The organism is Blautia stercoris, from assembly GCF_054657695.1.
In genome coordinates this window covers 576,714-807,399 of record NZ_BAAHYF010000001.1, presented here as the reverse complement: position 1 = coordinate 807,399, position 230,686 = coordinate 576,714, and the positions used below count along the sequence as shown (strand labels likewise).

General features: G+C 37.7%; 209 protein-coding genes, 2 tRNA genes, 1 other RNA gene, 3 pseudogenes, 1 riboswitch and 1 other annotated feature (1 of these 217 running past the window's edge). Of the genes and pseudogenes, 202 read left to right on the top strand and 13 right to left on the bottom strand.

Going from position 1 to position 230,686, the window contains the following annotated elements; translation table 11 throughout:
- Positions 1–213 precede the first annotated feature (213 nt).
- The 11 genes from glpK (at position 214) to rnpB (ending at position 10,924) form a co-directional block, all read left to right on the top strand.
- Positions 214–1,722, top strand: coding sequence for a glycerol kinase GlpK (gene glpK / locus ACYQ2D_RS03935; protein ID WP_187558325.1), 1,509 nt, complete (start codon positions 214–216; stop codon positions 1,720–1,722).
- Complete coding sequence (locus tag ACYQ2D_RS03930) at positions 1,715–2,668, top strand: amidohydrolase family protein (protein WP_459784709.1); 954 nt, start codon at positions 1,715–1,717, stop codon at positions 2,666–2,668. The genes glpK and ACYQ2D_RS03930 overlap by 8 nt, the downstream gene beginning before the upstream one ends.
- Before the next feature lie 60 nt (positions 2,669–2,728).
- Positions 2,729–2,812 (top strand) — tRNA-Leu (locus ACYQ2D_RS03925).
- 248 nt (positions 2,813–3,060) lie between these two features.
- Positions 3,061–3,144, top strand: a tRNA-Leu gene (locus tag ACYQ2D_RS03920).
- Between the two features lie 189 nt (positions 3,145–3,333).
- Complete coding sequence (locus ACYQ2D_RS03915) at positions 3,334–4,341, top strand: deoxyguanosinetriphosphate triphosphohydrolase (RefSeq protein ID WP_459784708.1); 1,008 nt, start codon at positions 3,334–3,336, stop codon at positions 4,339–4,341.
- A 2-nt stretch (positions 4,342–4,343) separates the two neighbouring features.
- Positions 4,344–6,134, top strand: coding sequence for a DNA primase (dnaG, locus tag ACYQ2D_RS03910; RefSeq protein WP_459784707.1), 1,791 nt, complete (start codon positions 4,344–4,346; stop codon positions 6,132–6,134).
- A gap of 39 nt (positions 6,135–6,173) precedes the next feature.
- A complete protein-coding gene (gene rpoD, locus ACYQ2D_RS03905) occupies positions 6,174–7,301 on the top strand; it encodes an RNA polymerase sigma factor RpoD (RefSeq protein ID WP_022304129.1) in 1,128 nt (375 codons plus the stop codon).
- Between the two features lie 29 nt (positions 7,302–7,330).
- A complete protein-coding gene (locus tag ACYQ2D_RS03900; protein WP_459784705.1) occupies positions 7,331–8,026 on the top strand; it encodes a tRNA (adenine(22)-N(1))-methyltransferase in 696 nt (231 codons plus the stop codon).
- Positions 8,016–8,798, top strand: a complete 783-nt coding sequence (locus ACYQ2D_RS03895; protein WP_459784703.1) for a Nif3-like dinuclear metal center hexameric protein — start codon at positions 8,016–8,018, stop codon at positions 8,796–8,798. Before ACYQ2D_RS03900 ends, ACYQ2D_RS03895 begins: the two co-directional genes overlap by 11 nt.
- 49 nt (positions 8,799–8,847) lie before the next feature.
- Complete coding sequence (locus ACYQ2D_RS03890; protein WP_372554202.1) at positions 8,848–10,515, top strand: nucleoside kinase; 1,668 nt, start codon at positions 8,848–8,850, stop codon at positions 10,513–10,515.
- 59 nt (positions 10,516–10,574) lie between these two features.
- Positions 10,575–10,924: RNase P RNA component class A (gene rnpB, locus ACYQ2D_RS03885), an RNA gene on the top strand.
- A 78-nt stretch (positions 10,925–11,002) separates the two neighbouring features.
- On the opposite strand, the gene ACYQ2D_RS03880 is transcribed toward rnpB, so the two are convergent.
- Together ACYQ2D_RS03880 and pheA are read right to left on the bottom strand one after the other, a co-directional pair.
- A complete protein-coding gene (locus ACYQ2D_RS03880; protein ID WP_022304133.1) occupies positions 11,003–12,313 on the bottom strand; it encodes an ATP-binding protein in 1,311 nt (436 codons plus the stop codon).
- 103 nt (positions 12,314–12,416) lie between these two features.
- On the bottom strand, positions 12,417–13,547 hold the full coding sequence (gene pheA / locus ACYQ2D_RS03875) for a prephenate dehydratase (RefSeq protein ID WP_022304134.1): 1,131 nt from the start codon (positions 13,545–13,547) through the stop codon (positions 12,417–12,419).
- A gap of 201 nt (positions 13,548–13,748) precedes the next feature.
- Here pheA and ACYQ2D_RS03870 point away from each other — a divergent pair, with 201 nt between their 5' ends.
- The 60 genes and pseudogenes from ACYQ2D_RS03870 (at position 13,749) to ACYQ2D_RS03575 (ending at position 77,875) form a co-directional block, all read left to right on the top strand.
- A complete protein-coding gene (locus tag ACYQ2D_RS03870; RefSeq protein WP_022304135.1) occupies positions 13,749–14,141 on the top strand; it encodes a putative ABC transporter permease in 393 nt (130 codons plus the stop codon).
- A 73-nt stretch (positions 14,142–14,214) separates the two neighbouring features.
- Positions 14,215–15,135 carry an aspartate carbamoyltransferase gene (pyrB, locus tag ACYQ2D_RS03865; RefSeq protein ID WP_022304136.1) on the top strand — a complete coding sequence of 307 codons (921 nt, stop codon included), beginning with the start codon at positions 14,215–14,217 and terminating at the stop codon, positions 15,133–15,135.
- Positions 15,129–15,557, top strand: a complete 429-nt coding sequence (locus ACYQ2D_RS03860; RefSeq protein WP_022304137.1) for an aspartate carbamoyltransferase regulatory subunit — start codon at positions 15,129–15,131, stop codon at positions 15,555–15,557. The genes pyrB and ACYQ2D_RS03860 overlap by 7 nt, the downstream gene beginning before the upstream one ends.
- 94 nt (positions 15,558–15,651) lie before the next feature.
- Positions 15,652–16,599: an XdhC family protein gene (locus tag ACYQ2D_RS03855; protein ID WP_459784702.1), complete on the top strand. Its 948-nt coding sequence runs from the start codon at positions 15,652–15,654 to the stop codon at positions 16,597–16,599.
- A gap of 52 nt (positions 16,600–16,651) precedes the next feature.
- Positions 16,652–17,146 (top strand): Lrp/AsnC family transcriptional regulator, encoded by a 495-nt coding sequence (locus ACYQ2D_RS03850; protein WP_022304139.1) that lies wholly within the window; start codon positions 16,652–16,654, stop codon positions 17,144–17,146.
- Positions 17,143–18,303 carry an aminotransferase class I/II-fold pyridoxal phosphate-dependent enzyme gene (locus ACYQ2D_RS03845; RefSeq protein WP_459784701.1) on the top strand — a complete coding sequence of 387 codons (1,161 nt, stop codon included), beginning with the start codon at positions 17,143–17,145 and terminating at the stop codon, positions 18,301–18,303. Before ACYQ2D_RS03850 ends, ACYQ2D_RS03845 begins: the two co-directional genes overlap by 4 nt.
- A gap of 94 nt (positions 18,304–18,397) precedes the next feature.
- Entirely contained in the window at positions 18,398–19,720 is a 1,323-nt protein-coding gene (locus tag ACYQ2D_RS03840; RefSeq protein WP_117456709.1) for an aspartate kinase, read from the top strand.
- Positions 19,721–19,877: 157 nt separating this feature from the next.
- On the top strand, positions 19,878–20,252 hold the full coding sequence (locus tag ACYQ2D_RS03835; RefSeq protein WP_118700910.1) for a GntR family transcriptional regulator: 375 nt from the start codon (positions 19,878–19,880) through the stop codon (positions 20,250–20,252).
- Entirely contained in the window at positions 20,245–21,147 is a 903-nt protein-coding gene (locus ACYQ2D_RS03830) for an ABC transporter ATP-binding protein (protein WP_117456711.1), read from the top strand. Before ACYQ2D_RS03835 ends, ACYQ2D_RS03830 begins: the two co-directional genes overlap by 8 nt.
- Complete coding sequence (locus ACYQ2D_RS03825) at positions 21,122–23,197, top strand: DUF6449 domain-containing protein (protein WP_459784700.1); 2,076 nt, start codon at positions 21,122–21,124, stop codon at positions 23,195–23,197. Before ACYQ2D_RS03830 ends, ACYQ2D_RS03825 begins: the two co-directional genes overlap by 26 nt.
- 225 nt (positions 23,198–23,422) lie before the next feature.
- On the top strand, positions 23,423–24,337 hold the full coding sequence (locus ACYQ2D_RS03820; RefSeq protein ID WP_459784698.1) for an ArsR/SmtB family transcription factor: 915 nt from the start codon (positions 23,423–23,425) through the stop codon (positions 24,335–24,337).
- A gap of 98 nt (positions 24,338–24,435) precedes the next feature.
- Positions 24,436–25,926 (top strand): UDP-glucose--hexose-1-phosphate uridylyltransferase, encoded by a 1,491-nt coding sequence (gene galT, locus ACYQ2D_RS03815; RefSeq protein ID WP_117456713.1) that lies wholly within the window; start codon positions 24,436–24,438, stop codon positions 25,924–25,926.
- Positions 25,927–26,101: 175 nt separating this feature from the next.
- The gene (locus ACYQ2D_RS03810; RefSeq protein ID WP_118700949.1) at positions 26,102–26,569 is read left to right on the top strand and encodes an acyl-CoA thioesterase; all 468 of its coding nucleotides are present in this window, start codon (positions 26,102–26,104) and stop codon (positions 26,567–26,569) included.
- Complete coding sequence (gene polA, locus ACYQ2D_RS03805; RefSeq protein ID WP_459784696.1) at positions 26,570–29,230, top strand: DNA polymerase I; 2,661 nt, start codon at positions 26,570–26,572, stop codon at positions 29,228–29,230.
- Positions 29,231–29,282: 52 nt separating this feature from the next.
- Positions 29,283–29,885: a dephospho-CoA kinase gene (gene coaE / locus ACYQ2D_RS03800; protein WP_117456715.1), complete on the top strand. Its 603-nt coding sequence runs from the start codon at positions 29,283–29,285 to the stop codon at positions 29,883–29,885.
- On the top strand, positions 29,872–30,669 hold the full coding sequence (locus ACYQ2D_RS03795) for an MBL fold metallo-hydrolase (RefSeq protein WP_118700907.1): 798 nt from the start codon (positions 29,872–29,874) through the stop codon (positions 30,667–30,669). Before coaE ends, ACYQ2D_RS03795 begins: the two co-directional genes overlap by 14 nt.
- 107 nt (positions 30,670–30,776) lie before the next feature.
- Complete coding sequence (locus tag ACYQ2D_RS03790; RefSeq protein WP_022304151.1) at positions 30,777–31,049, top strand: ACT domain-containing protein; 273 nt, start codon at positions 30,777–30,779, stop codon at positions 31,047–31,049.
- Positions 31,050–31,146: 97 nt separating this feature from the next.
- Positions 31,147–32,511 (top strand): PFL family protein, encoded by a 1,365-nt coding sequence (locus ACYQ2D_RS03785; protein ID WP_022304152.1) that lies wholly within the window; start codon positions 31,147–31,149, stop codon positions 32,509–32,511.
- A gap of 141 nt (positions 32,512–32,652) precedes the next feature.
- Complete coding sequence (locus ACYQ2D_RS03780; RefSeq protein ID WP_117456718.1) at positions 32,653–32,817, top strand: FeoB-associated Cys-rich membrane protein; 165 nt, start codon at positions 32,653–32,655, stop codon at positions 32,815–32,817.
- Between the two features lie 151 nt (positions 32,818–32,968).
- A complete protein-coding gene (locus ACYQ2D_RS03775; protein ID WP_117456719.1) occupies positions 32,969–33,673 on the top strand; it encodes an ABC transporter ATP-binding protein in 705 nt (234 codons plus the stop codon).
- Positions 33,674–33,688: 15 nt separating this feature from the next.
- Positions 33,689–37,363, top strand: coding sequence for an FtsX-like permease family protein (locus ACYQ2D_RS03770; protein WP_459784695.1), 3,675 nt, complete (start codon positions 33,689–33,691; stop codon positions 37,361–37,363).
- Positions 37,364–37,376: 13 nt separating this feature from the next.
- Complete coding sequence (locus ACYQ2D_RS03765) at positions 37,377–38,624, top strand: nucleotidyltransferase (protein ID WP_459784694.1); 1,248 nt, start codon at positions 37,377–37,379, stop codon at positions 38,622–38,624.
- A gap of 141 nt (positions 38,625–38,765) precedes the next feature.
- A complete protein-coding gene (locus tag ACYQ2D_RS03760; RefSeq protein ID WP_022304157.1) occupies positions 38,766–39,968 on the top strand; it encodes an acetate/propionate family kinase in 1,203 nt (400 codons plus the stop codon).
- Positions 39,969–40,026: 58 nt separating this feature from the next.
- Positions 40,027–40,554, top strand: coding sequence for a YceD family protein (locus ACYQ2D_RS03755; RefSeq protein WP_022304158.1), 528 nt, complete (start codon positions 40,027–40,029; stop codon positions 40,552–40,554).
- 2 nt (positions 40,555–40,556) lie between these two features.
- On the top strand, positions 40,557–40,742 hold the full coding sequence (rpmF, locus tag ACYQ2D_RS03750) for a 50S ribosomal protein L32 (RefSeq protein WP_022304159.1): 186 nt from the start codon (positions 40,557–40,559) through the stop codon (positions 40,740–40,742).
- Positions 40,743–40,908: 166 nt separating this feature from the next.
- Positions 40,909–41,700 (top strand): immunoglobulin domain-containing protein, encoded by a 792-nt coding sequence (locus tag ACYQ2D_RS03745; protein WP_459784693.1) that lies wholly within the window; start codon positions 40,909–40,911, stop codon positions 41,698–41,700.
- Positions 41,701–42,120: 420 nt separating this feature from the next.
- The gene (gene plsX, locus ACYQ2D_RS03740; protein WP_118700904.1) at positions 42,121–43,152 is read left to right on the top strand and encodes a phosphate acyltransferase PlsX; all 1,032 of its coding nucleotides are present in this window, start codon (positions 42,121–42,123) and stop codon (positions 43,150–43,152) included.
- A gap of 3 nt (positions 43,153–43,155) precedes the next feature.
- A complete protein-coding gene (acpP, locus tag ACYQ2D_RS03735) occupies positions 43,156–43,386 on the top strand; it encodes an acyl carrier protein (protein ID WP_022304003.1) in 231 nt (76 codons plus the stop codon).
- Positions 43,387–43,526: 140 nt separating this feature from the next.
- The gene (rnc, locus tag ACYQ2D_RS03730) at positions 43,527–44,225 is read left to right on the top strand and encodes a ribonuclease III (protein WP_022304002.1); all 699 of its coding nucleotides are present in this window, start codon (positions 43,527–43,529) and stop codon (positions 44,223–44,225) included.
- Positions 44,216–47,776 (top strand): chromosome segregation protein SMC, encoded by a 3,561-nt coding sequence (smc, locus tag ACYQ2D_RS03725; protein WP_459784692.1) that lies wholly within the window; start codon positions 44,216–44,218, stop codon positions 47,774–47,776. Before rnc ends, smc begins: the two co-directional genes overlap by 10 nt.
- 43 nt (positions 47,777–47,819) lie before the next feature.
- Positions 47,820–48,755 (top strand): signal recognition particle-docking protein FtsY, encoded by a 936-nt coding sequence (ftsY, locus tag ACYQ2D_RS03720; RefSeq protein WP_022304000.1) that lies wholly within the window; start codon positions 47,820–47,822, stop codon positions 48,753–48,755.
- Between the two features lie 164 nt (positions 48,756–48,919).
- A complete protein-coding gene (ilvA, locus tag ACYQ2D_RS03715; RefSeq protein ID WP_022303999.1) occupies positions 48,920–50,131 on the top strand; it encodes a threonine ammonia-lyase in 1,212 nt (403 codons plus the stop codon).
- 368 nt (positions 50,132–50,499) lie between these two features.
- A complete protein-coding gene (gene larC / locus ACYQ2D_RS03710; protein WP_459784691.1) occupies positions 50,500–51,930 on the top strand; it encodes a nickel pincer cofactor biosynthesis protein LarC in 1,431 nt (476 codons plus the stop codon).
- 6 nt (positions 51,931–51,936) lie between these two features.
- The gene (gene larE, locus ACYQ2D_RS03705; protein WP_459784690.1) at positions 51,937–52,755 is read left to right on the top strand and encodes an ATP-dependent sacrificial sulfur transferase LarE; all 819 of its coding nucleotides are present in this window, start codon (positions 51,937–51,939) and stop codon (positions 52,753–52,755) included.
- Between the two features lie 139 nt (positions 52,756–52,894).
- Positions 52,895–53,239: a YlxM family DNA-binding protein gene (gene ylxM, locus ACYQ2D_RS03700; RefSeq protein WP_022303996.1), complete on the top strand. Its 345-nt coding sequence runs from the start codon at positions 52,895–52,897 to the stop codon at positions 53,237–53,239.
- Between the two features lie 3 nt (positions 53,240–53,242).
- Positions 53,243–54,589: a signal recognition particle protein gene (gene ffh, locus ACYQ2D_RS03695; RefSeq protein ID WP_459784689.1), complete on the top strand. Its 1,347-nt coding sequence runs from the start codon at positions 53,243–53,245 to the stop codon at positions 54,587–54,589.
- Positions 54,590–54,645: 56 nt separating this feature from the next.
- Positions 54,646–54,891, top strand: a complete 246-nt coding sequence (gene rpsP / locus ACYQ2D_RS03690; RefSeq protein WP_022303994.1) for a 30S ribosomal protein S16 — start codon at positions 54,646–54,648, stop codon at positions 54,889–54,891.
- A gap of 24 nt (positions 54,892–54,915) precedes the next feature.
- On the top strand, positions 54,916–55,146 hold the full coding sequence (locus ACYQ2D_RS03685) for a KH domain-containing protein (RefSeq protein ID WP_022303993.1): 231 nt from the start codon (positions 54,916–54,918) through the stop codon (positions 55,144–55,146).
- A gap of 75 nt (positions 55,147–55,221) precedes the next feature.
- The gene (gene rimM / locus ACYQ2D_RS03680; RefSeq protein WP_459784688.1) at positions 55,222–55,728 is read left to right on the top strand and encodes a ribosome maturation factor RimM; all 507 of its coding nucleotides are present in this window, start codon (positions 55,222–55,224) and stop codon (positions 55,726–55,728) included.
- Positions 55,729–55,744: 16 nt separating this feature from the next.
- A pseudogene (trmD, locus tag ACYQ2D_RS03675) lies at positions 55,745–56,437 on the top strand (tRNA (guanosine(37)-N1)-methyltransferase TrmD); the annotation flags it as partial.
- 60 nt (positions 56,438–56,497) lie between these two features.
- A complete protein-coding gene (locus ACYQ2D_RS03670; protein ID WP_459785302.1) occupies positions 56,498–57,190 on the top strand; it encodes a DUF362 domain-containing protein in 693 nt (230 codons plus the stop codon).
- A gap of 172 nt (positions 57,191–57,362) precedes the next feature.
- Positions 57,363–58,814: a sugar transferase gene (locus ACYQ2D_RS03665; RefSeq protein ID WP_459784687.1), complete on the top strand. Its 1,452-nt coding sequence runs from the start codon at positions 57,363–57,365 to the stop codon at positions 58,812–58,814.
- Between the two features lie 113 nt (positions 58,815–58,927).
- The gene (locus ACYQ2D_RS03660; RefSeq protein ID WP_459784686.1) at positions 58,928–60,082 is read left to right on the top strand and encodes a glycosyltransferase family 4 protein; all 1,155 of its coding nucleotides are present in this window, start codon (positions 58,928–58,930) and stop codon (positions 60,080–60,082) included.
- Positions 60,083–60,086: 4 nt separating this feature from the next.
- Positions 60,087–61,187: a glycosyltransferase family 1 protein gene (locus tag ACYQ2D_RS03655; protein ID WP_459784685.1), complete on the top strand. Its 1,101-nt coding sequence runs from the start codon at positions 60,087–60,089 to the stop codon at positions 61,185–61,187.
- 1 nt (position 61,188) lies between these two features.
- The gene (locus tag ACYQ2D_RS03650; RefSeq protein ID WP_459784684.1) at positions 61,189–62,205 is read left to right on the top strand and encodes a capsular polysaccharide synthesis protein; all 1,017 of its coding nucleotides are present in this window, start codon (positions 61,189–61,191) and stop codon (positions 62,203–62,205) included.
- An 11-nt stretch (positions 62,206–62,216) separates the two neighbouring features.
- Positions 62,217–62,744: a serine acetyltransferase gene (locus ACYQ2D_RS03645; protein WP_459784683.1), complete on the top strand. Its 528-nt coding sequence runs from the start codon at positions 62,217–62,219 to the stop codon at positions 62,742–62,744.
- 30 nt (positions 62,745–62,774) lie between these two features.
- Positions 62,775–63,959: a glycosyltransferase gene (locus tag ACYQ2D_RS03640; RefSeq protein ID WP_459784682.1), complete on the top strand. Its 1,185-nt coding sequence runs from the start codon at positions 62,775–62,777 to the stop codon at positions 63,957–63,959.
- Between the two features lie 49 nt (positions 63,960–64,008).
- Positions 64,009–64,920, top strand: a complete 912-nt coding sequence (locus ACYQ2D_RS03635; RefSeq protein ID WP_459784681.1) for a glycosyltransferase family A protein — start codon at positions 64,009–64,011, stop codon at positions 64,918–64,920.
- A gap of 37 nt (positions 64,921–64,957) precedes the next feature.
- Positions 64,958–65,989, top strand: a complete 1,032-nt coding sequence (locus ACYQ2D_RS03630; RefSeq protein WP_459784680.1) for a glycosyltransferase — start codon at positions 64,958–64,960, stop codon at positions 65,987–65,989.
- Positions 65,990–66,467: 478 nt separating this feature from the next.
- The gene (locus ACYQ2D_RS03625; RefSeq protein ID WP_459784679.1) at positions 66,468–67,274 is read left to right on the top strand and encodes an O-antigen ligase family protein; all 807 of its coding nucleotides are present in this window, start codon (positions 66,468–66,470) and stop codon (positions 67,272–67,274) included.
- Between the two features lie 94 nt (positions 67,275–67,368).
- Positions 67,369–68,277: a glycosyltransferase family 2 protein gene (locus ACYQ2D_RS03620; RefSeq protein ID WP_459784678.1), complete on the top strand. Its 909-nt coding sequence runs from the start codon at positions 67,369–67,371 to the stop codon at positions 68,275–68,277.
- Positions 68,278–68,337: 60 nt separating this feature from the next.
- A complete protein-coding gene (locus tag ACYQ2D_RS03615) occupies positions 68,338–69,471 on the top strand; it encodes a polysaccharide pyruvyl transferase family protein (RefSeq protein WP_459784677.1) in 1,134 nt (377 codons plus the stop codon).
- Positions 69,452–70,993 carry a lipopolysaccharide biosynthesis protein gene (locus tag ACYQ2D_RS03610; protein ID WP_459784676.1) on the top strand — a complete coding sequence of 514 codons (1,542 nt, stop codon included), beginning with the start codon at positions 69,452–69,454 and terminating at the stop codon, positions 70,991–70,993. The genes ACYQ2D_RS03615 and ACYQ2D_RS03610 overlap by 20 nt, the downstream gene beginning before the upstream one ends.
- A gap of 7 nt (positions 70,994–71,000) precedes the next feature.
- Positions 71,001–72,173, top strand: coding sequence for a Coenzyme F420 hydrogenase/dehydrogenase, beta subunit C-terminal domain (locus tag ACYQ2D_RS03605; protein WP_459784675.1), 1,173 nt, complete (start codon positions 71,001–71,003; stop codon positions 72,171–72,173).
- A gap of 290 nt (positions 72,174–72,463) precedes the next feature.
- A complete protein-coding gene (locus tag ACYQ2D_RS03600; RefSeq protein WP_459784674.1) occupies positions 72,464–73,402 on the top strand; it encodes a nucleotidyltransferase family protein in 939 nt (312 codons plus the stop codon).
- 16 nt (positions 73,403–73,418) lie between these two features.
- Complete coding sequence (locus ACYQ2D_RS03595) at positions 73,419–74,057, top strand: VanZ family protein (RefSeq protein ID WP_459784673.1); 639 nt, start codon at positions 73,419–73,421, stop codon at positions 74,055–74,057.
- A gap of 114 nt (positions 74,058–74,171) precedes the next feature.
- Positions 74,172–74,321: a hypothetical protein gene (locus ACYQ2D_RS03590; RefSeq protein ID WP_459784671.1), complete on the top strand. Its 150-nt coding sequence runs from the start codon at positions 74,172–74,174 to the stop codon at positions 74,319–74,321.
- A gap of 184 nt (positions 74,322–74,505) precedes the next feature.
- Complete coding sequence (locus tag ACYQ2D_RS03585; RefSeq protein WP_459784670.1) at positions 74,506–74,790, top strand: hypothetical protein; 285 nt, start codon at positions 74,506–74,508, stop codon at positions 74,788–74,790.
- Positions 74,791–74,917: 127 nt separating this feature from the next.
- Positions 74,918–75,072: pseudogene (locus ACYQ2D_RS03580) on the top strand (sugar transferase); the annotation flags it as partial.
- 658 nt (positions 75,073–75,730) lie between these two features.
- Positions 75,731–77,875, top strand: a complete 2,145-nt coding sequence (locus ACYQ2D_RS03575; RefSeq protein ID WP_459784669.1) for an SEC-C domain-containing protein — start codon at positions 75,731–75,733, stop codon at positions 77,873–77,875.
- Between the two features lie 317 nt (positions 77,876–78,192).
- Here the strand turns inward: ACYQ2D_RS03575 and ACYQ2D_RS03570 are convergent, their stop codons facing one another.
- Positions 78,193–78,990 (bottom strand): PD-(D/E)XK nuclease family transposase, encoded by a 798-nt coding sequence (locus ACYQ2D_RS03570; protein ID WP_459784668.1) that lies wholly within the window; start codon positions 78,988–78,990, stop codon positions 78,193–78,195.
- Positions 78,991–79,356: 366 nt separating this feature from the next.
- Between ACYQ2D_RS03570 and ACYQ2D_RS03565 the strand changes: the two genes are divergently transcribed.
- The 5 genes from ACYQ2D_RS03565 to ACYQ2D_RS03545 all read left to right on the top strand — a co-directional run bounded on the left by ACYQ2D_RS03565 (position 79,357) and on the right by ACYQ2D_RS03545 (position 82,440).
- A complete protein-coding gene (locus tag ACYQ2D_RS03565) occupies positions 79,357–79,578 on the top strand; it encodes a DUF3791 domain-containing protein (protein WP_117457952.1) in 222 nt (73 codons plus the stop codon).
- On the top strand, positions 79,575–80,156 hold the full coding sequence (locus tag ACYQ2D_RS03560; protein WP_459784667.1) for a DUF3990 domain-containing protein: 582 nt from the start codon (positions 79,575–79,577) through the stop codon (positions 80,154–80,156). Before ACYQ2D_RS03565 ends, ACYQ2D_RS03560 begins: the two co-directional genes overlap by 4 nt.
- Positions 80,137–80,397 (top strand): hypothetical protein, encoded by a 261-nt coding sequence (locus tag ACYQ2D_RS03555; protein WP_117457954.1) that lies wholly within the window; start codon positions 80,137–80,139, stop codon positions 80,395–80,397. The genes ACYQ2D_RS03560 and ACYQ2D_RS03555 overlap by 20 nt, the downstream gene beginning before the upstream one ends.
- A 147-nt stretch (positions 80,398–80,544) precedes the next feature.
- A complete protein-coding gene (gene gloA2, locus ACYQ2D_RS03550; protein WP_118700879.1) occupies positions 80,545–80,922 on the top strand; it encodes an SMU1112c/YaeR family gloxylase I-like metalloprotein in 378 nt (125 codons plus the stop codon).
- A gap of 252 nt (positions 80,923–81,174) precedes the next feature.
- A complete protein-coding gene (locus tag ACYQ2D_RS03545) occupies positions 81,175–82,440 on the top strand; it encodes an AAA family ATPase (RefSeq protein WP_459784666.1) in 1,266 nt (421 codons plus the stop codon).
- 67 nt (positions 82,441–82,507) lie between these two features.
- On the opposite strand, the gene ACYQ2D_RS03540 is transcribed toward ACYQ2D_RS03545, so the two are convergent.
- Positions 82,508–82,729, bottom strand: coding sequence for a DUF6219 family protein (locus tag ACYQ2D_RS03540; RefSeq protein ID WP_117456267.1), 222 nt, complete (start codon positions 82,727–82,729; stop codon positions 82,508–82,510).
- Here ACYQ2D_RS03540 and ACYQ2D_RS03535 point away from each other — a divergent pair.
- From ACYQ2D_RS03535 to ACYQ2D_RS03475, 13 genes are all read left to right on the top strand, one after another.
- Complete coding sequence (locus ACYQ2D_RS03535) at positions 82,696–83,175, top strand: VanZ family protein (protein WP_459784665.1); 480 nt, start codon at positions 82,696–82,698, stop codon at positions 83,173–83,175. The two genes, ACYQ2D_RS03540 and ACYQ2D_RS03535, sit on opposite strands and share 34 nt — an antisense overlap.
- A complete protein-coding gene (locus ACYQ2D_RS03530) occupies positions 83,057–83,995 on the top strand; it encodes a nucleotidyltransferase family protein (RefSeq protein ID WP_117456269.1) in 939 nt (312 codons plus the stop codon). The genes ACYQ2D_RS03535 and ACYQ2D_RS03530 overlap by 119 nt, the downstream gene beginning before the upstream one ends.
- A gap of 208 nt (positions 83,996–84,203) precedes the next feature.
- Positions 84,204–84,590, top strand: a complete 387-nt coding sequence (locus tag ACYQ2D_RS03525) for a PH domain-containing protein (protein WP_022304602.1) — start codon at positions 84,204–84,206, stop codon at positions 84,588–84,590.
- 167 nt (positions 84,591–84,757) lie between these two features.
- Positions 84,758–85,540: a hypothetical protein gene (locus ACYQ2D_RS03520; RefSeq protein ID WP_117456271.1), complete on the top strand. Its 783-nt coding sequence runs from the start codon at positions 84,758–84,760 to the stop codon at positions 85,538–85,540.
- A 63-nt stretch (positions 85,541–85,603) separates the two neighbouring features.
- Positions 85,604–86,029 (top strand): hypothetical protein, encoded by a 426-nt coding sequence (locus tag ACYQ2D_RS03515; RefSeq protein WP_117456273.1) that lies wholly within the window; start codon positions 85,604–85,606, stop codon positions 86,027–86,029.
- Between the two features lie 205 nt (positions 86,030–86,234).
- Positions 86,235–88,073: a glutamine--fructose-6-phosphate transaminase (isomerizing) gene (gene glmS, locus ACYQ2D_RS03510; RefSeq protein ID WP_444147579.1), complete on the top strand. Its 1,839-nt coding sequence runs from the start codon at positions 86,235–86,237 to the stop codon at positions 88,071–88,073.
- A 127-nt stretch (positions 88,074–88,200) separates the two neighbouring features.
- Positions 88,201–91,797: a VWA domain-containing protein gene (locus ACYQ2D_RS03505; protein WP_459784664.1), complete on the top strand. Its 3,597-nt coding sequence runs from the start codon at positions 88,201–88,203 to the stop codon at positions 91,795–91,797.
- 112 nt (positions 91,798–91,909) lie between these two features.
- Positions 91,910–93,031, top strand: coding sequence for a UDP-galactopyranose mutase (glf, locus tag ACYQ2D_RS03500; protein ID WP_459784663.1), 1,122 nt, complete (start codon positions 91,910–91,912; stop codon positions 93,029–93,031).
- 114 nt (positions 93,032–93,145) lie between these two features.
- A complete protein-coding gene (locus tag ACYQ2D_RS03495) occupies positions 93,146–93,781 on the top strand; it encodes a hypothetical protein (RefSeq protein WP_459784662.1) in 636 nt (211 codons plus the stop codon).
- A gap of 70 nt (positions 93,782–93,851) precedes the next feature.
- On the top strand, positions 93,852–94,331 hold the full coding sequence (locus ACYQ2D_RS03490) for a hypothetical protein (RefSeq protein ID WP_459784661.1): 480 nt from the start codon (positions 93,852–93,854) through the stop codon (positions 94,329–94,331).
- Complete coding sequence (locus ACYQ2D_RS03485) at positions 94,322–94,825, top strand: hypothetical protein (protein WP_459784660.1); 504 nt, start codon at positions 94,322–94,324, stop codon at positions 94,823–94,825. The genes ACYQ2D_RS03490 and ACYQ2D_RS03485 overlap by 10 nt, the downstream gene beginning before the upstream one ends.
- A gap of 281 nt (positions 94,826–95,106) precedes the next feature.
- Positions 95,107–95,631, top strand: a complete 525-nt coding sequence (locus ACYQ2D_RS03480; protein WP_459784659.1) for a DUF4231 domain-containing protein — start codon at positions 95,107–95,109, stop codon at positions 95,629–95,631.
- A complete protein-coding gene (locus tag ACYQ2D_RS03475) occupies positions 95,624–99,880 on the top strand; it encodes an HD domain-containing protein (protein ID WP_459784658.1) in 4,257 nt (1,418 codons plus the stop codon). The genes ACYQ2D_RS03480 and ACYQ2D_RS03475 overlap by 8 nt, the downstream gene beginning before the upstream one ends.
- Before the next feature lie 176 nt (positions 99,881–100,056).
- Here ACYQ2D_RS03475 and ACYQ2D_RS03470 read toward each other — a convergent pair whose 3' ends face one another.
- The gene (locus tag ACYQ2D_RS03470; protein ID WP_459784657.1) at positions 100,057–100,674 is read right to left on the bottom strand and encodes an ImmA/IrrE family metallo-endopeptidase; all 618 of its coding nucleotides are present in this window, start codon (positions 100,672–100,674) and stop codon (positions 100,057–100,059) included.
- A 215-nt stretch (positions 100,675–100,889) separates the two neighbouring features.
- On the opposite strand from ACYQ2D_RS03470, the gene ACYQ2D_RS03465 reads away from it, so the two are divergent.
- The 15 genes from ACYQ2D_RS03465 to ACYQ2D_RS03395 all read left to right on the top strand — a co-directional run bounded on the left by ACYQ2D_RS03465 (position 100,890) and on the right by ACYQ2D_RS03395 (position 119,548).
- Positions 100,890–101,315 (top strand): RipA family octameric membrane protein, encoded by a 426-nt coding sequence (locus ACYQ2D_RS03465; RefSeq protein ID WP_459784656.1) that lies wholly within the window; start codon positions 100,890–100,892, stop codon positions 101,313–101,315.
- Between the two features lie 483 nt (positions 101,316–101,798).
- Positions 101,799–102,023 carry a hypothetical protein gene (locus ACYQ2D_RS03460; protein WP_459784655.1) on the top strand — a complete coding sequence of 75 codons (225 nt, stop codon included), beginning with the start codon at positions 101,799–101,801 and terminating at the stop codon, positions 102,021–102,023.
- Between the two features lie 538 nt (positions 102,024–102,561).
- Positions 102,562–104,886 (top strand): hypothetical protein, encoded by a 2,325-nt coding sequence (locus ACYQ2D_RS03455; protein ID WP_459784654.1) that lies wholly within the window; start codon positions 102,562–102,564, stop codon positions 104,884–104,886.
- A 56-nt stretch (positions 104,887–104,942) separates the two neighbouring features.
- The gene (locus ACYQ2D_RS03450) at positions 104,943–107,126 is read left to right on the top strand and encodes an NAD-dependent epimerase/dehydratase family protein (RefSeq protein WP_459784653.1); all 2,184 of its coding nucleotides are present in this window, start codon (positions 104,943–104,945) and stop codon (positions 107,124–107,126) included.
- Positions 107,123–108,049 (top strand): hypothetical protein, encoded by a 927-nt coding sequence (locus ACYQ2D_RS03445; RefSeq protein WP_459784652.1) that lies wholly within the window; start codon positions 107,123–107,125, stop codon positions 108,047–108,049. The genes ACYQ2D_RS03450 and ACYQ2D_RS03445 overlap by 4 nt, the downstream gene beginning before the upstream one ends.
- A 12-nt stretch (positions 108,050–108,061) precedes the next feature.
- The gene (locus ACYQ2D_RS03440) at positions 108,062–109,915 is read left to right on the top strand and encodes a DUF2194 domain-containing protein (protein WP_459784650.1); all 1,854 of its coding nucleotides are present in this window, start codon (positions 108,062–108,064) and stop codon (positions 109,913–109,915) included.
- Positions 109,916–109,927: 12 nt separating this feature from the next.
- A complete protein-coding gene (gene pelF, locus ACYQ2D_RS03435; RefSeq protein WP_459784649.1) occupies positions 109,928–111,361 on the top strand; it encodes a GT4 family glycosyltransferase PelF in 1,434 nt (477 codons plus the stop codon).
- Positions 111,362–111,403: 42 nt separating this feature from the next.
- On the top strand, positions 111,404–112,873 hold the full coding sequence (pelG, locus tag ACYQ2D_RS03430; protein WP_459784647.1) for an exopolysaccharide Pel transporter PelG: 1,470 nt from the start codon (positions 111,404–111,406) through the stop codon (positions 112,871–112,873).
- A gap of 1 nt (position 112,874) precedes the next feature.
- Positions 112,875–114,080: a glycosyltransferase gene (locus ACYQ2D_RS03425; protein ID WP_459784646.1), complete on the top strand. Its 1,206-nt coding sequence runs from the start codon at positions 112,875–112,877 to the stop codon at positions 114,078–114,080.
- Positions 114,081–114,109: 29 nt separating this feature from the next.
- Entirely contained in the window at positions 114,110–114,808 is a 699-nt protein-coding gene (locus ACYQ2D_RS03420; protein ID WP_022302804.1) for a glycosyltransferase family 2 protein, read from the top strand.
- Between the two features lies 1 nt (position 114,809).
- Entirely contained in the window at positions 114,810–115,187 is a 378-nt protein-coding gene (locus ACYQ2D_RS03415; protein WP_117456298.1) for a DUF2304 domain-containing protein, read from the top strand.
- Positions 115,168–116,271 (top strand): glycosyltransferase family 4 protein, encoded by a 1,104-nt coding sequence (locus tag ACYQ2D_RS03410; protein ID WP_459784644.1) that lies wholly within the window; start codon positions 115,168–115,170, stop codon positions 116,269–116,271. The genes ACYQ2D_RS03415 and ACYQ2D_RS03410 overlap by 20 nt, the downstream gene beginning before the upstream one ends.
- Before the next feature lie 11 nt (positions 116,272–116,282).
- Positions 116,283–117,302, top strand: a complete 1,020-nt coding sequence (locus tag ACYQ2D_RS03405; protein ID WP_459784643.1) for a glycosyltransferase family 2 protein — start codon at positions 116,283–116,285, stop codon at positions 117,300–117,302.
- Between the two features lie 198 nt (positions 117,303–117,500).
- A complete protein-coding gene (locus tag ACYQ2D_RS03400; protein ID WP_187558321.1) occupies positions 117,501–118,040 on the top strand; it encodes a polysaccharide pyruvyl transferase family protein in 540 nt (179 codons plus the stop codon).
- Positions 118,037–119,548 (top strand): lipopolysaccharide biosynthesis protein, encoded by a 1,512-nt coding sequence (locus tag ACYQ2D_RS03395; RefSeq protein WP_459784642.1) that lies wholly within the window; start codon positions 118,037–118,039, stop codon positions 119,546–119,548. Before ACYQ2D_RS03400 ends, ACYQ2D_RS03395 begins: the two co-directional genes overlap by 4 nt.
- 63 nt (positions 119,549–119,611) lie before the next feature.
- Here ACYQ2D_RS03395 and ACYQ2D_RS03390 read toward each other — a convergent pair whose 3' ends face one another.
- Complete coding sequence (locus tag ACYQ2D_RS03390) at positions 119,612–121,009, bottom strand: DUF4832 domain-containing protein (protein WP_459784641.1); 1,398 nt, start codon at positions 121,007–121,009, stop codon at positions 119,612–119,614.
- 112 nt (positions 121,010–121,121) lie between these two features.
- Between ACYQ2D_RS03390 and ACYQ2D_RS03385 the strand changes: the two genes are divergently transcribed.
- The 16 genes from ACYQ2D_RS03385 to ACYQ2D_RS03310 all read left to right on the top strand — a co-directional run bounded on the left by ACYQ2D_RS03385 (position 121,122) and on the right by ACYQ2D_RS03310 (position 133,973).
- Positions 121,122–121,484 carry a hypothetical protein gene (locus ACYQ2D_RS03385; RefSeq protein WP_459784639.1) on the top strand — a complete coding sequence of 121 codons (363 nt, stop codon included), beginning with the start codon at positions 121,122–121,124 and terminating at the stop codon, positions 121,482–121,484.
- 176 nt (positions 121,485–121,660) lie between these two features.
- Positions 121,661–122,734 carry an SEC-C metal-binding domain-containing protein gene (locus ACYQ2D_RS03380; protein ID WP_117456311.1) on the top strand — a complete coding sequence of 358 codons (1,074 nt, stop codon included), beginning with the start codon at positions 121,661–121,663 and terminating at the stop codon, positions 122,732–122,734.
- 64 nt (positions 122,735–122,798) lie between these two features.
- Entirely contained in the window at positions 122,799–123,563 is a 765-nt protein-coding gene (locus ACYQ2D_RS03375; protein WP_117456312.1) for an immunoglobulin-like domain-containing protein, read from the top strand.
- A gap of 78 nt (positions 123,564–123,641) precedes the next feature.
- Positions 123,642–124,364 (top strand): CpsB/CapC family capsule biosynthesis tyrosine phosphatase, encoded by a 723-nt coding sequence (locus ACYQ2D_RS03370; protein WP_459784638.1) that lies wholly within the window; start codon positions 123,642–123,644, stop codon positions 124,362–124,364.
- Positions 124,357–125,043, top strand: coding sequence for a CpsD/CapB family tyrosine-protein kinase (locus ACYQ2D_RS03365; RefSeq protein WP_117456314.1), 687 nt, complete (start codon positions 124,357–124,359; stop codon positions 125,041–125,043). Before ACYQ2D_RS03370 ends, ACYQ2D_RS03365 begins: the two co-directional genes overlap by 8 nt.
- 46 nt (positions 125,044–125,089) lie before the next feature.
- Positions 125,090–125,845, top strand: a complete 756-nt coding sequence (locus ACYQ2D_RS03360) for a YveK family protein (protein ID WP_117456315.1) — start codon at positions 125,090–125,092, stop codon at positions 125,843–125,845.
- Positions 125,829–126,605: a class B sortase gene (gene srtB / locus ACYQ2D_RS03355; RefSeq protein WP_459784636.1), complete on the top strand. Its 777-nt coding sequence runs from the start codon at positions 125,829–125,831 to the stop codon at positions 126,603–126,605. Before ACYQ2D_RS03360 ends, srtB begins: the two co-directional genes overlap by 17 nt.
- On the top strand, positions 126,595–127,596 hold the full coding sequence (locus ACYQ2D_RS03350; RefSeq protein ID WP_459784635.1) for an LCP family protein: 1,002 nt from the start codon (positions 126,595–126,597) through the stop codon (positions 127,594–127,596). Before srtB ends, ACYQ2D_RS03350 begins: the two co-directional genes overlap by 11 nt.
- A 51-nt stretch (positions 127,597–127,647) precedes the next feature.
- Positions 127,648–128,325 (top strand): LPXTG cell wall anchor domain-containing protein, encoded by a 678-nt coding sequence (locus ACYQ2D_RS03345; protein WP_459784634.1) that lies wholly within the window; start codon positions 127,648–127,650, stop codon positions 128,323–128,325.
- 222 nt (positions 128,326–128,547) lie between these two features.
- Positions 128,548–128,895: a 50S ribosomal protein L19 gene (gene rplS, locus ACYQ2D_RS03340; RefSeq protein WP_022302817.1), complete on the top strand. Its 348-nt coding sequence runs from the start codon at positions 128,548–128,550 to the stop codon at positions 128,893–128,895.
- 69 nt (positions 128,896–128,964) lie between these two features.
- Complete coding sequence (lepB, locus tag ACYQ2D_RS03335) at positions 128,965–129,531, top strand: signal peptidase I (protein ID WP_117456319.1); 567 nt, start codon at positions 128,965–128,967, stop codon at positions 129,529–129,531.
- Between the two features lie 35 nt (positions 129,532–129,566).
- A complete protein-coding gene (ylqF, locus tag ACYQ2D_RS03330) occupies positions 129,567–130,406 on the top strand; it encodes a ribosome biogenesis GTPase YlqF (protein ID WP_022302819.1) in 840 nt (279 codons plus the stop codon).
- A 12-nt stretch (positions 130,407–130,418) separates the two neighbouring features.
- Positions 130,419–131,213 carry a ribonuclease HII gene (locus tag ACYQ2D_RS03325; protein ID WP_187558045.1) on the top strand — a complete coding sequence of 265 codons (795 nt, stop codon included), beginning with the start codon at positions 130,419–130,421 and terminating at the stop codon, positions 131,211–131,213.
- Positions 131,214–131,230: 17 nt separating this feature from the next.
- Positions 131,231–131,596, top strand: coding sequence for a YraN family protein (locus tag ACYQ2D_RS03320; protein ID WP_117456321.1), 366 nt, complete (start codon positions 131,231–131,233; stop codon positions 131,594–131,596).
- 31 nt (positions 131,597–131,627) lie between these two features.
- Positions 131,628–132,509 carry a peptidoglycan editing factor PgeF gene (gene pgeF / locus ACYQ2D_RS03315; RefSeq protein ID WP_459784633.1) on the top strand — a complete coding sequence of 294 codons (882 nt, stop codon included), beginning with the start codon at positions 131,628–131,630 and terminating at the stop codon, positions 132,507–132,509.
- A gap of 132 nt (positions 132,510–132,641) precedes the next feature.
- A complete protein-coding gene (locus ACYQ2D_RS03310) occupies positions 132,642–133,973 on the top strand; it encodes a PcsB-like coiled-coil domain-containing protein (protein WP_459784632.1) in 1,332 nt (443 codons plus the stop codon).
- 131 nt (positions 133,974–134,104) lie between these two features.
- Here ACYQ2D_RS03310 and ACYQ2D_RS03305 read toward each other — a convergent pair whose 3' ends face one another.
- Complete coding sequence (locus tag ACYQ2D_RS03305) at positions 134,105–135,271, bottom strand: ribose-phosphate pyrophosphokinase (protein ID WP_022302824.1); 1,167 nt, start codon at positions 135,269–135,271, stop codon at positions 134,105–134,107.
- Positions 135,272–135,518: 247 nt separating this feature from the next.
- Here ACYQ2D_RS03305 and ACYQ2D_RS03300 point away from each other — a divergent pair, with 247 nt between their 5' ends.
- The 7 genes from ACYQ2D_RS03300 (at position 135,519) to ACYQ2D_RS03270 (ending at position 143,658) form a co-directional block, all read left to right on the top strand.
- A complete protein-coding gene (locus ACYQ2D_RS03300) occupies positions 135,519–136,901 on the top strand; it encodes a DUF512 domain-containing protein (RefSeq protein ID WP_459784630.1) in 1,383 nt (460 codons plus the stop codon).
- Entirely contained in the window at positions 136,864–138,189 is a 1,326-nt protein-coding gene (gene der, locus ACYQ2D_RS03295; RefSeq protein WP_022302826.1) for a ribosome biogenesis GTPase Der, read from the top strand. The genes ACYQ2D_RS03300 and der overlap by 38 nt, the downstream gene beginning before the upstream one ends.
- Before the next feature lie 7 nt (positions 138,190–138,196).
- Positions 138,197–138,838: a glycerol-3-phosphate 1-O-acyltransferase PlsY gene (plsY, locus tag ACYQ2D_RS03290; protein WP_117456324.1), complete on the top strand. Its 642-nt coding sequence runs from the start codon at positions 138,197–138,199 to the stop codon at positions 138,836–138,838.
- 13 nt (positions 138,839–138,851) lie between these two features.
- On the top strand, positions 138,852–139,859 hold the full coding sequence (locus ACYQ2D_RS03285; RefSeq protein WP_022303067.1) for an NAD(P)H-dependent glycerol-3-phosphate dehydrogenase: 1,008 nt from the start codon (positions 138,852–138,854) through the stop codon (positions 139,857–139,859).
- Between the two features lie 192 nt (positions 139,860–140,051).
- The gene (locus tag ACYQ2D_RS03280; protein WP_022303066.1) at positions 140,052–140,771 is read left to right on the top strand and encodes an ABC transporter ATP-binding protein; all 720 of its coding nucleotides are present in this window, start codon (positions 140,052–140,054) and stop codon (positions 140,769–140,771) included.
- Positions 140,768–142,429: an efflux RND transporter periplasmic adaptor subunit gene (locus ACYQ2D_RS03275; protein WP_459784628.1), complete on the top strand. Its 1,662-nt coding sequence runs from the start codon at positions 140,768–140,770 to the stop codon at positions 142,427–142,429. Before ACYQ2D_RS03280 ends, ACYQ2D_RS03275 begins: the two co-directional genes overlap by 4 nt.
- Positions 142,430–142,431: 2 nt before the next feature.
- Positions 142,432–143,658, top strand: coding sequence for an ABC transporter permease (locus ACYQ2D_RS03270; RefSeq protein ID WP_459784627.1), 1,227 nt, complete (start codon positions 142,432–142,434; stop codon positions 143,656–143,658).
- An 86-nt stretch (positions 143,659–143,744) separates the two neighbouring features.
- Here the strand turns inward: ACYQ2D_RS03270 and ACYQ2D_RS03265 are convergent, their stop codons facing one another.
- Positions 143,745–144,584 carry an aldo/keto reductase gene (locus tag ACYQ2D_RS03265; protein WP_187558041.1) on the bottom strand — a complete coding sequence of 280 codons (840 nt, stop codon included), beginning with the start codon at positions 144,582–144,584 and terminating at the stop codon, positions 143,745–143,747.
- A gap of 191 nt (positions 144,585–144,775) precedes the next feature.
- Between ACYQ2D_RS03265 and ACYQ2D_RS03260 the strand changes: the two genes are divergently transcribed.
- The 36 genes from ACYQ2D_RS03260 to ACYQ2D_RS03085 all read left to right on the top strand — a co-directional run bounded on the left by ACYQ2D_RS03260 (position 144,776) and on the right by ACYQ2D_RS03085 (position 181,922).
- Positions 144,776–145,930, top strand: a complete 1,155-nt coding sequence (locus ACYQ2D_RS03260) for an exonuclease SbcCD subunit D (RefSeq protein ID WP_459784625.1) — start codon at positions 144,776–144,778, stop codon at positions 145,928–145,930.
- Complete coding sequence (locus ACYQ2D_RS03255) at positions 145,917–148,532, top strand: AAA family ATPase (protein WP_459784623.1); 2,616 nt, start codon at positions 145,917–145,919, stop codon at positions 148,530–148,532. Before ACYQ2D_RS03260 ends, ACYQ2D_RS03255 begins: the two co-directional genes overlap by 14 nt.
- A 123-nt stretch (positions 148,533–148,655) precedes the next feature.
- Positions 148,656–149,000: a DUF8180 domain-containing protein gene (locus ACYQ2D_RS03250; RefSeq protein ID WP_117456329.1), complete on the top strand. Its 345-nt coding sequence runs from the start codon at positions 148,656–148,658 to the stop codon at positions 148,998–149,000.
- Positions 149,001–149,018: 18 nt separating this feature from the next.
- Positions 149,019–149,198, top strand: coding sequence for a CooT family nickel-binding protein (locus ACYQ2D_RS03245; RefSeq protein ID WP_022303059.1), 180 nt, complete (start codon positions 149,019–149,021; stop codon positions 149,196–149,198).
- 86 nt (positions 149,199–149,284) lie between these two features.
- Positions 149,285–149,527, top strand: a complete 243-nt coding sequence (locus ACYQ2D_RS03240) for a methylenetetrahydrofolate reductase (RefSeq protein WP_330600260.1) — start codon at positions 149,285–149,287, stop codon at positions 149,525–149,527.
- A gap of 19 nt (positions 149,528–149,546) precedes the next feature.
- Positions 149,547–149,822, top strand: coding sequence for a methylenetetrahydrofolate reductase (locus ACYQ2D_RS03235; RefSeq protein WP_459784621.1), 276 nt, complete (start codon positions 149,547–149,549; stop codon positions 149,820–149,822).
- Between the two features lie 37 nt (positions 149,823–149,859).
- On the top strand, positions 149,860–150,630 hold the full coding sequence (locus tag ACYQ2D_RS03230; RefSeq protein ID WP_022303056.1) for an ATP-binding protein: 771 nt from the start codon (positions 149,860–149,862) through the stop codon (positions 150,628–150,630).
- Between the two features lie 68 nt (positions 150,631–150,698).
- Positions 150,699–152,591 (top strand): anaerobic carbon-monoxide dehydrogenase catalytic subunit, encoded by a 1,893-nt coding sequence (cooS, locus tag ACYQ2D_RS03225; RefSeq protein WP_117456330.1) that lies wholly within the window; start codon positions 150,699–150,701, stop codon positions 152,589–152,591.
- A 66-nt stretch (positions 152,592–152,657) separates the two neighbouring features.
- Entirely contained in the window at positions 152,658–153,425 is a 768-nt protein-coding gene (locus ACYQ2D_RS03220) for an ATP-binding protein (protein WP_459784619.1), read from the top strand.
- A gap of 20 nt (positions 153,426–153,445) precedes the next feature.
- On the top strand, positions 153,446–155,572 hold the full coding sequence (acsB, locus tag ACYQ2D_RS03215) for an acetyl-CoA decarbonylase/synthase complex subunit alpha/beta (RefSeq protein WP_117456466.1): 2,127 nt from the start codon (positions 153,446–153,448) through the stop codon (positions 155,570–155,572).
- A 99-nt stretch (positions 155,573–155,671) separates the two neighbouring features.
- Complete coding sequence (gene acsD / locus ACYQ2D_RS03210) at positions 155,672–156,610, top strand: acetyl-CoA decarbonylase/synthase complex subunit delta (RefSeq protein WP_117456332.1); 939 nt, start codon at positions 155,672–155,674, stop codon at positions 156,608–156,610.
- A 28-nt stretch (positions 156,611–156,638) separates the two neighbouring features.
- On the top strand, positions 156,639–157,985 hold the full coding sequence (gene acsC, locus ACYQ2D_RS03205; protein ID WP_022303051.1) for an acetyl-CoA decarbonylase/synthase complex subunit gamma: 1,347 nt from the start codon (positions 156,639–156,641) through the stop codon (positions 157,983–157,985).
- 82 nt (positions 157,986–158,067) lie between these two features.
- Positions 158,068–158,853 (top strand): carbon monoxide dehydrogenase/acetyl-CoA synthase methytransferase subunit, encoded by a 786-nt coding sequence (gene acsE, locus ACYQ2D_RS03200; RefSeq protein ID WP_117456333.1) that lies wholly within the window; start codon positions 158,068–158,070, stop codon positions 158,851–158,853.
- 107 nt (positions 158,854–158,960) lie between these two features.
- Positions 158,961–160,889, top strand: coding sequence for a corrinoid activation/regeneration protein AcsV (acsV, locus tag ACYQ2D_RS03195; protein ID WP_117456334.1), 1,929 nt, complete (start codon positions 158,961–158,963; stop codon positions 160,887–160,889).
- Positions 160,890–160,898: 9 nt separating this feature from the next.
- Positions 160,899–161,549, top strand: coding sequence for a DUF3786 domain-containing protein (locus ACYQ2D_RS03190; protein WP_117456335.1), 651 nt, complete (start codon positions 160,899–160,901; stop codon positions 161,547–161,549).
- 105 nt (positions 161,550–161,654) lie between these two features.
- A complete protein-coding gene (locus ACYQ2D_RS03185) occupies positions 161,655–162,284 on the top strand; it encodes a cyclodeaminase/cyclohydrolase family protein (protein WP_117456336.1) in 630 nt (209 codons plus the stop codon).
- A gap of 28 nt (positions 162,285–162,312) precedes the next feature.
- Positions 162,313–163,164, top strand: a complete 852-nt coding sequence (locus ACYQ2D_RS03180) for a bifunctional 5,10-methylenetetrahydrofolate dehydrogenase/5,10-methenyltetrahydrofolate cyclohydrolase (protein ID WP_022303046.1) — start codon at positions 162,313–162,315, stop codon at positions 163,162–163,164.
- Positions 163,165–163,288: 124 nt separating this feature from the next.
- Complete coding sequence (gene spoIVA / locus ACYQ2D_RS03175) at positions 163,289–164,758, top strand: stage IV sporulation protein A (protein ID WP_117456337.1); 1,470 nt, start codon at positions 163,289–163,291, stop codon at positions 164,756–164,758.
- 31 nt (positions 164,759–164,789) lie between these two features.
- Positions 164,790–164,951, top strand: a complete 162-nt coding sequence (locus ACYQ2D_RS03170; protein WP_187558036.1) for a hypothetical protein — start codon at positions 164,790–164,792, stop codon at positions 164,949–164,951.
- Positions 164,952–165,082: 131 nt separating this feature from the next.
- Positions 165,083–166,255, top strand: a complete 1,173-nt coding sequence (gene cbiD / locus ACYQ2D_RS03165) for a cobalt-precorrin-5B (C(1))-methyltransferase CbiD (protein ID WP_459784618.1) — start codon at positions 165,083–165,085, stop codon at positions 166,253–166,255.
- Complete coding sequence (gene cobI / locus ACYQ2D_RS03160; protein ID WP_022303043.1) at positions 166,252–166,947, top strand: precorrin-2 C(20)-methyltransferase; 696 nt, start codon at positions 166,252–166,254, stop codon at positions 166,945–166,947. The genes cbiD and cobI overlap by 4 nt, the downstream gene beginning before the upstream one ends.
- A gap of 1 nt (position 166,948) precedes the next feature.
- On the top strand, positions 166,949–167,713 hold the full coding sequence (cobM, locus tag ACYQ2D_RS03155) for a precorrin-4 C(11)-methyltransferase (protein ID WP_117456339.1): 765 nt from the start codon (positions 166,949–166,951) through the stop codon (positions 167,711–167,713).
- Complete coding sequence (gene cbiG, locus ACYQ2D_RS03150) at positions 167,710–168,834, top strand: cobalt-precorrin 5A hydrolase (RefSeq protein WP_459784617.1); 1,125 nt, start codon at positions 167,710–167,712, stop codon at positions 168,832–168,834. The genes cobM and cbiG overlap by 4 nt, the downstream gene beginning before the upstream one ends.
- A complete protein-coding gene (gene cobJ, locus ACYQ2D_RS03145; RefSeq protein ID WP_022303040.1) occupies positions 168,831–169,562 on the top strand; it encodes a precorrin-3B C(17)-methyltransferase in 732 nt (243 codons plus the stop codon). The genes cbiG and cobJ overlap by 4 nt, the downstream gene beginning before the upstream one ends.
- Positions 169,555–171,549, top strand: coding sequence for a precorrin-6A reductase (cobK, locus tag ACYQ2D_RS03140; RefSeq protein WP_459784616.1), 1,995 nt, complete (start codon positions 169,555–169,557; stop codon positions 171,547–171,549). The genes cobJ and cobK overlap by 8 nt, the downstream gene beginning before the upstream one ends.
- Positions 171,550–171,554: 5 nt before the next feature.
- Positions 171,555–172,940: a cobyrinic acid a,c-diamide synthase CobB gene (locus tag ACYQ2D_RS03135; protein ID WP_459784615.1), complete on the top strand. Its 1,386-nt coding sequence runs from the start codon at positions 171,555–171,557 to the stop codon at positions 172,938–172,940.
- A gap of 37 nt (positions 172,941–172,977) precedes the next feature.
- A complete protein-coding gene (cobT, locus tag ACYQ2D_RS03130) occupies positions 172,978–174,027 on the top strand; it encodes a nicotinate-nucleotide--dimethylbenzimidazole phosphoribosyltransferase (protein WP_459784614.1) in 1,050 nt (349 codons plus the stop codon).
- A gap of 79 nt (positions 174,028–174,106) precedes the next feature.
- Complete coding sequence (locus ACYQ2D_RS03125) at positions 174,107–174,664, top strand: bifunctional adenosylcobinamide kinase/adenosylcobinamide-phosphate guanylyltransferase (protein WP_022302897.1); 558 nt, start codon at positions 174,107–174,109, stop codon at positions 174,662–174,664.
- Positions 174,648–175,448: an adenosylcobinamide-GDP ribazoletransferase gene (gene cobS / locus ACYQ2D_RS03120; protein WP_459784613.1), complete on the top strand. Its 801-nt coding sequence runs from the start codon at positions 174,648–174,650 to the stop codon at positions 175,446–175,448. Before ACYQ2D_RS03125 ends, cobS begins: the two co-directional genes overlap by 17 nt.
- A 3-nt stretch (positions 175,449–175,451) precedes the next feature.
- A complete protein-coding gene (locus ACYQ2D_RS03115; RefSeq protein ID WP_459784612.1) occupies positions 175,452–175,838 on the top strand; it encodes a bifunctional adenosylcobinamide kinase/adenosylcobinamide-phosphate guanylyltransferase in 387 nt (128 codons plus the stop codon).
- Complete coding sequence (locus ACYQ2D_RS03110) at positions 175,831–176,433, top strand: histidine phosphatase family protein (protein WP_459784611.1); 603 nt, start codon at positions 175,831–175,833, stop codon at positions 176,431–176,433. Before ACYQ2D_RS03115 ends, ACYQ2D_RS03110 begins: the two co-directional genes overlap by 8 nt.
- A gap of 4 nt (positions 176,434–176,437) precedes the next feature.
- Positions 176,438–177,406, top strand: a complete 969-nt coding sequence (gene cbiB, locus ACYQ2D_RS03105; protein WP_459784610.1) for an adenosylcobinamide-phosphate synthase CbiB — start codon at positions 176,438–176,440, stop codon at positions 177,404–177,406.
- Positions 177,407–177,501: 95 nt separating this feature from the next.
- On the top strand, positions 177,502–178,569 hold the full coding sequence (gene cobD / locus ACYQ2D_RS03100; RefSeq protein ID WP_117456346.1) for a threonine-phosphate decarboxylase CobD: 1,068 nt from the start codon (positions 177,502–177,504) through the stop codon (positions 178,567–178,569).
- Positions 178,551–180,059, top strand: a complete 1,509-nt coding sequence (locus ACYQ2D_RS03095) for a cobyric acid synthase (protein WP_459785301.1) — start codon at positions 178,551–178,553, stop codon at positions 180,057–180,059. The genes cobD and ACYQ2D_RS03095 overlap by 19 nt, the downstream gene beginning before the upstream one ends.
- 2 nt (positions 180,060–180,061) lie before the next feature.
- A complete protein-coding gene (locus tag ACYQ2D_RS03090; protein ID WP_022302890.1) occupies positions 180,062–180,712 on the top strand; it encodes a precorrin-8X methylmutase in 651 nt (216 codons plus the stop codon).
- A gap of 76 nt (positions 180,713–180,788) precedes the next feature.
- Positions 180,789–181,922 (top strand): NADase-type glycan-binding domain-containing protein, encoded by a 1,134-nt coding sequence (locus ACYQ2D_RS03085; RefSeq protein WP_459784609.1) that lies wholly within the window; start codon positions 180,789–180,791, stop codon positions 181,920–181,922.
- 47 nt (positions 181,923–181,969) lie between these two features.
- Here ACYQ2D_RS03085 and ACYQ2D_RS03080 read toward each other — a convergent pair whose 3' ends face one another.
- The 5 genes from ACYQ2D_RS03080 to ACYQ2D_RS03060 are packed head-to-tail and all read right to left on the bottom strand — an operon-like array spanning position 181,970 to position 185,490.
- A complete protein-coding gene (locus tag ACYQ2D_RS03080) occupies positions 181,970–182,764 on the bottom strand; it encodes a sirohydrochlorin cobaltochelatase (RefSeq protein WP_459784608.1) in 795 nt (264 codons plus the stop codon).
- Between the two features lie 9 nt (positions 182,765–182,773).
- Positions 182,774–183,637, bottom strand: coding sequence for an energy-coupling factor ABC transporter ATP-binding protein (locus ACYQ2D_RS03075; RefSeq protein WP_118700868.1), 864 nt, complete (start codon positions 183,635–183,637; stop codon positions 182,774–182,776).
- Complete coding sequence (gene cbiQ, locus ACYQ2D_RS03070; protein ID WP_459784606.1) at positions 183,634–184,410, bottom strand: cobalt ECF transporter T component CbiQ; 777 nt, start codon at positions 184,408–184,410, stop codon at positions 183,634–183,636. The genes ACYQ2D_RS03075 and cbiQ overlap by 4 nt, the downstream gene beginning before the upstream one ends.
- 32 nt (positions 184,411–184,442) lie before the next feature.
- Positions 184,443–184,742 carry an energy-coupling factor ABC transporter substrate-binding protein gene (locus ACYQ2D_RS03065; protein WP_022303013.1) on the bottom strand — a complete coding sequence of 100 codons (300 nt, stop codon included), beginning with the start codon at positions 184,740–184,742 and terminating at the stop codon, positions 184,443–184,445.
- A 1-nt stretch (position 184,743) separates the two neighbouring features.
- Positions 184,744–185,490, bottom strand: coding sequence for an energy-coupling factor ABC transporter permease (locus tag ACYQ2D_RS03060; protein ID WP_022303014.1), 747 nt, complete (start codon positions 185,488–185,490; stop codon positions 184,744–184,746).
- A 144-nt stretch (positions 185,491–185,634) separates the two neighbouring features.
- A riboswitch (cobalamin riboswitch) is annotated at positions 185,635–185,818 on the bottom strand.
- A gap of 154 nt (positions 185,819–185,972) precedes the next feature.
- Between ACYQ2D_RS03060 and hemA the strand changes: the two genes are divergently transcribed.
- From hemA to ACYQ2D_RS02865, 39 genes and pseudogenes are all read left to right on the top strand, one after another.
- The gene (gene hemA, locus ACYQ2D_RS03055) at positions 185,973–187,205 is read left to right on the top strand and encodes a glutamyl-tRNA reductase (protein WP_187558024.1); all 1,233 of its coding nucleotides are present in this window, start codon (positions 185,973–185,975) and stop codon (positions 187,203–187,205) included.
- Entirely contained in the window at positions 187,195–187,674 is a 480-nt protein-coding gene (locus ACYQ2D_RS03050) for a precorrin-2 dehydrogenase/sirohydrochlorin ferrochelatase family protein (RefSeq protein ID WP_117456351.1), read from the top strand. The genes hemA and ACYQ2D_RS03050 overlap by 11 nt, the downstream gene beginning before the upstream one ends.
- Positions 187,667–188,524: pseudogene (gene hemC / locus ACYQ2D_RS03045) on the top strand (hydroxymethylbilane synthase); the annotation flags it as partial. The gene ACYQ2D_RS03050 and the pseudogene hemC, both read left to right, overlap by 8 nt.
- Entirely contained in the window at positions 188,519–190,039 is a 1,521-nt protein-coding gene (cobA, locus tag ACYQ2D_RS03040) for a uroporphyrinogen-III C-methyltransferase (RefSeq protein ID WP_459785299.1), read from the top strand. The pseudogene hemC and the gene cobA, both read left to right, overlap by 6 nt.
- 55 nt (positions 190,040–190,094) lie before the next feature.
- Positions 190,095–191,078 (top strand): porphobilinogen synthase, encoded by a 984-nt coding sequence (gene hemB / locus ACYQ2D_RS03035; RefSeq protein WP_459784603.1) that lies wholly within the window; start codon positions 190,095–190,097, stop codon positions 191,076–191,078.
- Positions 191,078–192,367 (top strand): glutamate-1-semialdehyde 2,1-aminomutase, encoded by a 1,290-nt coding sequence (gene hemL / locus ACYQ2D_RS03030; RefSeq protein ID WP_459784602.1) that lies wholly within the window; start codon positions 191,078–191,080, stop codon positions 192,365–192,367. The genes hemB and hemL overlap by 1 nt, the downstream gene beginning before the upstream one ends.
- The gene (locus ACYQ2D_RS03025) at positions 192,364–194,061 is read left to right on the top strand and encodes a MutS-related protein (RefSeq protein ID WP_459784600.1); all 1,698 of its coding nucleotides are present in this window, start codon (positions 192,364–192,366) and stop codon (positions 194,059–194,061) included. The genes hemL and ACYQ2D_RS03025 overlap by 4 nt, the downstream gene beginning before the upstream one ends.
- Positions 194,062–194,535, top strand: a complete 474-nt coding sequence (gene rnhA / locus ACYQ2D_RS03020) for a ribonuclease HI (RefSeq protein WP_117456354.1) — start codon at positions 194,062–194,064, stop codon at positions 194,533–194,535. It abuts the gene before it with no gap.
- 143 nt (positions 194,536–194,678) lie between these two features.
- Positions 194,679–197,318 carry an alanine--tRNA ligase gene (gene alaS, locus ACYQ2D_RS03015; protein WP_117456355.1) on the top strand — a complete coding sequence of 880 codons (2,640 nt, stop codon included), beginning with the start codon at positions 194,679–194,681 and terminating at the stop codon, positions 197,316–197,318.
- A 134-nt stretch (positions 197,319–197,452) separates the two neighbouring features.
- Positions 197,453–197,629 carry a 30S ribosomal protein S21 gene (gene rpsU, locus ACYQ2D_RS03010; RefSeq protein WP_004222305.1) on the top strand — a complete coding sequence of 59 codons (177 nt, stop codon included), beginning with the start codon at positions 197,453–197,455 and terminating at the stop codon, positions 197,627–197,629.
- Between the two features lie 68 nt (positions 197,630–197,697).
- Positions 197,698–199,233, top strand: coding sequence for a cardiolipin synthase (cls, locus tag ACYQ2D_RS03005; protein ID WP_459784599.1), 1,536 nt, complete (start codon positions 197,698–197,700; stop codon positions 199,231–199,233).
- 74 nt (positions 199,234–199,307) lie between these two features.
- The gene (locus ACYQ2D_RS03000; protein ID WP_459784598.1) at positions 199,308–199,901 is read left to right on the top strand and encodes a putative ABC transporter permease; all 594 of its coding nucleotides are present in this window, start codon (positions 199,308–199,310) and stop codon (positions 199,899–199,901) included.
- A 102-nt stretch (positions 199,902–200,003) separates the two neighbouring features.
- Positions 200,004–201,167 carry a D-alanyl-D-alanine carboxypeptidase family protein gene (locus ACYQ2D_RS02995; protein WP_022303025.1) on the top strand — a complete coding sequence of 388 codons (1,164 nt, stop codon included), beginning with the start codon at positions 200,004–200,006 and terminating at the stop codon, positions 201,165–201,167.
- A gap of 67 nt (positions 201,168–201,234) precedes the next feature.
- On the top strand, positions 201,235–202,587 hold the full coding sequence (locus tag ACYQ2D_RS02990; protein WP_459784596.1) for an MATE family efflux transporter: 1,353 nt from the start codon (positions 201,235–201,237) through the stop codon (positions 202,585–202,587).
- Positions 202,588–202,787: 200 nt separating this feature from the next.
- Entirely contained in the window at positions 202,788–203,597 is an 810-nt protein-coding gene (locus ACYQ2D_RS02985) for a metallophosphoesterase (protein ID WP_022303027.1), read from the top strand.
- A 277-nt stretch (positions 203,598–203,874) separates the two neighbouring features.
- Positions 203,875–204,618: a segregation and condensation protein A gene (locus tag ACYQ2D_RS02980; protein ID WP_187558018.1), complete on the top strand. Its 744-nt coding sequence runs from the start codon at positions 203,875–203,877 to the stop codon at positions 204,616–204,618.
- Positions 204,619–204,685: 67 nt separating this feature from the next.
- The gene (gene scpB, locus ACYQ2D_RS02975) at positions 204,686–205,255 is read left to right on the top strand and encodes an SMC-Scp complex subunit ScpB (RefSeq protein ID WP_022303029.1); all 570 of its coding nucleotides are present in this window, start codon (positions 204,686–204,688) and stop codon (positions 205,253–205,255) included.
- 278 nt (positions 205,256–205,533) lie between these two features.
- Positions 205,534–206,778: a D-alanyl-D-alanine carboxypeptidase family protein gene (locus ACYQ2D_RS02970; protein ID WP_459784594.1), complete on the top strand. Its 1,245-nt coding sequence runs from the start codon at positions 205,534–205,536 to the stop codon at positions 206,776–206,778.
- 59 nt (positions 206,779–206,837) lie between these two features.
- A complete protein-coding gene (locus ACYQ2D_RS02965; RefSeq protein ID WP_459784593.1) occupies positions 206,838–207,623 on the top strand; it encodes an arginase family protein in 786 nt (261 codons plus the stop codon).
- Positions 207,620–207,985: a hypothetical protein gene (locus ACYQ2D_RS02960; RefSeq protein ID WP_459784592.1), complete on the top strand. Its 366-nt coding sequence runs from the start codon at positions 207,620–207,622 to the stop codon at positions 207,983–207,985. Before ACYQ2D_RS02965 ends, ACYQ2D_RS02960 begins: the two co-directional genes overlap by 4 nt.
- Positions 207,982–209,247 (top strand): vWA domain-containing protein, encoded by a 1,266-nt coding sequence (locus ACYQ2D_RS02955; RefSeq protein WP_459784591.1) that lies wholly within the window; start codon positions 207,982–207,984, stop codon positions 209,245–209,247. The genes ACYQ2D_RS02960 and ACYQ2D_RS02955 overlap by 4 nt, the downstream gene beginning before the upstream one ends.
- Before the next feature lie 62 nt (positions 209,248–209,309).
- Positions 209,310–210,848: an ATP-binding protein gene (locus ACYQ2D_RS02950; RefSeq protein ID WP_459784590.1), complete on the top strand. Its 1,539-nt coding sequence runs from the start codon at positions 209,310–209,312 to the stop codon at positions 210,846–210,848.
- A gap of 105 nt (positions 210,849–210,953) precedes the next feature.
- On the top strand, positions 210,954–212,837 hold the full coding sequence (cooS, locus tag ACYQ2D_RS02945) for an anaerobic carbon-monoxide dehydrogenase catalytic subunit (protein WP_459784588.1): 1,884 nt from the start codon (positions 210,954–210,956) through the stop codon (positions 212,835–212,837).
- Positions 212,838–212,855: 18 nt separating this feature from the next.
- A complete protein-coding gene (locus ACYQ2D_RS02940; RefSeq protein ID WP_022303036.1) occupies positions 212,856–213,302 on the top strand; it encodes a 4Fe-4S dicluster domain-containing protein in 447 nt (148 codons plus the stop codon).
- A gap of 3 nt (positions 213,303–213,305) precedes the next feature.
- Complete coding sequence (locus ACYQ2D_RS02935) at positions 213,306–214,529, top strand: NAD(P)/FAD-dependent oxidoreductase (protein WP_459784586.1); 1,224 nt, start codon at positions 213,306–213,308, stop codon at positions 214,527–214,529.
- A gap of 375 nt (positions 214,530–214,904) precedes the next feature.
- Complete coding sequence (tyrS, locus tag ACYQ2D_RS02930) at positions 214,905–216,128, top strand: tyrosine--tRNA ligase (RefSeq protein ID WP_459784584.1); 1,224 nt, start codon at positions 214,905–214,907, stop codon at positions 216,126–216,128.
- Between the two features lie 270 nt (positions 216,129–216,398).
- The gene (locus ACYQ2D_RS02925; RefSeq protein ID WP_459784582.1) at positions 216,399–217,460 is read left to right on the top strand and encodes a hypothetical protein; all 1,062 of its coding nucleotides are present in this window, start codon (positions 216,399–216,401) and stop codon (positions 217,458–217,460) included.
- 50 nt (positions 217,461–217,510) lie between these two features.
- Positions 217,511–217,788: a binding site (T-box leader), on the top strand.
- 139 nt (positions 217,789–217,927) lie between these two features.
- Positions 217,928–219,394 (top strand): anthranilate synthase component I, encoded by a 1,467-nt coding sequence (trpE, locus tag ACYQ2D_RS02920; protein WP_459784581.1) that lies wholly within the window; start codon positions 217,928–217,930, stop codon positions 219,392–219,394.
- Positions 219,391–220,992: a bifunctional anthranilate synthase component II/anthranilate phosphoribosyltransferase gene (locus ACYQ2D_RS02915; RefSeq protein WP_459784579.1), complete on the top strand. Its 1,602-nt coding sequence runs from the start codon at positions 219,391–219,393 to the stop codon at positions 220,990–220,992. Before trpE ends, ACYQ2D_RS02915 begins: the two co-directional genes overlap by 4 nt.
- 14 nt (positions 220,993–221,006) lie before the next feature.
- Positions 221,007–221,804 carry an indole-3-glycerol phosphate synthase TrpC gene (gene trpC / locus ACYQ2D_RS02910; RefSeq protein ID WP_459784578.1) on the top strand — a complete coding sequence of 266 codons (798 nt, stop codon included), beginning with the start codon at positions 221,007–221,009 and terminating at the stop codon, positions 221,802–221,804.
- Positions 221,791–222,402 carry a phosphoribosylanthranilate isomerase gene (locus ACYQ2D_RS02905; RefSeq protein ID WP_459784576.1) on the top strand — a complete coding sequence of 204 codons (612 nt, stop codon included), beginning with the start codon at positions 221,791–221,793 and terminating at the stop codon, positions 222,400–222,402. The genes trpC and ACYQ2D_RS02905 overlap by 14 nt, the downstream gene beginning before the upstream one ends.
- Before the next feature lie 4 nt (positions 222,403–222,406).
- Positions 222,407–223,591: a tryptophan synthase subunit beta gene (gene trpB, locus ACYQ2D_RS02900; RefSeq protein WP_022303495.1), complete on the top strand. Its 1,185-nt coding sequence runs from the start codon at positions 222,407–222,409 to the stop codon at positions 223,589–223,591.
- Positions 223,584–224,375: a tryptophan synthase subunit alpha gene (gene trpA / locus ACYQ2D_RS02895; protein WP_459784575.1), complete on the top strand. Its 792-nt coding sequence runs from the start codon at positions 223,584–223,586 to the stop codon at positions 224,373–224,375. Before trpB ends, trpA begins: the two co-directional genes overlap by 8 nt.
- A gap of 255 nt (positions 224,376–224,630) precedes the next feature.
- Positions 224,631–226,067, top strand: coding sequence for an acyl-CoA carboxylase subunit beta (locus tag ACYQ2D_RS02890; RefSeq protein ID WP_022303497.1), 1,437 nt, complete (start codon positions 224,631–224,633; stop codon positions 226,065–226,067).
- Between the two features lie 15 nt (positions 226,068–226,082).
- Positions 226,083–226,844, top strand: a complete 762-nt coding sequence (locus tag ACYQ2D_RS02885) for an OadG family transporter subunit (protein WP_117456374.1) — start codon at positions 226,083–226,085, stop codon at positions 226,842–226,844.
- Positions 226,845–226,862: 18 nt separating this feature from the next.
- Positions 226,863–227,231 (top strand): biotin/lipoyl-containing protein, encoded by a 369-nt coding sequence (locus ACYQ2D_RS02880; RefSeq protein ID WP_022303499.1) that lies wholly within the window; start codon positions 226,863–226,865, stop codon positions 227,229–227,231.
- Positions 227,232–227,316: 85 nt separating this feature from the next.
- Positions 227,317–228,474, top strand: a complete 1,158-nt coding sequence (locus ACYQ2D_RS02875) for a sodium ion-translocating decarboxylase subunit beta (protein WP_372554309.1) — start codon at positions 227,317–227,319, stop codon at positions 228,472–228,474.
- Positions 228,475–228,493: 19 nt separating this feature from the next.
- A complete protein-coding gene (locus tag ACYQ2D_RS02870; RefSeq protein WP_022303501.1) occupies positions 228,494–229,906 on the top strand; it encodes an oxaloacetate decarboxylase subunit alpha in 1,413 nt (470 codons plus the stop codon).
- Between the two features lie 187 nt (positions 229,907–230,093).
- A protein-coding gene (locus ACYQ2D_RS02865; protein WP_187558008.1) for a MurR/RpiR family transcriptional regulator crosses the window boundary here: on the top strand, positions 230,094–230,686 show its 5' portion. It continues 331 nt past the right edge of the window; the window shows 593 of its 924 coding nt (coding positions 1–593); the start codon lies at positions 230,094–230,096; its stop codon lies off the right edge, out of view.

Genomic DNA, 230,686 nt, shown 5'->3' with positions numbered 1-230,686 from the left:
CAGTAAAGTGGGCATTCGCAATCTGCTTATCTGCATTTGGAAAAATTCTATATGAATCAGAGCAGAACAGGAATGTCTACTTTACAAACTGATGAAAAAGCGATAGAATAAGACCAGATGAAAATAAAAAAGAACAGGGAAAAAGGCTGTCAGGCTAAAAGAACTCTTTTGGCAGGACAGCTTCTTTTTTTTAGGCAGATGGAGGATGCATGTATGGCAAAGTATATGATGGCGCTGGATGCTGGAACAACCAGCAACCGCTGTATTCTTTTTAATGAAAAGGGGGAAAAAGTCAGTCTGGCACAGAAAGAATTTACCCAGTATTTTCCAAAACCAGGCTGGGTGGAACATGATGCAAATGAAATCTGGTCAAGCCAGCTTGGAGTTGCGGTAGAAGCAATGCAGAAAATCGGGGCGACGGCTTCAGATATTGCGGGAATTGGAATTACCAATCAAAGAGAGACGGCGATTGTATGGGATAAAAAGAGTGGAGAACCGGTTTATCATGCAATTGTATGGCAGTGCAGACGAACTTCTCAGTATTGTGATTCCTTAAAAAAGAAAGGACTCACAGAAACATTTCGCCAAAAAACCGGTTTGATTGTGGATGCGTATTTTTCAGGAACGAAAATTAAATGGATTCTGGACCATGTAGAGGGAGCAAGAGAGAAAGCAGAAAAGGGAGAACTGCTTTTTGGAACAGTGGAGACCTGGCTGATTTGGAAACTGACAAAGGGGGCAGTGCATGTTACGGATTATTCCAATGCTTCAAGAACCCTGCTTTATAATATCAATGAATTAAAATGGGATGAGGAGATTTTAGAAGAACTCCAGATTCCGCGCAGTATGCTTCCGGAAGTAAAGCCATCAAGCTATATTTACGGAAAGACAGATGCAAGTTTTCTTGGGGGAGAAATTCCAATCGCCGGGGCAGCAGGTGACCAGCAGTCGGCACTGTTTGGACAGACTTGTTTTAATAAAGGAGAAGCAAAAAACACTTATGGAACAGGATGTTTTTTATTGATGAATACCGGAGAAAAACCAGTCTTTTCTAAAAATGGACTGGTTACAACCATTGCCTGGGGACTGGATGGAAAAGTAAATTATGCGCTTGAGGGTTCGGTGTTTGTCGCAGGAGCAGCAATTCAGTGGCTTCGGGATGAATTAAAGATTATTGACAGTTCAGAAGATTCGGAATACATGGCAAAAAAAGTGGAAGATACCAACGGCTGTTATGTTGTTCCGGCATTTACTGGTCTGGGTGCGCCATACTGGGACCAGTATGCGAGAGGTACGATTGTGGGGCTGACAAGGGGTGTAAATAAATATCATATTATTCGTGCTACATTGGAATCCATCGCTTATCAGGTGTGCGATGTCGTAAAAGCAATGGAAGCAGATTCAGGAATTTCGCTTTCTTCTTTAAAAGTAGATGGTGGAGCGAGCGCCAATGATTTTTTGATGCAGACACAGGCAGATATCGTTCAGGTTCCGGTAAAACGTCCAAGCTGTGTTGAGACAACTGCAATGGGAGCTGCCTATCTTGCAGGACTTGCAGTCGGATACTGGAAAAACAGAGAAGAGATTATTAAAAACTGGGAAGTGGAACAAAGCTTTGAACCGGTTTTAGAAAAAGAAGAGCGGGATAAGAAGATGAAAGGCTGGGAGCGTGCAGTGACCTGTTCTTACGGTTGGGCAAAAGAGGATGATGAAAATGAGTGAAGAAAATCTGGAAGTACCGTTTGAATTTGGCGAATGTCATGCCCATATTTTTATGGATGGGAAAAATTATAAAAAGGCAGTGGAACGTCATAAAAACGGAGTAGATGAATCGGTAATCCGCAGTCATTTTGCATGTTATCAAACACAGGGAATTCATTTTGTGAGAGACGGAGGTGACGCTCTTGGCGTTTCAAGACGAGCAAAAGAGTTGGCACCGGAATACGGAATTGATTATCGGACACCGATTTTTGCGATTCATAAAAATGGTCATTATGGGAAAATTGTCGGAAAAGGATTTGATACCTTAAAAGAATATACGGCTTTGGTTAAGGAAGTAAAAACACAGGGCGGAGATTTTATTAAAATCATGACAACCGGAATTATGGATTTTGATACCGATGGAGGAATTACCGGAGAAGCCTTAAGCACACAGGAAGTCAAAGAGATGGTTCATATTGCTCACGAAGAGGGATTTGCAGTGATGTGCCATACAAACGGTACAAAAGCAGTGGAGGCACTCATAGAAGCCGGAGCAGACAGTGTGGAACATGGAAATTATATGGAGGAGCAGACAATAAAGAGTCTGGCTGATTCCGATCTGGTCTGGGTACCGACAGTTACAGTTGTTCCAAATATGTTTGGATGCGGGCGGTTTTCGGATGAGCTTCTGCATAAAATTTATGAAAAAGAAAAAACGAATATCAAAAAAGGACTTCAGTATGGAGTAAAGATGGCACTTGGCAGTGATGCCGGTGCATATCTGGTGTTCCATGGTCAGGGAATTTTAGATGAATATGCAAGATTTCTGGAATGCAGAAAAGAAATTCAAGAAGAGAGTCAGGAAAATGAACAAGAATTCCTGTCGGTTTGTGAGTTAAAAGCAAGGCTGAAAGCTGGAGAAGCAGAAATTAGAAAAAAATTCAAAAAAATCGAAAAAAGTTATTGACGAAATAAAACTTTGGTGATATACTTCTGTTTGTCGCTTGATGAGGGCGGCAAATGAGAAGCGGGAGTGCTGGAATTGGCAGACAGGCTAGACTAAGGATCTAGTGGTCGAAAGGTCGTGTGGGTTCAAGTCCCATCTCCCGCATAACAGAGGCGGAAAACTTTTAGAGATAAAGGTTTTCCGCTTTTCGTTTTATATAAATAATATTGTGATGTAAGAAAAAGTGCATCTTTCTTTTTATGAAAAATACATTGATTCGTGAATTTATTGCAAAAAACGATAATAAATGATGTTATCAGAAAAAAATAAAGTTTTTTTCAAAAATATGTTGACAAAACACGAAATTACTGATATACTTCTGATTGTCGCTTGATAAGGGCGATAAATGAGAAGCGGGAGTGCTGGAATTGGCAGACAGGCTAGACTAAGGATCTAGTGGTCGAAAGGTCGTGTGGGTTCAAGTCCCATCTCCCGCATAACAGAAACGGAAAAGCTATTAGAGATAAAAGCTTTTCCGTTTTTTCGTATAATCAGGAAGACAGTTTTTCGATAAAAGAAGAAAGTGAGAATTAAGAAAAAAATATCGAAAAACAAAAGGATTTTACAGATTTGCCTGTAATAATTAATATGAGACAACTTTTTTTCCACAGAGAGGGTGATAGATCGTGACAATACGAGAAGAAGCGCAACTGGAAGAGGAAAGAATTTTAAGTCCTTATGCAGCAAAAAGTGCAAAAAGCAGAGGACGGGAAACTTATGAGGAAGAATGTGATATCCGGACCATGTATCAACGTGACAGGGACCGGATAATTCATTCTAAAGCATTTCGCAGACTGAAAGATAAAACTCAGGTGTTTTTAGCACCGCAAGGGGATCATTACCGGAATCGGCTGACACATACAATTGAAGTATCTCAGATTGCAAGAACCATTGCGAAAGCACTTCGTTTAAATGAAGATTTAGTGGAAGCCATTGCACTCGGACATGATTTGGGGCATACTCCATTTGGTCATGCGGGAGAGCGAGCCTTAGACCAGGTGTGTCCCCTTGGATTTGCGCATTATAAACAAAGTGTGCGGATTGCAGAGCGTCTGGAACGAGGTGGGAAGGGATTAAATCTTACCTTTGAAGTCAGAGATGGAATGATGAATCACAGGACAAGCGGAACACCGCATACGTTAGAAGGACAGGTCGTTCGGATTAGTGATAAGATTTCCTATATTCATCATGATATGGATGATGCCAAGCGTGCCGGAGTTATCACCGAAGAGGCAGTACCAAAGTATTTGAGGGAACTTCTTGGAGAGACGACAAAGGAACGGCTCAATACGTTGATTCATGATATTGTAAAAAACAGCAAAGGCAGGGATGAGGTCCTGCTGTCACCGGAAATTGAAGCAGGAATGAAAGCACTTCGAGAGTTTATGTTTGAAGAGGTTTATCTAAGTCCTGTGGCAAAAGAAGAAGAGGAGAAAGCAGAGCAGTTAGTGGAGACTCTGTATAAATATTATGTAAGAAATCCTGAAAAAATGTCGGCAGAGTATCGAAAGCTTCTGAAAGAAGGAGAAGTGCAGGAGCGGGTAGCCTGCGATTATATTTCAGGAATGACAGACCAGTACTCGATGGAAAAATTCAGGGAAATTTTTATTCCCAAAGGATGGAGCGTTTATTAATTATGTATTATTCGGATGATGTGATTGAAGAAGTCCGTATGAAAAATGATATTGTGGATGTGATCTCAGGATATGTCAGACTTCAGAGAAAAGGAAGTTCCTATTTTGGATTATGTCCGTTTCATAATGAAAAATCCCCTTCCTTTTCGGTCAGCCCATCCAAACAGATGTATTACTGCTTTGGATGCGGAGCCGGAGGAAATGTGTTTAATTTCATTATGGAATATGAAAATTTTACCTTTATTGAGGCAGTAAAATATCTTGCAGACAGAGCTGGAGTCAAGCTTCCGGAACAGGAGTATTCAAAAGAAGCAAGGGCAGCGGCAGATTTAAAGACCATTCTGCTTGAGGTAAACAAAAAAGCAGCTGCTTATTATTACTATCAGCTGAGACAGGAAACAGGGAAAAAAGCACTGGAATATCTGCAGAAACGAGAATTATCAGAAGAAACGATAAAAGCGTTTGGGCTTGGATATACCGGGAATTATTCAGATGGTCTGTATCGGTATTTAAAATCAAAGGGGTATTCTGACCAGATTTTAAAAGAGGCAGGGCTTTTCTTCTTTGACGAAAGACAGGGAATGAAGGATAAATTCTGGAATCGTGTGATGTTTCCGATTATGGATGTCAATAACCGTGTGATAGGTTTTGGTGGGCGTGTGATGGGAGATGCACAGCCGAAATACATGAATTCACCGGAAACAAAAATTTTCGATAAGAGTCGTAATTTATATGGACTGAATATTGCAAGGCGAACCAGAAAAAATTATTTAATTATCTGTGAAGGCTACATGGATGTGATTTCCATGCATCAGGCGGGATTTACCAATGCAGTTGCATCACTCGGTACAGCATTAACTTCGGGGCATGCCAGTCTGATGAGAAGATATACAAAAGAAGTATTATTAACTTATGACAGTGATGAAGCCGGTCAGAAAGCTGCACTTAGAGGGATTCCGATTTTAAGAGGAGCGGGACTTCGACCGAAAGTCGTAAATCTGGCACCTTATAAAGACCCTGATGAATTTATCAAGGCAGAGGGTATGGAAGCGTTTGAAAAACGACTTGAAAATGCAATGAATTATTTTCTGTTTGAGGTACAGGTTTTGGAAAAAGAGTATGATTTTAATGACCCGGAAAGCAAAACCGAGTTCTATCGCGCAATTGCAGAAAAGTTATTAGAATTTTCAGAGGAACTTGAAAGAAATAACTACATTGAAAGCATTTCAAAAAAATATCAGATTCTGCCGGAAGATTTACGGAGAATGGTAAACAATATGGCACTTTCGGGTCGGAGAGTGACACAGCCAAAAGCCGAAAATCTGACAGACAGAAGAAAAGCAAGAAAAAAAGAAAGTGGAAAAGAAGCTTCCCAAAAACTGATGTTGACCTGGCTGACTTCTTATCCAAAAATGTTTGAGACAATAAGTGGCTATATTACGCCGGATGATTTTACAACACCGTTGTATCAGGAAGTTGCAAAGCTGCTGTTTGCGCAGTATGAAGAAGAACACGCAGTCAATCCGGCAAAGCTTTTAAACCGCTTTACGGACAGTGAAGAACAAAAGGAAGTGACATCCTTATTTCACGCAACTTTGCATTTGGAGGGAGATGAAGAACGCAAACAGGCGATTCGTGAAACCGTATGCAGATTGAAACGGGACAGCATAGCCTATCAGACATCAAATCTGGCACCGACAGATATGATTGGACTGCAAAAACTTTTAGAAGCCAGAAAACGTCTGGAAGAAATAGAAAGTGGAAAAATCACACTGCATATTTCTTTTGATTGAGGTAAAGATATAAATAAGTTATGAGAGGATGGAACGATTATGGAAATGAATATGGCAAAATTTAGCGAGAAACTGCACGAGCTTGTAGAGATGGGCAAAAAGAAGAAAAATGTGCTGGAATACAAAGAAATTAATGAAGTGTTAAAAGATATGGAATTAGATTCCGATGCAATGGATAAACTCTACGAATATCTTGAAGCTTATGGAATTGATGTGCTGCGTATTCCGGAAGGAGATTCCGATGATACATTTCTTTTGAGCGATGATGATGAAGTAAACTTAAGTGAAGAAGACGAAGTGGATATGGAAAATATCGACTTGTCTGTTCCGGAAGGTGTCAGCATTGAAGACCCTGTTCGTATGTATTTAAAAGAAATCGGTAAAGTTCCGCTTTTAAGTGCAGAAGAGGAAATTGAATTGGCAAAAAGAATGGAAGAGGGAGATGAAGCTGCAAAGAAACGTCTTGCAGAGGCAAACTTAAGACTGGTAGTCAGCATTGCAAAACGTTATGTAGGACGAGGCATGCTGTTTCTTGATTTGATTCAGGAAGGAAACTTAGGTCTGATTAAAGCGGTTGAAAAGTTTGATTATCGTAAGGGCTATAAATTCTCTACTTATGCAACCTGGTGGATTCGTCAGGCAATTACAAGAGCAATTGCAGACCAGGCACGTACCATCCGTATTCCGGTTCATATGGTTGAAACCATCAATAAGCTGATTCGTGTTTCACGTCAGCTTCTTCAGGAACTGGGAAGAGAACCACAGCCAGAAGAAATTGCAGAAAGAATGGATATGTCCGTTGACCGTGTCCGTGAAATTTTAAAAATTTCTCAGGAGCCGGTATCTCTTGAAACACCAATCGGTGAGGAGGAAGACAGTCACCTTGGAGATTTTATTCAGGATGATAATGTTCCGGTACCGGCCGATGCTGCTGCGTTTACACTGTTAAAAGAGCAGTTAGTAGAGGTTTTAAGCACATTGACAGATAGAGAACAGAAAGTTCTGCGCCTGCGTTTTGGTCTGGATGATGGAAGAGCAAGAACGCTTGAAGAAGTTGGAAAAGAGTTCAGCGTAACCAGAGAGCGTATCCGTCAGATTGAAGCAAAAGCACTTAGAAAACTGCGCCATCCAAGCAGAAGCCGTAAGTTAAAAGATTATCTGGATTAAGAACGGGTAGTAAGAAAGAGAGCGTAAAGATGCAGATTTCAAAAAGATTAGAAGCAGTTGCTTCTTTTGTAGAACAGGGCAGTGTGATTGCTGACGTAGGCTGTGACCATGGATATATTCCGATTTATCTGTATCAGAAAGGCATGATACCCAAAGCCATTGCCATGGATGTGAATAAAGGACCGCTTGAGCGGGCCGAGATTCATATTCGTGAATACGGGCTGGGGGAATACATAACGACCCGTCTTTCCGATGGCGTCCGTGCATTAAAACCGAATGAAGCAGATGCCGTGGTCATTGCCGGAATGGGTGGGGCATTAATGGAAAAAATCATAGAAGAGGGAGAGGAGACATTAAAAAGTGTCTCCTATCTCATTTTGCAGCCACAGTCTGAACTGGCACATTTCCGCCGGTTTCTTCACCAAAAAGGATATTGTATCGAGCAGGAAAAAATGGTCTTGGAAGATGGCAAATATTATCCAATGATGAAGGCGAGAAAAGGCAGAGAGTCTTATGTGCGGGAGATAGATTACCGTTTTGGAAAGGGACTCTTAGAAGAAAAAAATCAAGTGCTCTATCAGTTTTTATTGAAAGAACAAAAGTCTTTGGAAACGGTAAAAGCACGCTTAGAGTCAGCAAATACAAAGACCGCAAAGGCACGCCAAAAAGAAATCGAAATAGATTTAAATTATGCAAAAGAGGCATTAAAAGAATATGAAGTGTAAAGAGATAATCGAGTCATTGGAACAAAAATATGCACCGGATTTTGCTGAAAGCTGGGATAATGTAGGGCTTTTAGTCGGAGACAAAGAGAAAGAAGTGCATAAAATTTTTCTTGCGTTAGATGTGACAGATGAATCATTAGAGATGGCTATAAAAGAACAGGCAGACATGATAATTACGCATCATCCGCTGATTTTTTCGGCGATGAAAAAAGTAACAACAGATAATTTTATCGGCAGAAGAATCATAAAAATGATTCAGCATGACATAAGTTATTATGCGATGCATACAAATTTTGATATCATCGGAATGGCAGACTTATCAGCAGATTTTCTGAACTTAAAAGACAGGGAAATCCTTGAAGTGACCTATAGTGATGCAAATAGGACAGAAGGTCTTGGCAGAGTGGGAAATCTGGCACAGAAAATGAGTCTGAAAGAGTGTGCAGATTTTGTAAAAACACAGTTAAAATTGCCGTCTGTGACAGTTTATGGAGATTTGGAAAAAGAAGTACAGAAAGTGGCAGTCTGTACCGGTTCAGGAAAGAGCCTGATAAAAGAAGTGCTGAAACATCAGGCAGATGTCTATGTAACCGGAGATGCGGATTATCATTTTGCAATTGATGCAGTAGCGCAGGATGTATGTATTATTGATGCCGGACATTATGGTACAGAGTATATTTTTATGGACTATATGGAAAAAGAGCTTCAGGCACTTGAAGGAGAACTGGAAATAAAGAAAATGCAGGTGGTTCATCCTTTTAAGGTGCTGTAGTTATAGTTAGAAAAAGCGTTCTGATAGGACTTAACAGGAGGCGGACATTATGGAGAAAAAGACCGTTACAGTAAAGATTCTTGGAAAGACAAGAGAGTATCCGATGGGGATTACTTATGCAGAGATTGTAAAAGAGTATGAAGGTGCGACAAAATATCCGATTGTGCTTGTGATGAAAGATGGAAAGTTACGGGAACTGCATAAGAGGCTCAAACAGGATGGAACGCTGGAATTTATCACAACAGCAGATGAGATTGGTCATAAGACCTATAAGCGCAGTGCAATTTTACTGTTATTAAAGGCACTGTATAATGTAGCAGGGCATGATAAGATTAAAAAAGCAGTTATCCATTATGCAGTCAGTTCGGGATATTATGTGACTGTGGATGGCGATGTTGCAATTACTGAAGACTTTCTTTTGAAAGTAAAAGAGTATATGCTGGAACTGGTAGAAAAGAAAATTCCGGTAATGAAACGCAGTGTTGGAACTGACGAGGCGATTTCCCTGTTTCATAAACATAAAATGTATGATAAAGAAAATCTGTTCCGTTACCGCAGGGTTTCAAGAGTAAATATTTACAGTATTGAGGAATTTGAAGATTATTTCTATGGATTTATGGTTCATCATACCGGTTATATCAAATATTTTGATTTATATCCTTATGATGATGGATTTGTGCTTCAGCTTCCGGAAAGAAAAGACCCTGAAATCGTACCGGCGTTTGAACCTCACCAGAAGATTTTCCAGGTGCAGAAAGAAGCAAATATCTGGGGCAAAATGATGCGCACAGAGACCGTTGGTGATTTAAATAATCAGATTACTCATCAGGGGGCAAATGAATTGATTCTGATTGCAGAAGCTTTGCAGGAAGGAAAGATTGCGAAAATTGCAGACCAGATTGTAGAGGCAGGTCATAAAAAATTTATTATGATAGCCGGTCCATCTTCTTCCGGAAAAACAACCTTTTCTCATCGTTTGTCGATTCAGTTATCGGCACATGGACTAAAGCCTCATCCGATTGCCGTAGATAATTATTTTGTTAATCGGGAACATACCCCGCTTGATGAAGAGGGAAATTATAATTTTGAATGTTTAGAGGCAATTGATGTCAAACAGTTTAATGATGACATGAATGCGCTGCTTCGTGGAGAAGAAGTAGAAATTCCAACTTATAATTTTAAAACCGGAAAACGGGAATACAAGGGAAATTCCCTGAAATTAGAAGAGTCGGATATTCTGGTCATCGAAGGAATCCACTGCTTAAACGATAAGTTAAGTGAGACACTTCCAAAAGAAAATAAATTTAAAATCTATGTCAGTGCGCTGACCCAGTTAAATGTAGATGAACACAACCGGATTCCGACAACCGACGGTCGTTTAATCCGCAGAATAGTAAGAGATGCACGAACCAGAGGGACTTCCGCAAAAGATACCATTGCCATGTGGAACTCGGTACGAAGAGGAGAAGAGGCAAATATCTTTCCATATCAGGAAAGTGCCGATGTGATGTTTAACTCTGCTTTGATTTATGAACTTGCAGTGTTAAAGATTTATGCGGAGCCGCTTTTATTTGGAATTTCACCGGAAGAGCCAGAGTATCATGAAGCAAAACGTCTGCTGAAATTCTTTGATTATTTTGTGGGAATGCCGGGTGAGGCAGTTCCGACGAACTCTCTGCTTCGGGAATTTATTGGTGGAGGATGCTTTGACGTCTAAAAAATACCTGAAAAAAGAGTTTACAAAATAAAAACAGTGTGTTAAAATGGCGTTTGTGTCCAGTAAGATGAATAATCGCGGCTGGCAGGACCGAAAGGGGTCAGGTGAGGAAAGTCCGGGCTTCATAGGGCAGGATGCCGGATAACATCCGGTGGAGGCGACTCTAAGGACAGTGCAACAGAAATATACCGCCGGCTTATGCCGGTAAGGGTGGAAGGGCAGTGTAAGAGACTACCGCCTTTCTGGTAACAGAGAGGGCATATGTAAACCCCATCCGAAGCAAGACCGAATAAAAAGCAATGTGGCTGCCCGTCACGCTTTTAGGTTGGTCGCTTGAGTCTGTTGGCAACAGCAGAACTAGATAGATGATTATTCACGACATAACCCGGCTTACAGTTTTGCTGGATACAAAAAAGAAAGCATGAGATTACAGCTCGTAACCTTATGCTTTCTTTTTTTGTTTTTATCTTAATTTTTGACTTGTTTTTTACTGCTGTCCAAGCAGATAGTCGATAAACTGCTGAGCAGTTCTTCCGGATAAACCACCATGCTGTAATTCCCAGGCATTCGCTTTTAAGAGCAGTTCGTTTTCATCCATTTCGATATTGTTTTTCTTTGCAAGGGCAAGGACGATATTCTGGAATTCTTTCTTTTCCGGAGAACCAAAATAGATAGTGACACCAAAACGGGAAACCAGAGAAAGTTTTTCCTGTACGGTATCATTGGTATGCAGTTCTTCATCACGGTCACTCTTATCTTTAAAGGTTTCACGAATCAGATGACGGCGGTTTGAAGTTGCATAAATTAAAATGTTATTTGGTTTCTTTTCAAGACCGCCTTCGATAACGGCTTTTAAATATTTGTATTCGATTTCAAATTCTTCAAAGGATAAGTCATCCATGTAGATAATAAATTTGTAATTACGGTTTTTAATCTGTGCAATGACATCGTTTAAGTCTTTAAACTGATGTTTATAAACTTCGATGATACGCAGACCCTGGTCGTAATACTGATTTAAGATAGCTTTGATACTGGAGGATTTACCGGTTCCGGCATCCCCAAAGAGCAGACAGTTATTTGCACGTTTTCCGTTAATAAAAGCTTCTGTATTGTCAATCAGTTTTTTCTTTGGGATTTCATATCCAACCAGGTCATCTAACTGAACATGTGCAATTCTGGTGATTGGGACAATGCGTACTGTATCATCACTGGTTCTGTGTTCAAGGCGGAAGGCTTTATGAAGTCCGAGTTTTCCGACACCGAAATCTTTATAGAACTGAACCATGTCGTCCATAAATTCTTCTGTAGAAACAGATTCGCTTAAACGGTCACTTAAGGTGCAGATTCGGTCACGGATTCGTTTGTTAAACATTTTACTGTTTCCGTCGATGTTTTTGTAATGACAAAGAAGCGCAGCACAGCCGGTAGAGAAAACAGAGTCGAGTACTTCTAAATCAAAGTCATAGAGCTGTTTAAAAATTTCAAAATCATGTTTTGCCAGTTCATTGATGGTTCCATCCACCGTACCACGAATTTCGCTTGCAGTACTAAAAGCATTTTCATGATTGACAAGTAAAAATGTAAGATAATCATGCCACAGATTATCAGAAAAACCGTAGGCACCTGCCATTTCAACAAGCTGATTCATGCAGTTGTAATAAAGCGTGCGTTTTTCTTCTAAAAGAGCGGCATCGGACAGCTCTTTTGATTCATAAGCGTGGATAATAGAAACCATCTGGTCTAAGAGTTCTCCATGCTCAAAATTACGATATAAAATACATTCGTTTAAATTTATCATTTTGTGTTTCCTTCTTTCTAAATCACTAATAACGCTTTGCAAATCTTCTAAGTAATAACATTGTGCTGTGAGCGTCAAAAGTAAATTTTGTCACTCACTGATATTAGTAGTTTCCATGAACACGTAAGTTCTGAACTTCGCTTCTTAATCCTCTTAATGCATTTTTAACGGCGCTGTCACTTAAATTTCCCTCAAAATCAACAAAGAAGCGGTACTCCCAGTTGCGTTTCAGAATTGGACGGGATTCAATCTTTGTCATATTTAAGCCATTGTAGATAAAGTGAGACAGGCTGTTATAAAGGCTTCCGCTTTCATGAGGAAGTTCATAGCTGACACTGATTTTATGAGCATCTTTTGCGTAAACTTTTTTCTTTGCAACAATAATAAAACGAGTAGAATTATCAGAGTTTGTAAAAATGTTTTCACTTAAGATATTCAGTCCAAAATACTCGGCAGCATAACTGCTTGAGATGGCTGCCTGTGACAAATCATGTTCTTCAGATACTTTTTTAGCCGCCGCAGCGGTATTGCTCCATTCCTTCTGATGCCATTCTTTGTGGGCATCTAAAAATTCACGGCACTGCATCAATGCCTGTGGATGGGAATAAACAGTGCGGATGTCCGAAAGAGTCGCACCGGGAAGTGCAGTTAAAACATGCTGGCAGCGGATAATCTGTTCCCCTACGATTACATGGTCATATTTGGTCAGTAAATCATAATTATCCTGTACAATTCCGGCAGTCGAATTTTCGATTGGGAGAACCGCATAATCTGCGCGTCCGAATTTGATTTCTTCCATTGCGTCTTTCCAGGTGGCAACGTGATAGTTTTTTACATCTTCACCAAAGAAGGTTTTCATTGCTCCATAGCTGTACGCACCTTCTACTCCCTGATAGACAACGGTTACATTTTCTTTGTTAATAAAATCAATTTTTGTAAAATCGCTTGGTTCTTCGATTCCGTTTTCCTGTAAAAGCTGATACTGACGTTTTCGGCTGATGGACATAATCTGCTGGAATAGTTCTTCCACTCCACAGCGGTTAAAATCGCTTCCTGCTTTAGCGCCGAGAGTCTTTAATTTATCCTGTTCACGGCTTTTATCGAAAACAGGCTTTCCTGTTTCAATTTTAAACTGCGCCACGTTTTCACAAATCTTCATTCGTTTTTCAAAAAGACGGACTATTTCGCTGTCAATCACGTCAATTTCATCACGCATTTTTCCTAAATCTAACATGGTACTTGAATCCTCTCTATTTAGTTTTGTAGTTTCGCTTTTCGTATGTTAAAAAATCTGTCTTTTAAAGATGTATCGCTTTTTATCATACACCGACACTTTAAACCACGCAAGTTTTTTATTTACAGAATAGAGAAAAAAGGAAAGGGAAACCTATTATAAAATGGATAGAAACGAAAAAAGAAGGGAGAAGAGATAAGAATGGAGAAAAGACAACCATTTATTGTGTGTGGGATAACAGGCTGGTGTCTGGAACTGATTTTTACCGGAATATTAAGTGCGGTACGAAAAGATTTCAGTTTAAAAGGAACTTCTTCTTTATGGATGTTTCCAATTTATGGAATGGCTGCCTGTATCGGACCGGTATCGAAAAAAATTCGGCATGTCCCGATTTTTTTGAGGGGATGTTTTTATATGACTGGAATTTTCGGTGTGGAATTGGCAAGTGGAAGTGTGCTCAAGTATTTCAAAATCTGTCCCTGGGATTACAGCAGTTCACAAATTCAATATAAAGGTTTAATTCGGGCAGATTATGCTCCTTTATGGTTTTTAACCGGCCTGCTTTTTGAAAAAATACTGTCAGATAATTCTTGATATTACCAATGTTCTGGTATATTATAATAGAGAATAAAAATGGAAGATTAGTATAGTACACAGGAGGTAATGTATGAGACATTTAATGAGTCCTTTGGATTTTGACCTGGATGAATTAGACAAGGTCTTAGATTTGGCAAATGACATTGAGAAAAATCCGGCAAAGTATGCACATGCGTGTGATGGAAAGATAATGGCAACCTTATTTTATGAACCGAGTACACGTACAAGATTAAGTTTTGAATCCGCAATGCTTCGCCTGGGTGGAAAGGTATTAGGATTTTCCAGTGCAGATTCCAGTTCAGCGTCAAAAGGAGAGAGTGTAGCAGATACAATTCGTGTGGTTTCCTGTTATGCTGACATCTGTGCGATGCGTCATCCAAAAGAAGGTGCCCCGCTTGTTGCATCCATGGCATCCCAGATTCCGGTTATCAATGCCGGAGATGGTGGACATCAGCATCCAACCCAGACACTGACAGACCTGCTTACCATTCGTTCCATGAAAGGTCGTTTGGATAATATTACTATTGGATTATGTGGTGACCTGAAATTTGGTCGTACGGTTCATTCTTTAATTGAAGCGCTGGTGCGCTATGAGGGAGTTAAATTTGTTTTGATTTCTCCAGAAGAATTAAAAGTGCCGGATTACATTCGTGACGATGTGTTAAAGGCAAGTGGTCATGAATTTGAAGAAGTAGAACGTCTCGAAGAAGCCCTCCCGAAATTAGATTTACTGTACATGACCCGTGTACAGAAAGAACGTTTCTTCAATGAAGAAGATTATGTGCGAATGAAAGATTTTTATGTACTTGATAAGACAAAAATGAAACTGGCGAGTCCGGATATGCTTGTTCTTCATCCTCTTCCAAGAGTCAATGAAATTGCAACTGAAGTAGATAAAGACCCAAGAGCTGCGTATTTTAAACAGGCGCAGTACGGTGTGTATGTCAGAATGGCATTGATTCTTACATTATTGGAGGTAGAAGTATGTTAAATGTTGGGCGCTTAAATGAAGGTGTGGTATTAGACCATATTAAAGCAGGAAAGAGCATGATGATTTATCATGATTTAAAATTAGATAAAATGGATTGCTGTGTTGCAATTATCAAGAATGCAAGAAGTGAAAAAATGGGACGCAAAGACATTATTAAAATCGAGTGTCCGATCGACAGCATTGACCTTGATATTCTTGGATTTATTGACCATACGATTACTGTCAATATTGTAAAAGACGGAAGCATTGTAGAGAAAAAAGAGTTAACGCTTCCAAAAGAAATTCGAAATGTAATTAAATGTAAAAATCCACGGTGTATCACTTCTGTTGAGCAGGAATTAGACCATGTCTTTATTCTTGCAGACCCTGAAAAAGAAGTTTATCGTTGTCAGTACTGCGAAGAAAAATACCGTCGTAAATAGGAGATAAGACAAGAGGTCATAAAAAGACAGTCCTGATTTTTTTGAAATTAGGACTGCCTTTTTTAGTTATAGAGTAATAAAGAGAGAACAAAGTATGGCAGAGAGAAAAACCTATAAAGAGATTGTACGGAAATTTTTAGAAAATGATGAAGTAGTGATAGAAACCCGTTTGGATGGAGAAAGGGCGGGAGAAAAGAAGATCCTGACATCAGAAGAGGCAAAGAAAGCTCCAAAAGATGGATGGCATAGGGAGACTCTGTTTGCAAAACCAAAAGCGGTGCTTTTAGGTGGAGGACACGTTTCGCTTGCGATTGCACAATTATTAAAGATGGTAGAGTTTCGTGTAATTGTGGTAGATGAGAGAGAAGAATTTGCAAATAAGGAACGCTTTTGCTGTGCAGATGAAGTGTACTGTATGGGATTTCAGGAATTCCTTGATATAAAAGATTTTGGAGAACATGCCTATTATATTATTGTGACGAGAGGTCACAAAGATGATTATACCTGCTTAAGTGGTCTGCTTAGAAGAGAAAAGACGTATATCGGAATGATTGGCAGCAGGAAAAAAGTTGCAATTTCTTTTGATAAATTAAGAGCAGAAGGATATTTAGAAGAAGAGATTGCACAGGTGCATGCACCAATCGGGCTTGCAATCGGGGCGCAGACTCCGGCAGAGATTGCAGTCAGTATTGTAGCTGAAATTATTCAAAAGAAAAATGAATCACCAGAGATTATCAATACGCTTGAAGAAGAAATTTTGAAGGGCTTAGAAGATGAAAAATCAAAGGTTTTAGTTACGGTAATCGAAAAGAAAGGTTCTTCTCCAAGAGGAGAGGGAACAAAAATGATTGTGCGGGAAGATGGGAAAATTTATGGTACAATCGGAGGCGGTGCAGTGGAACATGAGGCAATTGAAGAGGCAAAAAATTTTGATGCCGAAAATGGATTTTTAATCAAAGACTATGACTTGTCGAATGCAAAAGCAGCTACCCTTGGAATGGTTTGCGGAGGGCAGGTAAAAGTTATGTTTGAACGTCTGTAAAATCAAGGGTAGAAAGATTGGTAAGTGAAATTAAAAACAGGAGGAAAAGAACATGGAACAGGATATCAAAAAACAAATTGTCGGAATACTTGAAAAAGACTGCCGTTTAAGTGCAGAAGAAATAGCAGTGATGCTTGGAAAAGAGACAAAAGAAGTGGAACTGGCAATAAAAGAACTTGAAAAAGAGGGGATTTTATGCGGGTATCATGCCCTGGTAAACTGGGATAAAGTAGATGATGATACCGTAACTGCGTTAATCGAATTAAAAGTAACACCGCAGGGCGGAGACGGTTTTAATAAAATCGCCGAACAGATTTATCAGTATCCGCAGGTAGAAACGCTGTATTTAATGTCAGGAGCATATGATTTCCTTGTTATGGTAAGAGGGAAAAGTATCAAAGATATTTCGCTGTTCGTGTCTGAAAATCTGGCTTCTATCGAAGAAGTACAAAGCACAGCAACTTACTTTACTTTGACAAAATATAAAGAACAGGGTGTAAATCTGACAAGAAAAAAACAGGATGGAAGAATGGTGATTACCTTATGAGAGAATTTGTAACAGAAAAAGTAAAGCAGATTAAGCCATCCGGAATTCGAAAATTTTTCGATGTAGTCAGTGAAATGCCGGATGCAATTTCTCTTGGAGTGGGCGAGCCGGATTTTGATACTCCATGGCACATTCGGGATGCAGGAATCAAGTCATTAAAAGCAGGAAAAACTTTTTATACTTCAAATGCAGGACTGATGGAGCTTCGAGAAGAAATCTGCCGTTATACCGAAGAAAAAATGCATGTTTCTTATGACCCGAAATCGGAAGTGTTTATCAGCGTGGGCGGAAGTGAGGCAATTGATATTGCATTTCGTGCGACACTTGATATCGGAGATGAAGTGATTATTCCGGAACCGGCTTTTGTTTCTTATGTGCCGTGTGCCCGGCTTGCAGGGGCTGTTCCGGTTACAATTCCATTAAAAGCAGAGAATGAATTTCGTCTGACACCGGAAGAATTGGAATCCGCAATTACTCCAAAATCAAAGATTTTACTGTTATCTTATCCGAATAATCCGACAGGGGCAATCATGGAAAAGGCAGATTTAGAAGCCCTGTGTCCGATTATTGAAAAGTATGACTTATTAGTCGTATCGGATGAAATTTACAGTGAGTTAAGTTATAAATCTGCACACGTAAGCATTGCATCACTTCCGGGAATGAGAGAGAGAACCATCGTGATTAATGGATTTTCAAAAGCATTTGCCATGACTGGATGGCGTCTTGGCTATGCGCTTGCACCTGCGCCTGTTATGAAGCAGATGATAAAGCTGCATCAGTTTGCGATTATGTCTGCACCGACGACTAGTCAATATGCGGCCATCAGTGCATTAAAAAATGGCAATCCGGATGTGATTGAGATGAGAATGGCTTATGACCAGAGACGACGTTTCTTAATGCATACCTTAAAACGGCTTGAAATTCCGTGTTTTGAGCCTTACGGTGCATTTTATATCTTCCCGGATATCTCAAAATTTGGTATGACATCGGAAGAATTTGCAACAAAACTCTTACGGGAAGAAAAAGTAGCGGTTGTTCCGGGCAGTGCATTCGGAGCATGTGGAGAGGGATTTGTCCGTATTTCGTATGCGTATTCGATTGAAGAATTAAAGGCAGCATTTGAAAGAATTGAGAAATTCATCGAAAAAATACGATAAAAAAAGAAAAAAGGCTGGACATTTTAGTGCGTAAAAGCTATTATTAATTATAATTTTACAGCAATAAATAGCGTTGAGGAGGATACAAACGAAAATGAAGAAAGTAGTAAAATTCGGCGGAAGCTCTTTAGCAAGCGCAGAACAGTTTAAAAAAGTGGGTGATATCATCCGTGCTGACGAAACAAGAAGATTTGTTGTACCGTCTGCACCGGGAAAAAGAAATTCAAATGATACAAAAGTAACCGATTTACTTTATAAATGTTACCGTGCAGCAGAAAAAGGTCACACTGATTTTGATAAAGTATTAACGGAAATTAAAGCACGTTATCAGGAAATTATCGATGGACTTGGCTTAGGTCTTTCTTTAGAAGAAGATTTTAATATCATCGAAGAAAAATTTAAAAATCATGCAGGTGAAGAGTATGCAGCATCAAGAGGAGAATACTTAAACGGAAAAATCATGGCAGATTATTTAGGCTATGAATTTGTAGACTCTGCAAAAATTATCCGTTTTGACGGAGAAGGTCAGTTTGATATGGAAATGACAAACCGTCTGACCAGAGAATATTTAAAGGATAAAGAAAATGCAGTAATTCCGGGATTCTATGGAGCAATGGAAGATGGAACAGTAAAAACATTTTCAAGAGGTGGTTCCGATATTACCGGTTCTATCGTAGCAGGTGCACTTGATGCAGATTTATATGAAAACTGGACAGATGTATCCGGTTTCCTTGTAACAGACCCGAGAATTATTGAAAATCCAAAATCTATTGATACCATTACCTATCGTGAACTGCGCGAATTGTCTTACATGGGTGCGACTGTACTGCATGAAGATGCAATCTTTCCTGTAAGAAAAGCAGGGATTCCGATTAATATCCGAAATACAAACAGACCGGAAGATGCAGGTACTATGATTGTAGAAGATACCTGTAAAAAACCGGCTTATACCATCACAGGTATTGCCGGTAAAAAAGGATTCTGTTCTTTATTTATTGAAAAATCCATGATGAACTCTGAAATTGGATTTGGCAGAAAAGTACTTCAGGTTCTGGAGAAAGAAGGAATTTCTTTTGAACATCTGCCATCCGGTATTGATACAATGACCCTGTTTATTCATCAGGATGAGTTTGCAGAAAAAGAACAGCAGGTAATTTCCGGAATTCATCGTGCAGTCAATCCGGACTTTATGGAATTAGAATCTGACCTGGCATTAATCGCAGTTGTAGGACGCGGTATGCGTTCAAACAGAGGAACAGCAGCAAGAATCTTTGCGGCACTGGCTCATGCCAATGTAAACGTAAAAATGATTGATCAGGGTTCCAGTGAATTAAATGTCATCATCGGTGTAAGAAATGAAGATTTTGAGGTCGCTGTAAAAGCAATTTACGATATTTTTGTAACAACTCAGCTGTAATCATAATAAGCATAATGAGAAGGAAAAAGTACATTCGATTTTTTGGATGTACTTTTTTTGTTGACAAAATCTAAAATATCACGTATACTACAAGTGTACTAAGACAGATAGTACACTAAATACACACGGACAGCATAGAAAGGAAGTGAAACTTCAAATGGTCGTAATTGATTATCAAAATCGAAAACCGATTTATGAACAGATTGTAGAACGATTTCAGATGCTGATTGTAAAAGGAATTTTAGAGCCGGACTCGCAGATGCCATCGGTACGTGCGCTTGCGACAGAACTTTCGATTAATCCAAATACGATACAGAAAGCTTATGCCGTACTGGAACAGGAGGGGTATATCTATCCGATAAAAGGAAGGGGAAATTTTGTTTCGGGAAATCAGGCATTAGTCAAACAAAAAAAAGAAGATTTTCTTTTAAAACTGCATGGGATATTAAAAGAAGGAAAGGAAATCGGAGTGACCGGTGCACAATGTCTGGAATGTGTGAATTCCGTATTCAAGGAGGGAGAACATGATTAATACAACACAGCTTTCAAAACAGTTTGGAGATTTAAAAGCCGTAGATAAAATTAGTCTCCAAATTGTGGATAACAGTATTTTCGGACTTGCGGGAACAAACGGAGCTGGAAAAAGTACCTTCCTTCGTATGCTTGCAGGGGTGTTAAAGCAGGATGAAGGAGAGATTGAAATCGATGGAGAAGCAGTCTGGGAAAATGAAAAGATAAAAGGTGAAATTTTCTTTTTGCCGGATAATGCTTATTTTCCGCCAAATGTGACACCACAGCAGATGGCAGGTTACTATAGTATTTATTACAGTAAATTTAATAAAAAACGGTTTCAGGAGTTATGCGATAAATTAGAGTTAGATACCAAACGAAAAATCAATACATTTTCAAAAGGAATGAAGCGTCAGGTGTCGATGCTGCTTGGAATCTGTGCAGGAACAAAATACTTGTTTTGTGATGAAACATTTGATGGGTTAGACCCTGTGATGCGTCAGGCAGCAAAAAGTATTCTTGCATACGAGGTGACGGAACGTCCTTTTACACCAATTATTGCATCTCATAATTTAAGGGAATTAGAAGATATCTGCGACCATGTAGGATTATTACATAAAGGCGGAGTTTTGCTTTCAAGAGAACTGGAGGATATGAAAATGCATATCCATAAAGTGCAGTGCGTGATTCAAAATCCGCTTTTGGAAGAAGAGTTGCTTCGGGAACTTGATGTTGTACAGTCTGAAAAGCGTTTATCTTTATTGACCTTAATTGTAAGAGGTGAAAAAGACAAGATAATGGAAACGGTAGAAAGTAAATTTCCGCTGTTTGCAGAGATGATACCGCTTACACTGGAAGAAATCTTTATCAGCGAAACGGAGGTGGCAGGATATGACATCAAAAAACTGTTTTTCTAAAATGCTAGTACGAGATTTAAAAGAGAGAGGCGTCTGGCTGATTAGTTCCATTATTTTATTTCTCCTGATTTATCCGGTTCAGATTTTAATGAGTCTGGATGCAATTGCTTCTTATATGAAAGGGGAAGAAGAATTTCAAAGCAGAATTACAGAACAGTTTTCAAGTCTGATTAGTTTTGGAAATGGGATCATGTATGTTGCAATCGTAATCATGGCGTTTTTACTGGCAATGTCAGGATTCTGGTACGTATATTCGGGAGTAAAAACAGATTTTTATCACAGTCTTCCGATAAAAAGAGAAAAATTGTTTTTAGAACGCTATGTTACTGGAATTTTGATTTTTATAGTTCCGTATTTCATTAGTCTGATACTTGGATATGGTGCCGGAATCATGAAAGGAGCAGAGACTTCTGGAATTTTAAGTTTATGTGCAAAAGGGTTTGTCACAAATGTTGTGTTGTTTTTGCTTTTTTATAATCTTGCAGTTTTAGGCGTTCTGCTTACCGGAAATTTATTTACCGGAGTTTTGGCGTATGGGGCATTTTTAAGTTACGGAGTTTTGTTAGAGAGTACAATTGGTCTAACAAAAGTAGCTTTTTTTACAACTTATATAGATAACTCAAGATTGAGTCAGGTTTTTGAAGGGAAACTTGGAAAGTTAAGTCCACTTTATGTGTTTGATATGATTCTGTCAAATAATAAGATTTCGATGAAGGATGTCAGTGTAGTCTTTGGAATCTCAGTGCTGTTTTTGGTAATCTGCATGTTTGTTTATAAAATTCGTCCGACAGAAGCTTATCATAAATCAATTGCTTTTAAGAAGTTACAGCCAATTATAAAGGTTGCAGTTGTCATTCCGGTTTCAGCATGTGTAGGCATTTTATCAAGTGAAATTGTCGGACGAAATTTTATCTGGTATGTGGGAGGTTTGCTTGTTACTGCTGTGCTCTTATCCTTTGCAATGGAATTTTTATATTATTTAGATATCAGAGAATGTATTCGTCCAAAAATTTCTACCGGATTAATTCTGGGAATGCTGGTGATAATGGCGGTGACATTAAAGTTGGATTTAATAGGATTTGATACCTATTTACCAAAAGAATCAAGAGTAAAAAACATGTCCATTTATATTGATGGATTAAACAGCTGTTATGATTATCCGGAAGGCGCCGGAGAGATGTACGGAACAGTTCCTTTTTTACAGAATACCAAGATAGAAGAGTTTGATGCCATTTATCAGCTTGCGAAAAAAGCAGTTGCAATTCAAAAAGCAGATAAGGTAACTGCAGATTCTGAAATAACAGATTCCGAAGAACTTTATTTTTCTGTTTGCTATGAAATGAAAAATGGAAAAGAGGTTTACCGCGGATACTGCATTCCGAAGGATGAAGAAAATCTGAAATTAATTGCAGATATTTATGATAATTGGGAGTTTAAACGACAGGTTCTTCCGGTAGAATATGTAAAAGAAGAAAAGATTTCTTCTCTTGAAATTGCGGATCTCCAGTCATCTCATGTTTCCGAACTCTCTAAAGAGACAATAAAAAGTCTGTTTAAAACCTGTAAAAATGAATGGGAGTCTGCAACCTATGAGCAGTTGAGTAACGATAAAGTACTTGGACTTTTACGGTTTTATCTGGAGTATGACAGAGAAGACGGTGATTATTATAATGGATCCAGATATGTAAGTGTTCCGGTTTACTCAGGTTTTCAGCAGACGAGAAAACTTTTAGAGCAAAATGGCTGTAAAATGATGACATTTGAAGATTATGATAAGGTAAGAGGAATTGAGATAAGTCAATATGATGATAAAACAGGAGACCGTGGAGCTATCTTGAATGTCACCGATGAAAATCAGATTCGGGAAATACTTGAGGCTCTTTATATAACAGATAACAGTGAAATATTTGATATAAGTACGATAAACTATCAGATTGAAGTTAAGATTGACTGGAAATCGGAGGTCTTTAACAATACGGATGGTTTTTGCAGCTGTTATTTCCGCACCGATGAAGTACCGGAATTTGTAACAAAAGCATTAGAAGAATAAATAATAACACCTGTGCCAATTAATGAGCTTTGGCATGGGTGTTTTTCGTTCATTGACAATCGGATAAAAAGCAGAGTAAAATAAGGGCATCATAAAAAGAAATGATAACAATGTACGTTCGGGGACTTTATGATACGTGCTTTTGTGGCTGATTTTTTGCCGGCTGCACCAAAGTTAAGTACAGAAAGCTTCCGGGAGTACATGATCAGGAACAAGGAGGAACACATGAGACGAAAGTTATCCTTTGATGATGAAAAGGATTTGGTTTTGCTTGGCAAAGCACTTTCTTCTGAAATCAGAATAAAAATCTTAAAACTGCTTGACACCAAACCTTACTGTGTCAATGAAATCGCAGAGCTTTTAAAGATTCCGGCATCTTCAGCAGCCTTAAATGTAAAAGTATTAGAGGAGGCACAGCTGATACGGACGGAGTTAAAACCCGGGGTCAGAGGTTCTATGAAGTTGTGCTTAAGACAAAATGATGAACTGCTTTTACTTCTAAGAAAAGGAGAAAAGAAAAAGAAAGAGGAAGTCATTTCCATGCCGGTTGGAAATTATGTGGATTATAAAGTTGCACCGACCTGTGGAATTGTCAATACAGAGGACTATATTGACGGGGAGGATGAACCAAGATGCTTTTATAATCCACTGCGTACAACGGCAAAGCTGGTCTGGTTTGCAAAGGGGTATCTGGAATACCGTTTTCCAAATGCCGGAATCCAGAATGGGCAAGTCAGACGACTGGAATTATCTGCGGAGCTTTGCTCAGAAGCACCGGATTATAATATGGAATGGCCATCCGATATTACTCTTTGGATTAATCAGAGAGAAGCAGGAACGTGGACGTGTCCAAGTGATTTTGGAGGACGCAGAGGAAAATTAAATCCAGACTGGTGGGAAGACAAGAATACCCAGTATGGAAAGTTGAAAGTCTGGACATTGGAGGAGGACGGAACATATCTCGACGGAAAAAAAGTAAATGATGTTTCAGTAACAGACTATTGTCTGGCAGATGGTCCGTTTATCTCTGTGCGAATTGGAGTAAAAGAGGATGCAAAGCATCAGGGCGGTGTGAATTTGTTTGGAAATTCATTTGGAGATTATCCACAGGACATTGTGATGCGGATTCTATATGAGTAAATAAAACTTGAAAAAATCAAGTTTTGTGGTATAATAAAAACAATAATATTGTTTTAAAACAGAAATTATATTTTTGAAAATTTGGGAAGGGGAACGACATGTTAAACGAAAGTATCAAAAAACTGGTTACTTATGGGATGGAAACCGGACTCGTACCGGAATGTGAAAGAAACTACACAATTAATCTGTTGCTGGATTTATTTCATCAGGATGATTATGAAGAGCCGCAGGAAGAATATACAAATGTAGATTTGGAATCAACCTTAAAAGAATTGCTTGATGAAGCGGTTACAAGAGGTATTATTGAGGACAGCATCGGTTACCGCGATTTATTTGATACCAAGATTATGAATTGTCTGATGCCACGTCCGGCACAGGTACAGCAGAAATTCAAAGAAGAGTATGCCAAATCACCGGAATGTGCGACTGCTTATTTTTATAAATTAAGTCAGGACAGTGATTACATTCGTCGTTACCGTATTAAAAAAGATAGAAAATGGACGGCAGAAAGTCCTTATGGCACAATTGATATTACCATTAACCTTTCGAAACCGGAAAAAGACCCGAAAGCAATTGCGGCAGCTAAAAATGCAAAACAGAGCAGTTATCCAAAATGTCAGCTTTGTATGGAAAACGAAGGTTATGCAGGTCGTTTAAATCATCCGGCGAGAGAAAATCACAGAATTATTCCGATTACAATCAATGACAGCAAGTGGGGATTCCAGTATTCTCCTTATGTTTACTATAATGAACACTGTATCGTATTTAATGGACAGCATGTGCCGATGAAGATTGAGAGGGCTGCATTTGTAAAATTATTTGATTTTGTAAAACAGTTCCCACATTATTTCCTTGGTTCTAATGCAGATTTACCAATCGTAGGTGGTTCAATTTTAAGCCATGACCATTTTCAGGGTGGTCATTACACCTTTGCAATGGCAAAAGCGCCAATCGAAGAGCACGTTACCATTCCGGGATATGAAGATGTGGAAGCCGGAATCGTAAAATGGCCGCTTTCTGTTTTGAGAATTCGTCACAAGGATGAGAAACGCCTGATTGATTTGGCGACCCATGTATTAGAAGTGTGGAGAGGATATACAGATGAGTCAGCTTTTATCTTTGCAGAAACAGAGGGAGAACCGCATAATACGATTACTCCGATTGCAAGAAAAAAAGGCGATGTATATGAGCTTGATTTAACTTTAAGAAATAATATCACGACCAAAGAGCATCCGCTTGGTGTCTATCATCCACATGCTCAGTATCATCACATTAAAAAAGAAAATATCGGTCTGATTGAGGTTATGGGACTTGCAGTACTTCCGGCAAGATTGAAAGACGAATTAGAGCTGCTTGCTGAGTATCTGGTTGAGAAAAAAGACCCGGCTGAAAATGAAAGCCTGAAAAAACATGCAGACTGGGTAAAGGAATTTTTACCGAAATACGAAGAGATTACCAAAGAAAATGTAATGGGAATCCTGGAAGAAGAAGTCGGACAGGTATTTGTAAAAGTCTTAGAGGACGCAGGTGTTTATAAATGTACGAAAGAGGGAAGAGACGCCTTTAAACGTTTTATTTCCGTATTATAAAAGCAGAATAGAATGAGTAGAACAAAAAGGGAATTGTCATGTTAAAAATGGCAGTTCTCTTTTTTATCTCAATCTTCGATTTGAATATCCGTTCTTACCTTGTTTGTTTTCTTTTAAGTGTGCTATAATGGGTGAAAAGAAAAGAAAAGAAAAGGAAAGGTCGATAAAATACAAAATGAAAAAAAGAGTAGAAGATTCACAGACCGAGCAGACGTATCTGATGCGTCCCATTTATTTAAATGAATATGGAAATCTTTTTGGTGGTCAGCTGATGGAATGGATCGATGAGATCGCCAGTATTGTAGCAATGCGCCACAGTGAGGCAGACATTACGACCGCCTGCATTGATAATTTGAATTTTAAAGAGGGTGCAACCGTAAATGATGTCATTGTGCTTCGCGGAAAGATTACTTATGTAGGAAGAACTTCCATGGAAGTGCGGGTTGATACTTATGTGGAAAGTCGTCATGGAATCCGCAAGGTTATCAACCGTGCTTACGTGGTTATGGTCGCGGTGGATGAGCATCACCATCCGATTCCGGTTCCGGGTCTGGTTGTAGAATCAGAATCGGAAAAAGCAGAGTGGGAAGGCGGCGAAAAACGCTACGCACTCAGAAAAGAAAGAAGAAGAGAGGGCTATTAGATGAGCGAAAAAATCCTGCTGATAGACGGGCACAGTATTTTAAATCGGGCGTTTTACGGACTTCCGGAGCTTACAAATGCAGAAGGACTTCATACAAATGCTATTTATGGCTTTTTAAATATTTTATTTCGGATTGTAGAAGAAGAAAAACCGGATTATTTAACGGTGGCATTTGATTTGCATGCACCGACCTTTCGCCATAAGATGTATGCAGATTATAAGGGAACCAGAAAGGGCATGCCTCAGGAGCTAAGAGAGCAGGTTCCGGTTATGAAAGATGTCTTAATGGCGATGGGGATTACGATTGTCGCAAAGGAAGGCTACGAGGCAGATGACCTGCTTGGAACATTGGCAAAAAAGAGCGAAGCAAAGGGAATGGATGTAACGGTGCTTTCCGGAGACCGTGATTTGCTTCAGCTTGCAAGTAAGCATATCTGTATCCGAATTCCAAAGACCAGATTTGGAAAAACTACGATTGAGGATTATTTTGAAGAAAATGTCAAAGAAAAATATCAGCTGACACCGGCACAGATTATTGAATTAAAGGCGCTGATGGGTGATTCTTCCGATAATATTCCGGGGCTTCCGGGCGTGGGAGAAAAGACTGCGACAAAGATTTTGCTGGAATATGGCACGGTGGAAAATGCATGGAAACATGTCGAAGAATTAAAGCCGAATAAAGCGAAAAATGCGTTCTTAGAACATTATGATATGGCAATTTTAAGTAAAAAACTTGCGACTATCAATATTGACAGTCCGATTGAATATGACTGGGAAAGTGCGAGAATCGGAGAATTTTACACAAAAGAAGCTTATGAATATTTTAAAGAACTGGAATTTAAAAATTTCTTATCCCGTTTTGAAGAAGGGGCAGAACCGGCAAAAATTGCAGTTTCTTTTCAAAACGTAACCGATTTTACAGAGGCAGATGCGCTGTTTGAAAAACTGGTGAAAGAACCGGAACTTGGAATTGAAGTTTTAAGAGAAGCACATCAGTTTTTGGGTCTTGGACTTGCATGGAATAATAAAGAAAAAGAAGAAGTGGAAACAGTCTGCATTTTTCCACAGGGATTTTTAACAGAAAGTTATCTGATGGACCAGGTGCAGAAGCTTTGTGAAAAAGTAGAAATGATAGATGCTCTTGATGTAAAAGAGACAATTTCAGAAATTTCAAAAGTTTCGCATAAGAAGGTGTTTGATGCCGGAATTGCTGCGTATCTGTTAAATCCACTGAAATCTTCTTACACTTATGATGATATTGCAAAAGAGTACTTAGGAGAAATGCTTCCGGCAAAAGAAGACTTGATTGGAAAACTTTCCTATACAAAGGCAATGAGTGAAAAAGAAGCAAAAGAGAAAGAAGTCGCAAAAAGTATCTGTTATATGGCATATACAGCATTAAGAAGCCGGAAGGCGCTGATGGAAGCACTTGAAAACAATAATATGAAAGCGCTTTTTGAGGACGTAGAACTGCCGCTGTTATTTACACTTTCTAATATGGAAAAAGAGGGAATCCGCGTCAATGCAGAAGCCTTAAAAGAATATGGAAGTCAGCTTGAGGTAAAAATCAAAGCATTAGAAAGCCAGATTTATGAAGAAGCAGGAGAAGAGTTTAACATCAACTCGCCAAAACAGCTTGGTGTAATTTTATTTGAAAAATTACAGCTTCCGGGTGGGAAAAAGACGAAGACCGGATACTCAACCGCAGCAGATGTTCTGGAGAAACTTGCACCGGAACATAAACTGGTAGCAGATATCCTGGAATATCGTCAGCTTGCAAAATTAAAATCCACTTATGCGGACGGACTTGCCGGATTTATCGGGGAAGACGGCAGAATTCATTCTACGTTTAATCAGACGATTACGGCAACCGGAAGAATCAGCAGTACAGAGCCGAATCTTCAGAATATTCCGATCCGTATGGAACTGGGACGCCTGATTCGTAAAGTCTTTATTCCAGAAGATGGATTTGTATTTGTGGATGCGGATTATTCCCAGATTGAACTTCGTGTGCTTGCGCATTTATCAGGGGATGAAAATCTGATTGAAGCCTATAAAGAAGCGCAGGATATTCACCGAATGACGGCTTCTCAGGTCTTTCATGTTCCGTTTGAAGAGGTGACGGATTTACAGAGAAGAAATGCAAAAGCGGTGAACTTTGGAATTGTATATGGAATCAGTTCGTTTGGATTGTCACAGGATTTAAGTATTACAAGAAAAGAAGCAGCGGAATATATTGAAAATTATTTTGCTACTTATCCAAAGATTAAAGGCTTCTTAGATGGACTCGTAACAGAGGCAAAAGAACAGGGATATGTGGAAACAATGTTTCAAAGACGTCGTCCGGTGCCGGAAATTCGTTCCGGAAACTTTATGCAGAGATCTTTTGGGGAACGTGTAGCGATGAATTCTCCGATTCAGGGAACGGCAGCGGATATCATCAAGATTGCAATGATTCGTGTGGAACAGGCATTAAAAGAGCAGAATCTGGAGTCACGTCTGATTTTACAGGTACACGATGAACTGTTGATCGAAGCCAAAGAAGACGAGGTCGAGGCAGTAAAGGCAATTTTAGAGCGGGAAATGAAAGGTGCGGCAAACCTGGCGGTTCCGCTTGAAATTGATATGCATACCGGAACAAACTGGTATGAGGCAAAATAAAAACCTGGAAAAAATACAAGATGAATCATAACGTACGAAAGGGGAAAGTGGTATGAGAGTAATAGGGGTAACCGGTGGAGTTGGTTCCGGAAAAAGTGCGGTTTTAAATTATATTGAAGCACATTTTGATGCAAGAATTATAAAGGCAGATGATGTCGGGCATCTGTTGATGATGCCGGGGCAAGTCTGCTATGAACCGGTCATTCAACTGTTTGGTGAGTGGATTGTCAAAGAGGATGGTTCATTAGATCGTGAAACGATTTCAAAGATTGTATTTGAGAAAAAAGAAATTCTTGAAAAGTTAAATGCAATCATTCATCCGGCGGTAAAAAAATATATTTTAAGAGAGATTGAACGTTCCAAAAAAGAAAAAACCGAATTTTTCTTTATCGAAGCAGCTCTTTTAATTGAAGAAAAATATGATGAAATCTGTGATGAATTGTGGTATATTTATTGCGAAAAAGAAGTCCGCATGGAACGTCTGCGCCATAATCGTGGGTATTCCGATAAAAAGATTGAGCAGATGTTAAAGAACCAGCTCTCAGATGAGGAGTTTGAGTCTAAATGCGACTTCCAGCTTTATAATAGTGAAGATGTGGCACATACCTATCTTCAGATTGAAAGGAAAATGAGGACTTATTATGAATCTATGTAGCATTGCCAGTGGAAGCAGTGGAAACTGCATCTATGTAGGCAGTGATAAAACCAGTGTTCTTGTAGACGCAGGAATCAGCGGAAAACGAATTGAGCAGGGATTAAACAGTATTGAGCGTACCACAAAAGACTGCGATGCAATTTTAATCACTCATGAACATTCTGACCATGTCAAAGGACTTGGAGTGCTTGCAAGAAAATACCACATTCCAATTTATTGCACCAAAGGTACAATGGAAGAATTAAAACAAATGTCAATGCTTGGAAAGATGCCGGAGGGACTCTATCGTCCGATTCTGGCAGAAGAAGCATTTTCAATTGGAGATTTATCCATTCTGCCATTTGAAATTTCACATGATGCGGCAGAACCGGTAGGCTATCGGGTTTCTCATGGAGAAAAATCGGTAGGGATTGCAACGGATATGGGAGTCTATGACGAAAAAATCGTTGAAAACCTTCAGGGACTCGATGCTCTGCTTTTAGAGGCAAACCATGATGTGAGGATGCTTCAGGTCGGCGCTTATCCGTATTCTTTAAAGCAGAGAATTTTAGGGGAAAAAGGACATTTATCCAATGAATCGGCGGGAAGGCTGCTCTGCCGTCTGCTTCATGATAAAATGAAACAGATTATGCTTGGACATTTAAGCCGGGAAAATAATTATGAGATGCTTGCTTATGAGACGGTGTGTGCAGAAGTGACGATGGGAGAAAATCCATGGAAATCTTCGGATTTCAAAATATCTGTTGCGCACAGAGACCGTGCATCTGAACTGATAACCGTATAGAAAAATTTTAGATAGAAAACAGGTTGTAAAATGCAGCAAAATGCAGTAAGATAAAACATAAAAAATACGCTTGGAATTTTTGAGAGTGAAAAAGGAGAACATTTAAAATGAAAAAAACGATTATCACCGTAGTAGGACAGGACACAGTGGGAATTATTGCAAAGGTATGTACCTATCTTGCAGAAAATAAAATTAACATTCTTGATATTTCACAGACAATCATCGATGGCTATTTTAATATGATGATGATTACAGATACTTCAAAGTCTGAGAAGAAACTGGATAAGATTTCTACAGATCTGACAGAATTAGGCGAACAAATCGGTGTTGCAATCCATGCACAGCATGAAGACATTTTTAACAAAATGCATCGTATCTAGTACAGCGTAAATTAAGTAGCTGCTATATTGATGCTGAATATTTGCGGGACTGGTAGTTCTGAGTTTAGTTCTAATTTCTGAAAGGATAAAAATACACATGATTAACATATTTGAAGTAAATGAAACGAATAAAATGATTGAGCAGGAAAACCTGGATGTGCGTACCATTACAATGGGAATCAGCCTCTTAGACTGTATCGATTCTGATTTACAGCAGGTAAACCGCAAGGTTTATGAAAAAATTACAACACTGGCAAAAAATCTGGTAGAAACCGGAGAAGAGATTTCAAAGGAATATGGAATTCCTGTTGTAAATAAACGAATTTCCGTGACCCCGATTGCACTGATTGGCGGTGCGGCATGTAAAGCACCGGAAGATTTTGTGACTCTGGCTCAGACATTGGATAAAGCCGCAAAAAAAGTTGGGGTAAACTTTATCGGTGGTTATTCCGCAACCGTTTCAAAAGGAATGACGAAAGCAGATGAAATGCTGATTCGTTCCATTCCGGAAGCACTGGCTACAACAGAGAGAGTCTGCAGTTCTGTTAATCTTGGCTCTACAAAAACAGGTATCAATATGGATGCTGTAAAATTAATGGGTGAAATTGTGCTTGCCACTGCAAATGCAACAAAAGAACAGGATTCTCTTGGCTGCGCAAAGCTGGTTGTATTTTGTAATGCACCGGATGATAATCCATTTATGGCAGGTGCGTTCCATGGAGTAACAGAAGCCGATGCAATTATCAATGTCGGAGTTTCCGGCCCGGGAGTTGTAAAAACTGCTCTTGAAAAAGTACGTGGAAAAGATTTTGAAGTATTATGCGAAACCATTAAGAAAACAGCATTTAAAGTAACACGTGTTGGACAGCTGGTTGCAAAAGAAGCTTCCAAACGTCTTGGTATTCCGTTTGGTATCGTAGACTTATCGCTTGCTCCGACACCGGCTATTGGTGATAGTGTAGCAGGAATCTTAGAAGAAATCGGTCTGGAATATGCAGGTGCACCTGGAACAACGGCAGCACTTGCACTCTTAAATGATCAGGTCAAAAAAGGCGGAGTTATGGCATCTTCTTACGTTGGTGGCTTAAGTGGTGCATTTATTCCAGTCAGTGAAGACCAGGGAATGATTGATGCGGTAAAAGCAAATGCACTGACCATTGAAAAATTAGAGGCAATGACCTGTGTCTGCTCTGTAGGTCTTGACATGATTGCAATTCCAGGAGATACAAAGGCAACTACCATTTCCGGTATCATTGCAGATGAATGTGCAATCGGTATGGTAAACCAGAAAACAACAGCCGTTCGTGTGATTCCGGTCATCGGAAAAGGCGTAGGCGAAACAGTAGAATTTGGTGGTCTGTTGGGATATGCACCGATTATGCCGGTGAATCCATATTCTTGTGATGCATTTGTAAATCGTGGCGGAAGAATTCCAGCTCCAATTCACAGCTTTAAAAACTAAAAAAGCCAAAATTGCAGATGGCAGACAAAGCAGGAAGAAAAAAATGTACCATAGATTTTGGCTTGACAAAAGAGTTAGATTATGCTAACTTTGGAGTAGAAACAGAAACAAAGACAGCTGAAAAAGAAAGAAGATGTTGATATGAATATAGGTACATTTGTTGTTTTAGTTATTGTAGCATGCATTGTTGGTCTGGCAGCACGAAAGGTCTGGAAAGATAAAAAATCCGGAAAGAGCTGCAGTAGTTGCGGAGGCAGTTGTGGTGGATGCAGCGGATGCCATCCGGCACCATCAAAGAAAAAATAAAAAACAATAAAGATAGAAATACGATGAATCATTATAAATAATGGTTCATCGTATTTTTTTGTTTCATCAAAATTGGGGATATGGTAGAATAAAGCATAAACTTAAGTGAGGCAGAAGAAAACCCTAAGGTAAAAAAGAAAGGAAGCGAAGCATGACGGATTATGTAAGTTTACAAGATGTAACAAAAACCTACCGCATGGGTGAGATTACAATAAAGGCAGCAGATGGAATCAGTTTTGATGTACAAAAAGGCGAGTTTGTCATTGTAGTCGGACCAAGTGGTGCGGGAAAGACAACCGTTTTAAATATTCTTGGAGGCATGGATGTTGCAACTTCCGGAAAAGTATTTGTAGACGGAGCGGAGATTACAAAATATCGGGGGAAAAAACTGATTCAGTATCGAAGAGAAGAGATTGGATTTGTCTTTCAGTTTTATAATTTAATGCAGAATCTGACAGCACTTGAAAATGTGGAACTTGCAATGCAGATTTGTAAATATCCGCTTGATGCCAAAAAAGTATTAGAAGAAGTAGGCTTAAAAGAACGAATGAACAATTTTCCCGCACAGCTTTCCGGAGGAGAGCAACAAAGGGTGGCGATTGCACGTGCACTTGCGAAAAATCCAAAATTACTGCTGTGTGATGAGCCGACAGGCGCTCTTGATTATGTAACAGGAAAAGCAATTTTGAAATTATTGCAGGATACCTGTCGGGAAAAAGAAATGACGGTAATTGTCATTACCCATAACTCGGCTCTTGCACCGATGGCAGACCGTGTGATTAAGATTCGGAATGGAAAAGTGGCAGAAACCGTATTAAATGAGAAACCGATGCCGGTAGAAGAGATTGAATGGTAGGAAGAAAGGAAAAAGATGAAAGCATTTTGGAAGGATTTCTTTCGGGAAATCAGTAAAAATAAAGGTCGTTTTCTATCCGTATTTTTCATCGTTTTGTTAGGTTCAGCATTTTTTTCCGGAATCCGCTCGGCAGAAGGTGATATGAAAGTATCAGCAGATCGATATTATGACGATGTCGATTATATGGATTTGAAAATACTTGGAACAATGGGTCTGACGGATGAGGATTTAAAGGATATCCAAAATACAGAGAGAGTAAAAAATGTAACCGGAGGACATACCTTAGAAGTCTTACATAAAGTAGGAGAAAAAGAACAGGTTGTCAAATTAATTGCGCTGACGGACAAAGTAAATGAGCCACAAATCAAAGAAGGAAGGATGCCGGAAAATTCAGACGAAATTTTAGTGGACGAGAGTTTTTTGAGTTATTCAGACTGTAAAATCGGAGATAAAGTGACATTTGAATCCGGAACAGACGAGGCAGTTACGGATTCTCTGACAGGAGATACCTTTACAATTGTCGGAACTGCGACACTGCCGTATTATATGGATTTAAACAGGGGAACAGGTTCAATTGGAACAGGAAGTATTAACAGTTTTGCACTCTTAGAGCCGGAAGTATTTACTTCAGATGTTTACACAGAACTTTATGTACAGATAGATGGAGCGAAAGAGTCAGCCAGCTATAGTGACGAATATGATAAAACAGTTAAGAAAGTACAAAAGAAAATAGAAGCGTTAGAAGACTCAGCCTGTGACAGACGATATCAGACCATCCAGAAAGAAGGACAACAGGAAATTGCGGATGCCAAAGAGCAGATTCAGGACGCAGAAGAGAAACTTGCGGATGCAAAACAAAAACTGGATGATGGAGAAGTTCAGCTTTCCGATGCAAGAACCACGATTTCCAAAAAAGAGCAGGAACTAAACGATGGAGAGAGCGAGTTAAAATCAAAAGAAGCAGAACTGGAATCCGGCAAGCAGACCTTAGTTCAAAAAACAAAAGAATTAGAAAGTGCAAAGACACAGATAACGGAAAAGACCAAAGAGTTAGAAAGTGGAAAACAGGCTTTAGAATCCGGGAAAAAAGAACTTGAAGCAAATAAAATACAGCTTGCACAAAAAGAGCAGGAATTAAATGCCGGAAAGACACAGCTTGAAGAAGCAAAAATACAGCTTCAGACAAAGATAAAGGAGTTTGAAACAGGAAAGAGCCAGTATGAGGAGAAAAAATCTGCTTATGAAGCGCAAAAAAGTCAGATAGAAACAGCAAAAACACAGCTGGAAACTGTGAGTGCAGGAATTACTCAGATAGAAAATGCGCTTACTGAAATGAAGAATCAGCTGGAAATTTTGGAAGAGCAGTTAGCCAAAAGCGAGAGTTCAGATGAAACTTATGAGACACTTTTGGCACAGAAGACCGAACTGGAATCCCAGATAACAGCCCAAAGCGAAGCACTTTCAACACTTATTGCTCAAAAAGAAGCGTTAGAAGCAGGAATTTCGGCATTTGAATCAGCAAAACCAGAGGCAGAAGCCCGGTTAGAAGAGGCAAGAATACAAATCGAAGAAGCAGGCACGCAGATTGAACAGGCAAAGGCAACGCTGTCCCAAAAAGAAGAGGAATTAAATGCAGGGCAGGCTCAGATAGATTCTGCGAAAAAGCAGTTACAGGAAGCAGAAGAAAAGATAAAACAGAATGAAACCACAATTTCGGATGGAGAGGCACAGCTTGTACAGGCACAGAATCAGATAAAAGAGGGAGAAAGCCAGATTTTGGAAGCACAAAAAACGCTTGCTGATGGAGAAAAACAGCTTACCGATGCCAAGCAGACGCTTGCCAAAGGACGGACTTCCCTTGAAGAAGCAAAGAGTGAATTAGAAGCAAAGGCACAGGAATTAGAGGACGGAAAAGCAGAGTATGAAACTGCAAAAAAAGATGCTGAACCGGAAATCGCCGATGCAAAACAAAAAATTTTAGATGGAGAAGAAGAACTGGCGAAATTGGAAGTTCCAACCTGGTATGTCTGGGGACGAGATAAGATTACTTCAACAGAAAGTTTTGGACAGGATGCTGAGAGAATTTCAAATATCGGAGAATTTTTCCCGGTTATCTTCTTTTTAGTTGCGGCACTGGTCAGCTTGACAACCATGACCCGTATGATTGAAGAACAGCGCCAGCAGATAGGAACATTAAAGGCACTTGGTTATTCAGATGGAAAAATTGCATTAAAATACTTTGCTTATGCAATGGTTTCTACCGTCTCGGGTGCACTTGCAGGCGTGGTAGTCGGAGAAAAAATCCTGCCCTGGGTCATTATGAATGCGTATGGAATGTTGTATACGGGACTTCCTTATTACCTGACACCATTAAACTGGCATCAGGGAGGACTTGCTGTTTTGGCAAGTGCAGGCTGTACCGGAGTTGCGACCCTTGCCGCATGCCAGAAAGAGCTGATGTCAAAGCCAGCTGAACTGATGCGTCCGCAAGCTCCAAAAAATGGAAAACGTATCTTTTTAGAACGGATTGATATCTTATGGAAACACTTGAACTTTACACAGAAATCTACAGTACGAAACTTAGTGCGCTATAAAAAACGATTTTTTATGACTGTAATTGGAATCGGAGGCTGTATGGGGCTGATATTGGTTGGATTCGGGCTTCAGGATTCCATTACTGCCATTGCCAAGAATCAGTTTGTTAATTTATTTACTTATGAAGCAAATGTAATTTTAGATTCCAACGTTTCGGAGGCTGAAAAAGAAGATCAGCAGAAAGATTTAAAAGCTTATCAGGGAATCGATGAGATGCTGGAACTCTATTGTCAGAATGTAGAGCTGCAAAGTGAGAAAAAGACGGTAGATACTGTGCTTGAGGTACCAAAAACGTTAGATGGATTTGAAGATTTTTTTGAATTTCGTGACCGTGTAAGCGGTAAACATTATGCCTTTCCAAAAGAAGGAGCAGCTATAAGCGAAAAAACAGCAGATATGCTTGGGGTAAAAGTGGGAGATACGGTAGAATTAAAAAAAGGAGATACGATAGTCAAAGTCAAGATTTCTGTTATTGTGGAAAACTATGTCCGACATTATCTGTATTTGACAACAGAGACTTATGAAAGTCTGTTTCATGAGACTCCGGATTATAATCAGCTGTTGTTAAGATATCAGGATACTTCAAAAGATTATGAGGATGCACTCGGAGAAAAAATTATGAAATACGACAGTGTGGCAGCAATTTCTTTTACCTCGGATTTAATCGGCCAGATTGATGACATGCTGCGCTCTCTTGATATTGTAATTGTGGTGCTGATTGTGTCAGCAGGGCTGCTTGCCTTTGTGGTATTGTATAATTTAAATAATATTAATATCACAGAACGGCAGAGAGAGCTGGCAACATTGAAAGTATTGGGATTTTATGATGGAGAGGTGGCATCCTATGTGTATCGGGAAAACATTGTGCTGACTTTGTTTGGAATCATTGCCGGAATGGGAATCGGAAACTTTTTGCACCATTATGTGATTCAGACAGTGGAAGTGGATATGATGATGTTTGGACGAAATGTATTTTTCAGAAGTTATTTTTACAGCGGACTCATTACCCTGGCATTTGCGTTGTTTGTAAATGGAATGATGTTTTACCGACTGAGAAAAATTGACATGATTGAATCCCTTAAGAGTGTGGAGTAGAAAGGAAATCAATATGGCTTTAGTGACAGGAATTATTGCAGAATACAATCCTTTTCATAATGGGCATGCTTATCAGATTCAAAAAGCGCGGGAGCTAACCGGCTGTGATTTTGTGGTGGTTGTGATGAGCGGAGATTTTGTACAGCGTGGCGCACCGGCACTTTTCGATAAGTATACCAGAACAAAGATGGCACTTTTGGGGGGCGCAGACCTGGTACTGGAATTACCGGTCTGGGCTTCCAGCGCCAGCGCTGAATTTTTTGCGGCAGGAGCGGTTTCTGTTTTAGAGGGAATCGGCTGTACGGATTTTTTGTGTTTTGGAGCGGAAGATGAGAAGCTTTCAAAGATGCAGAAAGCAGTGAAGCTGCTTGCAGATGAAAATACAGAATTTCAGAAACAACTTCGGGATGCGCTAAAAACAGGTCTTTCTTTTCCGGCTGCAAGAAAACAAGCGCTAAGCGGTTTCTTAACAGAAGAAGAGAGCAGTATCTTAGATAAGCCCAATAATATTCTTGGAATTGAATATTTAAAGGCATTAAAAGCAAAGAACTCTTCGATAGAGCCGGTGATTGTAAAAAGGGAAGGGCAGGGGTATCATGGACAGGAACTTTCCCATGGATTTGCAAGTGCTTCGGGGATTCGCAGCGCCTTAAAAGACGTGGGAGACTGGGAACAGGATGAGAAAATTTCTCAGCTTTTCCATGTAATGCCAAAGAAAATTACAGAAATTTTTATAGAGGCAGGAAAACAGAATCAGATGGTATGGGAGGATGATTTTTCTCTGCTGTTACAATACAATCTGCTTAAGCAGAAAAACAGATTACAGCTGACTGCTTACAGCGATGTTTCAAAAGACCTTGCAATGCGGATTTCTAAAAATTTAAATCAATTTGAGTCTTATAGTAGTTTTGTTCAGAAATTAAAGACGAAAGAACTGACGTATACCCGAATTTCGAGGGCTTTGCTTCACATTTTATTAGAGATAACTCAGGAAGAGACTCGAATGTTTCTACACAATCCTTATACTCGAATTTTAGGATTCAGGCAGGACAGCAAAGAAGTGTTAGGAAAAATGAAAAAAGCAAAAGAAATTCCGGTACTTACGAAGATTTCGAATTATCAAAAAGAGTTGGCAAACATTCAAAAAGGTCTGTTTGAAAAAGATATCTTTGCGTCTGATCTTTATGAGGCAGTGACCGGAAGAAAACAAAAAAGAGGATTGACAAATGAACTTCAACATTCGCCGATTATTCTAAGATAAACAAGGAATGTTTGGAAAATAATACAATTTTTGTGCATAATTTTCAAATGCACACTTGTACCGTTTTTGGAAACGATGTATAATGAAAACAGGCACGACCATCTCTAGGTCGTAATGAATTAGCATAACGGAGGAAAAATTATGAACGTATTAGTAGTAAATTGCGGAAGTTCATCATTGAAATTCCAGCTCATCAACTCTGAAACAGAGGAAGTAGCAGCAAAAGGGCTGTGTGAACGTATCGGTCTCGATGGAAGACTGGTATATCAGCCAACAAACGGAGAAAAAGAAGTAATAGAAGCATCAATGCCAACTCATACAGAAGCAATCAAAATGGTATTAGACGCTCTGGTTAATGAAAAAACAGGTGTATTAAAGAGCCTTGACGAAGTAGAAGCAATCGGACATCGTGTACTGCATGGTGGAGCTAAAATCTCTGATTCCTGTATTATCAACGATGAAGTAATCTCTGTTATCGAAGAGTGCTGTGACCTTGGTCCTCTGCATAACCCTGCAAACCTGATGGGTATCCGTGCATGTATGGAACTGATGCCAGGTAAACCAAACGTAGCTGTATTTGATACTGCATTCCATCAGACAATGCCGGAAAAAGCATATATGTATGCAATTCCGAAAAAATACTATGATGAATATAAAGTACGTAAATATGGTTTCCACGGAACTTCTCATCGTTTCGTATCGAAAGAAACAATCAAATTCCTTGGTCTTGACCCGGAAAATTCTAAAGTAATCGTTGCTCATCTTGGAAACGGTTCTTCTATCAGTGCAGTTGTAAATGGAAAATGTGTTGACACCAGCATGGGTCTGACACCTCTTCAGGGTCTTGTAATGGGAACACGTTCCGGTGACCTTGACCCGGCTGTTCTTGAATTCATCTGTGCAAAAGAAAACATTGATGTAAAAGAAATGGTTCGTATCTTAAATAAAGAATCCGGTTTATTAGGACTTTCTAACGGACTTTCCAGTGACTTCCGTGACTTAAACGAAGCTGCTGAAGGCGGAAACGAAGATGCAAAACGTGCAGTAGACTGCTTATGTTACAGCATTATCAAATACATCGGTTCTTATGTAGCTGCTATGAACGGTGTAGATGCAATCGCATTTACAGGTGGTATCGGTGAAAATGCAATTCCGGTTCGTGAAACTGTTGTAAAGAGTCTGGGATATCTTGGAATCAAATTAGATGAAGAAGCAAACCAGACAAGAGGAGAAAATAAAGTAATCTCCACAGCAGATTCTAAAGTAAAAGTTGCAATCGTTCCGACAAACGAAGAACTTGCAATCTGTCAGGAAACAGCAGAACTGGTAAAGAATCAGAAATAATAGTTGACAAAAACGAATTACCTATGTATAATTGACAAGGTGTGATTAGGAGACTATTATGCTAATTGATTTATCAGATATTTTATCCGTGGATGGAAAGACGAAAGAATTAAAAATGCCGGTTTCCATGGATTCCTTTGAATCAAAACTTGGCAGTTTTCCGGTAGTAGAAAAACAGCCGTTAGATGTTGTAATTACGAATACAGGAAAAAAAGTGCTTCGAATTGAAGTAAAAGGCAAAGTGAGTCTTGCTCTGCCCTGCGACCGTTGTCTTAAAGATGTGGCAACGGAATTTGAAATTGACCTTGAAAAAGAGGTTGATATGAAAACTTCAGAGGAAGACAGGATAAAAGACTTAGATGAAATTAATTATATCACAGGTTGTAGCCTGGATATTGAGCAGTTAGTGCATAATGAGATTTTAATCCATTGGCCTATGAGGGTCCTGTGTAAAGAGGACTGCAAGGGAATCTGCAGCCATTGCGGAAAAGACTTGAATGAAGGGCCATGCTCATGTGAGCAGGAGAGCCCGGATCCACGAATGGCGGCAATCCGTGATATATTTAGCAAATTTAAGGAGGTGTAATTATGTCCATCTGTCCAAAAAATAAAACTTCTAAAGCAAGAAGAGATAAAAGAAGAGCAAACTGGAAAATGACTGCTCCGAACTTAGTAAAATGCAGCAAATGTGGTGCTTTAATGATGCCGCACAGAGTGTGCAAAGCTTGCGGAAGCTACAACAAAAAAGAAGTTATTGCTATGGATGCTGAATAATTCATAGTATGAGGGGCTGTCGTGTTTAGGCACGGCAGCCTTTTTTCATTTTATAAATTTATAAATGAATTTTGTAATAAATTTGTAATAAAATTGCAAGTTTTTCTTGCGATTTTCCAGAAAACAAGTTAATATAAGAGAGAACTTGTTAAAGGAGGAGTTTAGTATGAATAATAGATGGTATAAAAAATTATTACTGCTTCTTACGGTAGGATGCATGACTGTTTCTATGACCGGATGCAGTGCAGATTCTGTATTAGATAAATTATTGTCAGTGACTGATCCAAAGCCGGATAAAAAGACAGAGGCAACGAAAGAGGACAGCAGTGATAAAAAAGACAGTGCAGGTGAAAAAGAAGTAGAAGTGGCAAAACCGGAATTTACCACAAACTTAAGTGGAGCGGTGACTTATGCGGTAAATGCCAAAGCTTCTGCACTGACAGTAGAAGCAACTACGACGGATGATGGAAGTATTACTTATCAGTGGTATAAGAGCCAGACCGATACAAATGGCGGTGGAACTTTAATTGACGGGGCGACAGAAGCAAGTTACACTCCGCCAACCGATACCGAAGGGACACTTTATTATTATGTTGTAGCAACCAGTACCATTGGTTCTTCTACAAATGGAGCAACCAGTGATACCGCAGAAGTTATTGTGTCAGCGGATGGAACCATTCCGTCTGAAAGCGAAGACCAGGCAGGTGCAAGTAAGGTACTTGGCAAATGGGTACAGAATAATGATGGCTGGTGGTATGATAACGGGGATGGAACTTATCCGAGAAATGCATGGAAACAGATTGATGGAAAATGGTATGCATTTGATGAAAAAGGTTATATGAGAATCGGATGGTTTAAAGATGGAGACTCCTGGTATTATCTGTTAGACAGCGGAGAGATGGCGAAAGATACGGATATTGAGGGATATCATATTGGTTCAAATGGCAAAATGGAATAAAGGAATAAACAACAGTTCATCGCAGGCACGCTCTCGCTGCTTGTCGCTGGCAGTGGTACGTAAGCGACGAAAATACCGTCGCTAAGTACCAGCCGCTCCAAAGCACCTGCTTATGAATCTGTTGAAAGCAAAGAGTGGCAGGGATGAACGAGATGCAAATGGCAGTTGGCATCATTTGTTCCGATGTGCTGTAGTATAAATCTGTTGAAAGCAAAGAGTGGTAGGGATGAACGAGATGCAAATGGCAGTTGGCATCATTTGTTCCGATGTGCTGTAGTATGAATCTGTTGAAAACAAAAAGTGGCAGGGATAAAGTGATTTTGGGCGGTCGTAAAAGAGATTATCTTTTACGACCGTTTCTCTTGCCCTTTTTTTAGATGTCTGGTAAAATTAAGGGCATAGCGTACAGGAGGCAATGAAATGGGAAATCTGATTACAGTGGTAGTCGACGCCATGGGCGGGGATAATGCTCCGCATGAGATTATCAAAGGGGCAGTCGAGGCCGTAAAAGAAAAACAAAACTTAAAGGTACTTCTTGTCGGACAAAAAGAAGTGGTGGAAAAGGAATTAAGCGCTTATGATTATCCGAAGGAGAGAATAGAAGTTATACATGCATCAGAAGTGATTGAGACTGGAGAACCGCCGGTTGCTGCAATCAAGGGAAAGAAAGATTCTTCGATTGTAGTCGGAATGAAACTGGTCAGAAAGGGTGAGGCAGATGCTTTCGTTTCTGCCGGAAGTTCCGGTGCGATTTTGGTTGGCGGAACTACAATTGTAGGTCGAATCAAAGGAATTGAGCGTGCACCGCTTGCACCGATGATTCCAACGAAAAATGGCGCATCACTTTTGATTGACTGCGGAGCAAATGTGGATGCAAGGTCGTCTCATCTTGTGCAGTTTGCACGTATGGGTTCTATTTACATGGAACATGTTGTAGGGGTTAAAAATCCAAGAGTCGGAATTGTGAATATTGGTGTGGAAGAGGAAAAAGGCAATGCCCTAGTAAAGGAGACATATCCACTTTTAAAAGAATGTAAAGACATTAACTTTATCGGAAGCATCGAAGCAAGAGAGATTCCATCCGGTGTTGCAGATGTAATTGTAACCGAAGCCTTTGTAGGCAATGTAATTTTAAAATTATATGAGGGAGTCGGAGCGACTTTGATTTCTAAAGTAAAAGAAGGTATGATGACCACTCTTCGCAGTAAGATTGGAGCTTTGCTTGTAAAACCGGCATTAAAAAGTACATTAAAAAGTTTTGACAGCAGCCAGTACGGTGGAGCACCGCTTCTCGGATTAAGAGGGCTTGTAGTGAAATGTCACGGAAGTTCCAAAGCAAACGAAGTGAAAAACTCGATTATTCAGTGTATTTCCTTTAAAGAACAGGACATTAGTGAAAAGATTCGGGAAAATATTACAGTAGCGGTGAAAAAGACAGAGGAGGAGCAATAAAAAATGGAGTTAGAAAAATTACAGAAGATTATCGCAGAGGTATTAAATGTAGATGCACAGGAAGTGACAATGGATACTACATTCGTAGAGGATTTGGGAGCAGATTCTTTGGATATATTCCAGATTATCATGGGAATTGAAGAAGAATTTGATATTGAAATGCCAAACGAAGATGTAGAACATATTGTGACTGTAGGAGATGCAGTAGAAGAAATTAAAAAAATTGTAGGATAACTAAAAGAGTCAGATGTCTTCAAAAGGGAAAAATTCGGATGAAGACATCTGATTTTCAGATTGAGAAGAAGAAAATTCAGGTCGAACGCAAGAGAGACTTTAGATAAATAGAAAAAAGTAGAAGGGAAGTTTGTTAATCGATGAAGAAGTTATTAGAGCTTGAGCAGAGAATTGGCTATAAATTTGAAAATTTTGATTTGCTCGTAAAAGCAATGACGCATAGTTCTTATGCAAATGAACACAGATATGAAAAGAAAGAAAATAATGAGCGTCTGGAATTTTTGGGAGATGCGGTTTTAGAACTGATTTCCAGTGATTATTTATTTGCAAAGTATCCGGAAACTCCGGAGGGTGTACTGACAAAGAAACGTGCAAGTATGGTATGTGAGCCGACTTTAGCATTATGTGCAAGAGAAATTCCACTGGGAGATTATTTATTACTTGGAAAAGGCGAGGATGCAACAGGCGGAAGAAAAAGAGATTCCATTGTTTCAGATGCTATGGAGGCATTAATCGGTGCAATTTATCTGGACGGTGGTTTTGCTAATGCAAAAGAGTTTATTGACCGGTTTATTTTAAACGATATTGAAAACAAACAGCTCTTTTATGATAGCAAGACTACGCTTCAGGAAATCGTACAGGGAAGTTATGATGATGATGTACGTTATGAACTGGTAAAAGAAGAAGGTCCGGATCACAATAAGAGCTTTTATGTTCATGCTCTGCTTGGAAGTACGGTATTGGGAGAAGGAACAGGCCATACCAAAAAGGCAGCAGAACAGCAGGCTGCATACTGTGCGATTAAAAAACTTAAGAGTAAGGGTGGCCTATGTATTTAAAAAGCATTGAAGTGCAGGGATTTAAGTCCTTTGCAAATAAGATAACATTTGAATTTCACAACGGAATTACCGGAATTGTAGGCCCAAACGGAAGTGGAAAGAGTAACGTAGCAGATGCTGTACGCTGGGTGCTGGGAGAGCAGAGTGCAAAACAGCTTCGAGGCGGAAACATGCAGGATGTTATTTTCTCGGGAACAGAAACGAGAAAGCCTCTTGGATTTGCTTATGTTGCAATTACTTTAGATAACAGTGACCATAATCTTCCGATTGATTATGAAGAAGTGACGATTGCAAGACGGCTTTATCGTTCCGGCGAGAGTGAATACCTGATGAATGGGGTTTCCTGCCGATTAAAAGATGTCAATGAATTATTTTATGATACGGGTATCGGAAAAGAAGGGTATTCCATTATCGGACAGGGACAGATTGATAAAATCTTAAGTGGTAAGCCGGAAGAGCGAAGAGAACTGTTTGACGAAGCAGCAGGAATCGTGAAATTCAAACGAAGAAAAGCGGCATCTTTAAAAAAATTAGAGGAAGAACAGCAGAATCTGACCCGTGTCAATGACATTTTATCGGAGTTGACCAGACAGCTTGCACCGCTTGAGAAACAGTCTGAGACAGCGAAGATATATTTAAAGAAGCGGGAAGAATTAAAAGCGCTTGATGTCCGGATGTTTCTTGCAGAAATGGAACGCATCAATGCTCAGTTAAAAGAGATCGAAGAAAAATCGGAGATTGTCCGTCAGGACCTGGAAAAAACAGGTAATGATTTTGAGACAACGAAGACTGAATATGAAGCGTTAGAGAAAGAGCTGGAGGCTTTTAATGTAAAAATTGAAGTGTTTCGTGAAGAGTCAACAAAAAAAGCACTGGAGAAGCAGCAGTTAGAGGGCCAGATTAATGTAGCAAAGGAACAGATTTCTTCGGCAAAGCAAAGTGATTTGCAGTATCGTGAGCGTGTGGAGGCTTTAGAGGCAGAGTTAAAACAGAGGGAAGAGAGTGAAAAACTTTATACTGAAGAAAAGGCAGAGCTTGATGCAAAAATCGATGAGATTCGGCAAAAAGAGGAGACAGCGAAGAATTTATTCAGGGATTTTGCTTTTGAAATTCATGAATTAGAAGAACAGTTAGAGGAAGATAAGAGCGAAATTATTGAAATTTTAAATCATCGTGGTTCGACGAAGGGAAAAATGCAGCGTTATGATGCGATGATGGAACAGATTTCGCTTAGAAAGACAGAGTTTAATCAGAAATATCTGCGTTTAAAGAGTGAGACTGCAAAGCAGGAAGAAGAAAAGGAGCGCTTTGAGAAAGAACAGCAGGAAATTGATGCTGAGATTTTAAGTCTCACAAAGAAGAGTAATAAAAACGAGGATGAGATTACCAGATATCAGAGTCTGCTTGGAAAGAGTATCAAGGAACAGCAGGTTTTACAGAATGATTATCATAAAGAGGCTTCGAGGTTAGAATCTTTAAGAAATATTACAGAGCGTTACGACGGTTACGGAAACAGTATCCGCCGTGTAATGGAGCAGAAGAAACGTGTTCCGGGGATTCATGGAGTTGTGGCAGATTTAATTAAAGTAGAAAAAAATTATGAAACTGCGATTGAAACCGCTCTTGGAGGAAGCATCCAAAATATTGTTACGGATAACGAAACGACTGCAAAACAGATGATTTCGTTTTTGAAGCAGAATAAATACGGACGGGCAACATTTCTGCCTTTGACCAGTATGGGTGCAGGACGTGGATTTTCGACTCCATCTGCCTTAAAAGAGCCGGGAGTTGTTGGCGTGGCAAGTGAGCTGGTTTCTACGGAAGTTGAATATGAGAGTTTAATTGAATATCTGCTTGGGCGTACGCTTGTCGTGGAAAATATTGATTTTGCAATTGCAATTGCAAGAAAATACAAATACAGTCTGCGTATGGTAACGATTGAAGGAGAGTCTTTAAATCCGGGTGGTTCCATGACCGGTGGTGCATTCAAAAATAACAGCAATCTGCTTGGAAGAAGACGAGAGATAGAAGAGCTTGAGACTAAAGTTGAGAGTTTGAAAAATCAGCTGGAAGCAAAACAAAAAGAGATTGATACTTATCGGGAAAAACGAAATTTCCATCGTGAAGAAGCAGGACGATTAAATGCTGCACTTCAGGAGCAGTCCTTAAAAGATAATACCCTGCGTATGAATCAGAAAGCAATGGAACAGAAGGCAAAAGAGATTGCAAAAGAGTATACAGATTTAAAACGGGATCTTGCAGCACTTGAAAAACAGACGCAGGAGATTGAAGAAAATCGGGAATCTATTCGTGTGGAATTAGAGACGAGTGATAAACGAGAGGCTCAGTTAGAAGATCAGATTAATCAAAATCAGGAAAAACTGGATGAGAAGAAAAAGCAGGAAAACGCTCATTCAAAGGGATTAGAAGAACTGCATTTAGAAAATGCAGAACTCAGTTCCAAACAGGGATTTGCAAAAGAAAACCTGGAACGTATCTTAAGTGAAAAGAAGAATTTACAAAGACAGTTAATGGAACTGGCAGCAAATGTCAGTGATGCAAAAGATGAGATAGAGAAAAAAGAAGCCGAGATAGAAAAAATGCAGGAGGCAGTTGAAGCTGCAAAGACACAGGAAGCGGAAGATGAAGCGAAGCTGCAGGAATACCTTGCAAAAAAAGAGAGCATGAATCAAAGTCATAAGGGCTTCTTTGAAAAGAGAGATGAGCTTTCCGGTCGCATGAATCTCTTGGATAAAGACCTATACCGCCTGGAAAATCAAAAAGAAAAGCTTGAGGAGAATCAGGAGAATCAGATAGGTTATATGTGGGAAGAATATGAGATGACCTACAGTGCGGCAAAAGAACAGACTTTTGAGGAACCGCTTGAGCGCAGTGAAATCAAAAAGGCACAGGCAGAAGTGCGAAATGAAATTAAAAAGCTTGGAAATGTCAATGTCAATGCGATTGAGGAGTACAAAGAACTTTCCGAGCGTCATACGTTCTTAAATGCCCAGCATGAAGATTTGGTGGAAGCAGAGAAGACCCTGCTTAAGATTATTGATGAACTCGATATCGGAATGAGACACCAGTTTGAAGAAAAATTTGCACAGATTCGTGAAGAATTTGATAAGGCATTTAAAGAACTTTTTGGTGGCGGAAAAGGAACGATTGAGTTAGATGAGGAGGAAGATATCTTAGAGGCGGGAATCCGTATCATCTCTCAGCCGCCGGGAAAGAAGCTGCAAAATATGATGCAGCTTTCCGGTGGAGAAAAGGCACTCACCGCAATTGCACTGTTATTTGCGATTCAGAATTTGAAGCCATCCCCGTTTTGTCTGCTCGATGAAATTGAGGCGGCACTCGATGATTCTAATGTAACAAGATATGCCAAGTATCTTCATAAGTTGACAAAAAATACACAATTTATTATTATTACACATAGACGTGGTACGATGACTGCGGCAGACCGCCTTTATGGTATCACAATGCAGGAAAAAGGTGTATCTACCCTTGTTTCTGTCAACCTAATAGAAAATGATTTGGATAAGTAAGAGAAGCAGATGAGAAAATACAGAGAAGAGTAGGAGAGAGTTTATGGCAGAGGAAAAGAAAGGTTTTTTTAAACGACTGGTATCCGGTCTTACAAAAACCAGAGAAAATATTGTATCGAGTATTGATTCTATTTTCAGTGGATATTCCAGCATTGACGATGATTTCTATGAAGAAATCGAAGAAATTCTTGTGATGGGAGATTTGGGAATCAATGCAACCAATAATATTATCGAAGATTTAAAGCGACAGGTAGCAGAGAAGAAAATAAAAGACCCGCAGGAGTGTAAAAAACTGCTGATGGACAGCATCAAAGCACAGATGGCAGTCGGGGAAGCGGCTTATGAATTTGAGAACCGCAAATCTGTAGTGCTGGTGATTGGTGTAAATGGAGTTGGAAAGACTACTTCTGTCGGAAAACTGGCAGGAAAATTAAAAGACCAGGGGAAAAAAGTTGTGCTTGCAGCAGCAGATACGTTCCGTGCGGCAGCAGGAGAACAGCTGACCCAGTGGGCGAACCGTGCAGGGGTGGAACTGATTGGCGGACAGGCAGGCGCCGACCCGGCATCTGTTGTGTATGATGCGATTGCAGCCGCAAAAGCAAGAAATGCCGACGTACTGCTTTGTGATACCGCAGGACGTCTTCACAATAAGAAAAATCTGATGGATGAGCTTCATAAGATTTACCGTATTATCGAACGGGAATATCCGGAAGCTTATTTGGAAACGTTAGTCGTTCTTGATGGAACGACCGGACAAAATGCACTGCTTCAGGCAAGACAATTTAATGAAGTCGCAGATGTAACAGGAATTATCCTTACAAAACTTGACGGAACTGCAAAGGGAGGCATCGCTGTTGCAATCGAGTCAGAGCTGGATATTCCGGTAAAATATATCGGAGTCGGTGAAAGCATTGACGATTTACAGAAATTTAATTCGGATGAATTTGTAAATGCGCTTTTCGATTTCAAAGAAGAATAAAGTTTAAGTGGAACATTCGTGAAACCTGGCAGGCGATTTTAACCAGGAAGCATTGAAGCTTTCGCTTCGTGTGTAGTTCACTCAGTACATATAGTACATGCTGAAAAATTTCAGAATCGCCGAAAAAAACAGTTAGATGAACATCAAAGGAGGATATTAGGATTATGCTGACATTAGAAAAATTTGAAGAAGCGTCGGAAATCGTAAAGAAAGTAACCCAGGATACCAAACTGGTTTACAGCGATTATTTCAGCGCACAGACAGGAAATAAAGTATATTTAAAACCAGAGAACATGCAGAAAACAGGTGCTTACAAATTAAGAGGTGCTTATTATAAAATCAGCACTCTTTCACCGGAAGAGAGAGCAAAAGGTTTAATTACAGCTTCTGCCGGAAACCATGCACAGGGTGTTGCTTATGCAGCAAAAGCATTTGGAGTAAAAGCGGTTATCGTTATGCCGACTACCACTCCATTAATTAAAGTAGAAAGAACAAAAAGTTATGGTGCAGAAGTAGTCCTTTACGGAAACGTATATGATGAAGCCTGCGAGCATGCTTATAAATTAGCCGAAGAAAATGGATATACATTCATTCATCCATTTGATGACCCGGCTGTTGCAACCGGACAAGGAACAATCGCAATGGAAATCATCAAAGAGCTTCCGTTAGTAGATTATATCTTAGTCCCAATCGGTGGCGGCGGACTGGCAACAGGTGTTTCCACTTTAGTCAAGCTCTTAAATCCGAATATCAAAGTGATCGGTGTAGAACCGGCAGGTGCAAATTGTATGCAGGAATCTGTACGTCGCGGAGAAGTTACAACACTTGACAGTGTAAATACAATCGCAGATGGTACTGCTGTAAAAACACCGGGAGAAAAAATCTTCCCATATATCCAGAAAAATGTGGATGAAATCATTACCGTCAGCGATGATGAATTAGTTGTTGCTTTCCTTGATATGGTAGAAAATCATAAAATGATTGTAGAGAACTCAGGTCTGCTGACTGTAGCAGCTTTGAAACATCTGCAGTTTAAAGATAAAAAAGTAGTTTCTATCTTAAGTGGTGGAAACATGGATGTTATCACAATGTCATCTGTAGTTCAGTTGGGTCTGATTGCAAGAAATCGTATCTTTACTGTATCTGTGCTGCTTCCGGACAAGCCGGGTGAACTGGTACGTGTGGCAAGTGTAATTGCAGATAAGAAAGGTAATGTGATCAAACTTGACCATAACCAGTTTGTAAGTACAAACCGTTCTGCAGCAGTGGAACTGAAGATTACCATTGAGGCATTTGGTACGGAACATAAGAATGAAATTATTGAAGCGCTGGAAGAAGAAGGATATCGTCCGAGACAGATTACTGCAAACTTATAGAACGCAAAGACGCAGCAATTTCGTGCAGGCACGCTCTCGCTACTTGTCGCTGGCAGCGGTACATAAGCGACAAAGTCGCTAAGTACCGGCCGCTCCAAAGTGCCTGCAGAAATTTGCTGCTAAATAAAAATGAGAGGGCAGAGGTATAGGAAAAAAATTGCTCTTTGTTAGAAAATTAGATAGTTAGGAGAAATCCCTGAGTTTCTGTATGTAACATAGAAGAGATTCAGGGGTTTTCTTATATCTGAAATTGTGCGAGAAGAAAATAATGCTTATTCCTACTGAAATAGTAGTGAAATAAAGAGAGATGTGTTAGAATTAGGACGTCGGATGTATTTTGGAATATCTGGCAGGGCAGGAGGTTTGTTATGAGAGAGTTATATTTAGAGTGTTATTCTGGAATCAGTGGAGATATGACAGTTGCAGCTTTATTGGACCTTGGTGTTCCGGGGGAGTATCTGATGAAAGAGTTGGAGAAGCTGCACTTAGATGGATATGAGATAAAGATTTCTAGAACAAAGAAGAATCAGATTACAGCGACAGATTTTGATGTGATTTTGAAAGGTGAGCATAAAGAGGAGCATGGTCATGAACATGCTCATACCCACGTAAATGATGAAGATGTGAAGGAATGTCATGAGCAGGAACACAGTCATGAACATAAGCATGTTCATAATAGTTATCGTGAGATTAAGGAATTTATTTTGGCTTCAGAGCTCTCGGACAGAGTGAAGGAAATGATTTTAAAGATTTTTCAGGTGATTGCAGAGGCAGAAGCGCAGGTTCATGGTACGGCTGTGGATGAAGTGCATTTTCATGAGGTTGGTGCGGTTGATTCGATTGTAGATATTTCGGCAGCAGCAATCTGTCTGGATTATCTGGGATTTGATTCGATTGTGACGTCTGAAATCTGGGAGGGAAAAGGGCATGTATGGTGTCAGCATGGAAGAATTCCGGTTCCGGCACCGGCAGTACTTGCGATTTTCTCAAAGAGCCAGACAAGACTTCATCTTTCAGGAGTGCAGGGAGAGATGGTGACACCGACAGGGGCGGGAATTGTGGCAGCGCTTTCGGGTGAGAATCAGCTTCCGGATTCTTTTGTAATTGAAAAAATCGGGATTGGAGCCGGAAAGAAAAATTTCCCTCATGCGAATGTGCTTCGTGCGATGATTTTAAATACTGAGAAAGAGAAAAAGGCGGTGCATGAACATAAGCATAAATATAGTCATGAGCAGGAACACAGTCATACACATTGCCATGAGGAGCAGGAAATCGAAAAAAAAAAGACAGCTGTAAATGAGACAAAAGAAGAAATGAAAAAAAAAGATGAGCAGAAGGGATTTCACGATGTCCAGACAGAAACGGTATGTGTCATGGAAACAAACGTGGATGACTGTTCGGGAGAACAGCTGGGTTATGCCAGAGAGGTATTGTTAAAGGCTGGTGCGCTGGATGTGTGTTGTATGCCGCTTTACATGAAAAAGGGGCGTCCGGCATATTTGTTTCAGATTATCTGCAGACCGGCAGATGAAGAGGCATTAAAAACAATTTTATTTCGAGAGACAACCAGCATTGGATTTCGCAGATATGAGGAAGAACGACAAAAGTTAGACCGTGAAATGATAAGTGTCACACTTTTGGATGGAAATACCATTCGGATTAAGAAGTGTATGCATCATGATGTGATTTATTATTATCCGGAATATGAGGATGTCAGGAAAACCTGTGAAATGCGTGGTGAAGCATTTCGTATGGTCTATGAAGAGGCAAGAAGTTTGGCCAAGAAAAGTGAGGAGTGATAAGAGGTGGAATTGACGCAAAAAGAAGAGCGATTATATGAGATTATGAAGGGGTATGCAAAGAAGGATATCTGTATTGCATTTTCAGGTGGAGCAGACAGCAGCTTGTTATTAAAACTTGCTGTAAAATGTGCAGCACCTGGGGTAAGGGTACATGCAGTTACTTTTGAAACCGTACTGCATCCATCCTGTGATTTGGATATTGCAAAACAGGTTGCAAAAGAAACCGGAGCAATTCATAAAATCATTTTCTTAGATGAATTTGAAGATGAAAGAATTAAAAAGAATCCGAAGAACCGCTGTTATTTGTGCAAAAAAAGTTTGTTTGAAAAGCTGTTGGCTTATGCAGATGAAGCAGGGGCAGAAACCATCTTAGAAGGAACAAATGAGGATGATTTACATGTGTATCGTCCGGGACTTGCAGCAGTCCGGGAACTTGGAGTAAAAAGTCCGCTTGCTGAAGCGCATTTAACAAAACCGGAAGTACGTGCCCTTGCAAGAAAAGAGGGAATTTCCGTTGCAAATCGTCCGGCAGCTCCCTGTCTTGCAACGCGTCTGCCGTATGGTTCAGAACTTAACTTTGAAGTGCTGAAAAAGATTGATGAGGGCGAACAATATATGAAAAGTCTGGGATTTGAGATTGTGCGTATCCGTCTGCACGGAAATGTAACAAGAATTGAGGTTCCGGTAGCTGAGTTTGGAAAATTTATGGAACAAAGAGAAGCAGTGCTTGCAAAATTAAAAGAACTTGGATTTGTTTATGTGACACTTGATATGGAAGGATTTCGAAGTGGAAGCATGGATGTCGATGCCCACGACGATTGACGACCACGCAGCAGATGGAAAATCAGGCAAGTAGTGAAGCGGATTGCAAATATCCGCTTCACTATGCGCTGTATAAGTGTCAAGAAAAAATACTTGACACTTCAAAAATCATGTAGTATGATAAGCAAGGTGATGACAAGTGGAACAATTTGTACAGCAGACTTTATTATACGATTTTTATGGGGAACTCTTAACAGAGCACCAGCGCAGAATCTATGAGGATGTCGTGCTCAATGACTACTCACTTAGTGAAGTGGCAGCAGATTTGGGAATCAGCAGACAGGGCGTGCATGACAACGTCAAACGCTGTAATAAGATTCTTTCAGACTATGAAGAAAAATTGCATCTCGTAGAGAAGTTTGTAAATATTAAGGAAAAAATCCACAGGATTCACGGTCTTGCAAAAAATTGCGAAAGCATCAGCAAAGAAGAACTGGTTTCCGAGGTGGAACACATTTCCCAGGAAATTTTGGAGGAGTTGTAGCAGATGGCATTTGAAAGCTTAACGGATAAACTACAAAATGTATTTAAAAACTTGAGAAAAAAAGGTCGTCTGACGGAAGCCGATGTAAAATCCGCTTTGAAAGAGGTCAAAATGGCGCTTCTCGAAGCCGATGTAAGTTTTAAAGTGGTAAAACAATTTATGAAATCCGTTCAGGAGCGTGCAGTTGGACAGGATGTAATGTCCGGCTTAAATCCGGGACAGATGGTAATTAAGATTGTAAATGAAGAACTCGTAAACCTGATGGGAAGTGAGACAACCGAACTCACTTTAAAGCCGGCAGGAGAGATTACCGTACTTATGATGGTAGGTCTTCAGGGTGCAGGTAAGACAACAACCACGGCAAAACTGGCAGGCAAGCTGAAATCAAAAGGAAGAAAACCTCTTCTGGTAGCATGTGACGTATACCGTCCGGCCGCAATTACACAGTTGCAGGTCAATGGTGAAAAACAGGGCGTGGAAGTCTTTGCAATGGGGGACAAACAAAGTCCGGTTGATATTGCAAAAGCAGCGTACGAGCATGCGAAAAAAGAAAAATACAACGTGGTTATCTTAGATACCGCAGGTCGTCTTCATATTGATGAGGACATGATGCAGGAGCTTGCAAACATAAAAGAAGCGATTTCTGTAGACCAGACAGTACTGGTAGTCGATGCAATGACCGGACAGGATGCGGTGAATGTAGCAGAGACCTTCGGTGAGAAAGTCGGAATCGACGGAGTCATTCTTACAAAGATGGATGGTGATGCCCGAGGCGGTGCAGCATTATCAATTAAAGCAATCACAGGAAAACCGATTCTGTTTGTCGGTATGGGAGAAAAATTATCGGATTTGGAACAATTTTATCCGGATCGTATGGCATCCCGTATCCTTGGAATGGGCGATGTGATGAGCCTGATTGAAAAAGCGCAGGCAAACATTGATGAAGAAAAAGCCAAAGAGATGGAACAGAAATTCCGTAAGAACTCATTCGGCTTTGATGATTACCTTGAAAGCATGAATCAGATGAAAAACATGGGAGGAATTTCCAGTGTCTTAAATATGATTCCTGGAATTGGCGGACAGGTAAAAGATATTGAAAATATGGTAGACGAAAAGGATATGGCGAGAAAAGAAGCAATGATTCTTTCCATGACACCAAGAGAACGTTCTCATCCGGAAATCCTGACTCCACAGAGAAAAGCAAGAATTGCAAAAGGTGCAGGAGTGGATGTGGCGGAAGTCAACCGCTTAGTAAAACAATTTGAACAGGCAAAGAAAATGATGAAACAGATGCCTGGTCTTATGAATGGCAAGGGTGCTAAGAGGGGAAAATTCAAACTTCCCTTTTAACATATAAATCAAGAAGATAAGAAAAGAAAATAGTTAAATTTCAGGAGGAAAAAATAATGGCAGTAAAAATCAGATTAAGAAGAATGGGACAGAAAAAAGCTCCTTTCTATAGAATCGTTGTTGCAGATTCCAGATCCCCAAGAGATGGTAAATTCATCGACGAAATCGGAACTTATGATCCAAATCAGGACCCAAGTGTATACAAAGTAGACGAAGAAGCAGCTAAAAAATGGCTTGCTAACGGTGCTCAGCCAACAGAAGTTGTATCCAAAATCTTCAAAGCAGCTGGTATCGAAAAATAATATAGGTCCAGGAGGTGGCTTGTAATGAAAGAATTAGTTGAAGTAATTGCAAAGTCTCTTGTAGATTATCCGGACGAAGTTGCGGTAACAGAGCGGGAAGAAAACAATGCGGTATTTGTAGAACTCAAAGTAGCATCTGCAGATATGGGCAAAGTAATCGGACATCAGGGAAGAATTGCAAAAGCAATCCGTACCGTAGTGAAAGCTGCATCTTCCAAAAATGATAAAAAAGTTATCGTAGATATTTTACAGTAAAAGTAAATGAGAGGGCTGTACACGTTGATGTGCAGTCCTTTTTTTAGCGAAAAAGTAAATTAAGGAGTTATAAGCATGGAAGATTTATTACAGGTAGGTGTCATCACAACCACACACGGAATCCGCGGGGAAGTAAAAGTCTATCCGACCACCGACGATGTACACCGCTTTGAAGAATTAGAAAGCGTATTATTGGATACAGGAAAAGAATACAGAGAATTAAAAATTAAGAGTGTGAAATATTTCAAACAATATGCCATCTTAAAATTCGAAGGCATTGATAATATCAATGACATTGAAAAATATAAAGGTAAAAGCCTCTTTGTCACAAGAGAAAATGCACAGCCACTTGGAGAAGATGAATATTATATTGCGGATTTAATCGGCATGGAAGTTTACTTAGAGGATGGAAGTCATTTTGGAACGTTAAAAGATGTTATGGAAACCGGTGCAAATGATGTTTATATTATTAAGACGGAAGAAGGAAAAGAAGTGCTGATTCCGGCCATCTACGAATGTATTTTAGATGTCGATGTAGAAGCAGGAAAGATGGAAATTCACCTGTTGGACGGATTAGTGTAAAAAAGGAGAAAAACAAATGGATTTTCATGTACTCACCCTGTTTCCGGATATGGTCAGACAGGGATTAAATACCAGTATCATCGGAAGAGCAATAAAAGACGGACATATCACATTAAATACAGTCAATATCCGTGATTTTTCTATCAATAAACATAATCGCGTGGATGATTATCCTTATGGGGGCGGAGCCGGAATGGTAATTCAGGCAGAACCGGTTTACCGCGCCTGGGAATCTGTGGCAAAAAACAGTAAAGCCATAAAACAAGGCAAAAAACCAAGATGCATTTATCTGACCCCACAGGGAAAAGTCTTTCATCAGACGATGGTAGAAGAATTTGCCCAGGAAGAAGAACTGATTTTTTTATGCGGACATTATGAGGGGATTGACGAACGTGTTTTAGAAGAAGTGGTCACAGACTATGTCTCCATTGGAGATTATGTGCTGACAGGGGGAGAACTTGCTTCTATGGTCATGATTGACGCTATCTCAAGATTTGTGCCGGGTGTTTTAAATAATGAAGAATCTGCCCAGTTTGAATCCATGCAGGATAACCTCTTAGAATATCCGCATTATACCAGACCGGAAAGCTGGCATGAAAAAGAGGTGCCGAAAGTACTCCTAACCGGAGACCATAATAAAATTGAAGCATGGAGATGGGAACAGTCTCTGATACGAACTAAAGAGAGACGACCGGATTTACTCGAAAAAAATAAAAGCTTAAAAGTGGCTTATTTCAGCCCGACCGGAGGCACAAAGAAAGCAGCGGAGATGTTAGCAACGATGCTCTCCCAGAATCCGGAATACATTGATTTGACGAGAAGAAAATTCCGGAAACAAAAACAATACTTTGGAAAAAAAGATTTACTGCTTGCAGCTGCACCGGTATACGGAGGTCAGCTTCCACAGTTAAAAGAAGCTCTTTTTACAAACTTGAAAGGGGATCATACTCCTTGTATTTTGATGTCTGCTTACGGAAATCGTGACTTTGATGATACCCTTGCACAGATGAAAGACATTTTAGAGGAGAGAGGATTTTACTGCATCGGCGCAATCGCACCGATTATTCCACACATTTATTCCGAAAAACTGGGGGCAGACCGACCAAATGCAGAAGATGAGAAAGTCTTCCGCCGGTTTGCAGTCACAGTGAAACAGAGATTGGAAAATGGATTGGAAGAATCCCTCATGATTCCGGGAAATCCAAAGCCAGAACCAAAGACCATGAAGCCGGTGGTTCATTACTTTGATGAAACGAAATGTAAGGGTTGCCAGACATGTGTCCAAAAATGCCCGACCTCAGCGATTGATAAAGACACATATCAAATAAAGGAAGAACTCTGTGTTGGATGTCTGCGCTGTGAAAGGGTATGTCCAAGTGGGGCAAGAAGCAGTGACTATGAAAGTGTTAAAAAATATCTGGAGGACAATTTCTGTCTCCCTAAAGAAATAAAATGCTATTAGATGGAAAAATGACGAAGAAATTTACAACAATGTGGTAGAAAATGGCGGATTGACTCTTGTCTTGACAAAAAATAGATGATATCATTAATGAGAAAATGAGTCAGATAAAGAAGAGATAGGAGAATCTGATGAAATCTGGCAATACAGAGATAAAGGGGAAAGAAAAAAGAATATGTACCAAAGAGAGTCAAAAGGGTGGTTTAAGCACTATGATTTTATTCTGCTGGATTTAATCTGTCTGCAGATAGCCTTTTTTCTGGCTTATGTGATTCGTGGAGTGGGCTGGAATCCATATTCACATCTGCTTTATCGGAATATGGCAATTTTTGTGGAAGCGGCAGACATTGTCGTAATTTTCTTCTTTGAGACATTAAAAAATGTTTTAAAGAGAGGACACTATGTAGAATTTATAGAGACACTCAAACACGTGTTGATTGTATGTGCGGTGTCGATGAGTTATCTGTTTTTGATTAAAGAAGCAGAAAAGTATTCGAGATTTATTCTGATTACGACAATGTGCTTCTATTTTATCCTGACTTATACAGTAAGAGAAGTCAGAAAATCAGTATTACAAAAGCAGATGGAAGATGGAAGAGACCGTTCCCTGCTGATTGTGACGACTTCGGATGTTGCAGGAACGGTAATTCGTGATATGAAAGACCACAATTATGCGAGATTTACACTTTCCGGAATTGTAATTATTGACAAGGATATGACGGGAAAAGTAATCAGTGGAATTCCGGTGGTTTCAAATCGAGAAAACACACCGGATTATATCTGCCAGCAATGGATTGACGAAGTGCTGGTTGTACCGTCGGAAGATGCAGAATATCCGGAAGATTTGATGAAGAAAATGATGGAAACAGGTGTAACGGTACATTTAAATCTTGCGAAAGTATCGAATACGAGAGGGAAAAAACAATTTGTTGAACAAATCGGAACTTATACGGTTCTGACAACAACAATGAATTATGCAACAGCAAGACAGCTGTTTTTCAAACGGGCGATGGATATTGCAGGCGGTTTGGTCGGATGTATTTTAACAGGGCTTATCACTCTGTTTGTTGGACCTGCAATCTACATAAAATCGCCGGGACCGATTTTCTTTTCTCAGGAAAGAGTCGGAAAAAACGGAAAACGATTCAAACTGTATAAATTCAGAAGCATGTATTTAGATGCAGAAGAACGGAAAGCAGAACTGATGAAAGATAACAAACTCGGTGATGCAAAGATGTTCAAGCTCGACTTTGACCCACGTGTCATTGGAAATAAGATTCTGCCGGATGGAACACATAAGACCGGAATTGGGAATTTTATAAGATCCACCAGTCTGGATGAATTTCCGCAGTTTTGGAATGTGTTAAAAGGCGATATGAGTATCGTGGGAACACGTCCTCCGCTGATTGGAGAAGTTTCCGAGTATGAGCTGCACCATCGGGCACGACTTGCGATAAAACCGGGGATTACCGGTATGTGGCAGGTAAGCGGAAGAAGCGATATCACGGATTTTGAAGAAGTGGTAGAGCTCGATAAAGAGTATATTGAAAATTGGAATATTGGACTGGATATTAAGATACTGTTAAAGACCGTGATGGTGGTGTTTAAAAAGGAAGGGTCGGTATAACGATGGAAAATTTGTGATTCTGTTTAAGGTTGAAAAATGTTAGGCAGGATCACAATTTATGTATAAAGATATCTTGTACTGAGAAAATAAAGAATGTTTTTTGAGTGGAGGATATGCAAAAGGAAAGGAAACAGAACGTGAAAAATAAGAAGTTGCGAATTGCAGTTTTAGGACATAAAAGGATTCCTTCACGTGAAGGAGGAATTGAAATTGTTGTAGAAGAATTGTCTGTACGAATGGCAAAATTAGGACATCAGGTAACTATTTATAATAGAAGTGGACATCATGTCAGTGGGAAAGAATTTGATGCACATAAATTGAAAGAATATAAAGGAACAAGAATGAAATATGTGCCGACGATAGATAAAAAAGGGCTGGCAGCAATGAGTGCTTCTTTTTTCGCGGCAGTTGCAGCAGCATTTGGAAAATATGATGTGGTTCATTTTCATGCTGAAGGACCATGTGCAATGCTGTGGCTTCCGAAATTATTTGGCAAACGTTGTGTGGCAACAGTACATGGATTAGACCATCAAAGAGCAAAATGGGGTAAATTTGCCAGTACATATATTATGTTGGGAGAAAAATGTGCGGTTAAATTTGCTGATGAGATTATTGTATTAAGTGCAGGGGTACAGCAGTATTTTCTGGATACTTATGGAAGAAAAACCAGATTTATTCCAAACGGTGTAAACAGACCTGTTGTTTGTGAAGCAGAAATTATAAAAGAAAAATTTGGTTTAGAAAAGAATAGTTATATTTTGTTTTTAGGAAGATTAGTTCCGGAAAAAGGACTGCGTTATTTAATAGAAGCTTTTAAACAGGTTAAGACAGATAAAAAACTGGTTATTGCTGGTGGAAGTTCTGATACAGATGAATTTGCAAATGAATTAAAAGAGATGGCAAAAGACGATGGAAGAATTTTGTTTACGGGATTTGTTCAGGGCAAAGAATTAGATGAACTTTACAGCAATGCTTATGTGTATACCTTACCAAGTGATTTGGAAGGGATGCCACTTAGCTTATTAGAGGCAATGAGTTACGGAAATTGCTGTTTGGTGACTGACATAGATGAATGTGCATCTGTTGTAGAAGATAAAGCATTTATTTTTAAGAAAAGTGATGTGGCAGATTTGCAAAGTAAATTGCAGAAAGCTTGTGATGATAAAGAACAAGTACAAAAATATAAAGATGAAGCTGCAGATTATATTTGTCAAAAATATAATTGGGATGATGTAGTAGAAAAAACATTAAATTTATATAGAGGATAGAAGAATGATTCGAATATTGCAATGTGTAAATGATATGCATCGAGCAGGACTTGAGACGATGCTTATGAATTATTATAGAAATATAGACAGGGAAAAAATTCAATTTGATTTTTTGACACATCGTCCACAGAGAAGAGATTATGATGATGAAATCGAGAGCTTGGGAGGAAAAATTTATTATGCTCCTCGCTTGTATCCACAAAATTATCCTAAATACTATAAATGGATGAAACAGTTTTTTAGTGAACATCCAGAATATAAAATTATACATTCACACATTGATGCAATGAGTTATTTGCCATTAAAAGCTGCAAAGAAAGCGAATATACCGGTACGTATTGCACATAGTCATAATACTTCTATTGATAAAGATTTCAAGTATTTATTAAAACAATATTTTCGTTCCAGAATAACAACTGTTGCAACTGATTATTGTACTTGTGGACAAGAAGCGGGGAAATTTTTATTTGGAAACAAAGACTTTACTTTTATTCCTAATGCGATTGAAGTTGATAAATTTTTATATGATAAAGATTTAAGAAATAAAAAACGGGCAGAATTAGGTATAAAAGATGAATTTGTGGTGGGACATGTCGGGAGACTCTCTTATCAGAAAAATCATAAATTGTTAATTGAAATTTTTAATTCACTTTTGAAATTAGAGAGAAATGCATTGCTAATATTGGTAGGCGTTGGAGAAAAAGAAGAGGAAATAAAAAAACAGATACATGAACTTGGGCTAGATTCTAAAGTGAAATTTTTAGGAAATAGAAGTGATGTAAATGAATTGTATCAGGCAATGGATGTGTTTGTTATGCCATCTTTTTTTGAAGGTGTTCCCGTAGTTGGTATAGAAGCTCAATTTTCAGATTTACCTTGTATTTTCTCGGATAGAGTTCCAAAAGAAGTGAAATTTAATTCTAAAACACAATTTGTTAAATTAGAAGCTGCTTTAGATGAGTGGGTTAAATCTATTGAAAGAGCAAAGAATATCGAGAGAAATTCAAAAGCAAAAGATTTACAGAATAGTCAATATGATATTAAAGTGGCACATTCGATATTGGAAAATTATTATTTGGATATAGTTAATAAGAAAGGATTGTAATATGGCAGGACATAAAAGTATTAAGCGAATTATACATCGTTGTGCTGAAGAAATAGATGCAACAAGAAGGATCTCTAAGGTTACTTCTTTTAAAGAAGGTTTAGAAACTTTTAGGGCAAAAATTGATATTCAGATTATGAATCGTAATGGATATTATGAAAATGAAACTAGAAAAAATCATTTATTACGTAAGCATGATATTATGATTCGTTATTATGAAAAGACTTTTGGCGATTTTTTAAAGACATATGATTATGATCATAAAAATAAAAAGCTACCTAAATCAGAGTATGCGGATTGCATATGGGTTTGTTGGTGGCAGGGACTTGAACAGGCACCAGAGCTTGTAAAGGTTTGTGTGGACTCTATAAAAAGGAATGCGGGAAATCATAGAGTAATTATTTTGACGGATGATAATTACAAGCAATATGTGGATATTCCAAAGTGGGTGGAAGAAAAAAAAAATAAAGGAATTATTTCTAGAACGCATTATTCAGATATTTTAAGACTCTCTCTTTTAGCTCAACATGGAGGTATGTGGATTGATTCTACCTTTTTCTGTACGGGAATAGGGTTACAAGAATATTTTAAGGCATCTCTATGGTCAATTAAACGTCCGGACTATTTTCATGCTTCAATAGCAGCCGGATATTTTGCAAATTATTCATTTGCATGTGATCAAGAACATAGGTGGATTTTTAAGGTTATTTTAGATTTTCTTTTAGAATATTGGAAAGAAAATGATATTATGACAGATTATCTTTTTTTAGATTATTTAATAGTTTTAGTACAAAAATATGATTCACAAATAGCTGAAGAATTTAAGAATATTAAATCTAATAATCCAGAATGTGATGAGTTATATAAGATAATGGGTGAGAAATTTAATGAAAATAAATGGAATGAGCTAAAGAAAAATACATGTTTATTTAAGTTGAGTTGGAAGTATCAATATCCAAAAGAAAAAGATGGAATTCCTACATTTTATGGGATGTTGGTTGATAATAAATTAAATTAAAGAGGTTATATATGAATAAATTTATAAAAAGTGATTTGTATCGTTATGCTGGTACTGTAAGTCTACGTTCTTTTTTTCATTGTTATAGAAAGGAAGCAGGATTTAGATTTTCAGTTGCTTTTAGACTTATAAATTCAGAGGGTTGGATAAAATTTTTGGGTATTATTCTATGGATTTTTAGAAACAAGCAATTGATACAAATTGCCCGTACTACTCAAATTGGATATGGATTGTATATTAGCCATGGAGGGCCGGTTGTAATAAATCCAAGTACAATAATAGGAAATAATTGTAATCTTTCTCAATTTGTAACAATAGGTTCTAACGAAGGAAAGGCAGCGATAATAGGAGATAATGTATATATTGGTCCTAGCTGTTGTATTGTAGAAGATGTTGTGATAGGGAATAATGTGACGATCGGGGCAGGAAGTGTAGTAACCAAAGATTTACCTGATAATTCAACATGTGCAGGAAATTATGCAAAAGTATTGAACTATAATAATCCAAGTAGGTACATTCAGAATAAGTATTTAGAGTAGTATCTCTTAAAAGCTATAAAGAGGAAAGTTATGAAGAAAATATTGTTTGTAATGCCATCATTAGATAGTGGTGGGGCAGAAAAAAGTTTAGTAAATTTATTGAACATTATAGATTATAAAAAATATGATATAGATTTATTATTGTTGAAACAGGAAGGATTGTTTTTGAATCAAATTCCAAAGGAGGTTAATCTCTTACCTCTTACAGACTCATTACAATATGCTTATAAGATCAATAAAAGTATGTTTAATTCATTTTCAGGTATGAAGTTAGGAATGCTAAGAGTAATGAGTACGTTTGTATGTAAATTATTTTATAAGAAAAATGCAAGGCAGCAGAGATGGATTAAATATTATAAACAGCATTTACCAAATTTAGAAGGAAAATATGATGTTGCTATTGGATTCTTAGAAGGAGATGCATCGTATTATGTCATAGATAAAGTAAATGCATTAAAAAAAATACTTTGGATTCATAATGATTTTAATGAAATAAAGAAAAATGAAGATGCGGGTATTTATGAGAAATATTTTCAAAAAGCCAACAATGTTGTTAGTATTTCTGATAAATGTGTACAGATTTTAAAACAAAATTACCCTCATATGCAAGATAAATTTTTATGTTTACCAAATTTAACTTCGAGCAATTTGGTAGAAAAAATGGCAGAAGAGTATGAAGTGACAGAATTTGATAAAAATAAGTTTAATATTTTATCAATAGGACGTTTGACAAAACAAAAGGGATATGATATTGCAATTAATGCGCTAAAAATTTTGAAAGAAGAGTGTTCAGATGTTCATTGGTGGATTATAGGTGCTGGAGAATTAGAAGATCAACTCAAGAAACAGGTAAAAGATAATGAACTGGAAAAATACATTACATTTTTAGGTTTAAAAGCAAATCCATATCCGTATATTAAAAATTGTGATTTGTTGGTACAATCTTCTAGGTGGGAAGGAAAGTCAGTAGTTTTGGATGAAGCTAAAATTTTGGCAACGCCTATATTAGCAACGAATTATTCAACCATTAAAGATCAATTAACGGATAAAATGGAAGGATTAATTGTAGATATGACTCCTAACGCTATTGCAGAGGGGATAAAATTATTAATGCATGATTGGGTATTGCATAAAAAAATACAATGTTATTTAGAACAACATAGTTATGGAAATGAAGAAGAAATAAAAAAATACTATATGATATTTGAAAATTAATATTTATAGGGTATTAATTAGATCAGAAAGAAGAATCCAGGTATATATAATGAAAACAATAACTGTAATAACACCAACATATAATAGATGTAATACACTATATAGAGTTTATAATAGCCTTCTTTCACAGACTTATACAGATTTCGAATGGCTTGTGATAGATGATGGATCAACAGATAATACAAAAGAATTAATACAAAGCTATATTGAAGAAGGTAAAATAGCTATAAGATACTATTACCAAGAAAATAGAGGAAAGCATATTGCTTTAAATACAGCAATGAAGCTAGTTGATAGTGAGTATATTACTGTTATAGATTCTGATGATGAATTTGTTTCAAATGCATTTGAAGTATTTATGTCATACTGGAATAATATTGAGGATAAGTCGTTATTTAAAAGTATTACATGTAGAGCTTATGATCCTACTACAGGTGATGCAGAAGGTACAGAGATTAAAGAATCTTGTGGATATCATGATGCAAGGACTTTAGATGCTAGGATAAAGGAAAAGAACAAAGGAGAAAAATGGTCATTAGATAGAACTTGTGTTTTTAAAGAATTTCCGTATCCGGACTTGAAAGGTTATAATGGAGAATCATTACACTTTATTCCAGAAGCAATAGTATTAGATAAAATTTCAAGAAAATATTATGAGAGATTTATTAATGAACCATTAAGAGGTTATTATCATGATCAAGATAATGCTATAACTGCAAGGTCAAATTCAAGAAGTAATTCAAATTATTATTTATGGAAACATGTATTAAATGATATATTAGATTATTTTAAATATGATCCTATTTATTTTTTAAAAGCATCCGTTGGAATGAGCTTTGATGGTATAGCAACAGGACGAGCATTACATATTATTTTAAAAGATATAAAAAAAATCAGAATTAAGATCCTAGTTGGATTTTTATATCCCGTTGGATATGGATTAAATTTAGTCCGTAAATGATTAAAAATAGTTATATAAATTTTAGGAAGGAAAAAAGATGAATAAACACCAAGAAAAACCGTTATTAACTATTATTATTCCGGTATATAATGTAGAACAATATCTAGAAAAATGTGTCGAATCAGTTGTGCCAAATACGATTTCATATGAAATTATTTTAGTAGATGATGGCTCAACAGATTCTTCTTTAGAGATATGTAAAAAAATTGAAGAAAAAAATGGGAATATTAAAGTAGTACATAAAAAAAATGGTGGATTATCTAGTGCAAGAAATTGCGGATTACGTGTAGCGAGAGGAAAATATGTAGCTTTTGTAGATTCAGATGATTGGGTTGAAAAAGGAACATATGATATCTTACTAAAGAAGATAAAGAATGAAGATGTTGATATTTTGAAATTTTCTTATGTTATAGATTGTGATGGTGAAATTACTGAAGTACATAATATTTTATCAGAAGGTTTATATGATAAGGAACAAATAGAAAAAAGAGTGTTACCATTGGCATTTGGTGGAGATAAATTGGCTGATTCTACAATATCAAAAATTAATTTATCTGCAACTTCTAATATATATAATTTAGATTTTTTGAAAATTAATGAGTTAGAGTTTATTTCAGAGAGAGAGGTCGGAAGCGAAGATTTTCTATTTAATATAGAGGCATTGATTTGTGCAAAAAAAATTCAAGTTGTTGATAAATGTTTCTATCATTATGTTCAAAGGGTTGGTAGTTTAACAAAGCAATATCGCAAAAATTTATATTTACAATATAGTAAATTGTGTGAATACTTATATATGTACATGGATAGTAGGAAGGTTTTAGATAAATACTTTAATGAGTATCAGCATTTTTATAATTGTCTTATGTATCTTTGCATATGGAATGAATGTAACGAGTTTGCACCAGGAAATAGCAAAAATAAAGTAAATAAAGTTAAAAATATTTTAAATAAAAAAGAGTTACAGGAAAGTATTCACTATTTAAAAACAACTGATTTGAAAAGCTTTATTCTGAAACAATTAATTAAGTTCAGAGCAGCAAAGATATTATATAATCTAAAATCGAGATAAAGAAGGAAATAGATATGAAAATGGCAACTATATTATACGAGGTAAGATTAAAATGAGAAATATACGGTACGTATCAAAAAAACATCTTGAAATAATAATGATAAGTGTAATAGTGTTTCATTTGTGTTTTTTGAATATAAGCTATGTTCATGCACCGAAATATGATCTTGTAAAAATTGCTTTGATAATTTTTATGATTCCATATTTGTTTATGAATGTGAGAAAATTTTCTATACAGAAATATCAAAAGATCAATTTGTTTCTTACTCTTTTTTGTATTTCTGCATTTATTTCATCGTATTGTGGAAGGAGTTATGCGTCTCATTCATATTTGACTACATTTAAATATGTAATGACGATAGTAGTAGCTGTTCTTTTTTTTGAATGTGTCAATTTCTATGGCAATATTATGTGGAAGATAGTCATAAAAGTATTTACATATCTATCGTTATTTTATGTGATAGTAAATGATTTGCTTATGTTAGTACTGCCAGGTATTTTCAGAGCATCGGATGAGCTTGGAACGGGAGATAAATTTAATTGCTTCTTTTTGGGAAATAAATTTAATGTTGTTTATTTACATTTGTTTTTTTGGGCATTTTATCTTCTCTATCAGCAATTAATTAAAAAAAATAAAAGAATGTGTACAATATTAATTATTGCTTTGGTGATATTTGTTTCAATATATGTTAAATGTTCGACAGGTATTATAGCTATTTTTGTTTTTTGTTTATTATGTTTTGAAAAATTTGAAAAATATTTTTTCAATCCAGTGACAACTTTTATTAGCATTGGAATATTTGATACCATACTTTTTGTAAATGCAGCATTTTTATCTACACCATTTATAAAATTTATTATTGAGAATGTTCTTGGTAAAGAAATTGGTTTAACTGGAAGAATGGATATTTATACTAGAATTGGATATTTAGTCTCAAAAAACATTTTATTTGGATATGGTTATGAAAATAATACCTATGTAGCCTCACAAACGGTATTAGCGTCCAACGTTCAAAATGGAGTATTGGATAATGTGGTATCATTTGGAATTATTGGAACAGCTTTATTAGCAATCTGGATATGGAGTTGCTTAAAATTTGCTCAGAAAAATGGAAAATTAAACGCTTTTTCATATTTGTTATATACATATATTGTTATATCATCAGTTGAAATTGTATTTCGTACAAATTTTATTATTATAATTGCTCTAATAGCTTTTTGTAATATAAATGATAATTGTATAACAAATAATGGTTATTATGGTGTTGCAGAGCCGTCAGTCTAATAAAGTCGAGCCATAGTTCTGATAAGTAAAATCTGATTTGGCGATTCTAAGTGCCCCAGTATAATTAAGTAATAGAATAGAAGAGAAAGATTATATGAAAAAAAATATAAAAATAAGTGTAATAATACCGATATATAACTGTCAAAAATATCTACCAGAATGTCTTCAATCTTTATCTAATCAGAGTATATCTGATTTTGAAACAATATTAGTAGATGATGGTTCAAGCGATAGTTCTTTAGAAATTTGTGAAACATATAGCCTTAATAAGGATAAAGTAAAAGTAATTCATACAGATAATAATGGTGTAAGTATTGCAAGAAATATCGGATTAAAAAATGCAAAAGGAGAATTAGTTGTATTTATTGATGCTGATGATGTTCTTGAATATAATTACCTGGAAATTCTAAGTCAAACAATTGAAAATAATGATGTAGATTTAGTATGTTGTGGATATAAAATTTTTCCGTCAGATACAGATTCTGTTATTGAAGATAAAATTCTGTGTATGAATGCTTCTGAGTTTGGTACAGAAGTTCTTAATAATATTGAAATTGGAGGATATTTATGGAATAAAATATTTAAAAAAGCACTTATAGATGAAATGCAGCTTGTTTTTCCAGAGAGTATTAGTATTTGGGAAGATAAATATTTTGTGTTAAAATATTTGACATTCTGTAAGAAAGTAAGGATTGTAGATCAAATTTTATATAATTATAGGCAACATGGAAATAGTGCGGTAAGCGTAATGAACTATAGTAAACTAAAACATAAGGTGTGGGTTGATGAGCATTTAATAAAAGAAATTTCTTTTCCTAAAAGTATTGAGTTGTTGAAAAAAGAATATTTTAGGTTAATAATTGATTGGGGAATTGTAGGAAAGAAGTCCGGACAACTTACGAGTAGTGATAGAAAAAAGATTATATATAAAATTGTTAGAAAAAAAGGATATAAATATTTGAATTTTAAGAGAATACTTATTTTTTTATATTTATTAATATGAATATAAAAAAATATTTGAATAGTAACTCATATATTTTTTGGAAGATAAATAGGAGAGGAGATGGATGAAATTATTATGAAAAATATAGGTATTATTACATTTCATTGTTCTTACAATTATGGCTCAGTTTTGCAAGCATATGCATTGCAAAAATATCTTATAAATAGTGGATATAATGTGAAAATTATAGATTATCGATCTAAAAATTATGATATGTATCATTTGTTAAAATTATGGATGTTAAAACATCCTATAAAATTGATAGCAGAAAATAGGCATATAAATAGATTAATCAGACGAAAACATAATTTTCTTCATTTTATAAATGAGAGTATGCATTTAACTAATAAAAAATATTTGTGTAATGATGATTTAACTGTATTAAATAATGAATTCAATATATTTATTGCCGGAAGTGATCAAATTTGGAATCCAGTTTGTACAGGAGGTGTTGATTCCAATTTCTTTTTAGATTTTGTAGATGGTAGAGTAAATAAAAGAATTGCTTATGCACCGAGTTTGGCGCATACTAGTTTCGAAGATAAAATTTTAAAAGAAATGTGTAGATATATAGAGAAATTTGATGCAATTTCAGTTAGAGAAGAGAGTGGTAAAGAAATTTTAAAAAATAATATAAGCAAGAATATAGAAGTTGTATTAGATCCAACTATGTTACTTGAAGAAAAAGATTATAAAAAATTGGAAATAAAGTCGGCATTTAATAAACGATATATTTTTGTATATATGTTAGAAAAAGATGATCCATGTTTAATCGAATATGTATCTAAGATTAGCCAAGAACAAGCATTAGACATTGTATATCTTCATTTAAATAACTTATTTAGTGGAAAGCATGTACATAATGTTTACGGATGCAAGGTTGGAGAATTTTTATGGTATATAAGGAATGCAGAATATGTAGTTTCAAATTCATTTCATGCCACAGTTTTTTCAATTATTTTTCAAAAGAAATTTTGTACATTTAAAACAGAGAAAAGTTATTCAAGAATGGTAGGACTTTTAAATACACTTGGATTAGAAAATAGAATCTATGATAAAGAGTTTATGATAGAAAGCGGTATAAATTATGATGAAGTCATGCTTAAATTGAATACTTTACGAGAACCTTCAGTAAGTTATTTAATTAAAAGCATTAATGGAGATATTGATAGATATGAAAATAGAGAAAACTAAGAATGCATCAAGAAATATTATCTTTGGTATATTATTAAAACTATATCAGATTTTGTTACCTTTTGCTATACGTACTATTATGATGTATACAATTGGTGTAGAATATCTAGGGTTAAACAGTTTATTTATATCTGTTCTTCAAGTCTTAAATTTAGCTGAACTGGGTGTTGGTAGTGCAATGGTTTTTAGTATGTATAAACCAATTGCAGAAGATGATTCTGTGACAATTTGTGCATTAATGGCTTTGTATAGATTGTATTATCGCATTATTGGAGGTGTGATTTTAGTAGGCGGACTGATTTTGACACCATTTATCCCTAAATTGATTTCTGGTACAGTTCCAGCTGATATGAATATTTATATTTTATATTTACTCAATTTATTAGCAACAGTTTTGACATATTGGTTATTTGCATATAAAAATAGTATTTTACAGGCTCATCAGCGAACTGATGTTGTTAGCAAAGTTACTATTATCACTGATACTGTCAAATATATATTTCAGGTAGGAGCATTGTGTGTTCTACATAATTATTATGCATTTGTAATAGCATTACTTATTTCTCAAATATTGAACAATGTATTAACAGCTATTATATCAAATAGAATGTTTCCAGATTTTAAACCTAAAGGAAAACTTCCTAAAGAAGAAATTAAAAAAATTAATGGAAAGATTAAAGATTTATTCACATCTCATCTAGGTTATACAATTGTAAGTTCTGCAGATACAATTGTTATTTCTGCATTTTTAGGTCTTACGATTTTAGCACAGTATCAGAATTATTATTATATTATGAGTTCTATCATTGGATTTATGTCTATTATATATGCATCTATTACAGCTGGCGTAGGTAATAGTATGCTGACAAAAACAAAAGAGCAGAACTATGAAGAGTTTAAAACCTTTACGTTATTAGTTTCCTTTGTAAGTGGTTTATGTTGTGCATGTTTTATGACATTATACCAGCCATTTATGACAATTTGGATGGGAAAAAATATGTTGCTCTCACAATTAGTAGTTGTTTTGCTGTGCTTTTACTTTTGGTTTTATGAATTGGTAATGATGATTAGTGTTTATAAAGATGCTGGAGGAATATGGCATGAAGATAGATTCAGACCTTTAATTGCTGGAGTTACCAATTTGATTATAAATTTATTATTAGTGAATTTTATGGGATTATATGGGATTATTCTATCAACAATTACAAGTCAGCTTTTTATAAGTTTACCTTGGATAGTAAAAAATGTTACTGCATTGATTTTTAATCGAAATCCCAGAGAATATTTTAAAATTATTATAATAAATACATTGAAAGTTTTGTTTTCAACGACAGTAGTTTATGTAATAGTTTCTTTCATTCATATTGAAAATGTCTATGGCTTAATACTTAAAGGAATTAGTACGGTTTTTCTGGCAGTGTTTATTTTAATGATTTGCTTTAGGCAAGATGAGCAATATAATAATGCAAAAGAATTGTTATTTAAACTTTTGAAATTAGATAAGGTATTAAAAAAGAGGTGATCAGCTAATGAACACAAAAGAATTATATACGGAAGATGCTTGTTGTGGCTGTGGAGCTTGTGTTGTAAAGTGTGCTAAAGGTGCGATTTCCATTAAAACTAATGAATTCGGATTTACATATCCATTTATAGATTCTAATCGTTGCATCGACTGTAAAGCTTGCAAAAAGGTATGTTCATTTAATAGTGAAAAGAAAATTAATAAATATAAATGTTATGCGGGCGGAAATCAAAATGACAATCTGCTAATGAAATCAGCTAGTGGTGGGATATTTTCAGCGATTGCATATAGATTTATCGAAGAGGGAGGATATGTGTGTGGTTCAGCATCTTTTTTTGAAAATGGTGAAGTGAGGGTAGAACACATAATTATTAATAACTTAGAAAATCTTTATAAATTACAGGGATCTAAGTATGTTCAAAGTGATACTGTGGATTGTTTTAGAAAGATTGGGGAATTAATGAAAAATGGATCTAAGGTTCTATTTTCAGGAACACCTTGCCAAGTTGATGCTGTAAAATCATTATATGAAAGATATTTAGGCACATTACTATTTACTATTGACATAATATGTCATGGAGTGCCTAGTCAAAGTTTTTTTAATGGGTACTTAAAAGAATATCAAAAAAGAAAGAAGCAGGAATTAAGTTATATTGATTTTAGAAATAAGAAGTATGGATGGGGTTTAACGGGTATAGCTAAATTTGAAAATGGAGATGAAGAAACAGTTACTCCAGAAAAATCATCTTATTATAGATATTTTTTAGATGGTGAGATTTATAGAGAGAATTGCTATAAATGTCCTTATGCTAACAGTAATCGTGTTGGAGATATAACAATTGGAGATTATTGGGGCATTGAACAATGTAGTCCGGAACTACTTGATAAAGGGAAAATATCAGAAAAAAAAGGTGTCTCCTGTTTGCTGACTAATAATAATACAGGAGAAAAAATGCTTAGTGAATTTGGAACACAATTAGTTGTTTATCCAGTACCAATCAGTAAGGTTTTGATAAGAAATACACAATTAAAAGAACCTGCAAAGCATAGTGAGAAGAGGCAGAAACTTTTAAAAAAATTTAAAGATAATGGATATAGTTCAATTGAAAAGTTCTTTAATAGAGAAGTTCTATGGGGAAAAATTAAGAGCATTATAAAAAAAGTTATTCATAAAAATTAAAAATTTTCAGAAATGTGTAAAGATTCTTAGAGACAGCAAAAGAATAATCCTAATGGATATAAATAATTAGAGAAATTGTAGAAGAAATAATAAAGTATATACGACCAATTGTATTTAGGAAAAAATTCATATTTTATGTATTTGAATGAAGCATTTATTATAGGTTGCATGCCATCTAGACAAAATAATAAAATACTGATAACTGTATTTTTGATTATAATAAGCTATATATTATCAGTTTTATTTGACAAAATATATAAAAAAATATACATACAAGGAGAAAAGCAGTTATGAAAACAACATTAGTAATCATGGCTGCCGGTATCGGTTCCCGATTCGGCGGCGGAATCAAACAACTTGCTCCGGTTGGTTTAAATGGAGAAATCATCATGGATTATTCTATCCATGATGCAATAGAAGCAGGCTTCAACAAAATAGTTTTTATTATCCGTAAAGATATTAAGGATGCATTTAAAGAAGCAATCGGTGATCGTATTGAAAAGATTTGTAATAATCTTGGAGCGGAGATTGCCTACGCATATCAGGAATTAAATGAACTTCCAGAAGGTGTGGAACTTCCAGTAGGACGTACTAAACCTTGGGGAACAGGACAGGCTGTTCTTGCTTGTAAAGAAGTTCTGTATGAGCCATTTGCAGTTATCAATGCAGATGACTACTATGGAAAGGAAGCATTTGTTAAGCTTCATAATTTCCTTGTAGGCTATACACCAGAAAAAGCCAATCAGTTCTGTATGGCAGGTTTCATTTTGAAGAATACGTTAAGTGAGAATGGTGCCGTTACCAGAGGTATCTGCGAGACAAATGAGGAAGGCTATCTCACAGCAGTACATGAAACCTCCAATATTGTTAAGACTCCAGAGGGTGCAGCAGTAGACAACGATGGACAGTTCACTTCAATTAATGCTGAATCCTACGCATCCATGAATATGTGGGGACTTACACCGGAATTCATGCAGACTTTAGAAGAGGGATTTAAAGAGTTCTTTGCAAATATGGGAAACAAAGATATTCTGAAAGCAGAATATTTATTGCCAATCTACATAGACGAACTTCTTCAGGCAGGCAGAGTTTCTGTAAAGGTCTTAGATACAAATGATAAGTGGTTTGGAGTAACTTATAAAGAAGACAAAGATTATGTAGTGAAATCATTTGCCAGACTGATAGAAGATGGTGTATATCAAAAAAATTTATTTGAGGATTTAAAATAAATAGTGAAGGAGAACAATGGGAAGTAAGATAATCGAAATATTTAATAAAATAGCATATAGCGTATTATCAGCACTTTATCAGCCCTTTTGGGCTGCCGTTCTCCTTGCCTTTTTAACAATGTTCTTATATTTATATGGTAAGGAGCATGGGTGGAAAAAGAATAATTTTATCCGAAATATGTTTGCAACATGGTGGAGAGCATTTAAAAGTTCTTCAAATTTTCGCCGGACATTCTTATTAGCTTTTTATACAGCAATGATATTACTCCGAACAGTTTTAAATCGTGAGATATGGTTTGATCCGCTTGGAAAGCTTTTTGGAGGATGGGGATTATATGAAGATGGACAGTTTACAACAGAATCTATAGAGAATTTCATGTTATTTGTTCCATTTTCTATTTTACTATTGTGGGCATTTCAAAAAGAATTACTTGGAGAATCTAAGAATATTAGATTTGGAAAAACCGTTTGGGAAGCCACAAAAGTTGTAGCAGTATTTTCTTTTATGATAGAATTTACTCAGTTATTATTCCATCTTGGAACATTTCAAATATCAGATCTGACCTATAATACATTGGGAGGTGCTGTTGGTGGAATGATATATTACTGCATTTGGAAAGTTAGACACAGAAGAGTAGAAGAAATTAAAAAATGATAGGGTGTAGATTTGTTGATATTTTGAGACAAATTTTGGGCAAAGCAGGGGAGCTAATCCCCTGAATTTTCCGACAAAATGATTAGATTAACATGAAAATATGGGGAGTAAAATATGTCAGGCAGACCAAAAAAGAAACCAGAATATGATGCAGAAAAACAGTTCGATGCTTTTTTGCAAGAATTAAGTGCAGCTTATGAAGAAGCAGATTCCATGAGAGGATTGGCACAAGAATTGAATATTACATTAACAGTAGATTATTGACAGGGATAATTGAAAAACCAAAAGCATTGATGCGGAAAACTGGATAAATATTGTTGGATTATGAAGTATATGTTAAAATAATAATTGAATCAAAACAGCTTATGAATTTTAACAACGAGGATTTCGCTGTTGAGCATTGAGTGGTTGACAGTAACTCGAATATAGAGGAAAACAAGAGATTATTATGGATGATAAAAAATATATTTTACAAACCTGTAAGCACTGCGGCAACAAAGGATTATTAAAAATAGTAGCTGATTATAAACAGCATTTTAAAGAAATGGATGGTATTGATGTAATCTTTACAGCGGATACTTATTTGCTGTCTATATTGATAGATGATAACACATATGTATTATTAAAACCGTCAAGTATATTCAAAATAGAAGGGGTTGATATTCAACCTAAAATGAGTTGGATAGCAAAAAAAGATGGTGGAATGGCATTGATTTATGATGATGAAGAGTAATAAATTATAAATTATTGACTGGACGAGAACTTCTGAGAAATCGGAGGTTCTTTTTTTATGCTTATTTTGAGGGTAATTGAATAGTTCTGTGTTGAGTGAGTAATATTGAAAAAAAGCTGTTCCTTACTTGACATACTTAGGAACACGTCCTCCGTTGATTGGAGAAGTTTCCGAGTATGAGCTCACCATTGGGCACGACTTGCGATAAAACCGGGAATTACAGGAATGTGGCAGGTAAGTGGAAGAAGTGATATCACGGATTTTGAAAAAGTGGTAGAGCTTCTGTAAAGGACAGCTTCAAGAAAATGTTAGAAAAAGATCTTTACGAGGCTGAATTGTTCTCGGATCTATGATATACTGGAGGCACGGGAGACCGTGGCTCTCGCTGCTCTAATAATCGCACACCTCTATACGGTGAGCAGCAGGCAACAATCTAAAGATTGGCTGAGATGTGAAGAATAGCTTCTGGAGAAGATGGAGTTCAGGTTGAAAAAGAAATGATGAACTTGATAAAGAAAGAGATAGACGAGACACATCCTCTTTGGGAATATGTTAAAGATAAGGGCGGAGATATTGCGGTGATTACTGAAAGTCATCACTTATATTAATACTGGTAATCCAGTTGCTTTGAATGAGTATAGCAAAAGTACTTATTTTGCCGGTAATAAATTGGATATAGAATGGTTATTTTACTTTTTAGGTTTGGAGGATAAATTAGAATGATGTCCAGAGCAGAAGAAATAAACAGATTTAAGCTTGCATATTCCGAGGATAAGATAGAAAAATGTAATACAGCGTTATTTTTTTGATGTTAAGCTGCAATTCGGAGATTAGAGAAGGAAAATCATATGACCACGATTTAAAACATATTTTATTTAAATCAAACTGCATCCATAATCCAATCGGAATGAAATATTCAAAAAAGGATTATGAGAAAATAATGAAGATTCTACTGGGCACGATAGAACTTGCAAGGAATGTGAATAATCCTCAATCTAATATAAGTAATTTGATTCAAAAGGGAATTAAAATAGAGAATCAGATTATAGCGGACTTACTTGATATAGTTGTTTATACAGAGTGTTTTTATAAAATGAATGCTGTAAACACTGAGAGAATGGACTCATGTGAAGCTGGTAAGGTTCCATTTGCAGAGCAATTACTAAGCCTGATTTTATTTCACCAAGATCAAAATCGCCTGGTCAGAGAAAATTGTAGAGAGTATATGAATACGGATTATCGTACAGGGATGGAGCTATCCGTTCCTAGGAAACCAGTGACTCATTATAAAAATGTAAAAAATTCGATATTCGATCATTTTGAAACATTTTTGGAAGATATAAACCAGATTGTAAATTATTTGTATTATCAATTTGGAAGATCCTTTCCTGAAAGGATTGAAATTGCAGATTTGCAAGTGGAACAAATTCATCCTTATGAAAATGAAAAGTTTGAACAGTATTTATATATTGCGTTACAGAGAGCTATGCTGTGCAGGCTCGAAGAAGGAATCCGTTATGGGTATTATGAGCTTAGGGAGATGAAAAAAACAGAAGAAGGAATTTTGACGTTTGCATTCGGAATTGAGAATGATGAGAAGTATAAAGCCAGAAGGATGGGAGTACTTAGAAGAGAATGCCAGGTAAGGCAGCAGGTCTTAATGGATTTGAGAAACCAGAAAGATAACGTTGCAGGTAATAAAAAAGTTGCTGTTCTTTCTGAAGAGTTCCTCAAGGTGCAGAAAAAAGGAAGCGTATTATTGGACTTCTCTGATTTTTGTCCAGACAAAGCTGTATTTTTAGAAGCAGAAAAAATAGCAAATATAAAAGAACGCATTGTAGAAAGTCTTACGAAAGAGTATTATCTTGACTGTAAAGTAAAAGAAATAGAAGTACGAGACATGATTTTGACATACAAGTTTTTAAGAACAATTTCAGAAATTTTGTATGTTGCATCAAAAAAGTGTATAGATGAAGAAAACCAAGAGACTTTATTGCAGGAAATTAGTCTGGTAGAGATTGAATATTTTTCAAAAGAGTTGGCAAGAATACATGACTTTGATTTAGATTATGCGAAAAAATTAATTGATAGATTTATTTTTCATGAAAAAAATAACAGGGAAGATGATATTTTTGCACAGCCATTATTAAAGGTAAGCAGGACACAGGTTGTAATTAGTCAAGCATTGATGGATCAAGTAAATTTAGATCGAGTGATAGAACGTCAATTTATTCGATATAAACAGGATGTATCGGCGGTAGGAGTTGCGTTTGAAGAAAAGTTTCTGCGGCGCTTAACACAGGGATATCAACAAGGAATTGCAGATCTTAAATTAAAAGAAGTTCCTAATTTTCAAGTAAATACGAATAAAGTGAAATATGAAGCGTTTGATGGAAAAGAAATAGAGTTTGATGTTGTTTCTGTTTTAGGCGATCATCTGGTTTTAACAGAGTTGAAAGCAATTATGACTTCTTATGATCTAAATGATTTGGAAGAGCGTAAGAAAAATATTAAGAAGGCAGTGGAACAGCTTCAGCGTAGAAAAGAGTCTGTAAAATATGACTGGGATAAATTTAAGAATGCGCTATCAATTGAAGTTCCGGATGAACCATATGATGAGGAACATATTATTTTGGTTGCATGTACAGATAGCTATGATTATACACCACTTAAAAAAGAGGATGTGTTTATTACAGATGATTCTTCTTATTTGAAATATTTTACGAATCCTTATGTTGATATTTTGATAACGCAGCAAGGTAAAGTAGAAATCAAAAACGTGAAAACGTTGTGGAAATATGGAAAACCAAAAGCAAATGAATTTAAGGAATATTTGATGAATCCGGTCTCAATTTCTCCGTTTACAAATACGTTAAAAAAGGAATGGATTCCTCTTCCGGTCATGGATGAAAAAGATTATGGCATTTTTTTGGAAGAATATGTGCTCACGGATGATCCAATTGCAAATGCAGCGAAAAACGTAAAAAAAGAAGGAAAAGCAACAAAAAAGAAAAAGAAGATTTATCCAAATGATCCTTGTCCGTGTAACAGTGGAAAAAAGTATAAGTATTGCTGTGGTAAATAAAGCAGTCAGATTGTCCAATAGCATACTTTACAGAAACTCGCATTGGAAGATTCTGATATATCAAAGATTAGCATAAAGTGTAATAGTTGATTCGTGAGAGAATACCAAAAGAACGTAAGCGCTTAGATTTTAGGTATGATAGAAAAAAATCCCCGACTACTTTTTAGTAGCCGGAGCACCGTGACAATTCATATATGGTTGATTTGATTCGGTTGTACGACGTTCAATCTCAGGTTTCACCGTTTACAGTTAAACAGTTTTTATTTAAAGAAACGAGGAACACATCTGAAATAGAGAGATGGTTCCTCGTTTTTTTGTTATGCGGTTTTCTGTACAGCCAGAGCCTTGATTTCTTCTAAGGTTAGGTCTGTAAAAGCGGCAATATCTTCATAAGTGAGTTTGACGGAGACCAGCATACGTTTAGCAATTTCAATGCGTTCAGCTTTTCGCATATTTTCCATTTCTCTGCACATAGTCAAAACTCCTTCCTCATCTTCTTTAAAATAACGTACCCTGTCAGCAAGCATTTTATAATACATATCTTTTGGAACGGTACAGGAAAAATCGTACATTAGTTTTCCGAGTTCTGTTTCATCTTTGATTTGGGAATTTACATAAATAATATGAGCTTCATCGCCAAATGGTTCACCGGTTTCCTGGATGATGCGGTCAATATGATAAATTGGAAGCCCAGCTTTTAATACATCATTTTCAGTAATAAAAATCACATAGGTTTCAGTGAGGGCATCATATTTATCGCCAGCTTCAGTTATATTGGTATCTATAAGACTGCTATTATAGCTTGCACGTTTTGCACCGGCACCACGATCACTTCTTTGAATTTCTATATTATAAGAGCGGTTATTGGTATCGACAGCTAATATATCCAAGCGAATAGAACGTCCTTGTAAATTTTTTATATCGTATTGTCCCTGTGCAGATTGTACTTTAAGGTCATGTCTTTGCAAAATAATTTGAAGCAGAAATTCCGCACATGCCTTATCTTCAAAAACTTTACTCATAAAATCATCATCTAAAAGACGGAACCCTCTAAGGCGTTGTAGATCCTCTTTATGCTTTTGTTCAAAATTCAGTGTTTCTTCTGTATTATTCATTGTAAAAACACCACCTGTTTTCCTTTAGAATGGAATATAGTAAATATGAATTTCTATATCATTATTTTAACATGGCAAACAGTAATCCTTAATACCTGAATTTTGAAATGACAAATGCCGATGAAAAATAACAGCCTATGACGGTATTACAAATGCAGTATATACCAGGTAAATATTACATTACCCAAACAGGCAGGACAGGAGAATTTAGCCTAATTGTTTGGGTGAAATTCTGCATTTAGGGGATTTATTTTCGGAAGTTCACAAGGCAGAAAATAATCTGAAATTTACAATTCTGTCGTTGCTAAGCGGTAGAAAAAGAGCTATACTTAAATTGGGAAATTATACTCAAAGGAGGTATGCTCTATGAGTGAATATAATATCGATATTGCCGATATGCAGTGCTGGGTCTTTCGGATGGCTCAATCCAAGTGGAAAATGTCTCCCAGCGACTGCGCAGAGCTGTTTAAGAAATACGACATTCTCGGATTTATCGCCGACTGCTATGACATTCTTCATTTGAATAGCTACGAATGTGCTTTGCATGATGTTGAAACCCTGCTCAAGAATCGAGGTGTTACCGTATGATAGGACTTGAAGATGGAATGCTTCTCTACCACGGAAGTTATGTCAGTATTCCTAACATCGACTTAAGTCGCTGTATGGGTGGTCTTGATTTTGGTCGTGGTTTTTATTTAACCTCATCTTATGAACAGGCATACAACTATGTCCAGCTTTTTGTTCGCAAGGCAAAACACATCGGTGCTGTTCCAAAAAACTTTGATCCAGCTGACGGACAAATATCCGTCTACAAATTTCACTATGCTCCAAACATTCTCGCTTACTTTTTTCAAGAACCCAGTATTGAATGGCTACATTTTGTAACGGCCAATCGAAAGAAAGACCTCTTTCCTCAGCTCCTGAAAAAATACAGCGTAATTGATATCATCGGTGGAAAGATTGCTGACGATCAGACAGCCCGTACCCTTCAGATTTATATCAGCGGTGAAGGCGCCGGTGAGCCTGGAACTTCAAAAGCAGACAAAGAAACGATTAAAAAACTTTTACCAAACCGTCTCGAGGATCAATTTTGTTTCAGAACTCAGGATGCCGTCGAGCATCTTGAATTTATAAGGAGTGACCGCTATGGCGACATCAAATTGTGATAATGCTATAAACTATAAATCTACAGATTCTCAAAAGGAATGCTGCGCAGTAATTGCGATGCGCGAAGCTGTAGAAACTTTTGCTGCACGAGAAAAGATTTCTTACGAGGAAGCTCTTCTTCGTTTCACAAGTTCTCGTGTGTATGAAGCCCTCTTTGATTTTGACACAGAGATTTGGAAAGAAGGCTCTGATTATCTGCTGAGTCTTTATGATTATTGCACTTCAAAAAAGACTGCATAAAAGATATCATGTTCGTAAGCGATGAACATGGAAGCATATTGCTCCATAAGCCACATCCACAAAAAGAATTAAAAGCCTATCAAATCAAACAGCTGATAGAGATTTTGGAACAGGTGGTCTCATATGAAAAACGGAGGAAAGAGAGTTATGTTCGATATCATTCATCATATTGCAATTATTGGAAGCGATTATGAAAAATCAAAACATTTTTATGTGGATCTGCTTGGATTTAAGGTAATCAGAGAAAATTATCGAAAAGAACGTGATGATTACAAGATTGATCTGGCATGTGGACCGCAGGAAATAGAACTTTTCATCATAAAAAATGCTCCAGCTCGTGTAAATTATCCGGAAGCATTGGGATTACGTCATCTGGCATTTAAAGTGGAGAGTGTAGCTGATACAGTAAAAGAATTGAATGGGAAAGGAATTGAAACAGAGCCGGTACGACTGGATGATTATACCGGAAAGAAAATGACATTTTTCCATGATCCGGATGGACTTCCATTGGAAATTCATGAGTAGAAAATAGCATAGAATAGAAAGAGACAGATGCAGGTAATGAAATACTCCTACATCTGTCTTTTTTGTGCAAAGATTTATTTATCGGAATGTCGCAAACAGCTTTTTATAAAAAATAACAAAATGTAACGTCGATAAGAATAAAAGTTGCAGTTTATTTGCTAAATAAAAATTTTTATTAAGGAATGGTAAACCTTGCAGGCAGATGAATGGTAAGATATAATCAGTATATATTTAGACGAAGAAGGTGACGCAGTGAAAGTCGATTTTATAGAATTAACAAACTTTAGAGGTATTCAAAAACAAAGAATCACATTTGAAAATAAAAATTTTGTTGCGTTGATAGGAGACAATGGTAGTGGAAAGACAACCATACTCGAGGCAATTACAAAGGGATTTGTACCCATATTAAGAACAGTTAATGCAGAAGCAATGAAAGAGTGTGATTTGGCAAATAATGATATAAGGAATGGAGCTAATGGAGCAGCAGTTACTTTAGGGATAACGTTAGATGGCGAAAAATATGTCTGGACAAATAGACGTAGATTATCATCGCAGCAGCCGTTTGAAAATGCAGGAGATGTAAAAGCGGAAAATGCAAAATCTTTAAAAGAATTGAAGTCCAGGTATTCACAATGTGTGGAAGAGAGAAAGCTGCCATTGATTCTTTATTATGGAACAGACAGAATTATACGAGAAGTACCACAGAGGGGACATATAAAAAACTTTCAGGTAACAGATGCTTTAAGAAACTGTTTTGATAATGTCAATTATTTTAGAGACTTTTATGATTGGTTCAAGACAGAAGAGGATATTGAACTTCGAGGAATCCGTGAAAATCCAGATTATAAGAATCCAAAATTGAATTGTGTAAGAACTGCTTTGGAAAGAATGATAAAGGGATATTCCAATTTAAGGATTGAATTAGCACCGTCAAGAATGGTAATGACAAATTCAGAAGGGGTAGATCTCCAGATTGATCAGTTAAGTGGAGGATATAAAGCAGTTTTATCGGTTATTGCGGATATTGCAAAGAGATTATCAATGGCAAATCCAGACTCATTGAATCCATTGGAAGAAGAAGCTGTGATTTTGATTGATGAGCTTGATTTGCACTTACATCCAAAGTGGCAGAAAGAAATCGTTGCTGATTTAAAAAGAACATTTCCTAATAGTCAGTTTATTGTTTCTACACATTCTCCATTTATCGTTCAATCATTGGATGCTGACGAATTATTTGATATTAAAATAATGCAGTATGCAGAAGAAGGCAATTACAGAGGATGGAGCATAGAAGCTATTCAGGAGCATAAGATGGGTGTAGAACCTAAAACCACTATTTTCAATCAGTATTTAGAAGAATTTTCAGCAGCAATGGATGAGGAGGATTATGAAAAAGCAAAAATGCTTTACGAGGAGTTAAAGGAAATGGTGAGTCCAGGAAGTAACGAAAGTAAGATTTTAAAACTGGATATTAAGATTGGTATAATAACAAGACTCCCACATGATTATTTATATTAAGCATATTTCATGGGGAGTCATTTTTATGTATGCATTCCGATTACATAAGCATAGAAGAAAAATTTCGTTATTTTTCAGATTGTGTAGCAGCTTCTTCAGAAATAGAATCTTTCTTTTTTCTGGATTTACCAGAAATCATTTTATGACCGGAGTAGATAGCCATAATCATACAGAGAAGAGAGCTGCAAGCAAAATATTTGTGAGCCTTTTTCATGTTTTTATAGCCGGTATAAAAGGTTCCAATCATCGTTGTCAATGCACCAAGTGACCAATATTTATGTGCTTTCATTTGAATACCTCCTGCGTTTTTCTATAATAATACCTCTTTTTGGAAAGGATGAAAACAAGAAATTTATAAATTTTATTCTTTCTCAATCTGCTGCTCCTGCTCGTAGCTCTTCTGTATTGAAGCAAATGAGAAAAATACGCCTTTGTGTATTAACAGGTTTCCTGCTTTCGTGTGGAATTGAGATAAGTCAGCTTATCACCCAGCGAGGGTACTGCCAATTAGATGATGTTGTTACAAATACAGCAGGAACATTAATTGGCTGGACAATTTGGAAGGGATTTGGTAAAATAATAACCATAAAAAAACGAACGAGGAGAGTATCAAAAAATGAAAACAACATTAGTAATCATGGCAGCCGGTATCGGTTCCCGCTTCGGTGGTGGAATCAAACAGCTTGCTCCGGTAGGATTAAATGGAGAAATCATTATGGATTATTCCATCCATGATGCAATTGAAGCCGGTTTCAATAAAATCGTATTTATCATTCGTAAGGATATCGAGGATGCCTTCAAAGAAGCAATCGGTGACCGTATCGAGGAAATCTGCAAAAATTTAAATGTAGAAATTGCTTATGCATATCAGGAATTAAATGCACTTCCGGAGGGAGTAGAACTTCCGGCAGACCGTACCAAACCTTGGGGAACCGGTCAGGCGGTACTTGCCTGCAAGGATGTGCTCCATGAGCCGTTTGCAGTTATCAATGCAGATGATTACTATGGAAAAGAAGCATTTGTGAAATTACATGGCTTCCTGGAGAAATATACACCAGAGAAAGCAAATGAGTTCTGCATGGCAGGATTTATTTTGAAAAATACCTTAAGTGAAAATGGTGCAGTAACCAGAGGGGTATGCGAGGTAAACGAAGAAGGGTATCTGACAGGGGTAGATGAAACTTCAAATATCGTAAAGACTTCTGAGGGCGCAGGAGTAGATAATGAGGGGACACTCACACCAATCGATGCAGAATCTTATGTATCCATGAATATGTGGGGCTTAACACCTGAGTTTATGCAGACATTGGAAGATGGATTTAAAGAGTTCTTTGCGAATATGGGAGACAAAAATATCTTAAAAGCAGAATATCTTCTTCCGATTTACATAGATGAACTGCTTCAGGCAGGAAAAGTATCGGTTAAGGTGTTAGATTCTAATGATAAATGGTTTGGAGTAACCTACAAAGAAGATAAAGAGTACGTTGTAAAATCTTTTGCGAAACTGATTGAAGATGGCGTATATCAAGAAAAGCTGTTTGAAGACCTGAAGTAGGTGGAACGATTGAAGAAATCCTTTACCAGACTGGATGAAAATTAAAAGAGATTGATGGAAAAATTTTGAAAATCACCACGGCAGGAGTGTCGTGGTGAAAATGGAAAATGATTAGATTAACATTGATTGCAAAAAAGAAAGCTTGTACAAGAAATAGAAATCAATTATAATAAAAGAAAAATGAGTGCAGAGAAAGAGAGGTTTGCTTATGAATTATAAAGAGAAAAAACGTTCTATGTTTTTAGGATTGCCATGGACTTTTACTTCGTATACGATAACAGATGAGATTATAACAGTGGATTCAGGTCTGCTTCGGAAAGAAGAAAATGATTGCTATCTGTATAAGGTAATTGATGTCCGCTTGGAATGTACTTTAATGGAAAGAATTTTTGGACTTGGAACGGTCCATTGTTTTACGGGTGATGTAACAGACCCGGATTTGAAATTAATTCATATTAAACATGCAAAAGAAATCAAGGATTATATATTAAGACAGTCAGAGCAGGAAAGGCTGAAGAGAAAGACTTTAAATACGCAGCATTTGGATGGAAATCCGAGTCTGGGAGAGATGGCAGATACAGATAGCTGTAAGTAGGAAAAGAGTAAAGTGTGAAAATATGAAAGTATAATAAGTTGGAATCAGAAAAATAAAAGAGAGCCAGGTGTCAGGTGAAATCTAAGAAGAAATTCACTCCAAATTCATAAAAGTTAAGTTACAATAAACTCACAAAAGCAATAGAGAGGGAAAGTGAGGAAAAAGATATGACAGTAATTGGTGAATTTAGATACGTGAATCATTATTTTAAAATCTACGAAGATGGAGAAATTTATGTGGATTATAAACCTTTAGGAAAAGTATATGCAGATGGAGATATCTGGATTGCAAGAAAGAGAATGGGAAAAATCTATGCAGACGGAGAAATCTGGCTTGCAAATGAAAAAGTGGGATGCCTGACGCCAAATAAGGAATTGTGGGTAAATGGAAGAAGAGTAGCAACTGGAGTTGGAAGACCTACAAATTCAAAAAGTTCAGGTAATACAGCTTCTAAATCAAAAGGAACGAGTGAAAATAAAACATATCAAACTCCAAAACCGCCTGTTACAACAGAAACAGGAATTCCAGATATGTCAGGAGTTGAAATTGCAGTTTTTTTAGTTGCTATTTGTCTTGCGGTATCGATTTTGTATGCAACAACTCAGATATTTTTACATGGAGGACTGCTTGGATCTACTTATAGACAGTATGCCGGTCAGTCAAAATTAGTTGATTTATTAATTTATGGAATTCCAGCAGGATTTTTTGCACTTGTTACAGGACTTCAGTGTGCATTTAACCATTCATTTGGTGTGGTTTTAATTGAACATGCAGTTTCTGCATTTTTGGAAATGTGTATTTTCAGTTGGGTAACAGGTTATCCTTTACTGGCTGGTACAGAATCGACAGGATTTTATATTTTACTTATTTTGATGCTTTTAATAGCAAGTTTGGCACCGGCAACAGTAAGCACAGTGATTAAGAAAATTATTTACTGGTTAAAAAAATAAGAACGGTTTTCTATGCTATAATTGCAAAGCAATTAAAATTATTATCTGGGGAAGGAATACAACATGGGATTAAAAGGCTTATTACTTGGACATGAAGTGAAGGTTTATTATGACCGTCATTTGACAAAAACAGAAAAAGCAGAAGATGCAGAGAATCCAAGTGAATATGAAATTTTAAAAGGTGTGGTGAACGGCGTCTATAAGGATATGATTTTAATTTCCTATTCTTATCGTGAGAATGTTCAGACAACCAAAAAGGGACTGTTTTCAGAAAAAGTGATAGAGGAAGAAAAAACAGTGGAAGCACATTCTCTGATTAATCGAAAATGTATCGTCAGAATAGATATTCTTGATTTGAACCTGGAAGAGGAAGAAGAGGAGTACGATGAGGAAGAATATGACGAAGGAGAGTATGAAGAAGACTACAACGAAGGGGAAGATTTAGAATATGACGAAGCGGATTGCGAATGTCCGCTTTACAAAAATTAAGATTAACCTTTAAGAAGGACAAAAAATTGCAGAAAATTTTATGAAATGGATAAAACAGAGATAAAAATTGAGACAATTTAGCTGAAAAAACATCCGAAAATACTAATTCTGGCATTTCATGCGAAACTATGATATACTAAACAAGACATGGCGAAATTCATGGCGAAATGATTATGAATATAAACTCATAAAGGAGAATTTATTTATGTGCGGAATAGTAGGATTTACCGGAGAAAATCAGGCAGCTCCGATTTTACTTGATGGTCTTTCAAAACTGGAATACCGTGGCTATGATTCAGCCGGAATTGCAGTTCGTGATGGAGAAAAAGAGACAGAAGTTATTAAAGCAAAAGGTCGATTAAAAGTTTTGGCGGAAAAAACCAATGGTGGGGCTTCTGTGCCGGGTACCTGTGGAATCGGTCATACCAGATGGGCAACTCATGGCGAACCATCCGAAAACAATGCACATCCGCATATCAGCGATGATGGAAACGTAGTAGCAGTTCATAACGGAATTATTGAAAATTATCAGGAATTAAAAGATAAATTAACAAGAAAAGGGTATACCTTTTATTCTGCAACGGATACTGAAGTTGCAGTCAAATTAGTGGATTATTACTATAAAAAATATGAAGGAACTCCGGTGGATGCGATTAATCATGCGTTGATTCGTATCCGTGGTTCTTATGCACTTGCAATTATGTTTCGGGATTATCCGGAAGAAATCTATGTGGCAAGAAAAGACAGCCCGATGATTCTCGGTGTGGAAAACGGGGAATCTTACATTGCATCTGATGTTCCGGCTATTCTTAAGTACACAAGAAATGTATACTATATTGGAAATCTGGAAATGGCCCGTGTAAGAAAGGGGGAAATCACCTTCTATAACTTAGACGGGGAAGAGATTCAAAAAGAGATGAAAACCATTGAATGGGATGCGGAAGCCGCAGAAAAAGCCGGTTTTGAACATTTCATGATGAAGGAAATCCATGAACAGCCAAAAGCAGTTTCTGATACCTTGAATTCTGTACTGAAAAACGGAGCATTTGATTTATCTGAAGTCGGTCTTAGTGATGAGGATATGGAAAAAATCAGCCAGATTTATATTGTAGCCTGTGGTTCTGCCTATCATGTAGGTATGGTTGCCCAGTACGTGATTGAAGATTTGGCAAAGATTCCGGTTCGTGTGGAACTGGCATCTGAATTCCGTTATCGTAAACCATTGCTTGATAAGAATGGGCTTGTCATTGTAGTCAGCCAGTCCGGTGAGACCGCAGACAGTCTGGCAGCCCTTCGTGAAGCAAAAGAAAAAGGAATCCGTACTCTTGGAATTGTCAATGTTGTTGGTTCTTCGATTGCAAGAGAAGCAGACAATGTGTTCTATACCCTTGCAGGACCGGAAATTTCTGTTGCAACCACAAAGGCATACAGCACACAGTTAATTGCTTCTTATGTACTGGCAATTCAGCTTGCAAAAGTAAAGGGACAGATTGATGAAGAACAGTATAGTGCTTATGTTGAAGAATTAAAAACCCTTCCGGAGAAGATTAAGAAAATTATTGAAGATAAAGAACGGATTCAGTGGTTTGCCGCAAAGCAGGCAAATGCAAAAGATATTTTCTTTGTCGGAAGAGGAATTGATTATGCAATCTGTATGGAAGGCAGTCTGAAAATGAAAGAAATCAGCTACATTCATTCAGAAGCCTATGCAGCAGGAGAATTAAAACATGGAACCATTTCTCTGATTGAAGATGGCACATTAGTAATCGGTGTACTGACCCAGTCTGAACTGTATGAAAAAACTATCAGCAACATGGTAGAATGTAAGAGCCGTGGCGCTTATCTGATGGGACTGACAACTTACGGAAACTACAATATCGAAGATACCGTAAATTTTGCAACTTATATTCCAAAAACAGATGAACATTTTGCAACTTCTTTAGCAGTGATTCCATTACAGCTGATGGGATACTATGTCTCTGTAGCAAAAGGTCTGGATGTCGATAAGCCGAGAAATCTTGCAAAGAGTGTAACGGTAGAGTAAAAATAGAAAACAAATCATCTGGCAGTGTAAAAAGCACTGCCAGAGTTATCTTAATCCTGTTTGAGCAAAACACTTTTGGCTTGCTTAAATATGATTAGATTAACATTTAAGATGAGGGGACAATACGATGAAAAAGAAAAAAGAAAAATTTAGACAGCCAAAACAAAAGAAACATCGAAATCATCACCTGCGTTTCCTGACAAAACTGATTTTATTACTGCTTTTTGTGGCAGTTGGCATGGGGTTTTATTACAGTTATCAGTTGTTTTTTATTCCGGTTCATCAGGAAGTAAAAAATGAAGATAAGGGACTGACAAAAGAACAAAAGGAAATAAAAAATGAAAGAGAAGAATTAGAAAAACAAGAGCAGGAAAATAAGACTTCGATTGACTATATTGCAGATGGAAGTCAGGAGAAAGACGAATCTGTCGGAAAAATTTCAGATGAATCTGACGCACTAAATGCATTAAAGGCACTGCAGGGAGAACTTGGAATTGCGGATGTCCAAGAAGAATATCGGGTTTCAGAAGTGAAAGAATTAGAAGATGTAACCGTTTACGAGATGCAGCAATACTATGAAGGAATTGAAGTCTATGGACGAAGTCTGATGGTAAGCGTAGATGAAAGTGGAAACCTTCAAAGCGTAAATGGAACGTATGAACAGCCATCTAATGTGGCGGTGGAACCGGAAATTCAGGAATACGATGCACAGGAAGAAGTCGAAGCCTATTTAAAAGAAAATAAAGATACGGACAGCTCGGAAGATTCTGACAGTTCAGAAAGTTCTTATTCTCTGCAAAGTCAGGGATATGTAATCTGCTTTAATGAAAATAATGCAGCCGAAGCGGGATACTTGTTCTTTGTCGTAATGGGACCGCAAAATACTCCGACTCAGCAGATTTTTGTCAGCGGAAAAACCGGAGAAATTTTAGCAGATAACAGTCTGATTCTGACCGAGAAAGTAAGTGGAACACTTCAGGGACAGAAGTTCTCACAGACACTGGATTATGACAAACAGGGTGACGAATTTAAACTTTGGGATGAAGAACGCAATATTCAGGTTTATCGTGCGACAACTCCACTCCTTCGTGATTTTGGTAAGGATAGTGAGGAAGTTCAGTGGAAGACAGGAGAAACACCAGATGCAGGTGCAGTTGATGCACTGGCAAACCTACAGAAAATATATGCTTATTATCAGGATACATTTGGAAGAAAAGGAATCACTAATAATGAAAATGATAAACTTTATGTGATGGTTGGAATTCAGGACATACAATCGGGAACCAGTATTAAGAATTATAGGAATAATGCAGCAATGTTTGGCACAGATTGGATGATAGTTGGAGAAAAGACAGATGGAAGTGCTACTTATGCAGCTGAGCTTGATATTATGGGACATGAAACGAACCATGGTGTAGTAAATGCTTCTTCAACCCTTTTACAGGGTGTCTATACAAGTAGTGATGCAAGACAAAAATCTTCTCAGCTTGCGATGGGAGAAGGGCTTGCAGATATCTTTGGAGAATTTGTAGAAGATTACAGCGATGATGGGAAATATAATGGCTCTTGCAGTTGGACAAATTCTGTCAGGAGCATGAACAATCGAACGGATATTTTAAATCATAATGGAATTTTGCAGGCAAAAGACTTTCAGGATGGAACAACCGATTGTCATCAGGGAGCAAGTTTAATTTCCTATCCTACTTATTTGATGGCAACCGGAGTAGATGGAGACAGCAAAAAAGCCATCAGCGATACCAAACAGCTTGCGAGTATGTGGTATACTGTGATTTCTCAGACTTCAAGTGCAACCGGTTTTAAAGAAATCCGGCAATTAATGGAAACCCATGCGCTTGGACTTGTATCAATGGGTCATCTGACGAATGATCAGGTAGAGGGGGTTATCGATGCCTTTGACGAAGTTGCAATTGAACCGATGTATGATTATTGTCTGACCGATGATTCCGAAGTGATTGTCTATGGGGAAAATAATAAGGCTTATGATAATTACCGGATTCAGGTAAGCCGAAGATTCGGAGAAGAGGTATTAAACGAAGAAGTAAAAAGCAAGAAATTAAATCTGAAACTGGATGCCGGAATCTATAACGTGCTTTTGACGGATTTAAATAACGAAGATTTAACCAAAGAATTTACTTTAATTGTAAATGATGCAAAAAAAGGACAGAATATTTATCAAAAACAGGCGAAGGTCATGACTCAGTTTGGCGCAAATGTCAGGGATGTTGTGCTCACACTGGATGTATCAGGCAGTATGGGTGGAACTCCGATAGAAGAGACAAAAGAAGCAGCGCAGAAATTCATTGATACCGTATATGAAAAAAGTCCACAGACCAGAATCAGCATCATTACTTACAGCAGTGATGCACAAAAGGTAGTCGATTTTACAAATGATAAGGCAAAATTAAAAAATGCGGTTTCCGGAATTTACAGTGGTGGCGGAACCAATATAGAAGCGGGTCTTAAAAATGCTTATAATCTGATAAAAGACGAAGAATCTTTAAAAAAGATTGTTGTTTTGATGAGTGATGGAGAGCCGACAGAAGGAAAACAGAAAGACGGAAGTTATCGGGAACCGATTCTCAGTATGGCCAACAAAATGAAACAGGATAACCTCATGGTGTATACACTTGGATTTTTCCATAATTTAGGGGGAGAAAATCTGAGAGAATGCAGACAGTTGATGGCAGATATTGCGTCGGAAGGTTATCACTATGAAGTCAGCAGTGCTGATTCGATTCAGTTTGTCTTTGATGATATTGCACAACAGGTTGGCGGTGGAGAATATGTTTATATCAAGATTGCGTGTCCGGTGGATGTAACAGTGCAAAAAGACGGTGAAGTGTTACGGTCAGAAAAAGAAAATCAGAATATCCGAACAGGCTTTGGAACACTGTCCTTTGATGGAGAAAAAGATGAGATTAAGATTCTGAGATTGAAAAAAGACCAAAACTATGAAGTCTGTATCAATGGAACCGGAGAAGGCGAAATGGACTACAGTATTGGATTTGTCGATGAAGATGGCACGTATTCGGATATGCGAAATTTTGAAAAGATTCCGGTTACAAAAGAAATGCTGGCAGTGACCGATACCAAAGAAGGCAAAAAGACGACTCTTCAAGTCGATGAAAACGGCGATGGACGTTTTGAAAAAGTTTACAGTGCAAAGAAAAACTCGACAGCAGTAGAAGTTTCAAAAGAAAATCAGAAAAAAGTGCTGGTAGCAATAGGAATTGTTGTACTTTTATGGATGATTTTAAAAGCTCGTGCGGTACTGAAACGGGCAAAAGCAAATCGATACTGTAAATACTGTGGTAAGAAAATTACAAAAGAAATGAAATTCTGCGGAGAATGTGGCAGTCCGGTTGAGATACAGCCGTTATTCTTTGAAAAACATGCAAAAGAATCAAAAGGAAAACGAAAAGTAAAGCTTGCACTAATGGGACTTTTACTGTTATTCTGTGTATCGGAAACGATGATTTATCAGACGGCTTCAACGAAAGTTTATCGCTATGTGTGCCGGGGAAATTATACACTGGCAGAGAAAATGTATAATGGAAGTGTAAAAGGTCATAAGATTTCCCAAAACTATCTGAACAATCTGCTTACCTATCATGAAAAGCGTGTAAAAACAGCGTATCAGGCAGGTACAGTAAATGAAACTTATCTTACAGAAGTTCAGGAGATTGTAAAGAAATTAAAGTAGAAAAGATTTAAATTAAAAGACTTAATATTAAAAGACTTAAATTAAAAGATTTAAATTAAAAGACTTGAATTAAAAGGCTTAAATAAAAAAAGACGGAAAAAAGGAGACGAAAATGTACGATTATCTGGTAGTAGGTTCAGGTTTATACGGAGCAATTTTTGCTCATGAGGCAAAGGCATCAGGAAAATCCGTGCTTGTGGTGGAAAAACGCCCGAATATTGCAGGGAATGTTTATACAGAAAAAAGGGAAGGGATTCAGGTTCACCGGTATGGTGCACATATTTTCCATACCAATAATAAAAAAGTCTGGGACTACATAACCGGATTTGCCGAATTTAACCGCTTTACGAACAGTCCGGTGGCAAATTATAAGGGAGAATTGTATTCTCTTCCATTTAATATGTATACATTTAATAAGATGTGGGGAGTGGTAACCCCGGAAGAAGCGCAGGCAAAAATTGAAGAACAGCGAAAAGAAATCATTGGAGAACCAAAAAATCTCGAAGAACAGGCGATTTCTTTAGTCGGACGTGACATCTATGAAAAATTGATTAAAGGCTATACTGAAAAACAATGGGGACGAGACTGCAAAGACCTGCCGGCATTTATTATTAAGCGTCTGCCGGTGCGCCTGACCTTTGATAATAATTATTTTAATGCACTCTATCAGGGAATCCCAATGGGAGGATACACAAAAATGGTAGAAAATTTATTAGAGGGCATTGAAGTACGCTTAAATACAGATTATCTTGAAAACAAAAAAGAACTGGATGCGCTTGCCAAAAAAGTGGTTTATACCGGTCCGATTGATGCCTATTTTGATTATGAACTGGGATATCTGGAATACCGCAGTGTACGCTTTGAAACGGAAACGCTGGATAAACCGAATTTTCAGGGAAATGCGGCAGTAAATTACACCGATAAAGAGACACCATGGACCCGTATTATCGAGCATAAATGGTTTGAATTTGGAAAAGATGAAAATGGGGAAGAGCTTCCGAAAACCATTATCAGCCGAGAATATTCTTCTGAATGGAAACCGGGAGAGGAACCTTACTATCCGGTAAATAATGAAAAAAATGCAGCACTCTATGCCAGATATAAAGAGATGGCAGAAAAAGAAAATAAGGTAATTTTTGGCGGACGACTCGGAGAATATAAATATTATGATATGGACCAGGTGATTCTGGCGGCGCTTGATCGGTGTGAAAAAGAATTTAACCAAGTCAAGTAAGTCCCCTGCTTCAATTACGAAAAGTAATAAGCAGCGGATTGCGAATATCCGCCTGACCCGAATCAGGTAGTAAAATGGATTGCGAATATCTGCTTAAGAAATAGAGGAAAAATAATGGGAAGACCAAGAAAAAATCCGGAGTACAATCCGGAAGAACAGTTTCAAAAAATGCTGGAGGACGTAAAAGGTGCTTATGAGAATGCAGATTCCCTGCGTTCTCTGGCATCAGAATTAAATATGACATTGTTAAAGCTTCGGAAATTACTGATTACAGCAGGCATTTTTACTTCGGATATCTGTATGGAGGTGAATCAACTGCATGAACAGGGAAAGACGATTCCGGAGATTATGAAAATTACAGGGCTTTCAAGAGCTTCTGTTCATTCTTATCTGCCTTATGTCAGGGGAATTTATAATACAGAAGAATTAAGTCTGGATGCAAAGCGCTGTCGGATGTATCGCGAACGGATGGAACGTGTAAGAAATCTGCAGTTAAATCCAATTCCAAAAAGATTATGGGAAACGTTAGTGATCTTTGAAGATTATCCATTTCGAAGAGAGACAAATGAGTTGTTCCGCTATCAGGTATCTGAAGTAGGTAAAAATCCGAAGAAACTGTTTTTCAAAAACGGAGAGCATGAGTGGGTACTGGAATGGAGAGAAATCCGTAAAGGCTTAAAAGAAGGAACAGAAAATCTTTATATCAAGGCAATTTTTAACCGATTTGGTTTAGAAGATAGAAGTAAATAGAATGTGCTTTACCGTAAAAACGATTTGTGATATGCTGAAAAAGCAGGAAAAAAAGGAAAGGATTTGATTTATGAAAAAGAAAAAATGGCTGATTATCTGTATCCTGCTTTTGATTGGCTGTATGTTATCAGGGGGATATATCATTTATTATATGAAAAATCAGCAAAGGGCAGAAAAAGAATACGAAGAAGCCAGAAAAAATGCAGAAGAACAGACGGATGAATCAGACAATGCAGAAAAATCAGAAGATTCCGGTGAAACAAAACAGGTAGAGATACCAATTGATTTCGCTTCTTTACAAAAAGAAAATGACGAAATTTACGCATGGATAAAAGTGCCGGGGACGTCCGTGGACTATCCGATTGTACAGAGCAGTACCGATGATACATTTTATGTACATAAAGGAATTGATAAACAATATTTATATGCCGGTGCAATTTATACAGAAATGAGCAATGCAAAAGATTTTTCAGACCCCAACACAGTGATTTATGGGCATAATATGAAAAGTGTAAGAAGATTGAACTGCCAAGACCGGAATTGTATGTAGTTTATACCGGAGAGAGAAAAACAAGACCGGAGTGGATTACTTTAACAGAAGAATTCTTTTCCGGACAGGAAGCTTTTGTAGATGTGAAGGTAAAAGTGCTGTACGATGGGGAAAAAGGCGACATTCTGAATCAGTATGTAAGGTTCACAAAAGTATATAATGAACAGGTGAAATTATACGGAAGAACCAGAAAAGTAGTATTGGAAACAATTCACATTTGCAAAGACCAGGATGTATTAGCAGAGTATCTAAAAGACCGCGAGAAGGAGGTTGTGGATATTATGATGACATTATTTGAACAGGAATATGCTGTTGAAAGATATGGAGATGAAAAAAGAGCTGAGCGTAGAGCTGAGGGTAGAAAAGAGATGGCTCTTTCACTTTTTCAGATGGGAGTTCCGATTGAGAAGATTGCAGAAGCAGCTAAACTTGATGTTGGACTTGTGAAGAATTGGTTGACAGAAAGTGAGATAGTAGGAGCAAAAAATAAATAATAAGATTAAGATGAGGAAAGAGTTCACTGCGATATCGGATATTAAGTTGCTAAAGATATCGTGGTGAATTCTTTTTTGGGTTAGATTAATATGATTAAATTGTAAATGATGAAAACAGAAGAAAATATTAATGTGATAGATATGGAGTTTTGTAATGTGAACGAATTGTCGAATTTTGTCGAAAAATTCCGCTATACATATTGTGCAAATTGCAGTATAATAATGAATATAAGCAAGAAAAAATATACAAAAATGCCATAAGAAGAAAAGGAAAGTTAAATTTGAGAAAAATAAAAGAATGGTTACGAAAGGAAGTTCATCAATATTATATTCAAAAACTAGATGCTGAGCAGAAAGATTATTTAGAAGTAGTATCGAATTACATAGAATATTATAATCGGCGGGCTCTTCGATGTAAGATGAGTTTTTACGGAACCAATTTAGTAAAAATATTGGGTTTATCAGGAGTTACACTTGCAAAGATAATAGGAGAGAATGCAGATAAAGTTGATTTTTCTACAAGTGCAGCAATAATTACTACTATGTGTTTGGTATTAGAGGGAGTAAACGCATTGTTTCGTTGGCAGGAAAAATGGATATTATATCGGAATGCTCAAAATGCTTTAATGAGGGAAATTAGACAGTTTGTTGTAAAAGAGGGGATTTACCAAGAAAAGGAGAATAGTTTTTCCTTTTTTGTAGAAATGGTGGAAAGTATTATAGATGATGAAGCACGTAAATGGAATTCTTGTATGAAGGAGCAAAAAGAGCAAAAAAACGAAGAAGAAACAGGAAGGGGTGAATAATCCAGAAGAAAAATTTATCATTAGACAAGAAGAATGGGAGGAAAAGATACTGATGGGAGAAAATTGTTGTATGCAAGAGAGTATAAAGTGTTATATACCGCTTACGATTGAACGAAAATTAAAAGCATATTCTGAAAGCTCGAATCATATTGAACGTCATGAGATTTTATGGCATGAGTGGAATCATAATAAGAGATGGCTGACTCAGGTACAGGAGTTGATTTTGCCGTCTTTTCCGTCATATAGCCGTCATGATTCAAGTCATTCAGAAGCGATTATTCACAATATTGAAATGCTTTTAGGTGAAGAAAATATTAATGAATTATCAGCGACGGATTGTTTTGCAATTCTTCATACGGTCTATATTCATGATATTGGAATGTGTATTACACACGCAGACAGGGAAGCGATTTTAAAGAATAAAAGATTTTGTGAGTATTTAAAAAATTTATGTGAAAGTTCTAATTCAGATCTGAGTTCTTATGCACAGATTTTGCTTCAAGAATGTTTTAAAAAGAAAGGTACAGATGTTGAACAGCTTCATTATATTTTGGAAAGTAAGTTAAAGGTATATTATGCGATTACTTATCTGCTTGCAGAATTTCGTAGAAAAGAACATGGAACGGTATCAGAGGCTCGTTTGTTAGACTGGGTGGATAATCCGGAGAAACTAGGCATTGGATTTTCTACAATAGACATCCCAAATCGTATTTTTTATGTGATTGGAAGCTGTGCTTCTACGCATACAAAATGGGGTTTTGATGAAGTTTTAAAATTAAAACAGGAAGATTCTGGATTTGCTTTAGACTATATTCATCCTAGATTTATTGCAGTACTTCTTCAATTAGGAGATGCACTGGATATGGATAATAATCGTTTTCATCCGCTTACAGAAGAATTTCTGGGTAAAATGCCAAAGGAATCTTATGCTCATTGGAAAAAACATAAAGCGATTAGACGATTAAGGATTACAAATGAAAAAGTATCAATTAGTGCAGATTGTAAAAATCAAGAAGAATTACGTTTAGTTCGTATGGAATGTGATACGATTCAAGATATCTTAAAAAATGCCACCTTTTATTGGTCAGTAATTAAACCAAAAAATTCAAAAGCATGCCTTCCGACAATAGACCAGACAAATTTATTATTAAATGGAAATAGTATTTCGCCAGAACTTGTGGAATCTCAGTTTGAGATTGCGCAGGAAAAGGCATTTGAATTATTGATAGGCAATAATATTTATACAGATCAACATTTTGTATTTCTAAGAGAATTATTACAGAATGCAGTTGATGCAACAAAAATTCAGTACTATCGTGAATATAAGAGAAGATGTCGTGGAGAAAGATATGTTGAATTAGAACAAAAAAATGAAGAAACAAAAGAGGCAATGCAAGAAGTAAATCCGCTTGTAATTAGTAGCAAAGTTTCTCCGCTGAATTATCCGATTGTAATTGAACTGTCAATTAAGAAAAAGTTGCGAGATGATAATGATGAGGAAGTTTTTGAAAATGTTACAGAAGAAGATTCAAAGACTTCTAAAGATAATTCTCCAGAATGTGAATATGGAGTATTAGTTAAAATCAGAGACTGCGGTACGGGAATTAGCCAAGAAGATATTAAACAGATATCAAATGTTGGAACTAGTTATGAGGCAAAAAAGGAAGAAATCGAGAGTATGCCAAAATGGTTGCAGCCAACTGGTACGTTTGGAATTGGATTGCAGTCAGTTTTCTTAGCAGCAAAATATTTAAAAGCTTATACACATTCAACAGAATCAGCACCATTTGATATTACATTCTATCCAAGACAGGATGGAAAAAGAGGATATATTAATGTAATGCCGAGAAAAACAGATAATAATTCAGACCCATTTGGTAGTTGTTTTGAATTATTTGTTCCGCATAATAAGAAAAAGTTACATAAAGACAATCCAGAAACCTGGAATGGAAAAGATCCATTTGAAAAGGGATATGAGGAGAGTAGAGATGTTCGCCATTCCAGAGAACTTCTGAAACAGATGGCACTGTATATTGGAGAAATAGTGGGAGAACCTTTATTTCCAATTCGTTTATATTTAAAAGACTGTGATAATGCAAACGAGTGCGAAAAATTTTTCGATGACAGATTCATCAAGAAGATGAAAAATTTGAATGTGTATGTAGGAAATGAAGAAAAAATTTGTAAAACAAATGAAGATGATTCAGAAAAAGGAAATATTACTTGGGCATATAATCTTGACAAGAGTAAAGATACAAAAGGACCAGATACAGATAATAATATTTATAAATTAGACAGTGAAAATGCAAAATTGCATATCTGGAACCAGAAGTATAATACCTATGCTAGAATTGGCATCGACAGGATTCTTGCAATGAGAGATGCAATAAATGCTCCCGATGATGGCTCAATGAAAGAAAAAAAGGGAATTAAAATCTATTATAAAGGGATTATAACCGCACTTGCAGAATTCAAAGAAGACGCTGATTTAATTGAGTATATGGATATAAAAGATACTCTTTCCAGAGAATATTTGAAATTAAGTAGAAAAGGATTCTCGCAAAAAGGATATGCTTATCTGGAAAAAGTATATCATGAAATTGTAAAAACAGCACGGAAAGCACTTGCAGAGTTTGATAATGAGAAAGTAGATGGTGAAAGCGAATTAGATGAAAATACAAGTATAGGAAGAATCAGTAGAAAAATTGATAAATTAGTATACGAATCACAAGAAAATAAAAAATCAGTAGAAGAATTACAAAAAAATAAGAAATTATTAGAAAAATTATGTCTATCTTCAACAGCATTAATTTATTTTGCTATGATTAAAGAAAAAAGTGAAGTATATTCAAATGAAAGAGATAAAGATAAAAAAGGTCTTTGGGCAAAACTATTAGACAAAATTAATGAGAAGTATAAAGAGAAAATAAAAATAAAGTCTACTCTATATAATATTCCAATAATGAAAAAAGTGGAAAATCAACAAGAATTTCAAGAAAATGGAACAATTACTATATTTGAACTTATTCAAAGTGATAATAAATATATGGTTCTTTCTGAACGAGAAGGTGGAAAGAATACTCATCGTTGGAAGCAGAAATTGTTGAAAGTGAATACCAATAATTATGACGAAATAAAAGAAAACATTAGAAAATTAAGGAATGAAAACTCGTTATTAGAGCGTAGGAAATTGATAAGGAATCTTGAAAAATTAATGAGCGAATATAAATATAAAACTAAGGATTCCTCAGACGAAAATAAAAAAGAATGTTCTTATTTAGACAAACATAAAGAGGAAGTGATATTAAAATGGATTGTTGATAATATTCCTACGATGGCAATTTTTGGATGGACAGATGATGAATCGAAAGATTATAGAATTAATATTCTGGATGTGGATATTTGTGACTCAGTATATTTCGATTTGGAAATGAAAGAATTAGTATTGGAACGTATTCAGGAAAAAGCAGAGAAAGTTCAAAGATGTAGTTCCTTGGTTTGGACTGGATTTAGTGGATTGAGTCTAGAGGAATCAAGAGATAGTATTGAATTTGTTAAAAGAGGAAAGTTGTCTAAAGCGGGATATGGAAAAATGATTTTTCCATTAACAAGTGAAGAACTTAAGCAAGAAATAAAGGAATATGAATTAAAAAAAGAATATAAAGGAATAGACAATCTTATTGAGGTTGCAAAGATATTACAAAACTTAGAAGCAGACAAAAAAGATAAATCGATAAGTGAACTTGAGAAAGCCGTACAAAATATAGGAGAAATTTTGAAAGATACATTAGATAATAAATGTAATATTAAAAAGGAAATTATATTTGATGGCGTCAATGTAGAAAAAATTAAAGAAGAAGAAATGGATAGATTGGTAGATTGTGTGAAAGCAATAAAAGAAGAAATGGATGTAATAAAAGGAGAGATGAATCAAATAAAAGAAGAAAATTCTTTAGGTGAAGAATTATATCAAAAATATTGTAAGAAACTAGAGCAAAAGAAACAATATGAAAATATCAGGGATTATATTCATGTACATGGTAAACTTCAACCGACTCATGAAACAATTGATTTATTATATGAACGTTATATGTATGAATTAGCGCAAATAATAGTTTATAATTTTTATCAGAAAAAAATTAAAGGACAAGTAAAAAAAGCAATTGAAGATAAGGGAGAAGAACTTATAAAAATTGAAAATATATGGAATCTGATTTTGGAAGAATATAAAAAGAATTTAGGTGTTTAATAAGTATGCGATAGTGTTATATCTGTTTAATTTAGCTGCGATATTATAGATGTCTGATTGTATTGATATTGAGTTCTGATTGGATAAGATTATTAAAAAACTTCAACGCAATGATGTGAACTTTTGAAAGTTATATGTTTATCATAAATAAGACATTGCGTTGAAGTGTTAATATATTATTTGCTCTGTGAGAATTCTATATGCTCTTTAGCCAAAAAAGCGTGTAAAGTTCTTATATTTTCAAAAGATGTGGCAACATAACATGTAGGAAGCCCCATAGCATTTCCTAAATAGTTTAACCAAGAATTAAAAGTTGGTTGGGAATCGTGCTCTGCGGTGTATTGTGACATAAGTTTAATAACACTGCTTATTGGCATAAGTAGAAATGATGCAAGAATATGGCAGAATTGTTCTTTGAAATCAGTAGGTAAAATTGAATTAGTAAAGTAATGTACAAAATTGGTATTGTTATCTCCCTGAAATAAATAATAAGCAAGGTTATAGGCAATGGTATAACGTCTGGTAAGTTGCCCAATAGTGGTATTTAAATAAATTGCTTTTCCAGAATAGGTATTTAAATATCCGAGAATTTCTCTATGTGTATCTAATGATAAGGGGATATATTTTTCATATATCTTTATATTATATGTGGAAGCAAGTTTATAGATATCAACTGGATACTGAGATTGGGAAAAGTACTGTAATCTTTTATCTAAAATATCATTTGCAACTTTATAAAGTTCTAAATATATGGTATTTAGTGGTGTTTGCTCATTAAAATTAGTAAAATCCATAATTAAATACTCCTTTTTAAAATATATTCTGACAAAAAAGAGAAAAAGATAAAATATTCAAAAAATAATATATCATATAAAAATCATTATAATATACAAGCTTAATATTTGCAATAGATTTAAGATACATAAAAAATATGAGGTGATTATTTGAATATGCAAAATAGGAATGAAATACAAGTTCAAGAAGAAAATTCAATAGATAAAAAAAGTTATTGGATTTTTATTGGAAGTATTTTGAACTTCATAGTAATCAAAGAATGCAGATGATTAATTTTTATATTACTGTAGAAATAGTTTTGTTTGGAGCATTATTTACATTGGTAAGTAAGAAAACACGTATTCCATTTGCTGAGTGGACTGCGTCAGGAGGAATTACTTTTATATCAATTGTATTTTGGGGATTAGATTATAGAACAAAGAGTTTAATCCATTGGTGTGAAGATTGTATGAGAAAATTGGAACAACAGTATATACAAAAATTTGGTGAAGATTTATTAGTGATAAGTCAGAGCGAACGTAAAACAGAAGATGGAATAAGAAGATGTTTTACATATTCTAAATGGTTGGGTGCACAGTTTGTAATAGTAAGTATAATGGGAATTGTGTGTTTAATACTTTTAGCTTTAGGGAAGTTATAGCAGAGAAAAAAAAGTATTTAATGATGATAGAGGATATTGAACTTTTAGCGACAGTTATGAACAGACACTTGGAAGAGAAGTACTCTCAGTTCTGAATTGTTGATATGATGAAAAGAAAAATACTTTGTTTGACAAACAATTGAATAATGGGCTTGTAACAATCAATAAACCAGTAGCCTATGGCGAGTATACACGATATCTTGTAGATATAGAGCGAGAGTTTTAAACTTTTGTAAAGAGGCTTTGACATCAAATTATTGTCGATACTGGAAATATAAGGATAGCAGTCTTTTGGAATGTTAAGGTAAAATGTTGTATGATGGTAAAAAGATGATATTCTAAATCAATAGGTAAGTTTATAATGAACAAGTGAAATTATACGGAAGAACCAGAAAAGCAGTACTGGAAACAATTCACATTTGCAAAGACGAGGATGTATTAGCAGAGTATCTAAAAGACCGAGAAAAGGAGGTCGTAGATATTATGATGACATTATTTGAGCAGGAATATGCTGTTGAAAGATATGGCGATGAAAAAAGAGTCGAAGGAAGGACAGAGGGAGAGTTGAATAAAGCAAAAGAAATGGCTTTTTCACTTTTTCAGATGGGAGTGCCGATTGAGAAGATTGCAGAAGCAGCCAAACTTGATGTTGGACTTGTGAAGAACTGGTTGATAGAAAGCGGTACAGTAGGAGCGAAAAATAAATAGGGTGAGAAAAAAATACACCATGATATCAAGTTTTTGAAGATATTGTGGTGTATTTTTAAATTGCCACGATTGGGACAATATGAAAAAAATAAGGAAGTTTAAGAATTCCTGTCCTGATTTAAAAAATATTAAAAAAAACGTTAAAAAACAATATTTTATAAATAAACTAATGTTTTTTTAAATTGTTCAGATTTTATTGTTTTTTAAAAAGCAGTGTGCTATCATGATTAATTGATATAGAATTGGTATGTAGAACAGGATGAATTATGCCCTTAGTGCAATAGTAACCATTACCGTAAAAAGAACAGATGGTACAAAATTACAGATGATAATGGTGTGGGAAGGAGATATTTCAGCGGTTGACTATCGGTCAAAATCACACTATTTAAAGTAGTAACAAAAGAATAAGCAGAGGGGATGAGTAAATAGGAGATATTTATTTATTCCCTTTTTTTGATTTTATGAAAGAATTTGAGAGTTAGAGATTTTTTCCTGGAGTTAAAAAGAGAAACGGAAAGATAAAAGGAGGTGACAGCCCATGTCCATGGAGACTCTGAATGTTATCCAGTTTATAGAACTTTTAATAGGATTTCTTGGATTTACAGTTGGATTACCTGCTCTTGTTTTTTATAAAAAAGTGAAGCATTTTCAGGCGTCGGTTCGTTTTTTGATTTATTTTGTTATAGGAAATTTTTATATTATCAATTTAGTTCAGGTGTTGGAACTCGTATATGTTTCGTATCGAATTACATTAATATTGTTTACAATACTTCCGGTTATAATTGCAGTTATAAAAATTTACAAAATTCCAGTCTGGTCTTATATAAAAAAAATAGGAAGCGAGCTTCATCATTATATTTTGCGGGAATTAGGCTTTCGTAGTTTTTTAAGACGCAGACTGAAAGAAGTGTGTAAAGCTTTCAAATTTTTGCTTCATCAGGCGGTACGTTTATTAAAAGAGCTATGGCTGGATCTTCCGTTTTTATGTATTTTGATTTATCTTATCTGGAAAATCTGTGGAGACGGAATCTTAAATAACTGGGGGTATGGCGCTTCTGATGTTACGGTGCATAACTACTGGATTAATGGATTAGTTGAAAATAAATTATATATTGCCGGAATTTACCCAATGGGGATGCACTGTATGTTGTATTATCTGGCAACCGTTTTAAATATTCCTGTTTATGTGACGCTGCGTCTGTTCTGGCTGGTTCAGTACAGCATGATTGTATTTATGTTGTTATTGTTTTTAAAAGGATGCTGTAAAACAAAATTTCTCCCGTATTTGGGAGCGATTGGCTTTGTGGGATTAAAATATTTCATGGAAATTTCTTACTCCCGATTTGAGGCAACACTTCCACAGGAATTTGGAATGTTATATATTCTTCCTGCGATTTATTTTTTACTGGAATATTTTAAAACCAGAAAAGCGGAATTGGAGAATGGAGAAAATAGAATCCGATGCCGTTCCTCCTGGAATCTGCTTGGTTTTTCAATGAATTTTTCTCTGACGTTATCGTCGCACTTTTATGATTCGATTATTGCCGGAATTATCTGCGTGGGAATTGCAATTGGATATAGTGCATGGATTTGGAGAAAAGGATATTTGTTCCGAATTATAGTTTCCGGAGTACTTGGAGTGTTAATGGCACTGCTTCCGATGGCAGTTGCATTTTTGACAGGGAAAGAACTTCAGGGTTCAATGTACTGGGCAATGAGCATTATAGGGTTAAAGAAATATACGGTACTTGTGTTTAGAATTCTTTGTTTTGCTGTAGTTGCAACAACAATTGTGGGTATCGTTTTTTTAATTAGGGGAATTAAAAAAAAGACAATTTCTTTTACGGAAAACAGACCAATCCATACAGAGGCAAAAGTGCTTTTAATTATTTTTAAATTATTTGGAGTATTGCTTTTAGCAGTTCTGTTGTTTCTTGGATGGAGAGAAAAAGAAATTGTTTTTTGGGGATTCAGCCAGTATGTATTTGATTTAACAGATTTTAATTGGATGATATATGCAGTTGGAATTGCAGTGATAGTTGGAATTGTACAGAGTTATCTTATGAAAAATATGGAGGGCGCTGCTCTCTTATCTCTGTTATCAGCGGAAGTAATGCTGGGAATAATTCTGGTAAGTGATAAGTTAGGATTGCCGGTTTTAATGGAAAATTATAGAGTTTGTGTTTATTTTTCTTATTTAATTCCAGCTGTATTTATTTTGGCATTGGACAATTTGATAGGAAGTTTGTGTTTCAACCGTTTGATGAAAATTCAAAAAGTAATAGCATTTGGTATGGTGATTATTTTATTAGGATATGGTGCAAAAGAGGGATGGGTGAAAGAATCTTTTGGTGGTGGAGATTTGGAAATGAATGAAGCGATTCTTTGTACCACGAATATTTTAAAAGAGAATAAAGGGAAAAATGATACTTGGACTATTGTTTCAGAAAATGATGAATTGCAAATGGTAGAGCTTTATGGTCGTCATGCAGAAATCATTACTTTTTTAGAACAGATGGAACACTGGAATCAGACAAAGGAAATTCTGATACCTACAGAAAGGGTTTATTTTTATATAGAGAAAAAGCCATTAAATTATGCAGATGAGTATGAAGGAAAAATTCCGGAAATCTCAGAAAAACAGGCTAAGAAAGCACTTCCGGAAAGTACAGGAATGAATGCTTATAGTGGTACAAATCGTTCGATTACGATGTCCAGAATGTACTACTGGGCACAGGAATTTCAGAAACTCTATCCAAATGAATTCAAAGTTTATTTTGAAGATGAAAATTTTGTTTGTTACTATATTGAACAGAATGTCTATCGCTTGTATAATTTTGCAATTGATTATGGATATAATTAAAAGAATCCGGAGATAAAGGGGTAAAAATAAAAAAACAAAAGAAAATGGAGTAAAGAATGGATATTATGCTTGTTGGTGGAGCTTCACCACTGATGAAAAAACTTTCTTTAAAATTACATAAAGAGGGACATCGGATTTTTGTTTTATCGGGAAGCCGAGACCCGCAGAATCATTATGAACATGTATTTGAGCGTTATGATTTTTCTTATGACAGAGCATCCGTAGAAGAGGTGTTTCGCAGTGTAAATCCGGATGTGACAATTTTGATGGGAGCTTATGACTCAAATTATCCGGGAAGGGATTTTAGAAGAGAAGCTGTAGCGTATTCGGCAGGACTTCAGAATCTTTTGCTTTCGTGGTCTGCCTTAAAAAAAAGCAGATTGATTTATCTTTCTTCCGTAGAAGTTTATGGAGGGAGATATCCGAGTGCCGTTTCCGAACAGGATAAGCCAAGACCGAGAGGCGTTCGACCGCGTATGCTCTATCAGGGAGAAGAAAGCTGTCGTTTTTATCAGGAAGAACTGTCAATGGATGTTGTGATTCTGAGACTGGACTGGCTGCATGACGTTTCCTGTAGTATGAAAGAGGCATTAAGCAGTATCTGTGGAAGAAAATGTCTGGATGCCTTTCGAGATGGTTCTGTTTCTTATCGAAGAAATTATGCCTATGCGCTGACTTATATGGGAGATGCAGTAGAGAGTATTTATAAAGTTGTGGCATGCAAAGAACATCAGGAATCGTTATATCATATTTCTTCATCGGAGGCATATTCCGAACATGATATTGTAAAAAAAGTCGGAGAAGTGCTTGGAGAGAAGATAGAACAGATTGATAATACCGTGGGAGAGCAGCATCAGCTTATTTTATCCAATGAACGTTTTAAGACTGAGTTTGGATTTAAGGTCTGGTGCAGACCGGAAGAGACAATAGAAAAAACGCTTCGGTATATGAAACAGCACGGCAATAAATTCTTAGATGCAGACCATCCCGGAATGGATATCTGGCATAAATTGTATTATGCCATGACAAGTACACTGGGAGCATTAGTTCCGTATCTTGAAAATCTAATCCTATTTATTCCGTTTTTTATGTTAAATAATCGTGCAACGGACAGTCAGTATTTTTCAAAGATTGATTTTTATTTGTTATATGTATTGTTATTTGCGGTTGTATATGGACAGCGTCAGGCAACCTTTTCCGGACTTTTGGCAATCGCAGGTTATCTGTTTCGACAGATGTATACCCGCTCCGGACTTGCGGTTGTAACGGATTATAATACTTATATATGGATTGCGGAAATCTTTATTGTTGGTCTTGTAGTTGGATATATGAAAGACAGCCTGCTGTTTTTAAAAGAAGAAAAAGAACAGGAAGTTGGTTTTTTATCGGAGCAGGTCACGGATATCGGTGACATTAATGACAGTAATCTCAGGGTAAAAGAGGGATTAATTGATCAGGTGATTAATTATGATAACAGTCTGGGTACGGTATATGATGCAACGGAACAGCTGGAACAGGAACAGTCGGTTGAAATTTTCTTTTGTGCGTTAAATATGATTCAGAAGCTGATGGATTGTCCGGATGTTGCAATTTATCGTGTTAACAAAGAAAAGTATGCGAGACTCTTTGCTTATAGTTCTGCAAAAGCAGCTTCTATGGGAAGTACCGTTTATCTGCCGGATAAGAAACCTCTGGATGAGGCATGTAATGAGAACAGGGTTTATATTAACCGTTCCATGGAAAAAGAGTATCCAATGATGGCATATAATGTGGAATCAGAAGAACAGATGGAGATTCTGATTATGTTATGGAGTATTCCTTTTGAACGAATGACCATCAATGAAGCAAACAGGCTGATTGTAATCGGAAAACTGATTCAGACTTCTGTCAGAAGAGCGGACCGTTATCTGGAAGCATTGTCAGAAGAACGTTATCATAGCGAAAGTCAGATCTTGAAAGCTTCAGCTTTTGAGGAATTAGTAGGAGCATATCGAAAGGCCAGTAAAGAAAAACTGACAGAATATGTACTGCTTCAGATTGAAGTGGAGGGCAAAAATGAAAAAGAAACCGTGGATAAATGTACTTTGCTGCTTCGGGAATCGGATTATATTGGAAATCTTTCGGACGGAAAGTTGTACTTGTTATTAACAAATACCGATTTGAATGGCTGTAGTTTTGTACAAAATAAATTAAAACAAAATGGGGTTGCCTCCAGCATTAGCGAGGAGGGAGGATTATGATGCACGCTAGCTATTGGTTTCTAATTTTGTTGATTTTAAATACGTTAACTGCATTGCTTTATTTAATCTGGTATCTGTTTTTTAAACAGGATAAAGATAACCGAATCCAGTATATCATGCATACGATAGTGATGATAATGTGTCCTTTAGTAGGTCCGTTGTATTTTCTGCTTGGATTTTTAAAGTATCATTTTATGAAATTGGGAGAAAGAGATTTATCAGATGTAGAGTTTGCAAAAAAAAGACATGTTTCCCGTGTAAAAGCAGATGAGGAAAGAGAGCGAAATATTGTGCCGATTGAAGAGGCTATTTCCATTTCAGATCAGGAGAAAAAACGAGAAAATATGTTGAATGTTTTATTAGGGGAAACAGATAATTCTCTGGCCTCTATTTCAGTTGCTTTAGACAGTGATGACTCTGAGGTGGCGCATTATGCGGCATCTTTCCTGCAAAGTAAAATGGATGAATTCAGAGAGCATGTAAGACAGGCAAAATTAAGTATTTCATCAAAGGACATAAAAGACGAGGAATGTCAGGAAGAAATAAAAATCTTGGTTGGATACATGAATCATACGCTGAAGCAGAATATTTTGACGAGCATAGAACAGGAAGATTATGTGCATCAGATGGAAGCATTATGTGAACAGCTCTATGAAAATGCAAGGGAAAAGTTAGAAGTAACTGATTATAGTTTTCTGCTTCAAAGATTAATCGAACAGAAATTTTATGAAGAAGCTGAGAAGTGGGCAGAACGGTTTATGACACAGTATCCGGATGAATTGAAACCGTATACGCTGTGTATGAAATTATATTTTGAAACGGAACAAAAAGAAAAATTCTTTGAAGTATTAGATAAATTACGGGCTTCTTCGATTGTTATTGATAATCAGACACTGGAATTAATTCGTATTGTACAAAGATAAGGAGGAAAAGAAATGCTTTCAAAACGAAATTTTGGAATGATGATGACGATTATCCTGGTAATATTAATCCTTTTCCTCTCATCGGCGGTATTAAGAGAGTATTTTAATGATTATAATGAGAATCATTCGGCAGATTCTGAATGGGTAAAACGGTCAGAAGAAACCAAAGAAACCAAGGACAGCAAAAACAGCGAAAAAAACTGGCATATCATTTATATCGGAAAACAGGATACAGGATATTATGAGTCCATTCAGGAGTGGTGTACGTATCGAAAAGCAGAATTTGAAGAATATTCTGAAACAAAAAAAGCATTAAAAAAAGCAGAGGCTTATGAAAAAAAAAATACGTATCTTTTAATTAGTGGCAGTGTTCTCGAGAAAGATACAGAAACAGTTTCCGATAGTTTGACTTCTTATGTGGAAGCAGGTGGAAAAATAATTTTTTGTTCTCTTCCGGATTATTTGGTGATTGCAAAATCAGAAACGTTAAAAAATCTTTTAGGGATTCAGCAGTTAAGAGCAAAAATGGTAACGCTTCAGGAAATCTGGTTGTATGGTGGATTTTTGCTTGGCGGAGAAACCTGTTATTCCTTTGATGAACTTCAAGACCCAGACAAAATTGATATGGAACGAGAGATTCCATGGTATGATATTTCTTCCCGGACGAAAACATATATGGTGGGCTTTATCAAAGCAGAAGAGCAGACAAAGCAGGAGCTTCATAATGAAGACATGCCAGCAATTATCTGGAGATGTAATACAGGAGAAGGTTCGGTCTTTGCAGTAAATGGCGATTATATGGAGGGAAAATCGACACTGGGAATATTAGATGCCATGGTTTATGAATCACAGAATTATGCACTTTATAATGTGGTCAATGCGCAAAATCTTTCGCTTACCGGCTTTCCGGATTTGACTAAAGAAAATGAAAAAAAATTTACAGAAGTATATGGATTTGATTCAAAACAGTTTTGTCAGAATATTGTCTGGCCTGCTTTGATATCTGTAGCTCAAGATGGAGATTGGAAGATAACCGCTTATTTGGCAACTAAACAGGATAATGATTCCAAAGAGGATGCGGATGTAAAATCCCTGGTTGATTATTTGAAATATTTCAACGAAGAATCGGCAGAAGCGGGAATATCGCTTGGAAGGATGAATGATACAGATATTCAAAAATCACTGGAAGCAGATAAACAGGAAATAGAAAAACAGGATATTACGTATCCATTTTCGGGTGCTTACATTCGAAGTGAAAATGAAGAACAGTTATCAAAGTTAGTAAAAAATGAAAAATTAAAAATATTTTCAGATGTTCGTACGATTTGTAAAGAGTACGATGAAGAACAGCCGGTTTTTTCCTGGCTGACAGACTGGATTACAACACAGGCAATTACAATGAATGGATATCAATATACATATAAAGATGACTTTCGTTTAAAAAGCATTCAGACCACACTGGGTTATTCTAATGTACAGGTGGATCTGTATCAGTTAATCTGGCCCCAAGAGAGAGAAGATGAGTGGGAAGTAGTTTCTGAAAAACTGGCTTCTAATATTAGCACGTACTGGAATCCATTTTCTGTATTTGAAAAAACAGCGATTACAGAGAGTGACACCAGAGTCCGCAGATTCTTAAATGAAAGTGTGACAAGCAGCAGAAAGGCAGATAAGATTTCTATAAAAGTAGAAAATTTTAATGAGGATGCCTGGATGATGCTGCGGACACATGGAGAAAAAATAGAATCCATGAAGAATGGAAGCTGGGAAAAGATAGAAGACGATGCCTATTTACTGCATCTTACTTCAAGTCAGGCAACGGTAACACTGAAATCGGATACAGAACTTTATTACAGTGAAAAATAAAGGAGATAAACAATGCGAATCTGTTTTATTGCAGAAGGATGTTACCCTTATGTGGTAGGCGGGGTATCCAGCTGGGTACACAGTATGATAAAAAATTTTCCAAATCAGGAGTTTATCCTGCTCACGATTGTAGCAAATCGGGATGCAAGCGGAAAGTTTGCTTATGAACTGCCGGAGAATGTAACGGAGGTTCATGAAGTTTATTTGGAAGATGTGGATTGGGGAAGTGTCAATAGACATAATAAGACAAGATTAAATAAAAAGGAATATCAAGCACTTAGAAGTTTGATTTTGAATCATGAAGTAGAATGGGACAATGTTTTTGAATTTTTCCATAAAAAGAATATTTCCTTGAATCAGCTTCTTATGGGGGAAGACTTTTATCATGCAGTGTTAGATGCGTACAATCTTCAGTATCCGGAGATTGTATTTTCAGATTTTTTATGGACGATGCGTTCCATGTATCTTCCGTTATTCTTTTGCCTGATGACAGAAATCCCCAAAGCGGATGTGTATCATGCGGTGGCAACCGGATATGCAGGGGTTCTTGGAAGTATGGGAAAATATTTTCGTTCAGGTCAGCTTATTATTTCAGAACATGGAATCTATACCAGAGAACGAGAAGAAGAACTGATAAAAGCAGAGTGGGTACAGAAAGTTTATAAAAAAATCTGGATTCAGCAGTTTCGTAAGATGTCAAAAGTTTCCTATGAGAGAGCGGATATTGTGACAAGTCTTTATCAGCATGCACAGGAATTGCAGATTGAACTTGGCTGTCCAAAGGAAAAAACAATTGTGACGCCAAATGGAATTAATTATGAGCGGTTTAAAGAATTATCACAGTGTCCGCCGGAACAAAAAGAGTATATTCATATTGGAGCGGTACTTCGAGTGACTCCGATTAAAGATGTAAAAACGATGATTCAGGCATTTGGATATGCAAAAAAGAGAGAGCCAAAACTAAAACTATGGATTATGGGACCATATAATGAAGACCCTGATTATGCGGCAGAGTGTTTTCGGATGGTAGAGACAATGAAGATACAGGACGTAGAGTTTACGGGAAGGATACAGGTTACAGATTACTTAGGCTGGATGGATGTTACTATTCTTACCAGTATCAGTGAAGGACAGCCGCTTACGATATTAGAAAGTTATGCAGCCCATGTTCCGGTGATTGCCACAGACGTCGGAAACTGCAGGGGATTAATTGAGGGAGAAGAGGATGATTTTGGAAGGGCAGGAATCATTACCCATATCATGAATGTAGGAGAAATTGCGGAAGCCATGGTGTATATGGCAAGAAATTCGGAAGAAAGAAAGGCAATGGGAGAAGCTGGTTATAAACGGCTGATGAAACGATATAAAATCGAAGATATGAAACAAAAATATGAAGAAATTTATAAAGAGTGTGCCGAACGCCGGAACTTAGAATGGGAAGAATAACTTTTAAGATTTGAGAGTACATACAGAAAAAAGGAGAAAACAATGGCAGGAATAGGAGTAAAGTTAAACCGTATTTATCAAAAAAATACGATTACAACAAATATTGTGGGATTTTTCTATAGTATGACTATGACAATTGCACCGGTATTAGTTGTAATTATTAACCTGATGCTGATGCAGAAAGTATTAAAATTTAATACTGTTCGTTATATTGATCGTGAATTGTTTTCCTGTACGGTGCTTTATGTTTTTATTTTCTCTCTGCTTACAACTTCGCCATTTAATGCGGTATTATCCAGATATATGTCAGATGCAATCTTTGAAGAACGGTATGAAGATGTGCTTCCATGCCATCGAATCGGTCTGTTGATCAATATCTGTTTTAGCTGTCTGTTTGCAATTCCGTTTTGTTTGTGGGAACATTTCGTTGGAAAAGTGCCGGTGTATTATGTGTTTACAGGATATTGCTGTTTTGTTTCTCTGGTGCTTGTCTTGTATAATATGTTATATTTGTCTATTTGTAAGGAGTATCGATTGATTTCTTTGCATTTTGCACTTGGAATGATTGTTTCTTTTTTGTTATCTTTATTCTTTCGATATATCTGTAAAATGAGTATTCCTTATAGTATGCTTTTGTCACTTGCAATTGGATTTTTTGTGACCGCAGTGTTTGAATGGGCAAAAGTTCATCAGTTTTTTCCGGATAACAGTGAAGAATACAGGCGGGTATTTGTCTATTTTAAGAGGTACTGGCATTTGATTTTAATCAATTTTTTATATACCCTGGGATTGTTTATTCATAATTTTGTATTTTGGAGAACCGATATGGCAATGCATCTGGTAAAAACATTTGTGTGCAATCAGCCTTATGATATGGCAACCTGTCTTGCAATGTTCACGAATTTATCGGCGAGTGTTATCTTTATATCAAGGGTAGAGATGTATTTCCATGAGCGTTATAAAGCGTATGCTGATGCAGTGTTCGGAGGGCGTGGTCTTGATATTCAAAATACAAGAAAGCGAATGTTTCGTCAGCTTGGCAGTGAACTGATGACCTTGATTCGACTGCAGTTTATTATTTCAGTTGTTATTTATCTGATTTTTGTAATCTTTCTTCCGAGAATGGGATATGCAGGATTGGTTATGCGAATTTATCCGATGGTAGCAGCAGGATATTTTATTTTATTTTTAATGTATTCAGAAATTATTTTCTTATATTATTTTGAAGATTTACAGGGCGCATTGGTTACGGCACTTAGTTTTTGCGGAGTAACGTTTCTTGCAAGTTTAATTGCAGTTCATCTTCCGGCAGTTTTTTTTGGAGTTGGAATCTGGACAGGTTCAGTAGTAGGATTTACCGTTGCCTATATGAGACTGCGCTGGATGGAAACACATATTGACGAGCACATGTTTTGCAGGGGAAATCTGATAAAAAGAGGAAAAGGAATCAAACCATCTGCAAAAGTGTTTGATATACGAGAATTAAAAAAAGAGCCGGAGGACGAAGAATGAGATGAAAAAAATATTATTTGTGATTAACACGATGGGCTATGGAGGTGCAGAGAGGGCATTATTAAATCTGATGTCCGTACTGGAAAAACAGACTTATGAAGTTTCATTGTTTGTGCTTACAGGTCAGGGAGAACTGATTCATCAGATACCGGATTCAGTGACACTCTTAAACAAAAATTATAAAGATGTCTCTGTTTTGACCTCGAAAGGTCGTATGGAATTAATGAAAACGATTTTAAGAGCTGGAATCTTAAAAGGAGCATTTTTTCGCAGGTTTTCTTATCTGATAAAAAATAGTGTAAACATGAAACAGCAGGGGCGTTTTTTACCAGATAAACTTTTGTGGAGAATATTAGCGGACGGAGCACCGACGATGCCAAAAGAATATGATTTAGCAGTTGCATATTTAGAAGGCGGAGCGACGTACTATGTGGCAGACAGAGTGAAAGCAAAGAAGAAAGCAGCGTTTATACATATTGATTATAAGAAAGCCGGATATGGCGAAAATCTGGATTTGGGCTGTTATGAAAAGATAGACCGTATTTTTACGGTATCAGATGAAGTGAAAGAACATTTTTTAGAGGTTTATCCCAAGTATCAAAACAAGGTGTCGGTTTTTCACAATCTGTTAGATATGGATAATGTAAGAATAATGGCAGAAAAGCCAGGAGGATTTCAAGATGATTTTAAGGGAATCCGTCTTTTGACAGTGGGAAGGCTTGTAGCACAAAAAAGATATGATATGGTGATTCAAACGATGATACTCTTGAAACAAAAAAGTAAGAAACCCATTCGGTGGTATATCATGGGGGAGGGAGAACTTCGTACAAGACTGGAACAGCAGATTTCGGAGAATCATTTAACGGAAGATGTGATTCTTTTAGGAGTAAAAGAAAATCCGTTTCCCTATTATAAGCAGTGTGATATTTATGTTCATGCAACCGGATATGAGGGCAAAAGTATTGCAATTCAGGAAGCACAGATTCTAAAAAAACCAATTTTGGCAACGGACTGTAGCGGAAATCGGGAGCAGATTGAGCAGGGAATAGATGGAAGATTATGTATACTTACTCCGGAAAGTATTAGTAATGAAATTTTATGGATGATAGAACATCCAAAGGAATGTCAAAGTTATGGAGAGAAGGCAGAGAAAAAAGTATTACAGAGTAATAGAGGATTAGATGAATTTTTAAATTGGATGAAGTAGTTTTGGTTATTTACGAATGAGGGAAAAAGATGAGGACATTAGTGTTAATACCAGCATACAATGAGGAAAAAAATTTAGAACGAGTGATAGAAAATTTAAAGAAAAAAGCTCCGCAGTTTGATTATATCATAATAAATGATGGGTCCACAGACCATACCGAAAAATTATGCAGGAAAAAACAGTATCATTATATCAGCCTTCCTGTAAATTTAGGATTGACCGGAGCAATGCAGACAGGGATGAAGTATGCAAAAGAAAAGAACTATGATATGGCAATTCAGTTTGATGCGGATGGACAGCATTTGCCGGAATACATACAAAAAATGGTGGACTGCATGGAGAAAACAAACTGCGATGTTGTGATTGCATCGAGGTTCTATGGAGGAAAAATGCCGCTTCGAATGAGAACAGCCGGTGCAAGATTGATTACAGCTGCCATTCGCCTGACAACAAAAAAATATATTTCCGACCCGACAAGCGGAATGAGACTGTATAATAGAACCATAATTGAACAGTTTGTAAAAGATGCAAATAACTCTCCGGAACCGGATACGCTTTCTTACTTAATCCGGCTTGGTGCAGATGTCAGAGAAGTGAGAGTAAAAATGGCAGAACGAACAGAAGGAAAAAGTTATTTAACACCGGTTAATGCATCGAAATATATGATGCAGATGCTGATGTCAATTTGCATCTTTCAGTGGTTTCGGGATAGAAAGGCGGTATTATAAGATGGGAATTTTAAGCTGGAAGTTTCGAATTGTATTGTTTTTGGGAAGCGTTGTTGTGTTTTTATTGATTGCCCGTTTCGTAAGAAAACAGAGAATTCAAGTGAAAGATGGAATTTTTTGGATTTTATTTAGTGTTATATTAATTATATTTTCAATTTTTCCAAGGCTTGCGATATGGGCTTCTTATTTAACCGGAGTACAGTCACCGGCAAACTGTGTTTTTATGCTTATTATTTTTACATTAGGATGTCACCAGTTCTTTTTATCAATTAAAGTTTCTCAGCTTACCATCAAAAACAGTGAGCTGATACAGGACATTGCAATTTATCGGACATTAGAAGGTGAGGAGAAGAGAGCAAATGGAGAGGAAAATTCATAAAAAAAAGATTTGCTTTTTTTCAGGAGACATTACAAGAAGTGGTGGAACGGAAAGGGTATCGGTACAGCTTGCAAATGAACTGGCGAAAGAAAAAGAATATGAAATCTGTTTTTTAAGCCTGGTAGAACAGGCAGACAAGCCTTTTTATGAAATAACGAATGATATAAAAAGATATTCTCTTGGAACACACTGGATTAATCCGGGACCTGGATATCTGCCTTTGATTGGAAAGTTAAAAAGATTTTTAAAAGCACAGGAAATAGATATTATAATAGATATTGATATTGTGTTGGATGTACTGTCGATTCCTGCTGCAAAAAGATTGAAGACAAAAGTGATTTCATGGGAACATTTTAACTGCGAATTTGAACAGAGTGTGCTGTATCGAAAATGGATTTCAAGATTGTCGGCAAAGAAAGCAGATTATATTGTAACGCTTACAGAACAGGATAAACAGAGTTATGGAAAACTTCTAAAAAGAACTTCAGATATTGAAACTGTCTATAATCCTTTTTCTCAGGTGGAATTAAATGAAAATATAAGACGGGAAAACTGGATTGTGACAGTAGGAAGATTAACCTATCAAAAAGGAACAGATTATTTGGCAGAAGTAGCAAAAGAGGTATTAAAACAAAATAAAGACTGGAAATGGATTGTTTTGGGAGATGGGGAAGAAAGAAAAAAACTTGAAACCATAACTAAAGAGAATGATTTAGAAAAACAATTGTTTTTAAAAGGTAGAGTAGAAAATGTAGAATGGTATTTAAATCGTGCAAAATTATTTGTTTTGACATCAAGATATGAAGGACTTCCATTATGTTTGATTGAAGCAATGCAGATGAATGTTCCTTGTGTGAGTTTTGATGTTAAAACAGGACCTTCGGATATTATAGAAAACAATGTAAATGGAATTTTGATTTCAAGTTTTGAAATTGAAAAAATGATAAAAGAAATTAATGCTCTTTTAAAAAATAAATGTAGACTTCAAAGTATGTCTAAGAATACAAGAGATAATTTTGAACGTTTTGAAATGGAAAATATTATTAAAAAATGGAAAAATATATTTGAAAGATTAGAAAAATAGAGGAAAAGAAAATGGCACAGGTAAGTATTATTGTACCGGTATATCAGATAGAAAAATATATCCGAAAGTGTATTGAAAGTATACAGTCACAGACATTTTCTGATTTTGAATTGATTTTGGTTGACGATGGTTCTAAGGATGCGTCTGGAAGTATTTGTGATGAATATGCAAAGAAAGACAATAGGATAAAAGTAATTCATAAGAAAAATGAGGGAGTAGCATCGGCAAGAAATGAAGGGATTAAACTTTCAAAAGGGAAATATGTCTGTTTTATAGATGGAGATGATTGGATTGAAAAATTTATGATCGAAAATTGTATTAATAGAATTTTAGATACAGAAGCTGATGTGATTTTTCATGGTTACAAACAGGAATTATGGAAAAGCAAAGCTGTAGTAAGTATGGAAGAAAAAAATATTTTGAATTCTTTTGATACCTTAACACATAGTGAAATGTCTGAAAAAATGGAGCAACTTTGGCCATATTGTAGCAGTTATGTATGGAGTTATTTTTTTACCAGAAAAATAATTAAAGAGGAGCGTTTTCCAAATGTAAAGATTTCAGAGGACCATATATTTATATTAAATGTATTAAAAAAATGTGATAAAATTTCTTTTTTAAATGATTTTTCTTATCATTACTGTATGAGAATGGGTTCTTCTGCAAATAGATGGAATGATACAGGATTGTTTTGTCAAATAAAGATGATAGAAACTTGTCATGAGTTTATGGAATCCTTTAGTATTTCTGAACAAAGGAAAAAAAAGTTGATGGCGCAGATAACTTTAAGCGCTTATTCTTATGCAATTTATACATTTTGTTTTCCAGAATGTAAAATTTCAGTAAAAGAGAAAATGAGACAATTAAAAAAAATGAAGAAGCAGTTAAATCTAAATGAATTTATTCCTTATGTAGAAATGAAAGGTTTGTCGTTTTCTGAAAAAATAAAAACCAAGATGATTTGTAACAAAATGGAAATATTATTAGTTTTAGCAGGTCCGATATTTATGAAAGTAGTGCGCAGGGCATAAAGTTAATAATAATAGAACAGAAATATAGGATTATTGAAATTGAAGGAGATTATTCAAATGAAGAAAATTTGTGTTATTATGGGCGGAGTTCTGCCAGTTCGGATTAAATGCAATTTCTGTGCGTGAAAAAAGTTCAATTCCTATTTTACAAGAAATGACCAATAAGCCAATACAGGTAGTAGTAGACCCTGTACTGTTATTACAAAAAAAGAATGGGAGCAAGTTGCACGAGTTCCGCAAATAAAACAACTATACTTAGTATGCTATTTATTGGAAGATAATATAGCACAAAGAAAAGCAGTGGAAAAATTAGCAAAGCGATTAAAGTTAAAAATATTAACATTTCCACACATTTTGTGTAATGTAGTTCGAAAATGCGATTTGTTTTTTGGTGACATTCATGATTATACTTCCGGTCCTCGTGAGTTTATCGGGTTAATTCAAAATGCCGAGCTTATAGTTACAGATTCTTTTCATGCATCAGTTTTTTCGATGATATTTGAAACACTGTTTTATGTTTTTAAACGAGATAAGGCAGATGCAAAAAACAGTACCAATCGACGAATTTATGATTTCTTAAAAGAGTATCAGTTAGTATCAGAAGAGAGTTTGGCAGAGGTAAATAAGATTCCAGAAGTTGATTTTAAATATGCTCATCAGCATTGGGAAAAAAGACGAGAAGAATCTTTGGAATATCTGGAACATGCATTAGGAGTTAAGAGGAGAAAACACAGGTGAAAAATCAATTAAAGGCGGGAGTTATTTTTTCTTATATATCAACAGGAATTACAGTACTCATACAATTAATTTACTTACCGATTATGATTCGGATATTAGGACAAAGTGAATATGGTCTTTATTCCGTGGTATCAGGGGTAGTTAGTTATCTGAGTTTGTTCAGTCTTGGATTTTCAGGGGCATATTTAAGGTTTTTTTCAAGATTTAAATACCAGGATGATAAAAAGAAGCTTGCTTCTTTAAATGGAATGTTTATTATACTTTTTTGTGTTTTGGCATTCATTGCACTTGTTTCTGGAATTATTCTTAGCTTTTTTCCTCGTCAGATTTTTGGCTCTAAATTATCAGATGCTGAGCTGATAAAAGCAAGAATATTGATGGTGATATTGGTTTTTAGCATGGCAATAGTACTTGTTAGTAGTATTTTTGAAGCAATCACAAGAGCATATGAGCAATATATATTCCAGCAGGCTGTTTATTTAATGGTAGTAGTAGTTAATCCGTTTTTATGTTTGCCTTTACTTTTAATGGGATATAGAAGTGTTATGATTGTGCTTGTTGGAGCAGTGATTAGTATAGGGCGGCTGGTTGCTAATGTTTGGTTTTGTGTGTTTAAACTGAAGATTCCGATCTCTTTTCACAACTTTGAATTTAAATTGCTAAAGGAAATTAGTGCATTTAGCTTTTTTTTATTGTTAAACATGTTGATTGAACAAGTTAATTGGAATGTGGATAAATTAATTTTAAGTCATACAAGCGGAACAAAAGAAGTTGCGGTTTACGGTGTGGCATCACAGATTAATGGGTTATTTATTAACTTTTCCACGACTATTTCATCTGTGTTTTCGCCTAAAATTAATCGGATTGTGGCAGAAGAAAGGGAAAATTATCAAAAGAAATTTACAAAATTAATGGTTAAGATAGGCAGAATCCAATGGTTGTTATTGGGACTGCTTACAACAGGATTTATTGTATTTGGAAAATACTTTATTGTACATATTTATGCCGGTAAAGGATATGAGAAATCATATATCACTTCATTATGTCTGGTGGTACCGGCACTCATACAATTAATTCAAAATGTTGGGGTTGAAATGCAACGAGCGTTAAATAAACATCAGTTTTGTTCAATCATTTATTTTGTAATGGCAATCATAAATGGAGCTATTAGTATTCCGTTGGCAAATAAATTTGGAGCTGTCGGTGCAGCGATGGGAACAATGATTAGTTTAGTAATATCAGATGGGATAATTATGAATGTATTCTATCATAAAATTCTGAAAATCAATATTAAATTATTTTGGAAAGAGATTATGAGTACATTAAAAGGATTTGCAGTTCCAGTGATATCAGGAATACTGATTATGAAATACATAAAATTTAGCAGTATTATGGAATATTTAGTAGTTGGTGGAGTATATGTAGTTGTTTACAGTATATCTATTTGGAAGATGAGTTGTAATGAAGAAGAAAGAAAAATGGTTTTAGGATTAATAAATAAATTTTAAATGCAGATTTACGATGCTGAAATTGAAAGGAAGATTGATGAAAGAAGAAAATGGAAGAATGGATTAATACTCCATTCTTCCCAGCAACAGTCCTTCTTCTTGCATGCCCTGCGTATTTGCAAGTGAAATTTGTTTTTCACTTTGTGCATCCGTAATAGAAAGAAAAACCTGATAAGAACCGGACTTAAGACTTTTTCGTGGTAGAGAGACCGAAAGAGTCTTTTTTTGTGTACTTTTTAGTTTACGAAGGTCGTAGTCAATTGGAACAGAAGAGATTTCTCCTGTTTCTGTATTTTTAAACTTCAGTGTAGCATGAAATTCTTTTAAGGCGTTTCCAAATCCGGTATTTTGAAGTCCAATGGAGAGATTTAGCTGAGAGTTTAAAAATCCGGAAGATTTCATTGTGCATTTTGTAACCAGATACCGGTAGCCAAGGTGTGCCTGAATATAGGTATAGCCATCACATCCATAAAAGGCATCGTTTTGATTCCAGGTTGTATTTTTCCACTTATCGAGTACGGTGTTGTCATAGTCTGCATTTAAATAGGAAACATGCATGGTGGTTAAAGACTCAACTGCAGAAGGTAAATCGTTATAAGCGTTGTCAGAAACCACTTCTCCGCCATTTGGAACATATTGGCATAACGTGTTTTGAAATTCTAATTCGTCTTCTCTTGTACCTTTATAAGACGGAGAAGTGGCATCTTTTCTGTTTGTATCTCCATAAGTGCCAAGGTCAGACGCAGATCCTAACATTCCATCATTGTAAAGCCCCAATCTTGCTATAAGATTCCCATTTGCCTGAAAAGCCGGAAATTTTTTCGGAACATCGTATAAATTTGTAATCATACGCCAGTGGGCAGGAGTCCGGACAGATAAATAAATCGAAGAATCAATGGATTCATTTAAGTGATTGATTAGGGTATGAACGGAAGTATCATTCATAAATTCAGACCCATGCATTTCACCCCAGTTTCCGATAAAGATTCCCTGCATCAGATAAACAGAATCAGAGTACCGGTTTACGATTTCACTGACTTGGTCTATGTGGGTAAGGATGGTAGAAAGTGAGTCTGGTTCTGTCGCCTTTGCGATACCATCCAAGTCATAGAGAAAACGAAGAAGAATCTGAGTGTCGGTATTGGACCAGTCTTTGAAAATCTGTTCTAATTGTGAAAGGGCATGTTCACTGATATCGGTATTTTTATAATTTTTTAAATTGATTTCTAGAAGAACCAAAGAATCGGAATACGTGTCAGCGTGTGAGGCAATCGCTTCATCTGTGTCATTTAAAGTATACCCGATGATGTGATAATAACCTTGATAAGGATTTTCTAAGACTTCGTTACTTTCAGAAAATTTTTCAGCGGTAAAAGTGACGGATTGGCGCATACATCGAAGAATCAGAACAAGAATCAAAAGCCCGAATAAGAAAATGAGAAATCTTTGGATTAAATTCATTTTTTCTATTTCCTCCAATTTTTTCGTGTTTTTGATATTCTATCAATTTATGGGAAAAACGTCCAGATAAACTTAGAAAAAATTATTTGGATTTTTGGCATACGGGTGTATAATGGATGAAAATACGAAAGAAAAAATGAAGAAAATGGAAGAAAAACTTAAAAAAATAGTGGAAGAACAAAATCTGGAACAGGAAAATCCAGAGGAACTTGCCCTGCTTTTATGGCAGGTTTTAAAGAAGTATGAACAGGTAGAATTTCAGACGGTGAAAGGACTTGCGTTTACTTATGTAATAAAAGGCAACGAAATGTTTATTGACAGGAAGGAAAAGTCGATTACGAAGTCTTCGGTCTTACTTGCGTTTCAAAATTTGGTTAAGCAAGGAGGCATCATCAGTGGTCCGAAAAAGCTTGGAACATTTGGGGCGAGTTATTTATATCCGATTTTTATGGAATTAGGATGGATTGTGGAGTGACAGGTTTTGTCTATACAGGGAGAAAAAGAAAAGATTTTATTGAATAATCGAGAATAGACGAGAAGAAAGGTTGCAAAATTGGAAACTTATCTGTATAATGTGGTATTGGCTATAAAAATGAAAACAGAAAAGTAGAAAAAGCACGAATACAATAAAGAAATAGCAGGAGATTTACAATGACAACATTAAAAACAAGCTTATTATCCTACAAGAAAACAGAACTGGAATCTTATGCAAAGACATTAGGGATTAAAAGAATTTCTTCTTTAAAAAAAGCAGAAATTGCAGAAAAAGTAGCAGACGAATTATTAAATCCGGAAGTAATGGCAAAACGTCTGGCAATTCTTGATGATGCGCAGATTGCATTGTTTGAAAAAGCAGCAAAGGGTGCTTTTATGGCAACAGAAGCAGAGATGGATACAGCTTATGAAGCCTGTGCACTCGACTACATGCAGGTATCTGAAGAGGGAATGCTTGAGGTTACAGAAGATGTAGCGGAAGCTTATGAAAAAATGGACCAAGAGACATTTGAGAAAAAGAGAAAAGAAGTATCCTGGTTAGCGAAATGTCTTTCTTTTTCAGCAGCCATGTATGGGGTAGCACCGGTTGATACGGTCCGCACAGTCTATGAAAGCCGTCCACATTATCATGCAGATAAAGAAACGTTTATGGCATTATTTGATGAAATCCCTTATGAGATCAATCCATGTGTTATTTCTGAAGATGTCATTATGGACAGAAAATTAATCGCAGGAGATGCCTATGAAGCATTATTAAATGAACAGCAGGGAAAAAAATTCTATGTTCCATCCTGGCAGCAGGTGGAAGAACTTGCTACAAAGGGATGTCTGTTAGATGAAGCTTCTTATAAGAAATTGTTTGCATTTTTCCAGAAAGAATTGGAGCTTGGATATGAGGAGGCAGTAGCCGTAACAGCAGATATCTGGAATCATTTGTCAACAGGACATGGTGATGTTTACGGAAAACTTCAGGAAGTAATCGAAAAATATCATTTCCAGAGTAAGGAAGGTGTAAGAACATTCTCTACACTGCTTCAGGGAGTGGTAAACAGTACCAGAATGATTATTTACAGAGGTCATACTCCAAATGAAATCACAGTAAAGAGACCAAAAAATAATTTCCCGAATTTCCACACCGCACAGCCAAAGAAAAATCAGAAGATTTATCCGAATGATGTATGCCCTTGCGGAAGTGGTAAAAAATACAAAAAATGCTGTGGTAAAAATTAAGAAATAAATTTAAGAAACGAAGCAACAAAAGGAATGCCCGATTACAAAGAAAGAGTGAGGCAATATGAAAAAAAAAGGCTTATTTATTTTACTTGGATTGATTTGTATCGCTGTTGTTGGTGGTTCAGGTGCATTATTTATAACACGCGATAAGACAGGTCCTAAAATTATAGTTTCAGAGGACCGGAAGATAGCCTACAGTACAGATAGTGATAAAACAGTATTGCTTGACGGTGTGACGGCAATCGATGAAAAAGATGGAGATGTTTCGGATTCACTGAGAGTCGAGTCTGTGCGAAACAATGAAGATGGTTCATTAGAGGTGACGTATTCGGCAGTGGATGATTCCAATAATGTAACAAAACTTACCTGTAAGGTGGAAACTCTGAATCAGGAAAATTCAGATGAAGATGCGAAAGAAGAAAATACGGAAGCTTCTGAAGAGAATCAGGAAGAAAATCAAGAGAATACACAGCAGGATGAGGAAGATAAAGAGGCACAAAGTCAAGAAGAAGCAAATCAGGAAGAAGTTGATGATAGCGATTCTGATACAGATGCAGCAATCGCAGCACTTCCGGAGGGAAGTCCACAGCTTCGTCTGTCGACACATCAGGTAGATTTGCAGGTGGGTGCATCTTTTCAATATATGGACTACATAGAAAGTATTTCAGATGATAAAGATGAAACAAATGAGTTATATCGTAAAATTTATCTGACTGGTGAGGTAAATACAAGTCAGGCAGGGAATTATGAGATTTCTTATTATGTTACAGATAGTGATAAGAATCAGTCTAATATAGAAAAATTAACTGTAACGGTTCATGAATAACGAAATGGATTCTCGAAGAATTCACTGTATTTGCATAATGAGAGTTCGGGAATGTCTAGAAAGAGCAGGAGGATGAGAATGTTATTTGATATACATTGTCATATTTTACCGGCAATTGACGATGGCTCAAAATCAATGAAAGAAACAGAAAAAATGTTTCGGATGGCCAGAAAAGAAAGAATAGGAACGATTCTTGCAACGCCTCATTATAGCTGTGAAAGAGAACCTGAATTTTATAAAAGATGTCAGAATGTATACGAAGAAGTTTGTCAAATGATTCAAGAAAAGAATTTGGGAATACAGCTTCATTTGGGAAATGAGATTTTTTACAGTTCAGGAGTTTTAGAGGCATTGAAAAGAGGAGAAGCATTAACATTAAATCATACGAAGTATGTACTGGTTGAATTTGCACCCTATGTGGAACTTCTGACGATAAAAAAGGCAGTGCAGGAACTTCAGATGGCAGGTTATTTTCCGATATTGGCTCATATTGAGCGATATGAGTGCCTGAAAAAAGAATCGGAAGTACAAAATCTTGTAGATATGGGAGCTTATATTCAGGTAAATGCTTCGAGCCTGACGGGACGTCTGGGAATCCGAGTGCAGTGGTATCTAAAAAAATTAATGCGGCATGACTTGGTTCATGTCGTAGCAACAGATGCGCATGGTTCGAAGAAGAGACGCCCTATGATACAGGAAGCAGCAGGATATATCAAGAAAAAAGCCGGAGCAGACTACTGTAAGAAAATAACAGAAGAAAATCCGGAAAAAATAATTAGAGGAGAGAGGATTTGTGGATAAGTTAGAATTAACAGATGCAAAAGAACTGACAAATCAGGAAAAAGAAGTGTATCGTACGTTACGGACAAATCTGGAATTTACAGGAGTAGAAAACCGTGTAATTGCGGTTACGAGCTGTGGACCGGATGAAGGAAAAAGTACGGTGTCTTACAATCTTGGACGCACTTTGGCTTCCGCCGGAAAGACAACGTTATATATTGATGCGGATATGAGAAAGTCAATTTTGGCAAACCGACATCAGATTCAGGGGATTGAAAAGGGGTTAAGCCATTATCTTTCCGGTCAGGCTGATATGACAGAAGTTGTATACTCAACCAATAAAAAGAATTTCTTTATGCTTCCTTGTGGTCTGTTTCCGGTTAATCCAACCGAACTTTTAGGAAATGGAAGACTGGACAAACTATTAGAAGGTTTAAAGAAAACATTTGACTATATTATTATTGATACTCCTCCTCTTGGAAGTGTCATTGACGCAGCAGTTGTTGCAAAACGTTGTGACGGTTCTGTATTGGTGTTAGAAGCAGACCGCACACCAAAATCAATGGCAAAAAGTGTAAAAGAACAGCTTCAGGCGGCAAATCCGAATATCGTAGGTGTGGTATTGAATAAAGTAGATACCCATAAAGGCAGCTATTATGGTAAAAAATATGGAAGCTACTATGGAAAATATTACAAATAATAAATACATTGTGCCAGCACAATAGAAACAGGAAAAGAGGTACGAAATGAATAAAGAATACGATGACGAAATCGAGATTGATTTAGGTGCGTTATTTCAATGTCTTCTAAAAAAATGGTGGCTGATTGTAATCTGTGCACTGATTGGAGCCGGACTTGCTCTTGGAAGTACCATTTTACTGATTACACCAAAGTATCAGTCCAGTGCCATGCTTTATATTTTGAATAAAACAACCAGTGTAACTTCTCTTGCCGATATTCAGATTGGTAGTGCACTGACCGCAGACTTTGAAGTGATTGCAACAAGTAAGCCGGTAATTGACGGAGCAATTGAAACGTTAAAAAAAGAAGAAGGTAAAACATTTACAAGAGAGCAGATTTCAAAAATGCTTTCTATTACCAATAAAGAGGATACCCGTATTCTGGTGATTACAGCAACCAGTGAAAATCCTCAGGATGCCAGTATTGTGGCAAATGCGGTAGCAAAAAATACAGCGACTAAAATGGGTGAGATTATGAAATCTGATCCGCCGACTACTGTGGAAAATGCAGAAACACCGCAAGATTCAATCAGTCCAAGCTTGAAAAAGAATACCATTTTAGGATTTTTGGCAGGAGCAGTATTAGTCTGTGCAATCCTTGTCATCCAGTTCTTATTAAACGATAATATTAAGACAGAGGATGACATTGAAAAATATCTTGGTCTTTCTACTTTGGTAGCAATTCCAAAAGAAAAAGGAAAGAGTAGAAAGAAACAGGAAGTCAGACAGTTAAAAGAGGGTTCTCATGAAACAAAGAAATAAATGGTTCTGGGTGTTTTTTGTCATTTTTGTAATTGCGGTTGGAGTTGGAGCAGGATATTATTTCGGGCAAAAAGACCGTGAACAGGTTTATGAAGACCTGGCTGAGAAAAATAAAAAACCGCAGGAAGAAACGAAACAGGAAGAACAGACAACAGATGAACCGGCAGAAGAAGAAAAAACAGTAGAAATACCAATCGATTTTTCTTCTTTAAAAGAGAAAAATTCAGAGGTTTATGCATGGATTCGGATACCGGATACACAGGTAGATTATCCGATTTTACAAAGAGCATCGGATGACTTATATTATCTGGATCATACCATTGATGGAGCCGAGGGACTTCCGGGTTCTATCTACACCCAGAGTTTAAATGCCCAGGATTTTTCAGATAAAAATACGGTGATTTATGGTCATAATATGAGAGACGAGACCATGTTTGGAGGTCTGAAATCTTATATGGATGAATCTTATATGAAAGCTCATTCGCAGATTCTTATTTATACACCGGAACATATTTTGACCTATCAGGTATTTGCTGCGGTTACTTATGATAACCGTCATATTTTAAATTCATTCGATTTTGAATCAGAGGAAGGATTTCAGGAATATCTGGATTCATTAAAAGAAGTGAGAAATATGTCATCTTATATTGACTCTGATGTTGAAGTCACAACAGAGGATAAAATTATTACATTGTCAACCTGTAATGGAAACAGTGATCAGAGATTTCTGGTGGAGGCAGTGCTTGTAAATGAAGAATAAGAGTGGAAAAATAGTAGCGGTGGCAGTGCTTGGGATTGCCGGAATCTTATGCATTGCACTGCTGACAGCAGGATACCTTAAAAAAACATCAGAGGCAAAAAAGGTATCCCAAAATAAGCAGACATCGCAGGCAGAGGTTTCACAGGCTTCGGATAATACAATTGAATATAACGGACATAAGTATGAATATAATACGGATTTGGAAAACTATCTGTTTATCGGTGTAGATAAAAAGGAAGAAGTAACCCTTCAAGATACACCTGGAACAGCAGGTCAGGCAGACTGTGTTATGATTCTTTCGGCAAATAAACAAACAAAGAAAGTTAAAGTGCTTCAGGTATCCAGAGACTCTATGACAGATGTTGATATTTACGATGCAAACGGAAATTATTATACGTCAGTGAGAGCTCAGATTGCGACACAGTATGCCTATGGAGATGGAAAACAGAGCAGTTGTCTCGCAATGGAAAAGACGGTTTCGGAGTTGCTATATGATTTGCCGATTGCAGGGTATGTTTCACTTGACATTGCAGGGATTCATGCAATTAATGATGCGGTTGGCGGTGTTACGATTACGGTTCCCGAAGATTATACTTACATTAATTCTGTGTTCCAAAAAGGGGCTGAAATTACATTGACAGGAGATTTAGCGGAACTTTATGTAAGATATCGTGATATTAATCAAGAAGGAAGCAATAATGAACGTATGAGACGTCAGACTCAGTATATTCCGGCATTGATTTCTACAATCCGGCAAAACACAAGTGGGGTTGTAAGTTATTACAGTCTTTATAAAGATGTACTTGCCCCTTATATGGTAACCGACCTGGGAGCATCCCAGATTGACCGGCTCTCTTCTTATGAATTGGAGGAAGAGACAGAATATGTCCCAGGTGAAGTCGTGCCAGGGGAAATCAATGAAGAATTTCATGTAAATGAAGAACAATTGCGTGATTTGTTGATAAATATGTTTTACAAATCAGTTGAATAATGCTATAATGAGCGCAAAGCACAAATAGAATAAATTAGGAGGAAAATGATTATGAAAAAATTTATCGCTCTTGCATGTGCAGCAGTATTAACCGTAGCATCTGCAGTGACAGCGTTTGCTCAGCCAAGTGTAAGTGTATCTGGTGTAGTAACAGCTGTAACAACTGCCACAGATAAAGATGGAAAAGCTGTAAATGCAACATTTGGTGAAGTACCGGCAGAGTATGCCAGTGCAGTTGCTGAAGTAAAAACAGCAGAAAAATTAAAAGAACTGATTGGTTCTGACTATACATCTACAATGCAGGTTGTTGATGTGAAAAATGTAACAGTTCCGGATGGTACAGTATTCCCTGTAACTATCACATTCAAAGTAACAGGTGTAACAGCTTCTACAAAAGTTGCAGTTCTTCACTACAACACAACAACAAAAGCTTGGGAAAAAGTAGAAAGCAAAGCCGGTGATGGTACAGTCACAGCTACCTTTACTTCCCTTTCACCAGTAGCGTTCGTAGTTGACAAAGCAACAGCTGCTTCTACTACAACTACAAACAAAGGAACAACAACTACTACAAATAAGGGAACCACTTCTTCAACCTCTACTACAGGTTCCAAAACAGCTTCTTCTACAACATCACCGAAAACAGGTGAAACAAATGTTATGATGTATGCTGGAATTGTAGCTGTAGCAGCAGTAGCAGGAATGGCTGTTACAAGAAGAAAACGCGCTTAATTAACTACATCATATAGTTATAGCAGCTATAATTAAGAAATAAAAAGTCCGGGTATGGTGCTTCCCGGACTTTTTTAAATTTACAGGGGATTTTCTTCTATGAGTCAAAAAACACTTGCATTTTGTCGTACTTCATAGTATAATCAAATATGTTGTAAAAAAAGAGATGGTCCTCTGTTGTTGATTACATTAAGAACATCCGGAAGAATAAGGAGAAAAATCATGAACGAAATTATCAAAAACATTGAAGCTGCTCAGTTAAAAGCAGAAGTACCTCAGTTCAACGTAGGTGACACAGTAAGAGTACACGGAAAAATCAAAGAAGGAAACCGTGAAAGAATCCAGATTTTTGAAGGTGTTGTATTAAAGAAACAGGGCGGAAGCAACCGTGCTACTTTCACAGTAAGAAAGAACTCCAACGGAATCGGTGTTGAAAAAACATGGCCACTTCACTCCCCGAATGTTGAAAAGGTAGAAGTAATCAGACGTGGTAAAGTAAGACGTGCAAAACTGAACTACTTAAGAGACCGCGTAGGTAAAGCTGCAAAGGTAAAAGAATTAGTAAAATAATAAAAGTTAGAGGACAGGGACACATACTTATGTATATGTCCCTTTTCTTCCATCTTGAGGAAAAAAAATATGAGTAAGAAAACAATAAGAAAGCCGGCTTTTTTGGGAAAATATAACTGGAAAGCAATCCTTCCATGGATATTTCAGATTGCAGTTGTTTTGGCACTTGCAGCGATGATGTCTATTTTCTTTTGTCAGAGTGTGATTATGCAGGAGAGCAGTATGGAGCCGAGTATCGAAACCGGACAGCATCTGCTGATGAATAAGGTAACGTATAAGTTAAAAGAACCACAGCGTGGGGATGTGATTGCATTTAAAAAAGATGGCAAAGAACATTCCAGTATTCATGTAAAGAGAATTATTGGACTCCCCGGAGAAAAAATTCAGATTAAAGATGGAAAAGTCTATATCAATGGGAAACTCTATAAAGAAAAAAATTTTCCAAATATTATAAATCCGGGGCTTGCCGAACAGCAGATTACACTTGGAAAAAATGAATATTTTGTACTTGGGGATAACCGAAATAACAGTGAGGACAGCCGTTTTACAGAAGTACAAAATGTGAATGCAAAATATATTGAGGGAAAAATCTGGCTTCAGATTTCTCCGTCAAAGAAACCGGCTTTGATTAAATAGCGTAAGCAGCAGAATCAGCAGAAAGAGAGGCAGATATGAATTATCAATGGTATCCTGGTCACATGACAAAGGCAAGACGTATGATGCAGGAAAACATTAAACTTATTGATTTGATTATAGAAGTTGTCGATGCGAGAATTCCGCTTTCAAGCAGAAATCCGGACATTGATGAGCTTGGGAAAAATAAAGCACGTATGATTTTGTTAAATAAATCTGATTTGGCAGATGAACGTGAAAATGAAAAATGGCAGGAATATTTTACCCAAAAAGGATTTCATGTGGTTAAAATGAATGCAAAAAGTGGGGCGGGTGTGAAGAATGTACTGCCGGTTATCATGGAAGCCTGCAAAGAAAAAATTGAGCGTGATAAGCGAAGAGGCATTAAAAATCGTCCGATTCGTGCAATGGTAGTGGGAATTCCAAATGTTGGAAAATCGACATTTATCAATGCATTTGCCGGAAAAGCCTGTGCAAAAACCGGAAATAAACCAGGTGTGACAAAGGGAAAACAGTGGATTCGCATTAACAAAAACGTGGAATTATTAGATACACCCGGAATTTTATGGCCGAAATTTGAAGACCAGAGTGTAGGTGCAAAGCTGGCAATGATTGGTTCTATGAATGACCAGATTTTAAATTTGGAAGAACTTTCACTGGAATTATTAGGCTATCTTCATAAATGCTACGAGGGAATCTTGGCACAGCGTTATGAGTTAGAAGAAAGTGAAGATCGTCTTGCTATGTTAAGTGCGGTTGCTAAAAACAGAAACTGCTTAAAAAAGGGAAATGAATTAGATTATGCGAAGGCTTCTAATATTCTACTCGAAGAGTTCCGAAACGGTAAAATTGGCCGGATTACGCTGGAACAGGCTTAAGGGAGAATAAAAATGGAAAGCATTCGCGAGATAAAAGAGAAGCTTCAGTCTGCATGGACAGAGGAAGAAGCAAGTAAAGACTGGAAGGAAAGTATCAAAAGTCCACTGAACGAGTTTCTCACAAGTTATTCAGAGGATACCAGAAAAGGTGTGGTTTCTCTTTGTGAAAAGGCAAAAAAAGATTTCAAAAAACTGCATGCAGAACGAGAACGAATTGAGTCATTAAAGGTCTATGAACGGGAATATGAACATTTAGGATATATCTGCGGAATTGATGAAGTTGGAAGAGGTCCGCTTGCCGGTCCGGTGGTCGCAGGAGCTGTAATTCTGCCAAAGGACTGTAAGTTATTGTATTTAAATGATTCCAAACAGCTCTCAGAGAAAAAGAGAGAGGAATTGTACGATAAGATTATGGAAGAGGCAGTCGCAGTTGCGGTCGGATATGCGAGCCCTGCAAGGATTGATGAAATCAATATTTTACAGGCAACTTATGAGGCAATGCGGGAAGCAATTTCGAAACTTGAGGTGACACCTCAGATTTTATTAAATGATGCTGTCACAATTCCGGATGTTATTATTCCACAAGTTCCGATTATCAAAGGAGATGCAAAGAGCATTTCGATTGGAGCAGCGAGTATTATCGCAAAAGTGACGAGAGACCGTTTAATGAAAGAGTATGCAAAACTGATGCCGGAATATGACTTTGCTTCTAATAAAGGATATGGTTCGTCGGCACATATTTCGGCATTAAAGAAATACGGGCCTTCTCCAATTCACCGTGCAACGTTTATTAAGAACTTTATATAGGATGAAATTGTTTGTAGATGCAGAGAGAAGAAAAAAATACGCGGAGAATCGGTGCTTATTATGAAGAACAGGCAGCACAGTATCTTCAAAGTAAGGGATATACGATAATCAAACGAAATTATAAGACACCTTATGGCGAGATTGATTTAATTGCAAAAAAACCGGATTTACTGGTGTTTTGTGAAGTGAAATTTCGAAGCAGTGACCGATATGGAACGGGACTTGAAGCCGTAACGGTAAAAAAACAGCAGAGAATTATCAAATCTGCCCGATATTTTTGTAATTGGTACTGTGGTTCAAAAGAATTTGCTTATCGCTTTGATGTGATTGCCATTGAACCGCAAGAAAAGATTTGTCATATTGAAAATGCGTTCGAATTGTAAAATAAAGAGTTGATTCATGGGGAGTGGAGTTATGGATAATGGAATGATAGAGAAAAGTAAAAAAATACGATGGAAAACGGATGAATACATGAAAACGGTAGAAAAAAACGGTGTAACCTATTTAAAATATTGGTCGTTTGAGCCATTTGAGAAAACCATCATTCATGGATTTTCCACTCGTCTTGGTGGTGTCAGCAAGGGGATTTATGAATCCATGAACTTAAGTTTTACAAGAGGCGATGAGGAAGAAGCTGTTTTTGAAAATTATAGACGAATTTCAGAAGCGATTGGATTTTTGCCGGAAGATATTGTGTGTTCGGACCAGACCCATACAACGAATGTACGAAGAGTTGGAAGGGCAGACAGGGGAAAGGGAATTGTAAAAGCACGGGATTATACGGACGTAGATGGTTTAATCACGAACGCCCCGGGAATTGTGCTTGCAACTTTTTATGCAGACTGTGTGCCATTATTTTTTGTTGACCCAAAGAATCGGGCGATTGGGCTTTCTCATTCCGGATGGAGAGGAACAGTCGGAAAAATCGGAAAAGTAACGGTTGAAGCTATGAAAAGAGAGTTTGGTTCTAATCCGGAAGAGATTTATACAGCGGTTGGGCCATCTATCTGTCAGGACTGTTATGAAGTGAGTGAGGATGTAATTGTTCAGTTTGAAGAACAGTTTAAAAAAGAAAACCATAAAGATTTATTTTACAAAAAAGAGAATGGAAAATATCAGCTGAATTTGTGGAAGGCAAATGAACTGGTCTTTTTAGAAGCAGGAATCAAACCGGAACATATTACAATGCCTGGAATTTGTACCTGCTGTAATCCGAATTTTTTATTCTCACATCGTGCAAGTCATGGAAAACGTGGGAATCTGGCGGCGTTTCTTGGATTGCGCGAAAATCAATAGGCTAAATGCATAAAAATTTTGCTGCTTTTTTAAGGGATATTACATAGTTGTTACAAAATATGAAAAAAAGACTAGGAATCTGTTAAGAACTGTGTTATAATCAAGTTCGTGATTTGAAAAGGAGCTTAGATTATGAGAAATAAAACATGTAGAAGTTTATTTTTGTCTTTACTGATTGCAGGACTTACCGTAACACCTTGTTATGCAGCAACGACACAAAGTAAAATTTCTGATGCACAGAGTAAGAAACAGCAGACTCAGGATGATTTAAAAGAAGCGCAGAGCAGAATTTCTTCTCTGGAAGCAAAAAAAGATGATTTACAAGCTTATTTAACAGAACTGGACAGCCAGCTCTCAGATTTAGCCGATAATCTTTCAGATTTGCAGGAAAAATCAGATGCTAAGCAGAGTGAATTAGAAGAATTAAAAACCGAATTAGAGGCAGCGAAAGACCGTCAGAATGAACAGTATGAAAGCATGAAATTAAGAATTCAGTATATGTACGAAAAATCAAATGATTCTTACATTTCTATGTTGCTGGAATCCAAAAATCTTACAGAGTTTTTAAGTACAGCAGAGAATATCATGCAGATTACCAAGTATGACAGAGGCATGTTAGCAGCATATAAAGAAACACAGCAGGAAATCGAAGAAAAAGAAGCCAGTGTGGAAAAAGAGCAGAGTGCAATCGAAGCACTTCAGCAGGAAAGTCTGGAAAAACAGAATGAAATCGCTGACTTAATGAAAGGAACAAACAGTCAGATTGAAGCTTATACTTCTGAGATTTCAAATGAAGAAAACAGTGCTCAGGATTTACTTGCAAAAGTAAATGCACAGGAAGCAGAAATTGATAAATTAATTAAACAGCAGAAAGATGAAGAAGCAGCAGCCGAGCTTGCAAAACAGAAAGCTGCCGCACAGGCAAAAGCAGCTGAGGAAGCAAAGAAACAGGCAGCAGAAGCCGAAAGAGCCGCACAGGCAAAAGCAGCTGAGGCGCAGCAGAGTGCAAGCCAGAGCAGTGCTTCAAGCTCCACTCAGCAGACTACAGAATCTTCTGCTTCTACGAATACAAATACAACGGTAACAGAAACACCAAGTCAGGAAGAAACCGTAGAGGATACAAGCAGTTCTACAACAGAAGATACAAATGATTCTTCAAGCAGCTCCGGTGATTCTTCTTCCAGCTCTCAGGGAACTTACCTTGGTAAATTTACCATTACAGGTTACTGTAACTGTTCTCAGTGTGGAGGACAGGGTCTGACAGCAAGTGGAACAGTACCGACTGCCGGAAGAACAGTAGCAATGAATGGTATTCCATTTGGAACAAAATTGTTAATCAATGGAGTAGTTTATACCGTAGAAGACAGTGGTGTTCCTTATGGACACGTAGATGTATATTACGATACACATAGTCAGGCACTTGGAAACGGAAGATATTACGCAGACGTTTACCAGTTAAACTAAGAATATAGACAGTAAGAAGAAATACATAAAAAAACAAAAGAGAAATCGTAGCCAGGAAAGGTTATGATTTCTTTTTTGTTGAAAGAAAAAGCAGACAGAGCATTAAACTCTGTCTGCCTATTAAGTATGAATTAAGAATAACGATGAAGCAACTGGTTAATCTTTTCTGTTGTAGAACGAACTTTTTCTACAGAGAGGTCATGGTTTAAGATATCCATAATACTTGCCAGATATTTGCTCATGTCTGCCTCAAGATAATAAGGACGGGTGAGAATGTCCGGATTTTTGTAGTTTAAGTTTGTTGTGATTACTTTATGGATGTATTCTTTTTCGTAAAATTCATCAAATTTTTCAAGACCATCGGTGAAAAGACCAAAAGTAGTGCAGACGATAACGCGTTTTGCTTTTCTGTCTTTTAATTGTTTTGCGACATCGAGCATGCTTTCACCGGAAGAAATCATATCATCGATTACGATAACATCTTTTCCTTCAACAGAGTCACCTAAGAATTCGTGAGCGACAATCGGGTTTTTACCATTTACAACAGTAGAATAGTCACGACGTTTGTAGAACATACCCATGTCAACGCCAAGAATATTAGAGAAGTATACCGCACGCTGCATTGCACCCTCATCCGGGCTGATAATCATTAAGTGCTCGTTATCGATTTTAAAATCATCTACAGAAGCACATAATGTTTTTAAAAACTGATAGGTCGGCATAAAATTGTCAAATCCGGAAAGCGGAATGGCATTCTGCATACGCGGGTCATGAGCATCGAATGTAATGATATTAGAAACACCCATGTTTACCAGTTCCTGAAGCGCAAGTGCACAGTCAAGAGATTCTCTTTTGGTTCTCTTATGCTGACGGCTTTCATAGAGAAATGGCATAATGACATTGATTCGATGTGCTTTTCCGGTTGCTGTTGCAATAATTCGTTTTAAGTCCTGATAATGGTCATCAGGAGACATATGATTGATATATCCGTTGACTTTATAAGTAAGACTATAGTTGCAGACATCTACCATAACGAAAAGGTCGGTACCCCGTACAGATTCATTAATCACACCTTTTGCTTCTCCGGAGCCAAATCTCGGGCATTTACTTTCAATTAAAAAAGTATCTTCTGAATAACCTCGAAAGCTTAATCCGGATTTATTGTGGGAATCTAACTCCTGTCTGAATTGAACAAGATGAGAATCCACCTTCTGTGCCAGTTCATGGCAGCTGTCTAAGGCTGCAATTTTAATCGGTGCTACTGGAATGGATTTCTCCAGCAAACTGATATTAACCATAATGACCTCCAAATTATATTTTTTAAATTTGATTATTAAAATACCAGAAATTATTTAAAACAAAAACATTTCTGATATCAGTTGTAGATAAAATAGTGTTTATCCCAACTTTTCGACATAATTATACAATTAAGTTATAACATTTATATATCATGGCAGTCAAGGAAAAATATTGCTTTTTTTCGGTATTGTTGGTATTATAGATAATAACGGGGTTTAAAAGCTTCGTTTGGAAATGAGGATAGATATGAAACAAAGCAGACATAAAATCAAAGAAATACAAGAAGGAAGCATCGCACAGGAACTGGAATTAGAAGCTGGAGACGAGCTGATTTCAATTAATGGACAGCCGGTTGAGGATGTGTTTGACTATCACTATCTGGTAAATGATGAATATATAGAACTTCTGGTAAAAAAACAAAGCGGAGAAGAATGGGAACTTGAAGTCGAAAAAGACTATGATGAGGACCTTGGAATTGTGTTTGAAAATAGTTTGATGGATGAATACCGTTCTTGTAGAAATAAATGCGTATTTTGTTTTATTGACCAGATGCCGCCGGGAATGAGAGAAACTTTGTATTTTAAAGACGATGATTCCCGACTTTCTTTTTTACAGGGAAACTATGTTACACTTACCAATATGAGTGAACATGATATTGAACGGATTATTCATTATCATCTTGCACCGATTAATATTTCTTTTCAGACAACGAACCCACAACTGCGTTGCAAAATGCTGCATAATCGTTTTGCGGGAGACATTTTCCCAAAAGTGCAGAGATTGTTTGAAGCAGGAATTGAGATGAATGGACAGATTGTACTTTGTAAAGGGTTAAATGATAAAGAAGAACTTAAACGAAGTATTAAAGATTTATCAAAATACCTTCCGCATTTAAGAAGTGTTTCGGTTGTTCCGGTGGGATTAAGTAAATTCCGGGATGGACTATATCCGCTTGAACCGTTTGAAAAACAAGATGCGGAGGAAGTCATTGACTTAATTGAATCCTGGCAGAAAAAACTTTATGAAGCTTATGGACTCCATTTTATTCATGCAAGTGATGAGTGGTACCTGTTAGCAGGAAGAGAACTGCCGGAGGAGGAAAGATATGATGGATATCTCCAGCTGGAAAACGGAGTCGGTATGCTGAGGCTTTTGGAAACAGAGGTGGAAGAAGCCTTAGAGCAGAGAGAGGGAGATGAACGAAAATTAGAACTTTCTTTTGCAACCGGGCGGTTGGCATATGGATTTATCAGAAAATATATGGACTGGATTCAGGAGAAGTATCCAAATGTCAAAGTTCACGGTTATCAGATTGTAAATGATTTCTTTGGTGAAAAAATAACGGTATCCGGTCTTTTGACAGGACAGGATGTAATTGCACAGTTAAAAAATAAAGAACTGGGTGAATATCTATTATTACCTTGTAATCTGCTTCGAAGCGGAGAGAATGTATTTCTTGATGACAGGACAGTAGAAGAGGTAGAAAAAGAATTAAAGATTCCTGTAAAAATCGTAGAAGAAGACGGCGCTTCATTAGTTTCCGCTGTCTTAGAGAAAGACGCAGGAAGAGCACATAGAAGGAGACAGATGTATGAGCAAACCGATTGTAGCGATTGTAGGGAGACCTAATGTAGGAAAATCTACGTTATTTAATGCACTTGCCGGTGAGAAAATTTCAATTGTAAAAGATACACCAGGCGTAACAAGAGACCGCATTTATGCAGATGTAAGCTGGCTGGATAAAAACTTTACGTTAATTGATACCGGTGGTATTGAACCGGACAGCAAAGATATTATTTTGTCACAGATGCGTGAACAGGCACAGATTGCCATTGATACTGCCGATGTTATTATTTTTATTACCGATGTACGCCAGGGACTGGTGGATTCCGATGCAAAGGTAGCAGATATGCTGCGCCGCAGTAATAAACCGGTTGTACTGGTTGTCAATAAAGTGGACAGTTTTGATAAATTCATGATGGATACTTATGAATTTTATAATCTGGGAATTGGAGAACCGGTGCCGATTTCTGCAAGTGGAAAACTTGGAATTGGTGACATGTTAGAGAAAGTAGTCAGTCACTTTGAAGAGGGTGCAGGTCAGGCAGAAGAAGAGGAAATTCCGAAGATTGCGGTTGTAGGAAAGCCAAATGTGGGAAAATCTTCTCTGATTAATAAAGTCCTTGGAGAATCCCGTGTTATTGTTTCGGATATTGCCGGAACTACAAGAGATGCCATTGATACAAAAGTAGAATGGAATGGAAATGAATATGTTTTCATTGATACGGCAGGTCTTAGAAGAAAAAATAAAATTAAAGAAGAACTCGAACGATACAGTATTATCCGTACCGTAACCGCAGTGGAGCGTGCGGATGTCGTCGTTATGATGATTGATGCAACGGAAGGGGTAACCGAGCAGGATGCAAAGATTGCCGGAATCGCACATGAAAGAGGAAAAGGTGTCATTATTGCAGTCAATAAATGGGATGCAATTGAGAAAAATGATAAGACTATTTATAAGTTTACTAATAAAGTGCGTGAAATCCTTTCTTATATGCCTTATGCAGAAATTTTATTTATTTCTGCAAAAACCGGACAGAGAGTTCCGAAATTATTTGAAACCATTGATATGGTGCTTGAAAATCAGACCCTTCGTATTCAGACCGGTGTACTCAATGAGATTATGACAGAAGCCGTGGCAATGCAGCAGCCACCTTCGGATAAAGGAAAACGTCTGAAATTATTCTACATGACACAGGTTTCTGTAAAACCGCCAACATTTGTTATTTTTGTAAATGATAAAGAGTTAATGCATTTTTCTTACACAAGATATCTGGAAAATAAAATCAGAGAGGCCTTTGGATTTAAAGGAACTTCTTTAAAATTCCTGATTCGTGAGAGAAAGGACAAGGAGTAACAAAAATATGTGGGCGAAAATCGTATGTCTTGTAATCGGATATGGATTCGGATTGTTTCAGACCGGTTATTTTTATGGAAAGAGAAATGGAATTGACATCCGTAAATATGGAAGTGGAAATGCAGGAACAACAAATGCACTGCGTACGCTTGGAAAGAAAGCAGGAGCAATTACTCTTGCAGGAGACTGTTTAAAAGCGATCCTGGCTATTTTACTGGTCAGTCTGATTTTTGGAAGAGCATTTCCGGAACAGATTATGCTTTTAAAATTGTATGCCGGAGCGGGTTGTGTATTGGGACATAATTTCCCGTTTTATATGAATTTTAAGGGTGGAAAAGGAATAGCAGCTTCTGTAGGAATGTTAATTGCATTTGACTGGCGGTTATTTTTCTTATGTGCGGTTGTATTTTTTACCGTATTTTTCTTAAGTCATTTTGTTTCTCTGGCATCTTTGCTGGCGTATTTCTTTTTTGTCGTTGGAGTGATTGCTTCTGGACAGATGGGGCGTTATGATGTACCTGCATCGGTGCTTCATGAAATGTATATTGTTGCATTTCTTTTGATGCTTCTGGCATTTTGGAGACATCGTGCAAATATCAAACGACTGGCAACCGGAACCGAAAACAAGATTGAATTTGGTAAAAAATAGGAGGTATTTGGGTATGGCAAAAGTGAGTGTAGTTGGGGCGGGAAGCTGGGGAACCGCGCTTGCAATGTTATTATGTAATAATGGACATGATACAATGCTTTGGTCACACAGAGAAGAACAGGCAGAGGAATTAAGAACAGCAAGAGAAAATAAAGCAAAACTGCCAGGGGTTAAAATTCCGGAAGAAATCCATGTAACTTCTGATTTATCGGAAGCTTTGATTGATAAAGATGTGATTGTAATGGCTGTGCCGTCTGTGGCAGTTCGGACGACAGCTAAGAAAATGTCTTCCCATATCCGGTATGGGCAGGTCATTGTCAATGTGGCAAAAGGAATTGAAGAGGGCAGTCTGATGACACTGACCGATATGATAGAAGAAGAAATTCCAAATTGTCAGGCATGTGTGCTTTCAGGACCAAGCCATGCAGAAGAGGTAAGCCGTGGTCTTCCGACAACCTGTGTAGTCGGGGCAAAGACAAGAGCACTTGCGGAATATCTGCAGAATATTTTTATGAGTTCCGTATTTCGGGTTTATATCAGCCCGGATATTTTAGGAATTGAACTTGGAGCGGCATTAAAAAATGTGATTGCGCTGGCAGCAGGGACTGCGGATGGATTAGGATATGGAGACAATACAAAGGCAGCTCTGATTACCCGTGGAATTACCGAGATGGAACGTCTTGGTGTGGCAATGGGCGCAAAGGCGGAAACCTTTTATGGTTTATCGGGTATTGGAGATTTGATTGTTACTTGTGCAAGTGTTCACAGCCGGAATCGAAAAGCCGGTTTCTTAATGGGACAGGGAAGAACCATGGAAGAAGCCATGAAAGAAGTAAATATGGTTGTAGAAGGTGTTTATTCAGCAAAAGCAGGGATGGAGCTTGCAAAGAAATATCACGTGGAAATGCCGATTATTGAACAGGTCAATGAAGTACTGTTTGAAGGGAAAACACCGGCGGATGCAGTAAAAGAGCTGATGGTTCGTGATAAGAAAATAGAAAACTGGGATTTTGAATGGTAATTTACAAAGGAGTGTACTTTAAAGGGAAGTGCACTCCTTTTTTCTTAAGAAACATTAAGGGGCTTTTAGAAAAATTTTCGATTTGTGCAAATAAATTGTAAAAAAGAATTGGTATGATAAAAGAGTAAGAAAATTGAGAGCTGCTCTCAAAGTCTTTATACATATATTTATGAAACAGGAAAGGAAGTCTAGATGGAAAAGACGCTGATACAGTTAAAGGATATTTGTAAAGTTTATAATCCTGGAGAAAATGAAGTGCGAGCATTAGACCATATCAACCTTGAGATCATGGAGGGCGAACTGGTAGCAATTATTGGGCAGTCCGGTTCAGGCAAATCTACGTTGATGAATATGCTGGGGTGTCTGGATGTGCCGACAAGTGGTTCTTATTATCTTCATGGGCAGGATGTTTCGCATTTAAAAGATAATGAACTTTCTGCAATCCGCAATAAAGAAATTGGTTTTATTTTTCAGGGATTTAATTTGATTGCAAATTTAAATGCAGTTGAAAATGTGGAACTTCCATTAATTTATCGTGGAATTGGAAAACAGGAGAGAAGAAAACTGGCAAAGGAAGCACTCGAAATGGTAGGTCTTGGGCACAGAATGGACCATAAACCATCGGAGATGTCCGGAGGACAACAGCAGAGAGTTGCAATTGCAAGAGCAATCGCAGCAAAACCGCCGGTGATTTTGGCGGATGAGCCGACAGGAAATCTGGATTCTGCTTCAAGTAAAGAAATTCTTCAGATTTTAAAAGACCTTCACAGCGGAGGTAGAACCGTGATTCTAATTACACACGATGACAAAATTGCGGAACAGGCATACAGGATTATCCGTATTTTGGATGGAAAAATAGAATCTGACCGGAAGAATGATAAAATATTGGAAAGCAGAGAGGAAATAAAATGAAAAAAAGAAACGTAAAACAACTGGCGGGAATGTCCTCAAAAAAGAAAAAGTGGATTATTGTTGGAGCAATAGTAGTAGTCATAGTAGTCGGTGCGATAAGTGTATCCGGCAGAAAGCAAACAGATTCATTGCCACAGGTTACAGTAGAACAGGCGAAAAAACAGGATGTCACTTCAAGGGTGGAGACAAGTGGAACGGTAGAAAGCCTGAAAGTAAAAACTTACTTTTCACCGGTCAATGCAGCCATTTCCAGTCTTGCCTATCAGACAGGTGATGTAGTAAAAAAAGGAGATACACTGGTTGTTTTTGAGACAGATTCTTTAGAGCAGGATAATGAAAAAAGCCAGTTAAATAAAACGGCAACTGTAAGTGGCTCAAAAGATACGGCTCAAAAGGCGGTGGAGAGTGCTCAGAAGGTAAAAGATGCACAGGCAGAACTTCCCACATTGGAGCAGAATGTTAAAAATTATCAAGAGTATGTGGCGTCTTTAAAAACAGCCATTGCGGACCGTACCCGTACACTTGCGGAAGATTCTTCAAAGGCTTCTTCTGATATTAGTATGGCATTGACAAAAGCACAGGCAGAACTGGCAAAAATGCAGGAGAATATGTCGAGCCTTACTGCATTGCAGCAGGAGCAGGAGGCAAAAATTACAGAGCTTACGGCGGAAATCTCAGAGACTAAAAAAGAAGGTGGAGATACTTCGGAGGCGGAGCATCAATTAAATAATTTCAATGATGCCTTAAAGCAGACAAAAAATCAGATAAAAGAACAGCAGAATTATATTGATGAACAAAATGATGTGATTACACAGTTAAATGTACAGCAGATTGAAGCACAGAGTAATGCAAAAGATGCAGATTCAGATGAACAGATTGTTGCATGGCAGAATGAATTAGAAGATGCGACAACAAAACTTTCTGAACTGCAGGCAGAACTTTCCGAAAAGAAAACGGTAGCAGAAGGTTCTTCTGATGCTGAACTGACTCAGGCAGCAAAGAACCAGTTGGAGGCAACGGACAATCTCGCAGAATTAGAGGCAGCAAGTACACAGGAGTTATTAGAAAAAGGCCGTCAGGGAATTAAAGCAGATTTTGCAGGAATTATTTCAAAAGAAGAAATTTCAGAAGGAACAACAGCGACGCAGGGAATGGAACTGGTAACGGTTTCAAGTAATGAAGAAGTTGCAGTAAACGTCAGTGTATCAAAGTACGATTATGATAAATTAAAGGAAGGTCAGAAAGCTTCTATCAGTATTGCAAGTCATACTTATGCGGGAACCGTTTCATCTATCAGCAAGGTTGCCCAGACAAATGAAAAAGGTGCACCTGTGATTTCGGCAAAAATAAAAATTGACAATCCGGACGAAAGTATTTTCCTTGGGGTAGAAGCAAAAGTTTCGATTGAGACGGATACTGCAAAAGATGTGGTATGTGTTCCAGCCTCTGCTGTGAATACAGCGACTGACAGCACGTTTTGTTATGTGTTAAAAAATGGTGTGATTACGAAACAGAATATTACAACAGGTGTTACAGCGAGTGATTACATAGAAGTAGAAAAAGGGCTAAAAGCAGGAGATGAAGTGATTTCAGAGCTTCCGGAAGGTGTAGAAACAGGAATGAAAGCAGAGGCGGTAAGTGGGAGTACAGAGGAATAGCGATGGGACAGACATTCGAGTATCTAAAAATGGCTCTGCAAAATATCAGGGCAAATAAGGGACGTTCCCTGCTCACCATGCTTGGCATCATTATTGGAATTTCTTCGGTTATCACAATTATGTCGGTTGGAGCGGGCTTTAAAAATGAAATGAATAAACAGCTGGACTCCATTGCAGGAGGACAGATTTATCTTTATTTAAGCGATGAGGGGCAAAAAAGAGAAGAGTATATGACAGAAGATGATTTTGCTCAGATTGAATCAAAGATAGATGGGGTGACAGGGACTTCTCCGGTCTTTGGAGCAGCAGGTTCAACTAAGACATTAAAAGGGGAATTTACGGTCAATCTTACCGGTGGAGGAACGGCACAGCAGGAAATCTCAAAATGGAAAGTGGTAAGAGGACGGTATTTTAATCAAAGTGATATTGATACGGCAAACCGTGTCTGCGTAGTCAGCAAAAAAGATGCGATTTCCATGTTTGGAACAGACGATGTAGTTGGAATGAATATCGAAATTGCATCGGATAACAGTACCGGTGATTTTCAGATTATCGGAATTGTAGAACAGGAAAATTTAGGAAACATGGTCACGATGGAATATGGAGATGAACAGAGTGTGTCTATGGATATTCCGTATACGGCAATGGATGTATTTGGATATGATACTTCTTCATTTGCATATCTTTATATTACAACGGACAAAAGTGCGGACACTGGAAAGGTTGCAAATGCGGCAATTGCACTTTTAAATCAATTGCATTACAGTTCGGGAGAAAGCTATTATGATATGGAAAATTTTACGGATCAGATGTCATCTATCAATGATATGCTGAATATGATTACCGGATTTATTTCGCTGGTTGCCGGAATTTCTCTTTTGGTTGGTGGAATTGGTGTCATGAATATTATGTTAGTATCTGTGACAGAACGTACGAGGGAGATTGGTATCCGAAAATCATTAGGAGCAAAAACTTCTTCGATTATGATGCAGTTTTTGGCAGAGTCGGCAATCATTGCCTGCATTGGGGGCTTAATTGGAATTACAATTGGTGTGGCACTTGCTTATGCGGTGTGTTCGATTCCAACACTTGGTTTTACGCCGGGAATTAAATTATCTACCATTCTTTTGGCAACGGTATTTTCTTCCGGAATTGGAATTGTGTTTGGAGTTTATCCGGCAAGAAAAGCAGCAAAATTAAGTCCGATAGAAGCGCTTAGAAGAAACTAAATATTGAGAAAAAAGAAATTAGAAAAATATAAGAGCGGAGAAAAGAAAAATGACAGGAATCATATAAAAAAATTCCTGTCATTTTTTTAGTCCTGATAATAAGGAAGCATGTCTTCCGGAATGCCGGCAGTTCTTTGTTTGATGTCCATTGCATTAATCGCATTCATTTCTTCTTCGGTTAAAGAAAAATCAAAGATATCTGCATTTTCTAAAATGCGGTCTTTATGAGTGGATTTTGGAATTGCAGATACTCCCTGCTGTACCAGCCAGCGAAGTCCAATCTGAGCGGTTGTTTTCTGATATCTGCTGCCGATTTCTAAGAGAAGCTGGCTATGCAGATAAGCACCTCTGGCAAGCGGAGCATAAGCCTGGACGGCAATTCCCTCTGATTTGCAATAAGAAAGCAGTTCTTTTTGATTGAACAGAGGATGAAACTCCACCTGATTGACAGCAGGTTTGATATCGGAAACCGATTTTAGTAATTCTAATTCATGGATACGGAAGTTAGAAACACCGATGGATTTGATTTTTCCAGCAGATTGCAATTTTTCCAGCGTTTTCCAGGTGTTTGTGAAACATCCGGGAACCGGCCAGTGAATTAAATACAAATCAACATAATCAAGTCCAAGTCTTTCCAGACTTCTGTTAAAACTATCTTCTACGTCACCAAGACGCTGTGCATTATTCCATATCTTTGTTGTGATAAATAATTCTTCCCGTGGTACATCAAGTGCTTTTAAACCTCGTCCGACTCCGTCTTCATTTTTATAAACGGAAGCGGTATCAATCAGACGATAACCAGAGCAGACGGCGTCTTGAATGGCTTGTTCCACTTCTGTTCCGGCATCTGCTTTGTATACTCCAAGTCCGAGAAGCGGCATTTTATGACCATCATTTAGTAAAATGGTATTTTCACCAAGTGACATGAAACAGCCCTCCTTTACTCTTAAATCTACACTTCGAGTCTTTCTATGTTTATTGAAAAGTGTCGAGCATAGATTTCTTTTCCTACTTTAAATTACGCCTTATCTTATCATAAAGATATGAAGTAATTACTCCAAATTTATTAATTTTTTAATAAATTCATGTTATTATTAAAAAAAGGAGTTTTAAAATTATGAAATTTTTTCATTTGGCAGATTTGCATTTAGGAAGAAAATTATTAGGGGAATCTTTGATAGAAGAACAGAGTTATATATTAGAAGAAATTATGAAAAATGTCCGTGTGGAAAAGCCAGACGGAATCTTTATCTGTGGGGATCTTTATGATAAATATATTCCGTCCTCGGAGGCAGTGGCATTGTTTGATTCTTTTTTAGAGGCTCTTGTAAAAGAAAATTGTGAAGTGTTTATTATCAGTGGAAATCATGACGGAGCAAGCCGGCTCGAATTTGCAAGTGGATTATTAAAAAAACAGAAAGTCCATATCTGTGGGACTTATAAGGGGAAGATAGAAAGTGTGGAGCGAAAAGACGAGTATGGAAAGCTGACGGTGTATCTGCTTCCGTTTTTGCGTCCGGATATGTTGAGAGCTTATGAAAAGAACTGTCCCCAAACTTATCATGAAGCAGTAAAGCAAGTGCTGAAAGATCTGCCTTATAATAAGAAAGAACGCAATCTTTTACTGACTCATCAGTTCGTTGTGGACGGACAAATGTTTCCCGAAACTTCAGAATCAGAAATAAAATTAATAGGAGGGATAGAAGCAGTAGATGTATCCTGTTTTGAAAGATTTGACTATACTGCCCTTGGTCACATTCATCGGGCACAGAAAATAAAAACGGAATGGATACGATATGCGGGTTCTCCACTTGCGTATTCCTTTTCGGAAGTAAATGATAAAAAAGGAATTACAGTAGTGGAATTAAAAGAAAAAGGAAATTGTTCTGTGCGAAAGATTTTGCTGCATCCAAAAACGAAACTGGCAGTTTTAAAAGATAAGCTGGAAAATTTACTTTCTGAAGCCTATCAGGAATTCCGGACAGGCTATTATTTATCAATTCGAGTGACAGACGAAGAAATACTGGAGTATCCGGTGCAGAGATTACAGCAGGTCTTTTCGGGAATGTTGGAATGTCGGATTGAAAACCGTAGAACGTTGGCTCAGGGAATTATGGAAACGGCGGATTTGTCTGCTATAAAAAAAACACCGGAGTCTCTCTTTGCTGAATTTTATGAAAAGCAAAATGGGATACCTATGAATGAAATCGAAAAGCAGATACTAAGAACGGTACTTGGTGAAATGGAGGAGATGAAAGGTGATACCAATTGAGTTGGAATTAGAAGCGTTTGGACCTTATGCAGAACGCACACAGATTTCATTTGAACAATTTCAGGAAAATGGATTGTTTTTAATTTGTGGAGATACCGGTTCTGGGAAAACTACAATTTTTGATGCAATTGCGTTTGCCCTTTATGATACGGCAAGTGGAGAGACAAGAAAGATGGAAACACTTCACAGTGATTATGTAGAAGCAAAAAAGTGCAGTGAAGTAAGATTATTATTTTCGCATAAAGGAGAGCGTTATCAGGTAATCCGCAGTTTTAATGGAAAACGAAAAAATGAAGCGGTATTAGAAGAGGAGAAAAAAGAAGGATTAACCGGACGAAAAGCGGTAAACGAGAGAATAAGAGAAATACTTGGACTTGACTATCAGCAATTTAAACAGATTTCAATGATTGCGCAAGGAGAGTTTTTGAATTTACTGCTTGCAAAAAGTGAAGTGCGCAGTGAGATTTTCAGAAGAGTATTTGATACCGGACTTTATAAAAGGCTGGCAGAAGTATTAAAAAGTAAAGCAGTTCATTTAAGAGAAGAGGAGAAGCTGCGAAAAGAAAGAGAACATCAGCTGATGTCAGGTCTGGAAGAAGAATTAGAAAAAGAATTCAAAAAAGAAGATGAGAGCTGGCAGATCCCAGAAGAAATTGAAAAGATTTTAGAAAAAAAGATAGAAGAGTTAAAAGAAGAAGAAAAGAGGCAGAAAGGGGTAGAGAAAGAAGAGGAGACGAATAAAGCAGAAATTTTAAAAGCCCTGGAGCAGATAAAAACGATAAATCGGGATTTTCAACAGCTGGAAGATTTGCAGGAAATTTTGAAAAGAGAAAAGGAGAGAAAGAGAGAGTTTGCTCAAAAAGAAAAAGAGCTGGATAAGAGAAAGAGGGGGGCGCTTTATATCAAACCGGTTTTGGAGCGATATGAGGAAAAGAAAACAGCACTTGAGACAGAAGAAATCAGGTATCGGGAAATTTGCGGAAGGCAGAAAGCACAAAAACAGAATACAGGAAAACTAAGACAAGAACAAAAAGAGGCAGAACAAAATAAAAGAAAATACGAAAAAATACAGTGTCTGAAAGCGGAATGTCTGGAAATAGAGACAGAATATAAAAAGCTGAATATACTTTGTAATCTCCAAACGGAAAAGGAAAAGTTACAGGAACAGTTAAAGACAGAAATCAAAGAAGCAAAACAGGCAGTGGTTGAATATGAAACAGAAAAAGAAAAATTTTTCTGTGCGCAGGCAGGAATTCTGGCTAAGAGTTTAAAAGAGGGAGTGCCGTGTCCGGTTTGTGGTTCTGTTTTACATCCGCGTCCGGCCGTTGTTTTAGGAGAAGTACTTACCCAGGAAGAACTAAAAGAAAAAGAACGTAAGAAGAAACAGTTAGAAGAGAAAAGACAGCGAACCATGCAGACATTTTTACAGCTGGAGAAAGAAGTAGAAAAAAGTACAAAAGAGATATCGGTAAACCCGGATTTTTTCTGGAAAGAAGTTCATGCAAAACTAGAACAGACAGGACAAAAAAGAAACCAGAAAGAAATAAAAATCAGAGAACTTGAACAAGATGTAAAAAAAGAAGTGAGAGACAGTGAGACAATCCAAAAAGAGTGGATTGAAAATCTGGAAAAAGAAGCGGGAATCTTAAAAGAAAAAGAAATATGTAAAGAGCAGATAGAAGCGTTAAAAGCAGAGAAAAAAGCATGTCAGATGAAATTAAGAACTGCGGTAAAAGAACAAAAGTTTAAAAGTGAAAAAGAAGCCAGATTATTTTGTGAAAAACAGGAAAAACTTTTGAAATTAGAGCAGGAAATTGCAGATTACAAAAAAAGGCTTCACAAGTTTTTAGGGCAGATAAAAATTTTGGAAAAAACGCTTTTGGGGCAAAAAAAACAGTCGGAAGAAGAAAAACAGAAAAAGCTTGAACAGACAGAACAAAATCTGGAAAAAATCAGGATGGAATTAAGAGAAATTTATAAACGTATCAGTTTTTATGAAAAGACCTTAGAACAGCTGAAAAAACTGTGGGAAGAAAGCGAAAAAACCAGAAAGGAAAGACTGGCACTTTTGTCACTTTCGGATACGGCATCCGGAACACTTGCAGGAAAACCGAAAGTATCCTTTGAACGCTATGTTCAGTCTGCATATTTCAAACAAATTGTTGTGGAAGCAAACCAGAGACTGGAACAGATGACAGATGGCAGATATGAGTTGTTGGTAGAGGAGACGGGAACAAACAAAAAAAGCCAGAGTGGTCTGGATTTGCAGGTATACGACTATCATACCGGAAAGGTAAGAAGTGTCCGTTCTCTTTCAGGTGGAGAGAGTTTTCAGGCAGCTCTTTCTCTGGCACTTGGAGTGTCGGGAGTCATAAGTCAGTTTGCGGGGGGAATTTGCATAGAAACCTTGTTCATTGACGAGGGATTTGGGAGCCTTGATGAGCAGTCTTTAGAACTTGCTGTTGATACTTTGCGTCAGCTTTCGGGTCAGGGATGTATGATTGGAATTATTTCGCATGTAAAAGAATTAAAAGAGCAGATTTTTCATCGGATTGAGATAAAAAAAGGACAGAAAGGAAGTCAGATTTTAACAGTGGTCTGAACCTTTAAAAAAACATAAGAATTGCTTGATAAAACGGCAAAAAACATGTATAATAATGGTATTGATAAATTATTGTCATTTACTGCGCCCAATTAAAATTAAGCTGCAGAGAAAGGAGAAAAAATGCATTTAATTAATGATGAAAACGGCAATGTCGTTCCTCATGGTCATGAGCATAATCACAGCCACGAACATACGCATGGACATGCGCATGAACATGGATGCAGCAATTGTGGTGATAACGAGTGTCAGGGAAGCTGTACAGAAGAAGTGGTAGCACTTTTAAATTATATGCTTTCCCACAATGAACACCATGCAGAAGAACTTGACCAGATGGCAGAAAATCTTGCAAAACTGGGAATGGAAGATGCGGCAAAAACGATTAAAGAAGGTGTTGCGGATTTCCAGAAAGGAAACATGCGATTAGGTCTTGCACTGACACTTGTGAAAGAACATTTGAAGGACTGAAATTAAGGAGGCGTAACTATGTGTCTTGCAACCGTTCAAAAAAGTGATGATACTGTAGTATGCAGAAATGTCAGCAGAATTGATGTGGATGGAGAAAAGGTAATCATTCGAGATATTATGGGTGATGAGCGCGTAATAGAAGGAAAAATTCTTATGGTTGATTTAGCAAACAGCCTTGTAAAACTGGATTGTCAGTAAAAACAGATCTTTGAGACTGCTACGCACAGTCTTGAATAGATAAATTATAATGTGGAGGTAAGTAAACGATAAAGTTATCAGAAGTGATGAAAGAGAAAATGCTTTTATCCTTCGAACTGTTTCCACCAAAAACAGACAAAGGTATGGAAAATCTTCCGGGCACAATTGAACATTTGTGCGAATACAAACCGGAATATACTTCCTGTACTTATGGAGCTGGTGGAACAAATGTTGGTAAGAACATGGATGTGTGCAAGATGATTCAGGCTGCCGGAACCACACCGGTAACACATTTTACCTGTATCGGAAACACAGCAGACAATTCTTAACCAGGCTGCTACAATTAACATGGCACTTTCACGTAATGGCTGTGTAATGCCTCGTGAACTTTGCAAAATTATTTCTAAGAATTGGATTTTTCCAAATCCGTTCGACAAAGAACCATTCGATGCTGATGTAGAAGGCAAGAAAGCTCGCTTCAAAGAAGTTGGTATCGAATACACAATGAAACAGATTGATGAATATCGTGCACTTGGTGTAAATGGCATCCATCTGTATGCACTGAATAAGTGGAAAGACGTTTCTGAGATTATTGACAGATCCGGTCTTCGCACATTAGTGTAGGAAACAACATTAAAGAAATATAGGAGGTGCCCTGCAAATGGCACATGTAATTGCGATTGCCGGTAAAGGCGGTGTTGGTAAAACAACACTTACCGGATTGATTATTCAGTATCTGGGCAAGAAAGGCAAAGGTCCGATTCTTGCGGTAGATGCAGATGCAAATTCAAATTTAAACGAGGTCCTTGGAGTGGAAGTGGAAGAAACGCTTGGTGATATCCGTGAGGAAGTGGCCAGAGCGGAAATGTCAAAGGATAATCCGATTCCACCAGGAGTGTCGAAAGCAGATTATATGGAATTTAAATTTGACGATGCATTAATTGAAGATGATGATTATGACTTGCTGGTGATGGGACGTACGCAGGGAAAAGGATGTTACTGTTTTGTTAACGGACTTCTGCAGGCGCAGCTTCAGAGGCTGGAAAAAAACTATCCTTATATCATCGTGGATAATGAAGCCGGCATGGAGCATATCAGCAGAGGAGTTCTTCCGAATATGGAGGTTGCCATTCTTGTCAGTGACTGTTCAAGAAGAGGCGTACAGGCAGTTGGAAGAATTGCACAGCTGATTAAAGAGTGTGACATGCACCCGAAGAAAGTTGGTTTAATTATCAACCGAGCTCCGAACGGGGTACTGAATGAAGGAACAAAAGCTGAGATTGAAAAACAGGGATTAACCCTGCTTGGCGTTGTTCCGCAAGACGAAACGGTATATGAATTTGATTGTGACGGAACCCCGATTGTAGATTTGCCGGAAGACTCTCCGGTAAGAAAAGCAATTGTTGAAATTATTGACAATCTGGGGCTCTAAAAAAACTGGGCCTGCCGGAAAGGGGAGGCCCTAAGAAAAAAAAGAGGCGAAATTCAAGGAGGATATTCATGAGTGAATTCAAATTAACCACAGTAGAAGAATTCGAAGCTGCTACTGAGAGACTCCTGGAGACAGGGGCAAAAGTTGGCGCGGATGCTTGGCAGTTCCGTGTAAAAAATCAGACTCCGCACTGTAAGTTTGGTGAAGAAGGTGTCTGCTGTCGTATCTGTTCTATGGGACCATGTCGTATTACAAAAAAAGCACCGAGAGGAATTTGTGGATGTGACGTACACGGTATCGTTGGACGTAACTATCTGAAATTTACAGCAGGTGGTTCTGCAACACATTCCGACCATGGTCGTGAAATCTGTCATACCTTATATGAATCATCAGCTGATGGATGTTATCAGGTAAAAGATCCGGAAAAACTGATTCGCATTGCAAAAGAATGGGGTGTAGAGACAGAAGGAAAAGATATCTACGACTTAGCACATGAAGTTGCAGAAATGGGTCTGTGGGAATATGGTAAACCGTTTGGAACACAGAGATTCTTAAAGAGAGCTCCGCAGTCACAGCAGGAATTATGGGAAAAGAACGAACTTGCACCAAGAGCAATCGACCGTGAAGTTTCATGTTCTTTACATATGGCTCACATGGGATGTTCCTCTCTTCCGGAGGCATTAATCAAACAGTCTATCCGTGCAGGTTTATCTGATGGATGGGGCGGTTCCATGATGGGAACAGAATTCTCTGACGTACTGTTTGGAACTCCAAAGCCAATCGATACAGAAGCAAACCTTGGTGTTATGGTAGAAGAAAACGTAAACATCGTAGTTCATGGACATGACCCGAGTCTTTCTGAAATGGTTTGTGAATATGCAGACTCTCCGGAAATGATTGCTTATGCAAAAGAAATGGGAGCAAAGGGAATCACAGTATCCGGTGTATGTTGTACATCAAATGAAGTAGCTATGCGTCGTGGTATTCCGATGGCAGGTAACTTCTTACAGCAGGAAAACGTTGTACTTACAGGCGCTTGTGAAGCAATCGTAGTAGACGTACAGTGTATCTTCCCGGCACTCGGACCTTTAAGTAAATGCTTCCACACAAAATTCATCACAACATCTCCGATTGCACAGATGCCGGATTCTGAATTTATCCGCTTTGATGCAAAAACAGCTGATGAAAAAGCAAAATTAATCGTTAAAACAGCAATTGAAAACTTCAAAAACAGAAAACCGGAACTGGTACATATTCCACAGTTAAAACAGAAAGCAACTGTAGGATATTCTGTAGAAGCAATCATCAAATGCTTAGACGGTGTTGCAAACAGTCAGGTTGATGAAATGGGAACAGTAAAACCTCTGTTACAGTGTGTAACATCAGGTGTTCTTCGTGGAGCAGTTGCAATGGTTGGATGTAATAACCCGAGAATCCGTCCTGACCTTGCACATATCGAATTGATGAAAAAATTAATCGCAAATGATATCGTAATTATTGCATCCGGATGTTCTGCACAGGCAGCTGCAAAAGCCGGTCTTATGGATAAACGTGCAAAAGATATCTGTGGTGATGGATTAAAACGTGTTTGTGAACTGGCAGATATCCCTCCAGTCCTTCACATGGGTTCCTGTGTAGATATCAGCCGTATGATGATTCTTGCTTCTGAACTGGCTAAATGTGCCGGTACACATGTTTCACAGCTTCCAGTTGTTGGATGTGCTCCGGAATGGATGTCTGAAAAAGCAGTTTCCATCGGTAACTATGTAATTGGTACAGGTATCGATACTTTCCTTGGTGTTGACCCTTATGTTTCCGGTTCCAGCGAAATTGCTGAAATCTTAACAAATGGTACAAGAGAGTGGGTAGAAGCAGCATTTACTGTGGAAAAAGATATTGATAAACTTGGAGACGCCATGATCGCACGTATCGAAGAAAAACGTGCAGCGCTCGGAATTTAAGAGCAGAAAAAACGGCTGTCTGATTTAGAACTGGATTAGACAGCCGGTATAAGAAAGGTGAATGAAATGAAAATAGCAGTGACAGGAAAAGGCGGTGTGGGTAAAACCACATTTGCAGCGACTTTAGCCCGGCTGTACGCAGACGAAGGGCGAAAAGTCCTTGCAGCAGATGTGGATCCGGACGCAAACCTTGGACTGGCTTTAGGATTCGACGAGGAAACTTTAGATTCAATTGTTCCCATTACAAAAATGAGAAAGCTGGTAGAAGAGAGAACCGGTGCAAATGAAGTGAATAAGTTTTTTAAAATCAATCCGAAAGTGGACGATATTCCGGATACTTATTCAAAAGAGGTAAATGGAGTAAAACTGCTGGTACTGGGGACTGTGGAAACCGGCGGTGGCGGATGTGTCTGCCCGGAGCATGTAATGCTTCGCAGAATCATTAACAATTTGGTCATTCATCGAGATGATGTCGTAATTATGGATATGGAAGCCGGTCTGGAACACTTAGGCCGTGGAACCACCCAGTCAATGGACCAGTTTATTGTTGTGATTGAACCGGGAGCCAGAAGTGTACAGACTTATAAGAATGTAAAACGTCTGGCAGATGACCTCGGAGTGAAACAGGTTCGTGTTGTTGCAAACAAAGTAAGAAATGTCGAAGATGAAGAGTTTGTAAAAGCTCATATCCCGGCAGAGGATCTGTTAGGCTTCATTCACTATAACACAGAAGTGATAGATGCGGATCGCCAGGGGAAATCTCCTTACGATTTCAGCAATACTGTAAAAGAAGAGATCGCAAAAATTAAAAACATAATCGACAAGGAATTATGAGAAATCAGGAGGAAGAAACATTGACATTATTTGAAACCGTATTTAGCGGAAATGATGCTGTTTATGGATTAACCGAAAATGCAATTAATGCAGCAATTGAGCAGCATGGTGCAGACAAAGCAATCAGCTTTCCAGATACTGCTTACAGCTTACCTTGCTACTATGCAGTAACAGGTGTTAAAGTTGCTACTTTAGGAGAATTAAAAGAAGCGTTAGGTGTAGTAAAAACTCTTATGACAAGAGAAATGAAAACACATGATGTATTTATGTCAGGTGTTGCTACTGCATTATGTGCAGAATTTATTGAAGTGTTAAAATACATCGACGGTGCAACTCCTTATGAAGCACCATGTGCAGGACATGTTCCGGATGCAATCATCCGTGAACTTGGTGTACCGCTTGTAACAGGCGATATCCCAGGTGTTGCAGTTATTCTTGGTTCTGCTCCTACAACAGAAGAAGGTGTTGCTTTAGTAAAAAGCTATCAGGCACAGGGTATCTTAGTTACCTTAGTTGGCGGAATCATTGACCAGGTTGAAGAAGCTGGAATGAAAACAGGTGCAAACGTACGTGTTATCCCGCTTGGAAAAGATGTTACAGCAGTTATCCATGTTGTATCTATCGCATTAAGAGCAGCTCTTATCTTTGGTAATGTGAAACCAGGTGATGCCGCTTCTTTGATGACTTATACAAAAGACCGTGTACCGGCATTTGTTAATGCATTTGCTCCTCTCGATGATGTTATCGTTGCATGTGGTGCAGGCGCAATCGCTCTTGGATTCCCGGTTATCACAAATCAGGAAGGCGTTTCTGAAGTACCGAAGAGCTTAATCTGCCAGCCAGATGTTGAAAAATTCAATGCAACATCTTTAGAGGCACGTGATATTAAAATTAAAATTACAAACATTGATATTCCGGTTGCTTATGCATCTGCTTTCGAAGGTGAAATTATCCGTCGTGGCGATATGCAGGTAGAATTTGATGGTTCCCGTGTAGACTGTGCTGAGTTAGTACATACTGTAGAAGCTTCTGAAATTGAAGACCATAAGATTACAGTTGTAGGACCGGAAGTTGATGAAATGGAACTGGGAAGCAAAAACAGCATTGCTTATGTCGTTAAAGTTGCTGGTAGAAGCATGCAGCCAGATTTTGAGCCGGTTATCGAACGTAAATTCCATAACTATATCAACTGTATCGAAGGTGTATATCATACAGGACAGCGTGATATGCAGCGTATCCGTATCAGCAAAGATGCATTTGCAGCTGGATTCCGTATCAAACACATCGGTGAAGTTTTATACGCATCCGTTAAAAATGAGTTTGATGCAGTTGTTGATAAATGTGAAGTTGTTATTTACACAGACCCGGCTGAATGTACAAGAATTCGTCATGAAGTGGCTATTCCTACATTCAACAAACGTGATGACCGTCTGAAAAACCTGACGGATGAATCTGTAGACGTATACTACAGCTGTATTCTGTGTCAGGCATTCTCTCCATCTCACGTATGTGTTGTTACTCCGGAACGTCTTGGCCTTTGTGGTGCGGTTTCATGGCTGGATGCAAAAGCAACAAATGAACTTGATCCGAACGGACCTTGTCAGGTAATCACAAAAGAAAGATGTATCGATGAGAGAATCGGTGAATACGAAGATGTTAATGAAGCAGTTCGTAAACTGTCTCAGGGTGCTCTTGAAGATGTATCTCTGTACTCTATCATGGAAAAACCGATGACATCTTGTGGATGTTTCGAATGTATTTGTGGTATCGAGCCATTCTCAAACGGTGTTGTAATTGCCAACCGTGAATATGCAGGTATGACTCCTCTTGGTATGACATTCCCAGAGATGGCTTCCATGACAGGTGGTGGTGTTCAGACACCAGGTTTCATGGGACATGGTAAACACTTTATCGGTTCCAAGAAGTTCATGAAAGCAGAAGGCGGTATCGAAAGAATCGTATGGATGCCAAAAGAACTGAAAGAATTTGTTGCAGACAGACTGAATGAAACTGCAAAAGAATTATACGGAATTGAAAACTTTACAGATATGATTGGTGATGAAACAATCGCAACAGACCCAGAAGAACTGGTAGGATTCTTAACAGAAAAAGGACATCCAGCTCTTTCTATGGAGCCAATGATGTAATCAGAGGTTCATTCCTTAGACGATAATCATAATAAGCGGTGGGGGAAGCTGTGGCCTAACCCGCCGTTTATAAAAAATATACAAGGAGGCTAATAAGAAATGCCGTTTAATCAGAAACCACAGAAATTCAATGCAAATATTAACACAGTTGAAATCGGCTGCGGGGACAAAGCAATCAAATTAGGAGGAGAATGTACATATCCTTTCTATACATTTGATGCGCCAATGGAAAACGCACCAAAAATTGGTGTGGAAATTTCCGACCTTGGACTTGCAGACGTACCTGGAATCCAGGAATATTATGCCGGTGCAACAACAATCGGTGAAATCGCTAAAAAGGCAGAAGCAATGGAAGGTGCGGACTTTGTTTGCTTACGTCTTGAAGGTGGAGACCCGAATGGTGAAAACAAATCCATCGAAGAACTGATTGCTGTTGTAAAAGAAGTTGGCGAAGCAGTTACCTGTCCTTTAGTTGTTGAAGGATGTAAAAATGTCGAAAAAGATTCTGAATTACTCCCGAAAGTAGCAGAAGCTCTTCAGGGTAAAAATGTTTTAATCCTTTCTGCAAGAGAAGAAAACTATAAAGCTGTCGGAGCAGCAGCAGGACTTGCTTATAACCAGAAAGTTGGAGCAGAATCCGCTGTAGATATCAACCTTGCAAAACAGTTAAACGTAGTATTAACACAGTTAGGTGTACAGGCAGAAAACGTAGTTATGAACGTAGGTTCTGCAGCAGTTGGTTATGGTTTCGAATATGTAGTATCTACTATGGACCGTATCAAAGGTGCAGCTCTTTCTCAGGATGACAAACAGTTACAGATGCCAATCATCACTCCTGTAGCTGACGAGGCTTGGAACGTAAAAGAAGCAATGGCTTCAGAAGCAGATATGCCGGAATGGGGACCAGCAGAAGACAGAGGAATTAGTATGGAAGTACAGACAGCAGCAGCAGTTCTGGCTTCTGGTTCAGATGCTATCATCCTGAAACATCCTAAGTCTGTTGCAACTATTTCCAAAATGATTAAAGAATTAATGTAATCGTAAGAAACAGGAGGATAAAAAACAAATGGGATTATCAGGTATTCAAATCTTTAAAATGACACCAAAAAAGAACTGTAAGGAGTGCGGATGCCCTACTTGTATGGCTTTCTCAATGAAAGTTGCTCAGGGTGCTATGGATATTTCACAGTGTCCACACATGTCCGAAGATGCTCTGGCTCAGTTATCAGAGGCTACTGCACCGCCAATGAAAACAGTTAAAATCGGTGCCGGTGAAAATGAATTCTCTTTAGGTGGAGAAACTGTTCTGTTCAGACATGAAAAAACTTATGTAAGCAAAACAAGATATGCAGTATCTTTATGCTCATGTATGGACGACGCCGCAATCGATGCAAAGCTGGCAGAAATTCCGAAAGTGGATTATGAACGTATCGGTGAAAGAATGTTTGCTGAATTAGTATATGTAAACTATGCAGCAGATACAGACAAAGACAGATATGTTGAAATCGTAAAGAAAGCAGCAGCTTTAAACAGAACACTGATTCTGGGATGTAAAGATGTAGAGCTTGCAAAAGCAGCTCTTGAAGTTTGTAAAGAAGCAAAACCAGTATTAAACGGTGCTGATGCATCAAACTATGCTGAGATGAGCGCAGTTGCTACAGAAGCAGGTGTTGTACTTGGCGTAACTGGAAAAGACTTAAATGAATTATATGATACTGTTGCAGCTCTGGAAAAAGCAGGAAACAAAAACCTGATTCTGGATGTTGGAACTGCTTCTATCAAAGAAGCTTACGGCAATGCTGTACAGATTCGTCGTGCAGCAGTAAAAGATCAGGATAGAACATTCGGATATCCGACTCTGGTTAATGTTGCAGCACTTGCACATGGTGACAGAGTAATGCAGCAGGCACTGTTATCTATGTTCACAATGAAATACGGTTCTATCGTAGTAGTAGAAACTCTGGATTATGCAGAGGCTCTTCCATTATTTGGATTAAGACAGAACGTATTTACAGACCCACAGAAACCAATGAAAGTAGAACCAGGTATCTACGCACTCAACGGAGCAGACGAAAACTCCTTATGTCTTACAACTGTAGACTTCGCTCTTACATACTTCGTTGTTTCCGGTGAGTTAGAGCGTTCTGGTGTACCTTGCAACCTGATTATCAGTGATGCAGGTGGACTTTCCGTTCTGACAGCATGGGCAGCAGGAAAACTTTCTTCTACATCTGTAGCAAAATACATTCAGGAAAATGTAGAAGATAAAGTAAAATGCAGAAAACTGGTTATTCCGGGTAAAGTTGCTGTATTAAAGGGTGACCTTGAAGCAAAATTACCAGGATGGGAAATTATTGTTGCACCTCTTGAGGCTGTACAGTTAGTTAAATTCTTAAAAGACCTGACTGCATAATGATTTTTTAGAATCACCTTTCCGGGGAGATCTGTTCTCCCTGGAATTGTAAGAATAACATGAAAAAAAGGAGAACAAAGTTATGGCAAAATTTGTTACAATCGGTGAAAGACTTTCCACCACAGCTCCAGCAGTAAACAAAGCATTTTTAGAAAGAGATGCAGAACCAATCTTAAAAAGAGCAAAACAGCAGCTTGATGCAGGTGCTGTATACCTTGATGTTAACATCGGACCTGCAGAAGGATATGGTCCGGAACTGATGAAATGGGCTGTTCAGCTCCTTCAGGAAAACTTTGACAACGTTCCGCTTGCTCTGGATACTTCTAACAAAGAAGCAATCGAAGCAGGTATCTCTGTATACAACCGTGCAAAAGGAAAACCAATCGTAAACTCCGCTGATGCAGCAGGAAGAATCGAATACGTTGACCTTGCAGCAGCAAACGATGCAATCGTTATCGCACTTTGCAACGGTGAAGGAATCGCAAGAGACAATGACGAACGTATGGGATATTTACAGACACTGCTCGAAAGAGGTTTAGAGCATGGAATGGAAGAAACAGATCTGTGGTTTGACCCGCTGTTCCTGGTTGTAAAAGGTATGCAGGACAAACAGATGGAAGTTCTTGAATTCATCAAAATGATTTCTGACATGGGACTGAATTCTACAGGTGGTCTGTCCAATAACTCAAACGGTATGCCAAAACACATTCGTCCAATCATGGATTCTGCTTTAGTAGCTATGTGTATGATGAACGGTCTGACATCCGCAATTGTTAACCCGAATGACCTTCGTCTGATGGAAACAATCAAATCTTGTGATGTATTTAAAAACAACACATTATATGCAGATTCTTATCTGGAACTGTAATCTACAGAAGTTAAAATAGGTAAGAAAATCTGGGCAGTAATTAACGAGAGAAGCAGATGTTATGTCTGCTTCTCTCCGATTAAAAAGAATCAGAAAGGCGAATTCCTATGTTTAAAGTGACTTTTAAGTTTGAAGGGGCGGAAGATGTTATCACTTATGCCCAGGAAGGAGAAAACCTTCTCGAAATCGCAAGAAAGAGCAATGTAGCAATTGATGCACCTTGTTCTGGAAATGCATCCTGTGGAAAATGTCGAGTAAAATTAATCGGAGGAGAGATTGAGTCTCCGAAAACCCGTCATATCACAGATGAAGAATATGCAGAAGGCTGGAGACTGGCCTGCGTAAGCAAAGTAACCGGAGATGTAGAAGTACAGGTACCGGATATTGCATCTGCCTACAGAAGCCGTATGAAAGTTGCTGATTTAAGCTCTAAAGAAGAAGTTGCAATTTTTGAAAAAGCAAAATCGGATGTAGAATCAGCAGGAATTTCTTTGACAAACAGCCTGGATGTTATTAATGTTAAAATGAATGTGCCGACTCTGGATGACACGATGCCGGATAATGAACGTCTGGTTCGTGCAATCAAAAAACAGACAGGAATTAAAAAAGTACGGATGCCATATTCAGTACTGCGTAAAATTTCTTATGTTTTCAGAGAAAGCAATTTTGAAGTACAGTGTGTCATTAGAAGCACAGAAAATGATATTTTTATTTATGATGTCTATAAAAAAGATGAAAAAGTGGTAATCGGAGGATTGGTAATTGATATCGGAACAACAACCGTTTCTGCTTTATTAATTGATATGAAGTCTGGAGAAATTCTTGGAAAGGCTTCTTCCGGAAATGGACAGATTCGATATGGAGCAGATGTTATCAATCGTATTATTGAATCTATGAAACCAGGTGGAAGTGAGAAACTTCAAAAAGCGGTAATTCAGGAGACAATCAATCCAATGATTCAGCAGATGTGCCGTGCAAGTGGATTTAAACCGGAACATATCTATCGTTTAAGCATTGCTTCTAATACAACAATGAATCATCTGCTTACAGGAATGAACGGAGATCCGATTCGTATGGAACCGTATATTCCTACTTTTTATAAAACAAATTCTTTATTTGCCTCAGATATTGGAATTCAGGTAAATCCAGATGCCCATATTATTATGGCTCCGAATATCGGAAGCTATGTAGGTGGAGATATTACAGCAGGTACTTTAGTCAGTATGCTGTGGAATCGTCCGGAATTTTCATTATTTATTGACTTAGGTACAAATGGAGAATTGGTATTTGGTAATTCTGATTTTATGATGAGCTGTGCATGTTCCGCAGGTCCTGCCTTTGAGGGTGGAGATATCAGCTGTGGTATGCGTGCAACCGATGGTGCAATTGAAGCATGTACAATCGACAAAGAAACCATGGAGCCTACTTATAGTATTATTGGAGAAGAAGGGCAGAAGCCGGTTGGTCTTTGTGGCTCGGGTATTATTGATGTAATCAGCGAATTATTCCGTACAGGTATTATTAATCCGAAAGGAAAATTTGTGCGGGAGGGAAAACGTGTCCGTCATGACCATTTTGGCATGGGAAGTTATGTGCTGGCTTTTGAAGAAGAAGCTGGTTCAGTAAAAGACGTGGAAATTAACGAAGTAGATATTGATAATTTTATTCGTGCGAAAGGTGCGATTTTCTCGGCTGTTCGTACGATGTTGGCATCTTTGGATTTCGATGTTTCCATGATTGATGATGTATATGTAGCCGGTGGAATCGGTAGTGGTATCAATATGAAAAATGCGGTGCATATTGGTATGTTCCCTGATATCCCTCTGGAAAAATTCCATTATATTGGAAACTCTTCTTTATCCGGGGCATATACGATGTTGTTATCAAGAGACGCAGAGCGAAAATGTTATGAGTTAGCGTCCAATATGACCTATCTCGAATTATCGACTGTGCCAAGCTACATGGATGAATTTGTAGCATGTTGTTTCATTCCGCATACGGATAGAACTCTGTTTCCATCGGTGACAGAAGCTTAGGAGGAAAAAATGGACTTTGATTATGCAAAAGACAGCAAGGAACAGCGTCCTTATGAATATTATCTGAAAACCTATCAGGAAATAGACCCAAAAGAAATCAGTGAAAGAACTGGATTTTTCTATGACGAAGAGAAAAAAGTGTTTACTGTAGTGTTTATGGGTAGCACTTATGAAATTTCGTTTCCGGATTATAAGATTTCTCATAAAGAAGATGAAAAAGGGGTATATCCGTTAGAAGAAGCGATGAATGCCAAGATTTTTATGGTTCGTTATCTGTCTGAAAAAGCAAAAGCTCCTTCTTCCGGAAAGTTTTTAACTTATCGGGAGGTACCGTGGGGAGAAGTTTATTTTAGACAATTTCAGGGACGATGCCTGATGCGTCTGGCATTTAGCTATGGAAATAAACTTGAGGCATTTAAAAAGGTAATGACTGCAATGGGAGCAAAACCGTTAGAGCAGGGAGACTGTGCCTTTGAGCTTGAGTTTATGGAAGGATTCTTCATTCGACTGATTCTGTGGGAAGGGGACGATGAATTTCCACCATCTTCACAGATTTTATTCTCAGATAATTTTGCAGTAACCTTTGCCGCAGAAGATTTAGCGGTGGCAGGAGATATCTGCATTAACATGATGAAAGCAGTCGAAAGAAAACTGTCTTAATATTGAAAATAATCTCTCGAATGTTAAATTTGGGAATCATAAATAAATTGAACATAAAAATAAGCACTTTGTGCTTAAATATAAAGAAAAGAGAGGAATAACATTATGGGATTTTCAACCGTACCATGTAATGAATTTGTGGAAGTACTGGCATCAAAAGCACCTGTACCTGGCGGTGGCGGAGCATCTGCATTGGTTGGTGCTGTTGGTACTGCACTTGGAAATATGGTAGGAAGCCTTACCGTTGGCAAGAAAAAATATGCAGAAGTAGAAGATGAAATGTGGGAATTAAAGAAAAAATGTGATGAACTTCAGAAAGATTTCCTGCGTTTAATCGAAAGAGATGCAGAAGTGTTTGAGCCGCTTTCCAAAGCTTATGGTATGCCTAGAGAGACAGAGGAAGAAAAAGCAGAAAAAGCAAGAGTAATGGAAATCGTATTAAAGGATGCCTGCTCTGTACCGATGGAAATTATGGAAAAATGCTGTGAAGCAATCGAAGTGATTGTTGAATTTGCAGCAAAAGGTTCTACTCTGGCAATCAGTGATGCAGGTGTAGGAGCTGCATTCTGTAAAGCAGCGTTAAAAGGTGCAAGTTTAAATGTCTATATCAATACTAAGTCCATGAAAGACAGAGAGTATGCGGAAGAACTGAACAAAAAAGCGGATGCAATGCTGGAAAAATATACAAAAATTGCAGATGAAACATTTGACAGTGTACTTTCCAGACTGAAATAAGTGAAAAACAATTGCGGAGGTTTAAGAAATGGCAAAGAGATTACTGGGTAAAGAAGTAACAGCAGCATTAAACGAAAGAATTAAAGCAGATGCGGAAGCACTGAAAGCAAAAGGAGTAAATCCAACTCTGTGTATTATTCGTGTCGGTGAAAATGAAAGTGATATTTCTTACGAAAGAGGAGCAACAAAACGTTGTGAAACATTAGGAGTAGCATGTGAAAAAATCCTTCTTCCGGAAGATGTAAGTCAGGAAGAACTGCTTGCAACAATCGATAAAGTAAATAAAAATGACCAGATTCACGGAGTTTTATTATTCCGTCCGCTTCCAAAACATCTGGATCAGTCTGTAATTGAGAATGCACTTGACCCTGCAAAAGACGTGGACTGTATGACAGATGGTTCTATGTCTGGCGTATTCACAGGCAAAAACGTTGGTTTCCCTCCATGTACACCACAGGCATGTATGGAAATCTTAGATCATTATGGAATTGACTGTACAGGTAAAAAGGCAGTTGTTGTTGGAAGAAGTCTTGTTGTTGGTAAACCGGCAGCAATGATGCTGATTAAGAAAAATGCAACTGTTACAGTGTGTCACACAAGAACAGTAGATATGCCATCTGTAGTAAGAGAAGCAGACATCGTAATCGTAGCAGCAGGACGTGCGGGTGTTGTAGATGACACTTATTTAAGAGCAGGTCAGGTTGTAATCGATGTAGGAATCAATGTAAATGCAGAAGGAAAGCTTTGTGGAGACGTTGATTTTGAAAAAGCAGAACCAATCGTAGAAGCAATTACTCCGGTACCAGGCGGTGTTGGAAGTGTAACAACATCTGTTTTAGTTGGACATGTTGTAGAAGCTGCAAAACGTAAATTTGCTTAAATTACATAGTTGTTATTCTTAGGAATAGACAGGCTGGAATTCAATTGCAAGTTCCAGTCTGTTTTTTGTTCTAATAATGAAAAAACGGGCATATACTTTAGCAGTATAATAAGGGGGAATCTATATGGATACCTATAATATCTATAAAGATATACAAGCCCGCACAAGGGGAGAAATTTATATTGGTGTGGTAGGACCGGTACGGACAGGAAAATCTACCTTTGTAAGAAGATTTATGGAATTGGCAGCGCTTCCCAATATGGAGGAAAACCAGCAAAAAGAGGTAAGAGACCAGCTTCCGCTTAGCGGTTCTGGAAAGTTAATTACAACCGTAGAACCCAAATTTATCCCAAAAGAAGCTGCAAAGATACAAATAGCAGAGGGATTGGAAGCAAAGATTCGTTTAATTGATTGTGTTGGATATATGGTGCCTGAGGCGGCAGGAAATATAGAAGAAGGCAAAGAACGGATGGTAAAAACTCCCTGGTATGCACAGGAAATTCCATTTCATCAGGCAGCAGAGACTGGAACAAAAAAAGTCATAGAAGAACATTCTAATATTGGTCTGGTGGTGACTTGTGACGGCTCATTTGGGGAAATTCCAAGAAAAAATTACATAGAAAGTGAAGAAAAAACGGTGGCTCAGTTAAAAAGAGCTGGAAAGCCATTTTTGATTCTTTTAAACTCTCAGAAGCCATACAAAGAAGAAACACTGGAATTAGCGGAAGAATTAAAAAAGAAATATCAGGCTGGTGTGATTAGTGTAAACTGTGAGCAGTTGAGAAATGATGATGTGACGAGAATCCTTGAGAGAGTGTTGTATGAATTTCCGATTGTTCAGATGGAATTTTATATTCCCAAATGGGTAGAAATGTTATCTTCGGAGCATTATTTAAAAGAAGAACTGATTTCGTGTGTACAGCAGATGATGCAAACAATGCATTACATAAAAGATGTGACAAAAGACCGGCTGGAGTTTGAAAGCCAGTATGTAAAAGGATTATTCTTAGAAACATTAGATTTATCAAGTGGAAAAATAAAAATTCGTATTGATATGGATGACAGCTGGTATTATGCTATTTTGAGTGAAATGACAGGGGTTGATATTTCAGATGAATATGAACTGATTCATATGATGCAGGAACTTTCTAAGATGAGAGGGGAATACTTAAAAGTAAAAGATGCAATAGAGTCCGTTCAGGCGAAAGGATATGGTGTGGTAACTCCGGATAAGACAGAAATTCGTTTGGAAGAACCAATTATCATAAAACAGGGAAATAAATATGGAGTAAAGATTAAATCTATCAGTCCTTCCATTCATTTGATTCGTGCCAATATAGAAACAGAGATTGCGCCGATTGTAGGAAGTGAAGAACAGGCAAAAGATTTGATTGCCTATATTAAATCCAACAATTCCGGAGAAGAGAGTATCTGGCAGACCAATATTTTTGGCAAGTCAATTGGACAATTGGTAGAAGATGGAATTCATCGGAAATTAATACAGATTAGTGATGAAAGTCAGGTGAAGTTACAGGATACCATGCAGAAAATTGTAAATGACAGCAAGGGCGGTCTGGTCTGCATTATTATCTAAGGAGTCTGTATTATTGATTGACTTTTGAGTCATGAAATTATATAATTACAGGGAGAAAGAAAGTAGAAAAAGCAGAGTCGGTGCAGATGTGGAAACAGGTGAAATTCCTGTGCAAGTCCGTTACTGTACAGCCAGATACACATGTGCCGGAGAAAAAGAATATCTGCGGCAACCGGATGTTTTGAAAGAATAAAATGCGCCGTTGTCAGGAAAGCTGACAGCGGTTTTTTGATTCTTATCAAGCTTCGTTTTGACTAATCAAAAACTACCCTGCTTTCAGAAACTTTAGAGAAGAGAAAAATACAGCGAGAGAAAAGGACAGAGATGGCACATAAAACAGGTCTGGAAGAATATTATATTATTAAAAATAATAAAAAAATGCGTTATGGTTATACAACTGGTTCTAGTGCAACGGCAGCAGCAAAAGCGGCAGTTGAAATGCTGTTGTCAAAAGAAGCAGTAAATACTGTATCACTTATGACGCCAAAAGGGATTTTATTAAACCTGGAGATTCTTCATATCAACATCGAAGAAAACCAGGTTTCTTGTGCTGTAAAAAAAGATGGCGGGGATGACCCTGATATGACAAATGGTCTGGAAATCTTTGCATTAGTCAAAAAAACGAAGCGGCCGGGAGTCTTTATTGACGGTGGAGAAGGCGTTGGTCGGATTACTAAGAACGGATTGGAACAGCCGATAGGAAATGCAGCAATCAATCAGGTTCCAAGACGCATGATTACAAAAGAAGTGGAAGAAATCTGTTCTCAGTATGAATATGAAGGCGGGATTTCTGTCTTGATTTTTGTGCCGAAAGGAGAAGAGATTGCAAAGAAAACCTTTAATCCAAAACTTGGAATTGTAGGTGGAATTTCAATCTTAGGGACTTCTGGAATTGTAGAGCCGATGAGTGAGGCTGCCTTGATTAGAAGTATTGGAGTCGAGATGCGTCAGAGAATTGCAAATGGTTCTGAGTATCTGTTAGTTACACCGGGAAATTATGGAAGTTCGTATCTAAAAGAGGAACTGAAATTACCGCTTGCGGAATCTTTAAAATGCAGTAATTATGTTGGCGAAACCGTAGATATGGCAGTCGATATGGGAGCAAAAGGAATTTTGTTTGTGGCACATCTTGGAAAGTTTGTAAAGGTTGCAGGAGGGATTATGAATACCCATTCCCGTTCGGCAAATGCAAGGGCAGAACTGATGGCAGCAAACGCAATTCGTGCAGGTGCTTCATTAGAGACTGCAAAGCAGATTCTTGATACTGTCACGACAGATGAGGCTGTGCAGATTGCGAAAGAAGCCGGAATTTTAAAGGGGCTGATGCAGGAAATTACCGGTCGGATTGAAGAAAGTCTCAACCATCGTTCTTATGGAAGACTGGTTTGTGGAGCTGTAATCTTTTCCAATGAGCATGGCTATCTTGGACAGACAGAGCATGCAGATATGTTGATGAGAGAAATTAGAAAAAAGACACAGAAAGAGGAGAAAAAATGACAGGAAAATTATATGGACTTGGAGTTGGACCGGGAGACCCTGAACTGTTGACAGTAAAAGCACTTCGATTGGTAAAAGAAAGTGATGTAGTAGCGGTTCCGGGAGCAGTTGCAGAGGAAAGTGTTGCCTATAAAATTGTAAAAGGGGTATATCAGGAATTAGATGAGAAAAATCTCATTCCAATCCCAATGCCAATGACAAAAGACCCGGCTGTATTAGAAGAAAATCACCAAAAAGCAGCAGATACCATAGAAGAACTTTTAAAGCAGGGAAAACAGGTTGCATTTTTAACTTTGGGAGACCCGACTGTGTATTCTACTTATTTGTATGTACATAAACGAATTTTAGAGCGTGGTTATGAAGTAGAAATTGTAAGTGGAATTCCGTCTTTTTGTGCGGTAGCAGCAACTTTAAATATGGGACTGGTAGAAATGGCAGAACCGCTTCATGTGATTCCTGCAACGTACAATGCGGATACCATGGATGAGGTATTAAAACTTCCGGGGACAAAAGTTTTGATGAAAACCGGAAGGAAAATGAAAGCAGTCAGAGAGAGTATTTTAAGAAGTGGTCAGGATGCAGTTATGATTGAGGATTGTGGCATGCCGAGTGAAAAGATTTATAAAAGTGCCGAAGAAATACCGGAACAGTCCGGATATTATTCATTAATTATTGTGAAGGAGAAAAAATAAGATGATACATTTTGTAGGAGCAGGTAGTGGAGCACCGGATTTAATTACAATCCGAGGAAAGAAGTTTTTAGAGGAAGCGGATGTGATTATCTATGCAGGTTCATTGGTTAATCCACAGCTTTTAGACTATGCAAAAGAAGGTTGTCAGATTTATAACAGTGCCAAGATGACCTTAGAAGAAGTACTCGATGTGATGAGAGAGGCAGAAAAAGCAGAAAAAATGACGGTACGTCTGCATACAGGAGACCCATGTCTGTACGGAGCAATTCGTGAGCAGATGGATGTACTTGATGAAGAAGGGGTTTCTTATGATTATTGTCCAGGTGTCAGTTCTTTTTGTGGGGCAGCATCAGCACTTAATTTAGAGTATACACTTCCTGAAGTATCCCAGAGTGTGATTATTACAAGGATGGCAGGTAGAACTCCGGTACCGGAAAAAGAAAGTATTGAGTCATTTGCAGCACATCAGGCTACAATGGTTGTATTCTTAAGTACGGGTCTGTTAGAGGAACTTTCCAAACGTTTAATCGAGGGTGGATATTCCAAGGATACACCGGCAGCAATTGTATATAAAGCGACCTGGGAAGATGAGAAATCTTTTGTCTGTACGGTTGGTACATTGGCACAGACTGCAAAAGAAAATCAGATTACCAAAACGGCTCTGATGATTATCGGAGAGGCAGTTGCACATTCAAATTATGAACGGTCAAAATTATATGACCCGGGATTTACAACAGAGTTCAGGAAAGGAACGGATGCAGAATGAAGATATCAATTATAAGTTTCAGCAGAAGCGGATATCGCATTGGAGAAATGCTCAGTTGGTTTTTAGGCGAAGGCGGGCATGAAGTAGAGGCATTTACAAAGAGTAAATACACAAAAAAGATATTGGATGAGTCACAGGTAGAGGCAGATGACAAAGCATTTCGTAATGTAAAAGAATTTGCAAAACCGATTGATTCTTCTCTTCGAGACTGGACAGGACGCCGCTTTGCACAAAGCGATGCGATTATCTTTATCGGAGCTTGTGGGATTGCGGTACGAAGCATTGCTCCATTTGTGAGCAGTAAAAAGACAGACCCTGCAGTAGTGGTTATTGATGAGCAGGGAAAATTTGCAATTTCTTTGTTATCCGGTCATATTGGTGGGGCAAATGAACTGACAGAGGAAATCAGCAACCTTCTGCATGCAACACCGGTTATTACAACTGCAACAGATATTAACAATAAATTTGCAGTGGATGTATTTGCAAAGACAAACGGATGCTATATTTCTGATATGACAATGGCAAAAGAAATTTCAGCAGCACTTGTAAATGGAAATAGTGTAGGATTTGCCAGTGATTTTCCATGGGTTGGAGAGATTCCGAAAGAGTTACAGCTGTTGGATGAAGAGGACGAGACAAAAGAAAAACCGGAGATGGGAATTTATGTGACAAATAGTTATCTGAAACATCCATTTGTACATACCCTTTATTTGGTTCCGAAGATTATTACTCTTGGAGTAGGCTGTAAAAAAGATACACCGGCAGAGACTGTGGAAAAAGTAGTTAGAAAAGCGTGCGATGAACTCTTAATTCCATCTGTTTCGATGGAACTGGTAACCAGTATTGATTTAAAGAAAGAAGAACAGGGAATCTTAGAATACTGTAAAGAGAGAAATCTTCCGTTTGAAACTTACAGTGCAGAACAGTTAAAAGAAGTAGAAGGAAGTTTTGCAGAATCGAAATTCGTAGAGGAGACAACGGGTGTAGACAATGTCTGCGAGCGAAGTGCAATTCTTGGAAGTAGTAAACATGGAGAAAAAAGTAATCTGATTCTTAGAAAATATGCAGAGGATGGCGTGACAGCAGCACTTGCCAGACGGAAATGGAGCGTACAGTTTTGAAAAAATTATATGTAGTTGGCATCGGACCTGGTGCTTATGAGAAAATGACAATTGAGGCAGCAGAGGCTTTAAAAAACAGTGATGTAATTATCGGATATACCGTATATGTAGACCTGGTAAAAGAACATTTTGCCGGAAAAGAATTTTTGACAACACCGATGAAAAAAGAGGTGGAGCGCTGTAAGATGGCATTTGAAGAAGCCATGAAAGGAAAGACGGTATCCATGATTTGCAGCGGGGATGCCGGTGTTTATGGAATGGCAGGCTTAATGTATGAAGTAGGAATGAATTATCCGGAAGTGGAACTTTCTGTTATTGCAGGTGTAACCGCAGCAACAGGCGGAGCAGCGGTATTAGGAGCTCCACTGATTCATGACTTCTGCCTGATTAGTTTAAGTGACCTGCTGACCCCATGGGAGAAAATCGAGACCAGACTTTTAGATGCAGCGCACGGAGATTTTGTGATTTGTCTGTATAATCCGTCCAGTAAGAAACGCCATGATTATCTGCAGAAAGCCTGTGATTTAATGTTAAAATATAAAAGTGAAGAAACAGTCTGCGGAATTGTTGGAAACATTGGAAGAGATGGAGAAAGTGAGAAGGTTATGACGTTAAAAGAACTGCGTGATACACAGGTCGATATGTTTACAACGGTATTTATTGGAAATTCTCAGACAAAGAATATCAATGGAAAAATGGTGACACCAAGGGGCTATAAAAATGTGTAAGGTGCTTGTATTTGCAGGGACAACAGAAGGCAGAAAAATTTCAGAATTTTTAGAAAAACAAAAAATCCAGACACATGTCTGTGTAGCAACCGAGTATGGAGAGACACTTCTGCCAAAGAGCAGTTATCTAAGTATCTCTCATGAGAGGTTGGATGAAACTGCAATGAAAGAGGCGATGCAAAATATGCATCCGTCTCTTGTCATCGATTCAACCCATCCTTATGCTGCGGAAGTAACAAAAAACATTCGCAAGGCATGTGAGGAGACAAAAACGGAATATGTACGTCTTTTACGTGCCGGAAGTACAAAGGATACAAAGAATGATTCCAGTGTATATGTAGATTCCGTGGATGAGGCTGTAGAATATTTAAGTACAACAACAGGAAATGTTTTAGTTACCACGGGAAGCAAGGAAATTCATAAGTATACAAAGATTGAAAATTATAAAGAACGAATTTTTGCGCGTGTACTTTCTCTTTCTAATGTTGCCGAACACTGTAAAAGTCTTGGATTTGAAGGACGAAATCTGATTTGTATGCAGGGACCGTTTTCTATGGAATTAAATGAGGCAATGCTTCATCAGTTTGACTGTCGTTATCTGGTAACAAAAAAGTCCGGAGTGACAGGCGGGTATGAGGAAAAACTGGAAGCGGCAAAGCGGGCAGGCTGTATCTGTGTGATTGTAGGTCGGCCATTAAAAGAAGAAGGACTTGGATTAATCGAATGTAAAGCATTATTATGCCGGCGTTTTGGATTAAAACAAAACCAGAAAGTCTCTCTGGTTGGAATTGGAATGGGAAATCCGGATACCTGCACAATAGAGGCAATCAAAGCAATCAAAGAGGCAGAACTTTTAATTGGAGCAAAACGGATGGTCGAATCTGTGTTGCACTCGGAACAGGATGTGTTGATTGAATATAACAGTGAAAAAATAAAAGTATATCTGGATAAGCATCCGGAATACGAAAAAATCGCGGTATTGCTTTCTGGAGATGTCGGATTTTACAGTGGGGCAAAGAAACTGCAGGAAACATTAAAAGAGCGCGAGGTAAGGCAGATAAGCGGACTTTCGTCACCGATTTATTTTATGGCGAAAATCGGACGCTCCTGGGATGATGCGATTATTACCAGTGCACATGGGAAAAAAGAAAATCTGGTGGAACTGATAAAAACACATCAGAAAGTGGTTTCGATTCTAGGAACAAAAGATGCGGTGGCAAATCTTGCAAAGTCGCTGACAAATTATGGAATGGGAAAGGTGATTTTTTTTGTAGGAGAACGTCTTTCTTATCCAGACGAAGCAATTGTGCAGGGAAGTGCAGATTCCTTCTGTGATTATGAGGGCGATGCCTTAAGTGTGATTTATATAGAAAATAAAGAGGCGGAAGGCTTACCATCCACACATGGCGTAAAAGATAGTGCGTTTTTAAGAGATAAAGTGCCAATGACCAAAGAAGAAGTGCGCTGTGTTTCTTTGGCGAAACTTGGCTTAAGGGAAGATTCTGTCTGTTATGATGTGGGAGCAGGTACAGGTTCTGTGTCTGTCGAAATGGCACTTCGTACGCCAAAAGGCAGGGTTTATGCAATTGAAAAGAAAGAAACGGCAGTGGAGCTGTTAAAAAAGAACAAACAAAAATTTATGACGGATAATCTCTCTGTAATAGAAGGAGTGGCACCGGAAGCATTAGAAGCACTTGAAGTACCAACACATGCTTTTATCGGAGGCTCTTCTGGAAATATGGAATCTATTTTAAGATTACTGCTTGAAAAAAATCCGAAGATTCGAGTTGTAATTAACTGTATTGCACTTGAAAGTGTAGCAGAAGCCAATCGTTGCATGAAAGTACTGCCATTTGAAGACGTAGAAATGATACAGTTAAGTGTAAGCCGTGCAAAAAAAATCGGAAGCTATCAGATGATGATGGGAGAAAATCCGATTACGATTTTTTCTGCAACAGGAAAGAAAGAAGAAAAAGAGGAGGAATAGTCGTAATGAAGATACCTCGTTTTTTGATTTGTGCAGGGGCAAGTGGAAGTGGCAAAACCTTGATTACCTGTGGACTGCTTCAGGCACTTATAAATAGAGATAAGAAAGTAGCTTCTTTTAAGTGTGGACCGGATTATATTGACCCGATGTTTCATACCAAGGTAATCGGAACTCATTCGAGAAATCTGGATTCTTTTTTTGTGAATGAGCCTGTTTTAAACTATCTGCTTTCCAAAAACTGCAAAGGTATGGACATTGCAGTGATGGAAGGTGTGATGGGCTATTATGATGGTGCAGGAGGGATTACTTCCAAAGCCAGTGCTTATGAAGTGGCCTCTATGACAAAAACACCGGCGGTTTTGATTGTAAACTGTAAGGGAATGAGTGTTTCTATTGTGCCTTATATTAAGGGATTTTTGGAATATAAAGAAAATAGTCAGATAAAAGGCGTAATATTAAATCAGATGCCTGCAATGCTCTACCCGAGAGTAAAGCAGTTAATTGAATCAGAGTTAGAAATTCAGGTACTTGGATATGTGCCGAAAGTAGAGGATTGTGTGATTGAAAGCAGGCACTTAGGACTAATTTTACCAAATGAGATTGCAGATTTTAAGGAACGGCTTGCAAAGCTTGCTAAGGTGTTAGAAGAAACCATTGACATGGAAAAACTGCTTTTGCTTGCAGAGAATGCACCGGATTTAGAAGAAGAAATTCCATGGGACAAAGACAGCGAGTATGCGTTTCAATTAGAACAGCCGGTTCGGATTGGCATTGCAAGAGATGAGGCGTTTTGTTTTATTTATGAGGATAATCTGCAGTTATTACGAAATATGGGTGCAGAGCTGGTAGAGTTTTCACCGCTTCATGATGAAAAACTTCCAAAAAACCTGTATGGATTGATTTTTTATGGAGGTTATCCGGAACTCTTTGCAAAGCAGTTAGAAGAAAATCATTCGATGCGGGAAGCGATTAAAAAGGCTTATGAAAAGGGAATGCCTGTGATTGCAGAATGTGGCGGTTTTATGTATCTGCATGAGACGATGGAAGATATGGAGGCAAAACCGCATAAAGGAGTCGGCATTATAAAAGGAGAATCCTATCGGACTTCAAAGCTTGGCAGATTTGGCTATATTTCGCTTAAATCAAAGACAAATCGAGTGTTGGAAGAAAATTGTGATGAGATTCCGGCACATGAATTTCACTATTTTGATTCCACTTCGTGCGGAAGTGATTTTGTGGCGAAGAAACCATTTAGCAGCAGAAGCTGGGAGTGTATTCATTTAGAAAACCATCTTCTGGCAGGATTTCCTCATTTTTATTATTACGGAAATCCTGCTGTGGCAAAGGGAATTTTAAAGAGTTGTCAGATGTATAAAGATAAGACGATATGAAAGGATTCTGAGACTACATAAGAAAAGGAGTATGAAAATGAAACTGGAAGAAGCGCTGAAAAAAATAGAACCATTAGATGAAACAGCGATGGATGTATGCAAGAAAAGATGGGATGCGATTGCACATCCACTGCACAGTCTTGGAAAATTAGAAGATATGCTGGTACAGATTTCCGGGATTACCGGCAGTGCGGATATTGATGTAAGAAAAAAGGCACTCGTTCCGATGTGTGCAGATAATGGTGTGGTAGAAGAAGGTGTCACACAGACCGGACAGGAGATAACGGCTCTTGTCTGTGAAAATTTTCTTCAGACGAAAGCAGTATCAAGTATTATGTGTAAGAGTGTAGGTGCGGAAATTTTTCCAGTTGATGTGGGAGTGGCAAGTAACGTCAGTATTTTGAACCGTAAAATTGCTTATGGAACAAAAAATATGGTAAAAGAGCCTGCTATGACAAAAGAACAGGCAGTTCAGGCAATCGAAACCGGAATTGAAATGGTGGAAACGTTAAAAGCAAAAGGCTATGGAATTATTGCAACCGGAGAGATGGGAATTGGAAATACAACGACGAGCAGCGCAGTTGCTTCGGTTATTTTAAAACGTCCGGTAGAAGAAATGACGGGAAGAGGAGCAGGGCTTTCTTCTGAGGGATTGAATCGTAAAATTACGGCAATCAAAAAAGCGGTTGCCCTTCATAAGCCAGATCCAGAAGATGGAATTGATGTGGTTTCCAAAGTAGGTGGTTTTGATATTGCAGGAATTGCAGGTCTTTTTATTGGCGGTGCAGTATATAAAGTTCCGATTGTAATTGATGGAGTAATTTCCGCAGTAGGAGCTTTGGTTGCTGTCACCATCTGTCCGCAGTGTAAAGATTATATGCTGGCAAGTCATGTGTCAAAAGAACCGGCAGGACAGTTATTACTGGAACGTCTTGGAAAAGAAGCGCCGCTTCACTGTGATATGTGTCTGGGAGAAGGAACGGGAGCACTTAACTTATATCCATTATTAGATACAGCGGTAGCGGTTTATTATGGAATGAGTGATTTTAGTGGAATTGGCATGGAAGCTTATGTTCCGCTTCAGTAATAAAAAAGATAATAAGAGAGACATGAATAATAGGTGGGAAATTAGCCATTGAGAGATGGAATGAAAAGAGGATAAAAAGATGATTACACTTGTAACCGGAGGCAGTGGAAGTGGAAAATCTGCTTATGCGGAAGAGGTATTGACCGGTTTTGGAGACTTTCCACGAATTTATATTGCCACAATGTATCCCTTTGATGAAGAGAGTAAAAAGAGAATTGAGCGTCACCGAAAGATGCGGGCAGAGAAAAATTTTAATACAATAGAATGTTACACCGGTCTTCGGAACTTAGAACTTCCCGAAGGCTGCTGTGTGCTTCTTGAGTGCATGTCTAATCTGGTAGCGAATGAAATGTTTCAGGAAGATGGGGCAAAGGATGACACAGTGCCAGAGATTTTAGAAGGAATTTCAGAAATCGAAAAACAGGCAAAAGAACTGGTCATTGTAACAAATGAGATTTTTTCAGATGGAATTGACTATGATGAAGAAACGAAACGATATCAGAGTTATCTTGGAAAAATCAATCAGGAGCTGGCAAAGCGTGCAAAAGCGGTGGCAGAAGTGGTTTATGGAATACCAGTTGAGAGAAAGAATCAAAAAGGAGTTATCCGGGAGAAGAAAAATGGCACAGAAAAATGAAAAGAAAACAACAACGGCAGGTCAGCTTGCAAACAGTTTTAAAATTGCATTTTCTATGTATTCTAAAATTCCAATGCCGCAAAGTGAGTGGAGTAAAGAAAATATGCGTTATGTGATGTGTTTTCTTCCGTTAATCGGAGCGGTCATTGGATTTTTAAGCTGGATTTGGGGAACATATGCAGGACTGTTTGTACACAGCCATAATTTTTATACAGTCATCCTTGTTTTGATTCCGGTGTTGGTAAGTGGAGGGATTCATTTAGATGGACTGCTTGATACATCAGATGCATTAAATTCTTATCAGCCAAGAGAAAAAAAATTAGAGATTTTAAAAGATTCCAATGCAGGAGCATTTGCAATTATTGTGGGAATCTGCTATTTCCTTTTATATTTTGGTGTTTACAGTGAAATGACAGTAAGAAGCCTTCCGGTTATCTGCATTGGCTTTGTCTTATCAAGAGCGCTGGGAGCATTGTCTATTGCAACATTTCCAATGGCGAAGAATACGGGACTTGCAGCAACATTTTCTGACGGAGCACAGAAAAATACAGTCAAAGTGGTTTCTGTTATCGTGGCAGTACTTTCAATCCTTTTCATGATTGCAGTCAGACCGTTGATTGGGCTTTGCGTATTGGTTGGGGCAGGCTGTGAGTATCTTTATTATTATAAAATGTCCATGAAACAATTTGGTGGAATTACCGGAGACCTGGCAGGGTTTCATATACAGATATGTGAGTTGGTGATTGCCTTATCCGCAGTAATTGGACAAATCATAGGAGGATGAGAGATGAGACTGGTAATAGGCGGAGCTTTTCAGGGAAAGAAAGCTTATGTGGCAGAAAAATATCAGCTTCCAAATGAAAAAATGACAGACGGAAGTGCAGCGTCTTACGAAGAAATTTTTGACACTCCGTGCCTGTATCATTTTCATGAATGGGTAAAAGAAAGGTTAAAAGAAGGGAAAAAGTTAGAGAATCTGGAAGAAGAGCTGATAGATAAAAATCCAGATATTATTCTGATTTCCAACGAACTGGGATATGGAGTTGTTCCGATTGACAAATTTGACAGAGAATATCGGGAAACAACCGGAAGAGTCTGTACCAGACTGGCAAAGAAGAGTAAAAGTGTAGTGCGGATTATCTGTGGAATGGAGTGTGTATTAAAAGATGAGTAAATTTTATCTGATTCGCCATTCCATTACAAAAGGAAATCTGGAAAAACGCTATATTGGAGCAAAAACAGATGAACCACTTTGTAAGGCAGGATATGAACTGCTCAAAGAAAAGCATTATCCGAAGGTAGAAAAAGTCATTGCAAGCCCGATGAAGCGCTGCATCGAAACGGCACAATTATTGTTTCCGGATACACAAATACAGATAGAGGAAAGTTTAAGAGAATGTGACTTTGGTGAGTTTGAGAACAAAAATTATCAGGAATTAAGTCAAAGTAAAGCGTATCAGGCATGGATTGACAGCAATGGAACACTTCCATTTCCGAATGGAGAGAGTCAGGAAAGTTTTAGAAAACGAAGCACAACCGGCTTTAAGCGTTGTATTGAGCAATGCTTAAAAGAAGAAATAAACGAAGCAGCATTTGTTGTGCATGGAGGCACAATTATGAGTGTTTTAAGTTCCCTTGCGACAGAAGAAAAAGATTATTTTTGCTGGCAAGTCAAAAATGCAGAGGGATTTTTAGTTGAAGTTACCAAAGAAGAATGGGAAAATACCCGTAAAGTAACCGTAATCAAAGAAATAAACGGGAAGGAATAAGAAAATGATAAAGTGGACAGCGGTAATGCTTGTGATTGGATTTTTACTGGATTTATTGATTGGAGACCCGAGATGGCTGTATCACCCGGTAAGAATTATTGGAAACAGTATCACTTTTTTTGAAAAGTGGCTGCGTAAGTGTTTTCCAAAAACCCCGTCAGGAGAAAAAATGGCGGGATGTGTTTTAGTGATTCTGATTTGTCTGGAAAGCAGTCTGGCTCCGTTTGTTTTGTTATTTCTTGCATTTAAAATTCATACCGCAGTCGGTATAGGGCTTGGTTCTTTTTTCTGTTATCAGATGCTTGCGACAAAGTCTTTAAAGGATGAGAGCATGCGTGTCTATGAAAAATTAGAACATGGAACAATCGAAGAAGCAAGAGTGGCAGTTTCAATGATTGTTGGACGTGATACACAGAATCTGAACAAAGAGGGAGTCACAAAGGCAACCGTAGAAACTGTTGCGGAAAATACTTCTGATGGAATTATTGCGCCGATTTTTTATATGGCAGTGGGTGGTCCGGTTTTGATGTATTTATATAAGGGAATCAACACGATGGATTCCATGGTTGCTTATAAAAATGACAAGTATCTGCATTTTGGCTGGTGTGCGGCAAAATTAGATGATATCGCAAATTTTATTCCGGCAAGAATTTCTGCTTTTTTGATGATCTTAGCAGCTTTTGTATGCAGATTAGACTGGAAAAATGCATGGCGTATTTTTAAAAGAGACCGGTATAATCATGCCAGTCCAAATTCTGCACAGACTGAGGCAGTAATGGCAGGGGCATTAGATGTGGCACTTGCGGGAAATGCTTATTATTTTGGAAAATTATATGAAAAGAAAACGATTGGAGATGCGATTCGCAAAATTAAGCCGGATGATATAATACTTGCAAACCGCATGCTTTATGTGGCAGCAACAATCAGTGTGATTTTATTTGCTGTCATTCGGATTCTTTTACAGCTGATATAAAAATGTATGCCGGAATTTCAGGAATGTTTGATTGAAAGCGATCTATAAAAAAGGCTTTGAGCGTACATATATTGTAGTAGAATGGAGAAAAGAAAATGAGTTATCATACACATGGGGGAGATGTCTATCGAAATAAAAATGTGATTGACTTTTCTGCGAACTGTAATCCATTTGGAACTCCAAAGTCCGTAAAAGAAGCAGCCGTACAGGCAATGGAAGAAGTCTTTCATTATCCGGATACGGATTGTCAGGAATTAAGAGAAGCAATTGGAGTTTATGAAGAGGTTCGACCGGAGTGGATTATCTGTGGAAATGGAGCAGCGGATTTAATTTATCGTCTGGTGTTGGGTACAAAACCAAAACAGGCAGTGCTATTTGCACCGACTTTTGCAGAATACGAACAGGCATTAGAAATCGTGAATTGCGAAGTGAAACATTATGAATTAAAAGAAGAAAACGGTTTTTGTGTGGAAGAAACCCTTTTGGACTGGATTACAGAAAAGACAGATATCGTATTTTTGTGTAATCCGAATAATCCAACCGGAGTACTCTTAGAAAGAAAATTTATCTTAGAGGTTTTAAAACGCTGTAAAGAAAAAAATAGTCTGTTTGTTTTAGATGAGTGTTTTGTTGACTTTGTGGAAGAACCTGAAAATCATACAATAAAAGATATGCTGAAAGAATATCCGAATTTGTTTCTTTTAAAAGCCTTTACAAAGCGTTATGCAATGGCAGGAGTCAGACTGGGATATGGTTTGAGCAGTAATCAAAGGTTGTTGGAAAAAATACAGCATTGTGGGCAGCCGTGGGCAGTTTCTACCGTGGCACAAAAAGCAGGGATTGCAGCATTAAAAGAAGAAGAGTATGTAAAGAGAAGTATGGCTTATGTGCATGCACAGAGAAAGAAACTGATAAAAAATTTAACGCTTCTTGGTTATAAAACCTTTGATTCAAAGGCAAATTATATTTTCTTTCAAGGGGAAGAAGGCTTGTATGAAAAATGTCTGGAAAAAGGAATTTTAATCCGGGACTGCAGTAACTATTATGGATTAAAAAAAGGATATTATCGTGTGGCGGTAAAGCTTCAAGAAGAAAATGAAAAACTGTTGGAAGTTTTAAAAGCATGCAGAAAGGATGGAGAAAAGTGGCAAAAGCGATTATGATACAGGGGACAATGTCAAATGCAGGAAAAAGCCTTTTGACAGCGGGTTTATGCCGTATTTTTAAACAGGATGGATATAAAGTTGCTCCATTTAAATCTCAAAATATGGCATTGAATTCTTTTATTACAGAAGAGGGTCTCGAAATGGGACGTGCCCAGGTCATACAGGCAGAAGCGGCAGGAATCAAACCGTCTGCGCTGATGAATCCGATTTTATTAAAACCAACCAATAATATGGGAAGTCAGGTCATTGTAAACGGAGAAGTGCTTGGAAATATGAGTGCGAAAGATTATTATGCATTTAAGAAAAATCTTCGTCCGAAAATTTTAGAGGCCTATGAAAAACTGGCATCCGAATATGATATCATTGTGATTGAAGGAGCAGGAAGTCCGGCAGAAATCAATTTAAAACAGGAAGATTTTGTCAATATGGGAATGGCAAAGATGGCAAAAGCACCGGTGCTCTTGGTTGGAGATATTGACAGGGGCGGAGTATTTGCACAGCTTGTCGGTACGGTTATGCTGCTTGATGAAGATGAGCAGGATATGGTAAAAGGTCTGATTATCAATAAATTTAGAGGGGATAAAAGTATTTTGGACCCTGGAGTGGAAATGTTAGAAGAACGGACTAAAATTCCGGTGGTCGGAGTTGCACCGTATTTAAATGTAGATATTGAAGATGAGGATAGTCTGGCAGAACGCGTAAAAGGAAATCGAGAAGTGGATTTAATTGATATTGCAGTTATCCGCCTTCCGAGGATTTCAAACTTTACGGATTTTAATGCACTTGAAGTGATTCCCGGAGTTTCAGTACGTTATGTCAGAACGGTAAAAGAACTCAAAAATCCAGATATGATTATTCTTCCGGGTTCTAAAAATACAATGGAAGACCTTTTATGGATGCGCCAGAATGGATTAGAAGCTGCGATTTTAAAGAAAGCAGGGGAAGATAAGATTATTTTTGGTGTTTGTGGTGGCTATCAGATGTTAGGAGAAACCCTTTCTGACCCGGATGGTGTCGAAGCCGGAGGAAAAATAAAGGGAATGGGACTGCTGCCGATGGATACCGTCTTTAAAGGCGCAAAGACCAGAACTCGCGTAGAAGGTCGATTTTTGGAAGTGACCGGTGCACTTTCTGCTTTAAGTCAGATTGAATTGGAAGGTTATGAAATTCATATGGGAGAATGTACCAGAAAAGAGAATGCAAAACCGCTTGTCACAATAACAGATAAAGTAAATGGGGATTCCAAAGCAGATGGAACGTATAAAGACAATGTGTATGGCTCTTACGTGCATGGAATCTTTGACAAAGAAGAAGTGGCAGAAGCAGTTGTAACTTCAATTGGAAAGAAAAAGGGACTCGATGTCAGTGAAATGACAGGGGTAGATTTTGCCGAATACAAAGAAAAACAGTATGACCTGCTTGCGGATGGTTTAAGAGAATACCTCGACATGGAAAAAATTTACAAGATATTAAAAGAAGGGATTTAATTGTGAAGACAAAGCTGGAGAATGTAAAACCAAAAGAAATTGAAACAAGAAGTTTTGAAATTATTACCGAAGAATTAGGGGACAAAAAATTACAGCCGGGTACAGAGTTGATTGTAAAACGTTGTATTCATACAAGTGCGGATTTTGATTATGCGGATAATCTGTATTTTTCCAAAGATGCGGTTCCTAAGGCAATTGAGGCGATTAAACACGGGGCATGCATTGTAACTGATACACAGATGGTAAAAGCCGGAATTAATAAAAAAGCACTTGCCAAATTTGGCGGTGAGGTGTATTGTTTTATGTCGGATGAGGATGTCGCAAAAAATGCAAAATCGGCAGGAAGCACAAGAGCAGCAGCAAGCATGGAGAAAGCGGCAAAACTTGGAAAACCGGTAATTTTTGCAATTGGGAATGCACCGACTGCGCTGGTGCGTCTGTATGAGTTAATTCAGGAAAATCAGATTCAGCCGTATTTGATTATTGGTGTACCGGTTGGATTTGTAAATGTTGTACAGTCAAAAGAGATGATTATGGAAACAGATGTTCCTTGTATTGTAGCAAAGGGAAGAAAAGGTGGAAGCAATATTGCAGCCTGCATCTGCAATGCATTGCTTTATATGATTGACAATGAAAGAGATTACTGGAAATAAAATTTGAACGCAGATAAGCGGATTGCAAATGTCCGCTTTACGTGAGTAGATGCAATAGATACGGAGGTGATAAATCTTGAAGTGCGAACGATGTGGAAATCAGCTCGATGATACCGATTTATTTTGCCCAAAGTGCGGAAAAGCAGTATTTGAAGAGTATATGGACGATGATGACATTTGGGATGAATATGACAGAGAACCAAAGGTTGGATCGAAAGAAAAATTAGAAATTTCAAAAGAGATTCAACCGGAGAAAGCGTCAAAGGTCGAAGAAACCAAAGAAAGTCCGAAAGAGGAAAATAAGCAGGAAGAGGCGGCGAAAATGCCGCAGATTCCAAAAGAAGAATCCAAGCCAAAAAGAAAGACAGAAGCGAAAAAAGCAGACAAAAAAACAAAGAAAACAACAAGCAAAAAGACCGAAGAAGTGTCCGGTAAGAAAAGTCCGGTGGGATTGATTTGTGCCTGTATCCTGATGGTATGTCTTTTGATTGGGGTGCTCTGGGGAATGATGACGGTCAGACAGATGGAGAAGGAGCAGGCGACAAAGACAACGACAGATAATAGTCAGGAACAGGAAAATCAGGCATCGGTTTCAACCGATAATACGAAGACAGAAGAGACAACGAAACCGGATGAGGCAGAAGAATCCAAGCAAAAAGAGAATGAGACTAAAACAGAAGAGCAGGAACAACAGCCGGAAGCGAAACCAGAAGAAGTAGAGCAAAAGAAACAGGACTATTTTGTTATGGTGGACAAAGAGGGCATAGATTTTAGTCAATATACAAAACTTACAGTTGCAAATGCGGAACAGAGTTCCATGGCAAGTTCCGGCAACTATGATTACAGTGCGAAGAGTGCAGCAGATGGAGATATTACTTCATCCTGGCAAGAAGGTGTAGAGGGACTTGGCGAAGGAACAGGAATCAAACTCAGCTTAGATGGAACACATAAAATTCGTTATATCGTATTATATCTCGGAAACTGGAGAAGTGATGAGATGTGGCAGAAAAATGCGAGACCGGCTAAGCTAAGTATCAATTTGGGAGACAATCAGGCAAAAGATGTAGAATTTTCCGATGAAAAGAAAGCATTTTGTCTTTCTTTTGATGAGCCGGTAGAGGCATCTTTTGTTTCCCTTTACATTCAGGCAGGTTATGCCGGTGCAAAGTGGAATGACAACTGTATTTCAGAAGTGGAATTTTATGAATAAAAGAATGAGCGAGAAAGGATTGATTATCCTCTACTCGCTCATTTTTGTTATTGTTCAATGGTTTTTAAATGTTCTACAAACAACTCTTGGATTCCGCGGTATTCGCCGAGTCCTTTTAAAATCGGTGTTACTTTATAACCGGCTGCTTTGAATTTATTATACCAGGAATCAGGGTCATCTCCTGCCATATCATTCTTTGCGTGGTCACCGGCTACAATCATAAATGGAGCAAGTACGATTTCTTCTGGCTTATAAGCGTCTACAAGGCGTTTTAAGCTGTCAATTGATGGATAGGCTTCTACGGTAGCAAGGAAGATATTTGGATGTCCCTTATCCTTAAATGCATAATCCAGAGCAGCATAAATAGAATTTGAAAAATGAGTTGTGCCGTGTCCCATAAAGACGAGTGCCTGTTTTTTATTCAGCCAGGAGAATTCATCGGCTAAAATTTCAATGACTTTATTGGTATCTTCTTCAGATGTAAGAAGTGGCGCACCAAATGAAATGGAATCAAAAGAATCTTTATAGGCAAGCGCATCTTCTTTCATTAAATCATTTTCAATTCCATTGATAACGTGAGTTGGCTGTACCAGGACATTGGTGATTCCATCCTGCTTCATCTGTTCCATTGCCTCAGATACAGTCATAATGTGTACATTGTCTCTGGCATTTACTTTTTTGATGATCATTTTACTGGTCCATGCACGATATAAAGAAGCATTCGGACATGCATTTTTTAAAGCTTCTTCAATAGCGTCAATGGTGACTTCTCTTGTGTCATTGTGGCTTGTACCAAAGCTGACAGCAAGAATTGCGGTTTTTCTTTCTACGTTTGTTTTCATAGTTCCTCCCTATTGTGTAGTATTGATATTTGTATCGGAAATATATTTTTCCAGTGTTTTTAAATTTTTTGGAAGCGGAAGAGTTGTCTTTAAAATTTGTTTTTGACAAAGACTGTGAAACAGTTCTAACACAGCGGGCGGTTCCAAATTTGTTTTTTCAAGCACACGAGGATTTGAAAAAACTTCTTCCGGTGCACCTTGCATTAAAACTTTTCCCTGATGAAATAAAATAACCTGGTCTGCCCATTCATAAGCGTAGTTGACATCATGGGTAGCCATGAAAACAGTAATTCCGGCTTTCGTCATGCGATTTACAATTTGATTTACCATAGTAGTATGTTTCGGATCAAGAGCAGCAGCAGGTTCATCTAAAATAATAATATCCGGTTTCATCACAAGAATATCAGCAATAGAAACCTGTTTTTTCTGTCCCCCGCTTAAAGCATGAGTAGGTTTATGACGAAATGGTGTAATTTCAAGCTCAGCGATTACATCTTCAACCGCTTTTTTGGCGTCTTCCTCAGAGTATCCGAGATTTAATACTCCAAAGGAAATTTCCTGATATACGCTCGCAGAAAAGAGCTGATTGTCGGGGTCCTGAAAAACAATTCCGATTTTGCTTCGAAGTTTTAGAAGCCCTTTACGGTCATAAGAATAAGGTTCCCCGTTATAATAAAGAGTTCCCGAACTTGGTTTGTGGATTCCGGTACAGCAGAGGAAAAAAGTTGATTTCCCGGAACCATTTGCACCCATAAATGCAATTTTCTGGCCTCTTGGAATCTCCAGGGAAAGACCATTTAAAGAGTGTGTTTTTTCATCATCATAAGAAAAATACAAATTATCTGCTTTTAAGATGATATCATTATTGTTCATGCAAAAAATTTCCTCCAGATAAAAAGAATTAAAAGAAACAGTTCAAAAAGTGTAATCAAAAAAATTACATGTTTTTTCGGTGGTTGATTTTCATTTAAAACGCGAATCGTGCCATCATAGCAGCGGGTTTCCATGGAGTTATAAAGGGCATTGGAACGTTTTACTGCCCGCACCATAAGGGTAGAACACATTGCTGCAAAAGACTTTAGCGAAGTTTTATAGTTGCAGTTTCCGAGTCGGCAGTCCTGAGCAGTAGAAATATGATAAGCAGTGTCTAAAAGCACGAAGATAAAGCGATAAATTAAAAGCATTAATTCAATTAAAAGTTTTGGACAGTGAAGCTTATCAAGTACCATTAAAATATCAGGCATTGGTGTATTCAGAGAAAGGAAATACAGGCAGGATACAGCAGCAAGTGCAGTCAGGATTAACTGCAGGGCATAAAGTGCGCCATACGTGCTTCCGGTTAAGTACCAGTTTCCGATTTTTATAGCAAATAAATCGAGTGGTTTTTGTTTCACGTTTACAAGAATCGCCAGTGTACTCAAAAATAAAAATGCCAGTGGAACACTTAAGAAATGAAGATAGCGAAAAAGGGGGATTCCACCTTTCCATACAGTGAGAATCCCCGTTACTGCTAAAACAATTCCTGCAATTACCATGGAACGACTCATTACACAGATAATTAATGTAATCACGGCAAAAGCGAATTTTTCTGCGGCATTTTCATATCTGAGTCTGGAAGTATAACAAAGTTTATCAATTGTAATCATTCAAGACTCCTTTCTTGTGACAGGCGAAAGAATCATTCACCCTTTCCAAGCTTTTTACGCTCTACAAAACGTCCCATGAAGAAAGCAAGGACGCCGACACCGATAGAAGACTGTACACAGAACAGTAAACTTTCTACCTCGCCCGGAAGTTCATGTCCAAGCATTTTTTCTAAAATTGGTTCTGCAATTGGCTGGAAAGAAGAGTCGACTTCTTCAACAACCTGGCTTCCGGCATCATCAGATCCGCCGAATTCAGCATCCTTTAAAGCAAATAATGGAATAAAGGCAATTAATAAAATAATAACCAATAAGGTAATGACTTTCTTTTTCATATTATTTTGCCTCCTTCATAAATCCGATTGCACGAAGCTCCGGTTTTGCATAAGTTTCAAGTGCCATAATGATTAATACAGTTAAGATACCTTCGATAATTGCAAGCGGTACCTGAGTTGGTGCAAATACAAGTAAGAATTTACCCATTGCATTTAAAATGGTTGTATCAGCGTGATGAGCAAGTGCCATCTGAACTGCAGTTACACAGTAAGTAAATAAATCTCCTAAAGTTGCAGATAAGAAAATAGCAACCATTTTATTTACTTTGCATTTCTGACAGACTTTATAAATTGCAAAGGTTACAAATGGTCCGGCAATTGCCATGGAGAACGTGTTTGCTCCGATTGTAGTTAAACCGCCGTGTGCAAGTAAGATTGCCTGGAATAATAAAACAATAATTCCAAGAATGGAAACTGCACTTGGTCCAAATAAGATAGCGCCAAGACCGGTTCCTGTCATATGAGAACAACTTCCGGTAACGGAAGGAATTTTCAAAGAAGAGATAACGAATACGAAAGCACCGGACATAGCCAATAAGGTAATCAGGTTGCGGTGTTCATTTAATGTTTTCTTGATGGAGAAAAATCCGGCTGCAAGAAATGGCAGACAAAGGACTCCCCAGGCAACGCAGTATCCTGCAGGAAGATAGCCTTCCATGATATGCATAGCTGCTACGTTTGGAACAATACCAAACATAAGTGCAAATGCGGTAGCAAATGCGATGACGTGTTTTTGTTGTTTGTTCATTTTCATGACTCCTTTAACGTGATAAAGATTTAAAATAAAAAAACCTGCGGAAGAATTCCGGCAGGCCAAGTTGAGAATAAAAAACAGACTACGACTGTGTAGAGTGTTTTCATTCTTACACAAGGCCATCGTTCGTAACCATGTGTAAATCGTATGCAGCAGGCAGGTCTTCTGACTTAAGCGTCATTGCAGCATTTCGCCTTCCCGGTTCCCCAGTGGCAATGATGAAATGTGCTCTGCTAGTTACAGCGGCGTGACCGTGCGGGAATTGCACCCGGCTTTCCTATTATTCCGAAAAAAACGGACACCTGTGTACATTCAATTCTTTGTCCATTGTATTATTTCTCAAAGCATTTGTCAATTCATTTTTAGGCAAAAACTGACAAAAAACCTTAGGTTGCACCGAGGTACATTCTGTGCTAAGATGAACCAAGGATAAGCGAGAAAAAGCTTAAAAATATAAGAGGCGGAGTGAAGAGAAAATGAGTATTTCCATGATTGGAATCGATCACAGCAAAGCATCTGTAGATATCCGTGCAAAGTTTTCTTTTACAAAGAAAAGAGCAATAGAGGCAATGAAAAAGTTAAAAGAAGAACATGGTATCTTAGGATGCATTATTTTATCCACCTGTAACCGGATGGAAGTTTGGGTCAGCACGCAGGATGACGAAGAAATTTCTCTGTATGATTTTTTATGCAAAGAAAAAGAAGTGGAAAAAGATGAGTATCAGGATTATTTTATGAAACGTGAAAATGAAGAGGCAGTTCGGCATTTGTTTTATTTAACCAGTGGATTGAAATCACAGATTCTTGCTGAGGATCAGATTATTACACAGGTAAAAGATGCGCTGACTTTAGCAAGAGATGCCTATTGTACAGATAACGTACTTGAAGTACTGTTTCGTATGGCGGTTACAGCGGCGAAGAAAGTAAAAACAGAAGTAACGTTTTCAAGAGCCAATACTTCTGTGATTCATCAGGCAATGGAACGCTTAAAAAATCAGGGATTTTCGTTTGAGGGAAAAACCTGTATGGTAATTGGAAATGGTGAAATGGGAAAAGTGACGGCACTTGCCTTAAAAGAAGCCGGAGCGGACGTAACCGTAACCGTACGTCAGTATCGAAGTGGTGTTGTAAACATCCCACAGGGATGCAAACGCATTAATTATGGAGAACGAATGGAACTCCTTCCTGATTGTGATCTGGTTGTTTCAGCAACAGCCAGTCCGAATTATACCTTGACAAAAGAAAACTTTGAGGAAATTAAGTTAGATGCAGCATCTGTCGTTTTGATTGATTTGGCTGTTCCAAGAGACATTGACCCTGAAGTAGGAAAATTACAGAATGTTTCCTTGTATGATATTGACAGTTTCCGAATTGATGCAGCGTCTCCAAAACTTCAGGCGAGTATGCAAAAAGCAGGAGAAATCTTAGATGACCAGATGAAAGAATTTTATGACTGGTTTAATGGCAGAGATATTTTCCCGAGGATTGAAGAGATTAAAGCCGATGCCGTAGAGGATTTAAACTTACGAATTACCAAAATTTTAAAAAAGACTCCAATGGAACAAAAAGACAGAGAAAGCCTTTTAAGAGCGATTGATACGGCTGCCGGAAAAGTGGTAAATAAAATGATTTTCGGGCTTCGTGATTCTCTGGAACAAGAAGCATTTTTAGACTGTGTGGAGGGACTGGAAAAAATATATGAAAGCTGATGAAAAAAAATATTTTCCGATGTTTGTGGATTTAACACAGAAAAAAGTAACTGTGATTGGCGCAGGTAATATTGCAAAACGAAGAATCGAAACTTTGCTTTCCTTTGCCGGCACAATTGAGGTGATTGCACCGGATGCCTGTGAAAGGATAAAAGAACTGGCAAAAGAGGGCAGACTGGTCTGGAAAGAAAAAGCGTATGACAGGGAAGACTTATATGATGCAGATTTAGTGCTCTCTGCGACAAATAATGAAAAGGTAAACAATGATGTTTACAGTGCATGTAAATGTCTTGGGATTTCAGTCAATACAGCAAGCAACCGAATGAAATGTGATTTTTATTTTCCATCAATTCTTCAGAAAGAAGAAACAGTGATTGGATTAAATAGTGCAGGAAATCCTGCAAAAACAAAAAATGTGAGAAAAGAAATGCAAAAATGGATAGAAGAAGCAGGGGAAAAGCATGAGTAAAAAAGTGATAATTGGCAGCCGTGAGAGCCGGCTTGCAGTAATTCAAAGTGAGATGGTAAGAGATTATATCCTTTCTTATAATAAAGACTGTGAAGTAGAACTGCTCACAATGAAAACTACAGGAGATAAGATATTAGACCGTACGTTAGATAAAGTGGGAGGAAAAGGGCTGTTTGTCAAAGAACTTGACAAGGCGTTGTTAGAAAAAAAGAGTCAGCTTTCGGTACACAGCTTAAAGGATATGCCGATGGAAGTACCGGAAGAACTTCCGCTTTTAGCATTTTCCAAACGAGAAGACCCAAGAGATGTACTGGTACTTCCGGAAGGGATCAAAGAACTGGATGAATCAAAACCGATTGGCTGTTCAAGTCTCAGACGAACTCTTCAGCTAAAAGAGCTGTATCCGAATATGGAATTTAAGAGTGTCAGAGGAAATGTACAGACCAGGCTTAAGAAATTAGATGAAGGACAATATAGTGCGCTTGTACTTGCAGCAGCAGGATTGAAACGTCTGAAGCTGGAAAATAGAATCAGCCGTTATTTTGAACCGGAAGAAGTGCTTCCGGCAGCAGGGCAGGGGATTTTGGCAATTCAGGGAAGAAAGGATGAGGATTACTCTTATCTGGATGGCTATAATGATGAGGATAGTGAATGTGCAGCACTTGCAGAGCGTGCCTTTGTGCGTTACTTAGATGGTGGTTGTTCTTCTCCGGTCGCAGCACATGCAAAAGTAGAAAAAGACAAAATAATTTTGACCGGTCTGTATTATGAAGAAGAAAGTGGTGCATGGAGAAAAGCAAGTCTTAGAGGAAAAAGGGAAGAAGCAGAAGAACTTGGAATCCGTCTGGCTAAGCAGTTAAAACATCCGGGGAAAGTATGGCTGGTAGGAGCCGGTCCTGGAGATATTGGACTGTTTACCTTAAAAGGAATGGAAGTATTAAAAAATGCAGAAGTAGTGGTATACGATAGTCTGGTTGGACAGGGGGTGCTTTCTAAAATTCCAAAGGGAGTACGTCTGATTAATGTTGGAAAGCGTGCTTCTCATCATACCATGCCACAGGAACAGATTAATCAGGTACTTGCAGAAGAAGCAAAAAAAGGACTGCGTGTGGTGCGCTTAAAAGGTGGAGACCCATTTTTGTTTGGAAGAGGCGGAGAAGAATTGGAACTGCTTCATAAAGAGGGAATTCCTTATGAAGTTGTGCCGGGTGTGACTTCTTCAATTGCAGTTCCGGCATATAACGGAATCCCTGTAACACACAGAGATTTTTGCTCTTCTTTGCATATTATTACGGGACATAAGAAAAAGGGCGACACTTATGATATTGACTTTAAAGCCTTAGTAAATACCAAAGGGACATTGGTATTTTTAATGGGAGTCAGTGCTTTAGAAGATATCTGTAATTCTCTTTTGCAGGCAGGAATGGATGAAGAGATGCCTGCTGCAATTTTGCAAAAAGGAACAACAGCAGGTCAAAAAAGAATTGTGGCAACTGTCAGTACCCTTGCAGAAGAAGTGAAAAAACAGGGAATTGAGACACCGGCAATTATTGTGGTCGGAAAAGTATGTGCCCTTGCAGATGAATTTGCGTGGTATGAAAAACTTCCACTCTTTGGCTGTAAAGTACTTGTGACAAGACCAAAAGAGACGATTTCTTCCATGGCACATAAACTGCGTTTATTAGGAGCAGAAGTACTGGAACTTCCGGCAATTCGTACTGAGCCATTAGAAGACCAGAGTTTGTTAAAAGAGGCATTGAAAGAACTGGATTCTTATCAGTGGATTGCGTTTACCAGTCCAATTGGCGTTAAAATATTTTTTGATGAAATGAAACAGAATAGTGTGGATGTCCGTAAATTGGGGCAGGTAAAAATTGCTTCCATTGGAAAAGGAACAAGAAAAGCCTTAGAAGAAAGAGGATTATTTGTAGATTTGATGCCGGCTGTATTTGATGGAGATTCTCTTGGAAAAGCGTTGTGTGAAGCCTGTGAGGGAACAGAAAAAATTCTGATTCCGAGAGCAAAAATTGGTGGAAAAGAGATTTTAGCACAGTTAGCAAAGAAGCCGGGGCTTATTGTAAATGATGTACCGACTTATGATACTTTTTATGAAGAACAGGAAATCATTGACATTAAGAATTTATTTGAAAATGGAGAAATTCAGACCGCAGTATTCACAAGTGCTTCAACAGTAAGAGGATTTGTGAATGCAGTTTCGGGGCTTGATTTTGAGAAAGTAAGAGCTGCTTGCATTGGGAAACAGACCAAAGCAGAAGCCGACAGCTATGGCATGCAGACATTTATGGCAAAAGAGGCAACCATTGACAGCGTGACAGATTTGGTTGTAGACTTAAATAAAAAATAGGATATTCTCAGAATTCGAGAGTGCCCGATAAGTAAAATAAAGGAGTGAAGACCTCATGGATATGACAATCCGACCAAGAAGATTAAGAAAAAGTGAAACGCTGCGTAAGATGGTACGCGAGACAAGAATGGATAAAAGTTCTTTGATTTACCCATTATTTGTAAAAGAGGGAGAAAACATAGAAGAAGAAATCCCATCTATGGAAGGACAGTATCGTTATAGTATTGACCGCCTGCCTTATGAATTAGAACGCCTGCAGAAAGCAGGAGTTGATAAAGTAATGTTTTTTGGAATTCCGGATGTAAAAGATGAAGTAGGAAGCCAGGCCTATGCAGAAGACGGAATTGTACAAAAAGCCATTTGTGAAGCAAAAAAACAGTTTCCGGATATGTATCTGATTACCGATGTATGTATGTGTGAATATACCTCTCATGGTCATTGCGGTGTACTTTGCGGACATGATGTGGAAAATGATAAAACCCTTGAATTACTTGCAAAAACAGCGCTTTCTCATGTGCAGGCAGGTGCAGATATGGTTGCACCGTCTGATATGATGGATGGAAGGGTTGCGGCAATCCGCCATATTTTAGATGAAAATAATTATAAAGATACCCCAATTATGTCTTATGCGGTAAAATATGCTTCTGCATTTTATGGTCCATTCCGTGATGCAGCAGGTTCTGCTCCATCCTTTGGGGACAGAAAAAGTTATCAGATGGATTTCCACAACAGAAGAGAGGCAATCAAAGAAGCACTCTTAGATGTGGAAGAGGGCGCAGATATTATCATGGTAAAACCGGCGCTGTCTTATCTTGATATCATTCGTGAAGTCAGAGATACGATTGACCTTCCGGTTGCTGCCTATTCGGTAAGTGGGGAATATGCAATGGTAAAAGCAGGAGCAAAATTGGGATATATTGACGAAGAACGAATTATCGGTGAAATGGCAGTCAGTACATTCCGTGCCGGAACAGATATCTATCTGACTTATTTTGCAAAAGAAATCGCAAAACTTATGGATGAAGGGAGAATTGGATAATGGCAAAATCACAAGAATTATTTAAACGTGCAGTAAATCGAATTCCAGGCGGAGTAAACAGTCCGGTTCGTGCTTATGGGGCAATCGGTGAGACTCCAAGATTTATACAGGGAGCAGTAGGAAGCAGTATTTTTGATGTAGATGGACAGAAATACCTGGATTATATCTGCTCCTGGGGACCGATGATTTTAGGACATAATCATCCGGTGATTCGTGATGCGGTAGTTCGTGCCTGTGAAAATGGATTAAGTTTTGGCTGTGCGACAGAACGGGAAGTAGAGATGGCAGAGTTTATCTGTGAGAGAATTCCGCATGTAGAGATGATTCGTATGGTAAATTCCGGTACGGAAGCAGTAATGAGTGCAATTCGTGTAGCAAGAGGATTTACCGGAAAATCAAAAATCATTAAATTTGCAGGTTGTTATCATGGACACTCCGATGCACTCTTAGTTAGTGCAGGAAGTGGAGTTATGACAAGTGGAGTGCCTGACAGCGCAGGTGTCCCAAAGGGCTGTACACAGGATACCATGATTGCAGTTTATAATGATTTAGAGAGCGTAAAACAGCTTTTAGAGGAAAGCAACGATGAGGTGGCTGCCGTAATCGTAGAGCCGGTTGGTGCAAACATGGGTGTTGTACCGCCAAAAGATGGATTTTTAGAGGGACTGCGTACGCTTTGTGATGAACATAAAGCACTGTTGATTTTTGATGAGGTCATTACCGGATTCCGTTTAAAATTCGGAGGCGCAGCAGAATACTTTGGAGTGACACCGGATTTGGTTACTTATGGAAAAATTATCGGTGCAGGTATGCCGGTTGGTGCTTATGGCGGAAGAAAAGAAATTATGGAAATGGTTTCCCCGGCAGGTCCGGTTTATCAGGCAGGAACCTTAAGTGGAAATCCGGTTGCGATGGCAGCGGGGCTTGCACAGTTGAAACTGTTATGGGAAGATCAGGATATCTATACCAGAATTTATCGAAAAGGAGAATATCTGTTTGAAGGAATCCAGAAAATCTTAAAAGAAAATGAAGTTCCTTATCAGGTCAACCATACGGCTTCTCTTGGTTGTATCTTCTTTACCAGTGAAAAGGTAACAGATTATACCAGTGCAAAAACAGCAGATACAAAAGCCTTTGCTGAGTACTTTAAGTATATGCTCAATCATGGAGTGCATCTTGCACCGTCTCAATTTGAAGCAATGTTCCTTTCTGATGCGCATACACAGGAAGAACTGGACTTGACTTTGGAACTGGTTGAGCAGTATTTTAAAACACGGTGGAGTCTATGACATCAACACAAGTTGCATGCGGAGCGTTTCTCTTATTTGTATTTGCACTCGTCTGGTCAATGGTAAGGGAAAATAACAAAAGAAAAAAGAAATTTCTCGAAAAAATAAAGAAAAGCTGGGGAGCTGTCCCAACACGGGAATACAGCTGGGATGAGTTAGAGCAGATATCGGCTTATCATAAAGCACAGCCAAAAAACAGCTTTGTGATAGATGAGATTACCTGGAATGATTTGGATATGAACCGGATTTTCATGTTGATGAATCAGACCGTATCGTCGGCAGGAGAAGACTATCTTTATGCAATGCTTCACAGACCGGAATTTTCAGAAGAGAGATTAAAGGAGCGGGAACGGCTGTTTTGTTTTTTAAAAAAAGAAGAAAAGACAAGAATTCGTTGTCAGCAGATTCTTACAACGCTTCGTAAACCGAGAGGATTTTCTTTATATCAGTCGATTCATGTTGAGAAAGACTGCCAAGTCGGCTCGCCGATACGGGAAATTCTTTCGTGTGTGCTCTTTTTGGCATCGCTTGTCGCATTTATGATAGTTCCTGCTTATGGAGTGTTTGCATTTTTAGCAGTGAGTGGAATCAATATTATCACATATCTAAAAGGGAAAGAAGAGATTAACCGGTATTTGGGTGGATTTCGCAGCGTGATGCAGTTAATCGGATGTGCAGACGCACTGGAAAAGGCAGGAATTTCGGAGCTTTCAGAGTATACAAAGAGGTTAAAAGACTGTAAAAAGGCACTGGGCAGTTTTAGAAAAGGTTCGTTTATAGTAGTCAACCATGATGGAATGGAAACCGGTCCGGAAGCGGTGATGCTTGATTATATTCGAATGATGACGCATATTGATTTGATTAAATTTAATTCGATGATGATGGCAATGAGAGAGCATCAAAAAGAAATCGAAGAGATGATAGAAATTTTTGGACTGTTAGATGCCTGTATTTCAATTGCATCTTTCCGGGAACTTCTGCCGTATTATTGCAGTCCAAAATTTGATTCCGATAAAAAGAGGGCAGTATTAGACGTAGAAAATCTGTATCATCCGTTGATTTTGGAACCGGTGGCAAACAGTATAAAGACAACGCAGGCGGTGCTTGTAACAGGCTCAAATGCCTCTGGGAAGTCAACCTTTTTAAAGATGGTTGCAATCAATGCAATTTTGGCGCAGACCATTCATACCTGTATGGCTACAGAATGTAAAATGTCTTATTTTCGTGTGATGACGTCTATGGCACTCCGGGATGATTTGGAAAGCAAAGAAAGTTATTATATTGTCGAAATTAAGTCTTTAAAACGGATTTTAGATTCCGCAAAAGAAGAAACACCTCTGCTTTGTATTGTGGATGAAGTACTTCGTGGAACAAATACCATTGAGAGAATTGCAGCTTCTTCTGAAATTCTGGCCTCGCTTTGTCTTCCGCATGTCCTTTCTTTTGCAGCAACACATGATATAGAACTGACTTACATGTTGGAAGAGTATTATACAAATTATCATTTTGAAGAAGAAGTAAAAGAAGACGATGTCAAATTTAATTATCTTCTAAAAAAAGGAAGAGTGACCACAAGAAATGCAATTCGGCTTTTAAAAATGACAGGATATGACGATTCAATTGTAGAAGCTTCAAAAAATGCAGTTGTCCGATTTGAACAAGAGGGCAGTTGGAAGAAAGTAGGAGAAAATTAGATGTTTGTAAAGATATATACGGATGGTGCTGCAAGAGGAAATCCGGATGGACCAGGCGGATACGGATGTGTTCTGCATTACACCGATGCAAAGGGAGAACTACATGAAAAACGGTTATCAAAAGGATATGTGCGGACCACAAACAACCGGATGGAACTGATGGCTGCAATTGCAGGTTTTGAAGCATTAAAATGTCCCTGTGAAGTGGAACTTTATTCAGATTCTAAATATTTAGTGGATGCGTTTAATCAGCACTGGATTGATGGATGGTTAAAAAAGGGCTGGAAGCGTGGAAAAAACGAACCAGTCAAGAATACAGATTTATGGAAACGTCTGTTAAAGGCAAAAGAGCCTCATAAAGTAACATTTATATGGGTGAAAGGTCATGACGGTCATGAAATGAATGAGCTTTGTGATTTTCTCGCAACCACGGCTGCAGATGGAACAGATTTAAGTGTGGATGAGGGAATCTGATAAAAATCAGGGAAGTTTCGGATTTTGAGAAAAGAATATTTCTTGAAACCTGAAACTTCCTGTGCTATTATAAAAAACAAACGTGTTACACTTTTATATATTTTTTAAAGTGGAAACATTTGGAAACATCAGGAGGTAGAACCGTGCAGAAATACGGAGTAAACGAACTTCGAAAAATGTTTTTGGAGTTCTTTGAAGGAAAAGGCCATTTGGCTATGAAGAGTTTTTCTCTTGTTCCTCATAATGACAAGAGCTTATTATTAATCAATAGTGGTATGGCACCACTTAAGCCATATTTTACAGGAGCAGAAGTTCCGCCAAGAAGAAGAGTGACAACCTGCCAGAAATGTATCCGTACAGGTGATATTGAAAATGTAGGAAAGACCGCTCGTCATGGTACATTTTTTGAAATGCTTGGAAACTTCTCTTTTGGAGATTATTTTAAAAGAGAAGCAATCCACTGGTCCTGGGAATTTTTAACAGAAGTTGTTGGACTTGACCCGAACAGATTATATCCGTCTGTTTATCAGGAAGATGATGAAGCATTTAAAATCTGGAATGAAGAAATCGGAATTGCACCGGAAAGAATCTTCCGTTTTGGAAAAGAAGATAATTTCTGGGAACATGGTGCAGGTCCTTGTGGTCCTTGTTCTGAAATCTATTATGACAGAGGGGAAAAATACGGTTGTGGAAAACCAGGATGTACAGTAGGCTGTGAATGTGACCGTTACATGGAGGTATGGAACAACGTATTTACTCAGTTTGAAAATGATGGAGAAGGACATTATACCGAGCTGGTTCAGAAAAATATTGATACCGGTATGGGACTGGAACGTCTTGCAGTCGTTGTTCAGGATGTTGATTCTATCTTTGACGTGGACACCCTTTGTACTTTAAGAAATAAAGTCTGCGAGCTGGCACACGTAGAATATCAGAAAGATGATGCAAAAGATGTTTCTATCCGTCTGATTACAGACCATATCCGTTCTGCTACCTTTATGATTTCAGATGGTATTATGCCGACAAATGAAGGAAGAGGTTATGTCCTTCGTCGTTTGATTCGCCGTGCAGCTCGTCATGGTCGTCTTCTTGGAATCGAAGGAAAATTCCTTGCAATCTTAAGCAATACAGTAATTGAAGGTTCAAAAGATGGCTATCCGGAACTTGAGGAAAAGAAAGACTTTATTTTCCAGGTATTAACCAAAGAAGAAGAACAGTTTAATAAAACGATTGACCAGGGTCTTCGTATCTTAGAAGAGTTAGAAACGGAAATGAAAGAAAAGAACGAGACCGAACTTTCCGGTGAAAATGCATTTAAACTGTATGATACTTATGGGTTCCCTCTGGATTTAACAAAAGAAATCCTTGAAGAAAAGGGATATACCATTGATGAAGACGGATTTAAATCTGCAATGGAAGAACAGAGAAACAAAGCACGTACAGCACGTGAAGTGACAAATTACATGGGAGCAGATGCAACGGTTTATGACCAGATTGATGCAGAGGTTACAACTGAATTTGTAGGTTATGATCGTCTGGTACATGAATCAAAAGTAACTGTACTTACGACTGAAGAGGAGCTGGTAGATGCTTTGACAGAAGACCAGAAAGGTACGATTTTTGTAGAAGAGACACCATTTTATGCAACCATGGGTGGTCAGGAAGGCGATACTGGTGTGATTACCTGTAATGGAGCAGAATTTGTGGTAGAAGATACCATTAAACTGCGTGGCGGTAAAGTGGGTCATGTTGGAAAACTGACAAAAGGTATGATTAAGACAGGCGATGTTGTTACCTTAAGTGTCAATGCAAAAGAACGTGCTAATACCTGTAAAAACCACAGTGCAACGCATCTGCTTCAGAAGGCCTTAAAGACGGTACTTGGTGCACATGTAGAGCAGAAGGGTTCTTTGGTAACACCGGACAGACTTCGTTTTGACTTTGCACATTTCCAGGCAATGACTGCGGAAGAAATGGAACGTGTAGAAGCAATCGTAAATGAAGAAATTGCAGAGAATCTGCCGGTAGAAACTCAGATTATGAGCATTGAGGATGCAAAAAAATCCGGAGCAATGGCCTTGTTTGGTGAAAAATATGGAGACAGCGTGCGTGTGGTATCCATGGGAGATTTCTCAAGAGAACTCTGTGGTGGTACTCATGTACCAAATACTGGTGTGATTACAACCTTTAAGATTGTATCAGAAGCTGGTGTTGCAGCAGGCGTACGACGTATTGAAGCGCTGACTGGTGATGGTGTATTCCATTACTATAAAGAAGTAGAAAAGAAATTAAATGAAGCAGCAGGTGCTTTAAAAACCACACCGGCTGAAGTACTTGAAAAAATTTCTCATCTGCAGGCAGAAATGAAAGCACTGCACAGTGAAAATGAATCCTTAAAAGCAAAAATGGCACAGGATGCTGTTGGCGATGTTATGGAACAGGTAAAAGAAATCAAGGGAGTCAAATTCCTTGCTGTAGCAGTAGAAGATGTTGATATGAACGGTCTGCGTGACTTAGGCGACCAGATGAAAGAAAAAATCGGCGAAGGTGTTGTTGTGCTTGCAAGTGTAAATGGAGGAAAAGTCAACCTGCTTGCTATGGCAACAGACTCTGCGTTAAAAGCAGGGGCACATGCCGGTAATCTTGTAAAAGGAATGGCAGCTGTTGTTGGCGGTGGCGGCGGTGGTCGTCCAAATATGGCTCAGGCCGGCGGAAAGAATCCGGAAAAAGTACCGGAAGCACTTGAAAAAGCAGCTGAAATCTTAGAAGACCAGATTAAGTAAGAAAAATTTTAAGAAATTTTCATAAAATAGTTGACGTATGAGAAAAATCTGATATAATGTTTTTGTGCAATAAAAATACCCAGACAGTTGTATTATGCACAATCTACAACTGGAGGGAGGTTAGGTGTGAGACTATGTCAAATGTAATCGTAAAAGAGAACGAGACTTTAGATAGCGCTTTACGTCGTTTCAAGCGTAGCTGTGCGAAAGCAGGCATTCAGCAGGAAATCCGTAAAAGAGAGCATTACGAAAAACCAAGTGTTCGTCGTAAGAAAAAATCTGAAGCAGCTAGAAAACGTAAATATAATTAATGTGCAGTAAAAGCCTCTGGTAATTCCCAGAGGCTTTTTTACTACAGCGATTAAGGAAGCAGAAAAGCATGAAGAAACTGATTGATTTGATTTCCAGCCGTTTTTTTGTATTTGTATTTGCAGTGTTACTGCAGGTGATATGGTTGTTACTGATTTCGTGGGGAATGAGCAGTCTTTCTGCACCGGTTACAATGACAGCAGATATTTTGAGTATATTATTGGTATTATGGATTGTAAATAAGGAAATTAATCCGTCGTACAAGTTGGCCTGGACTATTTTGATTTTAGTACTTCCAGTATTTGGAATGGTCGTATATTTGTTATTTGGAGAGTCAAGAGTTGCAAAAAAGATGACAGAAGAGTCAGATGCGGTTGTACAGGAAATTGAAAATTATTTCAGGGAAAATGATAAAGTAAGAGAAAAAATAGAGGCTTTGAATGAAGGAATTTCCAATCAATCCGCTTATATCAGAGATTATGCAAAGTTTCCGCTTCATAGTCATACTTCCACCAGGTATTATCCGCTGGGAGAGGCAATGTTTTTGGATATGCTGGAAGATTTAAAAAGGGCAAAACATTTTATTTTTCTGGAATATTTTATTATCCATGAAGGTAAAATGTGGAACTCTATTCTGGAGATTTTAGAACAAAAGGTAAAAGAGGGCGTGGATGTCCGTCTGATTTATGATGATATGGGCTGTGTTACGACATTACCGCACCGATATTATAAAAAGCTTCAGGCAAAGGGAATCAAATGTGCGGCATTTAATCCGGTTCGTCCAATTTTAAATATTGTATTAAATAACCGTGACCATAGAAAAATTCTGGTGATTGACGGACATACCGGTTATACCGGAGGTATTAATCTAGCAGATGAATATATTAACGAAGAAATCCGATTTGGGCATTGGAAAGATACAGGAATCCGCCTGTATGGAGAAGGAGTATGGAACCTGACTGTCATGTTTTTACAGATGTGGTCGATTATCACAGGGGTTCGTACGCATATACCGGCGTACAGCCCTTATGTATTTCATACAGAAGAATTTGAATCAGATGGTTTTGTACAGCCTTATGGGGACTCTCCGATGGATAATGAAACGGTAGGAGAAAATGTCTATTTAAACATCATTAGTCAGGCAAAGAAGTATGTGTTTATCTGCACACCGTATTTGATTATTGACAATGAAATGATGATGGCATTATGTCTCGCAGCAAAAAAAGGTGTGGACGTGAGGATTATTACACCGGGGATTCCGGATAAAAAGATGGTCTTTCTTTTGACGCAGTCTTATTATAAACAGTTAATAGAAGCCGGAGTACGTGTGTATGAATACACACCTGGATTTGTTCATTCTAAGACCTTTGTATGTGATGATGAGATTGCGACAGTTGGAACGATAAATCTGGATTACCGCAGTCTGTATCTGCATTTTGAATGTGGGGTATGGATGTATCAAAGCCAGGCAGTGAGAGAAGCAAAAGAAGATATGGAAGCAACACTTCCAAAATGCAAAGAAGTCAGTCTGGATTTTTGTAACAAGAGAAATATTTTTGTAAGAGGAATACAGAGCATTATGCGGCTGATTGCACCGCTTTTATAGAGCGTATATTTAAGAAAAACTTCGAGGGTATACAAAGGGTGAAAGTAAGCCAAAAAGAATACAGGGGGAAAAGTATGCTGATGAACTTTTTTACCCGTGCCGTTTTGGGTACGGATTTTTACCATATTATTCAATGGTTTCTGGTCTATGGAATTTTGGGATGGATTGTAGAGTCTGTTTATATGTCAATCTGTAATCGGAAATTGACCAATCGTGGTTTTACACATGGACCGATTTGCCCGATCTATGGATTTGGGGCACTGACAGTTTATTTCCTGCTGCGTCCGTTTGCAGGAAATCTGGTTCTGCTTTATATTATGGGCTGCATTGTGCCAACTTTACTTGAATATTTGACAGCTCAGGTGATGTTGTTTATATTTGGGGAAGTCTGGTGGGATTATAACGAAAAACCATTTAATTATAAAGGGATTCTCTGCCTGGAGAGCACCATTGCCTGGGGCTTTTATACAGTAGGATTATTCTTATTTTTGCAAAATGCAGTAGAGCGGTTTGTTGACAGTTATTCATTTGAAATTGGCTGTGTGGTAAGTATATTTAGTATTATGCTGTATATGGTTGATTTTTCTTACAGTTTTTATCAGGCAAAAAAGAGTGACCTTCCAGAGGGAATGGAAGCATTTTGGACGCAGATTAAAGAATGGTTTTAAAAGAAAAAAATTGAGTAAGTTCCATAATTAAAGAAAGTGATTTATCATAAATCACTTTCTTTTTTCATACCATAAAACAAGGATGCTCTTTGGAGAGAGCAGATGATAAATAAGATTGTCTCATACATAATGGTAATCTGCCTTTTCTGTGCCGTTCCACAGGTAGTATTTGCAGATGAAACCGTGATTACATCTCCACATGCTGTCTTAATGGAAGCCTCTACCGGAAAAATTATTTATGAAAAAGAAAAAGATGTACAGGTATCTCCGGCCAGCATTACGAAAATTATGACGCTCCTTTTGATTTTTGATGAAATAGCCAATCAAAATCTTGATTTTGAAGATGAGGTGACAACCAGTGCTTATGCAAAATCTATGGGAGGTTCTCAGGTTTATCTTGAAGAAGGAGAAAAACAGAGTGTAGAAACGATGATAAAATGTATTGTCATTGCATCAGGAAATGATGCGAGTGTGGCAATGGCAGAACATATCTGTGGAAGTGAAACAGAATTTGTAAAACGGATGAATGCGCGGGCAAAATCTCTTGGAATGGAGCATACAAATTTTGAGGATTGTTGTGGACTGACCGACTCTGACAATCATTATACGACAGCTTATGATGTGGCACTGATGTCAAAGGAACTGATTACAAAATATCCCAAAATTCTGGACTATTCTTCAGTTTGGATGGAAACGATTACACACCATACCAATCGTGGGGACAGCGAGTTTGGACTGACAAATACCAATAAACTGATTCGAGGATACGATGGCTGTGTCGGCTTAAAAACCGGAAGTACCAGTAAGGCAAAATACTGTGTTTCTGCAGTAGCAAAGAGAAATGGATTGACGTTAATCAGTGTGATTATGACAGCTCCGGATTATAAAGCACGTTTTCAGGACGGCGCAACACTGTTAAATCTTGGGTTTGCTACCTGCAGTCTTTATGAAGATAAGAGCACTGTGAAAAAGAAAGTTCCAGTTAAAAAATCAGTACAAAGAGAAGGAATTTGTGAAAACAAAAAAAAGTTTTCTTATCTGGACACGGAGGGGAAGTCCCTTTCTAAAATAGAGAAAAAAATACAATTAAAAGAAAGTGTTGAAGCACCTGTAACAAAGGGGATGAAAGCCGGAGAAATACAATATTATCTGGAAAATGAAAAAATTGGAAGTATAGACCTCGTTTTTAGTCAAAATATCAAAAAAGCACGCTACGTCGATTACTTAAAAATGGTGCTTGAGAAATTTTTCAGAAATAGGGATTGAAGTTTAAAAACCATTGGATTATAATGGCTCATGGTAAAAACGAAATGCGGAAAAAGGGGAAGAAAAAATGCAACAGGATATGACAGCCGGAAGCCCGGCCAAGGCCATTTTAATGTTTACGGTTCCGATTTTTGTCGGAAATGTATTTCAGCAGTTTTACAGTATGGTTGATACAATTATTGTAGGTAAGTTTGTAGGAACAACAGCTCTTGCAGCGGTCGGAAGTGTAGGAACTATCATGTTTTTAATTATTGGTTTTATGCTTGGTCTTACTGCAGGCTTTACAGTTTTAACCGCACAGCGTTTTGGTGCGGGAGATATGAAAGGCATGAGAAAAACCGTCGGAAGTGCGGCAACATTGTCGGTAATTATGACGGTAATTATGACGACCATCAGTATGCTTGGGATGAAGCCGTTATTAAAATTTATGAATACGCCATCAGATATTTTTGCGGACGCTTATCACTATATTATGGTAATTTGTGCGGGTATTTTTGCAACTGTATTATATAATCTTTTGGCAAGTATTTTGCGTGCAATTGGAAACAGTCAGATTCCGTTATACTTTCTGATTTTATCTGCACTGTTAAATGTAGTATTAGATTTATTATTAATTATTGTATTTCGTATGGGAGCAGCGGGTGCCGCTTATGCAACTGTAATTTCACAGGGTGTGTCAGGGGTTCTTTGTCTGATTTATATTATAAAAAAGATACCGGAATTAAAATTAGAAAAATCCGATTTTCAGTTAAATGGGCATATTGCAAAAGTTCAGATTGGAATCGGAATCCCGATGGCACTTCAGTATTCTATTACTGCAATCGGAAGCATGATGGTACAGTCCTCTTTAAATGTGTTAGGTTCAGGTGCAGTTGCAGCATTTACGGCAGCAAATAAAATCGAACAGGTTTTAACACAGGCCTATGTCGCTCTTGGAACAACCATGGCAACTTACTGTGCCCAAAACATTGGTGCAGGTAAAGTAAAAAGAATCCGCCAGGGATTTCGTGCAGCAACGATTGGAGGATGGATTTACTCTGTCATAGTAGGTCTGCTTCTGGCTTTTGTTGGCAAGTATTGTACCATTTTGTTTGTATCAGGAGATGCAACTGCAATCATGGATCAGGTGGATATTTATTTGAAATGTGTATCTGCATTTTTGTTCCCGCTTACGATTGTAAACGTCTATCGAAATGGAATTCAGGGAATCGGTTATGGATTTTTGCCGATGATGGCTGGTGTTGCAGAACTTAGTGGAAGAGGTCTTATGGCAGTGATTGCAGGAAAACAGAGAAGTTATCTTGGAATTTGTCTTGCAAGTCCGGTTGCATGGATTTTTGCTTCCGTTCTGCTTTTAGTGATGTATGTGATTGTAATGAAACAGCAGGAGCGTATTTTTGCAAAAAGAGGTCAGAAATAAAAAGTTTGCGAGAGTACATAAAAAATAAGAGAGTACATAAGAGAAATTAAGAGAAAAAAGTATTAGCTGAGGAATCGGTTAATGCTTTTTTTTTGAGCGTAAATGCGATACAATGATGTGAGTGTTAAAAGAAAACAATAAAAAACAGACAAAATTAGAAAGAAAAAATAGTAGAAAGAATAAAGAGCAGGAAAATAAAATTGAAAAAATTTAAGATTACAAACTATGAGATAACTTCAGAGAAAATAAGCCAGGAACTGAGATTTGTGATGATTAGTGACTGGCATAATGTTATATTTGGAGAGAGAAACAAGCCGGTATTTGAGGCAATTCAAAAAATAAACCCGGATGCCATTTTAATTGCCGGAGATTTGGTACTTGGAAAACAGGAAGCACCGCTTTTGCCGGCATTAGAAAGTTTAAAAGAACTGATAAAGACTGCACCGGTATTTTATGCACCCGGAAATCATGAACAGCGGATGAAACGTTATCCGCAAAATTATGAAGCTTCGTTTTTGGAATACGAGACACAGATAAAAAAGCTGGGGGTTCATTATTTGGAAAACGAACAGGAGGTTCTTTTGGTTAAGGGCGAAAAAATCCAGATTCATGGTCTGAAACTGCCTTATGAGTATTATAAAAAAGGCTCAAAAAAAGCAAAAACAGGTCCAAAGGAAGAAGAATTAAAGACGCTGCTTGGAAAACCGGATGAGAACGAATTTCATATTTTATTGGCACATACACCGAGATATGCAAAAGAATATTTTAACTGGGGAGCAGATTTGACCTTGTCCGGACATTATCACGGCGGAGTTTTAAGACTTCCATTTGGCGGAAAAGGTGCATTAAGTCCGGATTTTGTGCTGTTTCCAAAATACTGTTATGGATTATTTAAAAAAGGAGAACAAAAATTGATTACGGGTTCTGGACTTGGGGAACATACGATTCCAATCCGAATCGCCAATCCGAGGGAACTTGTGGTGATTTCCTGCAAGCCAAAGAGAAAGTAGACTTTTTAAGGAAAATCATGTAAAATTGTGTGAGTTGCTTTGCAGTAAAAAGATTTTAACCAAATTAAGTAAGTCCCCTGCTTCAATTGCGAAAAGCAATAAGCAGGGGTGGGGACTTGCTTGTATCAGGAGGGGGGCAAGCCCCTTCTGATAAGCTGCGTAGCAGCTATTTGGTTATGAGCAAGTAGCGAAGCGGATTGCGAATATCCACTTGACTCTCCTAAGAGTGCATGTAAAATATTAAAATCATCGAGATAGACAAGAAAGGTGAGAAAGAATGGGAATTCCCGTAAAACTTACGGTGTTTGAAGGTCCTCTTGACCTGTTATTACACCTGATTGAGAAAAATAAAGTAAATATTTACGATATTCCAATCGTTGAAATTACCGACCAGTATATGGATTACATCCATCAGATGGAGCGGGAAGATTTAAATATTATGAGTGAATTTATGGTAATGGCGGCAACTCTGATTTCGATTAAGTGCAAAATGCTCCTTCCAAAAGAAGTGGATGAAGAGGGAGAAGAAAAAGACCCGAGAGAAGAACTGGTGCGTCAGCTTTTAGAGTATAAGATGTATAAATATATGTCCTATGAACTGCGTGATAAGATGGCAGAGGCAGCGAAAAGCATCTATAAGCTTCCATCTCTTCCAAAAGAAGTAGAGGATTATAAAGAGCCGATAGACCCACAGGAATTACTGGCAGGAATGACGCTTGCAAAACTGCATAAAATCTTTGAAGATGTGTTAAGGCGTCAGGAAAATAAGAAAGACCCGATCCGCAGCAAATTTGGAAAAATTGAGCAGGAAGAAGTCAGCCTGCCGGAAAAAATGAGTGATGTGGAACTTTATGCAAGGACACATAAGCAGTTTAGTTTTCGTGAACTTTTGGGAAAACAGGCAAGTAAATTTCAAGTGGTTGTTACATTTTTAGCAATTCTTGAACTGATGAAAACCGGAAAAATCAGAATTTATCAGGAACATATTTTTGATGATATTCAAATTGCATCGTTGATATAAGACAGGAAAAATAAATGGAATGTGTTCTCAGAAGTCGAGAATACATAGAAAAATGGGGAGAAAAAAAATGGATATTGAACATTATGAAGGCGCAATAGAGGCTCTGCTTTTTGCAATGGGAAAATCGGTCAGCCTCTCTGCGATTGCAAAAGCAATTGGGCATGATACAGAAACGACCCGCAAAATTATTGATAATATGATGCTTTCTTATAATACGGCAAAAAGAGGCATTAAGATTATTGAACTGGAAAATTCTTATCAGATGTGTACCAAAGAAGAGTATTATGATTATCTGGTGAAACTGGCATTACAGCCAAAAAAAGCAAGTCTGTCAGATGTCATGCTTGAAACTCTGTCAATTATTGCGTATAAACAGCCGGTGACAAAGTTAGAAATTGAGAAAATCCGAGGAGTAAAATGCGACCATGCAATCAATAAGTTAATTGAATACAATCTGATTCAGGAAGTAGGCAGGTTAGATGCACCGGGACGTCCGATTTTATTCGGAACAACGGAAGAATTTTTAAGAAGTTTTGGAGTACATGGAATTGAAGAGCTGCCGGAACTTGACCCGGTTCAGATAGAAGATTTTAAGGCAGAGGCAGAAGAAGAGATTCAGCTGAAACTGGATGTATAAATTTAACCAAATCAAGTAAGTCCCCTGCTTCAATTGCGAAAAGCAATAAGCAGGGGTGGGGACTTGCTTGTATCAGGAGGGGGCAAGCCCCTTCTGATAAGCTGCGTAGCAGCTATTTGGTTATGAGCAAGTAGCGAAGCGGATTGCGAATATCCACTTGACGGTTAAGGATATCTGAAATTTGACGTATGATTTTGAGATGAAACGAAAGTTTTGTGAAAAAGTTCTGATAAAAGTGGGACAGGCATATATTAATAAAAAAGTATGCAGAGAAAAATATGAAAAAAATCTTAAGCATTGCTTTCATTTTAGTATTCTTTTGGGGCAGTATTCAAAAGAATCTCCTGCCTGTCTTTGGAGCAGACAATCAGAGTCCTGGAACACTTTATTCGGAATCCGCAGTTTTGATGGATGCAGATTCGGGAAGAATTTTATATGAGAAAAACGGATATGAACAACGGCCGATGGCAAGCACAACCAAAATTATGACCTGTATTCTGGCATTAGAGAACGGGAAAGAGGAGGATATCGTCACTGCTTCTGAGTATGCTGCATCAAGACCGAAAGTTCATCTTGGGGTAAGAAAAGGAGAGCAGTTTCGCTTTGGCGACCTGCTCTATTCTCTTATGTTGGAAAGTCACAATGATACGGCGGTCATGCTTGCAGAACATTTAGAAGGTGATGTAGAGACATTTGCGGATAAAATGAATCAGAAAGCAAAAAAAATCGGATGTAGACATACTTTTTTTATTACTCCAAATGGATTAGATGCCACAAAAAAAACAGGAGAAAATGAGCGGGTTCATTCTACAACAGCGGCAGATTTAGCACGAATTATGCGTTATTGTATTAAGGAGTCTCCCCAAAAAGAAGCATTTTTAAATATTACAAGAACACAGAGCTATACGTTTTGGGATATAGAAAAAAAACGGAGTTTTTCCTGCAACAATCATAATGCATTTCTTAGCATGATGGAAGGAGCATTAAGCGGAAAAACCGGATTTACGGCAAAGGCGGGCTACTGTTATGTAGGTGCTTTAAAAAGAGAAGAGAAAACTTTGATTGTTGCGCTGCTTGCCTGTGGCTGGCCAAATAATAAAACGTATAAGTGGAAAGATACGGTCAAGCTTATGGAGTATGGTCTGAATCAATATGAACAAAAATCATTGTTAGAACAGGGAACATTTTCTCTGCCCGAAACACTTGTGGTAGAAAATGGACAGGCAGATAAAATTGGAGGAGCAGCAAGCGTTCCTCTAAAAGTAAAGACCATACAAGATAAAACTCTTTTAATGCGAAAAGGAGAATCGGTTCGAGTCATTTATGAGGGAAGGACGAAGTTATCAGCACCGGTAAAAAAGGGAAGCTGTGTGGGAAGTTTAAAGTACATTGTAGGGGACTGCGTGTATTTAAGTCGTCCGGTTTATACCGCAAAAAGTGTGAAGGCAATTGATTATAAATGGTGTCTGGAAAAGATTGCAAAGCAATGGACATTTACTTTTTCGGATAACATGATAAAATAGAAGAAAGAGAAAAATTTAAGAAGAATTAAGAAGGATGTACTCTTAGAATGGAGGAAAGAATGTCAGGAATCATAATGAATTTTTCCGGAGTCTATAAGGAACAGGAGTTTTATCGGAACAGGCAAATAAAGGAGCGTGTGGAAGCAGAACAGGTGGAAGAGACAAACTGTTACTGTACCGAAGAAGCAGAAGAAAAAATTAAAAAATTGATAGAACCTTATCCGGCAAAAGGGATTCATTTTCTGGACTCCGGAAACTATCATTACGTGACAAAATTTTGGATGGAAAAACTAACAAAACCATTTGCACTGGTTTTGTTTGACCAGCATACCGATATGCAGGAGGCAGCGTTTTTCGGACTCCTTTCCTGCGGAAGCTGGGTAAGAGCAGCACTTGAACAAAATGAGCTGTTAGAAGCAGTCTGTGTGGTTGGACCTCCACAAAAGTCAATAGAAGAGGTCTTTAAAAACAGCAAAGAAGAACCTTGGATAGACAAAGTCTGTTTTGTTTCGCAAGAAGAATTAGAAGTGCGCAGACAAACAGCTTATGACAGATTTTTAAAAGAAAATTCTATTCCGGTTTATCTTTCGATTGATAAAGATATTTTAAGAGAAGAAGATGCCTCTGCAAACTGGGATCAGGGAAAAACAAGTCTCGAAGAATTACTGGCACTTGTAAAAAACTGTTTTGAAAAACAAACCATTGCAGGTGTAGATATCTGTGGAGAAAATGCGAAAAAAGAGGGAAACTGGGAAGCGTCGGAAGTTGAAAAAAACAACAAGACAAATTTGATTCTGTTAGAAACAATCGGACAGTGGATGAAAGAACAGGAAGTGAATCGTTGAAAAGAGAAGAAGAATTAGACCAGAAATTTTTGCTAAGTGGTCAGGAAAAAGTAAAACTGGAAATTGCATTAATGCGGTATTTTGAACTGGCAAAAGATAAAAATAAGGATTTACTATCAGAAATGGAACAGACTTATCAGAATTATCTGCTTAAGCGGTTTCGTCCGGCAATGGAAACCTTATTAGAACAAAAAGAAAACAAAAAAATGAAACAGCTATTTTTGCAAAAAGAGATGAGTCAGGGGCTTTTAGAAGAGTTACTTTTGATGGCATCAAAAGCACATAATACAGAAGCATTCTTATGGCTTTTAGAACAAAAACAGGCTCTTTATGGGTTTGAAAAAGGGGATATGGAATTATGAGGCAGGCAGAAGAAATTTCTAAGGATATCTGGAAACTGGCAAAGCAGGAAATTTCTTGTGCCTGCCCGTTTTTTGCTCCTTTATTGGAAAAGATAGAAATTTTAGGGCAAAATGAAAGCAAAAATTATGGGCTGGACGGGTTTCGAATGTGGTATGAACCGTTTGAACTTTTAAATATTTACCAGGAGCAGGGAAGAAAAAAAATCAATCGTATGCTTCTGCACAGCCTGTTTCATCTTTTGTATCTGCATCTGGCAGAAAAAAAGAAGGAGGAAACACGCTGGAATCTGGCATGTGATTTAGTAGCAGAGTATACGATTGACTATTTAAAACTTCCGTATCTGACAGGAGAGATGCAGGAGCAAAGAAAAGAAATCTATCAGAACTTTTGGAAAGAGGGAGAGGGAAAAACAGCAGGACAAATTTATGAAAGTTTGAACCGATATTCAGAGACAGAGATAGAAAATTGGGAGCGGATTTTTGCATCCGACTCTCATGAACTTTGGCGCAAACTGACTGAAGAAGAAATAGAAGGATTAAAAACACAGTGGGAAAAAATTATTGCAAAGACTGGTTCAGAAGGTGGATTTAGTAAAAATAAAGCGGGCACGCAAAAGGGGACAACAAAAGAGTGGTATGAACTGCAAAAGAAGAAAAGACGGGATTATAATCGATTTTTACAGCGCTTTTCAATCAAACGCGAAGAAGTACAGGCGGATTTGGACAGCTTTGATTATATTCCGTACCATTATGGACTCTGCATGTACCGGAATATGCCGTTTATTGAGCCTTTAGAGTATACAGAAACAAAACGGCTGGAAGAACTTGTCATTGCGATTGATACCTCAAGTTCCTGCCCAAGAGAAATGGTGCAGTTTTTTTTAGAGGAGACAGCAGGGATGCTGGGAAATCAGGGGAATTTCTTTAAAAAATTTACGGTTTATCTAATCCAGTGCGACAGTTTTATTCAGGATGTAGTATTAATTACAAGTATGGAAGAGTGGAAACGATACAGCAGGAATATAAAAATTCAGGGAAGAGGCGGAACGGATTTTCGACCGGTATTTGAATACATAGAAACGTTAAAACAAAAGAAAAAATTGAAGCATCTCAAAGGATTGATTTATTTTTCAGATGGAGATGGGATTTTTCCGAATCAGGAACCGGATTATGAAACTGCGTTTGTGTTTTTAGGAGAACCAAAAGAAAACATAAAAATTCCAAAATGGGTTCTTCCTTTAAGTTTAAGCCGGACAAAATAAGATAGAATTTCAAAACCTAGAAAGGGTCTAAACATACAGAAAAAAAGAAAAGAGGAAAAAAGATGAACATTGCGCAGGCAAAAGAAGAAATTAAAAATACTGTACGGATCTACACAAGAAAAAATGAAGACGGAAGTTATAAAATAGCTCCCGTTCATCAGCGACCGGTGCTGTTGATTGGACCTCCGGGGATTGGAAAAACAGCAATTATGGAACAGGTGGCAAAGGAATGTGAGATAGGTCTTGTTGCCTATACCATTACACACCATACGAGACAAAGTGCAGTAGGACTGCCATTAATTAAAAACGAAGTATTTGGTGGAAAAGAATACGCAGTGACCGAATATACGATGAGTGAGATTATTGCATCGGTTTATCAGTGTATAGAAAAACAGAGATATAAAGAAGGAATTTTATTTATCGATGAAATTAACTGTGTCTCAGAGACGCTTGCACCAACTATGCTTCAGTTTCTTCAGTGTAAAACATTTGGTACACATAAGATTCCGGATGGCTGGGTCATTGTGGCAGCAGGAAATCCGCCACAATACAATAAATCAGTTCGAGAGTTTGATATTGTAACATTAGACCGTGTAAAACGGATTGAGGTAAAAGAAGATTATTCTGTATGGAGAAACTATGCACTCAAAAATAAAGTACATCCATCGATTATTGCTTATCTTGACTTAAAAACCGAACAATTTTATAAAATTGAAGCCACGGCAGATGGCTATGCATTTGTAACGGCAAGGGGTTGGGAAGATTTATCCAGAATTTTATGGATGTATGAAGAATCAGAACTTGAGATTACTGTAGAATTTTTATTTGAATATCTTCAGCACGAAGAAGTTGCAAGAGGTTTTTTAGGATTTTATCAGCTTTGTAAAAGGATGAAAGAAGAATATGGGCTGATGCAGATACTAGAGGGAACGATAGGTGAAGAAAAGTTAGAGAAAGAAATTTTAAAACTCAAAGAGACAGAGTTTGATGCAAGAGTTGCAATTCTGACTTTTTTGAGTGATGGAATTCATCAAAAAATAGAAAGTTATGATAAAAAAGAACAGAAAGTCCGGATTCAGTATCAGGAAGCAAAAACACTTCTGGAGCAATTAGAAAACAAAAAAGAGACAGATCGTTTTTCTGAACTGTTAGAGAGAAAAATTGAGCAGGAAAAACATGCTTTTTTGGTAAAAAAAGAGCAGGGCTTACTGACAAAGGAAGAGAAATGGGAAAAAGAACAAAAAAGAGAATGGCTGGAAGAATTAAAAAATGCGTGGAAACAGTCCGGAACGAAGAGCGGAACAGAACAAGAGCTCATTCGTGCCTGTTTTAATCAGAAAAGAGAAGCACAAAAACAGGAAAAAGAAAAAATACAGGAAATTTTAGAACGAGCTTTTGACTTTACAGGGCGTGCATTTGGAGAGGGGCAGGAAAGTGCAATGTTTGTAGAGCGGCTCTCAATGGATGAACGTATTTTAAAATTTATTCAAAAAAATGGATGTAGTGCATATCAAAAAGCCGGAGCATGCATACAAGCAGAAAAACGTGAAGAGGAACTTCAAAACGAAATCCAGAATTTGACAAATTTCTTACAAAAATAACTTGACTATTTTTATCTAATTTATTATAATACACTTAACGAGAAAAATTATCAAAACAAAAATTAAATCTGGATAAAAAAGTTGAGTTACAGGAGGAAAAAAAGAATGAATGGATGTTTTGGATGTAACACATGTGCAAGTGCAGATAAACCACTGGAGGGATTTATCAGAAACCTGCCAATGGAAACTTCTCATCATAGAGTAGAGGGACAGAGTACAAAATGTGGATTTGGACTTCAGGGAGTCTGTTGTCGGCTGTGTTCCAATGGACCTTGTAGAATTACCCCGAAAGCGCCAAGAGGAATTTGTGGTGCAACGGCGGATGTCATTGTAGCACGTAATTTCCTGCGTGCGGTTGCAAGTGGTTCCGGCTGCTATATTCATATCGTTGAAAATACTGCATTAAATGTGAAGAAAACAGCAATGGAAAAAGGAGAAATCAAAGGAGAACGTTCCCTTAAAAGACTTGCAGATGCATTTGGTGTCCAGGGAAAAGATAAATGGGAAACCGCACAGATTGTTGCCGAAAAAGTAATTGCTGATTTATATAAACCAGAATATGAAAAAATGGAGCTGGTTGAAAAATTAGCTTATGCGCCTCGTTTTAAAAGATGGCAGGAACTTGGAATTCTGCCAGGTGGGGCAAAAAGTGAAGTGTTCCATGGTGTGGTAAAATGTTCTACAAACTTAAACTCGGATCCTGTTGATATGCTGACAGACTGTTTAAAACTTGGTATTTCTACAGGATTATATGGATTGACCTTGACTAATCTTTTAAATGATGTTCTGCTTGGAGAACCGGAACTTCGCATGGCACCGGTTGGACTGCGTGTAATTGACCCAGATTATATTAATATTATGATTACCGGACATCAGCACACTATTTTTGTTGATTTACAGGAAAAACTGATTTCAAAAGAAGCAGTAGAAAAAGCAAAAGCAGTTGGTGCAAAAGGCTTTAAATTAGTGGGATGTACTTGTGTGGGACAGGATTTGCAGCTTCGTGGTTCTCACTATACAGAAGTATTTGATGGACATGCAGGAAACAACTATACCAGTGAAGCAGTCCTTGCAACCGGCGCAATTGATGCGGTAATTTCTGAGTTTAACTGTACCCTTCCGGGAATTGAACCGATTTGTGACAGTTTAAAAATTAAACAAATTTGTCTGGATGATGTGGCAAAGAAAGCAAATGCTGAATTAAAACCGTTTGTATTTGAAGAACGTGAAACACAAAGTATGGAAATCATTGATGAAATTATAGAAGCTTATAAAGAAAGAAGAGGAAACGTAGAATTTAATCTGATGCCGGAACATGGAAATGACCATACCTTGACCGGAGTCAGCGAGCTGTCTTTAAAAGATTTCCTTGGCGGAAACTGGAAACCATTAATTGATTTAATTGTAGCCGGAGAAATCAAAGGAATTGCAGGGGTAGTCGGCTGTTCCAATCTGACAGCAGGCGGACATGATGTGTTATCCGTAGAGCTGACCAAAGAACTTATCGCAAAAGATATCCTTGTCTTAACTGCTGGATGTTCTTCAGGTGGAATTGAAAACTGTGGTCTTATGACACCGGAAGCTGCAAAACTTGCAGGTCCAAAACTGCGTGCAGTCTGTGAAAAATTAAATATTCCTCCGGTATTAAATTTTGGCCCATGTCTTGCAATCGGACGCCTGGAAATTGTGGCAACAGAACTTGCAGAAGCAATCGGCGTAGATATTCCACAGCTTCCACTGGTGCTTTCTGCAGCACAGTGGTTAGAGGAACAGGCACTGGCAGATGGCTGTTTTGGACTGGCACTTGGACTTCCGCTTCATCTTGGACTTCCGCCATTTGTAACCGGAAGCAAAACCGTAACCAAAGTATTAACGGAAGATATGAAGGAACTGACCGGTGGTCAGGTGATTATCAATGCTGACGCAAAAGAAAGTGCGGATATTTTAGAAAAAATCATAGAGGAAAGAAGAAGCGCATTAAACATCTGATAAAGGAGGGAACAGAAAATGAGACGAATTATGATTGACTCAGCTAAATGCGATGGCTGTAAAAGCTGTTCTCTTGCATGTATGCAAGCACATCGAGAAACACCGGGAACAATCTATGACTTAGATGTAACAGACTGCGCAAATGAATCCCGAAATTTTATTTATAAAAATCAGAAAGGCGGATATACTCCGCTTTTCTGCCGACATTGTGATAAACCGGAGTGTGTTATGTCTTGTATGAGCGGGGCGCTTACCAAAGATGAAAAGACAGGTCATGTCCAGTATGATGAGACAAAATGTGGTTCTTGTTTTATGTGTGTAATGAACTGTCCATATGGAGTGTTAAAACCGGATGAAAAGACAGGAATGAAAATTATAAAATGTGACTTCTGCATTGGAAAAGGAGAAGACCCAAGTTGTGTAAAAGCCTGTCCAAAAGAAGCAATCTGGGTAGAGGAGGTGTAGCGGATGAAGTATGTAATTATTGGTGTTGGAGCAGCAGGGATCATGGCTGCAAAGACAATACGAAAAGCAGATAAAGAATCTTCTCTTACTATGATTTCTCTTGATACCCAGGTTCACTCAAGATGTATGCTGCATAAATATCTTTCTCATGAAAGAAATGAAAAACAGTTAAGTTTTATTTCGGAGAATTTTTTTGAAGAAAATCAGATTATCTGGAATAAAGCACAGAGCGTAAAACAGCTTCATGTAAAAGAAAAGCAGGTCGAACTTTTAGACGGAACAAGAGTTGAGTATGATAAACTTTTAATCGCAACAGGCGCAAACAGTTTTATTCCTCCGGTTGGAAATTTAAGAGAGGCAAAAAATGTCTTTGGTCTTCGACATTTAAGTGATGCACAGGCAATTGACCAATCTGCCAAAGAAGCGGAGAATATTGTTATTATCGGTTCAGGTCTGGTTGGGCTTGACGCAGCTTATGGTCTGATGGAAACAGGAAAGAATGTTTCAATTGTTGAAATGGCAGACCGGATTCTTCCGGTACAGCTTGATAAGACAGCAGCAAAAGAATATCAGAAACGTTTTGAATCTGCAGGAGCTAAGTTTTATCTTGGAAGAAAAGCAGCAGAAACAAAAATGGATGAGAACGGAAAAATTACGACGGTTATTTTGGACAATGGAGAAGAATTAAAATCGGATTTGATTATTGTGGCAGCCGGAGTGAGAAGTGCAACAGCAGGTTTTGAGACAGAGGAAATCATAGTCGACAGAGGCATGAAAGTAGATGAGTTTATGCAGACAGGAGCAAAAGATGTCTATGCAGCGGGAGATGTAACCGGACTTTCCGGAATCTGGCCAAATGCTCAGAAACAGGGAGAAACCGCAGCACTTAACATGATGGGCGGACGTGTCCCTTATACGGATCGCTTTGCCGCTAAAAACACGATTAATTTCTTTGGATTAAATTCACTTTGCGTTGGCGAAATTGTACCAAAAGAGACAGATGTGGTGATTACAAGAGAAGATGCTTCTAACTATAAAAGAGTTATCATTCGAGATGGAAAAGTAGCAGGAGTACTGCTTCAGGGAGATATTTCCCATGCAGGAATCTGGCAGTACCTGATTAAAAATCAAATTTCGGTAGCGGGTATCAAAAAAGATATTTTTGCGCTGAATTTCAGTGATTTCTATGGAATCAAAGAAAATGGAGAATATGTCTGGAATTTTTAAAAAGGGGTTGACAAAGTCCGTATTTTCTGGGTATACTTTGTTTGTCTTAAGACAGAAATTTCAGATAGAAAAAAGCAGTGAGAGGAACAAGTAGTCACCGAAGGAATCTACAGAAAGCAGCCGGAAGATGAGAGGCGCAGAAAAACATTGGAAGATGAATACATCCTTAAGCTTTGCACCGAATGGCAGAGTTGCTTAGTAGGCTGTAACGGAGTGGCACTCGTTATTGTGCTCAAGTATCGCAAAAAAGCTGTACTTATAGAGGCAGGAAATGTGAGTTTTCTGTAAATAAAGGTGGTAACACGAAAGTGATAGACTCTCGTCCTTTTTAGAAAGGATGAGAGTTTTTTTATATCAAAAAAAGGAGAAAAAACAATGAAAATCTATGAAGAATTAGTTGCCAGAGGTTTAATTGCTCAGGTAACAGATGAAGAAGAAATCAGAGAACTGGTAAACAATGGAAAGGCAACATTTTACATTGGATTTGACCCGACCGCAGACAGTCTTCATGTTGGACATTTCATGGCATTGTGTCTGATGAAACGTCTGCAGATGGCAGGAAACAAACCGATTGCCTTAATCGGAGGCGGTACCGGTATGGTTGGAGATCCATCCGGTCGTACGGATATGCGTCAGATGCTGACAGAAGAAACGATTCAGCATAACTGTGATTGTTTTAAGAAACAGATGAGTCGTTTTATTGACTTCTCAGATGACAAAGCAATGATGGTAAATAATGCAGATTGGCTGATGAAATTGAATTATGTTGAAGTATTACGAGAAGTTGGTTCTTGTTTTTCTGTCAATAATATGCTGCGTGCAGAATGCTACAAACAGCGTATGGAGAAAGGATTAAGCTTTCTGGAATTTAACTACATGATTATGCAGAGTTACGACTTTTACATGTTATACCAGAAATACGGATGTAACATGCAGTTTGGCGGAAATGACCAGTGGAGCAATATGCTTGGCGGTACGGAACTGATTCGTCGTAAATTAAATAAAAATGCCTATGCAATGACCATTAATCTGCTCTTAAACTCCGAAGGAAAGAAAATGGGAAAAACGCAGTCCGGAGCTGTATGGCTTGATCCGAATAAGACTTCTCCGTTTGATTTCTATCAGTACTGGAGAAATGTAAGTGATGCTGATGTATTAAAATGCCTGCGTATGCTTACATTCCTGCCGTTAGAACAGATTGACGAAATGGATAAATGGGAAGGAAGCCAGTTAAATCAGGCAAAAGAAATTTTAGCTTATGAACTGACCGGACTTGTACACGGAGAAGAAGAGGCAAAGAAAGCGCAGGAAGGTGCAAGGGCATTATTCTCTAAAGGAAATGCAACAGATATGCCGACAACAGAAATCGAAGAGGCAGATTTGACAGAAGGAGAAGTGGACTTAATTACGTTGCTTCAGAAGAGTAATCTTGCGTCTACCCGTTCTGACGGCAGACGTGCCATCGAACAGGGTGGGGTTTCCATTGATGGTGAAAAAGTAACGGACATCAAATTTATGGTTGTAAAGGAAAACTTGGAAGGCGACGGTATTGTTATCAAAAGAGGTAAGAAGAAATTTGCAAAAGTAATTTTAAAGTAAGATAAAAGTAAGATACAAAAGCAACTATATTTGTCTTTTTTTCAGAAAGAAGAAAGGCAAAAATGGTTGCTTTTTACTGTATGGTGTGATAGTCTGATATCACAAAGTAAAAGGCGGATTGAACAAAAAACATTCGCAGCAAATCAACAGAAATCTATTCATTTTATTCAGTTACAAAATCAAAGATGAAATCTCATCGATTATCCACAATATAGAAATTTTATCAAAAAAAAGATACTGCTTCTATCCGCCTGAAACAGGAGGTCATCTATGAAAAAAACAGGAATTATTTTTAATGGACTTAAAGTACGTCAAAAACAAAGACAAATATGTGAAGAGCCAGAAAAAAATGCCATCCGTGAAGAAAATGCTTATGAAGTCAAAGAAAAAGAAGTCTGTCTTGATGTGACTTATTTTCTTACGTTTGCAGTGGTACATAATCCGGTATGCAAAGGTAAGATGAAACAATTTTCAGTTCTTCAGATTTTACATTATCAAAAGTTATTCGAAGCATCCAAATATCATGGAGAGTATTTTTTATCCTGTCTTGGATATGAAGAATATTATTATGCCCAGGTCGTGCTTGGAATGTTGTTTGAAATTCGAGAGGGCGAGAAAAAAGAGGCAAAAAAGAGTTATGAGAGTTTGATTGAGATGATAACGGCAGGCTGGTGTGAGGTCAGAGAGGAACTGTTTGAAAGACCAAGTGTAAAATTTCATAAAATTCAAGAATGGGCAGGTCTGTATACGGAACAGCCGGCAATGGGCTTAAGTCAGCTTTGTATTGTATATCTGTTGGCAGAAGTCTTTCAGGTGAAAATTCTTCCTGACACAAATTCTGCCCTGTTGTTTCAATGTATGTTAGATAGAAATACTATTTGGAACAGTCCAAAAGCAGAGGTTATGGAATATCCATTTCAAAATGCTAAAGCAGAACAAAAAAGTATGGAATTTTTACGAATTTTAAGAAAACAGATGAAGTATCCATATCGGGCAATTACCGGATTTTTAAACAAAAAAGAAGAAGAGTTTGATTATTACCTGCAGAATTTGTTCCATTTAGGAGGAATTGACCGGAATGTGATTTGTGGAGAGAAAATTGATAAACAGACATTTGAGATTTTAACGGAACTTGGAGGATTTGAAAATGAGCAGAGTTTAAAAGAATATGTCTATTCTCTTTATATTGTGTTGTTAAGTCAATATGTGTCAAAATGTCTGAATTATCTAAAAGTTCAGAATCCGGCAGTATGGGAAACAAAACGAATGGAAATGCAGGACAGGGAGGAAATTTTACTAAAAAAGATAGCGGAGCTGGAAAAAAGAAGTTGACAAATGAAAAAATGAGGACTATACTTATAACAAATTTAAGTGAATAGCACTTTAAACCGTTGAACAAGAGGAGTAAATAAAGAAATCCGTTAAAGCAGAGAGATCTGTTACAGAGAGTTGTAGATGGTGGAATTACAGCAATGTGAATTTTTATTGAATGGACTTGTGAGGGCAGCTTGAAATTTGAAAAAAAGTAGACGCTGACGGGAAATCCCAACCGTTATCAATGGGGCGTGTATGATAGTACATGGGAAGAGTGGTTCAGGAAAACCTGGATAATTTGGGTGGTACCGCAGGAGCGAGAAATAAAAAGGCTCTTGTCCCATTAGAGAAAATCTAATGGGACAAGAGCCTTTTTTAATTCATAAGAAATTTCGTCTTATGAATTAAAAAAACGCTCCGCAAGAATGTGCCTTGGTACATTCTTTGTTCTTGGATAGAAAACATATTCAGAAAGGATGGCAGATATGAAAATAACACCAGATTGCAATACAATATTAAAATTAGCAGAAGAATATTCGGTTGTTCCGGTCTGCAAAGAAATTTATGCAGATATCACAACACCGATTACTTTACTTAGAAAAATCTCTGCAATTTCAAAAAGATATTATTTGTTAGAAAGTATTGAAGGTGGCGAAACCTGGGGAAGATATTCCTTTCTCGGATATGACCCGATTATGCGTGTGACCTGCCGGTCAAATGAAGTGGTAGTTGAGAAAAAAGGAAAACAGGAAACTTATCAAACCGAAAAACCTCTGGAAATCATTCGTGAGATTATGAAAGATTACCGTTCACCGAAATTAGAGGGAATGCCGCCATTTACAGGAGGGTTTGTAGGTTATTTTGCTTATTCGATGATTGGATATGCAGAGCCGGTTTTAAAAATTAAAAAAGGAACCTTTCCGGATTATGATGTAATGCTGTTTGATAAAGTCATTGCTTATGACCATTTAAAACAGAAAATCTGTATTATCGTAAATATGAAAACAGATCGGGTAATGGAAAATTATGGAGAGGCAACTGCTGAAATTGCGAAAATTGCAGCTATGATTAAAAATGCATCGATTCCGGAATTTCCAAAGGAGATAGAAAATATTAATTTTACCTGTAACGTCAGCAAAGAGGAATATTGCAGTGTTGTAGAAAAAACAAAAGAGTACATTAAAGACGGCGATATTTTCCAGGCAGTTATTTCCAGACAGTTTACAAGTCCAATGAAAGGAAGCCTGTTAAATGCTTACCGTGTATTAAGAACAACCAATCCATCTCCTTATATGGTATATCTGCACTTTGATGAGGAAGAATTGATGAGTAGTTCTCCGGAAACTCTGGTTCGTCTGCAAAATGGAAGATTGACAACGTTTCCTGTAGCCGGTTCAAGACCAAGAGGAAAGAACCGAGAAGAAGATGAAGAACTTGAAAGAGATTTATTATCCGATGAAAAAGAGTTATCGGAACACAATATGTTAGTCGACTTAGGAAGAAATGACCTTGGAAGAATCAGTAAATTCGGTTCAGTTGACGTGACAAAATACATGATGATTCACAGATATTCCAAGATTATGCATATCTGTTCTCAAGTGGAAAGTGAGATTGAATCATCGAAAGACGGATTAGATGCAATTGAAGCAGTACTTCCGGCAGGAACACTTTCCGGAGCCCCGAAGATTCGTGCCTGTGAAATTATTGAAGAGTTAGAAAGCGAAGAAAGAGGAATTTACGGTGGGGCACTTGGATATCTCGATTTTGCAGGAAATCTGGATACCTGCATTGCAATTCGAATGGCAGTAAAGAAAGACGATAAAGTATATGTGCAGGCCGGAGGCGGTATTGTAGCAGACAGCGTTCCGGAAAAAGAATATGAAGAATCTGCAAATAAGGCAGCAGCCGTGATGCAGGCAATTCAAAATGCAGAGGAGGTAGACGAAGTATGATTCTTTTAATTGACAACTATGACAGTTTTACTTATAACCTGGTTCAGGTAATCGGAACAATTAATCCGGATATCAAAGTCATCCGAAATGATGCAATGAGTGTAGAAGAGATTGAAAAATTAAAACCTTCTCATATTATTTTATCTCCAGGACCGGGATATCCAAAAGATGCCGGTGTATGTGAAGAAGTGGTAAGAAAATTACAGGGAAAAATCCCGATTTTAGGGGTCTGCCTGGGACATCAGGCAATCTGTGAAGTATATGGTGCAAAGATTACTCATGCAAGAAAGTTGATGCATGGAAAGAAGAGTCGTGTAAAAATCGAAACCGAAAGTCCGATTTTTGCAGGAATGGAAGAAGAGATTGATGCAGCCAGATATCATTCTCTGATTGCAAATGAAGATACGATTCCAGGCTGTCTGCAGGTGCTTTCAACAGATGAAAACGGTGAAATTATGGCAGTAGGACATAAAGAATATCCGGTTTATGGATTACAATTCCATCCGGAATCTATTTTAACCCCGAAGGGAAAAACGATACTGGAAAATTTTTTGAATATAAAGGCAGGTAAAGGAGACAGACTTATGATTAAAGAAGCAATTCATACTTTGATGAATGGACAAGATTTGTCTTACGAGATGGCAAGAGAAGTTATGGAAGAGATGATGGATGGAACCGCAACACAGGCTCAGATGGGGTCTTTCTTAACTGCACTTCGCATGCGTGGTGAGACAATTGATGAAATTACGGCATTTGCGCAGGTGATGAGAGAAAAAGGTGTAAAAATCAAGCCGGAAAGAGAAGTCATTGATATTGTAGGAACCGGCGGAGATGAAGTTGGAACATTTAACATCTCGACTACTTCTGCTTTTGTGGTAGCAGCTGGTGGTGTTCCGGTAGCAAAACATGGAAACCGCAGTGTTTCAAGCAAAAGTGGTGCAGCTGATGTATTGGAAAATCTGGGTGCAAATGTGGCATTAGATGCAAAACAAAATGAAACTATCTTAAATCAGACAGGAATGTGCTTTATGTTTGCACCGGTTTATCATTCTTCTATGAAATATGCCGCACCGGTACGAAAAGAGATGGGAGAAAGAACAGTATTTAATATTTTAGGCCCACTTTCCAATCCGGCAGCGGCAACCATGCAGTTACTTGGGGTTTATGATAAAAAGCTGGTAGAACCACTTGCAAAAGTGCTTGGAAATCTTGGAGTTACAAGAGGTGTTGCAGTTTGCGGTTCAGATGGACTTGATGAAATTACCGTAACTGGAGAAACTACTGTTTGTGAAATTCGTTTTGGAGAAACAAAAACCTATACGATCTCACCGGAACAGTTTGGAATAAAGCGTTGTGAATTATCAGAGCTGATAGGTGGAACACCGGTTGAAAATGCACAGATTACAAGAGAAATCTTAACCGGAAAAGAAAGAGGAGCAAAAAGAAATGCAGTGTTGTTAAATGCCGGAATGAGCCTTTATCTCGGAATTGATGGAATTACGCTTGAAGAAGGTGTCAAGATGGCAGCCGATTTAATTGACAGTAAGAAAGCACTTGCGAAATTAGAAGAGTTTGTGAAAGTGACAAAGGAAGTATAAGGAGGAGCGCCGATATGATTTTAGACCAAATAGCGGCAGATACCAGGCTTCGTGTGGAGGCAAAGAAGAAAGAGATTTCTTTAGAAGAAGTAAAAAGAGACGCACAGAGCATGGAAAAAAATACAGGATTTCCGTTTGAGATAGCGTTGAGAAAACCGGACCTGAGTTTTATCTGTGAAGTAAAAAAAGCGTCTCCGTCGAAGGGAATCATTGCCGAAGAATTTCCTTATCTTCAGATCTCAAAAGAGTATAATGAAGCAGGAGCGGATGCAATTTCCTGCCTGACCGAACCGAAATATTTTCTTGGAAAAGATGAATATTTAAAAGAGATTGCAAAAGAAGTAAAGATACCGGTTTTAAGAAAAGACTTTGTAGTGGATGAATATCAAATTTATGAAGCGAAAATATTAGGTGCAAGTGCTGTACTTTTGATTTGTGCGATTTTAGAAGAAGAACAGTTAAAAGTTTATCTTCAAATTGCAAAAGAGCTTGGTTTATCTGCGCTTGTAGAGGCACATGATGAAAAGGAAATCAAGCAGGCAGTTCGTGCAGGCGCGAAAATTATCGGAGTGAATAACCGAAATTTAAAGGATTTTTCTGTGAATGTAGGAAACAGCACAAACTTAAGAAATTTTGTACCACCGGAAATTTTATTTGTGGCAGAAAGCGGAATCAAAGGACCAGAAGAGATTAAAGCTTTAAGAGAAAATAAAGTTGATGCGGTTTTGATTGGTGAAACCATGATGCGCAGTCCGGATAAAGCAAAAATGCTTCGTTTCTTAAAAGGGGAAGAACACCATGAAGAAAGTTAAGATTTGTGGTTTAAGAAGAAAAGAAGATATCTTAATAGTAAATCGTTTGAAACCAGACTATGTTGGATTTGTATTTGCAGACAGCTCCAGAAAAGTGACAAAAGAAGAGGCAAAAGCACTTTCAAAGCAGTTAGAAAAAGAAATTTGTCCGGTGGGAGTTTTTGTAAATGAAGAACCGGAGATAGTCGCCCAAATTGCGAATGCCGGAATCATTGACTTGATTCAGCTTCACGGAGAGGAAGACGAAGCATACATACAAAAATTAAAAGCATTTACCAATAAACCAATAATAAAAGCTGTGCGGGTGAGAAGCAGAGAACAGATTCAAAAAGTAGAATCTCTTTCCTGTGATTATCTTCTGTTTGATACTTATATCAAAGGACAGTATGGGGGAAGTGGAAAACCCTTTGATATCTCACTCCTAGGAGTGGTTTCAAAGCCATATTTTATCGCCGGCGGTTTAAGTGAAAGCAATGTGGCAGAAAAATTGAAAAACTGTGATGCATTTGCAGCAGATGTCAGCAGTGCAGTGGAGACAGATGGGTATAAAGACGAAAAAAAGGTACAGCAGTTTATAGAAGCAGTACGGAAAGGATAAAAAAATGAGTAAAGGAAGATATGGAAATTACGGAGGACAGTATATCCCGGAAACATTGATGAATGCAGTTTTAGAATTAGAGGAAGCATATGAAAAATATAGTAAAGACCCTGAATTTAATAAAGAATTAGATGATTTATTAAAAAATTATGCAGGTCGCCCATCTTTATTATATTATGCAGAAAAAATGACAAAAGATTTAGGCGGTGCAAAGATTTATCTAAAACGAGAAGATTTAAATCATACCGGTTCTCATAAAATCAACAATGTACTTGGACAGGTACTGCTTGCAAAAAAAATGGGAAAAACTCGTGTTATTGCAGAAACCGGAGCAGGACAGCATGGGGTGGCAACTGCAACCGCAGCAGCACTTATGGGAATGGAATGTGAAATCTTCATGGGAAAAGAAGACACGGACAGACAGGCATTAAACGTATTTCGTATGGAACTGTTAGGTGCAAAAGTACATGCGGTGACAAGCGGAACAGCAACTCTTAAGGATGCAGTAAATGAAACTATGCGTGAATGGACAAAGAGAATGGATGATACTCTTTATGTGCTTGGTTCGGTTATGGGACCGCATCCATTTCCAATGATTGTGCGTGATTTCCAGAAAATTATCGGAAAGGAAATTAAAGAACAGTTAAGAGAAAAAGAAGGCAGACTTCCAGATGCAGTGATTGCCTGTGTCGGTGGCGGAAGTAATGCAATGGGAACATTCTATGAATTTATTCCGGATAAAGAGGTAAAATTAATTGGATGTGAGGCAGCAGGACATGGAATTAATACCGATAAACATGCAGCGACTATTGCAAAAGGAAGCGAAGGAGTATTCCATGGAATGAAATCCTTGTTTTGTCAGGATGAATATGGACAAATTGCACCGGTATATTCGATTTCAGCAGGACTGGATTATCCGGGAATCGGACCGGAGCATGCAAATTTAAATGCAACCGGACGAGCTCAGTATGTTCCAATTACAGATGATGAGGCAGTAGATGCTTTTGAATATCTTTCAAAAACAGAGGGGATCATTCCGGCAATCGAAAGTGCTCATGCTGTTGCTTATGCAAGAAAACTGGCACCGACGATGGGAAAAGACCAGATTATTGTAGTGACCGTATCCGGTCGTGGAGATAAAGACGTTGCAGCAATTGCAAGATATAGAGGAGTGGAAATCTATGAGTAAAATAGCAAAAGCATTTGAGAACAAAAAAGCATTTATTCCGTTTGTAACGGCGGGAGACCCGACACTTGATGTGACAGAACAGTTATTATATGAAATGCAGAAAGCAGGAGCAGACTTAATTGAAATTGGAATTCCGTTTTCAGACCCGACAGCAGAAGGACCAGTCATTCAGGAGGCAAATGAAAGAGCGCTTGCTGAAGGATGCACAACGGATAAAATTTTTGATATGTTGAAACGTGCAAAAGAAAAAATTACGGTTCCAATGGTATTTTTAACTTATGTTAATCCGATTTTCACTTATGGAAAAGAACGTTTTATGAAACAATGTGTGGAAAGTGGAATTGATGGTCTGATTGTACCGGATATGCCTTATGAAGAAAGGGAAGAACTTGCACCGGCATGTGAAAAATACGGAGTGGACATTATTCCGCTGATTGCACCGACTTCTCATGAAAGAATTAAAATGATAGCAAAAAAAGCACAGGGATACATTTACTGTGTTTCGTCTTTAGGTGTAACCGGTGTCAGAAATGAAATTAAGACAGATATTGGGGCAATGGTAAAAGCAGTAAGAGAGACAACAGATGTTCCGTGCGCAGTCGGATTTGGAATTGCGACTCCGGAACAGGCTTACAAGATGGCAAAAGTTTCGGATGGAGCAATTGTGGGTTCTGCAATCGTTAAAATTATAGCAAAATATGGAAAAGACAGCGTTCCTTACGTAGGAGAGTACGTTAAAAGCATGAAAGAAGCCGTAGAAAAAGCGGATAAAGAAAGTAAATAATCCAGAAAATAAGTTTAAAACAGCCGATTCTATTAAAAAAGAGCCGGCTGTTTTTTCAGCTTGCAGATTAATAAGAAATTCACAATTTTTTAGTTGAAAAAAATTGAAAAACAGGTTACAATTAAAATCGGCAGAAATTGGTTTTGTTCTTCAACTCATTAGAGCGAAAAACCAAAATGTGGTTTCTGCGCGAACAGGATTCACTGTCAAATAGGTGCAGAAATCCGCAAATAAAAATATATGGAGGGCTGATCAATGAGTAATACAGCACAAAGCTTGGCAGGCAAAAGAATTGAAGCTTTGCTTGATGAGAACAGTTTTGTTGAGATTGGCAGTTGTGTAACAGCTAGAAGCACTGATTTCAACTTATCTGAAAAGGAAACACCATCTGATGGTGTTATTACCGGTTATGGCGTAATTGACGGAAGCCTGGTGTATGTATACAGCCAGGATGCATCCGTATTAAACGGAACAATCGGTGAGATGCATGCAAAAAAAATCGTAAGACTCTACGAACTGGCTATGAAGACAGGTGCTCCGGTTATCGGTCTTGTAGACTGTGCAGGTTTCAGACTTCAGGAAGCAACAGATGCATTAAATGCATTTGGTGAAATCTATGCAAAACAGGTTGCAGCTTCCGGTGTCATTCCTCAGATTACAGGAATCTTTGGAACATGTGGTGGCGGACTTGCGGTTATGCCAGGTCTTACAGACTTTACATTTATGGAAGAGAAGAAAGCAAAATTATTTGTAAACTCTCCAAATGCATTAGATGGAAATGAAATTTCCAAATGCGATACATCAAGTGCCAAATATCAGAGCGAAGAAAGCGGACTTGCAGATGTAACAGGAAGCGAAGATGAAATCATTGCAAAAATGAGAGAATTAGTTTCCCTGCTTCCATCAAACTACGAAGATAATTCTGCTTATGTAGAGTGCACAGATGATTTAAATCGTGTATGCCCTGAACTTGTAAACTGCGCAGGTGATACTTCTATCGCACTTTCTCTTCTTGCAGACAACCAGGAATTCTTTGAGGTAAAAGCAGATTATGCAAAAGATATGGTTGTTGGATTTATCCGTTTAAACGGAGCAACTGTAGGATGTGTTGCAAATCGCAGTGAAGTTTACAATGCAGAAGGAGAAAAAGCAGAGACATTTGATAATGTATTATCAGTAAGAGGATGCAAAAAAGCAGCTGATTTCGTGAAATTCTGTGACGCTTTTGAACTTCCGGTACTGACTCTGACAAATGTAAAAGGCTATAAAGCGACAAAATGTTCCGAAGCGAATATTGCAAAAGCAGCAGCATCTTTAACTTATGCATTTGCAAACGCAACTGTACCGAAAGTAAATGTTGTAGTTGGAGAAGCATTTGGAAGTGCTTACCTGACGATGAACAGCAAATCAACAGGAGCAGACATGGTATTTGCTTGGCCGGAATCCCAGATTGGTATGATGGATGCAAAGCTCGCTGCAAAAATTATGTACGCAGACAGTGATGCAGCAACAATCAATGAAAAAGCTGCAGAATATGCACAGCTTCAGTCAAGTGCACTTTCTGCTGCAAAGAGAGGCTATGTTGATACAATCATCGAGCCGGAAGATACAAGAAAATATGTGATTGGTGCTTTTGAAATGTTATTCACAAAAAGAGAAAATCGTCCAAGTAAAAAACACGGCACGGTTTAAGCGAGGTGAATTAATATGAAGCAGACATGGAAAAAAATCATTGGACTGATTCTGATTAGCGTATGTATCTTGGCAATGACCGCTTGTGGAAAGAACAGTAGTGAAGAAACAAGCTCTCTTACGATGCCGGATGAAGCATCTCAGCAGTCCTTAATCGAGAGTTTTGGAACTGTACTCCAGAATATTTCTCAGTTGGATGAAGCAAGCATTAAAAGCTATATGGAAGGCGATGATGCATTTAGTGCAGCGGCAGCTTCTGCTTGGGATACCAGCGGTTCTTCTTTAGGAAGTTTTGAAGAAGTTAAAGATGGTAAAATGGAAATCGACGATGACACTTATGTAGTTACTATTGATGCAAAGTTTGAAAATCGTGATGCAGATTGTGTGTTTATACTTGATAAAAATGGAACTCCTACCAGTGTCAGCATTGACCCTGTTTACAGCATGGGTGAAAAAATGGCACAGGCAGGTCAGAATACCGTTATGGGTATCGGAATCGTATTTATCATGCTTATCTTCTTAAGTTTCCTGATTTCTCTTATGAGATTTATCCCGAAACTGGAAGCAGCTTTATCAAAGAAAAACAAAGCACCAGAACAGGCAAAACCGGCACCGGTTGTTGCTGTTCCGGAAGTAGAAGAGGAAGAAGTAATTGATGATGGCGAACTGATTGCAGTTATCGCAGCAGCAATTGCGGCATCTGAGAATACATCGACGGACAGCTTTGTTGTTCGTTCAATCAGAAAGTCAAAAAAAGGAAATTGGCACAGAGCCTAATCACAGGAGGAAATGATTATGAAATCTTATACAATCACAGTAAATGGCGTTGCTTATGATGTAACAGTAGAAGAAGGCGCTGGAAACGCTGTAGCAGCATCTGCTCCGAAAGCAGCACCAAAGGCAGCACCAAAAGCAGCACCTGCAAAAGCAGCAGCTCCGGCATCCGCTGGTTCTGTAACAGTTGCAGCATCTGCAGCAGGTAAAATCGTAAAAATCGAAGCAAGCGTAGGTCAGGCAGTAAAAGCTGGAGACAGTATTGTAGTTCTGGAAGCTATGAAAATGGAAATTCCGGTTGTTGCTCCACAGGACGGAACCATTGCAAGTATTGACGTAGCAGTTGGTGATGCAGTTGAAAACGGTAGTACACTGGCAACTATGAACTAAAAATTTGCAAATAGAGTGATTTATTTGTAAGTTTGCGGTCGTAGATAGAAATCTGCGAAAAATACAGACAATGGGAGGTAATAAAATGTCTAGCATAACAGATACATTGTCCAATCTGCTTGGTCAGACAGCGTTTTTGAATCTGACATGGGGAAACTATCTGATGATTCTGGTTGCTTTTGTTTTCTTATTTCTGGCAATCAGACATGGATTTGAACCGCTGCTTTTAGTACCAATCGCATTTGGTATGCTGTTAGTTAATATCTATCCGGATATTATGTCACAGCCATATACGGATGCAGCCGGTATTGAACATGCAGGTGGACTTCTTCACTATTTCTATTTGATGGATGAATGGAGTATTCTTCCGTCACTGATTTTCATGGGTGTAGGTGCCATGACAGACTTTGGTCCGCTGATTGCGAATCCGAAGAGTTTCCTTTTGGGAGCAGCAGCACAGCTTGGTATCTATATGGCGTATTTCCTTGCAATCTTTATGGGATTCAATGGAAAAGCAGCAGCAGCAATCTCTATCATCGGTGGTGCCGATGGTCCGACTTCTATCTTCCTTGCAGGTAAGCTTGGACAGACAGCATTAATGGGACCGATTGCGGTGGCGGCGTATTCTTATATGTCACTGGTTCCAATTATCCAGCCTCCAATTATGAAGTTATTCACAACAGAAAAAGAACGTAAAATTAAAATGGAACAGCTTCGTCCGGTATCCAAACTGGAAAAAATCCTGTTCCCGATTATCATTACAGTTGTTGTTTGTCTGATTTTACCATCTACAGCTCCGTTAATTGGTATGCTTATGCTTGGTAACCTTTTCCGTGAATGTGGCGTTGTAAAACAGTTAACAGAAACAGCATCTAATGCTTTAATGTACATCGTAGTTATCCTTCTCGGAACATCCGTAGGTGCATCTACAAGTGCAGAAGCGTTCCTGAAACTGGATACTTTAAAAATTGTTGCTTTAGGTCTGGTAGCATTTGCAGTTGGTACAGCCGGTGGTGTTCTTCTTGGTAAAGTTATGTGTAAACTGACACATGGAAAGATTAATCCGCTGATTGGTTCTGCTGGTGTATCCGCAGTTCCTATGGCAGCCCGTGTATCTCAGAAAGTTGGTGCAGAAGCAGACCCGACTAACTTCCTGCTGATGCATGCAATGGGACCAAACGTTGCCGGTGTTATCGGTACAGCCGTAGCTGCTGGTACATTCATGGCAATCTTTGGTGTATAATTGAAGGAGGAAAATTAAGATGGCAGATGTGGTAAAAAAACCAATTAAAATTACAGAAACAATTCTGCGTGATGCGCATCAGTCTCTGATTGCAACAAGAATGACAACAGAGCAGATGCTGCCAATCGTAGATAAAATGGATAAAGTCGGTTATCATTCCGTAGAATGCTGGGGTGGTGCAACATTTGATGCATCTCTTCGTTTCTTAAAAGAAGACCCATGGGAAAGACTTCGTAAATTCCGTGATGGTTTTAAAAATACAAAACTGCAGATGTTATTCCGTGGACAGAATATCCTTGGATACCGTCCTTACGCAGATGATGTAGTAGAATACTTCGTACAGAAATCAATTGCAAACGGCATTGATATTATCCGTATTTTTGACTGTATGAACGATATCAGAAACTTAAAAACAGCAGTTTCTGCAGCAAACAAAGAAAAAGGTCATGCACAGGTTGCGCTGTCTTATACTTTAGGTGATGCTTATACTTTAGAGTACTGGACAGAAATGGCTAAAAAAATTGAAGATATGGGTGCAAATTCTATCTGTATCAAAGATATGGCTGGTCTTCTGCTTCCTTATAAAGCAACTGAACTGGTAACTGCTTTAAAAGAAACAGTAGATATTCCGATTCAGCTTCATACACACTATACTTCCGGTGTTGCTTCTATGACTTACTTAAAAGCAGTAGAGGCAGGTGTGGATGTGATTGATACAGCAATGTCTCCATTCGCTCTGGGTACTTCCCAGCCGGCAACTGAAGTTATGGTAGAAACATTTAAGGGAACTCCTTATGATACAGGATTTGACCAGAAACTGTTATCTGAAATCGCTGATTACTTCCGTCCAATCCGTGACGAAGCACTTGACAGCGGACTGCTCAATCCGAAGAACCTTGGTGTTAACATTAAGACTCTGTTATATCAGGTACCGGGCGGTATGCTTTCTAACCTGACTTCTCAGTTAAAAGAACAGGGTGCAGAAGATAAATTCTACGATGTATTGGAAGAAGTTCCAAGAGTACGTAAAGACCTTGGTGAATGCCCGCTTGTTACTCCTTCTTCTCAGATTGTTGGTACACAGGCTGTATTCAATGTTGTTCTGGGTGAACGTTACAAGATGGTTACAAAAGAAACAAAAGATGTATTAAGTGGAAAATACGGTGCAACTGCAAAACCGTTCAACAAAGAAGTACAGAAAAAATGCATCGGTAATACAAAACCGATTACCTGTCGTCCGGCTGACTTAATTCCGGCTGAGTTAGACACCCTTAGAGGAGAAATGGCACAGTGGTCTGAGCAGGAAGAAGATGTATTAACTTACGCATTATTCCCACAGGTTGCAACAGAATTCTTTAAATACAGAGAAGCTCAGGAAACAAAAGTAGACCCGAAAATGGCAGACACAAAAAATGGAGCTTATCCTGTATAAATAAGATTAAATTTTCCGAAGGCGAATCGTATGGAAATACGGTTCGTCTTTTTGTTTTAGACATAAAATTCTTTTGCGTTTAGTAAAATTCAGATGAAAAATAATTAAGTTCGTGTTATAATATAAACTTAATGAAAGCATTACTATAGAATGTTTTAAGACAGGAAAAGAGGTTAAGGGGTAAAGTATGGGGACGGAAGAGAACTTACTTAGCAGGATGAATACACAGTATCATAAATTTAGCAAAGGTCAGAAAAAATTAGTATCGTATATTACGGACAATTATGATAAGGCTGCTTTTTTTACGGCTGCAAAGTTAGGAGAAACGGTTGGAGTAAGTGAGTCAACAGTCGTTCGTTTCGCAATTCATTTAGGATATAAAGGATATCCGGAGTTTCAAAAGGCACTGGAAGAGTTGGTGCGGAACAAGTTAAATTCAATTCAGAGAATGGAAGTGACTTATGGAAGAGTTCCACAGTCTGAAATTTTAGATACGGTACTTCGAGCCGATATTGAAAAAATCAAGCTGACAATGGAAAATATAGACCATAATGCGTTTGAACTTGCAGTGGAGACCATTCTTGAGGCAAAGAGTATTTATATTGTAGGAATCCGCAGTTGTGCACCACTGGCAAGCTTTTTGGGATTTTATTTTAATTTATTATTTGATAATGTACATTTGATGCATACAAACAGTTCAAGTGAATTGTTTGAACAGATGATTCACATCAGCAAGGACGATGTGATTATTGGAATTAGTTTTCCAAGGTATTCGATGCG

Coding starts and splice junctions, on each gene's coding strand:
- ACYQ2D_RS03470 (WP_459784657.1), bottom strand. CDS start 100,674: ATGGATTTTACTAATTTTAATGAGCAAACACCACTAAATACCATATAT.
- ACYQ2D_RS02980 (WP_187558018.1), top strand. CDS start 203,875: ATGGGAATTCCCGTAAAACTTACGGTGTTTGAAGGTCCTCTTGACCTG.
- plsY (WP_117456324.1), top strand. CDS start 138,197: ATGTGGGCGAAAATCGTATGTCTTGTAATCGGATATGGATTCGGATTG.
- ACYQ2D_RS03245 (WP_022303059.1), top strand. CDS start 149,019: ATGTGTCTTGCAACCGTTCAAAAAAGTGATGATACTGTAGTATGCAGA.
- ACYQ2D_RS03265 (WP_187558041.1), bottom strand. CDS start 144,584: ATGTCACTTGGTGAAAATACCATTTTACTAAATGATGGTCATAAAATG.
- ACYQ2D_RS02870 (WP_022303501.1), top strand. CDS start 228,494: ATGGCAGATGTGGTAAAAAAACCAATTAAAATTACAGAAACAATTCTG.
- ACYQ2D_RS03525 (WP_022304602.1), top strand. CDS start 84,204: ATGAATTATAAAGAGAAAAAACGTTCTATGTTTTTAGGATTGCCATGG.
- ACYQ2D_RS03385 (WP_459784639.1), top strand. CDS start 121,122: ATGGATGAAAATACGAAAGAAAAAATGAAGAAAATGGAAGAAAAACTT.
- ACYQ2D_RS03640 (WP_459784682.1), top strand. CDS start 62,775: ATGAAGAAAATATTGTTTGTAATGCCATCATTAGATAGTGGTGGGGCA.
- ftsY (WP_022304000.1), top strand. CDS start 47,820: ATGGCAGAGGAAAAGAAAGGTTTTTTTAAACGACTGGTATCCGGTCTT.
- glmS (WP_444147579.1), top strand. CDS start 86,235: ATGTGCGGAATAGTAGGATTTACCGGAGAAAATCAGGCAGCTCCGATT.
- trpB (WP_022303495.1), top strand. CDS start 222,407: ATGAGTAAAGGAAGATATGGAAATTACGGAGGACAGTATATCCCGGAA.
- ACYQ2D_RS03250 (WP_117456329.1), top strand. CDS start 148,656: ATGCATTTAATTAATGATGAAAACGGCAATGTCGTTCCTCATGGTCAT.
- rplS (WP_022302817.1), top strand. CDS start 128,548: ATGAACGAAATTATCAAAAACATTGAAGCTGCTCAGTTAAAAGCAGAA.
- ACYQ2D_RS03535 (WP_459784665.1), top strand. CDS start 82,696: ATGCACCAAGTGACCAATATTTATGTGCTTTCATTTGAATACCTCCTG.
- ACYQ2D_RS02875 (WP_372554309.1), top strand. CDS start 227,317: ATGTCTAGCATAACAGATACATTGTCCAATCTGCTTGGTCAGACAGCG.
- ACYQ2D_RS03490 (WP_459784661.1), top strand. CDS start 93,852: ATGAAAAAGAAAAAATGGCTGATTATCTGTATCCTGCTTTTGATTGGC.
- larC (WP_459784691.1), top strand. CDS start 50,500: ATGAGAGAGTTATATTTAGAGTGTTATTCTGGAATCAGTGGAGATATG.
- ACYQ2D_RS02965 (WP_459784593.1), top strand. CDS start 206,838: ATGTCAGGAATCATAATGAATTTTTCCGGAGTCTATAAGGAACAGGAG.
- ACYQ2D_RS03025 (WP_459784600.1), top strand. CDS start 192,364: ATGACATCAACACAAGTTGCATGCGGAGCGTTTCTCTTATTTGTATTT.
- ACYQ2D_RS03115 (WP_459784612.1), top strand. CDS start 175,452: ATGAGACTGGTAATAGGCGGAGCTTTTCAGGGAAAGAAAGCTTATGTG.
- ACYQ2D_RS03190 (WP_117456335.1), top strand. CDS start 160,899: ATGGACTTTGATTATGCAAAAGACAGCAAGGAACAGCGTCCTTATGAA.
- ACYQ2D_RS03310 (WP_459784632.1), top strand. CDS start 132,642: ATGAGAAATAAAACATGTAGAAGTTTATTTTTGTCTTTACTGATTGCA.
- ACYQ2D_RS03180 (WP_022303046.1), top strand. CDS start 162,313: ATGGCAAAGAGATTACTGGGTAAAGAAGTAACAGCAGCATTAAACGAA.
- trpA (WP_459784575.1), top strand. CDS start 223,584: ATGAGTAAAATAGCAAAAGCATTTGAGAACAAAAAAGCATTTATTCCG.
- ACYQ2D_RS03280 (WP_022303066.1), top strand. CDS start 140,052: ATGGAAAAGACGCTGATACAGTTAAAGGATATTTGTAAAGTTTATAAT.
- cobM (WP_117456339.1), top strand. CDS start 166,949: ATGATACATTTTGTAGGAGCAGGTAGTGGAGCACCGGATTTAATTACA.
- ACYQ2D_RS03785 (WP_022304152.1), top strand. CDS start 31,147: ATGATTAACATATTTGAAGTAAATGAAACGAATAAAATGATTGAGCAG.
- ACYQ2D_RS03520 (WP_117456271.1), top strand. CDS start 84,758: ATGACAGTAATTGGTGAATTTAGATACGTGAATCATTATTTTAAAATC.
- ACYQ2D_RS02880 (WP_022303499.1), top strand. CDS start 226,863: ATGAAATCTTATACAATCACAGTAAATGGCGTTGCTTATGATGTAACA.
- ACYQ2D_RS03440 (WP_459784650.1), top strand. CDS start 108,062: ATGCTTTCAAAACGAAATTTTGGAATGATGATGACGATTATCCTGGTA.
- lepB (WP_117456319.1), top strand. CDS start 128,965: ATGAGTAAGAAAACAATAAGAAAGCCGGCTTTTTTGGGAAAATATAAC.
- ACYQ2D_RS02915 (WP_459784579.1), top strand. CDS start 219,391: ATGATTCTTTTAATTGACAACTATGACAGTTTTACTTATAACCTGGTT.
- ACYQ2D_RS03775 (WP_117456719.1), top strand. CDS start 32,969: ATGACGGATTATGTAAGTTTACAAGATGTAACAAAAACCTACCGCATG.
- ACYQ2D_RS03900 (WP_459784705.1), top strand. CDS start 7,331: ATGCAGATTTCAAAAAGATTAGAAGCAGTTGCTTCTTTTGTAGAACAG.
- ACYQ2D_RS03300 (WP_459784630.1), top strand. CDS start 135,519: ATGAAACAAAGCAGACATAAAATCAAAGAAATACAAGAAGGAAGCATC.
- ACYQ2D_RS03075 (WP_118700868.1), bottom strand. CDS start 183,637: ATGAACAATAATGATATCATCTTAAAAGCAGATAATTTGTATTTTTCT.
- ACYQ2D_RS03625 (WP_459784679.1), top strand. CDS start 66,468: ATGTTAGTACTGCCAGGTATTTTCAGAGCATCGGATGAGCTTGGAACG.
- ACYQ2D_RS02970 (WP_459784594.1), top strand. CDS start 205,534: ATGAAAAAAATCTTAAGCATTGCTTTCATTTTAGTATTCTTTTGGGGC.
- cbiQ (WP_459784606.1), bottom strand. CDS start 184,410: ATGATTACAATTGATAAACTTTGTTATACTTCCAGACTCAGATATGAA.
- rnc (WP_022304002.1), top strand. CDS start 43,527: ATGAAGAAGTTATTAGAGCTTGAGCAGAGAATTGGCTATAAATTTGAA.
- cobS (WP_459784613.1), top strand. CDS start 174,648: ATGGCACAGAAAAATGAAAAGAAAACAACAACGGCAGGTCAGCTTGCA.
- cbiB (WP_459784610.1), top strand. CDS start 176,438: ATGATAAAGTGGACAGCGGTAATGCTTGTGATTGGATTTTTACTGGAT.
- cbiD (WP_459784618.1), top strand. CDS start 165,083: ATGGCACATAAAACAGGTCTGGAAGAATATTATATTATTAAAAATAAT.
- ACYQ2D_RS03360 (WP_117456315.1), top strand. CDS start 125,090: ATGAATAAAGAATACGATGACGAAATCGAGATTGATTTAGGTGCGTTA.
- rpoD (WP_022304129.1), top strand. CDS start 6,174: ATGGAAATGAATATGGCAAAATTTAGCGAGAAACTGCACGAGCTTGTA.
- gloA2 (WP_118700879.1), top strand. CDS start 80,545: ATGTTCGATATCATTCATCATATTGCAATTATTGGAAGCGATTATGAA.
- ACYQ2D_RS03460 (WP_459784655.1), top strand. CDS start 101,799: ATGATGACATTATTTGAGCAGGAATATGCTGTTGAAAGATATGGCGAT.
- polA (WP_459784696.1), top strand. CDS start 26,570: ATGAGCGAAAAAATCCTGCTGATAGACGGGCACAGTATTTTAAATCGG.
- ACYQ2D_RS03405 (WP_459784643.1), top strand. CDS start 116,283: ATGGCACAGGTAAGTATTATTGTACCGGTATATCAGATAGAAAAATAT.
- cobI (WP_022303043.1), top strand. CDS start 166,252: ATGACAGGAAAATTATATGGACTTGGAGTTGGACCGGGAGACCCTGAA.
- ACYQ2D_RS03820 (WP_459784698.1), top strand. CDS start 23,423: ATGAGACGAAAGTTATCCTTTGATGATGAAAAGGATTTGGTTTTGCTT.
- galT (WP_117456713.1), top strand. CDS start 24,436: ATGTTAAACGAAAGTATCAAAAAACTGGTTACTTATGGGATGGAAACC.
- ACYQ2D_RS03170 (WP_187558036.1), top strand. CDS start 164,790: ATGAAATTATATAATTACAGGGAGAAAGAAAGTAGAAAAAGCAGAGTC.
- ACYQ2D_RS02995 (WP_022303025.1), top strand. CDS start 200,004: ATGATAAATAAGATTGTCTCATACATAATGGTAATCTGCCTTTTCTGT.
- ACYQ2D_RS03765 (WP_459784694.1), top strand. CDS start 37,377: ATGGCTTTAGTGACAGGAATTATTGCAGAATACAATCCTTTTCATAAT.
- scpB (WP_022303029.1), top strand. CDS start 204,686: ATGGATATTGAACATTATGAAGGCGCAATAGAGGCTCTGCTTTTTGCA.
- ACYQ2D_RS03585 (WP_459784670.1), top strand. CDS start 74,506: ATGGATGATAAAAAATATATTTTACAAACCTGTAAGCACTGCGGCAAC.
- ACYQ2D_RS03565 (WP_117457952.1), top strand. CDS start 79,357: ATGAGTGAATATAATATCGATATTGCCGATATGCAGTGCTGGGTCTTT.
- ACYQ2D_RS02990 (WP_459784596.1), top strand. CDS start 201,235: ATGCAACAGGATATGACAGCCGGAAGCCCGGCCAAGGCCATTTTAATG.
- ACYQ2D_RS03220 (WP_459784619.1), top strand. CDS start 152,658: ATGAAAATAGCAGTGACAGGAAAAGGCGGTGTGGGTAAAACCACATTT.
- tyrS (WP_459784584.1), top strand. CDS start 214,905: ATGAAAATCTATGAAGAATTAGTTGCCAGAGGTTTAATTGCTCAGGTA.
- ACYQ2D_RS03530 (WP_117456269.1), top strand. CDS start 83,057: ATGAAAACAACATTAGTAATCATGGCAGCCGGTATCGGTTCCCGCTTC.
- ACYQ2D_RS03790 (WP_022304151.1), top strand. CDS start 30,777: ATGAAAAAAACGATTATCACCGTAGTAGGACAGGACACAGTGGGAATT.
- ACYQ2D_RS03620 (WP_459784678.1), top strand. CDS start 67,369: ATGAAAAAAAATATAAAAATAAGTGTAATAATACCGATATATAACTGT.
- ACYQ2D_RS03450 (WP_459784653.1), top strand. CDS start 104,943: ATGGATATTATGCTTGTTGGTGGAGCTTCACCACTGATGAAAAAACTT.
- cobT (WP_459784614.1), top strand. CDS start 172,978: ATGAAACTGGAAGAAGCGCTGAAAAAAATAGAACCATTAGATGAAACA.
- ACYQ2D_RS03345 (WP_459784634.1), top strand. CDS start 127,648: ATGAAAAAATTTATCGCTCTTGCATGTGCAGCAGTATTAACCGTAGCA.
- cooS (WP_117456330.1), top strand. CDS start 150,699: ATGAGTGAATTCAAATTAACCACAGTAGAAGAATTCGAAGCTGCTACT.
- ACYQ2D_RS03600 (WP_459784674.1), top strand. CDS start 72,464: ATGAAAACAACATTAGTAATCATGGCTGCCGGTATCGGTTCCCGATTC.
- der (WP_022302826.1), top strand. CDS start 136,864: ATGAGCAAACCGATTGTAGCGATTGTAGGGAGACCTAATGTAGGAAAA.
- ACYQ2D_RS03760 (WP_022304157.1), top strand. CDS start 38,766: ATGAACGTATTAGTAGTAAATTGCGGAAGTTCATCATTGAAATTCCAG.
- ACYQ2D_RS03425 (WP_459784646.1), top strand. CDS start 112,875: ATGAAAAAAATATTATTTGTGATTAACACGATGGGCTATGGAGGTGCA.
- ACYQ2D_RS03870 (WP_022304135.1), top strand. CDS start 13,749: ATGGAGAAAAGACAACCATTTATTGTGTGTGGGATAACAGGCTGGTGT.
- ACYQ2D_RS02925 (WP_459784582.1), top strand. CDS start 216,399: ATGAAAAAAACAGGAATTATTTTTAATGGACTTAAAGTACGTCAAAAA.
- ffh (WP_459784689.1), top strand. CDS start 53,243: ATGGCATTTGAAAGCTTAACGGATAAACTACAAAATGTATTTAAAAAC.
- ACYQ2D_RS03495 (WP_459784662.1), top strand. CDS start 93,146: ATGGGAAGACCAAGAAAAAATCCGGAGTACAATCCGGAAGAACAGTTT.
- ACYQ2D_RS02935 (WP_459784586.1), top strand. CDS start 213,306: ATGAAGTATGTAATTATTGGTGTTGGAGCAGCAGGGATCATGGCTGCA.
- plsX (WP_118700904.1), top strand. CDS start 42,121: ATGGGAAATCTGATTACAGTGGTAGTCGACGCCATGGGCGGGGATAAT.
- ACYQ2D_RS03060 (WP_022303014.1), bottom strand. CDS start 185,490: ATGAACAAACAACAAAAACACGTCATCGCATTTGCTACCGCATTTGCA.
- ACYQ2D_RS03555 (WP_117457954.1), top strand. CDS start 80,137: ATGGCGACATCAAATTGTGATAATGCTATAAACTATAAATCTACAGAT.
- ACYQ2D_RS03185 (WP_117456336.1), top strand. CDS start 161,655: ATGGGATTTTCAACCGTACCATGTAATGAATTTGTGGAAGTACTGGCA.
- pelG (WP_459784647.1), top strand. CDS start 111,404: ATGGCAGGAATAGGAGTAAAGTTAAACCGTATTTATCAAAAAAATACG.
- ACYQ2D_RS03650 (WP_459784684.1), top strand. CDS start 61,189: ATGGCAGGACATAAAAGTATTAAGCGAATTATACATCGTTGTGCTGAA.
- ACYQ2D_RS03860 (WP_022304137.1), top strand. CDS start 15,129: ATGTTAAATGTTGGGCGCTTAAATGAAGGTGTGGTATTAGACCATATT.
- glpK (WP_187558325.1), top strand. CDS start 214: ATGGCAAAGTATATGATGGCGCTGGATGCTGGAACAACCAGCAACCGC.
- pelF (WP_459784649.1), top strand. CDS start 109,928: ATGCGAATCTGTTTTATTGCAGAAGGATGTTACCCTTATGTGGTAGGC.
- ACYQ2D_RS03420 (WP_022302804.1), top strand. CDS start 114,110: ATGAGGACATTAGTGTTAATACCAGCATACAATGAGGAAAAAAATTTA.
- ACYQ2D_RS02940 (WP_022303036.1), top strand. CDS start 212,856: ATGAGACGAATTATGATTGACTCAGCTAAATGCGATGGCTGTAAAAGC.
- ACYQ2D_RS03880 (WP_022304133.1), bottom strand. CDS start 12,313: ATGATAAATTTAAACGAATGTATTTTATATCGTAATTTTGAGCATGGA.
- ACYQ2D_RS03505 (WP_459784664.1), top strand. CDS start 88,201: ATGAAAAAGAAAAAAGAAAAATTTAGACAGCCAAAACAAAAGAAACAT.
- smc (WP_459784692.1), top strand. CDS start 44,216: ATGTATTTAAAAAGCATTGAAGTGCAGGGATTTAAGTCCTTTGCAAAT.
- rimM (WP_459784688.1), top strand. CDS start 55,222: ATGGAAGATTTATTACAGGTAGGTGTCATCACAACCACACACGGAATC.
- hemL (WP_459784602.1), top strand. CDS start 191,078: ATGGCAAAATCACAAGAATTATTTAAACGTGCAGTAAATCGAATTCCA.
- ACYQ2D_RS03410 (WP_459784644.1), top strand. CDS start 115,168: ATGGAGAGGAAAATTCATAAAAAAAAGATTTGCTTTTTTTCAGGAGAC.
- cls (WP_459784599.1), top strand. CDS start 197,698: ATGAAGAAACTGATTGATTTGATTTCCAGCCGTTTTTTTGTATTTGTA.
- coaE (WP_117456715.1), top strand. CDS start 29,283: ATGAGAGTAATAGGGGTAACCGGTGGAGTTGGTTCCGGAAAAAGTGCG.
- ACYQ2D_RS03670 (WP_459785302.1), top strand. CDS start 56,498: ATGTTAGCAACGATGCTCTCCCAGAATCCGGAATACATTGATTTGACG.
- ACYQ2D_RS03825 (WP_459784700.1), top strand. CDS start 21,122: ATGACATCAAAAAACTGTTTTTCTAAAATGCTAGTACGAGATTTAAAA.
- ACYQ2D_RS03610 (WP_459784676.1), top strand. CDS start 69,452: ATGAAAATAGAGAAAACTAAGAATGCATCAAGAAATATTATCTTTGGT.
- ACYQ2D_RS03895 (WP_459784703.1), top strand. CDS start 8,016: ATGAAGTGTAAAGAGATAATCGAGTCATTGGAACAAAAATATGCACCG.
- hemA (WP_187558024.1), top strand. CDS start 185,973: ATGAGTATTTCCATGATTGGAATCGATCACAGCAAAGCATCTGTAGAT.
- trpE (WP_459784581.1), top strand. CDS start 217,928: ATGAAAATAACACCAGATTGCAATACAATATTAAAATTAGCAGAAGAA.
- rpsP (WP_022303994.1), top strand. CDS start 54,646: ATGGCAGTAAAAATCAGATTAAGAAGAATGGGACAGAAAAAAGCTCCT.
- pyrB (WP_022304136.1), top strand. CDS start 14,215: ATGAGACATTTAATGAGTCCTTTGGATTTTGACCTGGATGAATTAGAC.
- ilvA (WP_022303999.1), top strand. CDS start 48,920: ATGCTGACATTAGAAAAATTTGAAGAAGCGTCGGAAATCGTAAAGAAA.
- ylqF (WP_022302819.1), top strand. CDS start 129,567: ATGAATTATCAATGGTATCCTGGTCACATGACAAAGGCAAGACGTATG.
- acsD (WP_117456332.1), top strand. CDS start 155,672: ATGCCGTTTAATCAGAAACCACAGAAATTCAATGCAAATATTAACACA.
- ACYQ2D_RS03540 (WP_117456267.1), bottom strand. CDS start 82,729: ATGAAAGCACATAAATATTGGTCACTTGGTGCATTGACAACGATGATT.
- ACYQ2D_RS02885 (WP_117456374.1), top strand. CDS start 226,083: ATGAAGCAGACATGGAAAAAAATCATTGGACTGATTCTGATTAGCGTA.
- ACYQ2D_RS03795 (WP_118700907.1), top strand. CDS start 29,872: ATGAATCTATGTAGCATTGCCAGTGGAAGCAGTGGAAACTGCATCTAT.
- acsC (WP_022303051.1), top strand. CDS start 156,639: ATGGGATTATCAGGTATTCAAATCTTTAAAATGACACCAAAAAAGAAC.
- ACYQ2D_RS03375 (WP_117456312.1), top strand. CDS start 122,799: ATGAAAAAAAAAGGCTTATTTATTTTACTTGGATTGATTTGTATCGCT.
- ACYQ2D_RS03685 (WP_022303993.1), top strand. CDS start 54,916: ATGAAAGAATTAGTTGAAGTAATTGCAAAGTCTCTTGTAGATTATCCG.
- ACYQ2D_RS02950 (WP_459784590.1), top strand. CDS start 209,310: ATGAACATTGCGCAGGCAAAAGAAGAAATTAAAAATACTGTACGGATC.
- ACYQ2D_RS03370 (WP_459784638.1), top strand. CDS start 123,642: ATGTTATTTGATATACATTGTCATATTTTACCGGCAATTGACGATGGC.
- ACYQ2D_RS03415 (WP_117456298.1), top strand. CDS start 114,810: ATGGGAATTTTAAGCTGGAAGTTTCGAATTGTATTGTTTTTGGGAAGC.
- hemB (WP_459784603.1), top strand. CDS start 190,095: ATGGATATGACAATCCGACCAAGAAGATTAAGAAAAAGTGAAACGCTG.
- dnaG (WP_459784707.1), top strand. CDS start 4,344: ATGTATTATTCGGATGATGTGATTGAAGAAGTCCGTATGAAAAATGAT.
- ACYQ2D_RS03850 (WP_022304139.1), top strand. CDS start 16,652: ATGGAACAGGATATCAAAAAACAAATTGTCGGAATACTTGAAAAAGAC.
- ACYQ2D_RS03240 (WP_330600260.1), top strand. CDS start 149,285: ATGAAAGAGAAAATGCTTTTATCCTTCGAACTGTTTCCACCAAAAACA.
- ACYQ2D_RS02905 (WP_459784576.1), top strand. CDS start 221,791: ATGAAGAAAGTTAAGATTTGTGGTTTAAGAAGAAAAGAAGATATCTTA.
- ACYQ2D_RS03050 (WP_117456351.1), top strand. CDS start 187,195: ATGAAAGCTGATGAAAAAAAATATTTTCCGATGTTTGTGGATTTAACA.
- ACYQ2D_RS03845 (WP_459784701.1), top strand. CDS start 17,143: ATGAGAGAATTTGTAACAGAAAAAGTAAAGCAGATTAAGCCATCCGGA.
- ACYQ2D_RS03810 (WP_118700949.1), top strand. CDS start 26,102: ATGAAAAAAAGAGTAGAAGATTCACAGACCGAGCAGACGTATCTGATG.
- ACYQ2D_RS03605 (WP_459784675.1), top strand. CDS start 71,001: ATGAACACAAAAGAATTATATACGGAAGATGCTTGTTGTGGCTGTGGA.
- ACYQ2D_RS03745 (WP_459784693.1), top strand. CDS start 40,909: ATGAATAATAGATGGTATAAAAAATTATTACTGCTTCTTACGGTAGGA.
- ACYQ2D_RS03660 (WP_459784686.1), top strand. CDS start 58,928: ATGCAAAAGGAAAGGAAACAGAACGTGAAAAATAAGAAGTTGCGAATT.
- ACYQ2D_RS03835 (WP_118700910.1), top strand. CDS start 19,878: ATGGTCGTAATTGATTATCAAAATCGAAAACCGATTTATGAACAGATT.
- cbiG (WP_459784617.1), top strand. CDS start 167,710: ATGAAGATATCAATTATAAGTTTCAGCAGAAGCGGATATCGCATTGGA.
- glf (WP_459784663.1), top strand. CDS start 91,910: ATGTACGATTATCTGGTAGTAGGTTCAGGTTTATACGGAGCAATTTTT.
- ACYQ2D_RS03270 (WP_459784627.1), top strand. CDS start 142,432: ATGGGACAGACATTCGAGTATCTAAAAATGGCTCTGCAAAATATCAGG.
- acpP (WP_022304003.1), top strand. CDS start 43,156: ATGGAGTTAGAAAAATTACAGAAGATTATCGCAGAGGTATTAAATGTA.
- ACYQ2D_RS03065 (WP_022303013.1), bottom strand. CDS start 184,742: ATGAAAAAGAAAGTCATTACCTTATTGGTTATTATTTTATTAATTGCC.
- pgeF (WP_459784633.1), top strand. CDS start 131,628: ATGGATAATGGAATGATAGAGAAAAGTAAAAAAATACGATGGAAAACG.
- rpsU (WP_004222305.1), top strand. CDS start 197,453: ATGTCAAATGTAATCGTAAAAGAGAACGAGACTTTAGATAGCGCTTTA.
- ACYQ2D_RS03260 (WP_459784625.1), top strand. CDS start 144,776: ATGAAATTTTTTCATTTGGCAGATTTGCATTTAGGAAGAAAATTATTA.
- ACYQ2D_RS03320 (WP_117456321.1), top strand. CDS start 131,231: ATGCAGAGAGAAGAAAAAAATACGCGGAGAATCGGTGCTTATTATGAA.
- ACYQ2D_RS03135 (WP_459784615.1), top strand. CDS start 171,555: ATGAAGATACCTCGTTTTTTGATTTGTGCAGGGGCAAGTGGAAGTGGC.
- ACYQ2D_RS03560 (WP_459784667.1), top strand. CDS start 79,575: ATGATAGGACTTGAAGATGGAATGCTTCTCTACCACGGAAGTTATGTC.
- ACYQ2D_RS03515 (WP_117456273.1), top strand. CDS start 85,604: ATGGGATTAAAAGGCTTATTACTTGGACATGAAGTGAAGGTTTATTAT.
- ACYQ2D_RS03000 (WP_459784598.1), top strand. CDS start 199,308: ATGCTGATGAACTTTTTTACCCGTGCCGTTTTGGGTACGGATTTTTAC.
- trpC (WP_459784578.1), top strand. CDS start 221,007: ATGATTTTAGACCAAATAGCGGCAGATACCAGGCTTCGTGTGGAGGCA.
- ACYQ2D_RS03380 (WP_117456311.1), top strand. CDS start 121,661: ATGACAACATTAAAAACAAGCTTATTATCCTACAAGAAAACAGAACTG.
- ACYQ2D_RS03630 (WP_459784680.1), top strand. CDS start 64,958: ATGAATAAACACCAAGAAAAACCGTTATTAACTATTATTATTCCGGTA.
- ACYQ2D_RS03665 (WP_459784687.1), top strand. CDS start 57,363: ATGTACCAAAGAGAGTCAAAAGGGTGGTTTAAGCACTATGATTTTATT.
- ACYQ2D_RS03595 (WP_459784673.1), top strand. CDS start 73,419: ATGGGAAGTAAGATAATCGAAATATTTAATAAAATAGCATATAGCGTA.
- ACYQ2D_RS03855 (WP_459784702.1), top strand. CDS start 15,652: ATGGCAGAGAGAAAAACCTATAAAGAGATTGTACGGAAATTTTTAGAA.
- ACYQ2D_RS03305 (WP_022302824.1), bottom strand. CDS start 135,271: ATGGTTAATATCAGTTTGCTGGAGAAATCCATTCCAGTAGCACCGATT.
- ACYQ2D_RS03285 (WP_022303067.1), top strand. CDS start 138,852: ATGGCAAAAGTGAGTGTAGTTGGGGCGGGAAGCTGGGGAACCGCGCTT.
- ACYQ2D_RS03325 (WP_187558045.1), top strand. CDS start 130,419: ATGGAAAGCATTCGCGAGATAAAAGAGAAGCTTCAGTCTGCATGGACA.
- ACYQ2D_RS03930 (WP_459784709.1), top strand. CDS start 1,715: ATGAGTGAAGAAAATCTGGAAGTACCGTTTGAATTTGGCGAATGTCAT.
- rnhA (WP_117456354.1), top strand. CDS start 194,062: ATGTTTGTAAAGATATATACGGATGGTGCTGCAAGAGGAAATCCGGAT.
- ACYQ2D_RS03570 (WP_459784668.1), bottom strand. CDS start 78,990: ATGAATAATACAGAAGAAACACTGAATTTTGAACAAAAGCATAAAGAG.
- acsE (WP_117456333.1), top strand. CDS start 158,068: ATGGCAAAATTTGTTACAATCGGTGAAAGACTTTCCACCACAGCTCCA.
- ACYQ2D_RS03840 (WP_117456709.1), top strand. CDS start 18,398: ATGAAGAAAGTAGTAAAATTCGGCGGAAGCTCTTTAGCAAGCGCAGAA.
- ACYQ2D_RS03645 (WP_459784683.1), top strand. CDS start 62,217: ATGAATAAATTTATAAAAAGTGATTTGTATCGTTATGCTGGTACTGTA.
- ACYQ2D_RS03890 (WP_372554202.1), top strand. CDS start 8,848: ATGGAGAAAAAGACCGTTACAGTAAAGATTCTTGGAAAGACAAGAGAG.
- ACYQ2D_RS03770 (WP_459784695.1), top strand. CDS start 33,689: ATGAAAGCATTTTGGAAGGATTTCTTTCGGGAAATCAGTAAAAATAAA.
- ACYQ2D_RS03230 (WP_022303056.1), top strand. CDS start 149,860: ATGGCACATGTAATTGCGATTGCCGGTAAAGGCGGTGTTGGTAAAACA.
- ACYQ2D_RS02955 (WP_459784591.1), top strand. CDS start 207,982: ATGAGGCAGGCAGAAGAAATTTCTAAGGATATCTGGAAACTGGCAAAG.
- ACYQ2D_RS03780 (WP_117456718.1), top strand. CDS start 32,653: ATGAATATAGGTACATTTGTTGTTTTAGTTATTGTAGCATGCATTGTT.
- ACYQ2D_RS03830 (WP_117456711.1), top strand. CDS start 20,245: ATGATTAATACAACACAGCTTTCAAAACAGTTTGGAGATTTAAAAGCC.
- cobD (WP_117456346.1), top strand. CDS start 177,502: ATGAGTTATCATACACATGGGGGAGATGTCTATCGAAATAAAAATGTG.
- ACYQ2D_RS03390 (WP_459784641.1), bottom strand. CDS start 121,009: ATGAATTTAATCCAAAGATTTCTCATTTTCTTATTCGGGCTTTTGATT.
- ACYQ2D_RS03575 (WP_459784669.1), top strand. CDS start 75,731: ATGAAGATTCTACTGGGCACGATAGAACTTGCAAGGAATGTGAATAAT.
- ACYQ2D_RS03615 (WP_459784677.1), top strand. CDS start 68,338: ATGGATGAAATTATTATGAAAAATATAGGTATTATTACATTTCATTGT.
- ACYQ2D_RS03275 (WP_459784628.1), top strand. CDS start 140,768: ATGAAAAAAAGAAACGTAAAACAACTGGCGGGAATGTCCTCAAAAAAG.
- ACYQ2D_RS03235 (WP_459784621.1), top strand. CDS start 149,547: ATGGCACTTTCACGTAATGGCTGTGTAATGCCTCGTGAACTTTGCAAA.
- ACYQ2D_RS03755 (WP_022304158.1), top strand. CDS start 40,027: ATGCTAATTGATTTATCAGATATTTTATCCGTGGATGGAAAGACGAAA.
- cooS (WP_459784588.1), top strand. CDS start 210,954: ATGAATGGATGTTTTGGATGTAACACATGTGCAAGTGCAGATAAACCA.
- rpmF (WP_022304159.1), top strand. CDS start 40,557: ATGTCCATCTGTCCAAAAAATAAAACTTCTAAAGCAAGAAGAGATAAA.
- ACYQ2D_RS03455 (WP_459784654.1), top strand. CDS start 102,562: ATGTCCATGGAGACTCTGAATGTTATCCAGTTTATAGAACTTTTAATA.
- ACYQ2D_RS03445 (WP_459784652.1), top strand. CDS start 107,123: ATGATGCACGCTAGCTATTGGTTTCTAATTTTGTTGATTTTAAATACG.
- ACYQ2D_RS03350 (WP_459784635.1), top strand. CDS start 126,595: ATGAAGAATAAGAGTGGAAAAATAGTAGCGGTGGCAGTGCTTGGGATT.
- acsV (WP_117456334.1), top strand. CDS start 158,961: ATGTTTAAAGTGACTTTTAAGTTTGAAGGGGCGGAAGATGTTATCACT.
- pheA (WP_022304134.1), bottom strand. CDS start 13,547: ATGTTAGATTTAGGAAAAATGCGTGATGAAATTGACGTGATTGACAGC.
- ACYQ2D_RS03125 (WP_022302897.1), top strand. CDS start 174,107: ATGATTACACTTGTAACCGGAGGCAGTGGAAGTGGAAAATCTGCTTAT.
- ACYQ2D_RS03635 (WP_459784681.1), top strand. CDS start 64,009: ATGAAAACAATAACTGTAATAACACCAACATATAATAGATGTAATACA.
- ACYQ2D_RS03110 (WP_459784611.1), top strand. CDS start 175,831: ATGAGTAAATTTTATCTGATTCGCCATTCCATTACAAAAGGAAATCTG.
- cobK (WP_459784616.1), top strand. CDS start 169,555: ATGTGTAAGGTGCTTGTATTTGCAGGGACAACAGAAGGCAGAAAAATT.
- ACYQ2D_RS03590 (WP_459784671.1), top strand. CDS start 74,172: ATGTCAGGCAGACCAAAAAAGAAACCAGAATATGATGCAGAAAAACAG.
- srtB (WP_459784636.1), top strand. CDS start 125,829: ATGAAACAAAGAAATAAATGGTTCTGGGTGTTTTTTGTCATTTTTGTA.
- spoIVA (WP_117456337.1), top strand. CDS start 163,289: ATGGATACCTATAATATCTATAAAGATATACAAGCCCGCACAAGGGGA.
- ACYQ2D_RS02890 (WP_022303497.1), top strand. CDS start 224,631: ATGAGTAATACAGCACAAAGCTTGGCAGGCAAAAGAATTGAAGCTTTG.
- ACYQ2D_RS03655 (WP_459784685.1), top strand. CDS start 60,087: ATGATTCGAATATTGCAATGTGTAAATGATATGCATCGAGCAGGACTT.
- ACYQ2D_RS03080 (WP_459784608.1), bottom strand. CDS start 182,764: ATGAAAACAAACGTAGAAAGAAAAACCGCAATTCTTGCTGTCAGCTTT.